This window comes from Thermococcus sibiricus MM 739 (assembly GCF_000022545.1).
GTDB lineage: Archaea > Methanobacteriota_B > Thermococci > Thermococcales > Thermococcaceae > Thermococcus_A > Thermococcus_A sibiricus.
Window position 1 is genome coordinate 1 of sequence record NC_012883.1, and the last position, 228,738, is coordinate 228,738.

The 228,738-nt window shown below is 40.6% G+C and carries 220 protein-coding genes, 4 tRNA genes, 2 rRNA genes and 9 pseudogenes (1 of these 235 only partly in view); 118 read left to right on the forward strand and 117 right to left on the reverse strand.

Annotated elements, in window-relative coordinates; all coding sequences use genetic code 11:
- Window positions 1-3: 3 nt before the first annotated feature.
- The 14 genes and pseudogenes from TSIB_RS00005 to TSIB_RS00060 all read right to left on the reverse strand — a co-directional run bounded on the left by TSIB_RS00005 (window position 4) and on the right by TSIB_RS00060 (window position 13,743).
- Complete coding sequence (locus TSIB_RS00005; RefSeq protein ID WP_048160083.1) at window positions 4-1,122, reverse strand: DUF354 domain-containing protein; 1,119 nt, start codon at window positions 1,120-1,122, stop codon at window positions 4-6.
- Between the two features lie 26 nt (window positions 1,123-1,148).
- Window positions 1,149-1,274, reverse strand: a pseudogene (locus tag TSIB_RS10735) (hypothetical protein); the annotation flags it as partial.
- 64 nt (window positions 1,275-1,338) lie between these two features.
- Window positions 1,339-2,651: pseudogene (gene asnB, locus TSIB_RS10740) on the reverse strand (asparagine synthase (glutamine-hydrolyzing)).
- A complete protein-coding gene (locus TSIB_RS10665; protein WP_148206138.1) occupies window positions 2,635-2,952 on the reverse strand; it encodes a hypothetical protein in 318 nt (105 codons plus the stop codon). Before TSIB_RS10665 ends, asnB begins: the two are co-directional and overlap by 17 nt.
- A 158-nt stretch (window positions 2,953-3,110) precedes the next feature.
- Complete coding sequence (locus TSIB_RS00015) at window positions 3,111-3,635, reverse strand: glycosyltransferase (RefSeq protein WP_052293215.1); 525 nt, start codon at window positions 3,633-3,635, stop codon at window positions 3,111-3,113.
- Window positions 3,632-3,907: a hypothetical protein gene (locus TSIB_RS00020; RefSeq protein WP_228359814.1), complete on the reverse strand. Its 276-nt coding sequence runs from the start codon at window positions 3,905-3,907 to the stop codon at window positions 3,632-3,634. Before TSIB_RS00020 ends, TSIB_RS00015 begins: the two co-directional genes overlap by 4 nt.
- Entirely contained in the window at window positions 3,904-4,902 is a 999-nt protein-coding gene (locus TSIB_RS00025; RefSeq protein WP_012766037.1) for a glycosyltransferase family 2 protein, read from the reverse strand. Before TSIB_RS00025 ends, TSIB_RS00020 begins: the two co-directional genes overlap by 4 nt.
- 3 nt (window positions 4,903-4,905) lie before the next feature.
- Window positions 4,906-5,778 carry a glycosyltransferase family 2 protein gene (locus TSIB_RS00030; protein ID WP_012766038.1) on the reverse strand — a complete coding sequence of 291 codons (873 nt, stop codon included), beginning with the start codon at window positions 5,776-5,778 and terminating at the stop codon, window positions 4,906-4,908.
- Window positions 5,779-5,846: 68 nt separating this feature from the next.
- Window positions 5,847-8,144 (reverse strand): STT3 domain-containing protein, encoded by a 2,298-nt coding sequence (locus TSIB_RS00035; protein WP_012766039.1) that lies wholly within the window; start codon window positions 8,142-8,144, stop codon window positions 5,847-5,849.
- A 61-nt stretch (window positions 8,145-8,205) separates the two neighbouring features.
- A complete protein-coding gene (locus TSIB_RS00040; RefSeq protein WP_012766040.1) occupies window positions 8,206-8,742 on the reverse strand; it encodes a hypothetical protein in 537 nt (178 codons plus the stop codon).
- Complete coding sequence (locus TSIB_RS00045) at window positions 8,743-10,041, reverse strand: DUF58 domain-containing protein (RefSeq protein WP_012766041.1); 1,299 nt, start codon at window positions 10,039-10,041, stop codon at window positions 8,743-8,745.
- 3 nt (window positions 10,042-10,044) lie between these two features.
- Window positions 10,045-10,974, reverse strand: a complete 930-nt coding sequence (locus TSIB_RS00050; protein ID WP_012766042.1) for an AAA family ATPase — start codon at window positions 10,972-10,974, stop codon at window positions 10,045-10,047.
- A complete protein-coding gene (locus TSIB_RS00055) occupies window positions 10,964-11,983 on the reverse strand; it encodes a DUF4350 domain-containing protein (protein ID WP_012766043.1) in 1,020 nt (339 codons plus the stop codon). Before TSIB_RS00055 ends, TSIB_RS00050 begins: the two co-directional genes overlap by 11 nt.
- Window positions 11,980-13,743, reverse strand: a complete 1,764-nt coding sequence (locus tag TSIB_RS00060; RefSeq protein ID WP_012766044.1) for a hypothetical protein — start codon at window positions 13,741-13,743, stop codon at window positions 11,980-11,982. Before TSIB_RS00060 ends, TSIB_RS00055 begins: the two co-directional genes overlap by 4 nt.
- 68 nt (window positions 13,744-13,811) lie before the next feature.
- Here TSIB_RS00060 and TSIB_RS00065 point away from each other — a divergent pair, with 68 nt between their 5' ends.
- Entirely contained in the window at window positions 13,812-14,552 is a 741-nt protein-coding gene (locus tag TSIB_RS00065) for a hypothetical protein (protein WP_012766045.1), read from the forward strand.
- On the opposite strand, the gene TSIB_RS00070 is transcribed toward TSIB_RS00065, so the two are convergent.
- The gene (locus tag TSIB_RS00070) at window positions 14,536-15,963 is read right to left on the reverse strand and encodes an ATP-binding protein (protein WP_012766046.1); all 1,428 of its coding nucleotides are present in this window, start codon (window positions 15,961-15,963) and stop codon (window positions 14,536-14,538) included. The genes TSIB_RS00065 and TSIB_RS00070 overlap by 17 nt on opposite strands.
- 127 nt (window positions 15,964-16,090) lie before the next feature.
- Here TSIB_RS00070 and TSIB_RS00075 point away from each other — a divergent pair, with 127 nt between their 5' ends.
- Entirely contained in the window at window positions 16,091-16,333 is a 243-nt protein-coding gene (locus TSIB_RS00075) for a hypothetical protein (protein ID WP_012766047.1), read from the forward strand.
- 161 nt (window positions 16,334-16,494) lie between these two features.
- Here TSIB_RS00075 and TSIB_RS00080 read toward each other — a convergent pair whose 3' ends face one another.
- Together TSIB_RS00080 and TSIB_RS00085 are read right to left on the reverse strand one after the other, a co-directional pair.
- The gene (locus TSIB_RS00080) at window positions 16,495-16,872 is read right to left on the reverse strand and encodes a HEPN domain-containing protein (RefSeq protein ID WP_012766048.1); all 378 of its coding nucleotides are present in this window, start codon (window positions 16,870-16,872) and stop codon (window positions 16,495-16,497) included.
- Window positions 16,873-16,909: 37 nt separating this feature from the next.
- A complete protein-coding gene (locus TSIB_RS00085) occupies window positions 16,910-17,461 on the reverse strand; it encodes a nucleotidyltransferase domain-containing protein (protein ID WP_012766049.1) in 552 nt (183 codons plus the stop codon).
- Between the two features lie 130 nt (window positions 17,462-17,591).
- On the opposite strand from TSIB_RS00085, the gene TSIB_RS00090 reads away from it, so the two are divergent.
- From TSIB_RS00090 to TSIB_RS00115, 6 genes are all read left to right on the forward strand, one after another.
- On the forward strand, window positions 17,592-18,578 hold the full coding sequence (locus TSIB_RS00090) for a DUF1616 domain-containing protein (RefSeq protein ID WP_012766050.1): 987 nt from the start codon (window positions 17,592-17,594) through the stop codon (window positions 18,576-18,578).
- A 230-nt stretch (window positions 18,579-18,808) separates the two neighbouring features.
- Entirely contained in the window at window positions 18,809-20,008 is a 1,200-nt protein-coding gene (locus TSIB_RS00095) for a single stranded DNA-binding domain-containing protein (RefSeq protein ID WP_012766051.1), read from the forward strand.
- Between the two features lie 9 nt (window positions 20,009-20,017).
- A complete protein-coding gene (locus tag TSIB_RS00100) occupies window positions 20,018-21,169 on the forward strand; it encodes a tripartite tricarboxylate transporter permease (RefSeq protein WP_012766052.1) in 1,152 nt (383 codons plus the stop codon).
- Between the two features lie 113 nt (window positions 21,170-21,282).
- Window positions 21,283-22,593: an ATP-binding protein gene (locus TSIB_RS00105; protein ID WP_012766053.1), complete on the forward strand. Its 1,311-nt coding sequence runs from the start codon at window positions 21,283-21,285 to the stop codon at window positions 22,591-22,593.
- A gap of 103 nt (window positions 22,594-22,696) precedes the next feature.
- Window positions 22,697-23,293, forward strand: coding sequence for a TasA family protein (locus TSIB_RS00110; RefSeq protein ID WP_048160084.1), 597 nt, complete (start codon window positions 22,697-22,699; stop codon window positions 23,291-23,293).
- Between the two features lie 40 nt (window positions 23,294-23,333).
- Window positions 23,334-24,131 carry an HAD-IIA family hydrolase gene (locus tag TSIB_RS00115; RefSeq protein ID WP_048160085.1) on the forward strand — a complete coding sequence of 266 codons (798 nt, stop codon included), beginning with the start codon at window positions 23,334-23,336 and terminating at the stop codon, window positions 24,129-24,131.
- A gap of 98 nt (window positions 24,132-24,229) precedes the next feature.
- Here TSIB_RS00115 and TSIB_RS00120 read toward each other — a convergent pair whose 3' ends face one another.
- The gene (locus TSIB_RS00120) at window positions 24,230-24,445 is read right to left on the reverse strand and encodes a nucleotidyltransferase family protein (RefSeq protein WP_228359842.1); all 216 of its coding nucleotides are present in this window, start codon (window positions 24,443-24,445) and stop codon (window positions 24,230-24,232) included.
- Between the two features lie 404 nt (window positions 24,446-24,849).
- On the opposite strand from TSIB_RS00120, the gene TSIB_RS00125 reads away from it, so the two are divergent.
- Genes TSIB_RS00125 through TSIB_RS00155 form a run of 7 tightly spaced genes read left to right on the forward strand, consistent with a single transcriptional unit; the run spans window position 24,850 to window position 27,805 of the window.
- Window positions 24,850-25,380, forward strand: coding sequence for an inorganic diphosphatase (locus TSIB_RS00125; protein WP_048160086.1), 531 nt, complete (start codon window positions 24,850-24,852; stop codon window positions 25,378-25,380).
- A 32-nt stretch (window positions 25,381-25,412) separates the two neighbouring features.
- The gene (locus TSIB_RS00130; protein ID WP_012766058.1) at window positions 25,413-25,976 is read left to right on the forward strand and encodes a DNA-directed RNA polymerase; all 564 of its coding nucleotides are present in this window, start codon (window positions 25,413-25,415) and stop codon (window positions 25,974-25,976) included.
- 2 nt (window positions 25,977-25,978) lie between these two features.
- Complete coding sequence (gene spt4 / locus TSIB_RS00135; RefSeq protein WP_012766059.1) at window positions 25,979-26,164, forward strand: transcription elongation factor subunit Spt4; 186 nt, start codon at window positions 25,979-25,981, stop codon at window positions 26,162-26,164.
- 1 nt (window position 26,165) lies between these two features.
- The gene (locus TSIB_RS00140) at window positions 26,166-26,708 is read left to right on the forward strand and encodes a GTP-dependent dephospho-CoA kinase (protein ID WP_012766060.1); all 543 of its coding nucleotides are present in this window, start codon (window positions 26,166-26,168) and stop codon (window positions 26,706-26,708) included.
- On the forward strand, window positions 26,698-26,994 hold the full coding sequence (locus TSIB_RS00145; protein WP_012766061.1) for a 30S ribosomal protein S24e: 297 nt from the start codon (window positions 26,698-26,700) through the stop codon (window positions 26,992-26,994). The genes TSIB_RS00140 and TSIB_RS00145 overlap by 11 nt, the downstream gene beginning before the upstream one ends.
- 5 nt (window positions 26,995-26,999) lie before the next feature.
- Window positions 27,000-27,167, forward strand: a complete 168-nt coding sequence (locus tag TSIB_RS00150) for a 30S ribosomal protein S27ae (RefSeq protein WP_012766062.1) — start codon at window positions 27,000-27,002, stop codon at window positions 27,165-27,167.
- A gap of 38 nt (window positions 27,168-27,205) precedes the next feature.
- Window positions 27,206-27,805, forward strand: coding sequence for a HemK2/MTQ2 family protein methyltransferase (locus TSIB_RS00155; RefSeq protein ID WP_012766063.1), 600 nt, complete (start codon window positions 27,206-27,208; stop codon window positions 27,803-27,805).
- On the opposite strand, the gene TSIB_RS10355 is transcribed toward TSIB_RS00155, so the two are convergent.
- The gene (locus tag TSIB_RS10355; protein WP_012766064.1) at window positions 27,771-27,911 is read right to left on the reverse strand and encodes a hypothetical protein; all 141 of its coding nucleotides are present in this window, start codon (window positions 27,909-27,911) and stop codon (window positions 27,771-27,773) included. The two genes, TSIB_RS00155 and TSIB_RS10355, sit on opposite strands and share 35 nt — an antisense overlap.
- Before the next feature lie 124 nt (window positions 27,912-28,035).
- Between TSIB_RS10355 and twy1 the strand changes: the two genes are divergently transcribed.
- From twy1 to TSIB_RS00210, 11 genes are all read left to right on the forward strand, one after another.
- A complete protein-coding gene (twy1, locus tag TSIB_RS00160; RefSeq protein ID WP_048160087.1) occupies window positions 28,036-29,013 on the forward strand; it encodes a 4-demethylwyosine synthase TYW1 in 978 nt (325 codons plus the stop codon).
- 85 nt (window positions 29,014-29,098) lie between these two features.
- Window positions 29,099-31,357, forward strand: a complete 2,259-nt coding sequence (locus tag TSIB_RS00165) for a prenyltransferase/squalene oxidase repeat-containing protein (protein WP_048160088.1) — start codon at window positions 29,099-29,101, stop codon at window positions 31,355-31,357.
- 7 nt (window positions 31,358-31,364) lie between these two features.
- Entirely contained in the window at window positions 31,365-32,468 is a 1,104-nt protein-coding gene (locus TSIB_RS00170) for an FtsZ/tubulin family protein (protein ID WP_012766067.1), read from the forward strand.
- The gene (locus TSIB_RS00175) at window positions 32,452-33,051 is read left to right on the forward strand and encodes a hypothetical protein (RefSeq protein WP_048160089.1); all 600 of its coding nucleotides are present in this window, start codon (window positions 32,452-32,454) and stop codon (window positions 33,049-33,051) included. The genes TSIB_RS00170 and TSIB_RS00175 overlap by 17 nt, the downstream gene beginning before the upstream one ends.
- Before the next feature lie 58 nt (window positions 33,052-33,109).
- Window positions 33,110-33,715 (forward strand): class III signal peptide-containing protein, encoded by a 606-nt coding sequence (locus TSIB_RS00180; RefSeq protein WP_048160090.1) that lies wholly within the window; start codon window positions 33,110-33,112, stop codon window positions 33,713-33,715.
- Window position 33,716: 1 nt separating this feature from the next.
- Complete coding sequence (locus tag TSIB_RS00185; protein WP_012766070.1) at window positions 33,717-34,139, forward strand: hypothetical protein; 423 nt, start codon at window positions 33,717-33,719, stop codon at window positions 34,137-34,139.
- Complete coding sequence (locus TSIB_RS00190; RefSeq protein WP_048160091.1) at window positions 34,120-34,599, forward strand: hypothetical protein; 480 nt, start codon at window positions 34,120-34,122, stop codon at window positions 34,597-34,599. The genes TSIB_RS00185 and TSIB_RS00190 overlap by 20 nt, the downstream gene beginning before the upstream one ends.
- Entirely contained in the window at window positions 34,596-36,041 is a 1,446-nt protein-coding gene (locus tag TSIB_RS00195) for a hypothetical protein (RefSeq protein ID WP_012766072.1), read from the forward strand. Before TSIB_RS00190 ends, TSIB_RS00195 begins: the two co-directional genes overlap by 4 nt.
- Window positions 36,038-38,308 carry a hypothetical protein gene (locus TSIB_RS10360; protein WP_012766073.1) on the forward strand — a complete coding sequence of 757 codons (2,271 nt, stop codon included), beginning with the start codon at window positions 36,038-36,040 and terminating at the stop codon, window positions 38,306-38,308. Before TSIB_RS00195 ends, TSIB_RS10360 begins: the two co-directional genes overlap by 4 nt.
- On the forward strand, window positions 38,308-41,598 hold the full coding sequence (locus TSIB_RS10040; protein ID WP_012766074.1) for a DUF2341 domain-containing protein: 3,291 nt from the start codon (window positions 38,308-38,310) through the stop codon (window positions 41,596-41,598). The genes TSIB_RS10360 and TSIB_RS10040 overlap by 1 nt, the downstream gene beginning before the upstream one ends.
- Before the next feature lie 5 nt (window positions 41,599-41,603).
- Window positions 41,604-42,380, forward strand: coding sequence for a DUF2101 family protein (locus TSIB_RS00210; RefSeq protein ID WP_012766075.1), 777 nt, complete (start codon window positions 41,604-41,606; stop codon window positions 42,378-42,380).
- Window positions 42,381-42,715: 335 nt separating this feature from the next.
- Here TSIB_RS00210 and TSIB_RS00220 read toward each other — a convergent pair whose 3' ends face one another.
- From TSIB_RS00220 to pdxT, 7 genes and pseudogenes are all read right to left on the reverse strand, one after another.
- The gene (locus TSIB_RS00220; RefSeq protein WP_012766076.1) at window positions 42,716-43,282 is read right to left on the reverse strand and encodes a GMP synthase subunit A; all 567 of its coding nucleotides are present in this window, start codon (window positions 43,280-43,282) and stop codon (window positions 42,716-42,718) included.
- Window positions 43,279-43,677, reverse strand: coding sequence for a HEPN domain-containing protein (locus TSIB_RS00225; RefSeq protein ID WP_012766077.1), 399 nt, complete (start codon window positions 43,675-43,677; stop codon window positions 43,279-43,281). The genes TSIB_RS00220 and TSIB_RS00225 overlap by 4 nt, the downstream gene beginning before the upstream one ends.
- Window positions 43,670-43,984, reverse strand: coding sequence for a nucleotidyltransferase family protein (locus TSIB_RS00230; RefSeq protein ID WP_012766078.1), 315 nt, complete (start codon window positions 43,982-43,984; stop codon window positions 43,670-43,672). Before TSIB_RS00230 ends, TSIB_RS00225 begins: the two co-directional genes overlap by 8 nt.
- A gap of 44 nt (window positions 43,985-44,028) precedes the next feature.
- Window positions 44,029-44,952, reverse strand: coding sequence for a glutamine-hydrolyzing GMP synthase (gene guaA, locus TSIB_RS00235; protein WP_048160093.1), 924 nt, complete (start codon window positions 44,950-44,952; stop codon window positions 44,029-44,031).
- Window positions 44,953-45,025: 73 nt separating this feature from the next.
- A complete protein-coding gene (guaB, locus tag TSIB_RS00240) occupies window positions 45,026-46,477 on the reverse strand; it encodes an IMP dehydrogenase (protein WP_012766080.1) in 1,452 nt (483 codons plus the stop codon).
- 114 nt (window positions 46,478-46,591) lie between these two features.
- Complete coding sequence (locus TSIB_RS00245) at window positions 46,592-47,593, reverse strand: formate--phosphoribosylaminoimidazolecarboxamide ligase (protein WP_012766081.1); 1,002 nt, start codon at window positions 47,591-47,593, stop codon at window positions 46,592-46,594.
- A gap of 66 nt (window positions 47,594-47,659) precedes the next feature.
- Window positions 47,660-48,158, reverse strand: a pseudogene (gene pdxT, locus TSIB_RS00250) (pyridoxal 5'-phosphate synthase glutaminase subunit PdxT); the annotation flags it as partial.
- A gap of 42 nt (window positions 48,159-48,200) precedes the next feature.
- Here pdxT and TSIB_RS00255 point away from each other — a divergent pair.
- From TSIB_RS00255 to TSIB_RS00260, 3 genes and pseudogenes are all read left to right on the forward strand, one after another.
- The gene (locus TSIB_RS00255; RefSeq protein WP_012766082.1) at window positions 48,201-49,016 is read left to right on the forward strand and encodes a phosphatase PAP2 family protein; all 816 of its coding nucleotides are present in this window, start codon (window positions 48,201-48,203) and stop codon (window positions 49,014-49,016) included.
- A 32-nt stretch (window positions 49,017-49,048) separates the two neighbouring features.
- A pseudogene (locus tag TSIB_RS10505) lies at window positions 49,049-49,156 on the forward strand (IS6 family transposase); the annotation flags it as partial.
- 182 nt (window positions 49,157-49,338) lie between these two features.
- On the forward strand, window positions 49,339-50,370 hold the full coding sequence (locus TSIB_RS00260) for an MFS transporter (RefSeq protein ID WP_323145372.1): 1,032 nt from the start codon (window positions 49,339-49,341) through the stop codon (window positions 50,368-50,370).
- Here the strand turns inward: TSIB_RS00260 and nadC are convergent.
- The 8 genes from nadC to purD all read right to left on the reverse strand — a co-directional run bounded on the left by nadC (window position 50,367) and on the right by purD (window position 59,160).
- Window positions 50,367-51,194 carry a carboxylating nicotinate-nucleotide diphosphorylase gene (gene nadC, locus TSIB_RS00265; RefSeq protein WP_012766083.1) on the reverse strand — a complete coding sequence of 276 codons (828 nt, stop codon included), beginning with the start codon at window positions 51,192-51,194 and terminating at the stop codon, window positions 50,367-50,369. The genes TSIB_RS00260 and nadC overlap by 4 nt on opposite strands.
- A 64-nt stretch (window positions 51,195-51,258) precedes the next feature.
- Window positions 51,259-52,161, reverse strand: a complete 903-nt coding sequence (gene nadA, locus TSIB_RS00270) for a quinolinate synthase NadA (RefSeq protein ID WP_012766084.1) — start codon at window positions 52,159-52,161, stop codon at window positions 51,259-51,261.
- 1 nt (window position 52,162) lies between these two features.
- A complete protein-coding gene (locus TSIB_RS00275; protein WP_012766085.1) occupies window positions 52,163-53,548 on the reverse strand; it encodes an L-aspartate oxidase in 1,386 nt (461 codons plus the stop codon).
- A gap of 99 nt (window positions 53,549-53,647) precedes the next feature.
- A complete protein-coding gene (purL, locus tag TSIB_RS00280; RefSeq protein ID WP_012766086.1) occupies window positions 53,648-55,789 on the reverse strand; it encodes a phosphoribosylformylglycinamidine synthase subunit PurL in 2,142 nt (713 codons plus the stop codon).
- A gap of 5 nt (window positions 55,790-55,794) precedes the next feature.
- On the reverse strand, window positions 55,795-56,463 hold the full coding sequence (purQ, locus tag TSIB_RS00285; protein ID WP_048160094.1) for a phosphoribosylformylglycinamidine synthase I: 669 nt from the start codon (window positions 56,461-56,463) through the stop codon (window positions 55,795-55,797).
- A gap of 1 nt (window position 56,464) precedes the next feature.
- Entirely contained in the window at window positions 56,465-56,710 is a 246-nt protein-coding gene (purS, locus tag TSIB_RS00290; RefSeq protein ID WP_012766088.1) for a phosphoribosylformylglycinamidine synthase subunit PurS, read from the reverse strand.
- Between the two features lie 10 nt (window positions 56,711-56,720).
- A complete protein-coding gene (locus tag TSIB_RS00295) occupies window positions 56,721-57,863 on the reverse strand; it encodes a formate--phosphoribosylaminoimidazolecarboxamide ligase family protein (protein ID WP_048160095.1) in 1,143 nt (380 codons plus the stop codon).
- 1 nt (window position 57,864) lies between these two features.
- Entirely contained in the window at window positions 57,865-59,160 is a 1,296-nt protein-coding gene (gene purD, locus TSIB_RS00300; protein WP_048160096.1) for a phosphoribosylamine--glycine ligase, read from the reverse strand.
- Between the two features lie 106 nt (window positions 59,161-59,266).
- Here purD and purE point away from each other — a divergent pair.
- Window positions 59,267-59,697: pseudogene (gene purE / locus TSIB_RS00305) on the forward strand (5-(carboxyamino)imidazole ribonucleotide mutase).
- Here the strand turns inward: purE and TSIB_RS00310 are convergent.
- Both TSIB_RS00310 and purT read right to left on the reverse strand, forming a co-directional pair.
- On the reverse strand, window positions 59,694-60,938 hold the full coding sequence (locus tag TSIB_RS00310; protein ID WP_012766091.1) for an AAA family ATPase: 1,245 nt from the start codon (window positions 60,936-60,938) through the stop codon (window positions 59,694-59,696). The pseudogene purE and the gene TSIB_RS00310 sit on opposite strands and share 4 nt — an antisense overlap.
- A 129-nt stretch (window positions 60,939-61,067) precedes the next feature.
- Window positions 61,068-62,357, reverse strand: a complete 1,290-nt coding sequence (gene purT / locus TSIB_RS00315) for a phosphoribosylglycinamide formyltransferase 2 (RefSeq protein WP_012766092.1) — start codon at window positions 62,355-62,357, stop codon at window positions 61,068-61,070.
- 120 nt (window positions 62,358-62,477) lie between these two features.
- Here purT and purM point away from each other — a divergent pair, with 120 nt between their 5' ends.
- Complete coding sequence (gene purM / locus TSIB_RS00320) at window positions 62,478-63,482, forward strand: phosphoribosylformylglycinamidine cyclo-ligase (RefSeq protein ID WP_048160097.1); 1,005 nt, start codon at window positions 62,478-62,480, stop codon at window positions 63,480-63,482.
- A 58-nt stretch (window positions 63,483-63,540) separates the two neighbouring features.
- Here purM and purC read toward each other — a convergent pair whose 3' ends face one another.
- Complete coding sequence (gene purC / locus TSIB_RS00325; RefSeq protein WP_048160098.1) at window positions 63,541-64,230, reverse strand: phosphoribosylaminoimidazolesuccinocarboxamide synthase; 690 nt, start codon at window positions 64,228-64,230, stop codon at window positions 63,541-63,543.
- A 161-nt stretch (window positions 64,231-64,391) separates the two neighbouring features.
- Between purC and purF the strand changes: the two genes are divergently transcribed.
- Complete coding sequence (gene purF, locus TSIB_RS00330; RefSeq protein WP_012766095.1) at window positions 64,392-65,723, forward strand: amidophosphoribosyltransferase; 1,332 nt, start codon at window positions 64,392-64,394, stop codon at window positions 65,721-65,723.
- Here the strand turns inward: purF and fdhF are convergent.
- Window positions 65,686-67,716, reverse strand: a complete 2,031-nt coding sequence (gene fdhF / locus TSIB_RS00335; RefSeq protein WP_012766096.1) for a formate dehydrogenase subunit alpha — start codon at window positions 67,714-67,716, stop codon at window positions 65,686-65,688. The genes purF and fdhF overlap by 38 nt on opposite strands.
- 146 nt (window positions 67,717-67,862) lie before the next feature.
- On the opposite strand from fdhF, the gene TSIB_RS00340 reads away from it, so the two are divergent.
- From TSIB_RS00340 to TSIB_RS00365, 6 genes are all read left to right on the forward strand, one after another.
- Window positions 67,863-67,938, forward strand: a tRNA-Gln gene (locus TSIB_RS00340).
- An 84-nt stretch (window positions 67,939-68,022) separates the two neighbouring features.
- Window positions 68,023-68,793 carry an HD domain-containing protein gene (locus TSIB_RS00345; RefSeq protein ID WP_012766097.1) on the forward strand — a complete coding sequence of 257 codons (771 nt, stop codon included), beginning with the start codon at window positions 68,023-68,025 and terminating at the stop codon, window positions 68,791-68,793.
- Between the two features lie 14 nt (window positions 68,794-68,807).
- Window positions 68,808-69,461, forward strand: a complete 654-nt coding sequence (locus TSIB_RS00350) for a DUF434 domain-containing protein (RefSeq protein ID WP_266105272.1) — start codon at window positions 68,808-68,810, stop codon at window positions 69,459-69,461.
- A 126-nt stretch (window positions 69,462-69,587) separates the two neighbouring features.
- Window positions 69,588-70,676: a hypothetical protein gene (locus tag TSIB_RS00355; RefSeq protein ID WP_012766099.1), complete on the forward strand. Its 1,089-nt coding sequence runs from the start codon at window positions 69,588-69,590 to the stop codon at window positions 70,674-70,676.
- Window positions 70,677-70,712: 36 nt separating this feature from the next.
- Window positions 70,713-71,354 (forward strand): DUF432 domain-containing protein, encoded by a 642-nt coding sequence (locus TSIB_RS00360; RefSeq protein ID WP_012766100.1) that lies wholly within the window; start codon window positions 70,713-70,715, stop codon window positions 71,352-71,354.
- A gap of 2 nt (window positions 71,355-71,356) precedes the next feature.
- On the forward strand, window positions 71,357-72,427 hold the full coding sequence (locus tag TSIB_RS00365; RefSeq protein WP_012766101.1) for a mechanosensitive ion channel family protein: 1,071 nt from the start codon (window positions 71,357-71,359) through the stop codon (window positions 72,425-72,427).
- A gap of 118 nt (window positions 72,428-72,545) precedes the next feature.
- Here the strand turns inward: TSIB_RS00365 and TSIB_RS00370 are convergent, their stop codons facing one another.
- From TSIB_RS00370 to dph2, 3 genes are read right to left on the reverse strand one after another with little or no spacing between them, the layout of a single operon-like run.
- Window positions 72,546-73,163 (reverse strand): METTL5 family protein, encoded by a 618-nt coding sequence (locus tag TSIB_RS00370; RefSeq protein WP_012766102.1) that lies wholly within the window; start codon window positions 73,161-73,163, stop codon window positions 72,546-72,548.
- 4 nt (window positions 73,164-73,167) lie between these two features.
- Complete coding sequence (locus tag TSIB_RS00375) at window positions 73,168-73,542, reverse strand: hypothetical protein (RefSeq protein ID WP_012766103.1); 375 nt, start codon at window positions 73,540-73,542, stop codon at window positions 73,168-73,170.
- 22 nt (window positions 73,543-73,564) lie between these two features.
- Window positions 73,565-74,602 (reverse strand): diphthamide biosynthesis enzyme Dph2, encoded by a 1,038-nt coding sequence (gene dph2, locus TSIB_RS00380; RefSeq protein WP_048160100.1) that lies wholly within the window; start codon window positions 74,600-74,602, stop codon window positions 73,565-73,567.
- Between the two features lie 84 nt (window positions 74,603-74,686).
- Between dph2 and TSIB_RS00385 the strand changes: the two genes are divergently transcribed.
- Window positions 74,687-75,784 (forward strand): DUF3887 domain-containing protein, encoded by a 1,098-nt coding sequence (locus tag TSIB_RS00385; RefSeq protein ID WP_048160101.1) that lies wholly within the window; start codon window positions 74,687-74,689, stop codon window positions 75,782-75,784.
- The gene (locus tag TSIB_RS00390) at window positions 75,774-76,121 is read left to right on the forward strand and encodes a PadR family transcriptional regulator (RefSeq protein WP_012766106.1); all 348 of its coding nucleotides are present in this window, start codon (window positions 75,774-75,776) and stop codon (window positions 76,119-76,121) included. The genes TSIB_RS00385 and TSIB_RS00390 overlap by 11 nt, the downstream gene beginning before the upstream one ends.
- A 211-nt stretch (window positions 76,122-76,332) precedes the next feature.
- Here TSIB_RS00390 and hisS read toward each other — a convergent pair whose 3' ends face one another.
- On the reverse strand, window positions 76,333-77,586 hold the full coding sequence (gene hisS / locus TSIB_RS00395; RefSeq protein WP_048160737.1) for a histidine--tRNA ligase: 1,254 nt from the start codon (window positions 77,584-77,586) through the stop codon (window positions 76,333-76,335).
- Window positions 77,587-77,670: 84 nt separating this feature from the next.
- Window positions 77,671-78,285: a MarC family protein gene (locus TSIB_RS00400; protein WP_012766109.1), complete on the reverse strand. Its 615-nt coding sequence runs from the start codon at window positions 78,283-78,285 to the stop codon at window positions 77,671-77,673.
- 146 nt (window positions 78,286-78,431) lie between these two features.
- Here TSIB_RS00400 and TSIB_RS10670 point away from each other — a divergent pair, with 146 nt between their 5' ends.
- The 3 genes from TSIB_RS10670 to TSIB_RS00410 all read left to right on the forward strand — a co-directional run bounded on the left by TSIB_RS10670 (window position 78,432) and on the right by TSIB_RS00410 (window position 80,438).
- A complete protein-coding gene (locus tag TSIB_RS10670; RefSeq protein ID WP_012766110.1) occupies window positions 78,432-78,554 on the forward strand; it encodes a hypothetical protein in 123 nt (40 codons plus the stop codon).
- A gap of 273 nt (window positions 78,555-78,827) precedes the next feature.
- Window positions 78,828-79,931 carry an XRE family transcriptional regulator gene (locus tag TSIB_RS00405; protein ID WP_012766111.1) on the forward strand — a complete coding sequence of 368 codons (1,104 nt, stop codon included), beginning with the start codon at window positions 78,828-78,830 and terminating at the stop codon, window positions 79,929-79,931.
- A 6-nt stretch (window positions 79,932-79,937) separates the two neighbouring features.
- Window positions 79,938-80,438, forward strand: coding sequence for a DUF4411 family protein (locus TSIB_RS00410; protein WP_048160102.1), 501 nt, complete (start codon window positions 79,938-79,940; stop codon window positions 80,436-80,438).
- A gap of 443 nt (window positions 80,439-80,881) precedes the next feature.
- Here TSIB_RS00410 and TSIB_RS00415 read toward each other — a convergent pair.
- Window positions 80,882-80,959, reverse strand: a tRNA-Tyr gene (locus TSIB_RS00415).
- 169 nt (window positions 80,960-81,128) lie between these two features.
- On the opposite strand from TSIB_RS00415, the gene TSIB_RS00420 reads away from it, so the two are divergent.
- Window positions 81,129-81,563, forward strand: coding sequence for a Tfx family DNA-binding protein (locus tag TSIB_RS00420; RefSeq protein WP_048160103.1), 435 nt, complete (start codon window positions 81,129-81,131; stop codon window positions 81,561-81,563).
- Here TSIB_RS00420 and TSIB_RS00425 read toward each other — a convergent pair.
- The 4 genes from TSIB_RS00425 to TSIB_RS00440 form a co-directional block, all read right to left on the reverse strand.
- Entirely contained in the window at window positions 81,528-82,202 is a 675-nt protein-coding gene (locus TSIB_RS00425; RefSeq protein ID WP_012766114.1) for a CidB/LrgB family autolysis modulator, read from the reverse strand. The genes TSIB_RS00420 and TSIB_RS00425 overlap by 36 nt on opposite strands.
- Window positions 82,199-82,540, reverse strand: a complete 342-nt coding sequence (locus TSIB_RS00430) for a CidA/LrgA family protein (protein ID WP_012766115.1) — start codon at window positions 82,538-82,540, stop codon at window positions 82,199-82,201. The genes TSIB_RS00425 and TSIB_RS00430 overlap by 4 nt, the downstream gene beginning before the upstream one ends.
- A 46-nt stretch (window positions 82,541-82,586) precedes the next feature.
- Window positions 82,587-82,982: a RidA family protein gene (locus TSIB_RS00435; protein WP_048160104.1), complete on the reverse strand. Its 396-nt coding sequence runs from the start codon at window positions 82,980-82,982 to the stop codon at window positions 82,587-82,589.
- A gap of 188 nt (window positions 82,983-83,170) precedes the next feature.
- On the reverse strand, window positions 83,171-83,962 hold the full coding sequence (locus TSIB_RS00440; RefSeq protein WP_012766117.1) for a DUF2666 family protein: 792 nt from the start codon (window positions 83,960-83,962) through the stop codon (window positions 83,171-83,173).
- 119 nt (window positions 83,963-84,081) lie between these two features.
- Here TSIB_RS00440 and lonB point away from each other — a divergent pair, with 119 nt between their 5' ends.
- Window positions 84,082-87,402: an ATP-dependent protease LonB gene (gene lonB, locus TSIB_RS00445; RefSeq protein ID WP_048160105.1), complete on the forward strand. Its 3,321-nt coding sequence runs from the start codon at window positions 84,082-84,084 to the stop codon at window positions 87,400-87,402.
- On the opposite strand, the gene TSIB_RS00450 is transcribed toward lonB, so the two are convergent.
- Window positions 87,399-87,695, reverse strand: a complete 297-nt coding sequence (locus tag TSIB_RS00450) for a hypothetical protein (protein ID WP_048160106.1) — start codon at window positions 87,693-87,695, stop codon at window positions 87,399-87,401. The two genes, lonB and TSIB_RS00450, sit on opposite strands and share 4 nt — an antisense overlap.
- A 116-nt stretch (window positions 87,696-87,811) precedes the next feature.
- Between TSIB_RS00450 and TSIB_RS00455 the strand changes: the two genes are divergently transcribed.
- From TSIB_RS00455 to endA, 9 genes are all read left to right on the forward strand, one after another.
- On the forward strand, window positions 87,812-88,858 hold the full coding sequence (locus TSIB_RS00455) for a glycosyltransferase family 2 protein (RefSeq protein ID WP_012766120.1): 1,047 nt from the start codon (window positions 87,812-87,814) through the stop codon (window positions 88,856-88,858).
- Between the two features lie 58 nt (window positions 88,859-88,916).
- On the forward strand, window positions 88,917-89,837 hold the full coding sequence (locus TSIB_RS00460; RefSeq protein ID WP_012766121.1) for an inorganic phosphate transporter: 921 nt from the start codon (window positions 88,917-88,919) through the stop codon (window positions 89,835-89,837).
- Between the two features lie 41 nt (window positions 89,838-89,878).
- Window positions 89,879-91,621, forward strand: coding sequence for a tRNA guanosine(15) transglycosylase TgtA (gene tgtA / locus TSIB_RS00465; protein ID WP_048160107.1), 1,743 nt, complete (start codon window positions 89,879-89,881; stop codon window positions 91,619-91,621).
- Between the two features lie 67 nt (window positions 91,622-91,688).
- Window positions 91,689-93,356, forward strand: a complete 1,668-nt coding sequence (locus TSIB_RS00470) for an ATP-binding protein (protein WP_012766123.1) — start codon at window positions 91,689-91,691, stop codon at window positions 93,354-93,356.
- Window positions 93,353-94,681, forward strand: a complete 1,329-nt coding sequence (locus tag TSIB_RS00475; RefSeq protein ID WP_012766124.1) for a metallophosphoesterase family protein — start codon at window positions 93,353-93,355, stop codon at window positions 94,679-94,681. The genes TSIB_RS00470 and TSIB_RS00475 overlap by 4 nt, the downstream gene beginning before the upstream one ends.
- 5 nt (window positions 94,682-94,686) lie before the next feature.
- Window positions 94,687-97,350, forward strand: coding sequence for a DNA double-strand break repair ATPase Rad50 (gene rad50, locus TSIB_RS00480; protein WP_048160109.1), 2,664 nt, complete (start codon window positions 94,687-94,689; stop codon window positions 97,348-97,350).
- Window positions 97,337-98,572: a DNA double-strand break repair nuclease NurA gene (locus tag TSIB_RS00485; protein WP_048160110.1), complete on the forward strand. Its 1,236-nt coding sequence runs from the start codon at window positions 97,337-97,339 to the stop codon at window positions 98,570-98,572. The genes rad50 and TSIB_RS00485 overlap by 14 nt, the downstream gene beginning before the upstream one ends.
- Before the next feature lie 71 nt (window positions 98,573-98,643).
- On the forward strand, window positions 98,644-99,150 hold the full coding sequence (rimI, locus tag TSIB_RS00490) for a ribosomal protein S18-alanine N-acetyltransferase (RefSeq protein WP_048160739.1): 507 nt from the start codon (window positions 98,644-98,646) through the stop codon (window positions 99,148-99,150).
- Complete coding sequence (gene endA / locus TSIB_RS00495) at window positions 99,132-99,659, forward strand: tRNA-intron lyase (RefSeq protein WP_012766128.1); 528 nt, start codon at window positions 99,132-99,134, stop codon at window positions 99,657-99,659. The genes rimI and endA overlap by 19 nt, the downstream gene beginning before the upstream one ends.
- An 84-nt stretch (window positions 99,660-99,743) precedes the next feature.
- Here endA and TSIB_RS00500 read toward each other — a convergent pair whose 3' ends face one another.
- Window positions 99,744-100,931 carry a glycine C-acetyltransferase gene (locus TSIB_RS00500; RefSeq protein ID WP_012766129.1) on the reverse strand — a complete coding sequence of 396 codons (1,188 nt, stop codon included), beginning with the start codon at window positions 100,929-100,931 and terminating at the stop codon, window positions 99,744-99,746.
- A gap of 255 nt (window positions 100,932-101,186) precedes the next feature.
- Between TSIB_RS00500 and TSIB_RS00505 the strand changes: the two genes are divergently transcribed.
- Together TSIB_RS00505 and TSIB_RS00510 are read left to right on the forward strand one after the other, a co-directional pair.
- Window positions 101,187-103,487, forward strand: coding sequence for a replication factor C small subunit (locus TSIB_RS00505; RefSeq protein WP_012766130.1), 2,301 nt, complete (start codon window positions 101,187-101,189; stop codon window positions 103,485-103,487).
- A 10-nt stretch (window positions 103,488-103,497) separates the two neighbouring features.
- Window positions 103,498-104,961, forward strand: coding sequence for a replication factor C large subunit (locus tag TSIB_RS00510; RefSeq protein ID WP_012766131.1), 1,464 nt, complete (start codon window positions 103,498-103,500; stop codon window positions 104,959-104,961).
- A gap of 25 nt (window positions 104,962-104,986) precedes the next feature.
- Here the strand turns inward: TSIB_RS00510 and taw22 are convergent, their stop codons facing one another.
- From taw22 to moaA, 3 genes are read right to left on the reverse strand one after another with little or no spacing between them, the layout of a single operon-like run.
- Entirely contained in the window at window positions 104,987-105,997 is a 1,011-nt protein-coding gene (gene taw22, locus TSIB_RS00515) for a tRNA (guanine(37)-N1)/4-demethylwyosine(37)-methyltransferase Taw22 (RefSeq protein ID WP_048160111.1), read from the reverse strand.
- The gene (locus tag TSIB_RS00520; RefSeq protein WP_012766133.1) at window positions 105,969-106,841 is read right to left on the reverse strand and encodes a DUF835 domain-containing protein; all 873 of its coding nucleotides are present in this window, start codon (window positions 106,839-106,841) and stop codon (window positions 105,969-105,971) included. Before TSIB_RS00520 ends, taw22 begins: the two co-directional genes overlap by 29 nt.
- Before the next feature lie 44 nt (window positions 106,842-106,885).
- Entirely contained in the window at window positions 106,886-107,809 is a 924-nt protein-coding gene (gene moaA, locus TSIB_RS00525; RefSeq protein WP_048160112.1) for a GTP 3',8-cyclase MoaA, read from the reverse strand.
- Between the two features lie 128 nt (window positions 107,810-107,937).
- Between moaA and TSIB_RS00530 the strand changes: the two genes are divergently transcribed.
- Together TSIB_RS00530 and TSIB_RS00535 are read left to right on the forward strand one after the other, a co-directional pair.
- On the forward strand, window positions 107,938-108,696 hold the full coding sequence (locus TSIB_RS00530) for a hypothetical protein (protein WP_012766135.1): 759 nt from the start codon (window positions 107,938-107,940) through the stop codon (window positions 108,694-108,696).
- A complete protein-coding gene (locus TSIB_RS00535) occupies window positions 108,662-110,077 on the forward strand; it encodes an Rne/Rng family ribonuclease (RefSeq protein ID WP_048160113.1) in 1,416 nt (471 codons plus the stop codon). Before TSIB_RS00530 ends, TSIB_RS00535 begins: the two co-directional genes overlap by 35 nt.
- Here TSIB_RS00535 and radB read toward each other — a convergent pair.
- A complete protein-coding gene (gene radB / locus TSIB_RS00540; protein WP_012766137.1) occupies window positions 110,052-110,738 on the reverse strand; it encodes a DNA repair and recombination protein RadB in 687 nt (228 codons plus the stop codon). The genes TSIB_RS00535 and radB overlap by 26 nt on opposite strands.
- 11 nt (window positions 110,739-110,749) lie before the next feature.
- The gene (locus TSIB_RS00545; protein ID WP_048160114.1) at window positions 110,750-111,388 is read right to left on the reverse strand and encodes an MBL fold metallo-hydrolase; all 639 of its coding nucleotides are present in this window, start codon (window positions 111,386-111,388) and stop codon (window positions 110,750-110,752) included.
- Window positions 111,389-111,489: 101 nt separating this feature from the next.
- On the opposite strand from TSIB_RS00545, the gene TSIB_RS10510 reads away from it, so the two are divergent.
- The 8 genes from TSIB_RS10510 (at window position 111,490) to TSIB_RS00585 (ending at window position 119,553) form a co-directional block, all read left to right on the forward strand.
- The gene (locus tag TSIB_RS10510) at window positions 111,490-111,636 is read left to right on the forward strand and encodes a hypothetical protein (protein WP_012766139.1); all 147 of its coding nucleotides are present in this window, start codon (window positions 111,490-111,492) and stop codon (window positions 111,634-111,636) included.
- Entirely contained in the window at window positions 111,633-112,331 is a 699-nt protein-coding gene (locus TSIB_RS00550; protein WP_048160115.1) for a DUF1614 domain-containing protein, read from the forward strand. The genes TSIB_RS10510 and TSIB_RS00550 overlap by 4 nt, the downstream gene beginning before the upstream one ends.
- A 43-nt stretch (window positions 112,332-112,374) precedes the next feature.
- The gene (locus TSIB_RS00555) at window positions 112,375-113,229 is read left to right on the forward strand and encodes a ribose-phosphate diphosphokinase (RefSeq protein ID WP_148206141.1); all 855 of its coding nucleotides are present in this window, start codon (window positions 112,375-112,377) and stop codon (window positions 113,227-113,229) included.
- Window positions 113,230-113,596: 367 nt separating this feature from the next.
- Window positions 113,597-115,082, forward strand: a 16S ribosomal RNA gene (locus tag TSIB_RS00565).
- Window positions 115,083-115,134: 52 nt separating this feature from the next.
- Window positions 115,135-115,211, forward strand: a tRNA-Ala gene (locus TSIB_RS00570).
- Between the two features lie 121 nt (window positions 115,212-115,332).
- Window positions 115,333-118,364, forward strand: a 23S ribosomal RNA gene (locus TSIB_RS00575).
- The 16S and 23S rRNA genes sit together here with 1 tRNA gene alongside, the layout of an rRNA operon.
- Before the next feature lie 135 nt (window positions 118,365-118,499).
- Entirely contained in the window at window positions 118,500-119,012 is a 513-nt protein-coding gene (locus tag TSIB_RS00580; RefSeq protein WP_012766143.1) for a magnesium-dependent phosphatase-1, read from the forward strand.
- Window positions 118,987-119,553 carry a DUF366 family protein gene (locus tag TSIB_RS00585; RefSeq protein ID WP_048160117.1) on the forward strand — a complete coding sequence of 189 codons (567 nt, stop codon included), beginning with the start codon at window positions 118,987-118,989 and terminating at the stop codon, window positions 119,551-119,553. Before TSIB_RS00580 ends, TSIB_RS00585 begins: the two co-directional genes overlap by 26 nt.
- Here the strand turns inward: TSIB_RS00585 and TSIB_RS00590 are convergent.
- Window positions 119,554-120,163: pseudogene (locus tag TSIB_RS00590) on the reverse strand (hypothetical protein).
- Window positions 120,164-120,221: 58 nt separating this feature from the next.
- Between TSIB_RS00590 and TSIB_RS00595 the strand changes: the two are divergent.
- The 4 genes and pseudogenes from TSIB_RS00595 to TSIB_RS00610 all read left to right on the forward strand — a co-directional run.
- Window positions 120,222-120,378 (forward strand): annotated as a pseudogene (locus tag TSIB_RS00595) (IS6 family transposase); the annotation flags it as partial.
- A gap of 81 nt (window positions 120,379-120,459) precedes the next feature.
- On the forward strand, window positions 120,460-122,040 hold the full coding sequence (lysS, locus tag TSIB_RS00600; protein ID WP_012766148.1) for a lysine--tRNA ligase: 1,581 nt from the start codon (window positions 120,460-120,462) through the stop codon (window positions 122,038-122,040).
- A gap of 93 nt (window positions 122,041-122,133) precedes the next feature.
- Window positions 122,134-122,715, forward strand: coding sequence for an indolepyruvate oxidoreductase subunit beta (locus TSIB_RS00605; protein WP_048160118.1), 582 nt, complete (start codon window positions 122,134-122,136; stop codon window positions 122,713-122,715).
- 112 nt (window positions 122,716-122,827) lie between these two features.
- On the forward strand, window positions 122,828-123,253 hold the full coding sequence (locus TSIB_RS00610; protein ID WP_012766150.1) for a metal-dependent transcriptional regulator: 426 nt from the start codon (window positions 122,828-122,830) through the stop codon (window positions 123,251-123,253).
- Between the two features lie 31 nt (window positions 123,254-123,284).
- Here TSIB_RS00610 and TSIB_RS00615 read toward each other — a convergent pair whose 3' ends face one another.
- Window positions 123,285-124,622, reverse strand: coding sequence for an NCS2 family permease (locus tag TSIB_RS00615; protein WP_048160119.1), 1,338 nt, complete (start codon window positions 124,620-124,622; stop codon window positions 123,285-123,287).
- A gap of 132 nt (window positions 124,623-124,754) precedes the next feature.
- Here TSIB_RS00615 and TSIB_RS00620 point away from each other — a divergent pair, with 132 nt between their 5' ends.
- Window positions 124,755-126,062 (forward strand): NAD(P)-dependent malic enzyme, encoded by a 1,308-nt coding sequence (locus tag TSIB_RS00620; protein WP_048160120.1) that lies wholly within the window; start codon window positions 124,755-124,757, stop codon window positions 126,060-126,062.
- On the opposite strand, the gene dph5 is transcribed toward TSIB_RS00620, so the two are convergent.
- A complete protein-coding gene (gene dph5, locus TSIB_RS00625) occupies window positions 126,059-126,853 on the reverse strand; it encodes a diphthine synthase (protein ID WP_048160121.1) in 795 nt (264 codons plus the stop codon). The two genes, TSIB_RS00620 and dph5, sit on opposite strands and share 4 nt — an antisense overlap.
- Before the next feature lie 119 nt (window positions 126,854-126,972).
- On the opposite strand from dph5, the gene TSIB_RS00630 reads away from it, so the two are divergent.
- From TSIB_RS00630 to TSIB_RS00645, 4 genes and pseudogenes are all read left to right on the forward strand, one after another.
- A complete protein-coding gene (locus TSIB_RS00630; RefSeq protein ID WP_012766155.1) occupies window positions 126,973-128,025 on the forward strand; it encodes a bis-aminopropyl spermidine synthase family protein in 1,053 nt (350 codons plus the stop codon).
- A gap of 78 nt (window positions 128,026-128,103) precedes the next feature.
- Window positions 128,104-128,409: pseudogene (locus TSIB_RS00635) on the forward strand (metal-sulfur cluster assembly factor); the annotation flags it as partial.
- A 73-nt stretch (window positions 128,410-128,482) separates the two neighbouring features.
- The gene (locus TSIB_RS00640) at window positions 128,483-128,686 is read left to right on the forward strand and encodes a ferredoxin (RefSeq protein ID WP_012766157.1); all 204 of its coding nucleotides are present in this window, start codon (window positions 128,483-128,485) and stop codon (window positions 128,684-128,686) included.
- A gap of 181 nt (window positions 128,687-128,867) precedes the next feature.
- The gene (locus tag TSIB_RS00645; RefSeq protein WP_012766158.1) at window positions 128,868-129,047 is read left to right on the forward strand and encodes a ferredoxin; all 180 of its coding nucleotides are present in this window, start codon (window positions 128,868-128,870) and stop codon (window positions 129,045-129,047) included.
- Between the two features lie 99 nt (window positions 129,048-129,146).
- On the opposite strand, the gene TSIB_RS00650 is transcribed toward TSIB_RS00645, so the two are convergent.
- Entirely contained in the window at window positions 129,147-130,319 is a 1,173-nt protein-coding gene (locus TSIB_RS00650; RefSeq protein WP_012766159.1) for a nicotinate phosphoribosyltransferase, read from the reverse strand.
- Between the two features lie 55 nt (window positions 130,320-130,374).
- Window positions 130,375-130,722 carry a 6-pyruvoyl trahydropterin synthase family protein gene (locus TSIB_RS00655; protein ID WP_012766160.1) on the reverse strand — a complete coding sequence of 116 codons (348 nt, stop codon included), beginning with the start codon at window positions 130,720-130,722 and terminating at the stop codon, window positions 130,375-130,377.
- A gap of 54 nt (window positions 130,723-130,776) precedes the next feature.
- Here TSIB_RS00655 and TSIB_RS00660 point away from each other — a divergent pair, with 54 nt between their 5' ends.
- On the forward strand, window positions 130,777-131,046 hold the full coding sequence (locus tag TSIB_RS00660) for a hypothetical protein (protein WP_048160123.1): 270 nt from the start codon (window positions 130,777-130,779) through the stop codon (window positions 131,044-131,046).
- Window positions 131,047-131,154: 108 nt separating this feature from the next.
- Window positions 131,155-133,338: a methionine--tRNA ligase gene (metG, locus tag TSIB_RS00665; protein ID WP_048160124.1), complete on the forward strand. Its 2,184-nt coding sequence runs from the start codon at window positions 131,155-131,157 to the stop codon at window positions 133,336-133,338.
- 60 nt (window positions 133,339-133,398) lie between these two features.
- Here the strand turns inward: metG and TSIB_RS00670 are convergent, their stop codons facing one another.
- The 4 genes from TSIB_RS00670 to TSIB_RS00685 all read right to left on the reverse strand — a co-directional run bounded on the left by TSIB_RS00670 (window position 133,399) and on the right by TSIB_RS00685 (window position 137,368).
- Window positions 133,399-134,244 (reverse strand): helix-turn-helix transcriptional regulator, encoded by an 846-nt coding sequence (locus TSIB_RS00670; RefSeq protein WP_012766163.1) that lies wholly within the window; start codon window positions 134,242-134,244, stop codon window positions 133,399-133,401.
- Window positions 134,245-134,256: 12 nt separating this feature from the next.
- The gene (locus TSIB_RS00675) at window positions 134,257-135,411 is read right to left on the reverse strand and encodes a hypothetical protein (RefSeq protein ID WP_012766164.1); all 1,155 of its coding nucleotides are present in this window, start codon (window positions 135,409-135,411) and stop codon (window positions 134,257-134,259) included.
- A 180-nt stretch (window positions 135,412-135,591) separates the two neighbouring features.
- A complete protein-coding gene (locus TSIB_RS00680) occupies window positions 135,592-136,356 on the reverse strand; it encodes a sulfite exporter TauE/SafE family protein (protein WP_012766165.1) in 765 nt (254 codons plus the stop codon).
- 13 nt (window positions 136,357-136,369) lie between these two features.
- On the reverse strand, window positions 136,370-137,368 hold the full coding sequence (locus TSIB_RS00685) for a M42 family metallopeptidase (protein ID WP_012766166.1): 999 nt from the start codon (window positions 137,366-137,368) through the stop codon (window positions 136,370-136,372).
- Window positions 137,369-137,533: 165 nt separating this feature from the next.
- Here TSIB_RS00685 and TSIB_RS00690 point away from each other — a divergent pair, with 165 nt between their 5' ends.
- Window positions 137,534-138,100 carry a TATA-box-binding protein gene (locus TSIB_RS00690; protein WP_048160125.1) on the forward strand — a complete coding sequence of 189 codons (567 nt, stop codon included), beginning with the start codon at window positions 137,534-137,536 and terminating at the stop codon, window positions 138,098-138,100.
- A gap of 153 nt (window positions 138,101-138,253) precedes the next feature.
- On the opposite strand, the gene TSIB_RS00695 is transcribed toward TSIB_RS00690, so the two are convergent.
- Both TSIB_RS00695 and TSIB_RS00700 read right to left on the reverse strand, forming a co-directional pair.
- The gene (locus TSIB_RS00695; RefSeq protein WP_012766168.1) at window positions 138,254-138,685 is read right to left on the reverse strand and encodes a hypothetical protein; all 432 of its coding nucleotides are present in this window, start codon (window positions 138,683-138,685) and stop codon (window positions 138,254-138,256) included.
- Window positions 138,686-138,687: 2 nt separating this feature from the next.
- Window positions 138,688-140,229: an MBL fold metallo-hydrolase RNA specificity domain-containing protein gene (locus TSIB_RS00700; protein ID WP_012766169.1), complete on the reverse strand. Its 1,542-nt coding sequence runs from the start codon at window positions 140,227-140,229 to the stop codon at window positions 138,688-138,690.
- 189 nt (window positions 140,230-140,418) lie between these two features.
- On the opposite strand from TSIB_RS00700, the pseudogene TSIB_RS00705 reads away from it, so the two are divergent.
- From TSIB_RS00705 to TSIB_RS00710, 3 genes and pseudogenes are all read left to right on the forward strand, one after another.
- Window positions 140,419-141,315, forward strand: a pseudogene (locus tag TSIB_RS00705) (ATP-binding cassette domain-containing protein).
- Window positions 141,305-141,685 carry a hypothetical protein gene (locus TSIB_RS10705; RefSeq protein ID WP_012766172.1) on the forward strand — a complete coding sequence of 127 codons (381 nt, stop codon included), beginning with the start codon at window positions 141,305-141,307 and terminating at the stop codon, window positions 141,683-141,685. Before TSIB_RS00705 ends, TSIB_RS10705 begins: the two are co-directional and overlap by 11 nt.
- On the forward strand, window positions 141,682-142,503 hold the full coding sequence (locus TSIB_RS00710; RefSeq protein ID WP_323145376.1) for an ABC transporter permease: 822 nt from the start codon (window positions 141,682-141,684) through the stop codon (window positions 142,501-142,503). The genes TSIB_RS10705 and TSIB_RS00710 overlap by 4 nt, the downstream gene beginning before the upstream one ends.
- A gap of 49 nt (window positions 142,504-142,552) precedes the next feature.
- Here the strand turns inward: TSIB_RS00710 and TSIB_RS00715 are convergent, their stop codons facing one another.
- The 6 genes from TSIB_RS00715 to TSIB_RS00740 all read right to left on the reverse strand — a co-directional run bounded on the left by TSIB_RS00715 (window position 142,553) and on the right by TSIB_RS00740 (window position 149,239).
- A complete protein-coding gene (locus TSIB_RS00715; protein ID WP_012766174.1) occupies window positions 142,553-143,161 on the reverse strand; it encodes an indolepyruvate oxidoreductase subunit beta in 609 nt (202 codons plus the stop codon).
- Complete coding sequence (iorA, locus tag TSIB_RS00720; protein ID WP_012766175.1) at window positions 143,158-145,098, reverse strand: indolepyruvate ferredoxin oxidoreductase subunit alpha; 1,941 nt, start codon at window positions 145,096-145,098, stop codon at window positions 143,158-143,160. Before iorA ends, TSIB_RS00715 begins: the two co-directional genes overlap by 4 nt.
- Before the next feature lie 3 nt (window positions 145,099-145,101).
- A complete protein-coding gene (acs, locus tag TSIB_RS00725) occupies window positions 145,102-146,463 on the reverse strand; it encodes an acetate--CoA ligase alpha subunit (protein ID WP_048160126.1) in 1,362 nt (453 codons plus the stop codon).
- Window positions 146,464-146,774: 311 nt separating this feature from the next.
- Window positions 146,775-147,407 (reverse strand): dTMP kinase, encoded by a 633-nt coding sequence (tmk, locus tag TSIB_RS00730; protein ID WP_012766177.1) that lies wholly within the window; start codon window positions 147,405-147,407, stop codon window positions 146,775-146,777.
- A 28-nt stretch (window positions 147,408-147,435) separates the two neighbouring features.
- Window positions 147,436-148,143 carry a phosphohexomutase domain-containing protein gene (locus TSIB_RS00735; RefSeq protein ID WP_048160127.1) on the reverse strand — a complete coding sequence of 236 codons (708 nt, stop codon included), beginning with the start codon at window positions 148,141-148,143 and terminating at the stop codon, window positions 147,436-147,438.
- A 10-nt stretch (window positions 148,144-148,153) separates the two neighbouring features.
- Window positions 148,154-149,239: a sugar phosphate nucleotidyltransferase gene (locus tag TSIB_RS00740; protein ID WP_012766179.1), complete on the reverse strand. Its 1,086-nt coding sequence runs from the start codon at window positions 149,237-149,239 to the stop codon at window positions 148,154-148,156.
- A 115-nt stretch (window positions 149,240-149,354) separates the two neighbouring features.
- Between TSIB_RS00740 and TSIB_RS00745 the strand changes: the two genes are divergently transcribed.
- The 5 genes from TSIB_RS00745 (at window position 149,355) to TSIB_RS00765 (ending at window position 154,318) form a co-directional block, all read left to right on the forward strand.
- Window positions 149,355-151,223 carry a phosphoenolpyruvate carboxykinase (GTP) gene (locus TSIB_RS00745; protein ID WP_012766180.1) on the forward strand — a complete coding sequence of 623 codons (1,869 nt, stop codon included), beginning with the start codon at window positions 149,355-149,357 and terminating at the stop codon, window positions 151,221-151,223.
- 136 nt (window positions 151,224-151,359) lie between these two features.
- On the forward strand, window positions 151,360-152,547 hold the full coding sequence (locus TSIB_RS00750) for a magnesium transporter (protein ID WP_081432771.1): 1,188 nt from the start codon (window positions 151,360-151,362) through the stop codon (window positions 152,545-152,547).
- 51 nt (window positions 152,548-152,598) lie between these two features.
- Entirely contained in the window at window positions 152,599-153,216 is a 618-nt protein-coding gene (locus TSIB_RS00755; protein WP_012766183.1) for a potassium channel family protein, read from the forward strand.
- Window positions 153,203-153,796 carry a potassium channel family protein gene (locus tag TSIB_RS00760; protein WP_012766184.1) on the forward strand — a complete coding sequence of 198 codons (594 nt, stop codon included), beginning with the start codon at window positions 153,203-153,205 and terminating at the stop codon, window positions 153,794-153,796. The genes TSIB_RS00755 and TSIB_RS00760 overlap by 14 nt, the downstream gene beginning before the upstream one ends.
- Before the next feature lie 51 nt (window positions 153,797-153,847).
- Window positions 153,848-154,318, forward strand: a complete 471-nt coding sequence (locus TSIB_RS00765) for a hypothetical protein (protein ID WP_012766185.1) — start codon at window positions 153,848-153,850, stop codon at window positions 154,316-154,318.
- On the opposite strand, the gene TSIB_RS00770 is transcribed toward TSIB_RS00765, so the two are convergent.
- The 4 genes from TSIB_RS00770 to TSIB_RS00785 all read right to left on the reverse strand — a co-directional run bounded on the left by TSIB_RS00770 (window position 154,315) and on the right by TSIB_RS00785 (window position 158,508).
- Window positions 154,315-155,829, reverse strand: coding sequence for a metallophosphoesterase family protein (locus TSIB_RS00770; RefSeq protein WP_012766186.1), 1,515 nt, complete (start codon window positions 155,827-155,829; stop codon window positions 154,315-154,317). The two genes, TSIB_RS00765 and TSIB_RS00770, sit on opposite strands and share 4 nt — an antisense overlap.
- Before the next feature lie 5 nt (window positions 155,830-155,834).
- Window positions 155,835-156,242 carry a CBS domain-containing protein gene (locus TSIB_RS00775; RefSeq protein ID WP_048160128.1) on the reverse strand — a complete coding sequence of 136 codons (408 nt, stop codon included), beginning with the start codon at window positions 156,240-156,242 and terminating at the stop codon, window positions 155,835-155,837.
- 62 nt (window positions 156,243-156,304) lie between these two features.
- Window positions 156,305-157,207 (reverse strand): 2-phosphoglycerate kinase, encoded by a 903-nt coding sequence (locus tag TSIB_RS00780; RefSeq protein ID WP_012766188.1) that lies wholly within the window; start codon window positions 157,205-157,207, stop codon window positions 156,305-156,307.
- A complete protein-coding gene (locus TSIB_RS00785) occupies window positions 157,204-158,508 on the reverse strand; it encodes a 2,3-phosphoglycerate synthetase (RefSeq protein WP_012766189.1) in 1,305 nt (434 codons plus the stop codon). The genes TSIB_RS00780 and TSIB_RS00785 overlap by 4 nt, the downstream gene beginning before the upstream one ends.
- Window positions 158,509-158,640: 132 nt before the next feature.
- On the opposite strand from TSIB_RS00785, the gene wtpA reads away from it, so the two are divergent.
- The 8 genes from wtpA to TSIB_RS10525 all read left to right on the forward strand — a co-directional run bounded on the left by wtpA (window position 158,641) and on the right by TSIB_RS10525 (window position 166,082).
- Complete coding sequence (gene wtpA / locus TSIB_RS00790) at window positions 158,641-159,699, forward strand: tungstate ABC transporter substrate-binding protein WtpA (protein ID WP_012766190.1); 1,059 nt, start codon at window positions 158,641-158,643, stop codon at window positions 159,697-159,699.
- Between the two features lie 31 nt (window positions 159,700-159,730).
- Window positions 159,731-160,477 carry a tungstate ABC transporter permease WtpB gene (gene wtpB, locus TSIB_RS00795; protein ID WP_012766191.1) on the forward strand — a complete coding sequence of 249 codons (747 nt, stop codon included), beginning with the start codon at window positions 159,731-159,733 and terminating at the stop codon, window positions 160,475-160,477.
- Window positions 160,470-161,504: a tungstate ABC transporter ATP-binding protein WtpC gene (gene wtpC, locus TSIB_RS00800; protein ID WP_012766192.1), complete on the forward strand. Its 1,035-nt coding sequence runs from the start codon at window positions 160,470-160,472 to the stop codon at window positions 161,502-161,504. Before wtpB ends, wtpC begins: the two co-directional genes overlap by 8 nt.
- A 106-nt stretch (window positions 161,505-161,610) precedes the next feature.
- Window positions 161,611-162,219: an aromatic amino acid transport family protein gene (locus TSIB_RS00805; protein WP_012766193.1), complete on the forward strand. Its 609-nt coding sequence runs from the start codon at window positions 161,611-161,613 to the stop codon at window positions 162,217-162,219.
- Between the two features lie 45 nt (window positions 162,220-162,264).
- The gene (locus TSIB_RS00810; RefSeq protein WP_012766194.1) at window positions 162,265-164,856 is read left to right on the forward strand and encodes an ATP-dependent helicase; all 2,592 of its coding nucleotides are present in this window, start codon (window positions 162,265-162,267) and stop codon (window positions 164,854-164,856) included.
- Between the two features lie 33 nt (window positions 164,857-164,889).
- Entirely contained in the window at window positions 164,890-165,126 is a 237-nt protein-coding gene (locus tag TSIB_RS10515) for a hypothetical protein (protein WP_228359815.1), read from the forward strand.
- Window positions 165,114-165,758, forward strand: coding sequence for an outer membrane protein assembly factor BamB family protein (locus tag TSIB_RS10520; RefSeq protein ID WP_012766196.1), 645 nt, complete (start codon window positions 165,114-165,116; stop codon window positions 165,756-165,758). The genes TSIB_RS10515 and TSIB_RS10520 overlap by 13 nt, the downstream gene beginning before the upstream one ends.
- A 45-nt stretch (window positions 165,759-165,803) precedes the next feature.
- Window positions 165,804-166,082 carry a hypothetical protein gene (locus TSIB_RS10525; RefSeq protein ID WP_228359816.1) on the forward strand — a complete coding sequence of 93 codons (279 nt, stop codon included), beginning with the start codon at window positions 165,804-165,806 and terminating at the stop codon, window positions 166,080-166,082.
- Here the strand turns inward: TSIB_RS10525 and TSIB_RS00820 are convergent.
- Window positions 166,072-167,934 carry a prolyl oligopeptidase family serine peptidase gene (locus TSIB_RS00820; RefSeq protein WP_048160129.1) on the reverse strand — a complete coding sequence of 621 codons (1,863 nt, stop codon included), beginning with the start codon at window positions 167,932-167,934 and terminating at the stop codon, window positions 166,072-166,074. The two genes, TSIB_RS10525 and TSIB_RS00820, sit on opposite strands and share 11 nt — an antisense overlap.
- Window positions 167,935-168,065: 131 nt before the next feature.
- Window positions 168,066-168,530, reverse strand: coding sequence for an L-2-amino-thiazoline-4-carboxylic acid hydrolase (locus tag TSIB_RS00825; protein WP_012766199.1), 465 nt, complete (start codon window positions 168,528-168,530; stop codon window positions 168,066-168,068).
- Between the two features lie 204 nt (window positions 168,531-168,734).
- Here TSIB_RS00825 and TSIB_RS00830 point away from each other — a divergent pair, with 204 nt between their 5' ends.
- A complete protein-coding gene (locus tag TSIB_RS00830) occupies window positions 168,735-169,406 on the forward strand; it encodes a DUF4097 family beta strand repeat-containing protein (protein WP_012766200.1) in 672 nt (223 codons plus the stop codon).
- Here TSIB_RS00830 and mrtA read toward each other — a convergent pair.
- A complete protein-coding gene (mrtA, locus tag TSIB_RS00835) occupies window positions 169,393-169,989 on the reverse strand; it encodes a CPBP family archaeomyxosortase MrtA (protein WP_012766201.1) in 597 nt (198 codons plus the stop codon). The genes TSIB_RS00830 and mrtA overlap by 14 nt on opposite strands.
- A 31-nt stretch (window positions 169,990-170,020) precedes the next feature.
- On the reverse strand, window positions 170,021-170,893 hold the full coding sequence (locus TSIB_RS00840) for a peptidylprolyl isomerase (RefSeq protein WP_048160130.1): 873 nt from the start codon (window positions 170,891-170,893) through the stop codon (window positions 170,021-170,023).
- Window positions 170,894-171,023: 130 nt separating this feature from the next.
- Between TSIB_RS00840 and cysS the strand changes: the two genes are divergently transcribed.
- The 5 genes from cysS (at window position 171,024) to TSIB_RS00865 (ending at window position 176,029) form a co-directional block, all read left to right on the forward strand.
- Window positions 171,024-172,448 (forward strand): cysteine--tRNA ligase, encoded by a 1,425-nt coding sequence (gene cysS / locus TSIB_RS00845; RefSeq protein WP_048160131.1) that lies wholly within the window; start codon window positions 171,024-171,026, stop codon window positions 172,446-172,448.
- A gap of 73 nt (window positions 172,449-172,521) precedes the next feature.
- Window positions 172,522-173,865, forward strand: coding sequence for a M20/M25/M40 family metallo-hydrolase (locus tag TSIB_RS00850; RefSeq protein ID WP_012766204.1), 1,344 nt, complete (start codon window positions 172,522-172,524; stop codon window positions 173,863-173,865).
- A gap of 77 nt (window positions 173,866-173,942) precedes the next feature.
- On the forward strand, window positions 173,943-174,590 hold the full coding sequence (locus TSIB_RS00855) for a phosphoribosyltransferase (protein WP_012766205.1): 648 nt from the start codon (window positions 173,943-173,945) through the stop codon (window positions 174,588-174,590).
- Window positions 174,565-174,894, forward strand: a complete 330-nt coding sequence (locus TSIB_RS00860) for a hypothetical protein (RefSeq protein WP_012766206.1) — start codon at window positions 174,565-174,567, stop codon at window positions 174,892-174,894. Before TSIB_RS00855 ends, TSIB_RS00860 begins: the two co-directional genes overlap by 26 nt.
- A 163-nt stretch (window positions 174,895-175,057) precedes the next feature.
- Window positions 175,058-176,029 (forward strand): metal ABC transporter solute-binding protein, Zn/Mn family, encoded by a 972-nt coding sequence (locus tag TSIB_RS00865; protein WP_012766207.1) that lies wholly within the window; start codon window positions 175,058-175,060, stop codon window positions 176,027-176,029.
- A gap of 6 nt (window positions 176,030-176,035) precedes the next feature.
- On the opposite strand, the gene TSIB_RS00870 is transcribed toward TSIB_RS00865, so the two are convergent.
- Genes TSIB_RS00870 through TSIB_RS00885 form a run of 4 tightly spaced genes read right to left on the reverse strand, consistent with a single transcriptional unit; the run spans window position 176,036 to window position 180,787 of the window.
- Window positions 176,036-176,941, reverse strand: a complete 906-nt coding sequence (locus TSIB_RS00870; protein ID WP_012766208.1) for an ABC transporter permease — start codon at window positions 176,939-176,941, stop codon at window positions 176,036-176,038.
- Window positions 176,938-177,969, reverse strand: a complete 1,032-nt coding sequence (locus TSIB_RS00875) for an ABC transporter permease (RefSeq protein WP_012766209.1) — start codon at window positions 177,967-177,969, stop codon at window positions 176,938-176,940. The genes TSIB_RS00870 and TSIB_RS00875 overlap by 4 nt, the downstream gene beginning before the upstream one ends.
- Window positions 177,959-179,488, reverse strand: coding sequence for an ABC transporter ATP-binding protein (locus TSIB_RS00880; protein WP_012766210.1), 1,530 nt, complete (start codon window positions 179,486-179,488; stop codon window positions 177,959-177,961). Before TSIB_RS00880 ends, TSIB_RS00875 begins: the two co-directional genes overlap by 11 nt.
- A gap of 54 nt (window positions 179,489-179,542) precedes the next feature.
- Window positions 179,543-180,787, reverse strand: coding sequence for a BMP family lipoprotein (locus TSIB_RS00885; protein WP_012766211.1), 1,245 nt, complete (start codon window positions 180,785-180,787; stop codon window positions 179,543-179,545).
- A gap of 68 nt (window positions 180,788-180,855) precedes the next feature.
- On the opposite strand from TSIB_RS00885, the gene TSIB_RS00890 reads away from it, so the two are divergent.
- Entirely contained in the window at window positions 180,856-181,368 is a 513-nt protein-coding gene (locus TSIB_RS00890) for a hypothetical protein (protein WP_228359817.1), read from the forward strand.
- 73 nt (window positions 181,369-181,441) lie between these two features.
- Window positions 181,442-182,791, forward strand: a complete 1,350-nt coding sequence (gene glmM / locus TSIB_RS00895; RefSeq protein ID WP_048160133.1) for a phosphoglucosamine mutase — start codon at window positions 181,442-181,444, stop codon at window positions 182,789-182,791.
- Between the two features lie 13 nt (window positions 182,792-182,804).
- Here the strand turns inward: glmM and TSIB_RS00900 are convergent, their stop codons facing one another.
- Window positions 182,805-183,260: a flavodoxin family protein gene (locus TSIB_RS00900; RefSeq protein WP_012766214.1), complete on the reverse strand. Its 456-nt coding sequence runs from the start codon at window positions 183,258-183,260 to the stop codon at window positions 182,805-182,807.
- A gap of 147 nt (window positions 183,261-183,407) precedes the next feature.
- Between TSIB_RS00900 and TSIB_RS00905 the strand changes: the two genes are divergently transcribed.
- Entirely contained in the window at window positions 183,408-184,145 is a 738-nt protein-coding gene (locus TSIB_RS00905; RefSeq protein WP_012766215.1) for a class I SAM-dependent methyltransferase, read from the forward strand.
- A gap of 8 nt (window positions 184,146-184,153) precedes the next feature.
- Here the strand turns inward: TSIB_RS00905 and TSIB_RS00910 are convergent, their stop codons facing one another.
- The 7 genes from TSIB_RS00910 to TSIB_RS00940 form a co-directional block, all read right to left on the reverse strand.
- Complete coding sequence (locus tag TSIB_RS00910; protein ID WP_012766216.1) at window positions 184,154-184,729, reverse strand: DUF523 domain-containing protein; 576 nt, start codon at window positions 184,727-184,729, stop codon at window positions 184,154-184,156.
- A gap of 36 nt (window positions 184,730-184,765) precedes the next feature.
- Complete coding sequence (locus TSIB_RS00915) at window positions 184,766-185,347, reverse strand: AAA family ATPase (RefSeq protein WP_048160761.1); 582 nt, start codon at window positions 185,345-185,347, stop codon at window positions 184,766-184,768.
- Window positions 185,348-185,358: 11 nt separating this feature from the next.
- Window positions 185,359-186,159, reverse strand: a complete 801-nt coding sequence (locus TSIB_RS00920) for a hypothetical protein (RefSeq protein WP_012766218.1) — start codon at window positions 186,157-186,159, stop codon at window positions 185,359-185,361.
- Window positions 186,159-186,434 carry a hypothetical protein gene (locus tag TSIB_RS00925; protein WP_048160134.1) on the reverse strand — a complete coding sequence of 92 codons (276 nt, stop codon included), beginning with the start codon at window positions 186,432-186,434 and terminating at the stop codon, window positions 186,159-186,161. Before TSIB_RS00925 ends, TSIB_RS00920 begins: the two co-directional genes overlap by 1 nt.
- 72 nt (window positions 186,435-186,506) lie before the next feature.
- Window positions 186,507-187,091, reverse strand: a complete 585-nt coding sequence (locus TSIB_RS00930; RefSeq protein ID WP_012766220.1) for a hypothetical protein — start codon at window positions 187,089-187,091, stop codon at window positions 186,507-186,509.
- A gap of 30 nt (window positions 187,092-187,121) precedes the next feature.
- Entirely contained in the window at window positions 187,122-188,324 is a 1,203-nt protein-coding gene (locus TSIB_RS00935) for a hypothetical protein (protein ID WP_048160135.1), read from the reverse strand.
- A gap of 240 nt (window positions 188,325-188,564) precedes the next feature.
- Window positions 188,565-189,761: an aminotransferase class V-fold PLP-dependent enzyme gene (locus TSIB_RS00940; protein WP_048160136.1), complete on the reverse strand. Its 1,197-nt coding sequence runs from the start codon at window positions 189,759-189,761 to the stop codon at window positions 188,565-188,567.
- 129 nt (window positions 189,762-189,890) lie between these two features.
- Between TSIB_RS00940 and TSIB_RS00945 the strand changes: the two genes are divergently transcribed.
- Window positions 189,891-190,475, forward strand: a complete 585-nt coding sequence (locus TSIB_RS00945) for a membrane protein (protein WP_012766224.1) — start codon at window positions 189,891-189,893, stop codon at window positions 190,473-190,475.
- Here TSIB_RS00945 and TSIB_RS00950 read toward each other — a convergent pair.
- Entirely contained in the window at window positions 190,455-191,570 is a 1,116-nt protein-coding gene (locus TSIB_RS00950; RefSeq protein WP_012766225.1) for a D-glucuronyl C5-epimerase family protein, read from the reverse strand. The genes TSIB_RS00945 and TSIB_RS00950 overlap by 21 nt on opposite strands.
- A gap of 5 nt (window positions 191,571-191,575) precedes the next feature.
- On the reverse strand, window positions 191,576-193,114 hold the full coding sequence (locus TSIB_RS00955; RefSeq protein ID WP_012766226.1) for a D-glucuronyl C5-epimerase family protein: 1,539 nt from the start codon (window positions 193,112-193,114) through the stop codon (window positions 191,576-191,578).
- Between the two features lie 94 nt (window positions 193,115-193,208).
- On the opposite strand from TSIB_RS00955, the gene TSIB_RS00960 reads away from it, so the two are divergent.
- From TSIB_RS00960 to TSIB_RS00970, 3 genes are read left to right on the forward strand one after another with little or no spacing between them, the layout of a single operon-like run.
- Window positions 193,209-194,105: a thiamine-phosphate synthase family protein gene (locus TSIB_RS00960; protein WP_012766227.1), complete on the forward strand. Its 897-nt coding sequence runs from the start codon at window positions 193,209-193,211 to the stop codon at window positions 194,103-194,105.
- Complete coding sequence (locus TSIB_RS00965; RefSeq protein ID WP_012766228.1) at window positions 194,102-194,401, forward strand: VanZ family protein; 300 nt, start codon at window positions 194,102-194,104, stop codon at window positions 194,399-194,401. Before TSIB_RS00960 ends, TSIB_RS00965 begins: the two co-directional genes overlap by 4 nt.
- Entirely contained in the window at window positions 194,376-194,789 is a 414-nt protein-coding gene (locus tag TSIB_RS00970) for a secondary thiamine-phosphate synthase enzyme YjbQ (protein WP_048160137.1), read from the forward strand. The genes TSIB_RS00965 and TSIB_RS00970 overlap by 26 nt, the downstream gene beginning before the upstream one ends.
- Here TSIB_RS00970 and TSIB_RS00975 read toward each other — a convergent pair.
- Both TSIB_RS00975 and TSIB_RS00980 read right to left on the reverse strand, forming a co-directional pair.
- On the reverse strand, window positions 194,786-195,541 hold the full coding sequence (locus TSIB_RS00975) for an MBL fold metallo-hydrolase (protein WP_048160138.1): 756 nt from the start codon (window positions 195,539-195,541) through the stop codon (window positions 194,786-194,788). The genes TSIB_RS00970 and TSIB_RS00975 overlap by 4 nt on opposite strands.
- Window positions 195,538-196,200, reverse strand: coding sequence for a M48 family metallopeptidase (locus tag TSIB_RS00980; RefSeq protein ID WP_012766231.1), 663 nt, complete (start codon window positions 196,198-196,200; stop codon window positions 195,538-195,540). Before TSIB_RS00980 ends, TSIB_RS00975 begins: the two co-directional genes overlap by 4 nt.
- Window positions 196,201-196,388: 188 nt before the next feature.
- Between TSIB_RS00980 and TSIB_RS00985 the strand changes: the two genes are divergently transcribed.
- From TSIB_RS00985 to TSIB_RS10710, 3 genes are read left to right on the forward strand one after another with little or no spacing between them, the layout of a single operon-like run.
- Window positions 196,389-197,438 (forward strand): MBL fold metallo-hydrolase, encoded by a 1,050-nt coding sequence (locus tag TSIB_RS00985; protein WP_012766232.1) that lies wholly within the window; start codon window positions 196,389-196,391, stop codon window positions 197,436-197,438.
- A 50-nt stretch (window positions 197,439-197,488) separates the two neighbouring features.
- Complete coding sequence (locus TSIB_RS00990) at window positions 197,489-198,166, forward strand: MBL fold metallo-hydrolase (RefSeq protein ID WP_287197431.1); 678 nt, start codon at window positions 197,489-197,491, stop codon at window positions 198,164-198,166.
- A 10-nt stretch (window positions 198,167-198,176) separates the two neighbouring features.
- The gene (locus TSIB_RS10710; protein WP_287197429.1) at window positions 198,177-198,377 is read left to right on the forward strand and encodes an MBL fold metallo-hydrolase; all 201 of its coding nucleotides are present in this window, start codon (window positions 198,177-198,179) and stop codon (window positions 198,375-198,377) included.
- Window positions 198,378-198,482: 105 nt separating this feature from the next.
- On the opposite strand, the gene TSIB_RS00995 is transcribed toward TSIB_RS10710, so the two are convergent.
- The 7 genes from TSIB_RS00995 to TSIB_RS01025 all read right to left on the reverse strand — a co-directional run bounded on the left by TSIB_RS00995 (window position 198,483) and on the right by TSIB_RS01025 (window position 203,959).
- A complete protein-coding gene (locus tag TSIB_RS00995; RefSeq protein ID WP_012766233.1) occupies window positions 198,483-198,902 on the reverse strand; it encodes an ester cyclase in 420 nt (139 codons plus the stop codon).
- A gap of 127 nt (window positions 198,903-199,029) precedes the next feature.
- On the reverse strand, window positions 199,030-199,737 hold the full coding sequence (locus TSIB_RS01000) for an acetate--CoA ligase family protein (protein WP_012766234.1): 708 nt from the start codon (window positions 199,735-199,737) through the stop codon (window positions 199,030-199,032).
- 36 nt (window positions 199,738-199,773) lie between these two features.
- Entirely contained in the window at window positions 199,774-201,195 is a 1,422-nt protein-coding gene (locus TSIB_RS01005; protein WP_012766235.1) for an acetate--CoA ligase family protein, read from the reverse strand.
- Window positions 201,196-201,327: 132 nt separating this feature from the next.
- Entirely contained in the window at window positions 201,328-202,104 is a 777-nt protein-coding gene (locus TSIB_RS01010) for a sugar phosphate isomerase/epimerase family protein (RefSeq protein WP_012766236.1), read from the reverse strand.
- Between the two features lie 34 nt (window positions 202,105-202,138).
- Entirely contained in the window at window positions 202,139-202,807 is a 669-nt protein-coding gene (locus TSIB_RS01015) for a TIGR00266 family protein (RefSeq protein WP_048160139.1), read from the reverse strand.
- Between the two features lie 50 nt (window positions 202,808-202,857).
- Entirely contained in the window at window positions 202,858-203,559 is a 702-nt protein-coding gene (locus TSIB_RS01020; protein ID WP_012766238.1) for an endonuclease III domain-containing protein, read from the reverse strand.
- A complete protein-coding gene (locus TSIB_RS01025; RefSeq protein ID WP_012766239.1) occupies window positions 203,525-203,959 on the reverse strand; it encodes a DUF6849 domain-containing protein in 435 nt (144 codons plus the stop codon). The genes TSIB_RS01020 and TSIB_RS01025 overlap by 35 nt, the downstream gene beginning before the upstream one ends.
- A gap of 99 nt (window positions 203,960-204,058) precedes the next feature.
- Here TSIB_RS01025 and TSIB_RS01030 point away from each other — a divergent pair, with 99 nt between their 5' ends.
- Genes TSIB_RS01030 through TSIB_RS01040 form a run of 3 tightly spaced genes read left to right on the forward strand, consistent with a single transcriptional unit; the run spans window position 204,059 to window position 206,272 of the window.
- Window positions 204,059-204,514 carry a PadR family transcriptional regulator gene (locus tag TSIB_RS01030; RefSeq protein WP_048160140.1) on the forward strand — a complete coding sequence of 152 codons (456 nt, stop codon included), beginning with the start codon at window positions 204,059-204,061 and terminating at the stop codon, window positions 204,512-204,514.
- 1 nt (window position 204,515) lies between these two features.
- A complete protein-coding gene (locus tag TSIB_RS01035; RefSeq protein ID WP_012766241.1) occupies window positions 204,516-205,496 on the forward strand; it encodes an ATP-binding cassette domain-containing protein in 981 nt (326 codons plus the stop codon).
- A 5-nt stretch (window positions 205,497-205,501) separates the two neighbouring features.
- Complete coding sequence (locus TSIB_RS01040; protein ID WP_048160141.1) at window positions 205,502-206,272, forward strand: ABC transporter permease; 771 nt, start codon at window positions 205,502-205,504, stop codon at window positions 206,270-206,272.
- Here the strand turns inward: TSIB_RS01040 and TSIB_RS01045 are convergent.
- Window positions 206,262-207,503: a phosphoglycerate kinase gene (locus tag TSIB_RS01045; protein WP_012766243.1), complete on the reverse strand. Its 1,242-nt coding sequence runs from the start codon at window positions 207,501-207,503 to the stop codon at window positions 206,262-206,264. The genes TSIB_RS01040 and TSIB_RS01045 overlap by 11 nt on opposite strands.
- Window positions 207,504-207,703: 200 nt before the next feature.
- On the opposite strand from TSIB_RS01045, the gene TSIB_RS01050 reads away from it, so the two are divergent.
- The gene (locus tag TSIB_RS01050) at window positions 207,704-209,857 is read left to right on the forward strand and encodes a restriction endonuclease (RefSeq protein WP_012766244.1); all 2,154 of its coding nucleotides are present in this window, start codon (window positions 207,704-207,706) and stop codon (window positions 209,855-209,857) included.
- A gap of 4 nt (window positions 209,858-209,861) precedes the next feature.
- Here TSIB_RS01050 and TSIB_RS01055 read toward each other — a convergent pair whose 3' ends face one another.
- From TSIB_RS01055 to TSIB_RS01085, 7 genes are all read right to left on the reverse strand, one after another.
- Window positions 209,862-210,473, reverse strand: a complete 612-nt coding sequence (locus TSIB_RS01055) for a hypothetical protein (protein WP_012766245.1) — start codon at window positions 210,471-210,473, stop codon at window positions 209,862-209,864.
- An 83-nt stretch (window positions 210,474-210,556) separates the two neighbouring features.
- A complete protein-coding gene (locus tag TSIB_RS01060; RefSeq protein ID WP_012766246.1) occupies window positions 210,557-212,614 on the reverse strand; it encodes a metallophosphoesterase in 2,058 nt (685 codons plus the stop codon).
- A gap of 56 nt (window positions 212,615-212,670) precedes the next feature.
- Window positions 212,671-213,273, reverse strand: coding sequence for a DUF447 domain-containing protein (locus TSIB_RS01065; RefSeq protein WP_012766247.1), 603 nt, complete (start codon window positions 213,271-213,273; stop codon window positions 212,671-212,673).
- 27 nt (window positions 213,274-213,300) lie between these two features.
- Window positions 213,301-214,362 carry an ABC transporter ATP-binding protein gene (locus TSIB_RS01070; protein WP_012766248.1) on the reverse strand — a complete coding sequence of 354 codons (1,062 nt, stop codon included), beginning with the start codon at window positions 214,360-214,362 and terminating at the stop codon, window positions 213,301-213,303.
- 9 nt (window positions 214,363-214,371) lie between these two features.
- Entirely contained in the window at window positions 214,372-216,216 is a 1,845-nt protein-coding gene (locus TSIB_RS01075) for an ABC transporter permease (protein ID WP_012766249.1), read from the reverse strand.
- Window positions 216,213-217,682, reverse strand: a complete 1,470-nt coding sequence (locus TSIB_RS01080) for an ABC transporter substrate-binding protein (RefSeq protein WP_012766250.1) — start codon at window positions 217,680-217,682, stop codon at window positions 216,213-216,215. The genes TSIB_RS01075 and TSIB_RS01080 overlap by 4 nt, the downstream gene beginning before the upstream one ends.
- Before the next feature lie 88 nt (window positions 217,683-217,770).
- Window positions 217,771-218,913 carry a CGP-CTERM sorting domain-containing protein gene (locus TSIB_RS01085; protein WP_012766251.1) on the reverse strand — a complete coding sequence of 381 codons (1,143 nt, stop codon included), beginning with the start codon at window positions 218,911-218,913 and terminating at the stop codon, window positions 217,771-217,773.
- Window positions 218,914-219,048: 135 nt separating this feature from the next.
- Here TSIB_RS01085 and TSIB_RS01090 point away from each other — a divergent pair, with 135 nt between their 5' ends.
- On the forward strand, window positions 219,049-220,176 hold the full coding sequence (locus tag TSIB_RS01090) for a tyrosine--tRNA ligase (RefSeq protein ID WP_012766252.1): 1,128 nt from the start codon (window positions 219,049-219,051) through the stop codon (window positions 220,174-220,176).
- A 35-nt stretch (window positions 220,177-220,211) separates the two neighbouring features.
- On the opposite strand, the gene TSIB_RS01095 is transcribed toward TSIB_RS01090, so the two are convergent.
- The 6 genes from TSIB_RS01095 to TSIB_RS01115 form a co-directional block, all read right to left on the reverse strand.
- Window positions 220,212-220,299 (reverse strand) — tRNA-Leu (locus tag TSIB_RS01095).
- 59 nt (window positions 220,300-220,358) lie between these two features.
- Window positions 220,359-221,000 (reverse strand): alanyl-tRNA editing protein, encoded by a 642-nt coding sequence (locus TSIB_RS01100; protein ID WP_012766253.1) that lies wholly within the window; start codon window positions 220,998-221,000, stop codon window positions 220,359-220,361.
- 48 nt (window positions 221,001-221,048) lie between these two features.
- The gene (locus TSIB_RS10530) at window positions 221,049-221,231 is read right to left on the reverse strand and encodes a hypothetical protein (protein WP_012766254.1); all 183 of its coding nucleotides are present in this window, start codon (window positions 221,229-221,231) and stop codon (window positions 221,049-221,051) included.
- Between the two features lie 166 nt (window positions 221,232-221,397).
- Entirely contained in the window at window positions 221,398-222,483 is a 1,086-nt protein-coding gene (locus TSIB_RS01105) for a hypothetical protein (protein ID WP_012766255.1), read from the reverse strand.
- Window positions 222,484-222,612: 129 nt separating this feature from the next.
- A complete protein-coding gene (locus tag TSIB_RS01110; RefSeq protein WP_394295181.1) occupies window positions 222,613-223,854 on the reverse strand; it encodes a dicarboxylate/amino acid:cation symporter in 1,242 nt (413 codons plus the stop codon).
- 142 nt (window positions 223,855-223,996) lie between these two features.
- Window positions 223,997-224,743: a biotin--[acetyl-CoA-carboxylase] ligase gene (locus tag TSIB_RS01115; protein WP_012766257.1), complete on the reverse strand. Its 747-nt coding sequence runs from the start codon at window positions 224,741-224,743 to the stop codon at window positions 223,997-223,999.
- Between the two features lie 95 nt (window positions 224,744-224,838).
- On the opposite strand from TSIB_RS01115, the gene fba reads away from it, so the two are divergent.
- The 3 genes from fba to TSIB_RS01130 all read left to right on the forward strand — a co-directional run.
- The gene (fba, locus tag TSIB_RS01120; protein ID WP_012766258.1) at window positions 224,839-225,687 is read left to right on the forward strand and encodes a class I fructose-bisphosphate aldolase; all 849 of its coding nucleotides are present in this window, start codon (window positions 224,839-224,841) and stop codon (window positions 225,685-225,687) included.
- A gap of 143 nt (window positions 225,688-225,830) precedes the next feature.
- Window positions 225,831-227,603, forward strand: a complete 1,773-nt coding sequence (gene oadA / locus TSIB_RS01125; RefSeq protein ID WP_012766259.1) for a sodium-extruding oxaloacetate decarboxylase subunit alpha — start codon at window positions 225,831-225,833, stop codon at window positions 227,601-227,603.
- A 181-nt stretch (window positions 227,604-227,784) separates the two neighbouring features.
- A protein-coding gene (locus tag TSIB_RS01130; RefSeq protein WP_012766260.1) for a carbon starvation CstA family protein crosses the window boundary here: on the forward strand, window positions 227,785-228,738 show its 5' portion. It continues 780 nt past the right edge of the window; the window shows 954 of its 1,734 coding nt (coding positions 1-954); it begins with the start codon at window positions 227,785-227,787; the stop codon falls past the right edge of the window.

A 228,738-nucleotide genomic window follows, 5' to 3' on the forward strand; every position in this document is an offset into this window, starting at 1 on the left:
ATTCTATCTGGCTTTAAATTTGTATTGTATCTTAGGATTTTCTTGCAACTCATGAAGACTTTGGGGATAGTTCTCTATAACCCATGTCATAAAAGCACTTATATCTATTTTCTCTTTCAGTAATCTTTTTTGCTTTTTTTTCCACTTTCTTTTTAATAGCGAAAGCCTTTCAGAAAGTTCTACGACCTTACTGATACCCTTATCCCCTCGACTATACCTGTAAATAAGACCATACCTCTCCTCTAGTTCTTCAAAGACTCCAACCTTCCAAGCACTCGAATTGATCATTACTGCAGGAACTCCTAATACAGCAGCCTCCGTTACCATAGTGCCAGTGTCTGCCACCAGCATAGAAGAATAGTAAATAACATCGTGTATCCTATGTTTGGGAATGGAAAGTTTATACTTTTCCAAAGGAGCAGGCAGTGGTAGCTCAGATGAAATAAAAAATTTAATCCCTAATTTTTCTAGTTTTTTTATAAGATAGATTTTGTCTTCATACGAAAGTCCGTATAAGTTAACGTCATGTAACGCATCAAATGCATTGAACCTAAGTAATAAATATGTATCATGCTTACTCACTCCTAGTTCGTGCAAGATGTCTGGATTAGGGTTATAATATTTAGGAGATAAATAGCTAAGTTCTTTGTAGCTGTCTACCTTTATATGCTGATTACCAAGAGACTGTCTAAATGCTTTGGGGGTTATAATCGCCCTAGGGATTCTCGAAAACATCTTAAACTCCAGTTGATACAAACCGCTATAGAACATAGGTTCTCCATCCATATACCAAATATTTGGAACATTAAGAATTTCCGATATAATTGCCCCATAACCTCCACCACCAACTATAACATCCGGTTTAATTTTATTTTTAATTGTTTTCAATAACGCTGACATTACATCAAGGGGAAACTGAGCAGTTTTTAACAGTTTATTTGAAGACACTAACGGATCTGAATACATAATATAATCGAACCCAAAAGAATTTAGTAATTCTATTGTATCTCCATAGTTTCTTGCCAACAAGAATACGGAGTGCCCTTTATCTTTAAGAGCAGTATATATGTTCTTATAGAAATGCGCTTGAGCGGGAGTATTTACAACTATAAGGATATTCATTTTATTACCCCCCATACATGATAACTTCATATATCCTCTATATATTCCCTATACCATGCCTCAAACACTATTAGGCTCCATATTTTGAGTCCATTATTCCTTTTTCCGGTTTTGTGCTCCCGTATCAGCCTATCAATGTAATCATAATTGAAAAACCCCTCTCCTTTATGATATCTTCAGACAGGTACTCATTCACCAAGTCTTGTAGATCCCGGTCTAACCAGAGCCCGGTCGGTGGATTGAAGCCCATTTTTTCCGTTTTAATACAAACTTCGGCAAGTATGGCTTCATCGCCATCTTTAGCACATATTTTAACTGGAACCTTTTTAACTTTATGCTGTATGGAATAGTTGCTGAAAACTCTATTAGTTTATGATCCACGAAAGGTACCCTTGCCTCGAGCGATGCGGCCATACTCGTCTTATCGCCGTACTCCAGGAGATTATATGGCAGGAAGCTATTTATCTCTGCATAGAATGTCTTCTTTTCATAATCGTTTGTTCTTGCCCTGTTAAAGAGTTCTTTTACGAAATAGGAGGAGTCCTTAAATTTGTGGGATTTCTTGAAACTCTCGGAGTATAATTCCTCTTTTTCTTTCTCGCTGAAGTATCGGATCATATTGTAATACCTCTCATCCGGGGGGAGGCGAGTAGCTTCAACAAACATTCTACCCCATCTAACATAATCCCTTTCTTTTTTGGACTCTGGAAGCAGGTACAGTAATTTCTCGAACGGCCTTGTCACTATGCTTGGGGTTTTGGTATAGTACTCTGCTAGCCTCATTCCCAGGTACTTTGGATATCCTGCGAAAACTTCATCCCCCCAGTCCCTGAAAGCGCGACTTTAACTTTCTTGGAGATGTAATCTGATATTAAATGGATTATTGAAGTGGAGTTCCCAAACGGTTCATCGTGTTGCTTAACTATTTTTGGTAATAGCTTAAACACGTCCGGCTCCAAGACAACCTCATGGTGCTCTGTATCAAAAAACTCAGCTACTTGCCGGGCGTACTCTAATTCGCTAAATTCCTCATCATAAAACCCCACTGTGAATGTTTTTATTGGCTCTTCAGAATACCTTGACATTAAGGCCACAATGGTGCTCGAATCGAGCCCCCCGCTTAGGTAAACTCCTATTGGGACGTCACTTATCATGTGTATCCTGATGGATTCCTCCAACAGTTCTCTGGCTCGTTTTATGTAGTACTCTTCGCTGTAATTACTCTCGGGAAACTCTAAATCCCAATACCTCTTTATCTCAACACTACCCTCTGACTGGGGTACTAACATATGGGCTGGAGGGAGCTTATGAATATCTACAAATATGGTATCTGGAGCAGGCACGTAAAGATAGGACAAATAGTCATGCAGTGCCTGAAGGTTTATTCGAGGAATGTATCCGTCATATTGCAAGATAGATTTTATCTCTGACCCAAAAAAGAATACCCCGTCGATAAAAGCATAGTATAATGGTTTAATCCCGATTCTATCCCTTGCGAGTATTAGTTTCTTCTCATTTTTGTCCCATATGGCAAACGCAAATCAGTTTATTAATGAAATTTTCTCCGTACTCTTCATATGCATGGACTATAACCTCTGTATCAGTATTGGTATAAAACCTGTGGCCCCTCTCTATTAGCTCTTTCTTAAGCTCTGGAAAGTTATATATCTCCCCATTAAAAACTATCCAAATTGACTCATCTTCGTTGTGTATTGGTTGCTTTCCCCCTTCTATGTCTATAATGCTTAGCCTTCTCATTCCGAGGCCAACATTGTCATCAATAAAAAATCCCTCGTCATCTGGGCCCCTGTGCTTAATAAAATCAGTCATTTTTTGAGCAAAACGGGATCTGACAAGCCGTAGAACCCGGTAATTCCGCACATCTTGGCTTCACCTTTTTATGATTTTGTTTAGGTCGATCTTTTCAGGCTTTCCTCTCCTCAACCTTTATGTATCTGGAGGTATTACCTATAAGCCTCTCTGCGAGCTCAATTATCTTTTGCTCCATTAACAAGCACCTCTAAGTAGCTTTTAAGGGATTTTGCAATTTCTTTTCTATCATAATGTCTTTTAACAAATCTTCTTCCCCTTTTGCCCATCTTTACCCGAATTTTTGGGTTCTCAAAGAGGAACAATATCTCATCCGCTATCCCATGGGGGTTTGTACTAACAAAAATTCCACCCTTGGACTCTTTTATGAAGGCCAATAACTCTTTACTGCCTGAGCCCATGACTGGAAGCTCACAGGAGGCATACTCGTATGCTTTTGTTGGCATAGCATATTCCAAACTCTCTAGTTCTTTTAAGTTTGCGATCCCAACTAACGATTCCGACATAATCTCTGGAGTCCTGTCTCTTGGTAGAAGACCAGTAAAGATGACAACGTCTGTAAGGCATTTCTCCTTAGCTAGTTTTTCCAAATACTCTCTAACATCCCCGTCTCTTGCAATTAAAAATTTTATACCAATATTTCTCTCTTTAAGCTGTTCTATGGCCAAGATGACATTTTTCAAGTCCTGAGCATGCCCCACGTTCCCGGTGTATACGATTTGTCTTTTCTTTTTGGCCTTTCCTTGGCAATGATTTTTCCAATTTTAAGAAACGCCTTCAACATTTTTAGGGGATTCGTCCCAATATTCTCCAGAAGATATTTTTTATATGGTAGTTGGCGGGTTCTAAAGTTGTCGTAAGTTATAAAAAACACCTCGTGGCCTTTAAAAGCGTCCATCAAGTAAAGCATCTCAGTCAAATGCCCGCCGTGGGAACAGACTAAGGCAACCTTCATCTCACTATCACCTTATAATTTATCCAGTAAAAGAAGTTTGCAATCCTTTTTATGAGCCTATCGACCACACTATAGCTCAACTGCTCCTCAGGAATCTTCCAGTCCAGGCTTCTCAGCAATTTTTTCCTATCACACTCTATTTTCTCAACCTTTGCCGTAATTCCATCTTTCGTCCCTTTAATTTTGAATTTGATTCCCTCAAATCCATTCAAAATTGAGTAGCCCCAGGTCAGTACCTCAGTTGCCAGCAAAGAGGGAAGCATTAGCAGGAGCTCTTTCCAGGTTAAGTACTTCCTTAGGATTATATACCTCCCTTTCTCCAGGTGATATATCTTCTTGGACGGAACTTTAAGCTCGTAATCGTGGTAAACTATTGAAGTCGGCACATACAGAATTTTAAACCCCTTTGCATGGGCCCTCCAGGAAAGCTCAGCATCCTCCATGTAGCTGAAAAAGTTCTCGTCAAAGCCCCCGAGTTCAAAGTATTCACTCCTTCTCATTGCAAAGCACGCCCCAGACAGACCGCTAAGATACTCGAATTCATCAAACTTCCTGGGATCCCCATTCAACCCCCTCACAAACGTTAACCCGGTAAAATGCTCTATGTTCCCGCAGGTGTTTATCTTGGAGCCATCGTAGGTCAGGATCTTGGGGGTGGTAATTAATTTTTGCTCCTTTTCCAGGGGTTTCAAAAGCTCTTCGAGCCAGCCCTTCTCGACCTTAGTGTCGGGGTTCAGGATAACAACATACTCCCCCCTCGCATGCCTAACCCCCAAATTGTTCCCTCCACCATAGCCCAGGTTTCTAGGGTTTTTAATCAGCTTAACCTGCGGAAATTCCTTCTCAACGAGCTCAGCGGTTCCGTCGGTAGAGCCGTTATCTACCACAATAACTTCCAGGGGATTATTATCCAAAACAGAGGTTAAACAGGCCCTTATGTATTTTTCATGATTGTACGTGACTACGATGACGCTCGCCTTATTTGAGAGGCTCATAGCTCACTCCCTCACCATCTTTGCCAGCACGTTGAGCATCAGCCCGGCAACAAATAATTGAATCCCGATGATCACGAAAATCCCCGCGCCTATTGCTTGAGTTAAATAAACATTCCCACCCCTGTAGTACGGCTCTAGAGCTAAATAAGCCAGAATTCCGGCAACGATGAAAGATATCAAACTCAAAACCCCGAACAGCAACAAGGGCCTCCTGTACCCTATCAAACTTACAATTCTCGCTAAAACACCGAGCCCGTGAGACAGTGGATTCTTCTTGTGCTTTCTTGGAACATCATAGCGGACGCTTATCGGGACCTCCATAATTTTAAGTCCCTCTCCCCTGGCCTTCACTATCATGTCCGTCTCCACCGAGTAGTCGGGGCTGTTCAGGTCAAGCTTCTCCAGAGCTTTTTCGCTGATTGCCCTAAAGCCGCTCTGGGAGTCAACCCCAACTCCGGCCGCGACTTTGGTGCCTTTGTTTAATACCCACAGGCCTAACCTTCGGTAGAGCGGAATTTTCTTTTTGCTCCCGTTCAAGTACCTCGAACCGATGACCAGGTCAGCTTTCCCTTTAACTATCGGCTCAAGGAGGAGAGGTATCTCATCCGGGTTGTGCTGGCCGTCTGCATCTAAAGTTACAACAACATCGTACTCCTTGCTGAGGGCGTACTCAAAGCCCGTCCTGAGGGCCTGCCCCTTGCCCTTATTCACTTCGTGCCTTATAACAACCGCGCCCGCTTCTCTGGCTATCTCGGAAGTCCTATCAAAAGAACCGTCGTCAACGACGAGGACATCGCCGAACTTCTTAGCTAAAGCGACGACAGAACCGATCGTCAGCTCCTCGTTGTAGGCTGGAATCACTATTAGGGTTTTCATCCTGCTCACCGTTCTTTAAACAATCTTAAAACATTATGCTTTAATAAATTTTGGACATTAATGCGCGTTCAATCCCTCCTAAATATTCCTCTGTCAACGATTTTCTTACCAACTGCATAGGCATACCTTATGACCGTCCCGTTGACTTCCTCCGGAAGCTCAAACTCTTCCTTGCCTTTCACTTCGTACCACTTCTCGAACACTTTGGTCCCGTTGTCCAGGAAGCCCCATATCCCCAACCCTGTTCCGGTAGCGTTCTCAAAGTGGAGGATTACTTTCTCATTCTCCTTCTCCACCCTGACGTTCGGGTGTTTGAGCCTCAGGATTTTTATCATTCCCCTATCGGAATATACGAGCTCGTAGGGCTCATTTGCATTGATGAAGAGCCTTACCAGAGTTGTGTTGAAGGCTTCCTCGTTCATGAATATTGCATATTTATAATCAAGGTTTATGTAGAGGTAGGTGTTTGTGTTTGATGCCGAAAGCCCTGGCTTCATAACTCTGCCTTGATATTCGACGTAAAGCTCCTTCGGCGATATTACTTGCCCATTAAGGTTCACAATCACGTTCCACCTCTCCCCAGGCTTCGCTATTATCTTATAATCCCCCCTCTGGAAAACCAAAGCCCCAATCTTGGATGTGAGGGGCAAAACAATGAGGCCGTACTTTTCGGTTATGTTGTACTTCGGGTGCATTTTTGCGGTATCAACTATGGCTCCAAACTTTAAGAAATCATAATAACTAACAACAACGTAATCCACCCCAAGGCTCATGGCCCAGTTTTCATCGAGCTTGTCGAGGTAGTAGAGGGCGACACCAGTATTTGGGCTCCCTTGAGCTATTGGGCTTCTTCTTGCATAATAGGTTACAAAGTGCCCGTAGTCCCACCAGGTCAAAACTACGTCGTTTTGGTTGGAGTTCTCTCTAAGCCATGTTAAGGCCTCTTCCCAGTGCTCGTTTGCATATGGCCTAAGGGAATACGTTTCTTTTATCGAGAACCCCCCGTTAACCATTGGGAGAAGAACCAGCAGCCCAATGCCCACTGCCGAAACTTTTCTTCCGTCTAGACGGTTTAAGGTTTCATAAAGCTCTACAACCCCAATTCCAGCCATGAGGGCTATCGCAGCTGAGCCTATGAAGAGGAACCTCGTCCACGTTTTTATCATGTAAATACTTGGGAAGATAAGGCCCAAAATTAGGAAATCACTCATGTTTACCCTATTCGGATCAAACCTCAGGAAGAAAAGCGGAGCCAGGAAAAGGCTTATTGAAAACGCCTTCCATAAATCACTAAAACTCGAGGGTTGGGTTTCCTGAATTGGGGCCTCTATGAAAATCCCAAAGCCTGTGGAAAGCTCCTTAAGTGCCTCGAAGCGGTGGAAGAGCACAAAAACACCAAGAACCGCAAGCCCAATTAAAACTCCGGCCCTTGCTTTTCTATCTTTGATAAACTTCCCGAGGATGAAAATCAAAATTATGAAGGCCAAGCCCAGTGGAACAAGATACTTAACGTGGACTAAGAGATAGGCGTCCTTTATCGTGCCGAACTCAAGCATTAATTTTTCAGCGACCCTCTTACCCAGTTGGTCATAACCAAGCATCCCGTAGCCAAACTTCCCGCCGAGGGAGTTGGCCATAAAAGCTCCCAGAACCGTTGAAAGAACTAACGCCAGGGCATCAAGCAAGTTTTCCTTTTTATCCAGAATGAACGCTCCAACAGCAAGGAAAACTGCATTTGCAAGCAAAAATATGAATATCGGATAGTAAGCCTGCCAGAAGATTGAGGCAAAGCCGCTCGCAAAAGCCGGAACTAAATAAAGGGCAAACCTCAGGTTTCCCAGCTTATCCTTCATAGAAATTGCTAGAGCAACGCCGAGCAAAGCCACAGAATACCAGAAGAGCATGTAGTTGTCTCCCCTGTAATAGTTGGCCATGGACCTAAATACATGCCCGAAGCTTATTGCAAGGAATAAAGAGGCAAAAAACGCCTTCTTCTCATCGTAGAGCTTCAGAAGAGCAAGGTAAAGGAAGACCACGGTTAAAACCCCAAAAATCACGGGGGTTATCCGAAACGCATTATAAAGGGAAACCCCAAAAACCTTCAAAACTTTATAAACATAGGCCGGGGTCATCCAGAGGCCCAAAGGATGAGCGTTATTTATCTGACGCCCCCACGGCCCACCTGCAATCGTCAAAAAGTTAAACCAATCTCCCGCTTTTAAAGCCTCCTCAATGTAAGCCAGATGAAAGTAAGGATCATACCCAAGTATGTACTTATGCCTCAAGGGAATTAACCTTAGGATAAGCGTGATTGCAGTTAACACAGGCAAAGCAACTTTAGGCTTAAAGGCCTCCTCAAGCTTCATCCCATCCCACCGCCTCACATATTTTTCTTCCTATTTTACTTAAGCATTTCGTTAATCTCATCTATCTTAACATATCTACTCTCTTGACCTCTCTCATCAGGAAAGCTACCGTCAAGGTAAAAAGTACAAAACCCCCGAAAACAACAGCCTGTCCCGATGCCCCCAGCCCCAATAAATTCTCTTTAAAGATCGCAAAGGCCAATATAACCCCTACAACAGGCAAAGCAACCTTCAAATCTGGTTTCATCATGAGGAAGTAAAGAACCCCTCCAGCTAGAAAGCTCTCAGGAATTACAAAACCAAAAAGAACAAAGAGGATCGGAATTATTTCAGGTTTTCTCACCCTTACCTCTCTTCTCAAAACATCATCAAGAAGCAGAACCCCGGAAAAGCCAAAGATCAAAGCATTCATAAGCTCCTCATAGGTGTAAACGTCCCCACTAACTACCTTTGAACTGGAATAGATTATGTAGAGAAAATACCCAACCAAACCAAAATCCCTGTTTTTTAGAGAAAGGCCAAATAAAATAGGTGCAATAAACATAACGTACTCCTTGAGAATTAATCCACCTATTATAGATGCAACAACTCCAATCATCTAAACCACCTTCGCTATTTCCCTTATGTAGTCACTCGGCCCCAGATCTATAGTCGGTGCTAAAGCATTGAACCTCTTCAATATTTTTTCCCTCTCAAGATAAGCCCTGTAAAGCCTCTTCAGAGTCTCCCTGTCTAGCTCTCCCCCATAAAACAGTATTGGATTTGGAGACAGCAGTAATACTTTGTGGTTCCACTTCGCCTGTGCAATAGCTTTGTACAAATCGGAGGGGTTGTTGAGGTCGCTTATGAATATAAGGAAAGAAGGCATCTTTATAAGTGATAGGCCCTCAAATATTCCCTTGCTCCCCCTTCTACCTTTCTTTAGGGGCAGAACCTTATTCAGAAAATCCCTCCCCTTTTTGCTAAGCTTCACCTCGAGCTTTGCCCTCAGGCTCATGGCCCCCTTTTTCCATCTCAGGTTTAACTTCCTCCTCATGTTCTCTAGGTGTGCCATTGATTTCGCCGCCTTAATAAAATCCGCGCTCTCCTCATCGTAAATCACCATCCCAACACGATAGCTTTTGATTAGCGTTGCGGCAAGCTGTAAGGCCAGTGTTGATGCGTAATCAACTTTCGCCATTTTGATCCCTTTCCTCATCTCGTTCGTGTTGTCGACAAAAATGTATACATCTGCATCGCTCTCCTTCAGCATCTCCCTTATTATCAGCTCTCCCAATCTCACACTTGCTTTCCAGTCTATCCTTTTGAAGTCATCACCGTGTCTGTATTCTCTCAGATCCTTGATCTCAACACCTTCTGTCCCGATGAACTGGCTCTTCTTGTAAAGCTCTGCCAGCCTTAGGTTGTAGTCTGCTTTAGCTGCTTCCTTTATGCCCTCAACCGATGGGTAAACAAAGATTTTCTCCTCGCTCCCTATAGAGAACTCTTCCAAATACAATCCACGTTCATCCTCAGCTGTAACTTTTGCAGGCCCGAGCGAAAACTCGCCCTTATACCTTGGGGTTAAGTAATAGACAAACCCCCTCGATTCTCCACGTTCCAAAAGAGAGGGAGGAACGCTTGAAACTTCAAAATCTTCCGTTGATTCATCTATCTTTACAACGGCATTCTCACCTTTATTTTCCAACCTGACCGTTACCTTCTCGCTTTTGTTCTCCTCGAGTCGAGTATCTTCAAGAATTCTCTCGCCTTTAATATCAAAATTAGCTTTAGAACGAAGTATGAAGAGATAAACAACTATGGAAAAACCTACTAAGGCCGGGACTATGTTGTCCCCGAGATAGCCCTCAAGGATCAGCAGAAGTGAGAGAATCACAATAAAATCTTCCCTCTTCATCTGCTACACCGGCACCTCTGTTTCCTCGAGAACTTCCCTTATTATCTCTTTGGTGGTAACCCCCTCCAACTCATACTCGGCCTTCAAAAGTAGCCTGTGTGCCAAAACCGCCGGGGCAACCTTCTTCACATCGTCCGGAATAACGTAATCCCTACCATCCAGGAAAGCCGATGCTTTAGCAGCATAAAGCAAATGCTCACCTGCCCTTGGAGATGCCCCAAAGAGCAGCCTTTCATCGCTCCTCGTCTTTGAAGCTATGGAGTATATGTACTCTATTATCTCGTCACTCACGCTAACCCCTTTTACTTTCCCCATAAGCTCCAGCAGCTCCTCGTGTTTTATTATCGGGTTGACTTCCCAGAACTCGCCCCTGCTCTTCCTCTTGAGGAGCCCCATCTCCTCATCCTTGTCGGGAAAGCCAACCTCTATTTTGAGCATAAACCTATCTAATTGGGCCTCGGGAAGAATGTAGACACCTTCATGCTCCAATGGGTTCATCGTCGCTATCACCAGAAAAGGCTCCGGGAGTTTGTGGGTTACACCCTCTATGGTGACTTGCTTCTCCTGCATCGCCTCAAGTAAAGCTGATTGAGTTTTTGGCTGGGCCCTGTTTACTTCATCGGCCAGAATAACGTTGGCAAAAATGGGCCCGTGCTTTATAGTCCACTCACCGGTCTTTTGGTCGTAGTAGAAGATGCCTATTATATCAGCGGGCAATAAGTCAGGAGTGAGCTGTATTCTTGAAAACTTCAGCCCTATTGCGTTTGAAAATGCCTTTGCAATGGTTGTCTTAGCCACTCCAGGAATTCCCTCAATCAATACATGGCCCTCAGAGAGCAATGCAATGGTTAAAAGCTCTATAACATCCTCTTTACCAACGACAGCCTTGCTGATCTCGGTTTTAAGCTTTTCCATAAACTCTTTACCTTCCATGACTACCACCTAACTTTGATCCATTTTTAATTTCATTGATGATCTTAATTAACAACTCCCTATTTAGTCCATCTTTTTCCAGGCTTTTAATGATTTCCTCTAAGCTTTCTTTCTCTTCCCTTGCGAAGATTAGGAGAAGGGAAAAGATCTTCTCAAGGACTCTCAACCAGAGGCCGCTTTCGATTATAAACGCTATTGCAGCAACGAGAAGGATGTAATAAAAGACAAACTCCTTGTTCACAGCCCTCCTTATTGTTATCGTTCCGGAGGAGTAGGGGTTGAAGTCCCTGTGATGGGCCTCATCTATGTAAAACGGCCCGCTTGCATAGTCAAGAAGGTTCTTTATGAACTCCTCGTTCTCCCTGAAGAGCGAGTTCGTGAATAAATCTGGATCTGATATTAGTATTACCTCCCCATTTCCATGCTCAACTTTCTCAACAATAACGAAGGCCCCGTAGTTGTTTTTGAAAATTGATGAGTTGGGCGTATAAACGAGGGCATTTTGAGAGTTCAGGATTACAGATGGGTTGTACATAACTATTCTCTCAACGTTTTTGCTGAGATCAGAATCGACTATCTCTGCTGTTACTGGATAGTGGTGATTTTTGGAGTAAATTGGTGTTATTAGCTCCCCCCTTCCAAACCTCTGCTCAAGGCCGAGCCCTTCCAGAATCTCATTTCCAGTCCCAAAGTCATCGGCCAAAATCAAAGCATTTCCGTTTTCAAGGAACTTCCTTAGCTCCACTATCTCTTCATTCGTAAAGTCCAAGTTGGGCCCCACTATTATCAGGGTACCCTTCCTCTCTCCCAAATTCACTGAGTCATAAGTGCTTAAAACCGGAGTTATTTCCCCCTTCGAGTATAGAAGCTTTCCAAAGCTTGAAACACCATTCCAGTCAGTGTTCAAAACGCTGTAGTCTGCACTGCTCTTGAAGACAGGGACAGATAAGGGCATGATCATTATAGAAACTCCAACAATCAGCATTATTGCATAGAAAACCCTGTTCATAGCTCCTCCCTCACGAAAACTTTGACTATTGCCGTTGCCACGCTTCTCACTCCCTCAATAATTTCCCTCGCTCCCAATCTTTTCTTTCCGTAAAATGTCGCTTCGTGGAGAAACGTTGCCCTCCTTAACTCAGAAAAAAAGCTCTCATTCTCAAGCTTCTTAAGGAGCTCCCTAGGAGTTATTGACTTTGGAAGGTTGTAAAGCCTCCTGAAGAGGCCGTATAGGAAGCGGTAGGATTTTATCAAGTCTGGCTTCTCTTCGCTCACAGCAATGCTCTTTTGTTCTTCTTTGGGCTTTGTCTCAACAACAACTTTTGGCCTTCTTGTGAGGAGCTTATATCCTATAAAACCCAAAACCAAAAACACAATGAAGAGCAGAAGCCTTTGCAGGTAATTGTAGGGGATGGCCTGGACCTCAACGATGTTGGAAACGCTTTCTGCAAACTCTTCATTTCCCGGGAATTTAACATATACCGCATGCTCCCCCCTATCAAAACGAAGCAGTAGAGTGAAGTTCCCCCGGGCGTTTATCGTTTCAGTGAGCTTGTCGTCAACGTATACCTCAAGGGGTATCTCATCCGATGTACCGTTAACATAGCCCGGAATCCTAACTTCCTCGCCTTCTCTTACTTCGCTTTCCTCAAAAAACAGCCTTATCGTTAGTTTTGATTTGGGCGGAAGAAGGGTTAACTTTGTAATTGTGCCCTCATGCTCATCATCCCCAAGAAAAGACATCGTTACGTTCTTTTCTTCATAAAACTCCCCCAAGTCAAAGCTAAAAGTGCCGTTTTCATCAGTGAGTGATTTATAATTCTCCCCATCCATCTCAAGGATGATTTCCTTTCCCTTAAGGGGGCTCCCAAAGTAGTCGAGCAGGTAGCCCTCCACCGTAACTATAGTCCCGGTTTTTTCAAGGGCTATTATTTGAGTCGGTATCTTTTGAACCTCTATCCGGATAACGTTTGAAGTCACCACATGACTTCCATTCATCGCCTGAGCGTATACCTCATAGAGACCAGTTTCGTTGAAAGAATAGCGGAGCCTGAATCCGCCGTTTATAATCTCCGGAGTGTAAGAAGCGTTGTTTATTATAACCTTCACGTTCTCAAGCCCGAGGGTGTACCCGTAGAAGGTGACGTTCTCATGCAGAAAAGGACTCTCCTTTGATGAAAATATTGAGAATTCACTTGGAGCGGCTAATCTGTTGAGCCTCTCTTCATATCTCTCTATAAGTCCCTCCAGCTTTTCAAGGGCCTCATACGTTTCCTCCAGCTCAAAATTCAAAGCCTCCCCATTTTCCCCGATTAGCCTTATCCCAGAAACATGGGCCAGATTGAGATAGATATCATCCATGGATGCCTTCATGGAGAAAAGATTCGTCCTTGCCTCCAAAAAGTCCCCGTTTTCAAGGCTCTCCATAAACCTCTGGTGGCTTGAGGATAATATAAATACCCCCTCCCCAAGGCCCTTAAAGCGGTATGCAAGCCCAACAGCAGAGGGCCGTATCCCGAAGGAGTTATACTTTACAACCTCCTCAACGGTAACGTTTGCGAGGGAATAGAAAGATTCAGCCTTAATCACGGTGTCGTTCTTATCTTCAAGGATATCTTTTATGATGGAATTAAAATTGCCGAGCATATCATTGAAGTAAATATAAACCCCATAATCATCTCCCTCAACTTTAGAATAGTCCTCAGCGTAAGCAAACCCCGAAAGGATGGTTATTATGATCAGAATTGAAATAAAGCTTCTCCCCCTCATTTTTACCAATGAAAATTTCGCAAGATAAATCTTTTAAAGTTAGTGGTGCTTTATAATTTGGGGTAAAAATGGAGCTGAAGTACATTGTAAGCGCAGCACTTGGAATTTCCGGCGGGATAATGGTTTTAAGAGGATTCTTGGCTGCAAATCAGAGTTACATTAATTTGGGAATTGCCGGGATGTTTTTGGGTGCAGTTGTTCTAACCCTGAAATCCTCCAAGTACGTGAAAAAGGACTCCCTGGATATTCTTCTAAAGTCCCACAAAGGGTTCTTCAAAGCCCTCCTAAGCAACTTAAGGCTCGAGGGGAAGGCCGTTTACATTCCACCCTATGAAAATCTTCCCGAAGGAGGTATCTTTGTTCCCCTTCACGAGGAATTTGACATAGATCCCGCTAGACTTGATGAGGGCACATTCTTCTTAACAGAAACACCAGATGAAAAATCAATGGGTCTTCTCATAACATCTCTGGGAAAAAGCCTCCTAGAAAAGTATGAGGGGCATTTGGAGGCCCCCATTAGCAGCGTTCCAGAGCTTGAAGCCTCGGCAGGGTCCGTTCTAAGGGCCTTGGGAGTGGCAAAGAGGGTCCACATAGAAGAAAACGAGAGTGAAGTTAGAGTTATCCTCACACCCGAGGTGTCATGCAGCTTTGAGGAGTGCGAAAGGGCCCCGTGTCCAATATGTGCATCCGTTCTCCTGGGCCTAGCCAAGGCGACTAACAACATGGTAGGCGTGGAAAGCTTCGAGAAAAAAGATTATGGAATTGAGATAAAGGCCAGAAAGCTCGGCGAGGTTAGGGAATGGATGTGAGCCCCTCGGATGAGTCTAAAACTTTGAGAATCGCTTTTTCATCAAGTACTATTGCCTCTTCCGGAGCATTTTTAACCCTCTTAGCTATTATAAGGTAGTATTTATCTCCCTTCCATCCTGTAAGCTCGGATTTCTTCTTCAGCTCCTCAAAAACCTTTTTCCCATCGACAGGCTTCCCCCTCCATTTGCATTCTCCAAAGAGGGCTTTCTTTCTGTCTCTGCTAACGGCCACTAGGTCTATCTCATAGACCCTGCGCACTCCCTCCTCCCTGTAATACCCCCAGTGCCGCCCCATCTGCGTGAACTTAAACGGAAGCTCTCCTTTATGATTCAAAATCCACAGAAGTTCTCTGGATATAAAGTCAAACCTCTTCCCAACATAATCCGGCAGCATTGACATAACTTCCTTACCGAGATCCTCGCGCATTGCCTCGTACTCGCTCAGCCTCGGATGAATGAAGCGGAACCAGAAGTTAATCAATGGATGCCTTATGTAGATCACACCCTCCTTCCCCAAAACTGCCCGATCATATGAAAGGAGCTTGAAATACTTGGTCAGCTCCTTCAGATGCCTTGTCAGCGATGTCTCCTTCCTGTTTAAATAACCGGCTATTTTGCTTATCGAGGTGGCACCGTTTGCCACAGCTTCAAGAATATCATAATAAACCCCCGACCTTCTTCCAAACTCCATGGAAAGTATTTTTGGGACTTCCTCCTCCAGAGGAGCGGATGGAGTAAAAAAGAGGTTTTTGATTATCTCTTCCGAGCTTTTCCCTTCAAGGCCCTCATCCTTTATGGTAACGTAGTATTTCGGAAAGCCCCCGAACAGGGCATAAAGGGTCATGAAATCATCAAGATCTCCTATTTTCAGTTCTTTTGTCATTTCATATGCACCCTTAATTCCAAGCTCTTTTAAGTGGATTTCTCGCTTTATCCTCCCATAGAGCGGCTCCTTTGAGTCTTTGAAAAGTTTCTCCATCATGCCTATGGTTGATCCCGTGAAGATCAACATAAGCCCCGCTCTGTTCTCGTTAGTGTCGATCAGTTTTTGAAGGAGAGGAAATACTGAAGGATCAACTTTCTGAAATTCCTGGAATTCGTCAAACGCAACTGCACCGTTGAACCTCTCGAAGAGAACTCCAAAGAACTCATCCCACGTTGAGAGGCTTTCGTATTTTGTAATAACCCCCTTTTTTCTCAAAATTTCTTCATATTCTCTGAGAAGGGACTCCGAGGTCTTTGTTTTGTTGACGAAAAAGTAGAGGTCATTCTCTTCCAAAAACTCTAAGAGAAGCCTCGTTTTCCCAACTCTCCTCATTCCGTAAATTACAACGGTGTAAAGCTTTCTCTTTGAAAGCTCTCTGGCTTTATGGAGTACCTCTATTTCATGCTCCCTATTAACGAAGCGCATTATATTCACCTACTGAATAATTCACTAACTGAATATAAAAACCTATCGGCCCGCAACCAAATGGTTTAAATAGCCTCTCTCATAGAGACCTCTAAGTTGAAAACCAAAACCTCGGGGGAATTAGGGAATGGATGTAGAGGATTACATGCTCCTCTTTCTCTCATCATGGGTTCTCATCTCGGCGTTAGCGGTAGGAACTGTTGATGTATTTCTCACCTTGACCCTCATAGGCCTCCTCATAACCCTCGAAGTTGGAAGCTTCTTCTTAAGCAAAGAACAGAAAGAAAGCTTAAAACCTCTGGTTGAGCTTTTGCTCGTAATATTCGCCATAATAGTGATGAAAAAGGTTTACGAGGTTTTGAGCGGTTGAAATCAAACCCCCGGGTTTTAATGTCTTTTTGGCAAAACTGAGGATTATATCTTTTATAGCTGCATTGTGTTTGAAGGACCAGCAATACAACCGAAAAATATGAATATCCAGAAATAGGATAATCCTGTTGGTGGATTATTCAAAGAGATGAGAGAACACTATTATACCAGTTGCTCCACAATTTCCAAAACTTCTCTGGCAAATCTCAAAACGAACTCCGCTTCTTCTTCATCAACCAAAGCCCCTCCATACTGAACATTGTGTCTTGAAATCCTGAGTTTATCGAAAATGTTCATAAGCTCCACTATTTTGGGATTAGTTCTGTACAGTTCCCTAACAGCAATAACTAAACACTGATGGCTTCTTTCTTTATATCCCTTTGCAAAGAGTAGGGCCCTCACCGAATGAAATGCGGAATTATAAGCAGCTATTTCAACCATAACATAGTCGCCAATTTCAAATGTTCTTTCTGCAGATTTTAGGAACCTTCTTGCAATCTCTATTGAACTTTTCACCCTTTCTATTGCTGAAGGAGTCATGCTTTGTTAATCCTCTCTTTAGACAACTCCTCAAACTTCATAATGGGGCCCCCTTTATCAACAAATGCTTTCTAATAACACTTTCAGTGAAATGGTCTTTCTCTTCCTTCATTTTCTCCCATTTATAAAATGGGATAACTGTGAGTTGAAATCTTACTCCCACTTTATCCTCTATTTCATGTAATAGCTGATAGTTGATGTCTTCTTTGTTTCCAATAACGAGTATATCCAAATCACTCTTCTCATCAAACTCTCCAGAAGCAAAGCTCCCGTATATTGCGAGGGAACTGCAGTTTTTACAAATATACTGTATGCCTTTCTCTTTTAAGAGGACTAGGTAGTATGTCTTTTTTATTTCTTTGACTGCAAAATCATCATTGTTTAATCTAAAGAGTCTCAAATTTCCTTTTCTTTTGGAGATTAGGATGTCTTCACTTTCAAATAAGTCACAGTAAAGTTTAGCACTTCCAGGACTTATTTTTAAGGTTCTGGCCAGCTCTTTTAGGTGTATTTCACAAGCAGGATGGAGAATGAAGTACTCTAATACTTTAAACCCTGTAAATTTTTTAAAGTGTTCCAGTATTGGCATGATATATTGAACGATCGTTTATCTTATAAAACTTTCGTTCATTATAACAAACGATATTGTAAATAAATTCACTATAATCGTGAGGGAAAACCATTTTAAGCATTCGCATTCCTTTAGTATTGGTGGTCAAATGAGCTGGAGAGATTACTGGGATCTGATAACAATCATTACACTTTCACTCCTTCTTGATCTCCTCATAGCCTTCTATCCAGACAGTTTACTTAGAAAAGCCCTTGGTCTGGCCTTTGTGCTCTTCTTCCCAGGTTACGTTTTCATAACGGCCCTTTTCCCCGAGAAAAAAGAGCTCGACAACCTTGAAAGACTGGCCTTGAGCTTTGGTTTGAGCATAGCCATAGTCCCCCTCATAGGCCTTGGCCTTAACTACACTCCCTGGGGGATAAGGTTAATCCCCATACTGGTTAGCCTAACAGTTTTCAACCTCATCTTTGGTATTGCGGCAATTTACAGAAGGGCCAACGCCGTTGACCCGTGGATCCCAAGGATAAGCAGTGAGAAACTTAAAGAAGAACTGGAATGGGGGAAATCAAGCAAACTGGACAAAGCTCTAACCGTAATTTTGATAATAGCTATAATCTCTTCAATAGCGACCCTGGGTTACGTCATAACCCACCCAAAGCCTGGAGAAAAGTTCACGGAGTTTTACATCTTGGGCCCGGAAGGAAAAGCTGCGGATTACCCAACTGAGCTCTTTGTGGGAGAAAAAGCCAGGGTTATTCTGGGTATAGCCAACCACGAGTACAGGGACGTTACCTATCATGTTGAAGTCTGGCTGGTCAACCTCACCTACGACTTTGAAACGAATGAAACCATTATATATAATATGTATATTGTGGATTACTTCAACGTGACCTTACCTCATAAGCCCGTTGATATTGAGGGCAACTGGACACCTCAGTGGGAAACCAATTACACCTTCACCATAAACAGGGCCGGAAAATGGCAGCTGTGGTTTTTGCTCTTTAAGGATGAAAGGTCTCCAGTACCTGGGCCATTAAAAGGTGACTATGCCCAAACAAACGCCACTCAGAGAATTTTAGATGCAATAGAAGGGGAGATACAATCTCTGAAGTTAAATATCGAGGTTAGGGAGATTTAATCCTTCCTGAAGATGCCCCTGTCCATTATCTTTTCACCCTTAGTGTATTCATATCTTATAAAGTCTCCCTCCACTTCTTTTGGGAGTTTAAATTCTGCTTTGTTTTCAACGTTGTATTCCCTTTCAAATACCGCTGTCTAACTATAAGAACTGAGGCAAATTTTAGGATGGAAGGGATCTCCAAAAAATGCAACCACAGGTTTTATAAGCCTTCATTATTACTATCAATTATGAGTAGAAAAATAAAATCACAAGTAGTTATAGCTCTGATGGCAATGGCCTCAATATCGGGCCTCTACTATCTCGGAGACCTCCAGGCCCAATCACCAATGCCTTTGGAAGAGGCCAAAAAGGGTGATTTAATAGAATTCACCGGTATATGTGTTAACTCAAAAGAAAACTTCGCCGTCCTTTACAATGGCAGCGAGATCATAGTGGTTTTTGAGACATTAGAGTCGGGAAAAGTCTACAAAATCCGGGGCAAGCTTACAGATCCAGATAAAAGCTATGTGCAGGCCTTTGAAATAAACCAGACTTCTCCCAAAGCTCTCCCGCTAGAAACAGTAACCGGTGCTTACTGGGTTGATGACTACTGCCAGCTCCTCACCCCTCAAAGGATCTCCCTAAATACATGCTTAAATGCATCGAAAGGAGAGAGGGTTATCGTTGAAGGCCTATACTACAACAAAAGGTTCTATGTTGTAAATTACACCCGGTTAGGTTTTGAAAATTCTCCCGAGGACAGCATGCCCTTTTTGATAAGGGGCTCTGTGATCTACGGCGGGAACCCGGCTACAATATGGGATGGAGAGGAAGAAGTCAGGGTTTACCTCCCCTATAAACAAACTTTAGAGGTTGGTGACTACGTTGAGGTTATAGGCACGGCCAAGCTTTATTCCACACTAACCATATACGTTAATGACAGATCTGACATCAGGGTTCTTGGAAGAGCCAGAAAATGCCCCATAGGAGAAGAAAAGATTGGCGAGATAGCCTATGGGGTCTGTGCGGTCAAGAAATCAACAAAAACCTACATAAGCCTGAATTGCACTTCAATCCCCCTTTATGGATTTTCAGTTAGAGTTGGAGATTTAATTGAGTTCGAGGCCATAAGAAGGAAAAACTCTCTTTACTGCCTGGAGTGTAAGGTTTCAAGGCCAAGAGAGGCCCTTGAGAACTCAATTTGCAACCCAGTTCCAGACCAGCCATCAAAAATAGAGGGCAGAGTAGCTTGGGTAAAATTGTACAGCAACGGCTTTGGAATAGCCAACATAACAAATGGAAACTGCTGGACTCTTTTAAAGCTTTCAAAATCCATTGGAGTGACTCTTGAAGAGGGTGGGCATGTAGTGGCCTTTGGGTTCCACACCACATATAGGGAAATGCCGGCCTTTGAAGTGGCTTCCAGAGAAGATGTGATCAAGGATTAGGTGTCCCACATGCTGAGGGAATTAATCCTCGGGATGCTTGGAGGAACATTAACCGGCTTAACGCCCTCCCTCCATGTTAACACTCTAGCTTCCCTCATAAACAACCTCGACTTCCCGCTTGAGGGCTTTTCCTTTGTTGTTCTGGCCTATGCCATGGGCCTGACACATACTTTTCTTGATGCATTTCCATCGACCTTTTTTGGAGTTCCGGATGAGGGGACTGCTTTGAGCGTTCTCCCGGCCCACAGGCTGGCACTTCAGGGAAAGGGCCTGGAGGTTATAAATCTCTCTCTGAGGGCCAGTTTGCTTGCAGCGATCTTCTCAATAGCATTGATTCCCTTATACCTCATAATTGCCCCCTACTACACTCCGGAGATAGGGAGGGCGATTGTGTTTTTCCTGGCTTTTCTCATAGTAGTAACTGAAAAAGGTATAAAGAAGCTCTACGCTCTTTTTGTCTTGCTCCTCGCAGGGGCTCTTGGTATTGTCAGCGATCTTTTGCCGTTAAGGGAACCTTTTTACCACCTATTTGTGGGTCTTTTTGGAGTTCCGGCCATTTTGCTCTCCTTGGATAACAACAATAAGATCTCGGGCGGAAATGATACGATAGAGATGAGCCAATCCCAACTGGTTGGCTTCTCATTCCTAGGGACTATTTTTGGCATGATGGCCTCTCTATTGCCTACCTTTACCTCATCACAGGCCGCATTGATAGGAAGCTTCATTGCAAGGAGTGAGAGGACATTTTTAACAATCACATTTGCCGTAAATACAGCTAACTTTGTTTTTGGTCTTGGGAACTTTTACTCCACAGGAAAAACAAGAAATGGGATCTTGGTTCTAATCAGGGAGCTTTATTACCCAATAAGTCTCCAGGAGTTTCTGATCCTTTTATTGGCCACATTAGCTGTAGCTGCTATAGTGAACCTTTACGGTCTCTGGCTGTCAAAGAAACTTGTTACCCTAATAGAGAGGATTGATTATAGGACGTTAAATGCTCTGATATTGACGACAACAGTTTTAGGTTCTTTATTTCTTGATGGCCTATTTGGTCTTTTGGTTTTAATTGCGGCAACTCTGGTTGGCTTGACGGCCGTGTTTTTGGGTGTAAAGAGAACAGCTTGTATGGGAGTCTTAATGCTGAAAGTAATGCTTGGTTAAGGATCTGACAAAGGAAAAGAGGTTTGATATTGCTGTTTAGATTTTTGTCCAAATTAAGCTGTAGTCATTCAATTGACCAAAATATTTATATATTTGGTCATTTAATTGACCAAATGGTGAGAGTAGTGATCCAATTGGATGACTATCTTGTAAAGCTCGCAGCTGATCTCCCTAGAAGGTTCGAATATGCCAGAGGTCTTAGAAGGAGGTTTATTTTTGAAGAGCTTCAAGGTAAGGTAAATTCCTTTATGGGGGGTGGTAGATGTGCGACAGTTTTCCTACCGGGGTTAAGAGCCACTGGTAAAACTACTCTCTTGGGTCAGCTCTATTTTTATACCCATTCCTTGAGCTCGGAGGTAATTTACCTACCCGTTGATGAACTTAAACTTCTGGGTTTCACACTTATTGAGGCTGTTGAAAGGTATTTGGAAATATTTAGGCCGGAAAGGCCGGTACTCCTTCTTGATGAGGTTCAGTATGATGAGAAATGGCCGTTGACATTGAAGGTCTTAAATGATAGAAAACAATTTCTGATAATAGCCACTGGTTCATCTGCGTTAAATCTCAAAGAAAGTCCCGATCTTGCTAGAAGGGCTGAACATATTCATGTGCATCCACTTACCTTTAGAGAATACCTTTATCTTTCAGAGGGTGTTTTGGGTAAGGGTAGCTTAAAACCACTTCTCGACTTTGATGTTGAGTTAATTGAGAGATCCATGGCAGAGAGTGCCCCGTATCTATGGAAAGCTGAAGAATATCTTCGAACAGGCTCCCTTCCATTTTCATTTGATAGAAAAGAACCTGAGGTTTATGAAGCGGTTTTCACTCTAATTGAGAGAATGATTTATAGGGATCTTCCTCAGGTAAAAGGGTTTGATTCTCAGACACTTGAAAAGACACTAAAACTTCTCTTCTTGTTAGCAAATCCAAAAGGAGAACGTTTCAGCTATGAAAGACTATCAAAAATCCTTGGGATGGCTAAGGGCACTGTCATATCCACTATCAATGCCCTAATCAAGGCGGGAATACTGGTGGAGATTCCTTCGATAGGTGGAATGACAAAAAAGGTTAAGAAAGGTCCAAAATTGAAGTTCTTAGCTCCGACCCTAAGGGCAGCACTTCTTTATAAGTCCGGAGAGCTTGAAAAAGGTCTTTCTGCCCTTCTTGAAGATGCTGTGGCTTTTTATCTCTCCAAAATTGGTAAGCTGGAGTATGAGCCTGAAAAAGGTGGCGCCGATTTTGTCCTCACAGTTGATGGGCGAAAATATGTTGTAGAGGTCGGTTTGGGGAAAGATAGAGTAACACAGGTTAGGAGAAGCATGGAGAGAGTCAGTGCTGATGGAGGGATTGTTATAGGAGAGAAGTTCTATGCTAATGATGACATATTAAGCATCCCTTGGCGGAGATTTCTTGTCCTGATTTAATCCTCTTTTCCCATATAAACGTCTTGAAAAGTTGTGGACCGAAATACTTTTTAATTTTATTGATTTATTACTTTTTGCAATTGTAATGAATCAGGTGATGAGTATGAGAAGGGAAATTGTCTTCATGATTGTGGGCCTGTTATTGGGGGCAGCAGGCTTTAAAATAGGTGGTGCACTCTTTAGCGATATAAGCATCTCAGAGAACAATGAAATCGCAACTGGAGAATTTGACGTTAGAATCAGCAAAACAGGAAGCAGTTTTTACAATGACTTAAAGCTTTTTGAATTCAATGATCTTAAACCGGGGGACGAGATAAAAGCTGAGTTCTACATAAAAAACAGCGGGGACTTCAACATCTCCAAGATTCTTATAATTCCTCACGTTCAAGACCTGGAAAGCGGTGATCTTAATGGGGCCGAGGCCTTGGTGGACAATACAACCGAAATTGGGGAGCTAAGTCAAAACCTCATACTGGAGTGGATTGTGATAACACAGAGCAATCAAACCTATACCCTAAGTGATTACTCCGGAAAGAGCCTCCATGAGCTAAACAACCAGTCGATCTCGCTCTTAACTGCACCCTTTGCACCTTCAGAAGTCCTCAAAGTTACAATGTTTTTCTTAGTGAACCCCGAAGCGGGCAATGAGATCCAAAAAGACCTCTGCCTAATTTCAATGCAGATCTATGCAGAGCAGTGAGTTTTTAAACTTCTTTTTCTTTTCTTATTTGGTGTTCGCAATGATCGGGATAATTTTTGATATGGATGGTGTCATTTATAGGGGAAATCAGCCGATTGATGGTGTTAAAGAGGTTATTGAGTTTTTAAAGTCCAATAAAATTCCCTTCGTATTTCTCACCAATAATTCAACCCGAGATGCTAAAATGTATAGGGAAAAGCTTCAGGGGATGGGAATTGAGGTTGAAGAGGATAGGATAATAACTTCCGGCCATGCAACGGCCCAGTATTTAAAGAAGCACTTTGAGAAGGGTAACGTTTTTGTGGTTGGTGGCAAGGGCCTTGTGGAGGAAATAAAATCCATAGATTGGCCTGTGATAAGCCTTGAAGAAGCAAAAGAGAAGTGGAGAGAAATAGGATATGTTGTAGTTGGTATGGACCCTCAACTGACCTATGAAAAGCTCAAGTACGGCTGTCTGGCGATAAGAAATGGGGCCCGTTTTATAGGCACAAATCCCGACACCACCTATCCGGGTGAGGAGGGAATTCTTCCCGGTGCCGGTTCCATAATTGCAGCGTTAAAAGTTGCCACTGAAAAGGAGCCTTTAATTATAGGAAAGCCCAATGAACCTGTTTTTGAAGTGGTTAGAGAAAAACTGAACGCTGATGAGATATGGGTGGTGGGGGATAGACTGGACACTGACATAGCATTTGCAAAGAAAATTGGGGCAAAGGCAATAATGGTTTTAACCGGTGTAAACACGCTTGAGGACATAGAGAAGAGTGAAGTTAAGCCAGATATAGTGTTACCCAGCATCAAGGAGCTTTTGGAGTACATAAAGGTGCATTTGGAGATTTAGGATCTATCTCCTTAATTTTTTATTCAATGAGCTCCTCTATTAGGGCTTTAGCCTTATGGCCTCTATAATGTCGTTCAGGTAATCTTCATGTGCTCGCTTCATATGTAAACGACCTCCTTATGCGCGGCCTGGGATATTTTGGGTTTCAATGCAGACTCCATCACAAGATCGACTCTAATACTAAGCAGTTCTTCTAGATACTCTTCAAGTTTGAGGAATGTTAATGGAGAAGGCACTTCATAAAAATCTACAAGTATGTCCACATCACTCGTTTCTCTAGCCTCCCCTCTAACATAAGATCCAAAAATGCCTATTTTTTTTAACTTTGAACTTTCTTTGGAGTTCTCCTTTGTGTTGTTTTAATATTTGCTCAATTTCCTCTAATCTCTTCCTATTAGCATCAAGATTTAATATGTTATCAAGGAAAATATAAACCTTACTTTTACTTTTTTCTTTTGAAAGCTTTGTCCGTAGGGGTGGGGGTAGTTCACTCCCGAGAGCTTTTCTTATCTCTGCTGGGAGAGTTATCTAATAATTGTGCGTGACTTTTGTGAGTGGATCCAATCACCTGTTACTGACCTCCTCCCCACCCTGAAGGACGAGGCTTTCACGAGGTAAAGCGACAACTTTAAAAACCAACCCTTAAAGCTAAATGCAGAAGTTAATTTTTGGGTTAGATTTATAACTCCGTCTTTTGAAAATCAAAGAGGTGATTGAGATGAATCCATTCCATGATTTGGAGCCCGGACCAGAAGTACCGGAAGTTGTTTACGCCTTAATAGAGATTCCAAAGGGAAGCAGAAACAAGTATGAGTTAGACAAGAAAACAGGCCTTATAAAGCTTGATAGGGTTCTTTACAGCCCGTTTTACTACCCAGTTGACTATGGTGTAATTCCTCAAACATGGTATGATGATGACGATCCATTTGATATCATGGTTATCATGAGAGAACCGACGTACCCACTAACAATAATTGAGGCAAGGCCAATCGGCCTATTCAAGATGATAGACAGTGGAGACAGAGATTACAAAGTTCTTGCAGTTCCAGTGGAAGATCCATACTTCAAGGACTGGAAAGACTTGGATGATGTTCCAAAGGCCTTCCTTGATGAGATCGCTCACTTTTTTAGAAGGTACAAAGAGCTTCAAGGAAAGGAAATTATTGTCGAGGGCTGGGAAAACGCTGATAAAGCAAAACAAGAAATCCTTAGGGCCATAGAGCTTTACAAGGAGAAATTCAAGAAGTGATTTTCTTTCTTTAAAATTTTGGAGGTAAGAAAATGTACAGACTCCTTAGAGTTAAAGACATTGTGAGAATCCCCCCGAAGATGTTTACACTGGATCCCAAAGAGGCCGCTAAAATAGTTTTGAGAGAGGCTTATGAAGGAATCTACAACAAGGATGAAGGTGTTGTTTTGGCTGTCCTAGAGGTTCATGAGATCAGTGAAGGTGTTATCATTCCCGGAGACGGTGCAACCTATCATGATGTGGTTTTCGATGTTCTTGTGTGGAAGCCCGAGATGCATGAGGTTGTTGAAGGAGAGGTTATTGACGTTGTTCCCTATGGAGCTTTCATAAGAATTGGCCCGATGGATGGACTTGTGCACATTTCTCAGCTCATGGATGATTACGTTGTATTTGATGAGAAGAATGCTCAGTTTGTTGGAAAGGAAAAGGGCCACGTATTAAAACTTGGTGACGTCGTCAGGGCGAGAATAATTGCCATAAGCGAGAAGAGTAAAATAATTAGAGAGAACAAGGTTGGCCTTACCATGAGACAGCCGGGGTTGGGCAAATTTGACTGGATAGAAAAAGAAAAGAGGAAAGCGGAAAGTGGTGGGTGAAAATGACGGAAAAGGCCTGCAGACACTGTCATTACATCACCAATGAAGATCGATGCCCTGCATGTGGGAGCAGAGATTTAAGTGACGAATGGTTTGATCTTGTGATAATCCTCGATCCAGAAAACTCCAGGATAGCCCAAACACTCGGAGTGAAAAAACCGGGGAAATATGCCATAAGGGTCAGGTAACATGTCAAGAAATTTTTACTACAAACTCACAGAGGACCTTAGAAATGAGCTTAAAAAGCCACTAGGTGAATTAATAGAGGGCAAAATGCCCCAACCCTATCTAAAATCCCGTGAAGAACTTAAAAAAGCCCCCTTTTTGGTTACAGTAGGAGATGTGGTTACTGAAAATGTCCTGAAAGTCGGCATAAAACCATCTGTGGCCATATATGACTATAAAACCAAAAGAAAAGAATATGAACCGGATATTGAGTTCGGTGCCGTAGTGTTAACAACCAAAAATCCACCTGGGACAATAACGAAAGCTTTATTAAATGCTGTCAAAAAGTCTTTTGAACTTGCCAAAAAGGGGAAAAGAGTTTACCTGAAAGTAAATGGTGAGGAAGATTTGGCGGCCATTCCAGCCGTTATTTATGCTCCAGAGGGAGCATTGGTAATTTATGGACAACCTGATGAAGGGATAGTGCTTATAAAGGTCACATCTGAATGTAAGCGCAGATGCGCAAAGTTGCTTAGAAAGATGGAGGTGGTTCATGATGGAGATTAGGGTTATCGATACTAAAGAAAACAAACTCTTGGGAAGAAAAGAAATATACTTTGAGGTTATTCATGAAGGAGAACCTACACCATCAAGAGCAGATGTTAAGGGTAAGCTGGTTGCAATGCTTGATTTAAACCCCGAAGCAACCGTTGTTCAATACATAAGAAGTTACTTTGGTAGTCATGTCAGCGAAGGATATGCAAAGGCCTACGAAAGCAAAGAGAGAATGCTTTACATAGAACCTGAGTACGTTTTAAGGAGAGAAGGAATTATACAAGAGCAGGAGGAGTGACATAGATGGCCGGAAAGAAAACATCACAAAAGTGGAAGCTCTATGAAGTTAAGGATGGCAAAATCTCAAGGAAGAACAGGTTCTGCCCAAGGTGTGGTCCTGGAGTATTCATGGCAGACCACAAGAACAGATGGACATGCGGTAGATGCGGTTACACCGAGTGGAAGAAGTAGAGATTTTATCTTTTTTTAACCACTCTTCTGGTGGACCCATGTTATATTACAGGGATCTTAAGATAAAACTTCATCCGCATGTCTATGAGCCTGCTGAGGATACTTTTCTCTTGGCAGAGAATCTCATGATTAAGGATGGGGATTTTGCTTTGGATATGGGTACTGGTACTGGAATAATAGCTCTTTTAATGGCAAAAAAAGCAAAGTTTGTTCTTGGGGTGGATGTGAACCCCATTGCAGTTGAGCTTGCAAAAGAAAACGCGAGGCTAAATGGAATAACCAATGTCAAGTTTAAACAGAGTGACCTCTTCCAAAATGTTGGAGGTAAATTTGACATAATTACTTTCAACGCTCCTTACTTACCGGGAGAGCCAGAGGAGCTAATAGATCTTGCACTTGTAGGTGGTAGAGAGGGGAGGGAGGTTTTAGACAGGTTCATTGAAGAAGTTGATGGATATCTAACAGAGAATGGAATAATCCAGATAGTTCAATCTTCAATAACAGGTGTGGACAAAACAATAGGAAAATTAACTTCTAAAGGATTTAAAGTAGAAATAACAGCTAAGGAAAGATATTTTTTTGAGGAAATCGTTTTAATAACAGCTAAGCGAGGTGGATTCTCGGAACCTCTTGAATAAACCTCACTTTGGGCTTTGATTCAATCTCGACATCCTCATCGAAAACTTCTCGTTCAAAGACCCTCTTCCGTGTTTTAATTTTGATGGTTGGTTTTAACCTCTGCATGACAGTTCGATAAAACATAATAGTATTTAAGTCTTTCGCCGAATTATTTTTCGACGATAAAATAGTCCACCTTCTTTTGCAAAAATTTTTAAACTTCCTTCCTCATCCACATTAGGTGAGACTAATGGATGTAAAACCAAACATGCCTGAGGAGATTACAAATTTGTTCAAAAAGCAGCATTACGCTCTTGTTGGGCATCACAGCTCGGTTAAACTTTGTCACTGGTTAAAGGAGAGTATAAAGAATAATCGTGTTTGCTACAAGCAGAAGTTCTATGGTATTGAGTCACACAGATGTCTTCAGATGACTCCAGTTACAGCTTGGTGTACCCACAACTGTATTTTCTGCTGGCGTCCAATGGAAGGGTTCCTGGGGGTAGAACTACCAAAACCATTTGATGATCCAGCTTTTATTGTAGAAGAGAGTGTAAAGGCCCAAAGAAAACTTTTGAGTGGTTATTGGGGAGTAAAAGATCAGATAAATGTTAAAAAACTTGAAGAGGCCATGGAGCCAAAGCATGCTGCTATAAGTCTCTCCGGCGAACCCATGCTTTATCCTATGATAGGAGAACTAGTTGAGGAGTTTCACAAGAGAGGATTCACAACGTTCATAGTGAGCAACGGTACAGAGGTGGAAGTTCTGGAAAAGATGATGAAAGAGAACAAACTCCCGAAGCAGCTTTATATCTCTCTAACGGCCCCTGATGAGGAGACATATCAAAGAGTAAATGTACCTATGATTCCGGATGGATGGGATAGGATAAATAAAACACTTGAACTAATGAGAGATTTGCCCACCAGAACCGTCATAAGACTTACGCTAGTCAAGGGAGAAAATATGCACAATCCGGAAGGCTATGCAAAGCTTATAATGAAGGCAAGGCCGATGTTTGTTGAGGCAAAGGCTTACATGTTTGTGGGGTTTTCAAGAAATAGATTGACCATAAACAACATGCCAAGTCATGAGGATATAAAGGCCTTTGCAGAGGAGCTGGTGAAAAATCTACCGGGATATCACATAGAGGATGAATACCCGCCCAGCAGAGTTGTTCTGATCATGAGAGATGACTTAAAAAAGGCGGATAGAGTTATAAGACATTAGCTTTTTTCCGCAATCTTTATTTGTTTTGACTGCATAACACTTAATTAGGTAAATTAGCATAAAACTTAGTTTAGAGGTGCGGAGGATGAAGAGAATATTTTCACTAATCTTAATTCTGTTGATGGTTATCCCTTATGTCAGCGCAGTTCCTATTTTAGACGCTTCCACTAGATTTCTAACCGAGGGCAAGGATTACATGGATAGTACACAGGAAATAAGCTTGTCTTTAATGGCTTTGGGTTCAAGTTACTCCATCGCTGAAAACCTTACTAAAGAAAACATCACATTATTTGTAGAGGAGTTGCTGGAAAGACAGAATTCTGATGGGGGATGGGGATATTATGAGGGGAGTATAAGCAATGTTGTGGACACTTCATACGCAGTAATAGCTTTAAAAAGAGTAATTGACCTTTATTACCCAAATGAAAATATTTATCGTAAAATTTCCAAAGCTCTTGAGAATGGATTGAATTTTATCTCCAAGTCTCACACTCTTAATGGATGGGGGTATATACCCAATACCCTGCCTGAGTTCTATCCGACCGTCATGGCTTTATGGGCATTGGGTGAGAATGGATATACGGAAAAGAGCAGGCACGTGAATGAAGCAATAGCATACTTGGAATCGGCCGAAAGCATGGAAATAAGTGAAGCAAAGGCCGTTGGATTAAAGATTCTTGCCTATAAGAGTGTTGGTCATCAAGTACCTGAATCCCTCATTGAAAAAGCATGGGGACTTGTAAACTCTGATAATATTACCATAGATGAGAGGGCCCTGCTTACCTATGTACTCACCACTTATGAAGGATTAACTTTTGAAGTTGCTAAACTTCTCAGCAGACTAGAAGACCTAGCAGAGAGCAATGAGACCTTGATTTACTGGGCCAATGCTCCAGATGAGTGGACAAACAGAGAGGTATTCGCAGCTTCAGCCTTTGCAGTCATGAGTTTTGCGACGGCCAATACTCTCGGGGGAGTAGGGGGCATTATTTCAATAGAAGACTCTTGTTCTGCCCTTGAAAAAGTCCAGAATCCAGATGGAGGATGGGGATACAGAGCGGGCTATAGCTCTGATGATAGAACCACTTATTACGTTTTAAAGGCATTGAAGAGGTGCTACTTTAAAGATGAAGTCATTGAGAAAGGCTTGGAGTGGGTTGAAACCAGAATCCCTGAGAATATGGAAAAAGTTTCTAAAGAAAGGCGATTAAACTCTGCTTACATTTACAACCTCCTCACGCTTCTGGAGTTTAACATGCTTAATGAAACCGAGAAGCAAACCCATATCTCCTTTATAAAGAGTTTGGGTGAGGATGGAAAGTGGAATACTATACTTGGGCCACAACCCTATGAGACGGCTCTTGCTATAAAGGCTCTCCTAGCATTGGGAGTTGATCCAAGTGATGAAGACATAGTGAAAGCAAAAGAGTGGCTCCTATCACGACCAACAGATGGATGGGGCCTTCGTATACAGGTTGCCATTCCATTTAGGGTTCGTTATATCATGTCTACAGTTCCCACAACTTTAGAGGTTCTTGAGGCCCTTACACCACTGGTCACTAAAGAAGAGGTTGAAAGGCACTTGACATGGCTTATGGAGCAGAAAATCGAAGATGATGGATGGCCCGTTGTTAAGGAGATTTATATTAGAGATATTCTGATGTATCTAGGCGCCCCATCAGTTGAACTCACAATACGAGCCACTAAAGTCCTATACGACTTTGGCATAGACTACCATGCTGAGACACTTAACTGGCTTTTGGATCACCGCAGTGATAGTTTATGGGGAACAACCTTAACAGAATCCGCCCTTGCAGTACTCTTCTTCTCTGAAATGGGAGAGGTAGTAATTAAGCCTCTCAGTCTATATCAAGTCCTCAAGCAAATTCCTGAGAAGAACTTTACGATCCTTTACACTTCTAACTATAATTCCACTGCAGTTTCACTTGGAGAGGCCCTTAGTGAAGTATTTGAAAAGAGCTTTGAGATTAAGCCCTTTGAAGGGTTTGGAGATTCCAACTACATTGTAGTCTCAGACTTCAATACATTTAACATACCCCAGTACAACCCGTACATCAAGGTAAAGAGTGATGATATGCATGTTTACCTTGGTGATAAGAGCTATCCAATAAACAATACGGTAATTTTAATTCCAGGAAAAACCAGTGAGGGATACCTACTCTTTGTACTCTCATCCAGAGGTGCAGAGGATATTGCGAGCACGTTCTTGAGTTCCACAATAATCAAGTACCTCAATGGGGCCGCCTGTGTGGTAACCCATGAGGACAAGAACCATAACGGGGTAGTGGAGTTTGATGAATTGAACATTGAGCTTGTGGGGTGAAATTACTTTGAGGGCTTTAATCATTGGAGTAGGTCAGTGTGGGACAAAGATAGCAGACTTGTTCGCCTTAGTGGACTTTGAGGCATTGGCAATAAACACTTCAAAGAGTGACCTTGATTATTTGAAGCATATACCGAAGGAAAGGCGGATACTGATAGGAGAAAGTTTAACAGGCGGAAAAGGAGTAAATGCAAACCCAGTACTCGGAAGAGAGGCAATGAAAAGAGACCTATCAATGGTGATGAAAAAAATAAACGCTATGGTTGGTTACAGCGACGTTGACGTCTTTTTCCTCACTTTTGGTTTTGGCGGGGGTACTGGTTCTGGAGGGACCCCTATTTTAGCTGAGGCTCTTAAAGATGAATATCCTGAGTCACTTGTGGTTGCGATTGGCGCTCTACCCCTGAAAGAGGAGGGAATAAGGCCCACAATAAACGCTGCAATAACTATAGACAAACTCTCAAAAGTGGCCGATTCTATAATAGCCATAGACAATAATAAGCTCAAAGAAAGTGGGGAAGACATAACACGGGCCTATGAAAAGATAAATCGCACAATAGTTGAACGCATAGCCTCTTTATTGGCGTTGATTGATATTCCGGGTGAGCAGACCCTTGATTCTAGTGACCTGAAGTTTGTATTGAATGCTTTTGGAAGCTTTGCGACAGTGGGGTATGCAAAGGCAGAAGCCAGCAAAGTTAGAAACTTATCCAGGCTTATCTTAAAATCTTTTGAGAATGAAGGTCTCTATCTTGAAGCTAACATAGAATCTGCACTTTATGGTCTGGTAGCAGTTCATGGGCCGCCAGAACTGTTGAAAGCTAGGGATATATTTGAGGCCCTCAGCTATTTGACCAAGAAAATTAAAGGAAAGCAGATTTTCCGGGGCTTTTATCCGGATCCAAGGGAAAGGGAGATAGAAGTGGTTACACTCTTGACTGGGATTTATGAGAGCAAGAGTATTGAAGATATAGTTGTAGTTGCCAAAAAATATGCTGAATCTTTTATAAAAGCGAAAGAAGAGGCCGAAACAAAGAAGAGTGAGCTTTTAACCGGCCTGCCCGACTTTGATGACATTTATCCGGGTGAGGTTAATGAAAGACTCGATTGATGTGGCACTGGATCTAAAAGAGAAGGAAGTTTATTCCCACATAGCCCACGAAAGTGCAGAGGACATGATTAGGATAATTTCTTCAATAGACGCCGAAAGGGCAAAGATTAGGGGTGAAATTATTCATTACGAGGATGACTGGGACGAACTCATGAAACAGAGGGTGGCCAAAGGAAAAAGACACACTGCCTTTGACTTTTACAACCCTTCTCTTCTCACGATATGGGAAAACAAGGTAAAGAATATGAAAAAGGTTAAAAATTTGTTTAAGCTTGGATTAATTCTTTTGGGCCTCTTTATAGCTGGTGGAGTGGCGGTTACAGTTATTTACAGAGAATTCTGGGTCCTGATACCCTTGAGTGTTGTCCCGATGGTCATATTCCTATTTGACTACAAAAAGAATGCCCTCGATATTGGCTATTATCAGCTTACCCAGCTTTTTATTGAGGAACTTAAAGAACTCCTAAAGAAATATGAACTTGATCCCGAAAAGTACAAGTTCAAAATATTTAATCATGATTATTTCGGAGTTTTAACGAAAAAAATTGGCACCAGTGTTTTTGCAATGGTAAAAAAAGATTAGGATGATGGAAAGCGTTAAATAATTTGTTGACGTGTTATTATTTAGTATGGTGAGAAGAATGAAAAAAGGACAGATATCGCTGGAATTCATATTCATATTTGTGTTATTTATAATACTACTAACTTTCTCAATTAGGAATATTACCTTCTCCAGCGAGCACTCTTCAGATATGTTGAGAATTCAGATTAGTGAAGAGGCAAAGTTATTTGCAAACACGGTTTCCAATGCAATATCTCAGGTTTATGCACAAGGCCCAGGTGCAAAAACCACTGAATACTTTACTTTCAAGTATCTAAATGACGAGTATTTCCTTACAAGGGCGTTTGATATGGATGGAACACCTCAGATCTTGATAGGGTATAAAAATGGTACTTATGTTGCTATTTTGGATAATGCCAATCAGACCATAAACGTAAATGAGACAGAGACAAAAAAGAAGAACTATTTCTGGAGTCAGTCTCTTTATGCAAGAGATCTATCAGACAACTCTTCAATTTACTATCCGAATAATACCATAGCTAATTATGCAGGGATGTTTGTGAATGCAACAGATTTACCCTCCACTTTGAAGATAGTTGTTGAATGGAATCCAGATAGAAATGAGAGTTGGATTATCAACTCTACTGCCCAAGAACTTAGGATAAACCTTAACGTCGGTGGTTAGTATGAGGGGACAGTTGAGCTTGGATCTGCTTTTTGCCTTCGTACTTGTTACTCTCACGATGTTAAACCTGATTTATCTAGCTAATAATGAGATGGCCCATGCAGAGAGTTTTGATGCAATGGCAAAGGTGAGAGTTTTTTCAGCTGAAATAGTTGACCACACTGCCAAGGTTTACGCTGTTGGAGAAGGGTACAAACTCAAGGAAGAGGCACCTCAAATAAGCGGAGGGAACTTTACAATAATATTTAATGGGACTACTAACAAAATAACCGTAAGTGCTACGGTGGATGGAAAGAGTTACTGGATAGTGAAGAATTCCACGGTTCCCATAGCAAATGCTTCGATAAGTGTTAACAGTGGGGAGAGTTTTTGGATAAAAACCGTGAAAATAGGTGATATGCTCTATGCGAATATCACGAAGTAGGGGACAAACGGCCATTGAGATGATATTCATACTGTCTGTAATATTTATTGGGTTAATGTTAGTGATCCCCTCTTACACTGATAATAATACAAATATAATGATAGTGAGCTATGTGAGAAGTTCCCTTTCAAAGGGAATTGATTATTTGAATACCGGGGTCATGACTGACGATGAGCCTTATAAAAGCACATTGAATCCATTATTGTCACAGATTACGGAAAATCCACACTTATCTATTAAAAATCTCACCTCAGAGGAGATTTCAACCCAAGTTAACATAACAATAGTGATTTCGACTCCATATTTATCTATCCAGAACCTTAATGCTAGCATTGTCTCACATCTCACAGAGTTTCTTGAAAAAGATCTTGTGGAGAACTATCACTTTACAAACAATACCGGGTTTTTGAAGTATGGTGGAAAGACGGTAAACATAACGATTACTGTGGTGAGAGGATGAAGAGGAGAGGACAACTGCTTTCAATAGATGCTTTGCTTTCACTGGTCATTGTTGTCATGGTTGTGGGGGTAGTTATGAATACAAACGACATGATTAAGGCCGAGATAACTAACCTTCTGGACTGGTACGATAGGGCAAACATTGCTAACAATATGCTTGATGTTTTAACCAAAAGTCCTGGCTATCCAGAGGACTGGGAGAGTAATGCGAGTAATGTTGAAATGGTAGGATTGAGGGATAAAGATTATCCATTTGCGCTTGATTATGGAAAATTAGAGTCTTTAAACGCTTCTATAAATGATGCATTTATACAAAACAGCTATCTTTTGAAACTAAGTAGAGGTCACGATTTTGAAATTGAGGTTTATACAACAAAAAGGGACGTCAATGCTAGTGGACGATTCCCACGTGGAGAGACAAACATAGTATTTGAGTCTAATCCGGGTGTGAATCTAGATATAAATGGAAGTTCTCCTAATGGAGTATTTCAAGTTGAATGGGTAGAGATAACAAAAAATAATGGCTCAATATATAGAAATGAGCAGATATGTACTTCTCTAAAAAGTGGCAATCTAGTGGATTTAGAAAATAATGATGTGCTTGAATTTAAAGTTTCAGAGGATATAACAATAACTGGAATAAGAGGTGAAGTGATAGGTCCTTATTTGATACCTGCAGGTTCAATAGTCACAATAAACGTGCTTGTAACCCAGTCTAAGGGATTTCAAATAAACTATGGAGGTGGGAGCTGTCCCTACTCCTTTAAAGTGACTGGTCAAGGAAATGTGAAAGTCTCAGTAGACTACATAGACTATGGAAATTGGAACTTGACTTCCCTTGTTACCCACTTTTCGGATATTAAAAAACCCACATACAAGTTTGTTGTAATCAATGGATCGATATATACAGATGAAACTGTGATAAATGCATCAAAGGTTCGGTCACCGTGGATACAATATGAAAGGAGAGAATTCATAGTTAAAAAGGAGATTTACAATAAAACCATTAAAGTTGGAAATGCTACTAAAAAAGTGTTGATTTCTGGGAGACTCGTTGGAAATATTCCGGCTCACTTCTATTTAGAGCTTCAAGTTTCGGGCACTGGAAATGCCACGTTCATTGTTGTGGATGGCGTCCAAGTTAGAGGTCTTTTTATAGAGAAAACGTCTCAAACCTCCCCCCTCAGAGCTATATTATTCTGGAAAGAGAATGGTCAGAACATAACAAAGTTTTACACCGGAAATATTACCAGTGTAAAGATACTTTGGAGAGATTTATTTGAAGAACTGCCATCAGACTATACGTCGAAAATTGTTGAGCTATGGGTATATGAGAACAACTTTTCAGATCTCATTCTCAGGGATAAGGGAGATTTAGACCTTCTGTTAGACCCCCTTTTTGAACAAGCAATGATAAAGCTACGGGTGTGGGATGACAGATGAGGAGGAGGGGCTTTATTTTTACACTTGACGCTTTGCTGTCATTGATCTTGGTCATGGTATTTGTTAGCAGTGTAGTGGGTATTATAGATAACACGAACGTTTACAGCACTTCCTTAAGAGAAGGGAACAAATATAAAGCCGAAGATGTCCTTACTATCCTGAAAACTGTCCCATTGAAGGAGATAGTTCCCCAAAACATAATCGAACAGTGGAAAAGCGAAGAGACGCTTAATTTGAACCTGGTAGATGAAAACATGCCTCCCCTTGATATAGTTGCAACTTACTGGGCAACTAGAGAGCTCTTCCCGGAGAAAAACCTCACCCACAAAGCGGAGTTAATTTTGGGCTATTTGCTGAACAAAACTCTTGAAGGATATTACTACGAACTCCTTATAAACAACTATACTAGCCCATATCTAAGAAAGGTTGGTGCCAATTACCCCAAAGCTTTTGAGGTCTCTCCCGCTACGCTAACATTGAGTGGCTATGCATTCAATCAAACCCCGAGGGGATATGTGGCGAGGGCGTATTTGACAAAGCTGCGAGCCAAAGAAACAACTTACACTTACTTTGGAAGCTCAGCATTTGCGTATGCTCCAAGCAGTCAGGACTATACGATAATAAGATATATAATACCAAATGAAGAAGAGAACGAATTGCCATATGATGCCAATATAACTAAGATAAAGTGGTTCGCTCAGCCCAGATGGTTTTCTCCTTCCTCATATATGCGCCTGTTTATAGATGGAGAGCCGGTTAAGTGTGGTCAGTTTAGTAGCGATGGTTTTGTAGAATACAGCATATGGGAAGTTCTCGAAGATTCAAACCCCAATGATCCACTGACGTGTAACATGCTGGAGATTCTAAAGAGGCACGGCGATTTAAGAAGACACACCTTTGAAGTGTGGGTTTATAATCCAGCGGGCTCTCCTTACACAGGTGGAGTCCATCCTAACGTTTTTATAACTCTAACTTACCAAACATCCCAGTTAAGCACTTTCAATTATCCGCAAACATTTCATTTTGATGAAATTGAAACAGAGCATCCATTCCAAATGGAGAATGGAATTTTTATAGGAGGAAACTTAAGCTCCCTATACGTTCAAGTTCAGATTATAAATGCTTCAAAAGTTAGTGAGCCTAACTATCCTAAACTTTACTTAACTTATCTTGATAGACGGATTTCAGTAGGGGTTGGGGCATACATTGGCAATGATACTTATGTCTGGGACAATCAGACTATTTTTACTGCACTTCAAAATGAAGGTATATATATTAGCAATTTATCAAAAACATACCTGTGGTTTGCGGTAACTTTTGGAATGGATTATCAAGAACCTCCTTATGGGAATTCTGCCAGCTATACATATAGGTTGAAACTTAATTATGATACATCTTATATTAGGGCTGTTTATACCCCAGAAACTGCGAAAACTCTCTACTCTATTGACATAACAGAGGAGATAACAAAGGATGATGTTATAGATAGCACGTATGCAAGAACTGAGTATTCCGTGCCATTTTATACAATGCTCACTTGGAAATACACTTTGCCTTTGAATGTTACTCCTATTTGGACAAAACTTCACATAGTCCGTCTGCATCGTGTTGATACTACTCCCCCAGAGTTAGATCCGGATGAAGATCAGAAGATATCAATATCTCCTGGTGTGAATAATTGGACTGTACTGTATTGTCATAGTGCAAGAGCCTCAGCGTGTAATCCTAATAGACCTTTTGCGGACCCGGCGTTTACGAGATGGGGAATTGTAAATATGATGAGAAATAATACTGGCGAACCTGTGGTTAGGGCTCTTGCTCCAGGAGAGAATTATATCAAGGTAGAAACAGGAAATGATTATGTAATCTCCAGAGATTTCACTACAGGCGAATTTACATATTTGTTGGACGCCTATGCTCCTTATGGAGACATAAAGCCATATTTACTCCAGGGATATCCGGAATTGCAAGCATACAATCTTATATATAAATATGGTAGTGAAAGCCTTGGAAGTATATTTGTTGGAGATACAAAAGCTATTGAAAATGGCCAATACAGGAACCTTACAGTTGATCAGCTTAATCCTCAAGACTATGCTGTTGATGATGCTATTATAAGACTATTTCAGAAACTGGGAGGAGATGGATGGGATAAACCACTATTAATTGAGCTTAAGGATACAAAGATAAGTTTCGCATCGTTGAAAGGTATTCCTCGGTCTATTGAACCAATCACAATAACCTTGCGGGTTTGGAGGGAGGGCTAATGAAAAGGAGAGGATTTATACTTAATTCACTAGTTTTGGTTCTCCTCATTCCTATGCTCTTACTTCTGGCAACATATGAGGACGTCACCTCTTGGATTGTAAAATCTCAAAGTGAGAGAGTCCAAGTAGAGAGAACGTTCAGAGTAACTTCCTACTTAGAGGAAGACTTTAAAAATGCTTTAGAGCTATCAACGAAGCGTGCGCTCTCATTAGCGGTTGATTTTGTGACTAATGAGCACACACCAATAGATAACGCGAGTAAAGCTATAAAAGAATTAATCTTAAGAGGAACGTACCCACAACTTAGTGGATATAGTAGAGTGAGCCTTTTCATGGGAAATAATACTCTACGAGATTGGATTATTAATTTGAGAGATGAGCTGAGTAGGCAGGGTTATGTTTTAAGCCCCTCTGTTGATGAAATTTTAAGTAGTATCCAAGTAAAAGTGGTACCTCTAGATTCATTTCACGTTGTTGTGAATGCATCCATACCAAACATATTAATTCAGGATATCTCAGGTAAAGTAGTTTACAATTCATCCCTTCCTCAAGATGGTAGCATATACGCTGTGGTTTCTATAGAGGGGATGGAAGATCCCCTATTTTCATATTTGACTTACGGTAAATACTCCAGGATAGTTAGTTCGTGTAAATTTATGTATCCAAACTTAGCGAAACCTATTAAGGCGATAGAAGGATATGGTTCCTCAAATATAGAGAAGTTCTCAGGACAAGTTTCAGTCTCTCTTGAAAACCTTACCTCAAATAAAATCTATGTGGGAGAGTACTATACTGAAAAAGATGCTCTAGGGTATATTGTAAAGAACCAGCCTGGTGTATCAGTGGATAACCCTATAATATTCAACACCACCATCAATAACATTGAGGTCTCTCCCTTAGATGTATTCGAGGATGGCGATATAGCTGTAATGGCCTTCGGCAATATAAGTGGGGCTTGGTGTCCAGAGGCCTCTGCATATGAGTATAGAGTTGAAATGAATATTTCCAGTTTAGAGTTTCAGCCTAATGCTTTAACCTTGCTCGAGATTCCCGCTTCTGTATTGAGTGGTGCGTATCATAACGGAACTATTGCTTCGATTAGGGTGTACGATGTGGATTGTAATCCAATTCCGTTCTGGATAGAAAAGTGGGGAAACGATGAGATATTGATCTGGATAAAAACAGGGGTTACAAACCAGTATTTCATATACTATACCGCGGATCCTGCTTATGCCATCGATGGATATAACAAAGAGACACTGTTTGACCTCTACGATGATTTTGATGGCACCTCAATAGATACTACCAAGTGGGACATATTGGGGAGTGCTACTGTAGATGGGAACGGGACTCTAATTGTATCCGCTGATGAAAAAGCAAGTGTCTTGGAGTCAAAGGTGTCATTTAACTATCCAATATTTGTAAGATACAAAATGAAAAGTACCTCGGGAACTTCTGACTTTGACGCTGGGGTAGCTGTGGTGTTTGGACTCCAAGGGGGAGAAAGATTATTAGTCAATGTAACCTATGCGGGTGAACAAATTCCTGATTACACAAACATCCAGATTCCGATTAAACTTGAAGGAGCAGACTTCCCTGATTACATTAATGCACAAGATAATACAGCAGAAATTAAGATCTATGATAATCAGGAGAATGAATTGCCATTTTGGATTGAATATTGGAACACTACAGAGGAAAAGGCATTGATATGGGTAAAGAGTAGTTTTATCTATGATCGCCGGCAAGGAAATACCTACTATTATCACGCTACTTTTTACATTGAGTACAACACTGGAACCCTGACAAGAGGAAATGGAACGGCTGTATTTGAGTTCTTTGACAATTTTGAGGATAGCACTTGGGACGACAAATGGGAGCTAGCAGGAGGTACAGACGATAACATCGAACAGACTAATGGAAATCTAATAATAAAGAATGGTAATAGCCTCTTAGCATTGAGGAATAATGTGGATCTTAATCTTTATGGAGATTATGCAATCAGGTTCAAAATGAAGCCTTCTGTGTATTCTGGAGACTGGGATGCTGGAATTGGTATTGAGGACTTTAATGTAAGAGATGGGTCATATGATACTTTGTTATTTACTGATGATGTGCAACCGAGTGGAGATTATCTGGCAATTCACAGAGCTTGGTGGAGATGGACATGGCGAGAGGGAGAAACAGATACAATTTCTCAAAGCCGCGGAGATGCTAATTTCCACACATATGAGGTCCAAGTATTCCCTGATGGAAATGATGTTTACTTCTACGATCTTACAAACGGTAGAGAGAATTATGATGCCCGTCAAGTAGAGGATCCCTTATACAGAATATACCTTGTACTGGATAATGAAAACAATGAGAACTGGGCATACTATGACTGGATATTCCTTAGAAAATATCTGGATGAAGATAGTCTCAGCTATAATGTTCAGCAGGTATCTTCTGTCCAAAGCGTGCCTATGCAATACATTGATGATAATCCAGGGAATGTTGATCATAATGGTGATTTACTAGCAATACTCCAAAATTGGACCAGTTCATTAGCAAGTTCATCCACAAGTAGTGATCTGACTATATATCGCAGGTACGAGGTGATTTTTAATTATGACTCTGGAGGGATTTCTACCACGTTTTCCGATTTGGATGATACCTCTAGGGTTACTTCAGCTTCTGTGGCAACTTCTCCCCAACTTCCCTTGAAAATCCAGATAATTATTGACAATACCATGGATAACAGTGCTTATTTCGACTGGATTATAGCGGGGAGATATCCATATGTAAGCACACAACCCCAGTATTCATCCCCGGAGTCCAAGGCCTCAGTACAAAGTGGGAAAAACGCAAGAGCCTATAATATCCAGCCTTATATTGATTGTATTCAAGAGTATAAGTACTTTGGTGTTAGTGGATATCCCTCCTTCTTTGAGCGCTTAGAGGGAGGTGCTACTACCAATAGAGCGTACTATGAGACACTTGCTGAGAAAACGCAGGAGGTAGTATATGGGGAGGCTAAATATCCAATTGGGATTGTTAGCTTCATTCTTCCAAAAGACCTACCTCCAAATTTAGGTTTCCTTGTCAGAAAACAACCTGCCGTAGACTCCATATATTTGGATTATGAGAATTACAGAGGTGATAGAACCGATGTATATAAAGTACTTGGGATATCTTCTAATGGGGGTGTTGCTACTCCGATCATAGATGAGAATTTCTATTTGGATTATCAAATAGCAACAGCAATATTTGGAAGATTAGGAGCCCAAGATTTACTAGTTTCGGGGTGATAATCATGGATCTTGATGGAATCCTGTACAAAATTGGTGAAATAGCGGAAGCATTCACTGGAAAATCAATCCAATGGATTAAAGATATTGTAAATCCTACCCCCTTTCAAAAACCTCCAAGATTCAAAATCCTCAAAAAGCTGATAAAGAGAGAACTTACAGTCCATGAGCTTTTAAGTTTGAACCTCCAGCTCTCCTTTATCTTTTACCTCTTACTTGCTCTCTTATTGATAGTTCTTTTTGGGAATGAGTTATATCTGACTATTATTTCGGTTGTTTATTTTATCTATCTTCGCTACACACTTCTTAAAAACCGTGACTTTTTCATTGAAGTTGAGCCTTACAGATTCTTTTATTATGGGCTTACTGCAATAGGCTTTCTTTCCTTCTTGGGCTACCTCTTAATAAGAAGGTTTGCAAAGAATGTCTATTACTTCTACACTTACCTTATAGCTATTTTTGTCGTTGTATTGGCCTTCAGGTATATCTACAAATCGAAATTCACTAGGGATTGGACTTATGGAATAGTAGAAGACATCAAAGGAGAGCTTGTGCTGGTAAGTGTTCACGATGACATACGGGCCAATGTGAAGCCTGGTAAATATTGGGTGGATAACACAGAGGATGTTGAAGTGGGAGACGTCGTAAAGATTCTTATAGAAGAAAGAATATTCAGAAGCTCCCTTCCAAAAAGGGTGCTAGAAGTTCATAAAGCGAAACCTTCATCATCAGAAACTTCAACAGAACCAAAAGCTGAAAGTGAAAAGAGCAATAGTAAATAAATCGATGTATACGGCTCTCTTTTGTAAGTTTTTACAAATCCCCTTCCATTCTTAATTACGAGGGGTTCTACTTCTTTGGAGGATGGTTTGATGATAATCTCCCTCTCGTTAAATCTGCAATCTAAATTGAGGCCATTACAGATTCTTTCAATAAATGCACATGCTTTTTCAGGCTCCTTAATGCTTATGCGATAGTAAATGGTATAACCCATGTGCATCCCCTATTTACTTTATTACATAGTAAAAAAGAATACTTAAAAATGTTTTTATTTTACCTCTTATGTGGGGGATATAAATAGGATTTTAAAAAGTGGAAAAGCATGTGCATTAAAAATTTAAAGCTCTCCACAGAGCTCGGCAAAATTCCTGTAGATATCGCTTCCCCTTTCCGTGTGAGCTACTTCCGGATGGAACTGCACTCCATAAATTGGCAGTTTTTTGTGTTTCATGGCCTCAACAGGGCAGAACTCACTCTTAGCTAAAAGTTCAAACTCCTCTGGGAGTTCTTTAACCTCGTCCATGTGACTTTCCCAAACCTTAAGCTTCTCTGGAAGTCCTTTGAAAATGTCGTTCTCTTCTAGAATCTCAACTTCCACCAGACTGTATTCTCCCCTTTCCCCCCTTCCTACTTTGCCACCAAAGTACTTTGCTATAAGCTGGTGTCCCAGGCAAATCCCTAGGATCGGCACATTAAATTCCTCGTAGTGCTCTAGGATTGCTTCACAGTTGCCCGTTCTTTCCAAAGTTGGGCCGCCTGAAAATATTATACCCCTCGGATTCATTGATTTTATTTCTTCTGGTGGTGTGGTGTTTGGGATTATTTTAGCCTCAACGCCAAGATATCTCAAAGTTCTCCAGATCCTGTGCACGTACTGCCCGTGGTTGTCCATTATGATTATCATTTTGCTACCTCCAAAAATCCCTTTTTTATGAGGTACTCTTTTGTGAACTCAAGGAATTCTTTTGAGAATTTCACGATTTCTTCAGCTCTCTCTTTTGGAATTTCCAGCATGACTTCATAATCTGCTTCCTGCCTTAGGTTAAATGCCATTATTAGGTGAGTATACAATTTATGTGGAATTTCACTGGTCTTCACAAACTCTCTTCCAAAGAGAGCAATTAAAGAAGAATGCTTTGAAACGCTTATGTTTTTAGTCAGCAGTATTGCCTCTACACAGTAGAACATTGTATAATATGCCCTGGCTGCCGCAAAGTCATAAAATCCCTTTTTAAGGAGTTCTTTGCTGGCCTCCAAGCTTTTTTGGGCTTTCTTTATTAGTGCTTCAAAATTATTCAACTTTGATTCCCTCCCTTTTCACATTTTGCAAAAATGGAGAGTCAGAAGATGTAAAAATCCACTTTGGATAATCTATTATCGATACAACTTTTTCGTATTTGAGACTTAGTTCTGCTGCAATTTCCATAATTTTTTCATATTCTTCAAGGTTTAGTTTTCCTTTTACCACTAGAAGAATATCCACGTCACTTCTGGTGGAGTAATCTCCCCTAGCATAAGAGCCATAAAGAATGATTTCTTCGAGCTTGTCTCCCAAGATGGAACGAACTTTCTCTCTTAATTCGTTCAAGAGTGCTTGAATGCTCATTAACCGCACCACTAAAAATTTAGTTGAAAAGTAAATAAACATTATCACTCGAACTCAATAGTTGCTGGAGGTTTGTTTGTTATATCGTAAAGCACCCTCCCCACCTGTGGAATCTCACTCGTTATCCTGAAGGCTATTCTTTGTAGTACTTCAAAGGGAACTTTCATGGCATTTGCAGTCATGCCATCCAAGCTCTCAACTACTCTAACTGCTATTGTCTCTTTGTATGCCCTTATGTCCCCTTGCACACCGACGGTTTTGACCCCTAAAAGCACGGCAAAGGCCTGCCATGGTTTAAGGCCTGCGTTTTCAATTTCTTCTTCTACTATTGCATTGGCCTCTCTTACTACCGCAACTTTTTCTGGGGTAACTTCGCCTAAGACCCTCACGGCTAATCCTGGACCCGGGAATGGCATTCTGTGGTATATTTTCTCAGGAAGGCCAAGTTCTTTTGCGACTTCTCTCACTTCATCTTTGTAAAGATCTCTTAAGGGTTCAATGAGCTTGAGGTTTAACCTCTCAGGAAGTCCGCCCACATTGTGGTGGCTCTTTATTTTACCTTGACTCTCAATCCAGTCTGGGGCTATTGTGCCTTGAATAAGAAAATCTGCGTCTATTTCATTGGCAACCTCTTCAAAAACATCTATGAAGGTCTTGCCTATTATTTTTCTCTTCTCTTCTGGGTCTGTTACGCCTTTAAGTGCTGTGAAAAATCTCTCTTGTGCATCTACGTAAATTAGATTTAAGCCAAATTCCTCTTTAAATGTTTTTATAACGAACTCTGGTTCCCCCTTTCTCAAAAACCCGGTGTTTACGAAGACAGCATGAAGTCTGTCTCCGATAGCTTTGTAAGCCAGTATTGCTGCTGTGGAACTGTCAACTCCACCGCTTAGAGCTATTATGGCTTTTTTCTCTCCTACAGTCTTTTTAATCTCTTTAACCTTCTCTTCAATGAATTTTTCCCACATGAGCGTCACCTTCAACATAAAATTGTAAAATCTGCTTTAAAAAATTTGTTATTTAAACAAAAAAATGTAAAAATCACCTTTCGAGTGGATAGTTAGGTGCTTCATTGGTGATTGCAATGTCATGTGGATGGCTCTCTTTAACTCCAGCGTGGGTTATTATCACAAACTCACTCTTTTCTTTAAGTTCCTTTATATTCTTTGCACCAACATAGCCCATTCCGGCCTTCAGTCCACCTACAAGCTGGTAAAGTACTTCACTCACCTTCCCCTTGTAAGGAACTACCCCTTCAATACCTTCAGGAACAAACTTTCGAGTTTTCATGTGGCCTTTTTGGTAGTATCTCTCTGCCCCGCCTTTCATCATAGCTCCTAGACTCCCCATTCCTCTGTACTGTTTGTATTTCCTGCCGTTTATTGTTACCTCCCTTCCAGGAGCTTCTTTTGTTCCAGCTAGAAGGTTTCCAAGCATCACGGCATCGGCACCGGCGGCTATAGCCTTTACAATATCTCCAGAGTATCTTATACCACCATCTGCTATCACTCTAATCCCATACTCTACAGCTTTGTCTGCTACCATTGATATTGCCGTTATTTGTGGGACCCCAACTCCAGCAACTATCCTCGTTGTACATATGCTTCCTGGCCCGATGCCAACTTTAACTGCATCTGCAAAGGTTAGATCATCCACGGCTTTGGGATTTGCTATGTTACCCACTATGAGTTCGGCCTCTACTTTGTTTTTTATTTCTTTCATAGCTTTTATTGCCTTCAAATTATGTGCATGGGCTGTATCTATGACTATCACATCAGCTCCGGCTTTATCTAGGGCTAGTGCCCTTTTAATGTCAAAAGGAGAAACCGCAGCAGCGACTATTAATCGCCCTTCCTCATCTCTTACTGCGTTTCTGTGTTTTTTCCTCGCTAAGAGGTCTCCTATAGTGATGATTCCCACCAATTTTCCGTCATCATCCACTATTGGAACTCTGTCTATACTGTTCTCAATCATTAGGGTCATAATTTCTTCCACACTAGCACTTTCTTTCGCTGTTATCACGTCCTTTGTCATGACTTCTTTTACCCTCTCTCCTTCTCTGGTGGTTATGTCAGTCTTTGTAACTATGCCCACGAGTTCCCCGTTTTCAATAACAGGAAGGCCATCTATCCCTTCTCTCTCCATTAAGAAAAGCGCATAATCTATAGTTTCTTCGGGAGAAATTGTAATGACTTCTTCCACAGTCTCCTCTCTCTTCACTCTTCTGACCATATCGACCTGCTCTTCTATGCTCATGTTTCTGTGAATAACGCCTAATCCTCCTAGTCTAGCCATAGCAATGGCCATTTCCCATTCTGTCACTGTATCCATAGCTGCGCTGAGAATTGGAATGTTAAGTCTTATCTTTGGGGTAATTTGTGTAGAAACGTCCACATCTTTTGGCTCCACTTCAGTTCCCTGTGGAATTAAAAGCACATCATCAAAGGTGTATCCTTTTATGGCATTAACAATCTTTTGTATAAATTTACCCATTCTTTTTCTCCTCCCTCACCGTTTTTAACATAAGAATGTATAGGTCTTTTAAAGTTTACTACATGAAAGCCTCACCTTTCAGAAGAGGAGAAGTCTCAGGAAAAGAAAAGGAAGTTAGGTTAAAATCTCATCAAGCCTTTCTTCCTCAATTGCCTGCTTTATTTCTCTGGCAATCCTCCTTCCGGTGCTCATTGGTTCACTGTATTTGATCCATGTGTAAGGCGAGCCGTTTATGAAGGGATTGGTTCCAGCTACAATTCTCGCTGAGATTTCAAAAACCACGAATTCCATATCTTCAGTAATCACACCCTCAAGACAGAACGGGCCCCATAAGCCGCCCATAAGTTTCTCTGAAGCCCTTATCACGTTCTCTCCAGCTTCGATAATGCCCATGAGCAGACTTTCCCTAAGCACTATTGGAATGTTCCCCACAACTGTATAACTCGGCCCTACTCCGATTTTAAGTTGCTGTTCAGCACTTATTCTGCCTATTGCATCTGCATTGCTTTCGTATCTTCTATCAACACTCATGAGCTCAAGCTCCCCATTAAGTTTTGAGTAGAAAAAGTGGGGATAAACGGGAACTCCTATGACGTACTCTTGTATCTGAACTTCTTTTAAGTCTTCTTTATTCTTAACCCCCAGATTTGAGGCCCTTTCCCAGAATTCTTTGGGTGTTTTTGCCATAAAGTATCCCCTCCCCCCTTTAGCGCCATGGGGCTTTACTATCACAGGCCTATCTATATCATCCGGATCTTCAATAACTTCTGGAATCCTTATCTTTGCTTCTAAAAGCCATTTTCTCTCAAGTTTTCTATCACTCTCCCACCTGAGGACTTTTTTGTTTCCATAATACATGGCCTTCATGCATTCGACTTTTTCAATTCCCAGATAGGCCACAAAGGAACCCGTAGGGATTATTATTGCTTTCTTTTTAAGTAACTCCTCTTCGGGGTATTCGTTGGGAATAAAATCGTCTGCAACAGGGAAATACTTTGTATAGAGTGGTCTAACCTTTTCTTTACCAAAGGCAAGTGTCTTAAATCCTTCCTGCTTTGCACCATGAAGTATCTGAAGGGCCGAGTGAGAAGCATAAGTGGCAATTTTAAATTCCATTTTATCACCAAGAAAATGTAAAAATCAATTGTTTTTAAGGTTTATTTTTACATAAAAATGTTAAAGTTAGATGACCTTTCCAAGAAAGTACTCGTGGAGTCTTGTATCGTCAGTAAACTCTGGATGGAACTCGAATCTGATTAAGGTCCCTTGTTCTACGCTCACTACTCTGTCCCCCAAGCCATGCTATGGACTTTACCTTGTTGCTCAGCAGTTCAACAATTCTTGGAGTGCATATGAAGACGCCATTAAGTGGTTTAGAACTAAATGTCAGCTTCAATGCTGCCTCAAAACTGTCAACCTATCTCTCGTAAGCGTTTCTGTTGACCTTAATGTCAAGGAACTTTAGGATTTTTTGCTCCAGGGTGGCTCCTATTACCTCTTTGGAGAGGATTATCAAGCCGGCACATGCTCCCATTATTGGAAATCCCTCTTTACCAAGCTTCTTAACTAACTCAAAGAGATCGTTTTTCTGCATTAGCCGAGATATGATTGTAACCTCCCCACCCGCAATAATTGGGCACAAGGTTTTTAAGAGTTGGAGTTGATAGTGATAGTGTATCCAAAACCGGATAATTAAAAGTTTTACTACTTAGAGGTAAAAGTTATGAACTTGCTTCAGCGCTCTCTTCAGGATCCAAAGGTGCTCTTGAGGCTCAATGCCTTTTTCTTGAGTTCCTTTGGGTGGATAGCCTTTGGGGTTCTGTACGGAATCATTGGCCTCTGGAGTGTAGACTTGACACCACAGTTTCTCAAGCTCCCTCTCACGTCGAGGGATTTGGTCGTTGGCTTGGTGGAGTTCATTAAGGGTGTGCCGCCCATCCACACATTCTTCACCGTTGTGTATTATCTCGGCTTCGCTGGTTCCATAGCCCTTATGATTGCTTACCTCCTGCTGTATATGAGGGATCTAGAGGCGTCTGACCGGCTGCTTGCCCGATATCTGCTGGCGTATGCTGTTGCGGGCCTAGTATACCTGATAGCCCACATCCACGCCCCGCATATAGTCTACAACCTGCCCGGCTACACTTCCAGTAATACCCTCCTGACGAGGCAGGAATTCGTCCTCCCCTCCCTCCACAACACGTTCATTATGATAAACATAATCACTCTGTGGAAATACAGGAACCGGCTCGGTGGAAAGGTTCTAATACTCACAAACAGCCTTATATCGTTCGCAACGGTGTTCCTGGGGCACCATTGGATCTACGATGTCATTGTCGGCTTTTTCCTCGGCATTGCAGTGTCAAAGGTCTCCTGGGAATGGAGCACAATGATATCCGAGGTCGTATACAAGTGGGAGGTTTCCTCGCTCCAGAGGATCACAGTCTTCAACCTCTTCCTCGTGGTTATAGTCCTGATAGTGGCGACCGATCCCGCCAGGGTCTTGGCCATCTTCAGGGGACTCCTCGGTGCTCCCTGAGAAAAGCTTATAACCCCCTCGCTGGTCTTTATTTTCTCCAAAAATTCTGGTATAATTTTGTTAGGGTTCATTCTCAGTTTGGTGGGCCGCTTGCTGATATTACTGAATGGTTTCAGGAGGCGATGCCAAAGTTATCCTGAAAGTACCTAAAATAGGACAAATACCTTTTTAACATCTCATACTTTCAAATATGCTTGGTAAAAATGAGGAAACAAACTTTAGGCATAACTTTACTCATAGCATCGGCATTCACAGGTACAATCGGCTTTAGATTGGCCACTCCAGCTGTGGCTTTTATACACGCGATGTATTGAACGCTTCAATGATTTCAATCTCATTAATTTCCATAGCTTTTGTACTCTCTCGAGCCTTTTCCTCTGTAATTGGTGGGTCACTCCTCGAGAAAAAGAAGGAGTTGGTCTTTTTAGGGGCTTTAGCGATGTTTGGGAACGCATTCGTAATGCCCCTATACGCCCTAACGAACTCTTGGGTGCAGGTTGTTGGAATTAAGCTTTTGAACGGCGTTTTAAACGGCCTCTCCTGGCCCATAGCTCAGTTTGTAATAGTCATATCTTCACCCAAAGAGCTCAAAGGAAGAGTAACCGCTTTATACTTCCTCTTTGGGAACTTTGCCGCGTTCCTCGGAAACTACACCTACGCCCTCACCATAGACTTGGGCATAAAAGCTCAAATGCTCTTGGCATCGCTGTCCTTCGTTGTAACCTCCCTGCTGATGCTCACAGCATATTATGTCCTCTATAAGTGGGTTGTGCCTAAAAGAACCCAAAATGCCTCTGCCCCATTTGATGCAAAGAAAATCTTAGCTTTAAGCGGACTTTTCTTCTTCACGATAGCCTTCTCTTCCGGCGACATAACATATGTCTACGTTGCCGAAGCGTTGGGCATAGAAAAGGGTAACGCAGCTACACTCATTGGATTATCCTCGTTAATTGGTGCTCTCTTAGCATATGCTCCTTCATGGCTCGCCGATATTGGAAAAGAGGAGAGAGTGCTTAGATTTGCAGTGATTTTGGCAGCGCTTTCTCCAATTCTAGCCGCAATTAAAACTCCTTATACAGTATTCCCAGCTTTGGTCATGGCCTTATTTGCTATACACACATTTAGGCCTCTCGTAAGAAAGCTCTTGGCCATGAAGGCATCAAGAATCTCTGCATCCATTGGTGGGCTGAACGCTGTTTCAAACTTAGGGACTACCCTCGGTCAGCTCCTCTTTGGCTTCGCCTATGGAATCTTCGGAGATGTGAATATTGGAGAAATCTCGGTTAGGCTGTCCCTCCTAATCTTTGCTCCATTCTCGGTGCTTTTAATTTTGCTGGAAAGGAAAAAGGACTAATGAAGAATTTCCAAGCTGACATCAAAGTTCTTCACACTGTGAGTTAAAGCCCCGAGGCTTATAACGTCGATATCGAGCTTTGCATAATCCTGGATATTTTCTTCAGTTATGCCACCGCTCACTTCAATTTTGACTTTATCCCTGAGCCTGTCACGCTTTAAAGCTTCAAGGACTTCCTTGATTTGTCCTGGTGTCATGTTATCGAGCATTATTACATCAGCCCCTGCTTTGGCAGCTTTTAGTGCATCTTCTAGGCTTTCCACCTCGACCTCAACGATCTTATAAGCTGAAAAGGCTTTTGCCCGCTTAATGGCCTCTTCAAGCGGCACTAATGCCAAATGGTTATCTTTTATAAGTATGGCATCGCTTAAGCTGAATCTGTGGGGTTCACCATTTCCTATGAGTATTGCCTTCTTGTCTAAGGGCTTTAAGAGGGTTTTTCTTGTGCCTGCCACCCTGACTTTGGGGTTAACAGCCCTAACTTTTCCAACAAGCTTTCTAGTTTGGGTTGCTATGCCACTCATTCTTCCTATGATGTTTAGTGCTGTCCTTTCCACCAGCAAAATCTTTCTTGCATTGCCCTTGAGGTTTATAACTACAGTTCCCTTTTTCACTTCATCTCCGTCCTTAACTTTAAGCTCAACTTTAACGCCGAAGTGCTCAAAGAGGGCTTTCGCTTCCTCCAAGCCCGCTATAACCCCATCCTGCTTTGCTAAAATTACAGCCTCTGCCTCCAAATCCTCGGGAATAACAGCTTCACTCGTGACATCACCGAAGGGAGTGTCTTCCTCTAGGAAGCGGAGGAGGTATGAAAGGGGAATCATTTTTCATCACCACCTTGTTCAGTTAAGAGGTAAAGAAAGTAGAAAAGTTTATCTCCTTATTTAATTACCTGCTCATCTCCAACATTCTCTCGATGGCCTTTCTAGCCCTGTGTGCTATTTCTTCTGGTACATCAACTTCATATTTCTCATCTCTAAGGGCCTCGTAGAGGTGTTTGAGTGTAATTGATTTCATTCCAATGCAGAAGGCATCCTCAATTGCAGGATAGAACTTTTTGTCTGGATAGAGCTTTTGCAACCTATAAACCATTTCCTTTTCAGTGAAGACAACCCACTCATCATGCTGACAGGCGTTTCTAACCATTCCGCCAGTTGAGACTATTAAATCGGCTTTCTCTTGAACCTCTGGGTTGCACTCGGGGTGAACCATTAACTTTGCATTGGGATAGAGCCCCCTTGCTCTCTCAACGTCCTTAAGGGTGAACTTCCTGTGAACATAGCAATGGCCCCCTTCTGGGATTGGGATAATCCTTTTTCCAGTCCGATTTGCAACATAATAGGCGAGATTGTTATCTGGGCCGAAAATTATTGTCTCAGCATCGAGTTTTGCAATGATTTTCTCGGCATTTGCTGATGTAACAGTCACGTCTGCATAAGCTTTGCTTTCGGCGGTCGTGTTTACATAAAGCACAACGGGAGCATTTGGATGTTTCTTTTTGGCTTCGAGGATGTGATCAACTTTAAGCATGTTTGCCATTGCGCATGTGGCTCTCTTAGTTGGAAGAAGAACTTTCTTTTCGGGGTTTAAGATTTTAGCAGTTTCGGCCATAAAATCAACGCCAGCAAAGACTATAATATCCGCATCCACATTTACAGCCTTTCTAGCCAATTCAAGACTATCCCCTAAAAAGTCGGCTATATCTTGTATCTCAGGTAGCTGATAATTGTGAGCCAATATTATTGCATTCTTTTCCTCTTTAAGTCTCATGATCTCTTCAACTAAATTCATGTTAACACCTCCAAAAGCTGGGGGTTTTAAACTCCTCTCTTGTGAATGGAAAATCTACTCTATAGTGCACACCTCTACTCTCTTCTCTCCATAAGGCACTCTTTAGAATGCCTTCTGCGAGGCATTTAATTCTCTTATCTGCTTCAATGTTTTTAAGCTTTTTAATACCCTCTTTGAGTTTTTCTCCACTTCTTACAATTCCCGCATGTTTCCAAAGCACTTCTCTAATCTGCTCTACATCCCCGGCTTCTTGACTAGTATTTAGTGGCTCTATATTTTCTCTGAGTTTTGGTCTCTCTCTAAAAATGGTCCTTGAAACTTCAAGCCCGCTTACAATGCACTCTAAGAGTGAATTACTTGCCAACCTGTTCGCTCCATGAAATCCATTATCGGCCGCTTCTCCAATGGCATACAAGTTTTCGACGTTGGTTCTGTAATAAGTGTCAACACTTAGGCCCCCGATTGAGTAGTGAGCTATTGGAGAGATTGGTATCATATCTCTTTTCGGGTTTATGTTCTCTTGTTTGAGAAAGGCATATATCTGAGGAAATCTCGATTTGAAATCCTCTATATCAGTGGCATCTAAATAGACCTCTTTCCCCTCTTGGGTTTGCATATAAATGGCCCTTGCAACGATATCCCTTGGCTCAAGTTCGTTGATAAACCTCTCACCATCCGAGTTGATTAACTTCGCCCCTGCTCCTCTTACTGCTTCACTTATGAGTTTTATTCCATTTTTTCCTATGAATCCAGTGGGATGGAACTGAACAAATTCTAAATCTCTCGCCAGTGCTCCCTTCATAACGGTATCTCCAATCAGTGTGCCCAAGTTAAGAGGGGAACCAGCTGTGTATTTGAATAATGCTGTATAACCCCCGGTTGCCAAAACTGTGGCATCAAATTTTAAGAACTCCCCATCGAGAAACACACCATAACACTTTTTATTTTTGATAGCCACTGATTCTGCAAGTCCTTTGATGAATTGAACGCCCAATTCTTTGGCTCTCATATAGAGTAGCTTTATTATATGTTTTCCGGTTTCGTTTTTAATTGTGAAAACCCTTGGAAAACTATGCCCCCCTTCAATTTCGTTTCCCTCAAATTCTAACCCAAGTGAAAGCAAAAAATCATAGGCCTCGCTCGATTTTGAAATGACACTCCAGACAGTTTCTTCGTTATTTAAATGCCTACCAGCGTTAATTGTGTCCAGAACATGTTTTCTTATAGAGTCCTCATCTAGGATTGGAAAAGCTATTCCTGCTTGGGCCAAGTAAGAGTTCGTCTTTTTTATGGTGTCTCCGACAATATAAACCTCGTTTCCCTTTTTTGCAAGAGATATGGCCGCTGTTAATCCTGCTGTTCCATTTCCGATTATTCCTACCTTCAAGACCCTCCCCGAACATTTGTTCGGGAGACTGTTTTAAAACTTTTTGTTGAATGCAGTCTAAAAATCCGTAAAATAGGGAGTATAAAATTTAAAAAAGTCTCACTCTCCTAGAATACTAGGAAGTGAGTTGTAAAGTGCTTTAACCTGCCTTAAGTCTGAATTTATGACCTCTTTGTTTTCATGCTTGAATATGAGCATTTCTTCTGCTACCCTTCCAATAACGGCGAACTCATCAAAGATGGCCTTGATCTTTTCAAGGTTCTTTTCTTCAAAGCTTATCAAAAAGCGGCCATGACTTTCTGAAAAGAGCACCTCTAGAGGAGAAAGCCCGCCCTCTGCTGGAACCTTCTCTATGTCCACTTCGAATCCCTTATTCCCTGAAATTGCCATTTCTATAAGTGCAATGGCCAGTCCTCCTTTACTTACATCATGAACAGCTTTGACAAGCTTGAGCTCGATTGCTTTCAAAATACCTTCAACATTTTGTTTCTCCCTTTCAAGGTCGACTCTCGGGGCAATCCCCTTGTTAATGCCAAAAATTCTGTAAAGCTCACTTCCTCCAAGCTCTTTTTTAGTGGTTCCCACTACCGCTATTAAATCGCCTTTGTCTTTGAAGTCCATTGTTGTAATGTTTTCAAGCTTCACTTTTCCGAGACCAGCAACAACTGGTGTTGGTTTTATGGGTTTTTTTCCTACCTCATTGTAGAAACTAACGTTCCCACTGACATAGGCTAGACCAAAAGCTTTCGCTGCATCAGCCAATCCTTTAATGGTTTCTATGAAGCTCCAGTAAACTTCGGGCCTTTCAGGTGAGGCAAAGTTAAGGTTGTCTACGAGTGCTAGGGGCCTTGCTCCAACACTAGCGAGGTTTCTTACCACCTCAGCAACAGCGCTCATTGCTCCGTGATATGGATTTAAGTGAGAATAGGAGGGATTTCCATCGCTCACGAAGGCCAAACCATGTTCATCGTTTATCTTGAGAACTGTTGCATCAAGGCCAGGTTTTAAGACCGTCCTCCCTTGAACTTCATGGTCATACTGTTGCCATATCCATGCTTTGCTTACTATGTTCGGGCTTGAGAGAACCTCAAGGAGGGCCTCTTCAATGCTGATTTCTGGTGTTTGTACATCCTTTTCAATATCATATGATTTAGCTTCCCACTCTATTATGGGAACGTCTGCCAGGAGATCTATAGGAAGGTCTGCTATTTTTTCGTCATTCCAGTAAACAATGTATCGAGGTTCTTCTATGGTTTCACCTACTACAGTCCATTCAAGATCATATTTCTCAAAGATTTTTGTGATTTCATTTAAGTCCTCCTTTCTAACGGCAAAAAGCATTCTTTCTTGGCTTTCTGAAATCATGATTTCCATAGGATTCATGTTCGGCTCTCTTTGGGGTACTCTGTCTGCATAGATTACTGCACCAAAGCCCTTCTTTCCAGCCATTTCCGACGAAGCACACGTTAAACCACCACCGCCGAGATCTTTAAGAGCTTTTACCTTACCTGTGTGCACTGCTTCAAGAGTTGCTTCAATCAACAGCTTCTCCGTAAAGGGGTCGGGAATTTGCACCGCAGAACGGTCTTCCTCTTCCGCATTCTCGCTTAGCTCTTCGCTCGCAAATGTAACTCCATGAATTCCATCTCTTCCTGTTTTGTTTCCCACCAAAACCAAAAGCAGACCGCTCTCCTCAACATAACTGTGCACAAGCTCTTCAGGCCTCATTAAACCAATGCATGCCACATTCACAAGTGTGTAGTTGTCAAGGCTTTCATCAAATTCCGTTTCCCCTCCAACTGTTGGGACACCTATTCTGTTCCCATAATCAGCTATTCCCTTAACAACATACTCAAAGAGATAGCGGTTGCGCTCTTTCCCAAGGGGCCCGAAGCGTATGGGGTCGAGCAGAGCTATTGGTCTTGCCCCCATACAGAGGATATCTCTTACGATTCCGCCAACTCCAGTGGCCGCTCCACCGTAGGGCTCAACAGCTGAGGGATGATTGTGACTCTCTATTCCAACGACTATTGCGGTGTTATCATCAAACTTCACAACACCCGCATCTTCTCCTGGGCCCAAAATAACGTGCTCATTTTCTGTCGGCAAAAGCTTGAGCCATTTTCTGCTTGATTTATAGGAAGCATGCTCGCTCCACATGACCTCAAGCATGGCCTTTTCAACTTCGTTCGGTTCCCTGCCAAGCCTCTCTTTTATTAGCTTTTCCTCGTGAGGAAACATGAGAATCACCTCCTAACGTATTCTACCATTGACTTGAACACCTTTAATCCATCCTCGCTCCCGAGCCATTTGTCGCTCGCTCTCTCTGGATGGGGCATCATGCCGAGAACGTTCCCCTTTTCATTGCTTATTCCGGCGATGTTCAAGATAGAACCATTTGGATTTGCATCTTCCGTTATCTTTCCTTTTTCATCGCTGTACTGGAAGACAATTCTAACTTTCGGAGAATCGGTATAGTAATTCCCTTCAGCATGGGCTATTGGCATTCTAATGACTTCTCCTTCTTCATAGAATTTGGTAAACGCTGTTTGGGTATCGTTAACTCTAAGGTAAACCCACTTGCATAGAAACCTTGGAACCTTGTTTGGTCTTAATGCTCCGGGCAAAAGGCCGCTTTCGGTTAAGATTTGAAATCCGTTGCAAATTCCTAAAATTGGTTTGTCCTCACTGGCGAGAGCTTTAACTTCCTCCATTATCTCTGCCCTCGCGCTTATTGCTCCGGCTCTCAAATAATCTGCATAGCTAAAGCCTCCTGGCAAAACCACGCCGTCAAAGTCTTTGAGGGATGACTTATACCAGACCCTCTCCGCTTTTCCACCGGCTTTTTTAATTGCTTCAACGGTCTCAAAGTCGCAGTTTGTCCCTGGGAATACTATAACGGCAAACTTGGGCATCTCACTCACCTAAGCGTTCTATCTCATAAGAATATGTATGTATGACAGGGTTCGCGAGCAAACGACGACACATCTCTTCTACGTCTTTTTCAGGATTTTCACTTTCAAAAGTGAGTTCAAAGTACTTTGGAACCTTCAACTCACCAATTTTATAGCCCAAATTTTTGAGTGCCTTTCCAATAACTCTCCCTTCAGGATCGTTCAATCCTTCCTTTAGATGGACAATAATTTTTGCCTTATATTTCATGGTCATCACCTCATGTAACAACCTTTTCAAGCTCACCCAGCTCGATTGCTCTCTTAATTTCAAGCGCAATCCTCCTTCCAGTGCTCATCTGTTTCCTCCAGAGAGCGTTTCCATAGGGGTGGCCCATTGCCATGTGAATGTTTGTTCCTCCTCCGGTTCTTGGAGCAACATCATAGATATAGAAGTTCAAATCCTTATCAACGGTCGTTTGAAGCGTGAAGGGCCCAATAACACCGGGTGAGTAGTACTTCTTTGTAGCCTCTACGTAGCGCTCGGCCATATCGAAGACTTTCTCCAGGAGGGACTCTCTAAGAGTGGAACTTGCATGACCACAAACAGTGTACTCAGGTTCAAACTGATGCTCGGGCAAAGTCAGCTGCTGTGGAGCTGGCAATCTAACATGGCCATCCAAACTTGTCTCAAAGCGCCAGTCTATTCCAAGGAGCTCAATATCCCCATCTATCGGCGAATAGAAGAAGTCAAAGTTGAATACCGGTCCTATAATATAGCGTTCAATCCTTGCTTTGTTCAAATCTTCCTCAGTGATTACGCCGAGTTTCATAAGCCTTTCAGCCTTCTCTTTAAACTCTTTGTAGCTTGCAGCAGTGAAGAAACCTCTCTCGAGCCTCTTCTTTGCGTGAGGGAGCTTAACAATCACAAGGCCAACGTCATCAATTTCTTCCGGCTTAACAGGCTCGGGATAGGGAAGTCCGGCTTTTTCCAAAAGCCAGTAGTAGCTTTTTTCTTCGCTCCTCTCCTCGCTCCTTAATAGGTTCCTGCTTCCAAAGAGCGGCACCAGAAATTCGTTTTCAACTTTATCAATGCCTGTATAAACCACGAAGGAGCGGTTCGGGATAAAGATGACGTTTTTCTTCCTCAGTTCCTCTTGAATCTCAATGATTTGGGCGAACTTCTCCAAAACTATTACCTCATCAATAAATCCCTTTGCTAAGCCATCTTTTGTTGTTTTTTGCTTAAAATACTCAGCATATGTCCTGTGTCTTCCCTTTTGGGAAACAATAATAGTTTTGAAGCCTTCGACCTTGGCTCCATCTGCTATGTCAAGGGCAGAGTGGCTCCCAATCGCCCCAATAATTATGTTCTCTTTATCATAATTCTTCAAAACTTCCAGGATCTGCTCTCTTTCAATCATTTCACTCACCTCTAATTGCTTTCATAAGTTCAATCCTTTTTACGATGCTCTCTTTAGTTCCTACATCAGCGCGGTAGAAAATTTCGCCCTTAACATGTTTTATCCCTGCAGAGGCTATTTTTTCAGCCTCCTCTAAAGAATCGGATATTCCCACAATGGCCAATGCTCTTGAACCAAGCATTGTGAAGTCTTCATCTATCGAGGCATAGTAGATCTTAGCCCCTTCTTTTTTGATTTTATCCTCGCTGATTTGAACTTTAACCCCCTTTATTGGATCAGTGGGATAACCTTTGGGCGCTACATACTTCACAACAGTAGCTTTTTTCTCAAACTTCGCTGTCTTTAGATCGCCATCGATGATGCTCTCTCCAATCTCTACAAGAGAAGTTCTCAAAATTGGTAGAACGTTCATGGCCTCTGGATCCCCAAAACGGGCATTAAACTCTATAATCTTTGGCTCATCGTTTGCAAGCATAAACTGGCCATATAGAATACCTTTGTAAGGAGTTCCCTCTTTATACATAGCTTTAACTGTTTTTTTCAGAGTCTCAAGAGCTTTGTGATAATCTTCTCTTGGTATAAATGGCAGTAAATGATCCTCACAAGAATAAGAGCCCATTCCGCCGGTTATTGGGCCCACATCACCCTCATACGCATGGGGGTAGTCTTGAGCCAGAGGCATTGGAATAACTTTCTTTCCATCTGTGAAAACCTGGAAGGTGAACTCCACGCCATCAGTTCTTTCCTCAACGAGGACTTTCCCATCCTTCTCTATCAAGGCCTTTGCATATTCCTTTGCCTCTTCATTGTCTTTGAGCTGGTACCCGACGACTTTAACTCCTTTGCCCCCGGTAAGTCCAAGGGGTTTAACAACAACTGGTTTTCCAAACTCATCTATCCATGTTTTCATTTCAGCAACGTCATCGAAAACTTTGAACAATTTCCTTCCCGGAATTTTGTATTTCTCCATTATTTGTCTTGCAAAGGCTTTGTTTGTTTCAAGTTGAGCTGCTTCTTTTGAAGGGCCAACTGTTGGGATGCCATTTTCTTCAAGAACATCAACGATTCCTTTCTCCAGAGGAGATTCTGGGCCAATAAAGGCCATATCAACATTCCACTTCAGAGCAAAATCGAGGACTTTTTGAACATCAGTCTCTTTAGTAAGGCCATATTCCTTTGTAATTCTTTTAATCCCGGGATTTTTATGTTTTGCGACTACATAAAGCTCTGCATCCGTTGAAAGAGCCTCGGCGATTGCGTTCTCTCTTCCTCCCCCACCCACGAGTAAAACGCGCATAATCTTCACCATGAATTTGTTAAAATTCTTTGTTTTTAAGCTTTATTTTGACATCTAAATGACAAAATTTATAAGGGTAAACTTCCCAGAGAAATCCGGTGGTGTTATGAAGGTGCTTGTAGTGATGGGAAGCAAGAGTGATTCTCACATTGCGGAGAAGGTTACGAAAGTGCCTGGTGACTTCGGAGTTAGCTATGATGTAGAAGTGGCATCTGCCCATAGAAACCCGAAAAAGTTGAGGAATTAGCAAAGAAAGACTACGATGTCTTTATTGCCATAGCTGGTTTAAGCGCCGCCTTACCAGGAATGATAGCGGCTCATACGACTAAGCCTGTGATAGGAGTTCCCGTTTCAGCAAAGCTCGGCGGTTTGGATGCTCTCTTGAGCATTACCCAAATGCCTCCGGGAGTCCCGGTAGTTGCTGTGGGGATAGACAATGGAAAGAACGCAGCACTGCTTGCCATTGAGATTTTGGCACTAAAAGATGAGGAACTTAAGCAAAAGCTTGAGAAATACAAGGAAAGGATACGGAGTTAAACAAGTGCTTCCAAGCTTCTTTTTGCAATTTCTAGGAGATCTTCGGGAGTTAATACCTCAATCGTTTTAGGTTCTCTTTCGAGGGCGTCTTCAGATGGAACAACAAGAACTTTCCTGCACTTGAATTTAGAAAGCTTCTCTTCAATTTTTTTCACTTCTTCACGCTTAACCCTGCTTCTCCACTTGACCTCTCCTACCAGCTCAAGTTTGCTGAAGCCCATTAACGCGATATCAAGTTCAAGAGCTGGGAGCTCAACTTTCACCGGTCTTAAACCATAAGTCTTAGCCAGAAGGCTCTCAATGAAGCTTTCAACATGCCTTGGAACCTTTTCATCAACGGCTTTCCTGATGAACTCTTTGGGTGTCTCAAGCTCGGTGTAGGCGTACTTTGCCTCAAGGTAGAAGTGAAGGTCGAGGAGGGGAGATGCTATTGAGTAGCGGAAGCGCCTTTTCTTTCCATGGATTGGCTTTTTCTTTATGAACTCCATCGAGGACAATACTCTAAGATACTTCTGGATGCTGGAAGGGGATTCGATTAACCCTTTGGAAAGTAGGTAGCTTCCAATTTCGCCGCTTTTTGATTTTCCGTCTGCTATAGAATGGAGAACACCTTGGTAAACCTCAGAGAAGAAAATTTCCTCTTCAGTGAAGGTTTCTCCTATGATATCCTTGATAATTGGGCCCGATGAGTGTAGGTAATCAGTTAGGAACTCTCTGAGCGGTGGCTTATAAGAAGGCACAAGCATCGGCTCACGGAGGTACGTTGAAGCTTCAATAAGCTCTTTTCCATTGACTTCCCTCGACAGTTCTACGAGAATTTCCCTTTCGTCGATTAGACCGACTTTGATAGGAAGCAATATCCCAAGGAGAGGACTTTCACGCATTGAGAGAATTCTCACTGTCAGCCATAGGGTCGAAGTTATAAGGATAAGCTCGCTATCCAAAGTTGAGTGAGCGTGGAGAAGATCAAGAAAGCCATCTGGAAGGCGGTGAAACTCATCTATTACGATTTTCTCTTTTCCGAGATGATCAAGGAATTCTCTCCGAAATTCATCGTAGTTCATGTATTTTCCTGATGTTAAATCGAGTATGGTTCCATCCCGATTTACGAAGTAAAATCTATCATATTCAAGGAAGTGCTGAACAAGGAAAGTTTTTCCTGTCTTCCTTCTTCCATAGAGCATTTTCCAGCCTTCACTCTCAAACTGTGCAACTTCAATTCTTCTTGGAATGATTCTCATGAGAATGATTCTGGTTAGAATCTTTTTAAGGATTTCGGTTGAAAAAGGTGCTACGTATAAAGCGGGTTGGAAAGATGTTGAAGCTGATTTGCTGGGAAATAAGAAGGAAACTCAAATAGAAAAACAAACTCAAAGCAGATGCTTCTCCTTAATGAAATCTTGGCTCTGCCATTCCCCGCTTCTTGTTTTGAGCTCTATCATGTGGGCAACTTGCTCTGCCTTCCTCTTTGCCACTTGAACGTTACTATCCCATGCAAGGGTAACGCCAAGGCGCCTTCCTATATACGCTTCGGGCTTTCCAAAGAACCTAACGGTCGTGTTTGGAATATTCAATGCTCTAAAAACGTTCCTGAACTTTGGAGCGTAGCCCTCTTGGTTTGACAAGATCACATGGGTTGCAGCCGGCGTTAGAACTGGGAACTTTCTAACACCCTCCTCTTCCACCGCTGGAATTGGAAGTCCCAAAATCGCTCTTACATGGAGCCCAAATTCGGAGAAGCCGGTAGGATGAGACGCCATGGTCACCATTCCAGTGTCGTGGGGTCTTGGAGAGACTTCGTTGGCCCATACTTTGTCCCCTTTGACGAACATCTCAACTCCAAAGATTCCAAGACCTCCAAGAACATCGGTAATCGCTTTGGCTATTCTATACACCTCACGTTCTGCTTTTTCTGAAATTTCGGCCGGCTGCCAGCTTGAGTGATAGTCTCCTTCAATTTGATAATGGCCGACTGGCTTTGGGAAAGTAGTAACTATCTTTCCGTTCTCGTCAAAGTGCCTCACTGCCAGTTCGGTTATTTCAATGTCAAAGTTTATATGCTCCTCAACTATTATTTTATCAGCACTGCCACGAGCTTTCTTTTTTGCAACTTCCCATGCCTTTGGTATGTCTTCAGGGCCTTTGACAAAGTAAGATCCCTTCCCACTGGAGCTCATTATTGCCTTGGTGTGACATGGGTAGCCAATCTTTTCACATGCATCATAAAGCTCATCTAGGGTTGTTGCGTAGGCGTATCTCGATGTAGGAACTTTTGCTTCCTTTGCGAGCGTCTCCCTCGTTCTCTCGCGGTGCATTGCGATCCAAGTTGCTTTAGCATTTGGGACAACAAAGTAGCCTTCCTTTTCAAGCTCAAATAGAGCGTCAAGGTTTATGGCCTCTATTTCTGGCACTATCGCGTCGGGGTTTTCTCTCTCCACAATGCTCCAGAGGAAGTCTTTATCCTTCATATTACCCACATAGGCCTTATGGGCTACCTGCATGGCCGGAGCATTTGGATATCGATCAACTGCGATAACTTCCACTCCCAATCTTTGGGCCTCTATGGCTATCTCTTTTCCAAGCTCCCCGCTTCCAAGGAGCATTATCTTGACAGCAGAATCCGTTAAGGGAGTTCCAATTTCATCTCTAATACCTATCATGGGTATCACCTAAATTCATTGACGTTTGTATGTTAAAATTGTGGAAATATTTAAGAGTTTTTGAACATAAAAATGATAAAATTTTTAAAGCCTTTTCTCAAACACCTTTCGGTGATGTTCATGCTGACATATGCTCAGGCTGGTGTCGATGATGAAAAAACTCAAAAAGCTTTGAAAAGTATTATTTCTCTTGCAAAGGCTACCTTTGAGTTTAGAAGAGGAAAAATTGGCGAACCAAAAGAAGATATTGGTCATTACGCTGCGCTTATGGACTTTGGAAGCTTTTATCTTGCAATGACGACGGATGGGGTTGGAACCAAAACCTTGGTTGCAGAGGCAGTTGGAAAATACGACAACATTGGGGTAGATATGATAGCAATGAATGTAAACGATTTGATATGCTTGGGAGCTGAACCCGTAGCTCTGGTAGATTATCTTGCTGTTAGAGAGCCAGATGAAGAGGTTTTTCAGGAAATAGCAAAGGGTATCTATGAGGGTGCAAAACAGTCGGGGATAGCCATAGTTGGTGGTGAAACCGCGGTCTTACCAGAGCTCGTGAACGGCTTTGACCTTGCCGGAACGGCCATTGGGGTTGTTGAGAAAGATAAAGTGGTGACTGGAAAGGATATAAATCCGGGGGATGCAGTAATAGGGATATCAAGCTCGGGGATTCACTCCAACGGTTTAACCCTTGCAAGAAAGCTTTTAATTCCCAAATATGGACTTGAATACGAGTTTGAAGGCAAAAAGCTCTGGGAGCACTTGCTTGAGCCAACAAGGATTTATGTGAAGGCAGTCCTTGAGCTGCTCAAAAGGGTGGAGGTTCATGGTTTGGCACACATCACCGGAGGGGGCCTGCTTAATCTAAAGCGGCTCACTAGCTATGGATTTTCCCTAGAAATGCCTCCAATAAGCGGGATTTTTAAGCTAATCCATGAGAACGGCGTGCCTTTAGATGAGATGTTTAAAGTATTCAATATGGGGGTTGGTTTTGTAGTCGTTGTGGATGAAAAAGACAAAGAAGATGCGCTTGAAACACTGAACAAGCATTATCCAAGTTTTGAGATTGGAAAGGTTACAGAGGATAAGGGGATAATAGTTGATAATTATAGGGTAAGGCTTTAGTTCTTTTCTATAACTTCATTTGGAACTAAAATATAAAAAACAGATTAAGAAAGGGGGTTTATGCGGTGAGACGCTTATAGAGCTCTTCATAAGCATTTATAAGCTCTCCTTTGTCAAAGCGGAAAACGTCTTTATCGAGGCTCTCTTTTGTTTCGGCATCCCAGAAACGACAAGTATCTGGGCTTATCTCATCTCCAAGGATTATCTCGCCTCTCTCATTTTTGCCGAATTCGAGTTTAAAGTCAACTAGAATTATCCCTCTTTGAGCGAAATACTCTTTTAAGATATTATTTACCTTTAAGGCTATATTTTCGATTTCTTTAAGTTCTCTCTCACTCACTCCAAGGACTTTTGCATGATAATGGTTTATCATGGGATCTCCAAGATCGTCATTTTTGTAATAGAGCTCTACTATTGGTTCTGAAAGTTCTGTACCCTCTTTTAAGGGCAATCTTTTTTTCAGACTTCCAGCAATCACGTTTCTAACAACGACTTCAACTGGATACATCTTGAGCTTCTCTACAATGAGCTTATTGTCACCAGCGACTCCTATAAAGTGGGTTTTGATACCCTTTTCTTCAAGTACTTTGAAGAGAATGGCACTTATTTGAGCGTTAAGCCATCCTTTACCTTTGAACTGTGCTTTTTTCTTCCCGTTAAAAGCTGTTGCATCATCTTTAAACTCTATTATGACTTTCCCGTCATCCAAGGGGATTACCTTCTTAGCTTTGCCTTCATAAATTTCCATAACTATCACCATTTTTATGTAAAATTATATAATATTTAAGCTTTGTTTTGACAATTTAATGTTAAATAATAGGGCAAACTTTTTAAGTTAACAATGTTAAAATGCTCTCGATACTAGGATTTGATTAACATTTATAAGTCAATACTTTGTGAGGGGAAGTTATGAGGGAAAAATGCGGAATCTTTGCAGCCAAAACCGAAAATGCTTCCAAGAAGGCATACTATGCTCTTATTGCCCTTCAGCACCGCGGTCAGGAAAGTGCTGGAATAAGTGTATGGAGGCACAAAATACGGACTTTGGCTGGTAGGGGATTGGTCTCTGAAGTTTTTCGAGGCAACGAACTATCAAGACTTAAATCAAACATGGTTATTGCCCACGTCCGTTACTCTACCTCAGGGTCCCTTAATGAAACTCAACCTCTCGAAACTTCTTGCCATGGGAAGAAAATAGCAGTAGCTCATAACGGGACACTTACTAATTTTCTCCCCTTAAGGAGGAAGTATGAGAAAAAAGGTGTTAAATTTAGGCACTCAGTTGATTCAGAGCTTTTAGGGATTTCTTTTCTCTGGCACCTCAGAGAGACGGGTGATGAGTTTGAAGCTATGAGAGAAGTTTTTAATGAGGTTAAAGGAGCTTATTCTGTTGCTTTTCTCTTTGATGGTAAAATTTTGGTCGCCCGAGATCCGGTTGGGTTTAGGCCCCTCAGCTATGGTATAGGGGATGGACATTATTTTGCATCGGAAGATTCCGCTTTAAGACTTTTTGTTGAAGATATCAGGGACGTTGCACCTGGAGAGGTGTTTTTAATCTCTGATGATGTTGAAAATAAGGTCCTAGTTAAGGAGAAACATCATCACTGTGTTTTTGAGTACATATATTTTGCCCGCCCAGATAGTGTTCTTGATGAGGTAAGTGTATATTCGGCTCGTGTTAAAATGGGCCGTGAACTTGCACTTGAAAGCCCGGCAAATGCAGAGGTCGTCATACCTGTACCTGATTCAGGGAGGGCCGCTGCACTAGGGTTTTCTCAGATAAGTGGAATACCCTACGCCGAGGGGTTAATAAAAAACCGTTACATAGGTAGAACTTTCATAATGCCTGGTCAGTTTTATAGAGAACTTAAAGTAAAACTCAAGCTTTCCCCTGTCAGGGAGATTGTCAGTGGAAAACGTGTAGTTCTCATTGATGATTCTATAGTTAGAGGGACCACAATGAGAAGAATTGTGGCGATGTTAAGGAAGGCTGGGGCAAAGGAAGTTCATGTGAGAATAGCGTCTCCACCGATAAGACATCCTTGCTATATGGGAATAGATATCCCAACTAGGCATGAGTTGATAGCAGCGTTTGGGGGCGTTGATAGAGTTAAAAAAGCCATAAATGCTGATAGTCTGGCCTATCTTAGTGTGAATGGACTAAAAAAAGCTGTAGGAAAAGGAGAGCTATGTTTGGCCTGTCTTACAGGTAATTATCCAGAATGGGCTTTCCACTTTTAGGTTTTCTTATCTTTGCCGCTGAAAATTTAAATTCTGGTGTTCCAGCCTTGTTAAGGGCATTATTGGTAATCTTATTGGCTTTAAAATGGAATGGAACTGCTACTACTCCACGGGCTACTTTTCCAATTTTCGCCCTCATACGTATTTTCCCTCGTCTTGTTTCAATTTCTACGAGGTCATTGTCCTCTATCTCAAGATATTTTGCATCCTCTGCATTTATTAGTATTTTTGGTTCTCCCATGAGCTTAGTTAAAGAGGGACTCCTCAATGTCATTTCTCCCGTATTATAGTGACTTATGAGTCTTACCGTTGTTAGGGCGAATGGATATTCTCCATTGGTGCTTTCCCATGGAGGGATTTGTTCCACAGCTATAAATCGTGCTTTTCCATTTGGGGTTGCGAATTCCCATGTGTGAAGTCTCTTTCTTGGAAGGAAGATTCCATTCTCACTTTTGAGGTCTTCTATATCTTTTTCTTCTAACTCTGGAAAAAGAGAGAAGTATTCTTTTGTTATTTCTTCTACACTTGAATAATTAAATCCCGGCAAACCAAGGCCTTTCCCTAACATGGTTAGTATTTTCCAATCTGGCTTAGAGTCATTTAAGGGTTCAAGGACTTTCTCGCTCCACTGAATTCTACGTTCGCTGTTCATGTAAGACCCGTCTTTTTCACAAAAAGCTGAAGCGGGGAGAATATAGTGAGCATAACGTGCTGTTTTTGTTATAAATAGGTCTTGGACTATTAGTAGGTCTAGCTTTCTAAGGGCCTTTCTAACGCGGCCAAAATTGGCTTCACTAACAGCTGGATTTTCTCCTATAATGTAAAGTGCCTTTATGTCGTCTCTTTCTATTGCATCCCAAACTTCGGTTAAATATAATCCCCTCTCGATTGGAATGTTTTCAACTCCCCATAGAGAAGCAACTCTTTTCCTGAACTTTTCATCTTCCAAAGGGATATATCCAGGTAAAAACTCGCTCAGAGCGCCCATATATGCAGCTCCTTGAACATTGTTTTGACCGCGCATTGGATAGAGACCGCCTCTGTTGCCAATATAACCAAGAAGAAGTGCAATATTTATTATAGCAAGAACATTCTCAACTCCAGAAACGTGTTGAGTCACTCCCATACCCCACATAATGGCTCCACTTCCAGCTAAGGCAAACTCTCTTGCAGCCTTTTGAATTAGTGTGGCCGGAACCCCAGTAACTTTCTCTGCATATTCGGGGGTATACTTCATAACGGCCATTCGAACCTCTGAAAATCCGGTTGTTCTGTTTTTGATGAATTCCTCATTGTAAAGTTCTTCCCTAATTATAACGTTCATTATGGCATTGGCAAGCACTATGTCAGTGCCCGGCTTTATAACAAACTTGTAATCGGCAAGATTCATCGTGATAGTTTCCCTAATATCAACGACTATTATCTTGGCCCCTCTCTTTTTGGCCTTCTTTATGTAGTGTATTATTACAGGATGGGTTTCAGCAGGATTATAACCCCAGATGAGTATGGCTCCAAAGTTCTCTATATCTTCGTAGGGGTTTGTTTGAGTTCCTGTTCCTATTGTAGTTTTGAGCGCATGGACACTGGCTTCATGACAAATCCTTGCACAGTTATCAATATTATTTGTCCCAAAAAGTCTGGCTATTTTTTGAAGGAGGTAATTCTCTTCGTTGCTAATCTTTGAGGAGGATATAAAAGCAACCGCATCCGGGCCATAAACTTCCCTTATTTCAAGAAGTTTGTGAGATATTTCTTCAATAGCTTGGCCCCAAGTTATGGGTTTTAAAGCATTTCTATTGCGTTTTAATGGCCTTTTGACCCTATTTTTTGATAAGGCAAACTCCATTGCATAGAGGCCTTTTGGACAGAGTCTTCCTCTGTTTGGTTCACCCCTGTAAGGTTTAACAATTAGTGTTTGAGGATCAACAAGAAGTTTGCACCCAAACCCACAATATGGACACACAACCGTTTTCACACTACCACCTATTAACATATAAATGGCAAAAATAAAAATCTTTCTATTAATAATTAACAAAAAAATGATGAAGAATAACACCCAAACTTAATGATCTTTCACTAAGGGAGGAAATCGTAGTAGATAAGATTTATAAATACTCCACTTAACTTAACATCGAACACAGCCCCGTGGTGTAGCGGCCAAGCATGCGGGACTCTGGATCCCGCGACCGGGGTTCGAATCCCCGCGGGGCTACCATCAAAACAGGCTCCAGACCAGTTTTTTTCTCTTTTAAAAACCTTTAAATCTAATTAAACCCTTTTCTATATAAGAGGTGGAAAAATGTATGTTGAGGAGGAACTTTTAGGAGGGATAAAAGAGCTTTTGGAAAATGAAAACCTTTACTCTCTCTACGAAAGAGCTTACAAAAAGTACAAGCACTACTTTGATACAACAAATTACATAGTGCTTAACATTTATCAGTTTAATGACCACGGTGCCATACACGTTCTTCTGACAACGAGACGAGCCCTTGAAGTCTTGAAAATCCTTAAAAAGTTCGGAATTGAGACAACAGCAGAGAAACTTGACAAATCCATCGAGTGGAGCAAGTTTATAGTGGCTTTTGGAGCACTGTTTCACGATATCGGGAACATGATTCACAGGGATAATCACTACCAGTTCAGTGTTCTTCTCGCTGAGCCTATAATATATGAACTTGTAAAAGAATTCGAGAAAGAAGACTGGCTTCTTTTAAAGGCCTTAACTCTAAATGCCATTTACACCCACGATGAAGCTGTTCCATGTACTACAATTGAGGGTAGCTGCGTGAAGATAGCAGATGGCTGTGATATGGAAGAGGGGAGGAGCAGACTGGCATACAAGAAGGACAAAGTTGATATTCATGCAGTTTCGGCCTTGGCTATAGATAAAGTGGAGATAAAAGAGGGAGATCAGGAGGCCCCTATTCTCGTGGAAGCTTGGATGAAGCATTTAGCTGGGGTATTCCAGGTGGATGAGATCCTTACAAAGAAAGTCAAAAGCTCTCTTTTGAGCGGGAAAGTTAGGATTAGGATACACGCTGGTGACGAAATCTTAGAAAAGGTGGTATAATGTCTTCTCTCCTCTTGGCTTATGAAGATTTGAAATATCTCTTGAATAGGGGATATCGGAAAAAGTATGCTCTTGAATTCGTGGCTAACCACTATCTTCTCACTTCCAAAGAGAGGTATTTTTTAATGAGATGTGTTTTCTCAGACAGGGAAATTGAAGAAAGGAAAAGGAAACTGGTAAAAGAAGACGGCCTCAGGGGGGAAATTATCGGTATTGACGGATTTAATGTCCTGATAACTCTTGAATCTCTACTGGAAGGAAAAGCAATTCTATGTGAAGATGGCTTTTTAAGAGATTTAAAACATCAAAGAGGTTACAGACTACATGAAAATACTTCAAAAATTCTCGAGTTACTGGTAGGGTTTTTGAGTAATATCGGGGTTAAAGAAGTATGGTTTTTATACGATTCTCCTGTGAGCAGAAGTGGAGAGATAGCTAACCTAACTGAAGAAATTATGGTGAATTTCAAGGTTCCTGGAAAAGTTGAGCTATCTAAGGCTCCAGATCATGATTTAAAGAGGTTTGAAGTAGTTGCAAGTTCGGACATTGCGGTGATCCAAAAAGTGCCCTTGGTTGTTGATATACCAAAGATGATCGCAGAAGATAAAGGGCTGAGGTGGATCTCCTTCTTTGAAATTTTGGAGAATCCGCATCTATTAAAATCTTAGCCATTAGATTCTTTTTTGATCTTGGGAATTTATTTGAAAATTAGAAAACTATTTATATTTACGTGTCTTAATAATTTATTATATTGTTGTCCGCTTTGTTTTTTGCGGACTTCTCAGGGGGCGATAATGATGAAGAAAATTGACTATACTCTGGCCCTGCTTTTAGTAGGGCTCGTAATAATTAGTGGCTGTATAGGTGGGGAAAAGATTACTGAGAGCATTAAGGAAGAAGCAAGCAGTGCCATGGAGAGTCAGACTGAAAGTCAAAGCGAGTCTTTCACAGAAACTGAAGAGTACACTACAACGGAGTCACTATCGGAGACTTCCACTGAAGCTCAACCTCCTGCAATTTGGGAAACTCCTTGGGATGCTTATCACCCAGTAATGATAGATGGAGAGCAATACTTGATAAGTTATGTCAAGTACTATCTTCGGGTTAGAACGGAGGAAGGAGGGGAAATTTACGAATATGAAGTGGAAAAGAAACGTGGAGAGGTGAAAATACACGTATATGGAAATCAGATTAATATGGAAACAGGAGAACAGCAGAAGGTTGATTTAGGTGAATTTGAAGTCTATGAATACTATGGAAAGATAACCCCCATTAAAGGGAAGGAGATGGAAAATCCGCTAGAATTTAAAGTTTGGGTAAAGGAGAGAACTGAAGATAGTGATACATTCTTCCTTCTACCTTCTCTTGACTTTATAACAATATACGGAACAGTATATGCGGGAGGCGGGGGTGCTGTTGGTGTATCCATAACATATGGAGATCAAAAATTCCTTTTCTACAACCCTGCAGCAGTCGGAGATATGAGCTCAATGCCATATCAGGAGGGGAGTATTGATATAATCTCCGATATCCCGGACGTCGAGAATATCTACACAAGCTGGTATGGTTTTTACACCTTTGGAATATGGGAAGCAATTTCTGGGGAAGACCTTTACAAAGCTAAGAAAGACTCGTGGGGAGTTATGGGATACATGTTTAACTATGAAATAAACCCTGACGGAAGTATTACTTTAGGAGGAAAATCGTTCAAAGTTTCCAATGTTAAATGGACATACACCTTTGGAAATGCCCAAGGACAAGGTGAAGCCACATTAACAGCGACACTTCCGATTCCTATAGAGAGCAAAGGAGTTTTCATTAGCGAAGGCCTGAATATCTTTGTACATATAAAAATAGAGGACATAGACTTTCAAAGAATTTAGGAAAAAATTTATATCTCCCCTTTCTAATTTCCCAACATGTTTGGCGAGCATGAATTAAAGACCCAGTTCATCAAATTTGGTGATAAAAAAATTCACCTTGTAGAGGAGAGCGAAAGCTTGGTTAGATACAGGCGGGATGAAGTGGAGAAGATAATCAAAAGTAACGGGGAAAAACTTAAGGTTCTCCCGGCACCGGCAACCGGCTACGGCGTGAGGCTTCTCATGGTAAAGTTCAAGGAGCCCCTTATAGTGTCCCCCCACGATTCTCTAGCGGGGTTTATTGAGGCTCCGATAGAAATAGACGTTAAAGTTGGGGGGCTGAGTGTGGACCACTTATTAGTGGGCAGGGAGAAATACGCCCTATACGGGGCACTCGAAGCCGGCGTAATCTGCCGCTACCACGTTAGCCCCTTCTATTTAAAGGAGCCAGACTCCATCGGAGCGGCAAAGCTCATAGTATCAAACCCCTCCCCCGAGTGGAAGTCCCTTGAGAGGGTCATAATCCCGATCTGGAAAACCTCCATGTACTATGAGGGCACAAAAGCGTATTACCCCTTGCTAATTGTCACGATGAAGAACCACAATCCTGAGGTCAACAACACTGGAAGAGCTCCAAAAGAAGGACTGAACGCGGTGGGAGAAGGACTGTCCCTTCCGAACTTCCTTATGAGGTGGTGAACATGAACACAACAGCGTCTTTCTGGGAGGAGGGGCTTCTCGGGGAGAACCTGTTCCTCACACTCACCCTAGGTGCGGTCGTAAAGGCCCTTTTAGTCCTCGTGATAGGCCTTCTAATAGCAAAGCTTCTCAGGAGGTACATCCTTAACCTGTCCAGAAGTACGAGGTACGTGTGGATAATTAACGAGGACACTGCATCCACGCTTTACAACCTGATAGCCATTATAGCGGTCGTTTACAGTCTCGATGCCTTAGGAGTGCTCTCCTATAAAATCGCCGGGACGAGCCTGAGCAACCTTTTAACGGCCTTCCTGGTGTTTTACTTCTCATACATCCTTGCCAAAAAGACAAAGGACTACCTTGTGAGGAGTTCCTCTCAGAAGAAGCTCCCAGAGGCTCAGATCAAAGCGAAAATCTTCTACTACCTGGTCATCACGCTGGCGTTCTTCATAGCCCTCAACATAGCGGGCTTTAGCGGTAAGCTGAGCACTCTCCTCGCTGCGGCTGGAATAACGGGTATCGTCCTCGGTTTCTCAGCACAGACCGTCGTTTCAAACTTCATCTCTGGGATATTCATGTACTTTGACAAACCCCTCAAGATAGGCGACCCAGTGGAAGTTGCGGGATACTCTGGAATCGTGCACGACATCAGAATTCTCTCAACGAGGATAAGGACATGGGACGGCCTCCTAGTGAGGATTCCAAACGAGAAGCTATTCAACAGCGAAATAAAGAACCTCCAGAAGTATCCGGCGAGGAGGGTCGACATAATCGTCGGCATAGCCTACAAGGAAGACGCCCAGAAGGCCATAGATGTCATAAAAAAAACCCTCGACGAGATGCCCTATGTCCTTGCGGAGCCCGAGCCTATGGTCTTCGTGGACAAGCTCGGGGCGAGCAGCGTCGACATAGCCGTCAGGGCGTGGGCACCGAGCGAGAAGTGGTTCGAAGTTAGGTGGAGGATAGTCCAGAGGGTAAAGAAAGCGCTCGACGAGGCTGGAATAGAGATACCGTTCCCGCAAAGGGTTAATTGGTTTGCAGAAGAACTGAAAGTGAAGGTGGAGAAAGACTAGTTCCTTTCTTTTTCAACAAATATGTAGAAGAAACCTATCGTTTTATGTTTTTGGGGTTAGTTCATATTGTTCCTTCAAGGAGCTCCTCGTTGTAAGAGTTCTTTAGTAGACTAATGTCTCACCCATGTTTATTTCTCTCGAATCTGTAAATGTCAACTAAAATCTGTTCCAGCCGTTTTTTATGGAAGAAAAACTGGGCAGGGATTTCAAAAGTTGTAGTTAAGCGATTAGTGATTTTAAAACTGTTATCTCGTGTAAAGGCCTCTATAAATTTTCTAACTTCTTCTTTGGCGAGGTGAATGGAATAGACAACATCGCTGATCTCAAAAGCTTTGAGCAGGAAAGGTCTGTCTGCTTTGGGGTTTTGGCTACCAAAGGGGGGGTTCATTATCACGGTGTCAACTCTAGCATCAAATTCCTTTACAGACACCTCTAAGAACTCGATATTCTTGATGTTTAGTGTTTCTGCATTTTCTTTTGCTATCTCCAGAGCTTTTTTATCTTTCTCAACTGCATAAACTTTTTTAGCTCCCATCAAACTGGCCCCTATGCTTAAAACTCCGGTGCCAGCTCCGAGATCCGCTATAATTTTTCCTTCAATATCCCCCATTGAGTGCGCTAACCAGAGCAGTTCAGCGGCAACATTTCCCGGAGTCTTGTATTGCTCAAGCTCGGGTTTAGGTTCTTTAAAACCCTTCAAATTTGAGAGTATCATTGCAAGGTGCTTTTTCTTCATTCTATCACCTATAGCCCGCAATACGGAGAAGTTCATCCCATGTCATATTGAATTCAAGTCCCTCTATACCGAACATCGTGCCGGCAGTGGTCAATATAAACATTACCACAATTATTCCCAGAAGGAACCCGAACTCCGCGGTAAACGCCACAACAAAGGCCTCCTTTAAATTCAGCTTCAGCAGTTTTAAAACTGTGAAAAGCATCAAAACCCCAAGAAAGAGATTTATTCCAAGAGAAACTACGACTTCTGCAATGGATATCGCTAAGATCGAGTAACTTCTCAGTTCTTTATAGGTGAAAACTTCTAAGGCTGTTTTCAGGAAGAGGTAGTATAGGACGACGAAGAGAATGTAAATGATGATATCTATAAACTGCATGAGAGAAAATTGGAAATGAAATTTATAAAGACTTTGGGAGCTTGAGGCTTATTCCCATGGGTTCGTCTTGAACCCTCTTACCGCCGGCGATTTCGTCGAACTCGTAATCCTCCTTCAGTCCAAGAAGAATTTCAAGCTCTCTCGGAGTCAGCACGGGTTTTCTCCAATTCTCAACGTCATCTATCGGTACTCTTGGGCAGGCAACCACCACGTAGGCATCGAAGTCAAAGCCCTCTAGGGCTTGGTAGCTTATGTGGTTCATCACTATTAGCTGGACCTCTTTTCCATACTCTCTTAGGAGTTTTACAATTTTTCTGGCCTCTCCAATTCTTAGCTGGCCTTTTTTTGTACTCGTTATTACCCCGAACTTCTTCGCATCGTATGCTTTGGCTATTTGAGCCCAGCGCTTTCTGATGAACCTTTCCGTTTCTCTATTCATCCATATTGCATCTCCGCTGTAAGGGTTTATTGCTAACGTAGGCTTCTTTGTGGCTAAGGCAACGCCAACAGGATGAAAGTATCCAGCTCCAATGAAAAGAACCCCTTCAGCTTCTACTTTTGCCGCGGAGAAGTTGCACCCCAAAACTTGGCCGGGAAAAGAGATTCTACCGTCTCCTTTGCCCACTTTTACCTCAAACCCCTCCTTTTCGAGAAACTCTTTTGCTTTATTTAACTCTCTTATGTGCTGGACTGTCGTAACTAATGCTATCTTCTTCCCGAGCTTTTTTATTTCCTCTATGTTTTTGGATAATGCCTTGACCACATTAACTTTTGCAAAGGCGGGAATAAAAATCGTTGGGACTTCAAGGTTGAGAACCATGTATGAATGACCAAGATGGATTAAAGCATCACATCCGAGCATTTTTGCTTCCTTATCTGCTGGGTCGCAAGCACCGTAATTAATATCTCCACTTATTAAACTCTCTATAGAGTTTTTCTCCAGAAATTCAGCGAGAAACTGCGCCTCTCTCTTAAGACCTTCAGGAGTTTGAATCAAAACCTTCCTGACATTTAGTTCTCTCAGTTTTTCCAAAACTTCTCGCTCATGAAGTTCGTACATAGGCTCACCATTCATCTTCAAAGCGAAATTCTTTTAAAGATTTGGCCCTAATAATACCTCGAACTTCGAGGCATGGTGATAGGCATGAAGAAGATTATGATATTGTTAATACTACTCCTTATTAGCTCCTTTGTCCTTGCTGAAAGGCCCTACGATGGTGTTGCTGAGGCAACTTTCGAGGCATTAAAGAGTGGTGACTACTCTATCCTGCAACCTTATCTTGATGATGACATGAAGAAGGCCTTTGATGAAAAACAGTTTAACGCATTTAGGGAAGATCTAATTTCAAAGTACGGTCAGCTTAAAGATTACACTTTCGTTAAAGAGGGAAGATCTTCTGGTTTCATCCTTGGTTACTACAGCTTCGAATTTGAAAAAGCAGACGTGACTTTAAGGCTCGTGTTTAGGGAGGTTAGTGGTGATTACAAGCTTTCTGGCATGTGGATTGATGCAGTAAATTCAAAGGAAGCTGGCATTCCATTAGGTGTTGCACTATTCTTTCCTGTTTTAGGAGGATTTTTGGCTTTGTTGACATTCTACATACTGGGGTTTAGAAAAATAGGTGTTGCAGAGATTATCTTGGGCATTATACTTGTTGCAATAACTCTTGGGATTCAACCTCTGATACAGAATGCACCATTTTTAGCAGTAGGTATAAAGTCAAACTCCGATATAATTGCAAAAGGAACAGCCTTTGTGATCCTTACTGCAATATGGCTTGGCTTTGTAGCAGGATTTTTCCAAGAAAGTTTGAAATATGCTTTTTCGAGAAGCAAGTATCTTAATGAGGCTTTGTTCATTGGTATTGGCTTTGGGCTTGGGGAGGCAATATTAGTTCCTGCTTTACAGGCAATTCAGATTTCTGTTTTGGGGGGAAGTACTCCTCAGCTAAGCACTGCTTTTGTGTCCATGCTTGAACGTTATTTGGCCGCCTTATTTCATGCAGGGACAACTGTTGTTTTAGCTTATTCATACAGGAATGGATTTGGAAAGAGAGCTCTATTGGGTTTAAGTGTGGCCCATGGCATAATAGACACTTTCGCTGCCTACTACCAATTCAAACCATCCACGATAGTTTTGGCCATAACTTATGTGCTCCTCTTGATTGTCTCGGTGTTGTTACTCCGTTATGGACTTCCAAAAGTCAAGGAAGAGAAGGAGGAAAACAGAATTGTTTGGTGACTCCAAGAAGAAATCCTTAGAGAAGTTTAAGAAAGAAATTAGAACGGGCATATATGCCTATCTAATTCTTTCCTTTTTAAGTAGAGAGAGGTCGCATGGATATGCTATAAAAAAGGCACTTGAAGAAGTTAGTGATGGGAAATTCGTACCGAGTGAGAGTACTCTTTATGGAATACTTAAAACTCTTGAAAAACACGAGTTAATAAAAGGGGAATGGATGGAAACTGGAGGGCGACCTAGGAAATGTTATACGATAACCCTCAATGGAGAGGAAGTCCTTAAAGAACTGAAGAAAGAAATAAACCTTGTAAAAGAGCTTCTCGAAAATCATTCTTGAATTTTTCTTCACGAAAGGTTTTTTAAGCTCTTTTTGATATTCTCTGTGGTGGTTAAATGCTGAGAAAACTTTTCAATGAATGGAAAGCAAAATGCCCATTTGTTAGAGCGATAGAAAAGTGGCGATTTGAAAGGAAGAAAAACAAATTTGAATTTAAGAGAAAGCTCAGTTAGTCGATCCTTTCATCACATTTCAGCGATGGGTTTGTTCATCATAGCAGCTTTTTCACTTCCTCAACTATACTCTCTATAGCAACTTGTTTTTGTTCTCCGCTTTTCATATCCCTTATGGTGACCTTCCCTTCTGATAGATCTCTTCTTCCGAGAATTATTGCAACTTTCACCTCTATGCTGTTAGCATAATCAAGTGCTTTTCCTAGCTTTCTCCCTTGAATATCGTATTCTGCCTTGATATTTGCCTTTCTTAGTGTTTGGGTTACTTCTATGGCTTTCTTCTTTATTTCAAGTTCATTTCCTATGTAGGCAACAAACACATCGCTACCGACTTTAAATTCTGGCAGTAACTCTTTGCTTTCTAATATGGGGATTAGTCTCTCTATTCCGATTGCAAAGCCAGTAGCCGGAGTTGGCTTTCCTCCAAAGACTTCGATTAAGTTGTCGTACCTTCCTCCACCACCGATTGAGCCTATTCCAAGATCATTATCTGCAATTGCTTCAAAAACTATGCTTGTATAGTAATCAAATCCTCTTGCTATTCCAAAGTCTATTAGAGCGTAATCTTTAATGCCATAGGCCTTCAACAGCTCAAAAAGCTCCTCAATCTTTTTCAATTCTTCCTTTGCAATCTCGCTCGTGAAAAGTTCTCGAGCCTTGGGTAAGACATCATCGGGCTTCCCTTTCAGTTCTATAAGAGTGAATACCTTGTTTATATCTTCTTCATTTAATCCAAACTCTTGAAGAGCCTTTACGAATTCTCCTCTCTCCATTTTGTCTTTTTTGTCAATTAACCTCATAAGGCCAATGTCGTCTTTCACTCCAATCATTTTGGCAAACTCATCCAGCAGAATTCTATCTCCCACATTCACGGTGAATTCTTTTAACCCGGTACTTAGGTAGCTTTCAATGAGAAGCGCAATGACTTCCGCATCAGCTTCTATATTTGAAGAACCTATTAACTCTACGCCAGCCTGCCAGAATTCTCTAAGGCGGCCGCTTTGAGGTTCTTCATATCGGAACATATTGGTTATGTAGTACCATTTTATTGGCTTGGGGGCTGTTTGAAATGCATTTACAAAAAGTCTTGCAACACTTGAGGTTAAATCAGGCCTCAGAGATAGGTTTCTGCCACCTTTGTCCTCAAAAGCATAGAGTTGTTCAACTACCTCTTCTCCACTCCTCAGTTCAAAGAGTTTTGTGTATTCAAATGTTGGCGTGAGTATTTCCTTGAATCCGTAGACCTCAAAAACTTCTCTTATTCTCTCAAATACGTATCTCCTCTTTATCATGTCTTCAGGGAGTAAATCTCTGGTTCCTTTAACTCTCTGAATTCTAACCACTTCTCCCACCTATAAATGGGAATAAAAAGGAAGTTAAAAAGTTGTTGATTTCATAAGTTTTAGGAAAATTCCACCAACGCCTTCCACCATCATTTGGGCCCCAATAGCCATGGTAAAGAGACCGATTATCCTGATAAACACACCAAGCGTCGTTTTGCTTATATTCTCAGTTGCATAGAGAGTTATTATCATTATGAGAGCTGTTGTCAGTATTGCTATCACAATGGCCAGGGCAGAGACTTTTATGCCGTATTCCGCTGTTAATGTTATCGCAGTTGTAATTGCTGCAGGGCCGGCTATTAGTGGCGTAGCGACTGGGACTGCAGCTAAAGCAAGGATGTTCTTCTCCTTCTTTAGGGTTACCATACCCCCACCTTCAAGTGCCTCAAGACCTATTTTGAAGAGCACAAAACCTCCGGCAACTCTAAGGGCATTCAAGTCAATGTGGAATATATCCTGCAGTATTATCTTCCCTGCAAGAGCGAACAAAATTAAAAGGAAGAAACCTATGAGGTTGGCCCTCACTATGAGCTGCTTTATATCTTCTATGTGAAAATCTTCCCTAAGTAGGCTAACCAAGAGTATTTTATCGCTTGGATCAATCATGATTATCATGAGCAGTGCGGAACTCAGGATTTCGGTTATCATAGGCCTCAGAAGGTTTTTAAAAGGAATTGTTTATAAATTTATCTTCTTTTAAGTTGGAAAATCTGTTTTTATCATCTCTCTTATTTCAAGGGCTATTCCGGTAGTGTCAAAGCCAATGAAAGTGTAATCTTATTTTAAGAAATCCGATGGATATTCTTGAGTCCTTTGAAGCTTATGCAATATTCATTGTAATGGCGAAAGATGAAAGCCATGCCAAAATCCTAGTAAAAGAATACATCAAAAAAGAAACCTGCCGAAAACATGCATAGAAATACACAACGTGGAAGAAGTGCCCATAGATGAAGAGAAAGTGCTAGAGGTTATTCTCGACTGAGGAGCAATGAAATAATTTCTTTTGGAGTTTCTTTTTATTTCCTTGATGAAATAATTAAAACAGAAAGAATATCCCGTTCTAAGAGCTCTGAAGAAAAAGATGAAGAAATAATATTGCTTCAAACTCACTCATTGAATTTATTGTAGTGGAAAAGCTGACAAAAAGGATAAAAAGGTGTTTTGTGAATTAAATTGTGAGGTGTAACAGTTTGGGAAAATCCCCCAAGGTCGAAGTGTCCCCCTTTATATTAAGGAAATTACGTGAAAATTCTGGATATAGTGTAGAAGAACTAGCAAAGAAATTAGGGGTTAGTGAAAAGAAGATTGAAGATGTAGAGAGTAGTAAAGATTCTTTTACAATCACTCAGTTGAAATCACTTGCCAAGATATATAAAATACCCTTGGCAGCGTTCTTTTCCGAAGACATTCCTCATATCCCCTCCCTTCCAGACTACAGGATTAATAGAGACAAAAAGCTTAATCCAGAAGCTTTTGTTGCTATACGAAGAGCAAAGTATCTCTCGGATATGATAGTTGAGTTAAGCGGTAAGAAAAGCAAATTTCCAACATTCCCTGAAAATCTACCACCAGATGAACTAGCGAGAATATTTAGAAGGTATTTGGGAATAGGGGAAATTCCAAAACTTAAAGACTCGTATAGAACACTTGAATTTTATAAAAATCTAATTGAAGAAAAATTAGGGATCTTAATTATTGAATATCCTCTAAAAAATGATAACGTTAGGGCATTTAGTTTAAAAAGAGATCTGGCTGTTATTGTTCTTAATGAATCAGATGAGCCGAAAGTAAAACTGTTTTCACTCTTCCACGAAATAGCTCATTTGCTTAAAGGTAGTGAGGGGATATGTGAGATAGATGTGGATTCAGAGAAATTTGAAATTGAAAGATTCTGTGATAAATTTGCAGCAGAATTTTTAGTTCCTGCCAGTGACTTGAAGTTGGAGATAGAAAAGAAAGCAAAGAGAGAATTATCAGATGATATTATTTCAGAGCTCGCTAGGAGATATGGAGTAAGCAAACACGTCATGATGCTCAGATTGCTTAACTTGGGATATATTACAAAGGATAGATATCGTAGATTTAAGGAAAGCTTCGATAAAGCAAAACTTGAAGAGCTTAAAAAGAAAAAGGTTTCAGGATCTAGAAATTGGGAAAGAACATATTTTAACCGTGCAGGTAGGTTAGCTATTAGGGAAGTTAGTAGAGCATATGAGAGAGGAGAGATAAGCTTTTTTGAAGCATCAAGGATACTTAATATGAAAATAAAATATGCTGAAAGGCTTCTTGGGTGACATATGATGCTCAATAATACCTATGTCATAGATACAAATGCTATCGTCGATTTATTTAGACGGTATCCTCCAGACATACGAGTTTTCAAACCTATTTGGGACAAAATTGAGAAGATGATTGTTAACAGTATTATTATATCTCACTATGAGGTATATCGTGAGATTGAGGTCGGAGACGATATGGCAGTAGAATGGTGTAAAAACCATAAAAAGATGTTTATTGATCCTGATAATCACCAAATAAAGATTTTTAAGAGCGTTAGGGGGGCATATGAAAAAGATCAATGGAATAAGAAAATAACTCAACCAGGGCCTTGGGCTGACCCTTGGATTGTAACTCTAGCAATACAGCTTAGAGAGAGAAGCAAAATACTAGGAGTACAAGGGAATGTGAAAATTATCACACAAGAAAACAAGAATAAACGGAATAACATACCTAAAATAGCAGAAAGTTTTGGTATTGAATCATTAAACCTGATTGAATTTTTCCGTGAGATTGGCCTTTAAATGGCAAATAGTAGCCCTGATTTTTAGGAGTGTGATTTGTGACACCTTTTATGAAATTTTCAATAAATTTTACTCGAAAAATATATTAAAATTTCCTGTTGAGGTTCAGCCTGGTGATCCGCATGAAAGTGTTCAAGGTCCAAGTGTATTTAAAAGGAGACATGGGGATACTAGACCTCGAAGAAGTACCAATCGACCAGAATTGTATGTTTCATTGATGAAATTGAATGGTCAAAATGGGCAAAGTGGTCACTAATAAAAGAGGCTCTCATTCAGGAGTTTCGGGCGAAAATAGGGGAAAGACACGCGTTCACATCACGCTTGATGAAGAAGTGTCCGTAGTTATGGATGAACTTGCACTTAATAAGTCGAAATTCATTAATAGAGTTCTTAGAACACTCCTTTTTGGAGAAGAGGTGGGTAAAATGCTCATAGAATTTTGGTGGTCCCGCGGCCCGGATTTGAACCGGGGACCTGCGGATCTACAGTCCGCCGCCACTCCCAGGCTAGGCTACCGCGGGACCCTACAGCCCAGCCCTCAATCACTACTCATCTTTATGTAGTTTATAAATCTTTCTGTGATGCTCATATACCCGAGTGTGAACTATCAAATCCTTAAGGATGGACGTTTCAAGATGATAATCAAAAATCTTTTAACCTTTGAGTATATGTTAAACTATGGTGTTTAAGATGAAGACCTTTCTTACTGAACAGCAGCTCAAGATACTGCAGTTGAGAGCTAAAGGACTAAAGCAGAGTGAAATCGCTGAGATTTTAGGTACAAGTAGAGCAAATGTTAGCATTCTAGAAAAGCGTGCAATGGAAAAAATCGAAAAGGCCAAAAATACCTTGCTTCTCTGGGAGCAATTAAACTCAAAAGCTGCTGTAGAGGTTAAAAAAGGTGAAGATATTTTTAAAGTCCCTGAAGAGATTTTTAAGCAGGCAGATAAAGTTGGGATAAAAGTTCCATACACTACAGCTGAAATTATTGCATTTTTAGTTGAAAATGCGCCGATAGAGGAGAGGATTGCAAAAGAAGACTTCATTCTCTTTTTGGATAGTCATGATAAGCTTAGAATAACTGAAAGCCTACTTGAGGAACTTGATGAGGTAAGGAAGGATTAGAGAAGTGAAGATGCCATTTAAGGCCATTGCAAGTCCGCTAACTGCTCCGGAAAGTTCATCATCAAGTATTATTCTAGCCGTTCCGAGGCCGTGAGATGTAACTCCCATTGCCAGACCCCTTGCCACTTTGTCTTTTACTTTTGAAATGTTTAAGATCTCTATCCCAACTGCATTGCCCAATATTCCGGTCAATATAACTAGTACAGCAGTTAAGGCGGGAATGCCACCTATCTTTTCGCTGACTCCTATTGCTATTGCTGTTGTTATGCTCTTTGGAGCAATACTTAGAAGGACTTCGGGAGTTCCACCAAGTATCTTTGCCACATAGAAAGCACTTAAAATTGCCAAAGCTCCTCCAAAGACGATCCCGAAAAATATCTGCTTTGAATATGCTTTTATTATTCCTCTCTGCTTGTAAAGCGGGATTGCCAAGCTTACAACTGCTGGTCCGAGCAGGAAACTTAATATTTGGGCACTTTCCATGTAGGTTTCATATTTTATTTCTGTAATGTGGAGGAAAAGTGCTATGGTTATTATGGAGAGTAAGACAGGGTTTAAATAGAAGGTCTTTCTCTTTTCATAGATTTTAGAAAATAGATAGAAAGTCCCAATGGTTATGAAGATGCCCAGAGAGTTCATTTTTCACCACCACTTAGTATTTCGACGAATTTGGCCGTTAGAACCAATGTTAAGGCAAAACTTACTACTAGAGCCACAAAAATAGGAATGAGCTGAGCTTTTATGAGGCCCCAATATGCAATTACGCCGACTCCCGGTGGAATGAACATCACACTCATGTTTTTTATAAAGAATTCCGCTTCTCTCTCCACATCACTTATATCTATGAGCTTTGATATGAGTGCTAAGGTTAGAAGTATCATGCCTATTACATTTCCCGGGATGGGTAAATGCAATAATTCACTTATTCCCTCCCCAATGAAAAGAAACCCAAAAACAATGGTCAGCCCTTTATACATGAGACATCAGGAAAAATAGGTATTGAAAAGATAAAAATATAACTGATCATTCAAACATTGCAATAGCTTCTATTTCAATCTTAACATCTTTGGGCAGTCTTGCTACTTGCACTACGGCTCTTGCTGGTTTTGAATGGCCAAAATACTCCTCATAAACTTTGTTGAACTCTCCAAAGTCATTCATATCATCTAAATAGACATTTACTTTGACTACGTCATCTACCGTGGCTCCAGCGGCCTCTAAGACTGCCAGCAAGTTTTCTATTGCTTGTCTTGCTTGTCTTGTTATATCTCCCTTTACGAGTTCCCCTGTTTCAGGGTCTATTGGGATCTGGCCGGAGATAAAAAGTATTTTGTCGGGATTTTCTACTAGAATACCTTGACTGTATGGACCAATAGGTTGTGGAGCATTCTCAGTATAAATCACGCTCCTCTTTACCATTTTTATCACCTCCAAGGCTCATGTTAATGCATTTTTATTAAAAACTTTCCGCAAATAAGAAGGAAAAGATAATCATCAGCGAAGCGAAGACTCCTCATTGCATTGCTCGGGCGCCCTCGGTGTCATCATCCCTTTAAGCTTTTTATAATCATCGGGCGGGAAGTCCTCTTCCGAGAGGGAGGGATAGTTCACCTCTTCTCTAAATATTTTTCAAGGGGTTTTGCGGGGATATCAATTGTGAGCCCCACTTTTTCTAGGGCCACCCTCAATGCGTAGATCTTCGCGTGGTCTTTGAATTCGTTTGGAGCATAATTTTCTACAGGAATATGGAAGAATTTTTCAACAAGAGTCTTTATTTCAGCCTCACTTCTTGCCTTTTTAATGTCTCCAAACCACTTTCTGATGCCATCTAAATCTATTTTTCCGTATAGTGGGATTTTTGAAACTGCTGTCTCATTTATACTGGCCAAAATTCTTGCAATATCTGCCATAGGTGTTTTGTTGTCAATTATTAGTCTTTTTACCACTATCCAGCTTCCATTCTTGGCAGTGAAGTTTATGTGTTCATCGTGATATATGAGAGTAGTTTTTAACTCAGTTATAACCCCCTCTGGGTAATTAATGGAAACCTTCTTTGATAAGGCCTCTCTGGTTAACAAAGCTTTTGCAACATTAAGCAAGTGGTTCTTGAGTTTTTTATTTTCCTCAAATATCATTGGGTTAAGCTTTCTTGAAGTTCCAGGGGATTTTAAGGTCTTTAAGAGCTCCCAAACATCTTTCTCGGTCATTTCTTCAGCTAAACTCATTATCCCAGCGACATTCATGACTTCTGTTAAATACTCCGGGAGTTTTAGAGTCACCGTATTTGATACCATGGCCAGAAAGTGTGCTATTTGCCGATCATCCATAGCAAGCAGTTTATCTCCAACTTTCCAATTCTTGTGGTTTGCAGTGAAGGCTATATGATCTTCAATTTTCATTATTCATCACCCCGTAGGTTTTTAGTTTTCTATTATTTTAGTTTTTTGTCTTTCATGATTCTTTTAAAAAAAGTTTATAAGTTCACTTAAGCAACCCTAATTTGAGAGAGGTGAGGATTTTGAGCGAAGATGTTAATAAAATCAAAAAAGAGCGTTCATATGGTGAGGAATTGGATTTGGGAGTTGATTTTAAGTCTACTGAGGAAATTAATGTTCCTGAGAAGTTAATAGATCAAGTAATCGGACAAGAGCATGCTGTTGAAGTTATCAAAACTGCTGCAAAGCAGAAAAGACACGTATTGTTAATAGGCGAACCAGGAACAGGTAAGTCAATGCTTGGCCAAGCAATGGCAGAGCTATTGCCAACGGAGGATTTAGAGGATATTTTAGTTTTTCCAAATCCTGAAGACGAAAACATGCCTAAAATAAAGAGTGTTCCGGCATGTCAAGGAAAGCAGATAATTGAACGCTATAGGCAAAAAGCAAAAGAGCAAGAGAATATAAAGTCTTACATTTTGCTTTTTGTACTGTTTGTAGTTATGCTGGCAGTTCTAATGGATCGTTCAGCCCAAACACTGCTCTTTGGTGTTTTTGTCCTTATAGTATCATTAATGGCCCTTTCAAACATGAGACTCAGGGGCCAAGCCTTGGTACCGAAACTATTAATAGACAATTGTGGCAGGAGAAAAGCTCCATTTGTTGATGCAACGGGCGCACATGCTGGAGCTCTCCTTGGAGACGTTAGACACGACCCGTTCCAGTGTTTTAGTGGTAAGGAGAGTATTATAATTGAAAAAGATGGTGAAAGAAGAGTAGTCACTTTGAAAGAGTTTGTTGATAGCGCTCTTAAAGAACCATCGGGAGAAGGAGTAGATGGTGAGATTAACGTCATCTACAAGGACTTTAGAAATGATAAAGTTAAAATACTGACAAAGGATGGCTTCGTGAAGCTCCTCTATGCCAACAGGAGGGAAGGAAAGCAAAATCTCAGAAGAATAGTGAACCTTGAGAAGGATTACTGGCTCACGGTAACGCCTGAGCACAAGGTGTACACGGCGGAAGGTCTCAAAGAAATGGATGAACTGACCAAAGATGACGAGATAATAAGAGTTCCCGTTATAATCCTTGACCGCTTTGATGTAGCTCGTACATACAATGAGGAGAAGAAGCTCAAAGATTACTTCCGCTGGAAGGACTATTACGAGAAAACCGGCAATGGATATAAGAGGGTCGCTAAGGAGCTTGGAATTAAGGAGAGCACGCTCCGTTGGTGGACTCAAGGAGCCAAGCCAAAATCCCTGAAAATGGCCGAAGAACTCGAAAAACTTGGTCTCCTACCACTGAAGAACGAGGATGAACGGCTCGAAGAGATAGCCAAAGTTATGGGCATCCTTTTCAGCGATGGGAATATTGACAAGAACCTTAACACTCTGAGCTTTGTGTCAAGTGAGAGGGAAGCTATCGAAAAATTCGTGAGAATCCTTGGCAACCTCTTTGGAGAATTTGAATATGAGATCAAGGAGAATCGTGAGGCTATGGGAGAGAGTATTCTCTTCAGGACGTGGGACAGGAGAGTCATAAGATTCTTCGTTGCCCTTGGTGCTCCCGTTGGTAACAAGACAATGGTTAAGCTTGAACTTCCATGGTGGATTAAGCTTAAGCCGTCACTTTTCCTCGCCTTCATAGATGGTCTCTACAGCGGCGATGGCAGCGTACCAAGGTTCGCCCACTATAGGGATGGTATCAAATTTAATGGAACGCTTGAAATAGCCCAGCTTACCGATGAGCTTGAAAAGAAGCTTCCATTTTTTGAGGAGATAGCATGGCATTTGGGCCTCTTTGGAATCGAGGCAAAGGTTAGGGTTGACAAAGCTGATGGTAAGTATAAGGTGAGGCTTATATTCTCGCAATCCATAGACAACGTGCTCAACTTCCTTGAATTCATCCAGATAAGTCTCTCCCCATCAAAGAGGGAGAGATTCCTCGGGGAAGTCGAGAAGTATATCAATGCCGTTCCCGATTCAAGTCTTGCAGAGAAGCTCAAAGAATTCAAGGAGCGCTTTGAGAGGATTAAGAAGGAAGAGAGAAGGAACTTCATTGAAAGCTCGGAAGAAGTGGAGGTTACCTACAACGTGACTACAGAGACAGGGAATCTCCTTGCCAACGGCCTATTCGTCAAAAATTCCGGTGGTCTTGGAACTCCCGCCCACGAACGTGTTGAACCTGGAATGATTCATAGGGCCAACAAAGGGGTCCTTTTCATAGATGAGGTGGCAACCTTAAACATAAAGATGCAGCAAAACCTCCTTACAGCGATGCAGGAAAAGAAAATGCCTATAACTGGACAAAGTGAGCTTTCAAGTGGTGCCATGGTAAGAACGGAACCAGTGCCATGTGATTTCGTCCTTGTGGCTGCTGGGAACTTGGATACTGTTGATAAGATGCATCCTGCTTTACGTTCAAGGATAAGGGGCTATGGTTACGAAGTTTATATGAGAACTACGATGCCAGATACTATAGAAAACAGAAGGAAACTTGTTCGTTTTGTCGCTCAAGAGGTTGCGAAGGATGGCAAAATACCACATTTCACAAAAGATGCGGTTGAGGAGATAGTGAGGGAAGCTCAAAAGAGAGCTGGTAGGAAGGGTCACCTTACACTTCGCCTCAGAGACCTTGGTGGTATCATAAGAGCAGCAGGTGACATTTCTATCAGGGAAGGAGCAAAATACGTTACTAGAGAACATGTTTTCAAAGCTCTCCAGCTTGCAAAGCCTCTTGAAAAGCAATTGGCTGATTGGTATATTGAAAGAAAGAAGGAGTATCAAGTTATTAAAACCGAAGGTGGAGAGATAGGAAGGGTTAACGGCTTAGCAGTAATAAGTGAACAGAGTGGTATTGTACTTCCAATTGAAGGCATGGTTGCACCAGCAGCAAGTAAAGAAGAGGGCAAGATAATTGTAACTGGAAAACTTGGAGAGATCGCAAAGGAAGCTATTCAAAACGTCTCGGCCATAATAAAACGATACAAAGGAGAGGATATAAGCAGATATGATATTCACGTCCAGTTTCTGCAAACCTATGAGGGGGTCGAAGGTGATTCAGCAAGCATAAGTGTTGCTACTGCGGTTATTTCAGCCCTTGAAGGGATCCCAGTAAAACAAAATGTTGCGATGACAGGCTCATTGAGTGTTAGAGGGGAAGTACTTCCAGTAGGAGGAGTAACTCCAAAAATTGAGGCGGCTATTGAAGCAGGAATAAAACAAGTTATAATCCCCAAAGCAAACGAACAGGATGTATTCCTGAGTGCTGATAAGGCGGAAAAAATTGAAATAAATCCTGTGGAAACAATAGATCAGGTACTCCAGATCGCTCTCGAGGATTCAGAGAAGAAAGAAGAACTCATAAGGAGAGTTAAAGGGGCCTTACCTTTACACGCTTAGCCATCCAATAGTTCTAAAAGGCCTGCACACTCTATTATTTTTGTAGCAATCTCTTTTCCCACTTCAATGTCCGTTAATTCTTTTACAATGATCTTTCCACTTGGGTATATACTGACCTCATACTTTTCAACTACAGCAATGGCCAACATTTTTGGAATAACACTTTTTATTTGATATCCTCTCTCTTTCAAGCACTCTGTGGTTCTCTTTAAGTCCAAAGTAACTTCTTTGTCCCATGAGTAGGGCTGCACTATTACCCCTTTCATTGTGGTGCATGGTTTTGAGATTATCATCCTATCACCACATTCGATTTGAAGTGGCCTGTTTTTATCAGTTTCTACCCATTTTTGAGTATTGAAAAGGTAATCACTCGCCCGAAATGTTAAAAATAATATTTCGAACTTCAATCATGTTGCTTGAAATACTACTAGGCATAATCTTTCTCTGGGATGGCTATTTCTTTGTCAACTACCTAATTAGTCTTTTAACTCCATATAAAACTCGGATGTGGGCCCCCTCTGTAACCATTCTTATTCCAGCTTATAATGAGAGTGGGACAATACTGCACTCTATAAAATCAGCCCTTTCTCAGGACTATCCCAAACTCGAAGTCATTGTGGTTGATGATGGCAGTGAAGATGACACATTTGAAAAGGCAAATTCTATCAAAGATTCAAGACTCAAGGTTTTCAGAAAGAAACACGAAGGAAAAGCAAAGGCTTTGAATTTTGGTCTCCAAAGAACCAGTGGAGAAATAATAACTACTATCGACGCGGATACATTATTAGCGCCAAATGCAATTAGGGAATTGGTTAAACGTATTTATTCAAAGGAAATTGTAGGAGCTGGAGGTCAAATTCGAGTTCTTGGTAGTTCTTTTCTTGAAAGAGCCCAAGATGTTGAACATTTTAGAATAGCCATGTTTAGAAGAGCTAAGGAACTTGAAGATCTAAGTGTTGCTCCAGGTCCACTCTCTGCTTTTAGAAAAACTATCTTGAGAGAAATTGGAGGGTTTGTTGAAAGCAAAGTTGAGGATTATGCAACCACAAAAGCGATTAAAAAGTTAGGGAAAGTTGTTTATGCTCCAAAGGCGAAAGCTTATGTAAAGATGCCAAGCAAACTTTCAGAGTTGTGGGTACAAAGAAAAAGATGGTTTTTGGGAGATTTGGAGCATTTAGGAGGAGGATTTGAAAAAGAACTTCTTTTCCTTATCTTAGGCGATTTTATCGCATTTTTAGATATAATTATTCCCATTGCTCTGACACTCACAGGGAAGTTTGGTTTACTTCTACTCTTTATTGGGTATGAAATTCTAACTGCCTTAATCCCCACACTTGTTGAGGGAGGATCTCTTTTGAATGCCATGTTCTTTCCTATATTTTTATGGTTTTGGGCAGTTTTTTACTTGGTTTTGCACCTCTATGGATATTTGTTGAAAATCCATCATAACCTTTAAAAAATGAAGCTCTATATAGATTATATACTCTATATAGTAAATTGAGAAGGAAGGAGAAATGGACTGGATTCTATTCCCAGCTCTTTTTATGGCATGGGCCGTGGGAGTTAATGATAGTGCAAAAGTAGTTGGCACTGCTGTGGGATCTGGGTTATTGGGGTTTAAGAAGGCTGTTTTTGTTATTGTAGTATTTACAACTATGGGGGCCGTTTTTGGTGGAGGCGGTGTTTCTGGAACTATCAGTGAACTGGCCAAAGGTTTGGATGCCTATTCAATAGGAATAATCCTTTTTAGTGCCGCAGTGGCCGTTACTCTAGCGAGCATAAGAGGGTTACCGATTTCTACAACCCAATCAATCGTGGGAGGATTAGCGGGAGCGGCACTAACATTTAATTTGATGGTAAAGTGGGAGATACTTTTCAAAATAGTGCTTGCATGGGTTTTGTCTCCATTGGCGGCTGCTTTTTTAGCAATCATGGTTTATGAGGTTTATGTAAAGCTCTTTAAGAAAATAAAACAAATTCAGCTCCTTGAGGCAATGTATAAGTGGCTTGTCTTTATAGCAGTTGCATTTTCTGCTTTCAATCTGGGGGCAAATGAGCTCTCTAATGTAGTTGGTTTGATGGAAGCCATAGGTATTGACGGCCCATTTAAGCTCGTTCTTTCCTTGACTCTAGGATTTGGAGCACTAACTTTTAGCCATGAGGTGATCATGAGTATTGGTAAAAAGCTGACACCCCTTGATCCTCTTTCGGCATTTTCATCACAGTTTGCTTCAGCCATAGCAGTGACTACTGCAAATCTTTTTGGTCTTCCAGTTAGCTCAGGTCAGGCAGTTGTGGGAGGGGTAGCGGGGCTTGGTTACCATTTGGGCAACCCCATTAATTGGGGCTTGATTAGAAGCATAGTATTGAGCTGGATTTTTGCTCCATTGATTTCTGGGATTCTAACGTACCTGCTTTTGGGCTTACTTCCGTAGGTTTTTAAACTCAAAAATTTGAAACATTGGTGGTGGAGAAAATGAGTGAGTTTAGATTTGAAATAAAAGCGAGAGATGCTGCTGGAAGAATTGGAAAGATGGAGGTCAATGGTAAAAAACTTGAGACCCCAGCTATAATGCCCGTTGTAAACCCCAAACAGCTCATAGTAACTCCTAAAGAACTGGAACAAATGGGATTTGGCATTATTATCACAAATTCATATATCATATACAAAGATGAAACCCTCAAGGAAAAGGCCCTTGAAAAGGGCATCCATAGACTCTTAGGTTATAATGGCATAATTGAAGTTGATTCCGGAAGTTTTCAGCTCATGAGGTATGGTGGGATAGATGTAACCAATAGGGAAATAATAGAATTCCAACATAGAATTGGGGTAGATATTGGGACTTTTCTTGATATTCCCACTATTCCAGATGCTCCAAGAGAAAAAGCAGAGGATGATCTAAAAATAACTCTGGAAAGAGCAAAAGAGGCCGAGAGAATTAAAGAAATAGCAATGAATGCTGCTATACAGGGTTCAACTTACCCAGATTTGAGAATCCGTGCTGCCAAACAGCTTAGTGAAATGAATTTTGAAGTTCATCCAATCGGCGCAGTGGTTCCCCTAATGGAAGCCTACAGATATCGAGATCTAGTTGATGTTGTTATCGCTTCAAAAATAGGATTAAGGCCAGATAGACCGGTTCACCTTTTTGGAGCAGGCCACCCAATGGTATTTGCGCTGGCTGTGGCAATGGGGGTGGATCTCTTTGATTCAGCAAGTTATGCGCTATATGCAAAAGATGATCGGTATATGACTCCTGAAGGGACAAAAAGGCTCGAAGAACTTGAGTATTTTCCATGCTCATGTCCGGTTTGTTCTAGCTATACTCCACAAGATCTCAAAGAAATGCCTAAAGAGGAGAGAACCAGGCTCTTAGCTCTTCACAATCTTTGGATTATTAGAGAAGAGCTTAATAGGGTAAAACAGGCCGTGAAAGAGGGGACTTTGTGGGAATTGGTGGATGAACGTGCTAGATCCCATCCAAAGATGTTTGCGGCATATAAGAGGCTTTTAAACTATGGGGATTACTTAGAGGAGAATGAACCAGTAACAAAAGCTTCTGCATTTTTCAAAATAAGTGAAGAGATACTGAAAACTCCGGTGCCTTTAAGAGCAAAAATACGAGCTGAAAGAGTCCGTAGAAAATTCCAAAATACCTTAGAACATCCGATTTTTGGTGAAATTCCAAAATATCTGATTTTAACATTTCCGTTTGCACAAAGCGAGGGTGAAGAGGATTTTTCCATAAAAAGGCCAACTAAAGAAGAAGCCCAGTTATATGTTCAGGCAGTTGCTGAATACCAGTTTGGTGAAGGAGCTTCTGAGGCATTTAAAGATGTTTTTGTAGAACTTTCGAGAAAAACAGGGATGCCAAGGCAGATAAAAGCTAAAGGACAACATGTAGCAACATTTAGAGCTGATGACGGCTTTTTAACTTTAGGAATTGAAGGAGCCAAAAGACTTCATGCCATTCTTCCATATCCTAGAATGAGAGTTATAGTTAATGATGATGCGGAACCATTTGCAAAGAAAGGTAAGAGCGTATTTGCCAAGTTTGTGATTGGTGCAGATGAAAGGATAAGACCTTATGATGAGGTTTTGGTTGTTAATAAAAACGATGAACTTCTAGCAACTGGTCAGAGCTTATTAAATGGTAGAGAACTCAAAGTTTTTCAACAGGGATTGGCAATAAAAGTTAGACGTGGGATAGAGAAGTGAGCCCCTTTCTGGCCTTTTAACACAATCTTTTTATTTTTGTAATAGGTAATTAAAAAGAGGTGGAAATATGGCTAAAGTCGGTATTGTTTATGGAGAATCTAGTACTGATTATTTCACTTTTATCGTTGACCCTCAAAACATGCCTAACTTTGGGGAATTTGTGGTGGTTAAGAATAGAAATGGAGATGAAGTTCTAGCCGTTGTTAAAGGGGTTAGGAACATCAACTGGCTCATGGGTGTAGGAAAAGGGAGTTATGATTATATTGAAAAAACTGTAAACGTATTTTCTAAGGGTGTTCTCGATAAAAGCGAGTCAATAATTGCCAGTGCTAAAGTTTTAGGGGTTCTCAGAACTAAGGAGGATATAGAAAATGGAAACTTTGAATTCAGGCAGAGGCCAAATAGAGTTCCGATAAAACCTGGTGAGGTTGTAGAGCGAGCCAAAGATGAAGATTTAGAGAGAATATTTTCCAATGGTCATATAAAAATTGGTCGACTTTTAGCTAGAGAGAATGTTGAGGTAGGATTGGATGTAAATAAGCTTGTTTCAAGGCATTTTGCTGTTTTGGCCGTCACTGGTGCGGGTAAATCAAACACCATAGCAGTGCTTTCAAAGGAAATTGTAGACAACACAAAAGGTACTATTGTAATTTTGGATCCTCATGGAGAGTATTCAAGACTGTCATGGAAAAATGCAAAAGTTAATACTATAAAGGCCACTATAGATCCAGCAAAAATAAAGGTGAGTGAGTTTGCAACACTTCTCGGTGTTGCAGAGAACGCTTCACTCCAAAGAAGATTTTTAAGCTTAGCTTATTACACTGTTAAGTGGGAAGCGAGAAATTCATCAAAAATTTTGGGTGGAATTGCTTTTGTAGATGCATTAGAACAAAAAATTGAAGAATGGATCAGGGCATATGAGAGTAGGGAGAGAGGGGAGGATGTCGTCATCAATTATTATGATCCTCAAGGTAATTTGCTTCCTAGAAAAATTCAGTCTAAAGACTTGGATTCTTTAATAAGGTTAAAAGATTATCTCCAAGAGCTTAAAGCCAATTTTAGGGAGTTTATAAAGCTGGGGAACATACTATCGGAAATCACCCCGGCCATGGTCAATGTTATAGATTTAAGTGGTATGGAAGAGGATCAAATGATTGCGTTGGCCTCTTATCTGTTAAGAGGAATCTTGAAGTATCGTGTAAGATATATGAAGGCAGTAAACATGGGAGACTCTCCAAAAATAAAGGAAACTAAAGAAAAGTTTCCAGCACTAACAAAACCAATCCTTGTTATAGTCGAAGAGGCCCATATTTTCGCACCCCGTGAATACAAAACCCAAGCCGCCCACTGGTTAGGCAAAATAGCTAGAGAAGGGAGAAAATTCGGTATAGGCTTGGGAATAGTCTCTCAAAGACCCAAAAAACTTGATGATGACATATTGAGCCAAACAAATACAAAAATAATCCTTCGTTTGGTTGAACCACATGACCAAAGGTACGTGCAGCAAGCAAGCGAACAGATAAGTGAAGATTTACTTTTAGATATAGCATCGCTTGGGATTGGTGAAGCAGTCATTGTGGGGTTTGCAATACCATTGCCGGCCATGGTGAAGATATACAGCTTTAAAGAAGATTTTAACGGTTATTACGGTGGCGGTGATATTGATATTGTGAAAGAATGGGGAGAGATAGAAGAAGAAAGTGAAATAAACTTGGAAGATCTTGCAGGTGAATGATAATGAAATTTGCCCATATAGCAGACCCTCATCTTGGGAGGGAACAGTTTCAGCAACCTTTTAGATATAGAGATTATCTTGAGGCATTTAAGCAGGCCATAGAAAGGGCAATAGAAGAGAAGGTTGATTTTATCCTTCTTGCAGGTGATCTCTTTCACGTTAGTAAACCTTCCCCTAGGGCTATCAGGGATGCGGTGGAAGTATTGGGTGTTGCAAAGAAAAAAGATATACCAATTTTTGCAATAGAAGGAAACCATGACAAGACAATAAGGGAAACTTCAATCTATGACTTACTTGAACACTTAGGCCTGATTTACACCATAGGAATAAAGAAAACTCCAAGAGAGGGTGAGTTTCAGAGGAGCATTAAAAAGGGGAATTTATATCTTGTTTATGGAGTTTTTGGAGATATTGAGATTTACGGATTAAGGCATAACAACAGGTGGCAACTTATCAAAAATGGTCAGAATATATTGAAGACTCTTTTCAAAGGACGACCCAATTCGATCTTAATGCTCCATCAGGCCATTGATTATCTCGCCGAAGGTACACCGTATAAAGATGCTTTTGATTTAAAGCTTAGTGAAATACCCGATGGGTTTGGATATTATGCATTGGGCCATATTCACATGAAAAAAGAACTTAAGAAAGGAGAAAGTGGGCTTTCAGGGGATATTATATATCCCGGTTCTCTGGAAAGAACTGAAATTAGAGAGGCGAGTCACAGGATAGTTTATGATAGGAAGCTAACTCTTAAAAAGCTTGAAGAGAATATTAAGGGTTTTTACATTGTTGAAGACTTTGAACCTCAATTTGTAGAGATAAATACTCGGCCGTTCTACAACGTTCTAATAAAGGGAAATTCCAAATCAGAACTTAAAAATAAGGTCTCTGAGATTAAAAATTATGTTGAAAGGGATAGTATAGTCATTATAACTCTTGAAGGGGTTGTTAGAGGGGGAGTTCATGTAAATGAGTTCTATGACCTTCTGAAGGATTGGGAGCTGGCATATTACAATTTCAATAATAGAGTGTCCTCAGAGGCTATAGGAGTGGATCCAACGAAAACCGTTGACGAGCTTTTAGATGAGATATTATCTGATTTTGAGAAAGAAGTATTCTCACAGCTTGTTAGCGAACCAAAGTATTTTTCAGAGGAACTTGATAATTTTGTTGTTTGGTTAATGGACAAGTACAAGCATTCCAAAATCTCAGAGAAAAAGGGGTCTGGTGAGGAAAAGGCCGAAGATGAAAAAGAAAAGAGCAGACCCAAACCAAAACCACCGAAAGTTGGTACAATCGATGCGTGGCTTGGAATGAGGTGAGAAAAATGAGGATAAGATCCCTTAAAATAAAAAATTTTAGAGCTCATGAAAATTCTCATGTGGAGTTTAATGATGGAATTAATTTGATAATCGGCCAGAATGGTTCTGGAAAGAGTTCAATTCTTGAAGCAGTATTTGCTAGCCTTTATTTAGGCCATGGGAGTTTTCCAAGAGGATATAAAAAAGTAAATACAAGAATTGGAAAATCTGGGTTTGAACTCGTTTTGAAGTTTGAGCATAATGGAAAAAATTATGAAATTGTTAGGAAATCCAATGGAGAGAGCTATCTGAAAGAAAATGGAGGAGTTTTACACGAGAAGGATAGTGACATAGCTAGATGGAGTGAGAGATATCTTTATCCCCTCCATGTGTTTAGAAATGCCTTATATATAAGACAGGGAGAAATAGAAAACATTCTTGTTGATGAGGATGTGAGGGAAAAGGTCCTCAGAAAAGTGTTAGGAATTGAGGATTTTGAAAATAGTGCTAACAATGCCCAGGAAGTCCTTAGAGAATTAAGAAAGAAAAGAGAATATCTGGAGAAGTTAATTCAGGCTTCAGGAGATATCCAAAATAAAATTAAAGAACAAGAGAAAAGACTTGGGGAGGTTATACATAAGATCAATGAACTCAGAAAGAAAGAAATTGAAACAGCAGAGAAGCTTTCTGCAGTCTCTAAAAGATACGAAGAACTCAAGGAGATTAAGGAAATATTAACCCAAAAGGAAAAAGAAAAACTCTCAGTTGAAGGTTCAATGAAGAAGCTCGAGGCGGATATAAAAAATACTAGAGATAGAATTGCAGAACTTGAAAAAGAACTCAGGGTCTTGAGGGATAAAGAAGGTCGTTTAAAGGAGATAGAATGGGTGAAAAAAGAATATGAAACATTAAATGCTCTAATGGTAAAAAGAAAAGAGCTGCAGGAAATTGAATTAAGAAAAAGCCGTTTAGAGGAAAGAATCAAAGTCTTGCAAAAGCAAATACAAGAACTTGAGTCAAAATCTGAAGAGCTTGAAGAGACTAAGAAACTTGAAAAAAAGCTTTTAGATGATTATAATGTGCTAAAAACATTTGCAGAAACTTATGATATGGTGCGACAGCTGGTTGTTGAGAAGGAGAAGTACTCAACGGAGCTTGAGAAGGCAGGTTATACCAAGGAAAAACTTGTTAATGAAATTAAAAATGTTGAAAAGGCAAAAAAAGAGTTGAAAGAGGTTGAAGATAAGATTCTCACGTTAAAAGGCGAACTTAATGGACTGGATAAAATTGAGAAGAGCTTGAGAGATAATGTATCAAAGTTAGAGGGAGCAAAAGAATGTCCTCTCTGTAAGAGGCCAATAGAGGAGCATGAAGAAGGAGAAATTAAGAGAGAATACACTGCCGAACTTGCCAAGATTGAAAAGAAAAAGGAAGAGATTGCTGAAGCGCTGAGAAAAGCTTTGAAAAGAAAAACAGAGCTTGAAAAAATCAGGAATAATGAAAGTAAGCTTATTAAACTTCACAAGACTCTTGAATTCTTGGAAAATGTTGAAAGCAAACTTGAAAAATATAACATCGAAGAACTAAAGAAGAAAACTGAAGAGTTTGAGAAGGTAAGAGAAAGAGTCATTGAAGTAAAGAAGGAAATAATTAGAGTAAACAAGGAATTAGAAAAACTGAATGAGTTTAAAAATGAGAAAGAAACTCTTCTGCGGAAATTAGGGGATCTTGAAAGAAAAAAGGCAGAGGTTTTGCATGAAATTGAAGAAAAGGGTTTTGAATCTTTTGAGGATGTGGAAAAGAGACTAAAAGAGTTGGAGCCTCTCTACAAGGAGTATATATCTCTCAGTAATGTTCCACAAGAAATCCAAATCCGGGAAAAAAGGCAAGAGTTGCTTGAAACAACGCTTAAAGATAAGGAAAAAGACCTTAATCTAACTAAAAATGTATTTAAAATGCTTTCTAAGGAGATAGAAGAATTAAAAGTCAGATTCACCGTAGAGGAATTTGAGAAGATCAGCAAGGAATATCTTTCTTTGTCCAGTCTGCATGCTGCTGTACTTAAGGAGATTGAAGGGAATGAAAACCTAAAAGAAGAAGTTGCCAGGAATTTAGAGGATTTAAAAAGACAATTAGAAGCAATTAAGAAGGCCAAAGAAGAATCGGAGCTTATAGAAAAAATGATGGCAGATATGAAAGTTTTAAGAGAAAAACTGCTTAAGCTAAAAGCAGAAGCTGAAAGGAGAGGTTTAAGTGAAGTGGAGAGGGTTGCCAGTGAACTTTTCTCTGATATGACGGAGAGAAAGTATCAGGGAATAAAAATCATTAGAGAAAAAAAGTTTGGCAGGGAGAGGATAAGGATAGTTGTTCTTTACCAAGGGCAAGAAGAGGAGATTGATTTCTTAAGTGGTGGGGAGAGAATTGCTTTGGGGCTATCCTTTAGATTGGCTCTGTCTCTTTACAAAGTTAAAAACATGGAACTTCTGATTTTAGATGAACCAACTCCATTCTTAGATGAAGAGAGGAGGAAAAAACTGGTTGAGATAATAACCCAGCACTTGAGAAAAATCCCACAGGTGATAATAGTATCGCATGATGAAGAACTTAAAGATGCTGCTGATTATGTGATTAGGGTTTCTCTTATCGGGGGAAAGAGCAACGTAGAGGTGGAAAGCCTTGGCACGTATTAGTCAGAGTCACTTGGATGATGTAAAGAGGTATTTGGACTCTCAATGGATGAGGATAGATGAATTAAAGAAACTGGTAATTGAGGCCGGTTACTATTGGAAGGAATTTCCACCTGCAAAAGAAGCAAAAGTTTTTGCTGTTGATGGAAGTAGGATGGTAAAGAGGCTCAGTGGGGCGATAGTTTATGGGGTTTCTTCAGTTTCTATAGGTGATGATATATTACAGTGGCATGAAATAGGCCTTGTTTCTCCTTATAAACACGTGGATGAAAGGATAAGACTGCACATGGAAATGCTTGAAAACAGAATTGGAGCCATGACATTTGAACTCAAAGGGGCCGATCTCATTTTAATGGATGGAACTTTAAGCGGCTCCATAGCTAGACCCCCCGCTTATTTGGAGAGCAGCACCCGACAGTTTTATGAAGAAGATAAAATTGGGACTATAAACACTGTCAAGGCCTTTTTGGAACTTTTAGAATCTGAATGGGATAAATGGAAAGAAAGTCTCGAAGAAGAAGGAGTTATAAATTATTCCACAGTAGTAGCAAGGCGAGAAGAAATTTTTGAGCACCTGAAGTCTTATGTAGTTGAAAAGGAATTTCTTGAAAAGATAGAGAATAATCCGAATTACAAAGAGGATTTTATAATATTCTTGGAGTATCTTGAATATTTACACTCAATAGACAAGCTCTTAAACGGTACTGTGGCCTTTGTGGCAAAAACTTTCTACACTGATGATATAATAAAACAGGTTACTGAAGGGAAGGAAGAGAGTAAATACGCTTTAATACCAGATGTTCCAGTAATTGATTCCATCTCAAAAAAACGAGGGTATATGAAATTTAAATATAGAGAATCTAGAAAATGGGCCCTTCCCGAAGTTATCCAAAGAGCTGTGGGGGGCAAATATCTACAGAGGGTTGTGGAACTTTTCCCCAAAGAAGGAAACCCCGTACAGAATATACAGCCGGCCTATGTGAGATTTATGGATAATGGTGTTATCTACCTTCTTGAGACTACAAACTTAACTGATGAACTTCTATCTGCAATACTTTCTGTTGCGGAGGATGAGTATATAATACCACTCGAGTATGCCCATCACACTGTGGTTATAAAGAAGCAAGAATTTGATACATATGTGGATGCGATTCTTAATGCTCTGGTTGGAGAAGACCCCAAATATCTAGCATTTTTGAGGTATGGGAGAGAGCCATTGGAATAAGTTTTTTGGGAAAATAAAAGGTTGGTTTCCACATCAATAAGATTAAAAACTTGAAAACTCAATATTTAAACATGAGTGTATCTTCGAGAGATTTCATACCAAGGAAGATACCATTGAGTTTCATTGTAGTACGGCCTGCTACACTTTTTGACCTAAGTGAAATAATGCGCATTGAAAGGCAATCCTTCAGAGAGCAATATCCTCGTGGGTTATTCATGATGTTTCTTGATTCAAATCGTGAGACTTTTCTAGTTGCGGAGTACAGTGGGCAAGTGGTTGGTTATGTGATGGGTTACATAAGGCCAGATATGGAAGGTCATATAATGAGTATAGCAGTTGACCCCCTTTACAGGGGAAATGGAATAGGAAGATTATTAATGGAGGCGGTTATAGATAGATTAATAAAGCGAGGGGCCAGGTACATAGGTCTAGAAGTTAGGGTTAGTAATAAGGGAGCGATAAAACTCTACGAAAAGTTAGGATTCAAAAAGATGAAGATTATACGGGGCTATTATTCAGATGGAGAGGACGCTTATTACATGATGCTGGATCTGAACACATGGGGGGGCAAAAGTTGACCGAATTTAAATTTTATCTCAGTGGTGAGAGAGTTTTCAGCACAATGGAAAGTGCTTTAAATAAGCTTTACAACAAAAGACATTACGGAGAAGTTGTTAATGGAAAGCTATTCTTATCTTTAATTGAAGCCGCATATCTTCTTGAAAAAGAGTGGATTAAGGTTTTTGATGGAGAGAAAGAATTGACTCTTGAAGAGGTTTTTGAACTAGGCAGAAAAAAAGATGAACAGTTTGATCTAAAGTTTTTAGTATACAAGGACCTTAGGGACAGGGGATACACAGTTAAAACCGCCCTTAAATATGGTTCTCACTTTAGGGTTTATCGAAAAGGTATGGAAGATCACGCTGATTGGTTAATCTGGGTAGTAAACGAGAGTCAAAGGATGTATCCCAATGAATTAACGGCAAGGGTCAGGGTTGCTCATGGGGTTAGGAAAAAAATGGTTTTGGCTGTAGTGGATGAAGATAACGATGTAGTTTACTATCAGGTTGGGAGAATAAAGTTTTAGGGCGATTTCTACTTCTTGAGGTTCTCCGAGAAAAGTAAAATATCTCTAATCTTTTCTCCAAAAGGAAAAATAAAGGATAAGAAATCACTTTAAGAATCCAGTCTTCTTTCCTAGGTCCTCGAATGCGTCTATGACATATTGTAAGTCCTCTTTTGAATGAGCAGCTGAGGGCTCGAGTCTTATTCTTGCTGTTCCAAGGGGGACAGTTGGGTAAACTATAGCTTGAGCGAAGATGTTGTATTCTTCATAGAGTCTCTTACTGAACTCCTGCGCCCGCTTCTCTTCATACAGCATTACTGGAGTAATTGGGTGTTTTGTATTTCCTAAGTCGTATCCCAAGTCACGAAGTCCTTTTTGGAGGAAGTTGGTGTTGTCCCATAACTTCTTAACTAGCTCATCGCTGTGTTGGAGTATTTCAACGGAGGCTATTGCGGCTGCAACATCGGGTGGATTCAAGGCGGAGGAGAACAAGAACGGCCTTCCTCTTTGTCTTAGATAATCTATAGCTTCCTCGGGACCAGCTACATATCCACCAATGACACCAAAAGCCTTGCTTAGTGTTCCCATCTCAAAATCAACTCTGTCATGGAGGTTGAAGTGGTCAACTATTCCCCTTCCACTGTCACCAAGAACACCTTCACCATGAGCATCATCCACATAGACTATCGCATCATACTGCTCTGCCAATTCGGCTATCTCCGGTAGCGGAGCTAAGTCGCCATCCATGCTGAATACTCCATCAGTGACTATAAGCTTCTTTTTCTTGTCTTTAACTTCTTCGAGTCTCTTTTTGAGGTCTTCCATGTTAAGGTGCTTGTAAATAACTTTTTCAGCACCGCTTAATCTCATACCATCTATGATGCTCGCGTGATTGAGTTCTTCACTCACGAAAACTCCATCTTCGCCTTTCTTGATTAACGCACTTAATGCACCAAGGTTTGCATTGTAACCGCTTTGGAAGAGAATGGCTGCTTCTCTCTTCTTAAATTTAGCCAATTTTTCCTCAAGCTCCACGTGAAGTTCCATAGTCCCGGCGATAGTTCTAACGGCACCAGCACCAACACCATAATCAAGAATGGCTCTTATTGCTGCTTCTTTAATTTTTGGGTGTGCAGCAAGGCCAAGATAGTTGTTAGAACACATGTTGAGAACTTTCTTCCCATCAACAACAACCCAGGGGCCTTGAGAACTTTGCAGTACTCTAATCCTTACGTAAAGGCCTTTTTCTTTAAGTTCATTAAGTTCTTCAGTAATCCAATCAAGCTTTGCCATAGGCACCACCAAGTAGAATATTCATGTTTCATGCCTATAAAAGTTTTTCATGCTGAAATCCTCAATGGAATCAGAATTGTATAAATAATTGGTTTTCTTTATAGTTATCGAGATGATCTGTGTTTTGATTCTAATCTTAAAACAAATCTTTAAGTAAGATTAGACCTCTCAAGATGTGAGATCTGGGGATAGTCCAAAGAGTTTAAATATCTGCTTGAGTATAAAGAGTTTAGTTCACGATAATAGGTGATTGTCATGGTTGAGGAGGTAAAAGAGGTTAAGGAAGTTAAAATTCTTGAAAAACCGTGGGTTGAGAAGTACAGACCTGAGAGGCTTGATGACATTGTTGGTCAAGACCATATAGTAAAGAGACTCAAGCATTATGTTAAGACGGCTTCAATGCCGCATCTTCTCTTCGCAGGGCCGCCTGGCACCGGAAAGACGACTAGTTCGCTGGCTTTAGCACGAGAACTCTTTGGAGAGCACTGGAGACATAATTTTCTCGAATTAAACGCCTCTGTTTCCAAAGATACCCCAATACTTGTGAGAATCAACGGTCGGGTTATGAGGACAACCTTTGCCGAGCTTGACAAACTCTATTTCAATGAGAGCGATGGCGAGGTTGCCTACAAAGATGCATCCAACCTTGAGGTCCTCACGGTTGACGAAAACTACTGCGTCAAGTGGGCTCAAGTAAGCAAGATAATCCGCCACCACGTTCCCGTTATACTTCACGTCCATCTTGAAGGCGGAGGAAAGCTTGAACTGACTGGAAACCACTCCGTTATGGTCCTAACCGAGAACGGTCTTGAAACTGTGAAGGCGAGCGAGCTGAAGGAGGGTACAATCTTACTCAGCTTCACCACTAACATTGAAGGTTTTCTCGACGTTCTCGACATGAGTGACTATAGTATTAAGGAGAGTGCGAGGACGAGAACCTTCAAGGGGCTTTCGGTTGATGAAGAGCTTTCCTACATTTTTGGTCTTTATGCGGCTGAAGGAGCTGTCGGCTTCAATGGTAACACCTCCGGTCAGGTGATATATACCCTTGGAAGCCACGAGGGTCAACTGATAGAGCGCATTAAGGCCTTTGTGGAGAATCTCGGCGTCAGCGTTTACGAGAACTACACGAGTTCTGGCTTTGACCGCTCAAGGAAGAGCGCCTACCAGTTCCGGCTCCTCAACACCCAGCTTGCTAGGTTCTTCGAGGAGAGCTTCTACGACGGAAACGGCAGGAGAGCAAACAACAAGAGGCTTCCGGGTTTCGTCTTCGAGTTTCCAATTCGAGAAAGGATAGCCTTCCTTAAAGGTCTCGCAGATGGTGATGGAACCGGCGAATGGGGCGGGGTAATCAGAGTCTCCTCAGTCTCAAGGGATTTGCTGATAGACACAGTATGGCTCGCGAGGGTTTCAGGAATCGAGGCAAGCCTCTTCGAGAGGGAGGCGAGGCTTATCTGGAAGGGCGGAATGAAGTGGAGCAAGGCCGAACTCCTCCCAGCCGAGCCGATAGTTAAGATGCTTGAAGCAATAGAGAATGCTATCGAGGGTAACTGGCGCTACGAGTTCAGACACCAGCTCTACGAGGGTAAAAAACGTGTCAGGAAGGCAACTTTGAGAAAGGCCATAGAGATGGTAAACGAGGAGAAACTGGACGAAAAGGGCAAGAGAATCCTCGAAGTACTAAAGAAGCTCGCCAACACAGATTTGCATGCCCTCCTGGTAAGGAAGATCGAGCTCGTTGAGTACAATGATTTTGTCTACGACGTCAGCGTTCCGGGCAACGAGATGTTCTTCGCAGGTGAAATACCTGTTCTCCTCCACAACTCGGATGAGCGGGGGATAAACGTAATCAGAGAGAAAGTAAAGGAGTTTGCAAGAACAAAGCCTATTGGAGGAGTAAGTTTCAAGATAATATTCCTGGATGAGGCCGATGCTTTAACTCAAGACGCTCAACAAGCCTTAAGAAGAACAATGGAAATGTTCTCAAGCAATGTTCGCTTTATCTTGAGTTGCAACTATTCCTCCAAGATCATTGAGCCCATTCAGAGTAGATGTGCGATATTCCGCTTTAGACCACTAAAAGATGAGGATGTTGCAAGGAGACTCAAATACATAGCTGAAAACGAAGGGCTTGAGCTGACTGAGGAGGGTCTTCAAGCTATACTTTATGTAGCTGAAGGAGATTTAAGACGAGCAATAAATGTTCTCCAAGCCGCGGCTGCATTAGATACGAGGATAACGGACGAGAACGTCTTCCTCGTCGCGAGCAGGGCCAGACCAGAAGACGTTAGGGAAATGATGCTCCTAGCGTTGGAAGGGAACTTCCTCAAAGCTAGGGACAAGCTCAGGGAAATACTCTTAAAGCAAGGTTTGAGTGGAGAGGATGTTCTCATACAGATGCACAAAGAGGTGTTTAACCTCCCAATAAGTGAACCAAAGAAGGTTGCCTTAGCAGATAAGATTGGTGAATACAACTTTAGACTTGTTGAAGGTTCCAATGAGATGATTCAACTTGAGGCGTTACTTGCCCAATTCACATTGCTTGGCAAGGATTAGGTGAGTTCAAATGCTCCCTTGGACTGAGAAGTATAGGCCAAAGAGACTTGTGGATATTGTTAACCAGGATAAGGCCTTAGAAAAGATTAAACCATGGATTGAAGAATGGCTCCATGGAATTCCTAAAAAGAAGGCTCTTCTCTTGGCGGGGCCTCCAGGTAGTGGGAAAACCACTACAGTGTATGCATTGGCAAATGAATATAAATTTGAGGTAATTGAACTCAATGCAAGTGATGACAGGACTTTCGGGAAAATAGAGCGCTATCTTAACGCTGCATATACAATGGACGTTTTTGGGAGGAGAAGGAAGCTCATCTTCTTGGATGAGGTTGATAACATAGAACCAAGTGGGGCCAAAGAAATAGCCAAGCTTATAGGTAAAGCGCAGAATCCAATAATGATGTCCGCCAACAGATACTGGGAAGTCCCGATAGAAATAAGGAATAAAGCGGAAATCGTGCAGTATAAGAGGTTAAGCCAGAGAGATATTTTAAAGGCACTATTTAGAATAACTAAAGCTGAAGGCATTTTTGTTCCTAAGGAAGTTCTTCAAATGATTGCCCAGAGAGCAAGAGGTGATTTAAGAGCGGCTATAAATGACCTCCAAACTGTTGTAAGTGGTGGAGTAGAGGATGCAGAACTTATTTTAGCTTATAGGGATGTTGAAAAATCTATCTTTGAAGCATTAGGTGCCATATTTGCAACCGACAACACCAAGAGGGCCAAAATGGCCATTGTGAATCTGGATAATACTCCGGATGAAATTCTCCTTTGGTTAGATGAGAATATCCCCTATGTTTATTACAAACCTGAGGACATTGCGAAGGCTTATGATACTATTAGTAGAGCTGATATCTATTTAGGGCGGGCCAAAAGAACAGGAAATTATGGACTTTGGAAATATGCCATGGATATGATGACCGCTGGAGTTGCAGTGGCCGGCATTAAAAAGAAAGGATTCATAAGATTTTATCCTCCAAAAACCCTTAGTATATTGAGGGATACAAAAGAGGAACGTTCTATTAGAGATTCAATAGTGAAAAAAATAATGAAAGGAATGCACATGAGCAAACTCGAGGCTATTGAAACCATGCGAATATTTAAGTCAATATTTAGCAGTAATTTAGATGTAGCTTCCCATATAGCAGTTTTCTTAGAATTAGGGGATAAAGAAATCGAATTTTTGACTGAAGATAAAGAGAAAGTAGGTAAAATAAAGGGAAAAATGCTCTCAATCCATAAAAAACTTAAAGAAGTGAAAACTGAGCTTGAAATTAGAGTTGAAGAGGTAATGGAAAAAATAGAAAGAGTAGAGGAGGATACCAGAGAAAAAGAGGAAGTAAAAGAAGAAGTGGAAATAGAAGAGCCTGAAGAGAGTAAAGAAGAGGATTTAGGGTCTAAAGATCAAATTACAGAAGAGAAAAAAGACAAGAAAGGCAAACAGGTCACTTTGTTTGATTTCTTAAAGAAGTGAGCTTACTCCTTTTGTTTTTGATCTTTTAGTAGAGTTTAATATCAGCGCATACTTTAAACACATGTGGTTTATAATCAGAAACCTTTCTTACTTTTATTTCACATTTTTTTCCAAGTTCTCTGCATTCCCGGTAAATTTTCTCCTTGAATTTTCTTATCTCGTTCTCATGAACAAAATCATAATAATGAACCCATTCCTCCGCTTTTTCTAAGGCTAGTCTTAGAGCATTAACCCCTTTTGGAGTGGGGCTTATTACCCTATCAAAAGTCTCCAGTTTAGGGCCAACTTCAAATACATTTCCCTTGATTAGATGTATTCTTCCTTTAAGTTTGTCTTTGTTCAGCTTGAGATTCTCAAGACCGAGTTTTACTGCCTCTTCATTAAGCTCTACTGTAGTTATATCTACATTTTTATATCTTGCAATTACAAGAGCATATGGGAGAACACCAGCAAACATCAGAAATATTTTCTCGCCATCTTTAACCGTTTGGGCAAGTCTGTAACGTTCTCCCTTCATTCTTGGGTTAAAGAAAACTCTGCTGAGGTCGACCTTTATTTTTATTCCGTTTTCTTTATGTATCGTGGTCAGTCTCTTTTCTCCCCAAATTATTGAGTATCTTCGGATCCTAAATGCTCCAGTGTGGAATCCTTTTTTTGCTACAACCTTAAGAAATGGATATACCCTCCGGAGGCCCTCCACTATCTCTTTTTCTCTGTGTTCAATTTCCGGAGGAATTTGGATTACTGCGATGTCTCCGATTATATCATAGCGCCTTAAGTAGGATAATTCCTCATTTGTAAACTTTTCCTTTAAGAAACTCTCGAGATTTTTGTATATCTGTCTCTCCGGACGCATGGGGAGTTCAACGTCGACCACTTCAAATCCCAAATTTTGTGCTTTTTTTGGATCTGTTATGGGGAATAGTATGTAATTTTTTACTCTTTGTGGCCGTCGCTTTCCGTCATAAATCTCCTCTTTCTTTAGGAGTTTCTTTATTTTTTCGGCTTCATTCTTTTTTACTTTCACCGCTGGCATCTTTTTCTCCCTCTATGGCTGAAACAAGAAGTTTTTCATAAATTTCTCTAGTGAGGTCTTCTTCGGATTTTTGTTCAAACTCCTTTAGGAGGATTGATTCTTGAGATTTTTCGAGGATGTTAGATGATAGATATAGGATTAAAAGTGAGTTAGTGGAGATTATGTAGTCTTTGATTGAAAAGAGAAATTTTGCAACGGAATTGAAATCATTGTACAGTATGAGGTATTCAATTCCCTCAAAGTACACAACTGATTTTCCCCCTTTTTCTTTTAAAAATCTGAGGGTAGTGTCTTGTAGCACATGGAGCTTTGAAGGGTCAGTGCTATCATTCGTTTCTATTCTACTTAGCCAAACAAATTTATCTGGTTCTATTTGGTATTTTTTCACCCATAATTCTTTTTGCATTCTACTTATGGCAAGCAATCCGTTTGAGTGTCTCACCAGGAATGTTAACCCTTTAGGGGTTGGGGGCTTTTTAAACACATATGCCCCACTTATAGGTAAAGTTGCTTTTCTTTCCTTTTTTGATAAGTTCCCTATTTTTGTCTTTTGAGATTCTGATTTTTGAATGCGTAGATAATAAGTAACAGATAACACCATATGTAGGTATGATAGGGTGTAACATATGGCTTCTATAACCCATAACTGAATTTTAGTTAGGGAATCGAGTATAACGGCAGTTGAGCCTATAGTAAACAAGAGTGTAGAAACTAAAAAAGTTCTAGCTAGACTTTTTCCAGGTTCTTGTAGTCCTTTATAATAATTTAATGCTTTTATAGTAAGAACTCCCCCCATTATTGTAAGAAATGATCCCGCTAGAACTCCAGGGATATTCAAGTACACATTATCACCATAAGGGGAGTACCTCCAACTTATTTAAATATCTTTCACTTCCAGTATGGCTCTCGCATAAGGATCGCCTTTTTAAAAATCTCAATAATCTCTCCCTCGCTAGCACCGTTTCTTATTGGGGTTATTACATCTATTAAATCATCTCTCTTTAGAAGGCATGTTTTTAAATGCCCGGTTGATGTTAGTCTTATCCTTGTACAGTTGGCACAAAAAATAGTATTATGCATTGACCTTACAACCTCAACTTCTGCTGTACCATATCTTGTTGGTATGAAGTATTTTTTCCTTCTATGCATCTTACGTTCTTTTATTTTTATAGCTATCTTTTCAAACTCTTCTTCCAGTGGTTTTAGGGAGTAAAAGTACTTCTTGAAAAACCAGGAATTTTCCATCTCTCTGGGGACTTCAATTTCAATAAGCTGAAGAATTGCTCCTTTTTTAGCTGTGTAGTCTATCATATCCCAGATTTCATTATCATTGAGGCCTTTCATAACCACCATGTTGAGCTTAACGGGATAGAAAAGTTCGACTGCAGTATTTATTCCATCCAGTACTTGTGATAGGGAGTCAAAACCGGTTATCTGTTTGTACTTTTCTTTGTCTAACGTATCTAAGCTAATATTGACCCTGTCAAGTCCTGCATCTTTTAAAGCCCTTCCTAGACTTTTTATGGTTGTCCCATTAGTGGTCATGGAGAGGTCAACTACATATGGTTTGATTCTCCTTACTATTTCCACCACATCATTCCTTATAGTAGGTTCTCCACCTGTTAACTTCACCTTTCTTATCCCTAACTTTGAAGCTATTTTGACGATTATTTCTATCTCTTCTGGACTCATTTCTTGAAAATCGAGTGTTTGTCCTTCTCTATGGCAGTAAAAACAGTTTAGGTTGCATTCATTGGTGAGTGAAATTCTTAAATTGGTGACTGGTCTTCCAAAGCGATCTACCAATGTCATAGTTTTCCCTCTGATAATTAAAGTTTTTTGATTTAAAAAAAGCTTTTGGGTAAACACTTATGTTAACTTAACATGGTGCGAAAAGTAAAAGAACAATAGGAATGTATATACTTACAGGGGGGATTATAATGGATATGGAAAAAATTCGTGAAGTTGTTAAAAAGGCGGAAACTCTTCATAAGGAATTTCAGAAATTCTTTCTGGAATTATATTCACTTTCATCAAATTGGAGCTTTGAGGAACTTAGAGATGTGCTCTCTTCTCTATATAGTGTAATTGAGAAAAAATTTGACACCGCATCCGAAATAGTTAGTATGGCTTCATTAGTGGGGGGACGTTTCGAGGTCTTTGCAAGAGAACTTCAAAAAAACGAACACCAAATGAAGTTTCGTGTAGAGGAGCTTTTCCCACTTGTTGAAAATCCCAAAATTAGCTTTAGTGAAAGGTCAAGGGTAAATGCTTCGCTTCAGAGACTTTTACAGTTTTATAGGATTTATGATTATTCTGTAACTCAATCAATCCAAAAATTGAATGGAGAGCTTGAAGGGCTTATATTTATAAGTGAAGAGAGGAAACTACCACCAACAAATATCTTAAACAAAATGCAAAAAATAGAAATATTGGAAAAAACTGTGACTAACTTGGTATCCTTCGTGTATTATCTTTATTATCATCCTTCATGGGTTCATAAAGTAGAAGAAGCTTTGAGAGACTGGCATTCGAAAGGTTTGCTGTGGGTTGAAGTTAGGAATATTGAGAAGAATAGTGGTGTAGAGAGAGAGCATGCTACAAGAATCCTTGAGGGTTTGATGCTCATTGGTGTTGTGGAAAAGCGGGAAAGAGGTGGTGAATATGTCTACAAACTCAGAGGTTTCGGTGAGGATTAGAGGGATATACAGTACAGCATTAACAAAGGTTCTACTTGAGGAAGGATTTAAGATAAGCCAGCCAAGCCAAAGGATTGTAGAAAGGTTCAACATTGAAAAGGTATATGATGAATTCGATGTAGATATCCAAGACAAAAGAGACTCCCACGGTATAGTTTTAGTTGGTACAAGGGTTGAGGAGGTAAAAAGAGTTTTTGAAGAAAAATTTTTGGATGTTTTCTTTAGAAAAATTCCGTACCAGCTTTATGGAGTATATAAAGGCATGGTTGTTAAAAGGGACGACAGATATGTGTATGTGGACATAGGGAGTGCTATTGGAACATTGCTAATTGAAGAATTTCCGGATGCGGTTGAAGGGGATGAAGTGCTCGTTCAGGTCAAAAAGAATAACTTGCTCCCCCATTTGAGTGTCTTAGTCACGATTCCTGGAGACTATGCAGTGCTTATTCCAAAACCAATTGGTACACAGAAACATGTAAAGATCTCAAGGAAAATTAGAGATCAAAATGAGAGAGAAAGACTCAGGATACTTGGCTTAAGTGTGGATCTGGGGGACTGGGGAGTTCTATGGAGGACAGCTGCAGCATATAAAGATTGGAATTTATTAAAGGATGAACTCATTAAACTCTCGAAAATTGCTCAGAAAATTAAGGATATAGATAAATACTCTGCTCCAGCACAGATTGTGGAAGGAAGGGATGTATATGAAGTGGAGTTTGGAGGAGCAACCAAATCAAAGCTTGATGATATTAGAAACAGTATGGTTCCAACAATAGAAGGTCATCATAAATTCAAAGCGTATGACCCAGAACTTGGATTTGCAGTTGAAATAGCAGAAGGTATTTTAAGTAAAATGCCATCCCAACGTAAAAAAGTTAGTGATGGATTTTTAGAGGCCCTAATCAATCATAAAGGCCCAAAAACGGGATGGATATTTAGGTTTGAGCATGTTAAACCCGATGGCCAAGTGATTAGAATAGGGCCAGCGGAGATTTTAGAAGTCTCATTAAACCCCATTAAACTTAAAGTCAAAAGACATTTAAAGCCAGGCAAGTTCTATGATGGCCTTGAAATTCCCATTGAAAACGGTGATTATGCAATAACCGAGATAGAAGAGGGTAAATGGTGGTTTAAGCACAGCTATTATGATAAAGAGGGGAATCTTAAGGGAGAGTACTACAATATTTGCACGCCAGTGGAGGTTTATCCAGACAAGGCCAGATATATTGATTTAGAGGTGGATATTGTAAAGTGGCCCGATGGAAATAAGGAGATAATTGACAAAGAAGAACTAAAAGTGCACTATGAAGATGAACTTATAAGTGAGAAGCTTTATAAGGCCATATTAAGGCTCACTAAAGAGTTGTTTGAGAAGATTTGATTTTTTCTATATCCTCTATTCCTTTATCCGTTATCTCAAAGTGTACAATTCCTCCTTCAGGCTTAAAGCGGTGTCTTTCTAATACTGCTATCCTTAAACCTGGCCGTAATTTTTCTAAGCGCAGGATGTCTTTGCATTTATACCCCATGATGTGTTCGGCCAGTGGTTTTAGAGCGTTCTGTTTTGAGTCAAAATATACTTGATTTGTGACAATGACGGCAAGATTATATTTTCTTGCAAGCCACAAAAGTACCTGAAGCTGTTTTCCGAGATCCGTTGTCATTGAGCTTTTCTTTTCCTCGACACGATAATGATTTGTTATTGAATCAACAACGATCATAGAAAACTTTTCATTGACGATTTTTTTAAGATTTGAGATTGTTTTTTTCTGTTCTTTAAAGTCAAAGGCTTCGAATATTAGAAACTTTTGGAGAGTGGAATTGGAATCCATGCCTCTTGACTCAACCATCTTGGCCAGTCTCTCTGGGGAAAATCCTCCTTCTGTATCTATGTAAGCGACTTTTCCTTCATTTAAAAGACCTATTTGCATAGCAAGAGTCGTCTTTCCAGTAGCAAATGGGCCGTATACTTGTGTTAGGATCCCTTTGTCTATCCCTCCACCTAATAGAGCATCTAAGTTCTTGCTGCCCGTGGTTAACATTGTTTACACCATTAAACTTCGAAAGGTTTTCCAATTTCCAAAATTTTTATTAGACTCCAAACTCGTTTTTCTCGGAGTTCATTAATAAGTTCATTCGGGTCGGCTTCACTGTATGTTCCATAATGCATAGGTATTGTTATTTTTGGGCGCATGGTTTCTATGATATTTGCAGCTTCTCTTATGTTTGCAGTTGACCTCCCACTTATTGGAACAAAGAAAATATCGATCTTTCCACGCAAGTTTTTAAAAATCGGGCTGTAATAGGTGTCCCCAGGATGGAAAATTCTTCTTTTTCCATCGGAGATAATGTATCCAAGGGGGTACTGGCTGGAAGGATGCTCTACGAAAATTGCTCTAACTTTCACGTTATTTTCTAACTCTATTTCTTCTCCTCCTTCTATCTCCTTGACCTTAGTCACACCATCGTTTATTGCCATTAAATAAACTGTTTTTGGCCCTATCACTGTGGCATCTCTAAGTCTAGCTAGAAGAGGAGTTTTTCCATAGTGGTCAGTGTGTTCATGGGTCACTAAGATGTAATCAATACCATCTATCGCGTCGTCGTTAACATATTCATAAGGATCTATGAGGATTTTCACATCATTTATTTCAATCCAAAAACACGCATGTCCATACCAAATGATCTTCATAGGCGTAGCCTCCACAGATAATAGATTAAAACTCCACTTAAATCTTTCCCACGTGACGTTGATTTTATAAAGGGATTATAGTTATTTCGATTTGAAGTCATATGAAAGAGGTAAAAACTAGAGAGTCATATGTATTCTTGATAGTTGAAGAAGAGAAGACCGGAGGGGAAATGACTAAGATTAATTGTAGATTTCCTGATATAAGTGGGACTTGTGAAATTGAAATTATTGGGGGGCCCAAAAAATGAAAAGGTACTTCTTCTTGCCTTTAACATTGCCATTTTTAATTCTATTCATCCTTTTATTGCCCCTGTTGTTCATCCTGTTTGCCAGCACGATAACCATTGCCTTCCAAAAGTTGGGACTTCCTTTGCCGGTGGCATTCACTTTATTCTGGGCCGCTCTAATAGGGAGTTTCATAAACATACCAATCAAAGAAATAAAGAGTTATGGCCCTGTTGTAAGAATGACAAAAGTTTCCTTCTTTGGGATAACATATCCTGTTCCATATGTGGACTGGGGAGAGCAAAAAACTGTAGTGAGCATAAACGTTGGTGGTGCTCTTGTACCGTTGAGTGTGGTTCTGTATGAAGTTGTGAGGCTTTTGGTTTTGGATGAAACATTCCTCTTTACTAGAATGGCTACGGCTATTTTAATATCTACTATAGTGAGCAAAGCATTTTCTAGACCTGTAAGGGGGTTGGGAATAGCTATTCCGACGTTTATTCCTCCTTTAGTAGCAGCAATCCTTGCCCTTTTACTTGGAGGAGATAACAGACCCCTTATTGCATATGCGAGTGGTACTATGGGAGTTTTAATAGGTGCAGATCTTTTAAATTGGAACAAGCTCAAAGAACTTGGAGCTCCGATGGTGAGCATTGGTGGAGCGGGAACTTTTGATGGCATTTTCCTCGCTGGAATTATAGCAGTTCTTCTTGTATGAGAAATGTTATTAAAGTAGGCGGGAACTCTTATTGGTGGTGAAAGTGAGGATAGTACTTGGAAGTGGAGCATCTCACATGGCTGAAGAAATCAAAAATAAAGTAGAAAAATTTGATAAATTGTTGATTGAGAGTGAGGTAAAGACCTTCCCGGATGGGGAAAAATACGTTAGGGTACTAGGGGATGGAAAAGAGGTTTTAGTGGTTCAATCCATGTTCCGGCCTCAAAATGAACATCTTGTCGAGCTTTTACTTTTAGGTGATGCACTTAGAGAGAAAGGCTTTAAGCATCTCAAAGCAGTTGTGCCTTATTTAGCATATTCTAGACAGGACAGAGTTACCAAAGAAGGTGAGCCTATAAGTGTTAGGGCTATCATGAAAGCTATATCTCTTTATTACGATGAGCTTTATGTGTTTGACCTCCATAATCCAAAAACCCTGGAATACTTCCCTGGCAAAGCCTTAAATGTCAGTCCTGCCAAGGCTATAGCTAATTATTTCAAAGATAAGCTTGGAGAAGGGTTAGTCCTTGCTCCAGACAGGGGGGCCTTGGAAAGAGCAAAAACTGTGGCCAATATTCTTGGCTTGGAATTTAGCTACTTTGAAAAGAAACGTATCTCACCGACTGAGATTCAGATGAGACCAGTGGAGGTTGACGTAGAAGAAAAAAATGTGCTGATAGTTGATGATATCATAAGCACTGGGGGAACAATGATAAAGGCAGCTAACATACTCAAAGGAATGGGTGCAAGTAAGGTATTTGTAGTGGCTACTCATGGAGTCTTTGCTGAGGGAGCTATTGAAAGAGTTAGCAAAGCAGTGGATGAACTTGCAGTTACAAATAGTATACCTACTCCAGTTTCAAAAATAAGCCTTGTAGAGGACATTTTGAGTCTCTAGTTTTTAATTTATACTTGTTAATTTTTGGAGATTTGATTTCCATTTTTGTGTCTTTTTTGGTAAAAGTCTCGCATTTCAAGACTTTGCAAAAATTTTTCATTGTGGGGATATCAACCTATAGGGTGGAGCGCCCGAATAAGGGTGCCCACAACCCAGGCATAAAACGGCGGCGTCGAGGGGAGTTGGTGCAAAGCACCCAACAATGAACCCCGCCCTCCAGCCTTGGGTACAGCAAAGTGCACTCCCAAGGAAACCCGAAAGGGGACCCCTTGGGGGTAAGGCAGGTCCAACATCCCGACCAAACCCCGAATGGGTTTTATGGTACTTCCCCTTGAGGGAAGTCCCACCGGCCGTACTCCTAATAGCAATTCCGGTTGATCCTGCCGGAGGCCACTGCTATCGGGGTCCGACTAAGCCATGCGAGTCACGGGGGTGTCCCTTTGGGGCACCACCGGCGGACGGCTCAGTAACACGTCGGTAACCTACCCTCGGGAGGGGGATAACCCCGGGAAACTGGGGCTAATTCCCCATAGGCCTGAGGTACTGGAAGGTCCTCAGGCCGAAAGGGACTTATGTCCGCCCGAGGATGGGCCGGCGGCCGATTAGGTAGTTGGTGGGGTAATGGCCCACCAAGCCGAAGATCGGTACGGGCTGTGAGAGCAGGAGCCCGGAGATGGACACTGAGACACGGGTCCAGGCCCTACGGGGCGCAGCAGGCGCGAAACCTCCGCAATGCGGGAAACCGCGACGGGGGGACCCCGAGTGCCGTGGCAACGCCACGGCTTTTCCGGAGTGTAAAAAGCTCCGGGAATAAGGGCTGGGCAAGGCCGGTGGCAGCCGCCGCGGTAATACCGGCGGCCCGAGTGGTGGCCGCTATTATTGGGCCTAAAGCGTCCGTAGCCGGGCCCGTAAGTCCCTGGCGAAATCCCACGGCTCAACCGTGGGGCTTGCTGGGGATACTGCGGGTCTTGGGACCGGGAGAGGCGGGGGGTACCCCTGGGGTAGGGGTGAAATCCTATAATCCCAGGGGGACCGCCAGTGGCGAAGGCGCCCCGCTGGAACGGGTCCGACGGTGAGGGACGAAGGCCAGGGGAGCAAACCGGATTAGATACCCGGGTAGTCCTGGCTGTAAAGGATGCGGGCTAGGTGTCGGGTGAGCCTCGAGCTCGCCCGGTGCCGTAGGGAAGCCGTTAAGCCCGCCGCCTGGGGAGTACGGCCGCAAGGCTGAAACTTAAAGGAATTGGCGGGGGAGCACTACAAGGGGTGGAGCGTGCGGTTTAATTGGATTCAACGCCGGGAACCTCACCGGGGGCGACGGCAGGATGAAGGCCAGGCTGAAGGTCTTGCCGGACACGCCGAGAGGAGGTGCATGGCCGCCGTCAGCTCGTACCGTGAGGCGTCCACTTAAGTGTGGTAACGAGCGAGACCCGTGCCCCCAGTTGCCAGCCCTTCCCGTTGGGAAGGGGGCACTCTGGGGGGACTGCCGGCGATAAGCCGGAGGAAGGAGCGGGCGACGGTAGGTCAGTATGCCCCGAAACCCCCGGGCTACACGCGCGCTACAATGGGTGGGACAATGGGATCCGACCCCGAAAGGGGAAGGGAATCCCCTAAACCCGCCCCCAGTTCGGATCGCGGGCTGCAACTCGCCCGCGTGAAGCTGGAATCCCTAGTACCCGCGTGTCATCATCGCGCGGCGAATACGTCCCTGCTCCTTGCACACACCGCCCGTCACTCCACCCGAGCGGGGTCTGGATGAGGCTCCGTCCTCTGGGCAGAGTCGAGTCCAGGCTCCGTGAGGGGGGAGAAGTCGTAACAAGGTAGCCGTAGGGGAACCTACGGCTCGATCACCTCCTATCGCCGGAAACCCATTCGGGGGGCTTAAGGGGTGTTGGACCTGCCTGATGTGGGCCGGTAGCTCAGCCTGGGAGAGCGCCGGCTTTGCAAGCCGGAGGCCCCGGGTTCAAATCCCGGCCGGTCCACCACGAACAAGTGCACATCCCGAGTAAGACTCGGGGTGGAAGGGTCCTAGGCCCCGAAGAAGGGGTCACAATGAGGACCGTGCATAGGTTGATTTGGCCCAAAAAATGTCCAGCCTCCAAGTAGGGGGTAAGAAACTTAAGCCACCTGGTGGATGGCTCGGCTCGGAGCGCCGACGAAGGGCGTGGCAAGCTGCGATAAGCCCCGGCGAGGCGCAGGCAGCCTTCGAGCCGGGGATTCCCGAATGGGACTTCCTGCGGCTTTGCCGCACTCCCACCAGGGAGAGGGAACGCGGGGAATTGAAACATCTTAGTACCCGCAGGAAAAGAAAGCAAAAGCGATGCCGTGAGTAGGGGCGACCGAAAACGGCCTAGGGCAAACTGAACTCTGAGTGGAAACACTCAGGGGATGTGGTGTAGTAGGGTCCTGCGCCTGGAGCCTCTTGGGTGAAGCCGAAGTCCGCTGGAACGCGGCGCCGAAGAGGGTGATAGCCCCGTAGGCGTAAGCCCAAAGGCTCCTGCAGGATTCCTGAGTACCGTCGGTCGGATATCCGGCGGGAAGCTAGGAGGCATCGGCTCCTAACCCTAAATACGTTCCGAGACCGATAGCGAACTAGTACCGTGAGGGAAAGCTGAAAAGCACCCCGGGAGGGGGGTGAAAAGAGCCTGAAACCAGGTGGCGATAGTTGGGTGCGGCCCGAAAGGAATGATTCTTCCCGAAGGAAATCCTGGCGACAGGAGAGTACGGGGGTAGAGGACCGGGGTTGCACCGTCCGTCTTGAAACACGGGGCAGGGAGTTCACGGCTGTGGCGAGGTTAAGGGGAGAAATCCCCGGAGCCGTAGGGAAACCGACAGGTCCGCAGGCGCTTTTGCCGAGGGACGGGGTGTGAAAGCGCCCGGAGTCACGGCCGTGAGACCCGAAGCCGGTCGATCTAGCCCGGGGCGGGGTGAAGTCCCTCAACAGAGGGATGGAGGCCCGTTAGGGATGCTGATGTGCAATTCGTTCCCGTGACCTCGGGCTAGGGGTGAAAGGCCAATCGAGACCGGAGATAGCTGGTTCCCGCCGAATTATCCCGTAGGATAGCCTCCCTGGAGGTAGGTAGTGGGGTAGAGCACTGATTGGGTGTGCAGGGGGCGAAAGCCTCCGGCACCCTGTCAAACTCCGAACCCACTACCGCCATAGAAAGGGAGAGTAGGGTGACGGTGTAAGCCGTCCACCGAGAGGGGAACAACCCAGACTGGGGTTAAGGCCCCAAAGTGCCGGCTAAGTATTACTCCAAAGGGTGTCCCTGGCCTTAGACAGCGGGGAGGTAGGCTTAGAAGCAGCCACCCTTTAAAGAGTGCGTAACAGCTCACCCGTCGAGGTCAGGGGCCCCGAAAATGGACGGGGTTCAAGCCGGCCGCCGAGACCCCAGCGCACGGACTGATTGGTCCGTGATCGGGTAGGCGGGCGTTCCGATGGGGTAGAAGTCGGGCCGTAAGGTCCGGTGGACCCGTCGGAATTGCGGATCCTGCCGGGAGTAGCAGCATAGCCGGGTGAGAATCCCGGCCGCCGGAGGGGCTAGGGTTCCACGGCAATGTTCGTCAGCCGTGGGTTAGTCGGTCCTAAGTCAGCCCGTAACTCGGTGCTGACGAAAGGGAAACGGGTTTATATTCCCGTACCACGGAGGTAGGTGCGGCAACGCAAGCTCCGAGGGTGACGCCTCGGGGTAGACAGACCGGTCCAAAAGATCGGCTAAGCGTATAAGCCCGGGGAGTGCCGTAATGGCGAGAACCGGGTGAAAGCGTGAATGGCCTCCCGTAAGGGAGGTTCTGTCGATCCCTGGGGCCCGTGAAAAGCCCTCGGAGAACGATCCTCCGTGACCGTACCGAGAACCGACACAGGTGCCCCTGGGTGAGAAGCCTAAGGCGTGTCGGGGTAAACCCAGCCGAGGGAACTCGGCAAATTGGCCCCGTAACTTTGGGAGAAGGGGTGCCTGCGGTTGAGTAAACCGCAGGTCGCAGTGACTAGGGGGGCCCGACTGTTTAGTAAAAACACAGGTCCCAGCTAGCCCGAAAGGGTTTGTACTGGGGCCGACGCCTGCCCAGTGCCGGTACGTGAAGCCCGGGTTCAACCGGGTGAAGCGCCGGTAAACGGCGGGGGTAACTATAACCCTCTTAAGGTAGCGAAATTCCTTGTCGGTTAAATGCCGACCTGCATGAATGGCGTAACGAGGTCCCCACTGTCCCCGGCTGGGGCCCGGCGAAACCACTGCCTGGCGCATATGCCAGGGACCCCCGGTGGGAAGCGAAGACCCCATGGAGCTTTACTGCAGCCTGTCGTTGCCATACGGCGGGGGGTGCGCAGCGTAGGCGGGAGGCGTCGAAGCCCGTCCTCCGGGGCGGGTGGAGCCGTCCATGAGACACCGCCCACCCTTTGCCGTATGGCTAACCTGCGAAAGCAGGGACAGCGATAGGTGGGCAGTTTGGCTGGGGCGGCACACCCTCGAAAAGGTATCGAGGGTGCCCTAAGGTCGGCTCAGGCGGGTCAGGAATCCGCCGTAGAGTGCAAGGGCAAAAGCCGGCCTGACTGGACCCGTAACAGAGGCGGGTCCAGCCGCGAAAGCGTGGCCTAGCGAACCCCAGAGCCTCCCCGGTGGGGGCCTGGGATGACAGAAAAGCTACCCTGGGGATAACAGAGTCGTCTCGGGCGAGAGCCCATATCGACCCCGAGGCTTGCTACCTCGCTGTCGGCTCTTCCCATCCTGGTCCTGCAGCAGGGGCCAAGGGTGGGGGTGTTCACCCATTAAAGGGGAACGTGAGCTGGGTTTAGACCGTCGTGAGACAGGTCGGATGCTATCTACCGGGGGTGCTGGCTGCCTGAGGGGAAGGCGCCCTTAGTACGAGAGGAACAGGGTGTCGCGGCCTCTGGTCTACCGGTTGTCCTACAGGGCATAGCCGGGCAGCTACGCCGTATCCGATAAGGCCTGACGGCATCTAAGGCCGAAGCGGTCCCCGAAAACAGGCAGCCACTCCCTGGCGCAAGGGGTCGGGTGACCGGTCCGTTGCCAGGGACGAGGGCACCCGCAGAAGACGGGTTTGATGGAGCGGGGATGTAAGCGGGAAGGGAAACCGACCCGTTTAGTCTGCCGCTTCCAATAGCCCGAGGTTCTTACCCCCGAAAGGAGGTTGGGCATTTGATAGGCCAAATCAACCTATGCACGGTCTAATAAATTTCTAAACTCTTCTAGAATTTTAGTTTAAACTTGCGATAAATACAAAAATCCTAAAATGTAGGTATTTTTGGTGATATAATGAGACTATTAATATTTGATCTTGATAAGACATTATGGGATCATTATGATGCTTCTCAGCTAGTCCCTCCCTTTAGAACACACGGTACTGAATTAATAGATGCCTTAGGAAATAAATTGAAACTCTTCGATGGAGTTGTGGAATTCCTAGATTGGGCAAAAGAAAGGTTTGTTCTTAGCATTGCGAGTTGGAATCTTGAAAAATTGGTGAGACCGATATTGGAAGAGTTTAATATCTGGCACTATTTTGTCTTTCCCAAAATAGAGAACCATCCAGATAAAGCGGACATGATAGTTAGAACGCTTCAAGAATTAAAGAATTCTGGATATGAAATAGAGGAAGTGATTTATATTGATGATAGAACTCTCCATTTAGATAAAATTAAAAAGAGAATTCCTGACATAAGATTTATTCAAATGTGGGTGGATGTAAAAAATTTTGAAGAACTTAGAGAGTATCTTATGAAGGAATTAGAGGTGAAAAAGGATGAAGCTCTTAGTGGTGAAAGATAAGAGAATTGATTACGATGGATCTGCAATAAAGAGTCACTGGGCATATAGAAACTTTGGGGTATTAGGAAACTCAATAGTGATATTCAGAGGACGTTGTGACATAAAAATCGAGGAAATGATTGATATTGAAGACCTTCGTCAGCAAAAGGAAATCAAAAGCGAGGATATGATACATTACATAATAGAAATATTTGAGGTACCAAATGTGTTTCTTGCGTCAGTGCTCCAGAAACTCTTTATTGCAAAGCTAGGTGAGATTTTGGGAGAATATGATATAAAGACCTCAAGATATGGTGATGACATTTACGTTGGTGACAAAAAGTTGAGTATTTCCATTGCTACAGTCTCACCAGTTAGCATTAAGATTCACATAGGAGTTAATGTTGAAGCAAAGGGAGTACCAATGGGAGTTAATGCCATTGGGTTAAAGGAACTTGGAATATTTGATATTGACCAATTTATGGAGCTAAGTGGGAAATTACTTGTGGAGGAATTTTTAAAGGCCAAAAAAGACAGTTTAAAAGTGAGATGGGTAGAATAATTAAATTAATGGTTTAATGAGTATGCCAACTAGAGGCACTGCAAGATTATCATCCAAAAATCTCTGATATTCTGCAAGGGTTAGGATAATACTCCAACTTATTTTTGAAAGCCATGAGATTTCAGGGAAAATTAGGGCTACTATTAATAATGCTGATAGGAAATACCCCAAGCTACCAGTCCAATGTTTTTTTTAATTTCACGTTATATCCATTTTTTCTGAAATAAACGAACCGGATTATACCTGTAACTCCATCACTTATTGCCATAACCAAAAGAATAGCTGTTGCATAGTTTTTAGAGAGAAAAAATACAACAAAAGCCGCTGAGAATGCAAAAAAGACTTCTCCATAGTTTGCATTGATCTGATACCACTTGAGACCGTCATTTTTGATGTGAAAAATTAGTTGCCCTAGGCCAAATAGAAACGCTGCTGGCGCGAATACCTCTCTGGGAATTTGACCAAGATAATATAGAAGGCCTGCAGGTACAATGCTGAAATGGATTATTTTTCTATTTATCCATACATAGTTCTCTCCTAAATATCTTGTAAAGTATATTGAGGCTAGGATCGGTGTAGTTGCTAAAAAAACTGCCATGGCTATATTCATAATTAGACCCCCCGTTTAATAGAAAAACTGAGATATTTAAACTTTGCTTATTTATGTTCAGCGGGCAAAACGTTTCTGGAATAATTAATGGAAAGCTCACAGGTTTGTTTTTTCTGTTTGCCTTCGGGTATAATTTTGTTAGAGTTCATGCTCTGTTAGGTGGGCCTCCAGGTGATGTTACTGAATGGCTTCGGGAGATGGGGACACAATTGTCCCACCAGCATCTTATGTTCTTAGGAGAACTTGAGGGCCAAAACTTAAAAATGATTTTTGTAAGTCTAGTTGGGGGATGAAAAATGGTTCATTGGGCTGATTATATGGCTGAGAAGATTATTAGAGAAAAAGGAGATAAGGAGTTCTATGTAGTCGAGAGTGGGATTACTCCTAGTGGTTATGTGCATATAGGGAATTTTAGAGAACTTTTTACTACATACATAGTGGGTCACGCATTAGAGGATAGAGGGAAAAAAGTTAGGCACATTCACATGTGGGATGATTATGATAGATTCAGGAAGGTTCCAAAGAATGTTCCCAAGGAATGGCAGGAGTATCTCACAATGCCAGTGAGTGAAGTGCCAGATCCTTGGGGATGTCATGACAGTTATGCTGATCATTTTAGGCTACTTTTTGAAGAAGAAGTTAAAAAACTTGGTATCAAGGTTGATTTTTTAAGGGCGAGTGAACTGTACAAAAGTGGGGAGTATGCTCATGATGTAAGAACTGCCCTTGAAAAGAGGGAGAAAATTGTAGAGATTCTGAATAGATTTAGAGATATGGCAAAACAACCACACTTGCCCAAGGACTGGCAACCGATTCAAATATATTGTCCCAAGTGTCGCAAAGAGGCCCAATTTGTTGAATGGGACGGAGAATGGAGAATAAAGTATAAATGCGCCCATTGTGAGAGTGAGGATGTTACTGATATCAGAGAAGGAAACGTTAAGCTTAGATGGAGGGTAGACTGGCCCATGAGATGGGCCCACTTTGATGTGGACTTTGAACCTGCGGGAAAGGATCACTTGGCGGCAGGTTCAGGTTATGAGACTGGGATGGAGATAATAAAGGCAGTTTATGGTAAAGAGCCTCCAATCCCCCTTATGTATGAATTTGTTGGTATAAAAGGACAAAAGGGCAAGATGAGTGGTTCTAAGGGAAATGTTATTCTCCTTAGTGATCTTTATGAAGTTCTTGAACCCGGAGTGATAAGATTTATTTATGCACGTCACAGACCGAACAAAGAAATAAAAATTGATCTTGGGTTAGGCCTTCTAAATCTTTATGATGAATTTGATAAAATTGAAAGGCTGTATTTTGGACTAGAAGAGCTTAGAAACCTTGAAGAAGCAGAAGAACTTAAAAGAACCTATGAACTTTCAATGCCTTCCATTCCCAAGAAAATGGTAGCTCAAGCCCCATTTAGGTTCCTTGTGGTACTCGTACAAATGCCTCATTTGAACGAGGACAGGATAGTAGAAGTCCTAAAAGAGCAAGGCCATGTTCCAACTAACTTAAGAGAAGAGGATTTGGAGAGAATAAAACTGAGAATAAAGCTTGCCAAGAATTGGGTTGAAAAATATGCACCCGATGATGTAAAATTTGAGATTCAAGATCAATTACCTGAGATAGAGATAGATGAAGAGATAAGAACGGCCTTATTGGAGGTTGCAGACTGGCTTGAAGAGAAAACCAGATTTACTATTGACGATCTAAATACAACGCTCTTTAATGCTGCTAAAAAGCGCAATATTCCCAGTAAGAAGTACTTTAAAGTGCTTTACAATTTATTCATTGGCAAAGATAGAGGACCAAGGTTAGCCCCGTTTTTAGCCTCTCTCGATAAAGAATTCGTTATTAAGAGACTTAGACTTGAAGCTTGATTTTTTCTTTTCTACAAATCATCCTCAGCTATATAGATCTTTCCAAGGCGCCAATTTTTTAACCCTTTGATCCTAATCTTCTTGGTGATGGGTATGGAATTTAATTTGATAATAACTGGTGTTGGAGGTCAGGGTGGACTCACGCTTTCAAGAATCATTGGCAATGCTGCAATGAAGGAAGGGTATAATGTTAGAATAGGGGAAACTCTTGGAATGAGTCAGAGATATGGTAGTGTACTTAGTTATCTGCGTTTTGGGGAGGAGGTTTATTCACCTTTAATTGAAGAGGGTGAGGCAGATCTAATGCTAGCTCTTGAGCCTGCAGAAGCTCTGAGGAATTCCCGTTTTTTAAGCGGAAAAAGTTATGCGATAGTTAATGCCTATCCAATCCATACGGCTACAACTCTAATAGGAAAAGAAGAATATCCTGCGATGGAAGAGATTCATAAAGCTCTGGTAAAGATATGTACTGTTGAAATTATGAATTTCCAGGAAGAAGCAGATAAGATCAATCCAAGAACCCTTGGAGTTCTTATGTTAGGCTATGCTCATGGCAGAGGTTTAATACCCTTAAAAAAGGAGAGTCTCGTTGAGGGAATCAAAGAGACGTTGAAATCAAAGTTATGGGAAATTAATATTCAAGCTTTGGAAAGAGGAATTCAACTTGCTAGGTAGCATTTTTTATCTTCCTTCCAAAAATCTCGCCCTTTAGGATCGGGTAGGTACCCCTTTCTCATGACCAAAAAACACTTAAATTATTTAGGTTACTCTAACATAGGTGAGGTCGTTGGAGATAAGTAAACGAGAAGAGGAGTATTTGGAGGTTATTTACCTCCTTCAAAAGAATAAGGGAGTAATTAGAGTTAAAGATATTTCGAAAAGACTGGGGATAAGGCCCCCTAGTGTTGTTGATGCTCTAAAAAAGCTCAGTGAAAAAGGATTTGTTGAATATGAGAAATATGATAGAATCTTGTTAACAAAAAAAGGTATTGAAGTAGCGGAGTCTACTTATCAAAAGCATATTCTTATAGCGAAATTTTTCACTGAAATACTTGGAATCCCTCCGGATATAGCTGAAGAGGATGCATGTCAGTTTGAGCATTATGTCCACGAGATAACGGCAGAAAAAATGAAGGAATTTGCTCAGTACATACAGGATCAATGCCCATATGTACTTAAACAATTTTTGAAAGAACAAAAAGAAAAAAGTTAGGATTGATGTTTTCTTTTCTTAAAATTTAGAGTCAAAAGACACCTCCGAGATAGGCAAAGTAACCAATGAAGATCAGAGCGAGTACATACATAAGCGGGTGTATATCTTTTCCTCTTCCACTGAGGAGCTTTATTATTGTGTAGCTTATGAAACCCATCCCTATTCCATCTGCTATTGAATATGTATAGGGAATTGTCATGAGCACTAGAAATGCAGGTATTGCCTCACTTGCATCGTCAAAGTCCACACCTCTTATTGCACTAAGCATATAGTACCCCACTATAACTAGGGCAGGGGCTGTTGCAAATGCCGGAATTGCTTGAGCCAAGGGGGCTATGAACAACCCTACTGCTAGGAATAAGAGACCTGTAACGAGAGCTGTCATTCCAGTTCTCCCGCCTTCTTCTATACCAGCTGCGCTTTCTATATAGGTGGTAACTGTCGAAGTACCAAGCAACGCTCCAAAACTTGTACCTATTGCATCAGTTAAAAGAACTTTCTCTGCATCAGGAACCTTGCCTTCTTTTGTTAAAAATCCGGCCTTTGCGCTCAATCCAGTGACTGTTCCAAGGGTGTCAAAGAAGTCTACCATGAAGAATGCAAAGACTACTCCAATGGCTCCTACATTGAGAAGGCCCTTAAGATCGAGTTTCAAGAATGTGTAGCTTATATTAGGTGTCGAAAAGATTTGGCTTGGCCATGGAGCAGCTCCAGTTATCCACCCCAAAATGCTCGTGACTAAGATTGATATCAATAAAGCACCTTTTATTCTAAGACTTATGAGGATCGCAGCTAGGAATAGTCCGAATAGGAACAAAAGTCCTTGTTTAGTGACGAGTGCAGATGCATTAAGCCCTGTTAACTGAAGTACCCCTGCCTCATTTACAACTGCTGTTAGGAAACCGACATCGTTGAGACCTATGAATGTTAAGAAAAGGCCTATTCCAGCTCCAACTGCATATTTTTGGCTTAGAGGGATCGCATGGATTATTGCGCTTCTTATTTTGGTCACGGAGAGTATTATGAATAGTATTCCCTCAACAAATACTGCTGCTAAGGCAACTCTCCAGTCATAACCCATCCCAATAACAACATTATAGGCAAAATAGGCGTTAAGACCCATTCCTGGAGCAAGTGCAAAAGGTTTTTTGGCGTATAATCCCATTATTATGGTGGAAATTCCTGAGGCTAGTGCAGTAACTGCTACAAGGGAGCTGAAAGCATCTTTACCCATTGCATCACTTAATATGGCTGGATTCACAAAGAGAATATATGCCATTGTCATGAAGGTTGTAACTCCAGCAAGCACTTCAGTTCTTATATCTGTTCTGTGCTTTTCAAACTCAAAATACCTCTCGAACCATGACATCTCGCTCACCTCTAATTGATACAAAAATGATAAAAAGCCCGAATATTTAAATATTTTTGAACATAAAAATGTCAAACAAAAGGCACAATGCGTTTAAGAAGGGTAATGGTCTGAAGAATGGAGGTGATCCTAATGATAAATGTGAAATTTAGAGAAAAGATCAGGGAATTTGCTCTTGAATATCATAAAAATAATCTTCCCGGAAACGGGAAAATAGAGATTATTCCGAAGGTGAAGGTAGAGGATCCTTATGACCTTAGTCTTGCATATACTCCCGGAGTCGCTGAACCATGCAAAGCCATTGCTAACGGAGAGAGCTATGAAAATTATACCATAATCCCAAACACAGTGGCAGTTATTTCTGATGGGTCTGCAGTTCTTGGTCTTGGTGATGTCGGAATTTTGGCAGGGATGCCAGTTTTAGAAGGGAAATGTGTTCTTTTTAAGGCATTAGCGGGAGTAGATGCTTTTCCAATACTAATTGATACTAAAGATATTGATGAGATTGTAAACACTGTGAAATTAATTTCAAAGGGATTTGGTGGGATAAACCTTGAAGATATATCTGCTCCAAGGTGTTTCGAAATTGAAGAAAAACTAAAGAAGGAATTGGATATCCCGGTTTTTCATGATGATCAACATGGGACTGCCGTTGTTACCCTCGCAGGCCTTATAAATGCATTAAAGATTGTTGGTAAGAAATTTGCAGATATAAAAGTGGTTATAAAAGGGGCAGGTGCAGCAGGGATTGCAATAGCCAAAATACTCCACCAGAGAGGGATTAGAGAAATATTAATAGTTGATAGAAAAGGGATAATACATGAGGGTAGAGAGGATCTGAATCCCTACAAAAGAGAGGTGGCTAAGTTTAACATAAATGGGATAGAAGGAGAATTAATTGATGCTATTAACGGGGCAGATGTTTTTATAGGTGTTAGTGTAGGAGAAAGCGTGAGTAAAGAGGTAATCAGAAGAATGAGTGATGATGCTATTGTTTTTGCTTTGGCAAATCCAATTCCAGAGATCATGCCTGAGAAAGCTAAGGAAGCTGGAGCGAGAATAATCGCTACTGGTAGAAGTGATTATCCAAATCAAATAAACAATGTTCTTGGATTTCCTGGGATATTTAGAGGGGCTTTAGATGTTAGGGCAAGAGAAATAACATTCAACATGAACATAGCAGCGGCCGAGGCAATAGCTAACACTATTTCAGAAGATGAGTTATTTGAGGACTACATAATCCCTACTCCCCTCCATCCGGAAGTTTATCCAAAAACGGCCAGAGCAGTTGCAGAACAAGCAATAAAAGATGGAGTAGCAAGAAAAAAAGTTAGTGGGGAATGGGTGGAAGAGCATATCAAAAAGTTGAGATCATTTTACTGGCATTATATAGCCCCAATAAATAGAAAAAGGAGGAAATTCAAAAAAGAAGTTGATTAAACCTCTTTTAATATTTCCTTTGGAGCATTGGCGAATTCCACTAAATACTCTGCTTCCACTATGTGGAGCTTTCCAGGCACTATCAAAATGTGGGGTTGCTTTCCAAAATCTTCTTTTATCATTTCTCTTACATATCCTGCTTTAAGTGTTGGAGTTAGTGATCCTGCCCGGGCAAGAATGACTACTAATGTATCCTCAGTAAAAATCTCTTCTTTTTTCATTTCTTCAACTTGTAGTAGAATATTCATGGCCTCATTGGCAGTCATATATTTTTTCTGTTCTGCCTTTATGTCAAGGAAGAGAAGTGTATGGAGGCCCCTTTCTTTATTTTCTTTTATTACCTCATAATGGCTTGTTGGAAACCAATTTTTCTCGGGATATGCGACAGTAGCACTCTTACCAAATTTATAAATCTGGAGGCCGGTTATTGAGATAGCGGAGTATATTGATGGAGCATGAATGACATAACTCCTTACCCCCATCTGTTTTGCTCTTATTCTAAGATCTGCATGAGTTGTGGCAACCATGGGATCCCCTGCGGTTAAAAAGGCCACATCCCTTTCTTTGGCGTTATTTAGAACTATCTTTTCAAAGTTCAACTCTACATCCTCCCTGCTTAGAAGCTTTATGGGTTTTCCTATCTGCTGTTCTATTTTTTCTATCGTGGTTCCTGCTAGGAGTGAAGTATAGAACTCCGCAAACACTAAGTCGCAGTTCTTTGCAATCTCTAAACCTTTTAGAGTAATATCCTTCTCATCGTAAAGTCCTAGACCGATGAAATAAATTGACATTTTAATCACCATTTTTCTTATGAAATTGAGGCTAAAAAAGTATTCCAAAAACTTTAAAATGGATGCATCTGAACTTTTTCCGGCAATTTTGATTAAGAATTTTGTTGGAGGGAGTGAAGATGAGGAAGATTGTGGAGAGAGTTAAAGAGAAGACTTCAATTCCAATTTATGAGAGAAAGGTCGAGAATGTATTAAGTGCCATTCTAGCGAGCAATGATCCATGGAAGATAGTTGATCTGAGTGAGGAGCCACTTCCCCTTGTAGTAGCAATTGTTGAGGCCCTTCATGATACAGGGTATGTGGAATTCAAAAATGGCATATTGCTTACTCAAAAAGGTAAAGAGCTTGTGGAAAAGTATGGAATCGGAAAGAGAGAAGATTACACCTGTAAAAATTGTAAAGGAAAGACTGTTGAAGTTGATGCATTTAGTGACCTTCTTGAGCAGTTCAGGGAAATCGTGAAGGAGAGACCTGAACCAAAGCACGAATTTGATCAGGCCTATGTGACCCCAGAGACAACAATCGCAAGAGTGGCTTTAATGCATACGAGAGGTGATTTGAAAAATAAAGAAGTCTTTGTTCTAGGGGATGATGATCTTACAAGCATTGCTCTAATGCTCTCCAGTCTTCCAAAGCGAATTGCTGTTCTTGATATTGATGATAGGCTCACAAACTTCATTAAAAAAACAGCAGAAGAGTTGGGTTATAATAATGTGGAAATATTCACTTTTGATCTTAGAAAGCCCTTACCTGAGTATGCTATTAGGAAATTCGATACCTTTATCACAGACCCTCCCGAGACAGTTGAGGCAATTAGGGCCTTCGTGGGAAGAGGCATAGCCACACTCAAAGGGCCTGGGTGCGCCGGTTACTTTGGAATCACGAGAAGGGAAAGCTCAGTTGATAAGTGGCACCAGATAGAGAAACTCCTTATAACTGAGTTCAATGTTGCTATCACAGATATAATAAGAAACTTCAATGAGTACGTCAACTGGGGATACGTTGAGGAAACAAGAGCCTGGAAGCTTTTACCGATAAAGACCATGCCCACGTACAACTGGTACACGAGCTACATGTTTAGAATTCAAACCATTGAAGGATCTAGGGGTTATGAAGAGGAAATTACTGTTGGCCAAGAACTTTATGACGACGAGGAAAGCTCAACAACTTGACCTTTTCCACATTTTTGTTCCATAAGGTTTAAATTTGTTGTTTAGGAACTTTTTCAGGTGAGAAAAATGAGTGAAAACACTAAGATCACAAAGGAAATGGTCCTTGAAAAGCTCAAGGAAGTAATTGATCCAGAAATTGGAATAGATGTTGTTAATCTGGGCCTTATATATGAACTCAAGATAAACCCAGACAACACGGTCTATGTTAAGATGACTATGACGACTCCAGGGTGTCCCCTCACTATGTGGCTTCTTCAAGCTGTAGAGCAGAAGATTCTGGAAATTCCTGGAGTTAAAGATGCGGAAATAGAGCTCACGTTTGATCCCCCATGGACTCCAGATAGAATAAGCGAAGAGGTCAAAAAAAAGCTGGGAATGCTTTGAGAAATTTTCTATTTTACCTAATGGTTCGAAACCTTTATATAAGAGACTTTGTTATATTAATACGGTGATTCACATGGCTCAGTGGAAGGTTAGGGTTGATCAAGACGTTTGTATAGGAGATGCTATCTGTGCAAGCCTCTGCCCGGATGTCTTCGAGATGAATGATGAGGGAAAAAGCCAAGTAATAGTTGAAATTATCGGAGAAGATCTAATTGATTGCGCCAGAGAGGCCGCTGAAGCCTGTCCTGTGAGCTGTATATACATTGAAGAGGCTTGATCTCTCTGTTGGTTTTTCTTTTGTTTTACTTTTACTTCTCCAAACCTTGCCCTTCGGGGCGGGGGAGGAGATCAGTCTTTATCTTCTTTCCCTCTAAAATATGAGGTATAACCTTTAGTTTGAAAAAAATTTTTAAACTTATGTTTTTCTCTATTTTTGAAGCTCTTTGGAGGTGTCAGAAATGAAGGTTAGTGTTGATAAGGACACATGCATTGGATGTGGAGTATGCGCAAGCATCTGCCCAGATGTTTTTGAGATGGACGACGAGGGAAAAGCCCAAGCACTAGTAACTGAGACCGACCTCGAGTGTGCAAAAGAGGCAGCAGAGAGCTGCCCAACCGGGTCAATCACAGTCGAGTGAATTCTTTTCCTTTTTTATTACTCTTCTCGACTTCGCGGTTTTTGCATGTGCAGTTTTCCATGCCTTTTTGGGAAGAAAAGTTGTCAAAAAGAAAGAACGTCAATCCAGTGTCAGTCCAAACTTTTTCGCCTGTTCGAGCACATATTCCCTAATTTCTTTGGCTTTTGGAAGTTCCGCGACTATTTCTCCGTTTTCGATAAGAGGCTTCAAGAGAGGTTCAACTTTTGCTCCACAAACCGGGCACTTTTCGAGTTTTTTCTCCGCTGGAACCCTGTGATAGTGCCCGTTCTCACAGCGGTACACCTGTTTTCTTCCGCTAAGCTTTCCTCTCTTTGTTAGAGGCTTTCCTTCCACCTCAACAATATCGAGGGAAAAATCCACTGGTTTTGCACTTGCTATACTCCCCCCAACACCAAAGGCATCGGCTACATCTGCAAGCTCTTTAAGACTCTCCTCGTCAAGGCCACCGCTTAAGAAGATTTTCACATGCTCATACCCTCTTAAATCAAGCTCCCATCTTACCTCTTCCACTATGCGCTTGAAGTTTCCTCTCCTTGAGCTTGGTGTGTCAAGTCTCACTGCGTTAAGTCTCTCTCCGAGGGTCTCAGCGGCCATAACTGCTTCGAATTTCTCATCGCAGAGAGTATCTACAAGGGCCGTCCTTGGTACTTCGGGGGGCATGATCTCATCGAAGTACTTCCAGGCCTTTACCTGATCTCCAACTGTTAGGATTAATGCATGGGGCATTGTTCCAACAGCTTTTTCTCCAATCATCTCTGCCCCCAGCACACCGCTTACACCATCGCATCCACCTATAAAAGCTGAACGATCTATCATTGGTGCTATAGCTGGATGCATGTGTCTTATTCCAAATGAATACACTGGTTTAAACTTTGCTGCGATTTTTGTTCTCAATGCTGCAGTTGCGATCCCACTTGCCTGACTTAACATTCCGAGTAAAGCAGTCTCAAAAATTCCAAATTCTTTGTAGTATCCTTCGATTTGCATTACCGACTCAAATGGGTGGAAGATCGTCCCCTCGGGCATAGAGTAAACGTTTACTGGATGTCCTTCTAGGAGCTTTGCGACTTCTTCAACTCCAGCCAAAACTCCCCAATTCCAGCCTTTTGGAAGGGAAGTTGTGGAAATATCGGCAAAAACTTTTTTGTGTATCCCTTTCTCTTCAAGTATCTTTTTAGTCCTGATAAAATAAACATCAGTAGTTTTACCGCTTTTTATCTCATCTTCATGTGCTATGTAAAAATCTTTCATTTTTCTCCACCTCTCATTACATTATTTCCATCAAATTTTAGCTTTTTGGTAGAGGCTAAAACTCAAATTCAACTCCATTTTCCTCTCCTTCCCACAGAACAATTTTATGCAACCTAATCCCTTGGGGTAAGTCCATCTTAACTTGTTCCGCGATCCAAAGAGCAATGTTCTCCGTTGTGGGATTTTCAAAGAGTCTGTTTAGATTTTTATGCCTCAACGGAGCAATAGCATCATTTAATATCTTTCTAAGCTCCAAGAAATCCATTATGTATCCTTCTCTTACTTCCCCTTCAATGAAAATTTCGCCTCTGAAAGTATGTCCGTGAATCTCTTCAAGTTCTCCATTTATCTTTATTGCATGGGCAGCATCAAACACAAACTTTTCCCTAATTCTGGATTTCATATTCCCACCGAAAGAGTTTTTGGGTTTGGTAGTTAAAACACTTTGGTGAGGGCCATGGGTTGCGGGATCGAGGTTCCAGCTCAGAGGGTCTTAGCTGGAGGGGTAATAGTTTATGTTGATAAGGAGAGCTTTTACAGACTTTTGGAGCTTAAAGAGAAGCCTTTTTGTATAGTTGGAGAATTATCTTCAGCTGGCTTTGGCCTAAAAAAGACTAAAGTTACAATTATACCTTTTGAAGGGGCATTGATCGTTTACAGAGGAGAAGTTGAGTTACCTGAAAAGTGCATACTCGTTAAAGCATCGGAGATAAGTATTAGCAAGTGATTATGCAATACCAGACATATTCTTGTATGTTTAAAATAACCCACCGTAATATTTAAAATTGGCAAGAACTTATAAAGGGCAACGAGTTAGTCTTTGGAGGTGATAAGGATGAGATTCACAGTGACATCTGCTTTGCCTTACGCTAATGGCCCTATTCATGCAGGACATTTGGCCGGAGCCTATCTGCCGGCGGATATATTCGTACGTTACTTGAGGTTAAAAGGAGAGGACGTTGTATTTATATGTGGAACAGATGAGCATGGTACACCAATAACTTTCAGAGCCCTTAAAGAAGGAAAGAGCCCAAGGGAAATAGTTGATTACTATCATGAACATATCAAGACAACTTTTGAAAGGGCTAAAATTAGCTTTGATTACTTTGGTAGAACTGAGCTCCCGGTTCATTATCGGATAAGTCAGGAATTCTTCCTTAAAGCTCTTGAAAATGAGTACTTGATTAAGAAAGTTGAAAAACAAGCTTATTGTGAGCATGATAAAATGTTCTTACCTGACAGGTATGTTATTGGGACATGCCCTTACTGCGGTGCTGAAGAACAAAGAGGAGATCAATGTGAAGTCTGTGGACATCCACTAACTCCGGAGAAACTTATAAATCCGAAATGTAATATCTGTGGAAACTCAATTACCTTTAGGGACTCAGCCCATTACTATATAAGAATGCAAGAATTTCAAGAAAAACTTAAGGATTGGGTTCTCAGGCAAGAACACTGGAAATCAAATGTTAGAAACACTGTGTTAGGATGGATTAATGAAGGTTTGGAAGAGAGAGCAATAACCCGGGATTTAGGTTGGGGGATTCCGGTTCCGCTGGAAGATGAAGATGTTAAAGGAAAAGTCCTCTACGTATGGTTTGAAGCCCCAATTGGTTATATCTCAATAACAATAGAACACTTCAAAAAACTTGGAAAAGAGGATGAGTGGAAAAAATACTGGTTTAACATTGATGGTGAAACAAGGGTAATCCATTTCATTGGAAAGGACAATGTTCCATTCCACGCCATATTCTGGCCAGCATTCTTAATGGCTTACGGTAAGTATAAAGACGAGAAAGGAGAATTTGAATGGAATCTTCCATATGACATCCCGGCAAACGAATACCTAAATCTTGAGGGAAGAAAGTTCTCAACAAGTAGAAATTGGGCGATATGGGTTCATGAGTTCCTTGATGCATTCCCTGCAGATTATTTAAGATACTACCTAACAGCTATAATGCCTGAAACAAGGGACAGTGACTTTAGCTTGGGAGACTTCAAAAAGAAAATAAACGAGGAACTTGTGAACAATCTTGGAAACTTTGTACACCGAGCACTGACCTTTGTGAACAGGTATTTTGATGGGAAGGTTCCAGAAACTGGAGAACTTGATGACCTTGACAGAAAAGCACTCAAAGAAATTGAAAAAACCTTTGAGGAAGTAAATAGGCTTATTTCGAGATATCAGTTTAAGGAAGCTCTCAAGAGGGTAATGGCCCTAGCAATATTTGGAAACCAGTACTTTGACTATCAGAGGCCATGGAAGACTGCTAAGACTGATAAAGTTAGAACAGGGACAACCATAAATGTATCTCTCCAAATCGTTAAGGCCCTTGGGATTCTCCTTGAGCCATTCCTTCCAGATGCTAGTGAGAAAATCTGGCACCTGCTTAACATTGAAGAAGTAAAAAGATGGGAATTCATCCCACTAGAGGCAGGCCAAAAAGTTAGAAAGGCCGAAATTCTCTTTAGAAAGGTCAGCGATGAGGACATTATAGCATATGTAGTTAGCTACATAGGCAAAGGAAATCCAGAAAGCGCAAGAATTCTCTTAGATAAGTACTACAAAATGGAGGATGTTATTAAGGTAGCTAAAGAGAGACTTGGGGATGAAAGTGAAATAATTCTTAGGAGGATTTATGGGGAGAAGATAGAAATCACACCTAAAAAAGAAAAAAAGGAGGGTAGTAAAGTGAGCTATGTGAAATTTGAGGAATTTGCAAAACTTGATATAAGAATTGGAAAGATAATTGGTGTTGAAGACCATCCAAATGCAGACAAGCTTTACTTGATTAAGGTGGATCTTGGAGATGAAGTCAGACAACTCGTAGCAGGCCTGAAAAAGTACTATAAAAAGGAAGAGTTGCTCAATAGGTACGTAGCTGTAATAACAAACCTTGAGCCTAAGAAACTCAGAGGAATCGAGAGTCAGGGAATGATCTTGGCTGCAGATGATGGCAAAGATGTTGCTTTGCTAACTCCAGAAAAAGAAGTTAAACTTGGAGCAAAGGTAAGGTGAGTTTTCTCCCCCATTTTTATGTTTGCTGGATAAATTGAGAAATAATGGCAGGTGAGTAACTCAAAGCTTGAGTTCCACCCAGTTTTCTTTTCTTCCTTTGATTATTTTCACTAGTCCTTGCTTTTCAAGGCGTTTGAACATTCTCCAAGCTGTAGTTTTTGGGATCTCCAGAGCAGTTCTTACTTCTGCTTGGCTAGCTCTTCCACCTTTCTCTAAGATATAAAGTAATGCTCTCCTTTCATCTTCATTTAGATTAAAGAATTCGAGCTTTTTCAAGAATTCTTCTTTATCTATGTGGATTTCTGTTCTTTTAGGTTCTTTTCTCCTATTTCTGGCAAGGACAATAGAAATCAAGAGTATAACCACCAGAATTCCTAATGGTAAAAGATATTTGCTATAACTTTGTCCTTCCTCTGTAGGAGTTTCTTTGAATTCCAAAGTGTATGAGATACTTTGATTCCCAGGGGGCATTGTTATTACATTGGAAGCTATTTTGAGGGGTACTTCTGATAGGTCTACAATAACAGCATTTTCCGGGAGGATCACATTAAAGGAAGAATCCATAGACATGTTAAGCGTCCACACTAAACCCTCTTTATATGTTAAGTCAGGGGTGTAATAAGAGACATCAATAATTTGGGCCTCACCAACATATATCACCATATATCTGTCGTAAATCTCAAAATTTAATGGGTTGTTATTCTCATCAACGACTGCCAGTCCTTCGTAATTTTCTCCTAAAAATGGTAGAATTATCTGGGAGGAGTATTCATCGGGAATTATTTGATAATGCACTTTTACATAACCATCAGTGTACACAGTTAATTCCATCTCAGAGACTGTAAATTGGGCACTGATAAGGGGTAAAATTGCAAGGATGCTGATTAGAGATAGGATTTTCTTCATCTCCCGACCTCCTTAGGAATTTGCATTTATGAATTCCTCTACCTCTGTGAGAAGCCTGTTTGCTCTTTGCAAGTGCAGAATTGCACTGTTTACATCGTTTTTCTTAATGAGGCTAATTGCTATAGAAAACTCATTAATTGCACCTCTTAGTTGAATTTCTGCTCTTGTAGTCTGTATTCCTTTCTTCCGTAAGGTGGCAAGAGCGGTAGCATCTTTTCTAATCCTTTCTCTTGTCATCATTAGAAACACTTCTGTATTCATTTTTTCGCTTTTTACCTTTTCAATTGTCATGAAAAAATTTTTCATATAATCTGCATTTTCCCCGATCACTCTAAGGGCATCTATCCATTTTCCTTCATTCGCTAAGTAGGTCACTTGTAGATATATTCCTTTTATTTTTTCCATGGCTTTTTCAGCTTCTCCAGTCTCTCGTCCTCTTGATTTTGCGTATTCAATTGCTTTTTCAGCTGTTGTAATACTTTGATTGGTCTTTATAAGGAAGGATTTTACAATCATCTCTGCGTTTTTTGAAGTCAGCTTGGTTGTAAGATCTCTAGTCTCTATATCGAGTTCCATTTTCTTTTGTTTCGCTTTTTCTAGGCTTATTTTGGCCTCTTCAAGGTTTCCATTCTCTATATATTCAAGAACTTCAACATAAGCAGTTTTAGCTTCAACATAAGCCTTGGTCAGGTTCTCTACGTCTATCCCTTTACTTTTTGCTACTTCTATAAGCTTTTCCACATATGTAAAGTATGCGAAGACCCTGGTGCTCTCTTCCTGAATTTGTGTTCTTAAAACTCCGGGAGTTTTTTCATCTTCTTCGAGGGCCTTGAGAATCCCTTTGTAATACCTCATTGCACCCAGAGAATACTGAATTGCTTGGAGATAGTTTCCATTTTGATATTCGGTAAGAGCCTTTTCTTTAAGTTCTTTGGCTTTATCGTAGTCCTTTAGGAGATTCTCAGGTAATCTACTCTCCACTGGTTTCACTCGTATATTCACTAAAGTGCTAAGTTTTGTCAGTTGATTTATAATCTCTCCAGCGATCTCTTCGTTATTTTGTTCACCCAAATATTCACTAGTTGATTGATTTTGGGCAAAAGTAGCCCCTATGGGAATTAAACCTCCAATTAAGATAAGCATCAACCAAAGGCCACTAAATTTCATAATCTCTCACCCAAATGTATGTTGAATTGTACATCACTTTAGGGACTCGATGAAACGAAAGTTTCATATCGTTTCGTTCTTTTATTTTAATTGTGATTAGAATCTTTAATAAGTTTGGGCTCGGAATTCTATCCAGTTGGGGGAATTTTGATAAGTTTAAAAAGAAGTGTAAAAGCAAAATCAAGGGATTGGATATCCAAGTCCTTTAAGAATCATCCTGATTGCTAGGAATGCCATTATCACTGCAAATGCTTTCGTTAGATTGCTGGCTTTGGTCCTTTTGGCTATCTTCGCCCCTAACTGAGCACCAACTATTAATCCTGGCACAAGTAGGATCAGCCACTCAACCTCAACGTTCCCGAGCATGTAGTGTTTCAAGGCTCCGCTTATGGCTGTAAATACAATGGCAAAGCTTGAAGTTGCTACTGCATAGTGGATTGGCAACCCCATATAAGTCAAAAATGGTACGTTTATTGCTCCACCACCTATTCCAAGCAATCCACTGGCTATTCCTGCTATAAACCCTCCTATTGGGACAATTTTGTAGTCTAGCTTTACCTGGTTTAAGTCAACTTCGTGGGGTTCTCTGCTCTTTTTACGATAGATTCTTATCGCAACCAGAAAGAGAACTACACCAAAGATCACTTTAAGCTGGCTTGCACTGATGTAACTCGTCATCCATGCTCCGATATAGGCTCCTATAACGGCAGTACTTGCCAAAAGTAGGCCTGCCTTGTAGTGTATTCTCCTTTGCCTGTGATAGGCTATAGCAGAGCTTAAGGATGTAAAAACGACGGCAGCACTTGAGGTTCCAACTGCATGGTGAATTTCAACTCCTAAGAGATTTAGAGTGGGGACTACTAAAAATCCTCCTCCAAGTCCGAATAATGCGGCCAATATACCTACGAAAATTCCAATGCTAAAGTACCCAAGGTATTTAAGCACTTAAACACCTCCATTATTCAAGCTCGAAGACTAAGGCCTCAATTAGTTTTATCAATGCTTTTAAGTCACTTATATGTAACATCTCTGCTTCACTGTGTAAATATCTTAAGGGGACGCTTAGAGCGAGGGTTTGACTTTTTGCTTCAAAGACGGAAGCATCGGTTCCGCCTCCAGTGACTCCAATTTGTATAGGAATATTGTTCTTTTGTGCTATCTCAAGAGTTTTTCTTGCTAAAGAAGGAGTATAGATTGCTGAATTATCAACAGCTCGTATTACGGCCCCATTTCCAGGCTTCACGTCTCCCGTGAGGAAGGAACAGCATGCAAATGAATCCACTGCTATTGCGTACTTTGGTGAATAAGTGTTTGCTAGGAATCTGGCGCCTTTAAGGCCTATTTCTTCTTGAACAGTAAATGCAAAAATGTATTTTCCGTCCAAGTCATGATCAACGAGATCTTTTATAGCCTCTACAAGAGCGACTACCCCAAAGCGATCGTCAAGAGATCTGGCAGCAATGTATCTGTTATTTAAAACACTAAAGTGCTTCTTGAAAACGGCAAAATCTAGAACTTTTACTCCCATTTTTTCAGCTTCCTCTTTTGATTCTGCCCCGATGTCGATTTCAAGAGCATTCCATGGAATAGTATCAAATTTCCTTTCAATATTTAAGTGTACTGGGGTTACCCCTATGACTCCATCAAGCGTACCTTCCTCAGTTATGACCTCTACGTGCCTCCCTAAAAGAAGTCTGTCGTCTATCCCACCAACTTTTCTGAATTTGAGTTTCCCATCGCTTGTTATTCCTGTTATTAGGAGTCCAATCTCATCCATATGTGCCATAAAAATTGCTTTTTCCTCACCTTCTCCCAGTTCTGTGATGAGATTTCCTATCGTGTCTACTTTGTAATTGGCATATGGTTCTATCCATTCAATTACCTTTGCTCTTGTCTTACTTTCATATCCGGATATGCCTGGGGTTTGAATTATTTCTCTGAGCATTTGCACAAGCATAATTTTCACCTAAATAATAACCTGAATCAAACTACTTAAAGTTTTTTGATAGCGTTAAGATTTGCATCTTAACAAGCTTTCAATTTTTTGTCAGCTAAACTTTAAAAACCCCGGTGGGGTTATTTATAAAAGGGTTTTTAAACCCACCTTAGGGAGGTGCAAAACTTGGTTGACATGAGCAATGTGGAACTTAGAATAGAGAATATTGTTGCTTCGGTGGATCTTTTTGCTTCATTGGATCTTGAGAAGGTTATAGAGATATGTCCACATTCTAAGTATAATCCGGAAGAATTTCCAGGGATAATATGTCGCTTTGATGAACCAAAAGTGGCGCTTCTTGTGTTCAGTTCTGGGAAGCTCGTTGTAACAGGAGCAAAAAGCGTTGATGACATTCAAGCAGCAGTTTCAAAACTTGTTGAAATGCTTTCAAAGATTGGAACTAAATTTGGCAGAGCTCCTGAAATAGATATTCAAAACATGGTTTTTAGTGGCGATCTTAAGATGGAGTTTAATCTCGATGCTGTTGCACTTGTGTTGCCCAATTGTGAATATGAGCCTGAGCAGTTCCCGGGTGTCATCTATCGTGTTAAAGACCCGAAGGCGGTCATACTTCTATTTAGTTCTGGAAAAATTGTTTGTAGCGGTGCAAAGAGTGAACATGATGCATGGGAAGCTGTCAAAAAGCTCCTTCACGAGCTCGATAAATATGGCCTTATTGAAGAAGAGGCTTAATTTTTCTTTAACTTTTCTAGGAGGAGGCTTAACAGCCTTGATTATCACCAGGAAGTCCAAGGCAGGGCCCTTTAATTACTCCCTTTGATACCAAACATTGGAGGAGGACTAAGTATATCTAGGAACAAAATTAGAAAATTGAGAAAAAAAGTATTAAAGCTCCCGTAGTTTCCTCCCAACTTCGTCCAGCGTTTTTCGTATTCCTTCCCAATAGATTAAATCCTCCTCATCTTGTATTCTCTGTTCATTCACCAAATAAGCTCCTTCTGAAACCTGAACAATCAATTTCTGTTCTAAAAGTTCCTTTAGAGTATCATCAAGAGACTTCCAAGGCTTTATTATGTTTGAAAACATCTCTCTGTCAACGTAGTACAACTCTCCTAGGAACATCTTGAGGTCTTCCTTACTGACCTCCTCCTTTCCCTGGACGTGTTGGATGTAGTAGATGATGTTTAGAAGCAGAAATCTTCTTCGTCCGGCTCTAAGCCAATCTTCCCAATGCTCCGGATGGTTCTCCGGATGTTCTACACAATCCCGTATGTAGTCAAAAACACGCTGTGTATCACGCTGTGGGGGATTTCTCATTTTTAAACCTCCCAGCTTTCTCCGTTTCTTAAAACAACGGCCTTTTCACCCCAGTTATTCCTAAACCACATTGGATTTTCAGTGTGGACGGGGATGATGTAGTCCGGGTTAACCTCGTCAATGATACCCCTCAGCTCCTCTCTCGAGATATGTCCAGAGGCATGCAAACCTTTCTCGAAGATCGGTTTTCCATATCCATTTATTCTGAATCCATGGACTTCAAAACCGAAGTATTGCAACCAGTTCCAGAGCCTCAAAAAGCTGAACTCCTGTTCTTCTCCAAAGGCCTCACTTGAAGAGTAGATGTAAGTTCCGCCATTGGGCATTACATCAAGCAAGTGTGGCATGTCATAGAATGAGAAGCAGAGGATGTAGTCCTCTTGGTTCTTCCTAATTTCAAAGGGAGAGATGTAGTACTCGGCATAATTGCTCCAGACTACAAGTTCCTCCCATTTTTGTTGACTAGCTTTGAAGTTTCCGTAGATCCTCAAGCCTTTAAGTCGATCAACACCCTCAACCATTTTCAAAGCGTGTAAAAAGTAAGCATCTTTCGCCGTGACTATTAACTCTCTTTCCGTTTTCTCTGCAATTTCTTTAAAGCTTTCAAGTCTCTCAAAATTCCTTGCCGAAAAGTCCCCTATTACAAGACCCTTGGCCTCTTCAACAATCTTTAAGGCATTTTCATAAACTTCTTGCTCGGAAACGTTTTCGTGTTCTTCTCTCCCAGTTCTTGTTCCTTCAGTAATTAGGATGCTTGCATTTTTTGCCTCCCTGATGAATTTCCTTGTTTCGTTGCCACTTTTTCCATGAAGTCTAAAATCACCCGTGTAGGCTAAACTGACGTCACCTTCAATTATGTAGGCTGTGGCACCATAGATTGAGTGATCCACACTGAAGGCTTTAATTTCAAAGCCCAAATCTTCATCATTGAGGGATTTCACGTCGCTTGGAATGATTTTCTTAGCTTTCGGGGACTCCTGCCCGGGCCTGTAAAAGAGGAAGTCATGGAAAGAGGATATTGCCTCAGAGAGAATAACTTTTCTTGAGGGATAATGGGATTTTTTATCTGCTTCGAGGATATATCCCTCCGAATCCTTGTTCTTTTTTACTTTGTAATAGGGAATCTCCATTCCAAAGTGACTGCCTCCGCCAGAGGTGTCGTTTAGGGCTTTGAGAATTGCAATTGTTGTTGGGGAGCCAACTATAGAGATGTTTTCGTCAAGAAGAGCAACATTCCCCACGTGATCTAGATGGGCATGGCTTATGAGGACTGCATTGGCCGGGACTTTTGGATATCGAGTAACTTCATTCACAAGGTCTCTGGGAATTAGATCCCTTCGATAAATGTTAAGTTTTGGTAATAGGTTGAGATGCCAGAGGTCGTAAATTCCTCTTGCAGTCCTTTCGCTCATGAATTCTTCATAGTATAGGGAATACTTTGCAAAATTCATCCCGAAATCAAGAAAGAGGCCGTTATTGCATTCTTCAACATGAATCTTGGAACCCCCAATAGTATTAGCACCATCATAAATAACTATCTTCATGAAGGCGCACCCAACATATAATTTAATGACCAGTAGTAATAATATTTTCGTTTATTTCACACCCATAGAATTTCCTTTGAAGTTTTGCAGAATCTCAAGAGAAATGGTCAAAATACCAATAACAAGGATTTTCTATTCTTAAAGATAATCTTTAAATATCTATTAGTTGTTGGATTATTGGGTGCATTGATGTCGGCTATTAAGATTAAAAATCTAACGAAAAGTTACGGGAATTTTTTAGCATTGAAAGGGATAAACCTAGAAATTGAAGAAGGTGAAATATTTGCCCTTCTTGGACCCAATGGTGCGGGTAAAACAACACTCATAAGGATTCTTGCGGAGGGCCTGAAGTTTGATAGTGGAGATATTGAAGTATTTGAAGAGAAGTTAAGTAAGAAAACAGCACGTTTAATAGGCTATGTTCCTCAGGAAAGTATTTCCTATGATTTGTTGACCGTTGAGGAAAACCTTGGCTTTTACGCGGATCTATACAATGCACCTATGGAGAAGGTCAAGGAGCTCATCAAACGTTTTGATCTGCCATCCAAAAAGAAAGCTAAGTAGTTGAGTGGAGGATTTAAGCGGCGTTTAAACATAGCTATCTCACTTTTATATGAGCCTAAAATCCTGATTTTGGATGAGCCCTCAACAGGTTTGGATGTTACATCAAGAAGACAGCTATGGGATCTTATAAAAGGCTTTAAGGTCGATGGCAAGACGATAATCCTTGCCACACATTATATGGAAGAGGTCGAGGCATTAGCTGATAGGATAGCGATAATAAACGAAGGAAGAGTCGTGGCTGTTGGTACAGCGGATGAACTGAAAGCCTTGATAGGAGAGGAAAGCATTATTCAAGTGGAGGGCATTCTAAAAGGAGTCGAAAGGATTAGAGAGGTATTCCCAAGGCTCATTGAGAAAAGCGGGACTCTTCGAATTCATGTGAGGAATTCAAAGGAAGTTTTATCAAAGATTCTTGAGCTTTTAATCTCGGTTGGAAGTGAAATAAAGGCTATTAAGGTGGAGGAGCCGACTCTGGAAGATGTATTTTTAAAATTAACGGGGAGGACTTTGGATGAAGCTTAGGATCATTAAAGGCATAATCCTGAAGGATTTAAAAGAGCTCCGCAGAGAAAAGATGGCTCTCTTTTGGATATTCATATTTCCGCTCATGTGGATTACTCTATTTGGAACAATTTGGGGTGGTGAAAGCCCACCGATTACTGTGGATATTGGAGTTTTTTACACAAACGAAAGTGCTCCATTTACAGCTTATGATATAGTTGAGATAATGAGAAACGTAACACTTGAGGAAACAAACCTCTTCAACGTGCTTGATTTTAAAGACGAGAACAGTGCTCTTGAAGTCCTCAAAAGCGGAAAGATAGATGCTGTTGTAGTCAGGCTAAAGTTTATTTATACTTTGATAAGAGTGATCCCCAAGACTATCAAATAGTAAGCGGTGTTGTTAAAGGCTTTTTTGGAGAGATGGAAAAAGAGATGAAGCGCAGAAACCTTGAGATGCAACTTGAATATATGGAGTCCTACCTTCCAAAAGAGATTATTGCAGAGTATAATCTCACCACAGAGATGATCAGGAAGTATATGCTCGCGAGTGCTGAGCCTATTGTGATAGAAGAGAAAGAGGTAGAAAGTAAAACAGCAACACCGATACAGTTCTATGTGACGAGTTTCATAGGGATTCAATTACTCTTTGCCACGATGCTAACTGTAGGTTCCGGAACACTGGAGGAGATTCAAAAGGGTACACTTAGGAGAATAGTTGCTTCACCTGCTACTGCATGGGACTTTCTGATGGGGAAGATGCTTTCCACGTTTTTGGTTATAATGTTCAGCATAGTTGTGGGACTGGGCTATGCTAAACTTTTGTTTGGTGAAACTATAATCCCGAGTCTCCTTGGATGGGTTATAATATTCATAGCTTCGCTTTTCTCTATGAGCCTTGGCTTAGCGATCGCAATGGGAACTAGGAGCATAAAATCTACAACAGCAGTGGTGAATTTTGTATCAATGCCGTTACTCTTTTTGGCTGGTATAGTTGTCCCAGAAAGTGTTCTTCCAAAGTGGGTGAGACCTATAGCAAATTATTTCCCACTTGGTAGAGCTTTAAAGGATTTCCGCCTCTTGGAAATCTACAAAAGGTCTGCAAGCGAGATAGCACCCGATATCTTGTGGCTAAGTTTAGCAACCCTTATTACTCTAATAATCGCAGTAGTGCTTTATAACTGGGCAGTCAAGAGGATAGAAGTCTAATTTGATCGTTCTGAGAGAATACGAATAAAATACAAATATAAAAAAGAGCCTAAAGTCCCAAAATTTCTTTTGTCGCTTTTATTCCAAGGTCAAAGGCCTTCATGTTCATGTCTACGGCTTTAGGTGGGACGCTGATCTTTATGACTTCTCTAACATGTTCTGCATCAAGTGGGAACTCTGGAATTTGAGTTAAAGCCCCTATTAATACTGTGTTTGTTGTAACAACATGCCCTGCTTGTTCTGCAAGCTCTTCTGCGTTAAATCCAATCCATTTTGCCTTGAACTCCTCCTCAAAAACTTTTCTTATCTCCTCAAGGCTTGGATACTTTGCCATCCCCATTGAGACTTGCACTGGAACAATTGGTTTTGTGTTTACGACAACCATTCCGCCTTCCTTAAGATAATTCACGTATCTAAGTGCTTCTACAGGCTCAAAAGATAGCATAACATTGGCTTTTCCTTCAGGCACCATGGAACCATAAACGTCTTCACCAAAGCGCACATAGCTTATGACGCTTCCAAATCTTTGGCTCATCCCGTGAACTTCACCAAGTCTCACTTTATAGCCTGCATGGAGTGCAGCCCATCCAAGAATATTGGCAGCCGTTAATACTCCTTGGCCACCAACTCCTGTGATGACGATGTTGTACTCCTTCATTGTTCTCCCTCCTTCATAGGCTCAAAAGCCCCAAACGGACACACTTGGGCACAACCTCCACATCCCCAGCACATTGTTGGTTCAACTCTTGCTTGTTTCTTCTCTTCGTCCCAGTAAATTGCCGGACACCCATAGGCATTGATACATATTCTACAGCCAGTACACTTGTCTTCGTTTACGTAATAAATTGGCCATTTCTCGCCCCTTCTTCTCATTTGGCCGATCCTGTGTAAGGCACAAACTTGTCTTGAAACTATAACACTAACTCCTTCAACTTCAAGGGCCTTCTTCACAGTCTCATAAGTTGTTTTGATGTCATATGGGTCAACGACAGCAACAAAGTCAGCGCCCATAGCCTTTGCGACATCCTCAATTGGTATCCTTTTACCCATACCATGTGGAGTTTGTCCAGTGCTTGGGTTGGGCTGGTCACCGGTCATTGCCGTGACGAGGTTGTCAAGGACTACGATAAGTACATTGGAGCGGTTGTATATGGCGTTTGCTAACGCTGGTAGTCCCGTGTGATAGAACGTTGAGTCTCCAATAGTGGCCACTACTACCTGCTTTTCTGGGCCTTGTTGTTCTTCGCTTAAGCTTCCATTTTGTGCTATGCTTAACCCGTGACCTATTCCAATTGAAGCACCCATTGCAACTGTGGTATCAACAGTCTTAAGAGGAGGCAGGAGACCAAGGGTATAACATCCAATATCGCTTGGATAGATTGCTTTTGCTCTTGTTGCTTTCTTTATTGCGTAGAAGCTGTTTCTGTGTGGGCAAGCGGGACAGAGTGAGGGGGGTCTTGGTGGGAGCAATGGCTTGACCTTTTCATATTTTTTGTCGAGTTCTTCAAAGTTTATTGGTGTTTCAAGGCCAAGGAATTTTGCTATAGCTGTTACAGCTCTTCTAGTGGTCATTTCATAAATTCTCGGGACAAGCTCTTTGCCCTTTATCTCAATATTGAGCTTTTTATCAAAGCCCCATGTTTTCACTTGTTCTTCTACAACTGGTTCGAGTTCTTCGACTATTAATACTCTCTCTAGTCCTTCAAAGAACTTCTCAAGAAGGCCGTAAGGGACGGGGAATGGTGTTCCTAGTTTTAGAATCTTTACATCTTCAATTCCCAACCACGCTAAGGCCTCTTTTACATAGGCATAGTTCAATCCTGGGGTTATTATACCGATCTTAGCATCTTCTTTACCCTCTATCCAGTTGAATGGGCAGTTGTTCAATTCTTCCCTAATCTTCTCGATCTTTTCAAGAATTGCTGGGTGGAACTTTATTGCATTGGCAGGAACATCCACGAATCTGCTTGGGTCTTTGTTGAACTTACCGAACTTTCTCTTTCTTTCTTTTATCTCCTCTGGAAGTTCTCCTAAAACTACATCTCCCCTTGCGTGTGATGTCCTTGTGGTAGTTCTTAAAATCACGAAGTGTTTGAACTTTTCACTAAGTTCGAAAGCATATTTTGTCATTTCCTTTGCTTCATGAGGGCTGGTGGGTTCTAAAACTGGAACATTTGCGAATTTGGCATAGACCCTAGTGTCCTGCTCGTTTTGAGAGGACCACATACTTGGATCGTCAGCAACCATTATAACGAATCCGCCCTCAACGCCCATTCCAACGGCACTCATGAAAGTATCGGCAGCAACGTTTAATCCAACGTGCTTCATCGCTGTCATGGCTCTAAGGCCGCTCCATGCTGCGGCTAGGGCCGTTTCGAAGGCCACTTTTTCGTTTGTGGAGTACTCCATGTAAACACCTGCCTTTTTGCTTACAATTGCCATGGTGTCTGTAAGTTCGGAACTTGGAGTTCCAGGATAAGCAGCATAGACTGCTATGTTAGCTTCCAAGGCACCCCTGGCTATTGCTTGGTTTCCTAAAAGGAGAACTCTTTCTCCGGGTTTATCCCATAAGACTATATCACTAACCTTAGCCATTAATCACACCTCCAAATTTCTCTCTGCAAAGGCAGCTAAGGCATATGCTGCGGAAGCAACATCTTCTGGTCTTTCATATGCTGGAATACCCTCCTTTTCTAGGAGCTCTCTGGCTTTCTCACTAACGTATCCGGCCATAAAGAGTGCTAAAACAGGTTTTCTATTGTTGACTTCCTTTACAGCTCTTGCTATGCCTTCTGCATGTTCTGTGGGAGTCATTCCAGCAAAAGTTGGAACAACACAAATTGTCACAAGCATATCAACATTCTCATCCTCTAAAAGAAGTTTGGCTGTTTTATAATAATCTTCTCCTCTTGCACTTGCTATCATGTCAACGGGATTTTTAACAGCTGCCATTGGGGGTAAAAATTCCCTAAGCCTTTCCATTGTTTCTTCTTTCAAATCGGCCAGTTTAAGTCCACGTTTATCGAGCTGATCAGCAGTTAGGACTCCAGGGCCACCAGCGTTGGTCATTATTGCTACTTTCTTACCCTTTGGTAGAGGCTGAGTAAAGGCCCTTGCCATACTTAATAAATCATCTATGGTTTCAGCTACGAGAACTCCGCTCTGTCTGAATGCTGCATCGTAGATTGCATAACTTCCCGCAAGTGAACCAGTATGAGAAGAAGCTGCTCTTGCTCCACTTTCACTTTTTCCAGCTTTTAAGGCTATTATTGGCTTCTTTTTGCTAACTTTTTTGGCTATTTCCATGAATTTTTTTCCATTCTTTATTCCTTCAATATATAGGGCAATGGACTTGCTATTATTATCTTCGGCTAAATATTCCATCAAATCTGCGAAATCAACGTCGGCCATATTTCCAACGCTTATAAACTTTGAGAACCCGATATCTTCTTTAATAGTCTTGTAGACTATTCCAGCTCCTAAAGCACCACTCTGGGAAACAAAGGCCACACTTCCTTTTTTTGCATTCATGATAAATGTGGCGTTCATGTTGCTGTGAGTGTCCATTACACCAACACAGTTGGGCCCAATTATTCTTATTCCGTATTTTTGTGCTATCTCTACAAGTTCTCTTTCTTCTCTTTTGCCCTCTTCACCCATTTCTCCAAAACCGGCCGTAATTATGATGGCTCCTTTAACGCCTTTCTCACCGCAATCCATGAGTGCTTGCTTGACGAATCTCTTTGGAACAACTATAACTGCTAAATCAACATCTTCTGGAATGTTTTTGACATTCTTGTAAGCTTTGACTCCCTGAACAGTTTCTTCTTTTATATTGATGGGATATACTTTCCCTTCATAGTCTTTAAGGTTTTTGAAGACTTCATATCCCAGTTTTAGTGGATCATTTGATGCTCCTAGCACTGCTATGCTTTTTGGAGTGAAAAAGTAATCAAGCATTTTTACAATCACCGAGTTCCCTATCGGTGAAAGTCTATATAAGTTTTCCGAGAAAGTACAACTAGGCAATTTTGACCATAAAAAGGCAAAATCCGTCTTTGATGAGCATAAAAGAACATGAATGTAACTTATGTTTTTCTTTTTTGAATCTTCTAAATCTCAGCCCCTCCTTTGGTCTTCTTTATAGAGGAATAGGATAAGAGTTCGAAAGCCTCAGGTAACCCTCTTTTCTTCATCTCATCAGAGTGGCTAACGCTCGTCATCGGCTAAGTGTTTTAAAGAAAAGGAAGTTAAAAGGGTTTGGGATTTATTCAATCTTCTGCTTTTTCAAAGAGTTCGTGCTCTATGAGAGCAGTAATGTCATTGTGAATGTCCTCCACAGGGGCAAGAGCATTAATTATTCTTATTTCATTAAACTTTTCCGCAAGTTTTAGATAGTTTTTCCTGACTTTTTTCTGAAGTTCTACGATTTTATCGAATTCAGATCTGATACTTCTTCCATTTATTCTGTTTATACTTTCTTTAACAGGTAAATCTAGCAATATAACCAAATCAGCTCTTGGAGCAAATGCATTCAAATTAATAAGCCAGTTTAGGTCAAGACCTCTTGCCCATTGATACGCGAGGGATGAGTAAAAATATCTATCAGATATAACTACCTTTCCAGCTTTTATAGAAGGTTCTATAAGTTTTTTAACATGTTCTGCTCTATCTGCAGCAAAAAGCAGTGCCTCGGCCTCTTTACTTATCCTAGCACCGTCGATTATACCCTCCTTTCCACCTATTAAAACTAAACGTCTGATTAATTTTCCAAAAGCGGTATCAGTTGGTTCTTTTGTTAACACAACCTCATACCCTCTATTTTCAAACCATTTTGCAAGCATTTTGGCTTGGGTTGATTTTCCAGCTCCATCTATGCCTTCTAAGACAATAAATATTCCCATAGTCGTACCTCCAGAGGACTTCTATTTTTCAAAGAACTTTTTTCATATGGTCTAACAATTTCCACATACTTCCGAATTCTTTTTCTTCTCCATCTTTGTAGAACTCCACATGTCCGTCTGGTCGGAAACGAAGTCCAAAGGTGTAATTTCCCTTTTTAAGCTTTTGTAAATAAACTTCTTGTGGTTTGGGAGGCAAATAACTGGTCATCATATCGTTAAGGAGTTCTGCCTCAAATCTCAAATGTTCACTTAATCTGGGGAATAAAAGTACTGCTGGAGTGTTCATGCAATCAACCAAAGCTTTGCCTTCAATTTCGAAGTTGTAGTGCTTGAACATATCTTGAAGGAAATCATCTAGTGCATTTGGATAATAAATAGTGGCCCCTATGTCGTTAGGATGAGCTTCTATAAACTTCTTTGTTTTCAGTAACGCATTTATCTCATCGGGGTCAAATCCGCTAACTTCTACATTCACTCCATTGTAATAATAAACATATACAAGAGGAAGGCCTCGTTTGTGAGCGAAATCCTTGAGGACTATGAGGGGAATCAACCTTACATCCATTGTGGAGGATCCGGTACTCACGATCCCAACTACTAGAGCTCTCTTTCCATATCTCGAAATTGCTCTTCCATCCCTTCCTACTATTATAGTCCCTTGGGCAACTGTTCCGATGGCCCTTCCAAGCAGAGCAAGCTCCTCTGGGTTAAATTCTTCAGATCTATAGATTTCCATCACAACCACCTCAATCAGGAAGTATTATACTTTCTCTACCAATTCTCGACTCGGTCCAGATTTTTACATTGGCCCCAATCTTTGTGAAGTCTTCAATCACCGAATTATCACCGATAACACTCCCACTTTCAATAATAACACCTTTTCCAATATAAACATTCTCTCCTATAATCGCTTCATAAATTTCTGTCCCTTCTTCTATAGTTACATTTGAGAATATCACTGAACGTTCTATTTTAACATTTCTGCTTATTTCAACATTATCCCCTAAAACCGCAAACCCTCTTATCTGCGGCTTTCTTATTTGACACCTTATCCCACTGTAAAGGGAGCCTCCATATTCTAGGTTCCCTTTAAGGGAATCAGTTCTTATTTGAGGTAGCTTAAGCTTCCCGAGAAACACATCTGCTGTTGCTTGAAGGTAACTTGAAGGCCTCCCTACGTCATTCCAGTATTCTTCAAAGGGGAACCCGTAAAGAGGGAGATTTTCCTCTAACATTTTTGGAAATAAGTTAAGGGAGAAATCAAAATTCTGTCCTCTAGGAACTAGGTCAAAGACCTCCGGCTCAAAAATGTAAACACCTGCATTCACTAGATTGCTAAAAGCTTCTTCAAGTCTGGGCTTTTCTTTGAACTTTAATATTCTGTTATTTGAATCTACAATTGCAATCCCATATTGGCTTGGATCTTCAACCCGAGATAAAGCTATAGTGGCTAGAGCTTTCTTTCTTTTATGGTAATCATAGAGTGTCTTGATATCAAGGTTTGTGAGTACGTCGCTTGAAGCCACAATGAAAGTATCATTTATTCTGTCCGCTACTTTTTTTGTAGCGCCGGCTGTTCCAAGTTTTATATTTTCTCCATTTGAATATTTTATTTCTACTCCAAAATCGCTTCCATCACCGAAATAATTTATGATCCTCTCTTTGAGGTACCCTACGAGGATAAATATTTCTTCTACACCGGCATTTACTAGTTCTCTTACCACATATTCCATCATGGGTTTATTGAAGAATGGGATCATTGGTTTGGGACGATAAACTGTTAAGGGAAGCAATCGTGTCCCTTTTCCGCCCGCTAAGATCACTGCATGCATATTTTTTGCACCATAAAAATTAGGAGGTCTCTGTTAATATAATTTTTGGTGATGTCTGGCGAGTATTGTAGAAACCTTTTTAATTTCTAAATGTAAAAGTTTTACGGTGGTGTAAATGACTCCAGAGGATTATCTAAAGAAAAGACTGGATCCGGAACAATTTGAAAAAATTAAAGGGATTGATAACCCAGAACTTAATGAATTCTTGGCAAAGTACATTGAACTTCTGAATCCTGCAAGAGTCTTTATTTGTACCGATTCAAAAGAAGATGAGAATTACATAAGAAGAAGGGCAATTGAGTATGGTGAGGAAAAATCTCTTGCAATGGAAGGTCATACCATCCATTATGATGGTTACTACGATCAGGCAAGAGATAAGGCAAGAACTAAAATATTAGTGCCTAAAGGTGTTGAAATACCTTTTATTAATACCATGGACAGAGAAAAAGGCCTTAAAGAGATACATGAGATTATGAAAGATATAGCTAAAGGGAAGGAGCTCTTTGTATGCTTCTTTGTGCTCGGCCCTAAAAATTCCGTTTTCACCATACCAGCAGTTCAGCTTACTGATTCTGCTTATGTTGCTCATAGTGAATTTATACTTTATAGAAAGGGATACGAAGAATTTAAACGCTTAGGTAGAGAGGCAAAGTTCTTAAAGTTCGTACATTCGGCAGGAGAACTCGATGAGAGGAAGACCAGCAAGAACATAGATAAGAGGAGAGTATACATTGATTTAGAAGGTGAAACCGTTTACTCTGCAAATACTCAGTATGGTGGAAACACTATAGGATTGAAGAAGCTTGCATTTAGACTAACTATAAAAAGAGCCGTTGAAGAAGGCTGGCTAAGTGAACACATGTTCTTAATGCGTATAAATGGGCCAAATGGAAGAAAGACATACTTCACTGGAGCGTACCCATCAATGTGTGGTAAGACCTCAACTGCCATGATTTCTTGGGAAAATATTGTGGGGGATGATCTAACATTCATAGTCGACATGAAAGGAGAAGCAAGAGGTGCAAACGTCGAGAAGGGCGTTTTTGGAATAATTCAAGGAGTTAATCAGGAAGATGACCCAATAATTTGGGAAGTTCTTCACTCACCGAACGAGATAATTTTCTCTAATGTACTCGTTAAAGATGGAAAACCTTACTGGAATGAGATGGGTATACCAATACCTGATGAGGGAGAAAACCACAGTGGCAAGTGGTGGAGAGGTAAAAAAGATTCAGAAGGCAATGAAATTTCACCAAGTCACAAAAATGCTCGTTTTACAGTTAGTTTAGATGCATTCCCAAACACTGACTTGGAAGCATTGGAGACCCCTTGTGGTGTTAGAGTAGGTGGCATGATTTTTGGAGGTAGAGATGCGGATACTTGGCCTCCAGTAAGGGAAGCCTTTGATTGGGCTCATGGTGTTATAACAATGGGTGCAGCTTTGGAAAGTGAAACTACAGCAGCTACTCTTGGAAAAGAGGGAGTCAGAGCATTTAATCCAATGGCAATCCTTGATTTCCTAAGTGTTCATATCGGGAAGTACTTAAAGAATTATCTTGAATTTGAGAAAAAGCTTAGAATAAAGCCTAAGATATTTGCAGTCAACTATTTCCTAAGAGAAAAAGATGGAAAATGGCTCAATCACAAGCTTGATAAATCTGTGTGGCTCAAGTGGATGGAACTGAGGGTTCATGGGGATGTGGATGCAATAAAAACTCCGGTTGGATATATTCCCAAATATGAAGATCTAAAGAGACTCTTTAAGGAAGTCCTTAACAAAGATTACAGCAGAGAAGATTATGAGAAGCAGTTTGTCATTAGGGTTCCGGAATTTTTAGCTAAGATAGAGAGGATTGAAAAGATTTACAGAGATGTTGGTAATATCCCTGAAGAGCTCTTTAAAGTTCTAGAAGAGGAAAGACATAGGTTAATTGAGGCTAAAGAAAAATATGGTGATTATATATCTCCTTTCAAGTTTTTATAATCCTTTTATCTTTTATTCCTTCATTTTCATTAGTTTTTTCTTGAGTTAGAGTTACCAAAACCTTTTTATAGGATTTTTTGAGAGTTATAATAAGAGAAAAGCAGCAGGAGGAACAAAAAGATGGAGAGTGAGATAAGTGGCAGTAGTTCGAGTAGGTTCGTCAGGGGGAATAGGAGGATTGTTAAGAGAAATTATCCTAGCTTCGTTTCCAGCATTATTCTTATGCTTACTCCTTGACTTTTTTGCTGGAGCGTTTCTTGGAAAATTCTTTGAGAAGATAATGGTTGAATATCCAATAATTCTTGTTATTCTCCCTGGCCTCATGGGGCTTAGAGGAAATATATATGGATCTTTAGCTTCCCGTTTTACAACTATGCTCCATTTAGGTGAAATGAATCCAGCTCTGAAGGACAAAAACGTTGTTAAGAATATTTTCATTTCTATACTTCTCTCATTACTTCCTGTTACTATACTTTGGCTTGTAGGCGTGATTAAAATTAGAGAAGTTGGAACTGCAGTTGCTGTCTTTTTGATAGTAATAACCTCCACTCTATTTACGAGTCTTTTGTTAGGATATTCAACTGCTTTAGCTACTATAATCCCGTTTAAAAAAGGTATAGACCCGGATGCAGTAGCTGCACCTATAGTGACTTCTATAGCTGATTTGATTACTATCCCACTTTTGGTTGGTTTCATGTTCCTATATGAGGGCAACCCTAAGACTTTTTACCTCCTTCTGGTTCTTGGTGTAATTCTCTCATTAATAGTGAGCAAGGGGTCTAAAATTGGAAAACGGGAGAGGAAGATCTTCGTTGAAGTATTAAGCATTGTGGGAGCATTGGCATTTATTTCAAGCATATCTGGAACACTTTTGGAGAGTTATAGTGAGATAATTCACGCTTCAATAATTTTCAGTGTTATGTATCCAGCGATACTTGATAGTACTGGAAATCTGGGGTCAGTAATAGGAGCAAAAACATCTACTAGGATACACCTCGGGGAAATAGAGAAACTTTTTAACAAAACAACGGCAATTGAAATTTCCCTTTATACTATTTTAGCTGCCATATTGGGAATATTAGCAAATTTGATTGCAATTGGCGTTGTTAAACTTACACTCAATACGCAGATTGGATTGGTAAAACCGTTCTTGCTACTCTATCCCCTTCTGACATTCGGGGTTATGTGGATGGCGTATTTTTTAGCAATAACCTTTGATAGGTTAGGTTTAGATCCTGATAATGCCACCGTTCCCACGATAACAACTTTGGCCGATATATTTTCAACACTCTTCACGGTAGTTGTTGCTCATCTGATTGTTTAAGAAAACCTTAAAAGAAAACAATGAATGAGATAAAAGTGGGAGGATAGGTAGATGGAGGAATTTGAGGAATTTGAATATCAACCTAAAAGCGTTAAAGAAATCTTCATAGAGATGAAAAACATTGTCGAACTCATGGTTGACCTTGCTTATACATCAATTCTCTTCGGAGATAAAGAGATAGCCGAAGAAGTGCTGGATCTCGAGGAAAGAATGGATCTCTTGAATTATCATTTAATGACTCATGCAGTTTTGGCAGCAAGAAACCCAAAAGAGGCCGAACAGATAACTTCCGTATTACAAATGGCCAATTCTATAGAAGACATATCGAATGCTGCTGGTGATTTGGCCAAAATGGTTTTAGAAGGTATTGCACTTCACCCCGTTATTACAGAAGCAATAATGGAAAGTGAGGAGGTTATAGCTAAAATAACAGTTACACAAGAGTCAATTCTAGTGGGGAAGACTCTGGGAGACTTAAAATTGGCAAGCAATACAGGTGTCTGGATAATCGCTGTTAGAAGGGGTAAGAGGTGGATATTCGCTCCGGATAAGGACTTTAAGATAAAACCTGGTGATGTACTTATTGGTAGGGGTACTCAAACATCTGTGGGACATCTTAAGGAAATTGCTAGAGGTATTATCAGGGTGATTGGCGATGAAAGAGCTTGAGGAGATTAAAGACTGCTTGATAGAAATGAAAAACCTCTCTTCCCTTATGGTAGACCTTGCATTTTCTTCAGTTATGTATGATAGTGAGGATATAGCTGATGAAGTTTATATTCTTGAGGAGAAGATGGATGAACTCACGCTTAAAGTTAAAAAACTGGCTTTAAGGGCTGCTAAATATGAAGAAGATCCCGAGAAGTTGTTAAGCATAATTGAGATGGCCAATATCAATGAGCAGATATCTGATTCTGCATATGAGATTTCAGATTTAGTTCTTAGGGATGTGGAACCTCATCCGGTGATAAGAAAGATAATGCATGATGTTGATGAGGAAATTGGCAGGGTTAAAGTTAACAAAGGCTCAATACTCATTGGAAATCCCTTAAAACAGCTTAAACTCCCTACAAAAGTTGGTATTAGGCTAATAGCAATAAAAAGAGGGTCTCGTTATATTTACAACCCTTCAAAAGACGAAATTATTGAAGAAGGGGATATACTCATAGCAGTTGGTTCTGGTATTGATCGTTTGAGAGAACTTTCCAATGAAAAGGGTGAAGAAGGCGAGTTTATAGAGGAGGAATAATTATAAATCTCTTCGCTTATTTCTTTTGGAAAGAAAAATGGAGGGATTGACATGAAAGTTGAAGGATTCGTTGCAAGTTTAAAGAATGCTGAGACAATTGAGGAACTTTTTCATATACTTGAGAATAAGGGTGCTCCGGTTATAGAATTTGATGGACAAAAAACCCTTGTAGTGGTGGAAGGTGACTTTGAGGGCATTCCTTTTTGGACTGAAATAAATGGTAAAAAAGCAAACTTTGCGCTTGGAGATGCTATGTTAAACTCTGCGAGTGTTCCCTTTAAGTGTAAGAAGCCTTACACTGGTGGCAATGCTATATTCGTAGACTTTGGAAACATAGAAACTGGAGAGTTTTTAGTTGCTTATAAAGCGGAGGGTATTCTGAAGGCATTTTATATAAAAAATGGGGCCTCAGAGAAGGTAAGCGAGGAGAGATATGCTGAGTTAATTGATAAAATGCCTGAATTTAAGGTTAAAGGATTTTCTGAAGAGCAGATGGACATGATGGGTGCCTTCTTTGGTTAATCCCATGGCATCTCTGTTTTAATTTTCCATATTCCTAGGAGCTTTCTAGATCCCCAAGTTGCTTGGATTTCAAAGGCTGCGATCATATCTTCGTAGATATCTATCAAATTAAATGAATTTCCAAAGGGATTTCTGTGGAGCTCCCAACTTATTGAACCAGCATTTACTATTGGTGTTTGTTCTATCTTCATTCCTAGACTATTTCCACCATGGCCTGTTAGAACTAAATTTGCTTTTTCATCGGTCAATATCTTCAAAACGTTTCCTCCGTCCTCTAAAAATCCTATTTCCCGGCTTTTGGGTATTGGGGTTATATTGTGATGCATAATTATAACTCTGAAGGTATCCTCGTATTTTTTCAAGTGCTCTCTAAGGATTTTTTGACCTATTCTTCCTACCACCCCTATTGGGGTTTCGTATTGGGCCGATATAATTGGTATGAAAGTGAAGTTCTCATTTTCTATAATTTCAGGTTCTCCAAAATATTCTCTAAACAGCTCGTAGCCCAAGTAAGTTATGTCATTATGTCCTGGAACAATAATTTTCTTACCCTTTATCTTTTCCCAAAGAGCATAGGCCTTTTTATAATATCTCTCAATCCCAACTTCCACTATATCCCCGCAGTGAACTACTAGATCTGGTTTATATCTCTCGTTGATAGCTTTTATGGCGTTTTTTAGCACCTTTTCTCTAAAGTATATCCTATCCGAGACATTACTTTCACTAATTTGGATAATCCTAAACAGCCTCTTCTTTCTGGGAATAAAAATCCTTTGTTTCTTAACTGTGAAGTCCCTTTTATGAATATCCTCTGTCACTCGTTTGATTGTCACTGATATTTTTCCATTGTCTTTAATTTTGATCATGTTATAACTGTTTACATCTCCTTTTCTTGTTTTTCGACATGAGGTGCATCCAGAGTTTGCTACTACAAGACCTTCCACACTGTAGATGTTAGGGACATGCTTGTGGCCACACAAATAAAGATTAACCTCATGTTTGAGGAGCAACTCCAATACATCGCCTGCATTAAAAAGGACGTTTCTTTCTCTTCCAGTGTCAGGTAAAGGCACTAAATGGTGATGTGAGGCGACGATCTTAAATTTCTTGTGGGAATATTCTTCGAGCTTCTCTTTGAGCCAGCGAAATTTGTATCCACCTATTCTTCCGTCATTCAAATCAGGGATTGTTGAATCTGTCCAGATTATCACTAGGTCTTTCCACTCATATATACCATTTAATGGTCCGATATACTTTTGAAAGAGTTCATATCCAACATTTCTGGCATCGTGGTTACCAGGAAGCACAATAAGAGGTTTTTGTATCTTTTTCAGTTCATAACTCGCTCTTTCATATTCTTCTCTTAACCCATCATTTGTAACGTCTCCTGTGTGGATAACTAAGTTGTAATCTAGAGTGTTTATCTCATTGGCTATTAGGTCGTAGGCATATCCTTTGTAAGCTTCTCCGCTTGTTATATGGGTGTCACTTATATGAGCTATCTTTATCATGATGATCACTCTGCCGAAATGGCTGTTTCAAGTTTTCTTCTGCTAGCTTCAAGGAGATCACTTAGAGTGAAGATTCCTACAACTTTTCCTTCCTCTTCAATGAGCATGTGCTTTATCCTTTTTGCTGCCATTATTTCTAAAACTTTTTTTAAAGGAACATTCGCATTCACAGTAATTAATTCCTTTGACATGATCTCCGCTACAGGAGTATTGTAAGCTAAGCCGGGAACAATCACCCTCCTTATAATGTCACTTTTTGTGAAGAAGCCCACAACATTGCCATTATCAACAACTACAAGAGAGCCGATGTCAAATTCCACCATAACTCTGCAGGCCTCTTGAATGGTGTCATCTGGTTTAACAGCAATGAGTTTCTTTGTCATGTAAACTTTAATTGGAGCATTTTCATCCATTGGGACCACCATAAAATGACTTCTAAATATTAATACTTTGTTAAAAGATAAAAGAGTTTTTGTTATTCTATTTTCAATTTAATCCCCCTTTCTTTAAGCCTTTTAGATATGTCTTCCATTAAATGGGCCATTATGTTATTTATGGATCTCTCAAGCTCAATGTTTTCTATTATCGGAATTTCATATTCTCTTGCTTTTTTGATTAAATACTCTTGAATGTGAATGATCTCTTCAATATTTTTTATGTAATACTCTGCTGGTCGAAGGCTATAATGGGCTCGTTCATAAAATCTCGCTTCAAGGGCATCTGGGCTCTTTAAACTGATCAAATACATAAAACTCCTATCATTGAGTGATACATAACCAGGGACGAGATGAATGCCCTCGATTATTGTATTAAATCCCTCTTTGTATGAACGTTCTATGACTGCATTGATTCCAACGCTAGTGTACCTCACCTGGGTTTCAAAACCATATATAAGAGGATCCACGTTTCTTGGTAAGTTTTTAAGTTCTTTCCAGGCTAAAAATGAGGAAGTATGTATTGATGGTAAAAGCTCTTTGTTTATCATTTTTCTCATGACCTCTCTAATGGTGTCTGTGCCAATAACTGTTCTTATTCCAAGTCTAAAGGCTAGTTCTGTAGCTAGGGTAGATTTTCCAACTCCTGTTGCTCCACCTATGAGTATTATCATTGGATATTTTAGTCTTCTAAGTTCATGCCAAAAGAGGTATTTTCTGGCAGCGTCTTTTAAACCGTGTCCTATGAGTTTTTCATACGTTATCTTTCTAATTTCCTCTTTTGTTATCAATTTTATCTTTTTTCTTTGAAGGTCTTTTACTATTTCAGTTGCTATAGAATAAGCTATACCCACATCAACCCCTGTGGTGGTTATAGATCTAGTTAGGATTCCTCTAGAGAAAGGTATTCTTGTATTTTTTTCAGGATCAATTACAATTATCATTTTCTCTCCCCCTTAAGTTCCCACCCAATTTCTAACACAGCTTCTCTCAAATTCTTGTTATCTATATTTACCGGTTCGTTGTCAATGTATATAACTTCTTTTCCATACTTTAGGGCTTCTTTTGTGGCAACATCTACGGCGGCGGCTTTCAACTCAACAAGAACTGTATCATAATACTTAAATCGACTTAAATCCTCAATTAACTTGGGGCGATTGGCAAGGTTGGCACTTTTGCCGACGATCTCCACATCATAACGATTTTCTAAGTGTCTAGCTGCTTTTTCTAACCCTTCTGGAGGGGCAGTCATTACAAGAATTGCCTTTTTACCTTTTATCTCACTTAAGGGCCTTGGTTTAAATGCAGTCAAGTGGATCTCCGCATCTGGATTTATACTCTCTATAATCTTTTGAATTTTTTCAATCTTTTCTTTGCTTACCATATCCGCGAGAGTTATAACAATTAAATCTGCAAGGCCAATTCTGAATGGCCCAAAATAGCTTTTTATAAACTCAATCCTTTGCGTGGCTCCCACCACAGTTATGTATTTATCTGCTTTAACAGCTGGAAACGTGGCTCCACTTCCCTCTAATATCACAATATCCCCTTCAAGCTTTTCTGCAAGTTTTATTCCTTTATTAACTATATCAAAGAAGCTAAATCCGACCATTCCGCCTCCACATCTTCTGCAACCTATAGTGATAACTCTTGAAGTTAGGGCATCTTCAAAATGGTCTGAGGCGGCGTGTTTGCCTGATTCTGCTACCCTAACTAGGAAATCGGGGGTGATCTCCAGTTTATTTCCTTCAATTATTTCTGGTTCTTCTGGGCCTCCTCGTCCCATTGTTACTATTATTGGCTTTGAGATCTCTTTTAGTGTTCTCGCAACGAATCCACTTATAGCTGTTTTTCCAACTCTCTTTCCTGTTCCAAGTATTGTAAGGCTTGGCTTGTTAATTTGGACCATTTCTTTTGGAGAAAACTCAAAATCAGCTCCTTTGTATTTTATACCATGTTTTAATAGTACTGCAGCTATTCTAAAGCGGTCTTCATAATTCAGCACCGGCTCATCACTCAGATCGATAACTTCCCCAATCTTATTTTCGTTAATGGCTTTTTTAATATTCGAAATATAGCTCTCGCCATAATACAATTTAACACCTATCTTTTCTTCTAGGGATTTCATATCCCCTATCTTTTCTGTGCCGCCTAGGAAAACTGCACATGAGACATCTCCAATCTTTTTTATGGCCCACGCAGTTACATCGGGATAGTGCTCTCCATCTATAAGCACCATTCTCATTCTCTCACCTTTAGAAGTTTAGGAATTCAAGTATAAAAATCCTTCTGGAGTAAATAATTTGACTTAACTTTAATATGGTTATTTACTCAAAATGTTTAAATATTCAAAGTTGACTATTTTTGTGGTGGTGTTATGAAGACTGTGTCTTTAATCATCTTAGGGGTTCTCTTTCTTGGGCTGATTGCAAGTGGTTGTATTGGGGGAGAAGTCAAAGATAAGCAAGACTCTTCTACAGCAGAAGGGGAACTTATAAGAGCAACTTTGAAAATTTTTCACGCTGGTTCTCTGAGCGAACCCTTAAACGATGTTAGTGAGGCTTTTAAAGAATACTCCAAGAGGAGTCTTGGTTATGATTTAGAGATTCAAGCAGAGGCAAGCGGGAGTGTGATGGCAGTTAGAAAAGTCACCGACTTGGGGAAAAAAGCTGATATAGTGGCTGTGGCCGATTATACTCTAATTCCCCAGCTGTTGCTGCCTAACTTCACAGATTTCTATGTCCTCTTTGCAACTAATGAAATTGTAATTGCCTTTACAGATAAGAGCAAATATGCTGATGAGATAACTTCTGAAAATTGGTATGAAATTTTAGCAAGAGAAGACGTTTCTTTTGGCTTCAGTGATCCGAATCAGGACCCCTGTGGCTACCGCAGCATTATGGTAATGAAACTTGCTGATCTTTATTATGGAAAACCCATCTTCAAAACTCTTGTAGAGAAGAACACGAATATCTACGCTGAAGGAAGCAACATAATCGCCCCGAAAGATATTCAAATTAAAACCGATAAAGTTGTTATAAGGCCAAAGGAAACGGATTTGACAGGTTTAGTAGAGAGCGGTAGTTTAGATTATTATTTCATTTACAAAAGCGTTGCAATGCAGCACAACCTGAGATTCATTGCACTGCCAAGAGAGATTAACCTAAAGGAATTTAGTTTAGCGGAGCATTATGAGCGGATTTCAATAACATTAGGCTCGACTGGAAATACTATTAAAGCAGAACCAATTGTTTATGGAATCACAGTGTTGAAAGATACTTCTGGTAGGGAACTTGCTCTCCAGTACCTTCGCTTCATGTTGAGTGAAAAAGGTAAGGAGATTTTTGAGAAGAACTATCACGATTTTATATGGCCACCTGTGGGGTTTGGAAACGTTCCAGAAGAAATTAAGGATGAGGTGAAAGTTGAAGGCTAAACTTTTTATCTCTCTTTTCAGAGGTGAATATATGAAGCGTGACTATGTAACGGGGTTCTTTGCTTTGATAGGCACTTTCATGATTTTGTATATTCTCTTGCCCTTAGTTGTTATTGTAAGTAAGCAGCTTTTTGACTGGGAAATGTTGATGAGAACCTTAAAAGATGAACTTGTTTTAATTGCTCTTAGAAACTCCCTTCTAACTTCAACAGCTACAATGTTAATTTCCCTGTTTTTTGGAGTACCTTTAGGTTATATTCTTGCAAGAAAAGAGTTTAAGGGTAAAAGCTTTGTTCAAGCCGTTGTTGATGTTCCGATTGTGATTCCTCATTCCGTCGTTGGTATTATGCTCCTTGTAACTTTCTCAAACAAGATTTTGGATAGTTATCTAGGGATAATTATGGCAATGCTTTTTGTTTCTGCACCCTTCACAATTAACGCTGCTAGGGATGGATTTTTAGCAGTGGATGAGAAACTTGAGCACGTCGCGAGAACTTTGGGAGCCAGTAAGCTCAGAGCATTTTTTACGATTTCTCTTCCTATGGCTATGTCTTCAATTTTAAGCGGTGCAATAATGACATGGGCAAGGGCAATAAGTGAAGTCGGTGCGATTCTTATCATATCATATTACCCAAAAACAGCTCAAATTCTGGTTATGGAGTACTTTAACAATTATGGGTTAAGGGCATCAAGGCCAATTTCAGTTATTCTCGTGCTGCTGAGCCTGAGCATATTTGTTATCTTAAGGTGGCTTGTGGGGAGGTCAAGAAATGCTTAGGGTTGAGAACATTAGCAAAAACTGGGGGGAATTTAAGCTCCACGATATTACCTTTGAAGTGAAAAACAGAGAGTATTTGATAATTTTAGGCCCAAGTGGTGCTGGAAAGACACTTCTACTTGAGCTCATTGCTGGAATTTTTGTTCCGGATTCTGGAAGAATTTTCATGAATGGCAATGATATAACATTTTTGCCGCCTGAAAAGAGAAAATTAGCTTATATCCCTCAGAACTATGCTCTCTTTCCGCACATGAAAGTCTACGATAATATAGCTTACGGATTAAAGCTGAAAAAAATTCCAAAGAATGAAATTGACAAAAAAGTTAAGGAAATTGGAGAAATCCTTGGAATTTCTCACCTCCTGCACAGAAAACCAAAAACATTGAGTGGTGGGGAGGCTCAAAGAGTTGCCATTGCAAGGGCCTTGGTTTTGGAGCCGAAACTTCTTCTTCTTGATGAACCATTTGCAAACCTGGATATTCAAACTAGATCTAAGCTTATTCAAGAAATGAAATACTGGCATAAGGAGCTAAATTTTACGGCTCTTCACGTGACCCATTCCTTTGAGGAGGCAGTAAGCTTGGGAGATAGAGTAGGGGTTATGTTGAATGGAAAATTAATTCAAACTGGAGAAGTTAGAGAAGTATTTGGAAGGCCGAAAAATGAAGAAGTGGCAAAATTCCTCGGCTTTGAGAATATAATTGAGGGAATTGGAGAGGGGAGAGTTTTGAAGACTAATGGCATTTTAATTGAACTTCCCATAGAGGTCAAAGGAAAAGTTAGAATTGGTATAAGGCCGGAAGACATCATAATATCAAGTGAACCTATAAAAAGTTCTGCAAGAAATGAATTCAAAGCTAAAGTTCTGGCGGTTGAGGATCTGGGATCCTTAGTAAGACTGACTCTTGATATTGGAGGAATCGAGCTCAGGGCATTTATAACCCGCTCATCCCTTCTTGAGATGGAAATTAAGGAGGATAAAGAGGTTTATCTAAGCTTTAAAGCAACGGCGATTCATGTCTTCTAATGGATACAAGCATACTTAGGTGCATTTATTTGTCTTTTAGGAATATTTTCTTTATATATAGCAAGTCTTTTATATGCTATGAATTTCTTTCACAATTGGTGGGAACATGAAGAGGTTAACATTGGCTGAAGCAAGTGCAATGCTCATAGGAACTCAAATTGGAGCGGGTGTTTTGGGATTGCCGTATGCATTGAGGGGAGCAGGTTTCTTGGAGTTTTTGTGGTTATTGAATCTGGGGTTGATGACACTTTTAACTGCTCTCTTTGTCCTTGAAGTTGCTTCCAAGAACCTAGGAAAGAGCCTTTCAAAGCTCACCGAGGAACATTTGGGAAAGATGGGTGGAGTTGTGATGTTCTTGAGCATTTCTGCTTTAGCCTATGGGGCTCTTATAGCGTATATAGCTGGAAGTGCTGATATTATATCATCCTTAGTTGGCATTAGGCCCGAGATTGCGGCCATTGTCTTTTGGAGTTTAATGAGCCTGATAGTTTTTATGGGACTTAAGGTTTCTGGAGAGGCAGAACTAACTCTTACGGGGGTCCTCCTTTTAGCCCTTGTACTTTCAATAAGTCTTGTTTTAGGTAAGATTAATGAGAAGAATTTAACCCATCGGGTGAGAAGTCCCCTTCCGAAAGGGCAGGGTAGTTCACTCTTCTCTGTGGTTTTTCTGTTAATATTTAATTTTGTATCGATAAATAATTTGGTTCGAAAATAGAATCAAAATTTTTAAAGTTCGCCTATGTAAGATAGATGAGGAGTCATGATAAGGTTTGCTACCAGGGAATACAGCGATGATGAAATTTATGCTATACTGGATGAACCTATTAGAGAATGGTTTAAACGGAAATTTGGAACATTTACACCCCCCCAGAGATATGCAGTTGTTGAGATTCACAAGGGGGAGAATGTTCTTATATCTTCACCAACGGGTAGTGGGAAAACTTTATCCGCTTTTCTCGCCGCCATAAATGAGCTTGTTCTTCTGGGAAAAGAAGGTAAGCTTGAAGACAAGATTTACGTTCTCTATGTATCTCCACTTAGGGCCTTGAACAATGATATAAGGAGGAACCTTGATGAGCCGTTGAGTGAGATAAGACAAATTTATAAGGAACTGGGCTATGAGCTTCCAGAAATAAGGGTTGCAGTGAGGACAAGTGACACATCAAGCTATAAAAAGCAGAAAATGGTAAAAAAGCCACCTCATATTTTGATAACAACTCCCGAAAGCTTGGCTATAGCTCTAAATGCTCCCAAGTTCAGTCAGAGGTTAAAAACAGTCAAATATGTTATCGTTGATGAGGTCCACGCTTTAGCTGAGAACAAGAGAGGGACTCATTTGGCTCTGAGTTTAGAACGGCTCCAAAATCTGGCTGGTGATTTTGTTAGAATTGGCTTAAGCGCAACGATACACCCTCTAGAAGAAGTTGCTAAATTTGTTTTTGGCTTTAATGATGATGGTACTCCTCGTTCCGGTTTAGTTGTAGATGTTAGCTTTGCAAAGCAGACTGAAATCAAAGTTGAGAGCGTGGTGGAAGACTTAATCTATGCCCCAGCTAATGAGCTGAGTGGGGCTCTATATAAACGCTTGGATGAACTTATAGAGCAGCATAGAACAACGTTAATATTTACAAACACGAGGAGCGGGGCTGAAAGGGTTGCATATCACCTTAAGAAAAAGTATCCTAAATATGCGGAATTAATTGAAACTCACCATTCGAGCCTTTCTAGGGACGTTAGGCTTGAAGTAGAGGAGAAATTGAAGAGAGGAGAGTTGAAATCAGTGATCAGCTCAACCAGTTTGGAGCTCGGGATTGACATAGGCACAATAGATTTGGTTGTCCTCATTGGCTCACCAAAGAGTGTTAATAGAGCACTTCAAAGAATCGGAAGGGCAGGTCATAGGTTGCATGAGGTAAGTAGGGGGATAATCCTCGTTTTGGATAGGGATGATTTGGTGGAATGTGCTGTTTTAGCACATAATGCAAGAAGTAGGAGGCTTGACAGGATTAAAATTCCCCAAAATCCACTGGATGTCCTTGTGCAACATGTGCTTGGGATAGCTCTGGAAAGGGTGTGGGATATAAATGAAGCATACAACCTTGTTAGAAGGGCATATCCATATCGTAATTTAAGCTTTGATGACTTTGTGAGTGTTTTACGTTACTTGGCTGGCGAATATGCAGGTTTGGAAGAGAAGAAAGTCTATGCAAAGGTCTGGTTTGATGAAGAAGAAGGGAAATTTGGTAGAAGGGGCAAAATGACACGGGCCATCTACTATATGAACACCGGGACAATCCCAGATGAGGCAAAAATCGAAGTTTTTACCCTTGATAAGCATTTTATTGGAACTGTTGAAGAAGAATTTGCAGAAAGATTAATGCCGGGGGATATTTTTGTTCTGTCTGGCAGAACCTACGAATTTAAAAAATCAAGAGCGAATAGAGTTTATGTTCAGCCAAAGGAAGGAGCAAAGCCAACAATTCCAGCATGGTTTTCTGAAATGCTGCCCTTAAGTTTTGACCTAGCTTTGGACGTGCAGCGTTTTAGAAGAGAGGTTAAGGCCCTTCTAAGCAGTAAAAGAGCAAAGTCGCTTCTCATAAGAAAGTACAAAATTGATGAAAAGGCCGCAAGGGCCATTTTGGGGTATTTTAGAGAACAGGAGAGGTATTCAACTATCCCAGATGACGAACTTCTTCTTGTTGAGGGGATCTTTGATGAAAGGAGAGTTAAATACTTCTTCCACACACTGATAGGGAGAAGGGCCAATGAAGCTTTGAGCAGGGCCTTTGCCTACATCATCAGCAAAAAGAAGAAAACGAATGTTGGAATAGCAATAAGTGATAACGGGTTCATGCTTATCCTTCCTAAGGAAAAGATCTTAAACGAGGAAGAAATTAGGGAGCTATTTCAGATTGAGAATGTGAGGGAAACCTTAAAGAGAGCATTGGACAATACAGAGCTTTTAAAGAGACGTTTCAGGCATGTAGCAAACAGAGGTTTGCTTATTCTTAGAAGATATATGGGGAGAAAGAAGAGCTTAAGCAGACAGCAGTTAAATGCACAAACTCTCTTGAGGCTTTTGAAGAAAAACTACCCAGATTTTCCACTTTTGAAAGAAGTTTACAGGGAGATAATGGAGGATAAGATGGATATAGAGAATGCAGAACTCTTCTTGAGCTGGGTTAAGGAAGGAAAGATAAAAGTGGTGGTAGAGCATAATGAATTGCCCTCGCCTTTTGCCTTTAATCTTGAAGTGATTGGAGCTAGTGATGTTGTGCTGATGGAGGACAGAAGGGAGCTTATCAAACAGCTGCACAGCAAAATCATGAAGCTAATAGGGGAAAAGGTTTAAATACAATGTTGAGAAGTAATAAAGGGAAGTAAGGTGAGTAAAAAGGTACGGATTTTGCTGAACATTCTGTTTATCTTTCTAATATTCTGGACATTGAACTACTGGGAGGAAACTTCCAAAAGAGATCCTCTGCTAGATAGAATATACAGACTTGATCTCGGCCTTGAATGGGATGTAGATGGAATAGGGTTTCAAAATGACACCCTCGTTGTTAAGGTGACGTATCAGGGAATATCAAAAACCCCGAAAATGGGAGCTTGCTTTTTATAAGGGATGGAAAGATAGTCAGAAACGTAACGTTACTACCTTATGGTGGTTTTGGGACATTTGATATCTCAAAAGATGTTATAGCCCTTGGGATCTATAATATTAAGTGGCTTGATGAGTCTACTTTTACTTTCTCTCCGTTTTATCTTATAGTATACTCTCCCACGGGTTCTGAGCTCTGGAGAAAGGAGTTCAATGTAACTTCTCTAAGTACAGCCGGCGATTTAATTGTGGCAAGAAGCTATGTAAGGAATGGTAGCGTCGTTAAGGTTTTTGACATAGGTGGAAATGAGCTTTGGGGATTGGATTTTGGCGAAAAAGTCGCTACAAACGGAAAAACTGTTGCTGTTGCTGAGAAAAGCAAAATCTATATCTTCTCCAGAGACGGAAATATCATAAGAACCATTGAACCGTGGAAAGGTGCTGTTGGTTCTGTAGAGCTTACGGATGATGAAAAACTCGTTGTAACTTTTTATTCGAAAGAAGCTTCTTACTTGAGAGTTTATAGTGAAAATGGAAGCTTACTCTGGACGAAGAATTTCTCTCGCATAATGGATTTTGCGATCTCTCAAAATTATATCCTAGTGTATGATGGCGCACTGCATATACTCGATTGGTCGGGAAAAGTGCTCTGAGATAACACTCGCTACTATCCTCGATATCCAGAAGTGGGAATTGTATTGGGTAGAATCGCGATTTCTGAGGACGAAAAGCTTATAGCCTACGGGAGTTCTGGAGTGAGCTTAGCAATAAATCCCCTCTTTGATCATGACAAAGACGGCATTATAGACGAAGATGATCCTATTCCCTTTAACAATGGTCTTTTCTATAGAGTTCTGCTGACAATTGCCGTGGGTATTGCTGCAATATGGGTAAACAAAAGAGAACAGCAAAGGAATAGGGAAGAAGCGAGAAAAAAGTATGAAGAGATTAAAAACGCCTTAGACTCTAAACTTTAACCTCCAGCGTCTTAACAACAAAAGAAAGCATATCTGCTAATTCTCTAATCCGGGTTTCAGGTGAAGCTCCCATGTGGCCGCTTTTTGTTTCCACCCTTAGGTAAACCGGTGCACCCATATCTCTGAGCCTCTTTGCGAACTTAAGTGCATGGCCCGGATGAACTCTATCGTCATGTAAACCTGTGTAAATCAGTGTTGGCGGGTATTTTTTGGTTGGATCGATGTTATGGTATGGAGAATATTTGAGCAAGAACTCCCTATCCCTTGGGTCATCTGGATTACCGTATTCTGGTACCCAAACGCTGCCAATGTAAAGCTTGTGGAAGCGCAGCATGTCTATGACGGGGTAGCCTATTAAAGCAGCATCCATTACATCAGGTCTTTGAACTAAGACAGTTGAAACTAAAAGCCCTCCGTTGCTCCTTCCCCATGCCGCGACTTTGTAATCCTCTTCTTTAAGCTTTTCAAGAACCGCTATGAAATCATCAAACACGTTCTGCTTATTTTCTCTCATTCCGGCTTTGTGCCATTCTTCGCCGTATTCACTTCCTCCTCTAAGGTTTGCCATTGCAAAGGTTCCACCCATTTCTATGAATGGGATTACATGCGGGAAGAATCTGGGTTTTAGAGAAATATTGAAGCCACCATATCCGAAGACCCACGCTTTCTTTTCTTCCTTTTCTCCTCTCACAATGAAGTAGTGGATTTTCGTTCCGTCTTTTGAGGTTGCGAAGTCTTCATTGACTGTAAAATGCCATTCAATTTTGACCTCGTCAATGAGTTCTAGATTGTCATCGAACTTATATAATCTGTAAGGGATCGTGAAGCTTTCATATCTTAGAATTGCCGTTTTTCCATTGTTGTCAAGGGGGTAAACCTGGCCCGGCATGTCGAATTTTATCTCTTCAATAAGTTCTCCGTCTAGGGTAAATACCTTTAACAATGAAGATGCATGAACTAAATAGGCAGCTAGGATCTTGTCTTTTACTATTATGACCCATTCTAATGGGAATTCTCCTTCCGGGATAATCTCTCTAGTCTCCCCATTTTCAAGAGCAATAACTTTTCCAAGCCCTCTGCCTTCTCTTGTATATATATAGAGTTTTTCGTTTACATACTCGATTGGATGGGCTGGAACTTCGCTTGAATATACTTTTTTCCATTTTTCAGGCTCTGAGAGTGGGCCAAAGTATATATCGTTTTTATTCCACCCGAAGGAGAGGGTAACCAATGCATGTTTTTTATCTTTGGTTTTTTGAATTGACATGAAATACCCTGAACCAAGGCCTTCTCCAAAAACCATTTTTTCTTCTTTGCCCTTTTTGAGGAAAATTCTCTCTGCAGGGGCATCAATGCCATCAGGAGTTTTTTCTTTTCTGTAAAAACGGGCGAAGTAGTAGCCATCTTCGAGGAAAGTTATATTCCAAAGTGAGGGCTTTATTTCTTCAACTATTTTTCCGTTCTCAAAATCAATTATCCTTGTTATTCCTTCATCAGAACCGCCTATTGAAAAGTTGTAAGCCAACCTCTTTCCGTCTTCATCTACAGTAAAACTTTGGAGAAGAATTTCATCTTTAAGCTCTTTTTCTAGGGTTTCTGAAGTAATTATAACTTCATTTGTTTCAAGCACCTTTATAATCTGCTTGCCACCTTCATTGACCTTTACAAATGTGCCCTTCTTTGTTATGCGCGCCTCTACAATGTTTGGGAGATAGTAGTATTTTTTGACTTTATCAATTAATCTGTCTGGAAGTTCTCCGATGAATTCTCTGAAACGAGTGTTCTCTTCATTGACAAATTTTAGCACTCTTTCATCAGTTAGATTTTCCATCCAGATGTAGGGGTCTTCCATAAGAATCACCATTAAGATAATGGACTTAACGTTAATAAGGGTGTCGCTCATTTGCTTTAACATTATATTATTGCAAGTTCTAAAAATGATAAAAGGTCTTGGGAAGGTCTCTTTTGAACCGCTTACTCCTGTTATTCTACCTTTACATCAAAAAGACAGATCTCATCGCCTTTTAATACATTTTTAGGCCGTTTGAAGTTTATATTCGGGTTGTAGGCCTTCATCAGAGCGATATCTTGTTCACAATATATGAGACCGATCTCTTCTGCACCTTTTTCTTTCCAAACTTTTGCAAAGGGGCAGAAGCTCACTTCACTGTAATATGTTACTTCATCTACTTTTGAGGTGCCTTTCCAGGCTTCTTTAAGTGGCATATCATAGTATTTTGAAAGATTTTCCATTGTTGGGGGTAGACCCCTGCTTAAAACCTCTTTCCTGATATTCTCTCCCCTTTCTGAGCCAAAGTTTTCGATAGCTTTTCTTAGAACTCTTTCGCCCTCATCTCCGAAAGTATCTATAACTTCTTTTGAGATATGATAAAAGAGAAGGGCCATAATTTCGGCCATTTTTTGAACACTACTCTTTTCTTCGTTCATTTTTAATCCCTCCTTAAAGTGTATTTATTCACAAACAGGTTTTATGTTGCAAATCTAAAAATCTTTGTGTGTCTAGGAAAGTTTATTATTTGTTGGCGATAATATTTGAAAATAGATCATGAGATGTGACTCAATATAATTGATCAATTTTGACCACATTTTTATTTTCCTTTGACCACACTATATATAATTGAGGTGGTGATTATGATTGAAGTTGTTGAGAGAGAATATAAAGTGGAAGAAAGTTTAAAGTTGAAACTTGGAAATGTGAACGGCCGCATAAGAATTGAAGGATATGATGGAGATACAATAAAACTCAAAGCAGAGAAAAAATGGGGCCTTTTAGGAACAGAGCCTAAAATAAAGGTAAAAAAAGAAGGAAATATATTAAAAATTGAAGCAAAACATGGAAAAAGTTTTGGAGTCAGTATGGGAGAAAGTGCAGTTAACTTTGATATTTTAGTTCCTAAAAGTGTAGAGGTTGGAAAAGTCGGAAATGTAAATGGCTCGATATCGTTGAAAAACATAGAAAAAGTCGGAAAAGTGGCAACAGTAAACGGGAGTATAACAGCAGAGAATGTATTTGCGGGGAAGATTTCAACTGTAAATGGCTCAATAAAGGCCATGCTTTCAAGTATAAATGGGGATTTAGTCATTTCAACAGTGAATGGAAGTATTGAAGTTTATCTCTCCAAGGATTCGGATATTGAAGTTAATGCACACTCTGTTAATGGGAAAATAGCCTCTGAAATTCCAGGAGAACTTTCAAAAGCGCCTTTCCATGGGCCAAAATCATTTAAGGGTGTTCTTGGAGAAGGAAAATATAACGTGAAGATCTCAACAGTAAATGGCAATATATCTATTAAAGCGCTGTAACACATAAAATATCAAATACAATTGCACCAATCCAGTGGAGAAGAAAGCTTGGTAGAAAGCTTTCACTTTTTAAATCTATTTTTGCAAAAACTATTCCAGCTATGAATGAGTAGGGTATTTCTAATGGAGGTTTTCCAATATGGACTAAGGTATAAGGAATATTCTGAACAATTATGCCCAGCCATTCATTTTTCTTGGCAAGAGGAAAGAGAAGAATTCCGCGGTAAAAAGCTTCATGTGCGAACATGATAACACCAATGAAAAGCTCTTTGAAGAGAAACTCTCTCCATGAATTATATGAAAATAGTGGGTAATAGCTCCTAAAACTTTCAAGCTGTGAGGCATAGAGACTTATGGGAAGTGTTAGTAGAAAAAGTGCAAGTGCCAACATATAACCATCCCTTTTGCCTATTTTGAATCCTAAGTCTTCATGTTTGAATCCTAAGGTTAAGCCCAGTGTGAAAGGTACTAATATGTAAAATAGAGTATTATAAAGGGCCCATTCATAGATATTGCCTCCTAAAGAGCGGTTTAATATTATAAGAAAAATTCCGAATAGATAAAGAAGCGGAAGTTTTCTCAAAAGAAATCACCAAATAAAGGATAAAGAGAGGTTACTCTTCTTTTTCTTCATTATCTTCCCCAGTTTTTTCGATGCTATTCTCAGTTTCCTTGTTCTCTTCTGGTTCTGATATAACTTCTTCTGCTATTTCTTCCACTTTCTCCCCTTCTTCGGGTTTGGGTTCTTCAGCTTTCTCTTCATCTTCTTCGACTTTTGCCTCTGGTGGCTTTAAGAGCTCTTCAACTGTGGGCTTGAATTCAATTTTTTCATAACCTAAGAATTTGAGATCGCTTTCTAGTAAGATTTCGCCTAGTACAAGGTTTCTTGGGTCGATTGTCTGGTCTTTAAACTCAACCTTGACGTCTTCCTCGCCCACTTCAATTTCTACCTTTTCAAAGTCTATTCTTGGAATTCTGAGTTCTATTAAAGCTTTTACTTTCTCTATTGGATCTTCGATTTTTTCAAGGATCTCCACTTCATAAACGGCAGTTTTTCCAGCGAATGGGTGGTTGAAATCCACTCTAACTCTGCCACTTGAAACGCTCATAACCCTACCTTTGAGTTTCTTACCGCTATCAGTCTCTATTTCAACATCAAGGCCAGGGAATGGGTAAATACCTTGCCTTCTAAACTGACCAATTGTGAAGGTCTTTATAAGCTTGGGGTCCCTTTTTCCAAAGGCTTTTTCTGGTGGGATTTCAATTGTGTATTTCTTTCCAACTTCCAATCCTTCAAGAGTCTCATCGAGACCTTTTATAACATGTCCGGCTCCAACTGCTATTGGGACAGGCCCGTAAATCCCTTTTTCATTGTAAATACCAGCCTCTTTTGCAACATCATCATAAGTTGTATCAAATATCTCTCCAGTCTCCTTGATCTTTCCGGTGTAGTGAAGCTTTATTACATCTTTCTTTGCCACTTTCATACCCATAACCTCCATCTTTCCTTTTTTCAAAAACTGGTTTAGATTATGGAGGGGGGTTTTTAAGCTTTGCACTTGCCGAAAGCGATAATCTAATAAAAACTTTGAAGAATTTTCTCTAGGTGGTGGAAAAGTGAGAGTTTATAACACTATGACAAAGCAGAAAGAAGAGTTTAAACCTTTGAGAGATGATGAGATTAGGATGTATGTCTGTGGGCCGACGGTTTATGATTACACTCATTTGGGCCATGCAAGAACTTACATAGCGTTTGACGTTATCAGGAGATATTTAGAGCATAAAGGTTACACTGTGTTGATGGTGATGAACTTTACCGATATAGACGATAAGATTATTAGAAGAGCAAACGAAACCGGCGAAGATCCAAAAGAACTCGCTGAAAAATTCTTGAAATATTTTCTTGAGGACATGAAAGCTTTAAAAGTAAAACCGGCCGATATTTACCCGAGAGTTACGGAGCATATTCAGGATATAATTGAATTTGTGAGAAAACTTGAGGAAAAAGGTTATGCGTATGGAAGTAGTGATGGAGTTTATTTTGAAGTTAGAAAATATGAGAAATATGGAAAATTAAGCAAAGTTAATCTTGAAGACCTCAGAAAAGGAGTACGTGTTGAGCCAGGAGAAGGGAAGAAAAATCCTGAGGATTTTGCACTCTGGAAGAAGGCCAAGCCAGGAGAGCCAAAATGGGAGAGCCCTTGGGGAGAAGGGAGGCCTGGATGGCACATTGAATGTTCCACAATGAGTACAAAGTACCTTGGAGAAAGCTTTGATATTCACGGCGGTGGAAATGATCTGATCTTTCCACATCACGAGAATGAAATAGCCCAAACAGAAGCATGCACGGGTAAAGAGTGGGTAAAATACTGGTTTCACACAGGTTTTGTGATGGTTAGTGGAGAAAAGATGAGCAAAAGCCTTGGAAACTTTGTTACTATAAGAGAGCTTCTTCAAAGATACTCTCCCGAGGTCATAAGGTTCTTTGTTCTCCAGAAGCACTATCGCTCACCTCTTGATTATACCGAAGAGGGGATACAGCATGCAAAGAATAACCTTGAGAGGTTATATAACACGATTGAGAATATAAGAATAGCAATGGAAAAAGTGGAGGTTCCATTTAAATGGGAGAAAGAGGAATTTGAACTCTATGAAACAATAAGGGATGCTAAGAAGAAGCTCTATGAGGCCATGGATGATGATTTTAACACTGCTGAGGCCATGAAACCCATCTTTGAAGTTGCAAATGCTGTAAACGCATATCTTACAAAGGTCGAAAAACCAAAGGAAAGTGTTCTTAGAAAAGCATTAGAATTCTTTAGAATAATAAGTGAGGTCTTTGGGATTTTTGAGGAATACTTCAAAGAGGCGAAAGAAACCAAAGAAGAGGAACTTATAGAGCTCCTAATTGAAGTGAGGAGTGCACTTAGGAAGCAAAAGAACTTTGAACTGGCGGATAAAATAAGGGCCCAGCTTAGGGAACTTGGTATTCAACTTGAGGACACTCCACAAGGGACAATCTGGAAGAGAATAAATGTTTAGCTCTTTTCTTAATTTCTTTTCAAGAGGGGTTGTAAAGAGGCTTTTACTTTAGCAATTTTTAAATATCATTTCGATGAAAATCTTAATGGTGAGGACTATGAAAATATTGGAACTTCTCTCAGACCTTGTGGAGTTTGAGACGGTAAACGACCCAGCAAAAGGGATTAAGCCCTCTAAAGACTGCCCCAAATTTGTAATGGACATCCTCTCTTCATGGGGCATTGAGACTGAGTTGATCGAGAAGGATGGATACTATGCCGTTTACGGTGAACTAGGGGAGGGAAAACCAAAAATCCTTTTTATGGCCCATTTTGACGTTGTACCCGTAAACAGGGAGGAATGGAATACAGAGCCATTTAAATTAGTGATAAAGGGCAATAAGGCATATGGGAGAGGAAGTGCCGATGATAAGGGAAATGTTGCCTCAGTAATGCTGGCTATTAAGGAATTATCGAAGATGGATCTTGAGGGAAAAGTTCTCTTTGCAGTTACGGGGGATGAAGAAATAGGTGGGGTCTTAGCCATGCACATTGCGGAGAAACTTAGAGATGAGGGTAAAATGCCCGAATATATGATAAACGCCGATGGGGTTGGCATGAAACCAATTATTCGAAGAAGAAAAGGCTTTGGAGTTACAATAAGGATGCCTTCAGAAAAAGTTAAACTTAAAGGGACTTTAAAGGAACAAAAGTTTAGAATAAACACTCCTATAGTTGAAACGAGGCATGCTGCTTATTTCCTTCCGGGGGTCGACACTCATCCAATGATAGCTGTTTCCCATTTCCTAAGGAATAGCAATGTTGCAGTTGTCTCTCTCGAAGGCAAATTCTTAAAGGGGAACATTGTACCGAGTGAAGTGACCCTTAAATATCTTGAAGTGGGTGATGGGGAAGAGATTGAGGTAGATCTTGGATTGACAAGGCTTTTGAAAGCTATAATACCTCTTGTGAGGGCCCCAATAAAGACTGAAAAGTACAGTGATTATGGTGTCTCCATAACGCCTAACTTATATTCTTATCAGGGGAATAAACACGTTCTAAGGTTGGATATAAGGGCGATGAGTTATTCTCAGGAGGCTATTGAAACGACTTTGAAAGAGATTATCAGATTCAACATTCCTAATGCAGAAATCACGATTAGAAGTAATGAAAAAGCTGGTTATCTTTTTACACCTCCAGATGAGGGAATAGTGACAACAATGCTAAAAATACTCGAGGGGTTTGACCAGAAAGCGGAGCCTGTAGAAGGGCCTGGAGCGGCTGATTCAAGATTTTTCACACCTTATGGAGTCAAGGCGATAGATTTTGGGCCCAAAGGCGGGAATATTCATGGGCCTAATGAATATGTGGACATTGAATCCCTTAAAGTGTTGCCTGATGTATACAAAGAGGTTGCATTGAGACTTATTAAGGGTTAATTTTAGTTTTCTTTTTCTTTTCTTCCCGTGAGAAAAGCTTAAATATTACTTCCCTACTAACGTCAGTAAGGGAAATCATGAAAAAGTTTCCAGCATACTTGGCTTCTTGGGACGATATAGAAAGGTGGGCAAAAGAAGGTTCAATAAAGATTCTTAAAGAGAACTGGATCCCAGATGTTGTTGTTGGGCTTGCAAGAGGAGGCTGGGTAGCAGCAAGGCTATACTGTGACTATCTTGGCATTAAAGAGCTTGTGAGTATTAAAGTGGAACACTGGGGAGTTACAGCAACTCCAGATGGGAAAGCAAGGTTGAAATATGGTACTCAATATGACTTTGAAGGCAAGAAAGTTTTAATAGTGGATGATATAGCCGACACTGGAGAGAGCCTTACTCTAGCAAAGAACTATATTGAGAGCAAAAATCCAGCTGAAATTAAAGTGGCTGCTCTGTTGGTAATAAAGACCTCAAAATTCAGGCCAGATTACTTTGGAGAGGAAATTGACTGGGCCTGGATAGTCTTCCCTTGGAACTTCGTTGAGGATATGATAAACCTTGTAAACAATCTCTTTGAAGAAAAAGAATCTCTTACTTCGGATGAAATAATAGAATTGTTTAAAGAGCTCCATGGGATGGAGGTTCCTAAAGATAAATTGGAGGAAGCATTAAAATTTGCCCAGATGAGAAAGATATTTAAATCGGATGGGCAATCTTGGCGCAAAGCCTAAGGTTGTGGTACCTTTGGATAAGGAGGATATGATAAAATCAATAAAGGGGCACAGCAACTATTCCAAGGAAATTTACGGTATGCATGAAGATGTAATAAATGAAACTCTAGAGAACTATGATAAACTGAAGGAAGACTACTTAAATGATCATTCAAGGGCTAGAATCGTGAGGATAGTGATAAATGAAGATAATAACCTGCCATTAGCCATAGAGTTCCATCGAAAGGATGATTCATTTAAAGGCTTCAGTATAGCAATAGGAAAGCCGTACATAAAGAATGGAAAGAGTAATGGCCACGATTGAATGTAAAATCCATCTTTGCTGATCCTTCTAGCATATTTGGTAGTTTATTTTTTCTTTTGAAGCTTGACTCTTTAGGAGTAATGTAAAGATTTTTAACTTTCAACTTTCACTTTTAAAAAGGTTTTAAAACCTATAATATCAACTTTATTAGGGTGACCTAATAATGAGAAAGATGGGATTAATCCTAATAATCTTTTTAATCTCGCCTTTATCTTTCACACTTGCTCAAGAGAAACCTCTAGTAATTACAAGTATAGCACCAATAGCAGAGATAGTTAGAGAAGCTTTTGGTGAAAGTGTTCAGGTGGAATATCTTGTTCCTCCAAGCGTGGATCCACACCAGTATCAGCTCACACCAGAGCAGATTGAAAAAATTCAAAAAGCAGATGTTATACTTACAATTGCTCACTTGCCCGTCGAAGAGAAAATAGAGGAGCTTGAAAAGGAGGGTGTATTAAAAGGGAAGATTCTTGAAATAGAGGATTATCAGAGGCATGGTTTCCGTTATCTGCCCGAGAGGTGGTACAATAACAAGTACAATCCTCATGGTATTTGGCTGGATCCCTATAATGCTCTTGCAATTGCTGAAACAACAAAAGAATCTCTAAAAACACGTTATTCTGGGAAAAATATCTTTGATGCCCAGTACTCGTTATTTAAGGCAAAAGTTGAGACAATTATTTTAGCGTATCAAAAAATGAATTTAAGTGAAAAACAAGCCATAATTGAACTCCCTTCTCAACAATATGCATTGGAATGGATGGGTATTGAGGTTATTGCTTCAATAAAGCCTGAGGAGGAGATTCCAGCTAAAAGTGTTGATGAACTTTTGGAAATGGCAAAAACTGTCGATGTGATAGTTTACTCTGTTGATTCACCAGAATCATTGAAAAATGCTGCGCTTGAACTTTCCAGAAAAACTGGAGTCCCAGCAATTGAGGTTTCCACAATATGGAGTGAAAAAGAATACACAGAAGTTCTTATCCAGAATTCAGCAAATATAGTTTCAGCTTTTAGGACTTATATTCCCCAGGAAGTTCCTTCACAACAAAGTTTAAACACAACTTACATCATATTGGTCTTTATAGTGGGGGTGACCCTTGGAACTGCATTTGGGGTAATAATAAAGAAATGAAAAAAGTTATTCCCTCTTGTATGGTTTTCCGTCGGCTTTTGGTGCTCTTACTCTGCCTATCATTCCTGCAACGATGATTAATGTCACCAAGTATGGAAGTGTGGCAACGAATTGCCATGGAACAATTTTCTGAATTGCCGGGGTTGTTCTTACCCATACCGAAAGATTATCAAAGAACCCAAATATAAATCCACCTAAAAGGGCCCTTAGAGGGTTCCATCCGCTGAATACCATGTTTGCCAGTGCTATGAAACCTCTACCTGCTGAGAGCTGTTTTGTAACGGTACCAAGCCAATCGACACTCATGAAGGCTCCACCAAGTCCTGCAAGAGTTGCTCCGTAAACCGTGGCTAAAAATCTATAGCGTTCTACGTTTATACCCAGTGCATCTGCGGCTTCTGGATTTTCACCTACTGACCTTATTCTGAGGCCCAAAGGTGTTCTAAAGAGTACCCAGTGAGTTAAAACTGCTATCACTATTGTTACAAAAACCATTGGGCTTAAGCTTCCATAAGCAGTTTTTATTATTGGGGTTATTCTGAAGTTTGAGGGGACTTGATGTTGTCCTGCAGTTCCCCAGTATGCTGGAATTCCAAAAGCCACAACACCCAAGGCCAGCAAGTTCACGCCTATACCAGGAATAACGTGATCACCCTTCAAATAAACGGTAATAAAACCGTGAAGCATTCCAAGTAGCATTCCAATAAATGCTCCTCCGATTAGGCCGATCCAAGGACTACCACTAATCTCCGCAAACATTGCTCCAAAGAATGCAGTCATGAGTAGTATCCCTTCATAGCCTATGTTAACTACACCCGCTCTCTCACTAACTGTAGCGCCAACGCTTGTAAGCACAAGTGGTACCATAGCGGTCAAGGCTCCTATAAGTATTGAAAGGGCTGTGTCCATCATTTTCTCACCACCCTTTTCAATAGATCTAGAAGTCCCGGGATAGCTACTGTAACAACTATAATTCCTTGGACTACTCTAACCATCTCTAAAGGTACTCCTGCTTCAATCTGCATAGCTGTAGCTCCAGCTTTAAGCATTCCAAAGAATATTCCACTGAATATTATCCCCAAGGGATGATTTCTACCTACTAATGAGACTCCAATTCCATCAAATCCATATCCATAGATATTTGCCATCCCTTGACTTATTGCATAACTTGGTGGTCTTCCCATCATCTCAATAGCACCGGCAAGTCCACTCATGATCCCTCCTAGGACGAAGGACCATATAACAGTTTTTTTGGGGTTTATACCAGCATAACGGGCTGCTCTTTCATTGTATCCGCTAACACGTAGTTCATATCCGATGGTGGTGTGCCAGAGAATATAGTAAGCAACTAGTGCTGCTATTACTGAAATTGCAAAGGCCCAAGATAATTCCGTTCCCTTTATTATTATGGGAAATCTAGCGCTTAAAGGAATTGCTATAGTTTTATTTGGATCTTTTGGATTGGGTATTTTCTGGATTATAATGTACAGAGCTAAGAAATATGCTACCCAGTTTAGCATAATTGTTGATACAACTTCATTAACCCCCCTGAATACTTTTAGAAGTGCAGGAATGGCCATCCAAGCAATTCCGGCAATTATTCCACCGAGAAGACCCATTAAAATGTTTCCCCAAATATTGGTCAAAATGAGTGCCGCTATAGCTCCGAAATACACTGTGCCTTCCCCACCTATGTTAAACAAGCCGGTTTTTGCACCAAGCCCAAATGTTAGCGCGGTTAGCATTATGGGAGTTGCAGCACTTAGAGTCATTGCCCATCCGTATTTGGAGCCTAATGCACCATCAAAGAGAGCGGAATATGCTTCAACCGGATTGTATCCTGAAAATGCTAATATGATGGCCCCTACTAATATTCCTATTATTACAGCAATTAAGCTTTCTATGAGAGGTTTGGCAAATCCTTTAATGTCAACTTTCATGTTTTATACCTCCCATCATCAGTCCTATTTGTTCTTCAGTAACCTCTTCGGGTTTAACGATGCCTACAAATTTCCCTTCATACATTATTGCCATTCTATCGCTAAGCTGAAGCACTTCATCTAGATCTGCAGAAACTAAAAGAACAGCTTTATTCTCATCCCTGAGTTTTATTAGGTAATTTCTTATATATTCTGTTGAGGCTACATCCACACCCCTTGTGGGTTGAGATGCAATTATGAATTCAGGTTGCTTGCTAGTTTCTCTTGCTACGATGAGCTTTTGTTGGTTCCCTCCACTTAAGCTTTTTACAGGAGCGTCTATACTTGGTACTAAGACTTCAAAATCCTTTACAATCTTTGCAGCGTGTTCTTTGGCTTTGTTCCACCTTAACATTCCAATAGGTCCCCTAAAAGTCTCTCTCCAGTGAAGGCCAAGTATGGAGTTTTCAGTAACACTCATTTCTGCTACTAAACCCATATGGATCCTATCCTCTGGTATGTGAGCCACTCCAAGGTCATAGAGTTCTTTTGGAGGTCTTCCAGTGATTTCTTTTCCATTGAGAATAACTTTGCCTTTTTCAATTTTTCTAAGTCCGCTTATTGCTTCTATAAGTTCGGTTTGCCCGTTACCTTCAACACCAGCTATTCCAAAGATCTCTCCGGCTTTCACGTTGAATGTTAATCCTTTTACAGCATCTTGGCCTCTATCTCCTTTAACCCATAAATCTTGGACTTGTAAAACAGGGTTTTCTGCTTCTTTTGGAGGTTTTTCTATCCTAAGAACTACCTCTCTTCCGACCATCATCTTAGCAAGCTCTTTTGGGGAAGTTTCATTTGTATTTACAGTTCCTATAAGCTCTCCTTTTCTAAGAACTGTTACCCTGTCTGTTATTTCCATGACTTCTTTGAGTTTATGACTGATAAAGATAATTGTTTTTCCTTGGGATTTTAGTTTTTTAAGAACATCGAAGAGTTCTTTAACCTCTATGGGGGTTAGTACAGCGGTTGGTTCGTCCAATATAAGTACATCAACGTCCCTATATAGTGTTTTTAATATCTCAATCCTTTGTTGGACACCAACAGGGAGGGTTTCTACAGGAACATCAAGAGGAACTTGGAAATTCAAATCATCCATAAGTTTTTGCAGTTTCTTCATCGCTTTCTCGACGTCTATCTTAGAAAAGAGACCATGCCCCTCCATCCCAAGTATGATATTGTGGAGGCCATCAAAAACATCTACCAGCGTGAAGTGCTGGTGAACCATACCAATTCCATTTGCAAGAGCATCAGCGGGAGTTTTAAATCTCACTTCTTTGTTATTAACAAAGATTTTACCATCTGTAGGATGGAGCATCCCAGAGAGGATCTTCATCAGGGTAGTTTTCCCAGCCCCATTCTCTCCTAATAAACCATGAATCTCACCTTGTTTTACGGAAAAATCAACACCTTTAAGTGCTTTAGTGCCATCGGGATAGATTTTTATGATTCCTTTCATTTCAATAATTGGAGCTTCTTCCATAAATGCACCCCCTAAAGATTATAAAGAGAAAATAGAAAGGAAATATCAGTTGTTTTACCATTGTTTTCCTAATTCTTCCATCTCTTGCCATGTTTCAGCGTTTCTTATGGCTTCGATTTGTTCTGAAGTTAGTGCTGATGGAATTTCTATCTCTCCACTCTTAATCTTAGACTCCAATTCACTTACGGCTTGCCAGATCCAGTCTGGAACTTGGCTCCTTGTTTCTTCAAGCTTGGTAAAGAGTTCTTCCTCGCTGTTAAGTCCAAGTTCTTCAAGTTTTTGTTGCTTTGTGTCTTCTGGTAGTGAGTTAAAGATTTCCCTAACGTCTTCAATGGTGCTTACGCCAACACCACCCTCGTTAAGACCAAGCTCCATTATTCCTCCTTGCCAGTTACCCTTGACGGCCATTTCAACAGTCCTGTAGACACCAACGTCAACTCTCTTCATCATTGAAGCTATTATTACACCTGGCTTGATCCAGTCTTGGGCTGAATCAACACCAACAGCAAATGGTGGCCCCATCTCTTTTCCTTGACTCTCAAGGTACTCGTCAACAGCATCAAAAACACCAAGGCCAACAGCACCTGCGACTTGGTAGATTATCCAGGCCCCTTGTCCAAGCTGAGCTTGAGCTGCGGTTTTACCTTTTGCAGGGTCTGTGAATGAACCGGTGTAAGTGTAGAGAACTTCAATATTAACGTCATTTCCAGTCTTTTGCTTGTAATAGTCTTCGGCCCAAACAACACCGAAGTGATAGCCACCTTCGAATTTATAAAGAACGGGAATCTCAATACCAAGAACGATTCCAACTTTGTCTTTACCATCATTTGCAGCTATTAATCCGGCTAAAGCTCCAATTAAAGCTGAGCCTTCGTTTTCTTTAAAGAGAATACTTACAACATTTGGTTTGTCGGGAATAAATCCATCAACAATGGCGAACTTTTGATCTGGGAATTCGTCTGCAACTTGGATCACTGCATCAGTCATCATAAATCCAACTGCTACTATAATGTCGTACTCTCCAGTCTGGGCGAGACTCCTAAGGTTGGGCAAGTAATCTGATTCTGTATTGCTTTGTACTTCCTTAATTTCAAGGTTAAAGTCTTTTGCAGCTTTTGAAGCTCCTAGATATGCCATATCGTTGAAGCTTAAGTCCCCTCTCCCACCGACATCATAGACAACTGCAACTTTTCCTGCGTATTCAGGAGTACTTGTTGTTTCTCCACCTGTACATCCACTTATGGCAACACTAAATACTAAAACTCCTATTAAAAAGACTGTCAATATTCTGTTCTTCATAGGTCGACCTCCATAATGGGGTTATCGTATGGGAGTGAGAATGATAGAATATATATTTTGTGGTGCTGGTGCATAGGAATCCGCATGTTTTTAAAAACATTGTGCCTATTAACAATGGGATGCTCATGCTTAAGGAGATAGTAAATCTTGAACGGGGCGTAATTCTAATCACAGGGGATGCAAAGAAACTTGCTAGGATATTTCTAAATGCATGGCTTTCTAAAGGGAAACTATTTCTGGCTGAATATTTGCCATTTGAAGTTGGATATCCTGAAAGTGTTTTCATTGGAAATATAGATGAAACCATAAAACTTGATGGGTATTTCCTCTATTCCCTCCTTTCTAGACCAAAAACAGAGCGAAAAAAGTATTACTCCTTCATATCCAATCATGATGATAGGGTCATATTAATATACGAGCCTAAGTACTTCAAAGACTCAGTTTTTAAGTATGCTATTAAGGATTTTATAGATTATCTTGTTGCTTACAAGCGAGAGACAATGGGTATGGAGAGAATTGATGTTTACAAGCTTGAAGAGGGCAGAGTTATTAAAAAGGAAACTTATATAAGGAGATTTTGAGGGAAACAGAATAAAAAATTTTTTAACTTAGCCTCGTATTTCTTAGTGTTAACAGTCATTGTTGGTGATTCTTATGGGCAAGTACTTTGGGACAAGTGGCATAAGGGAAGTCGTTAACGAAAGATTAACTCCAGATCTTGCTTTAAAAGTTGGAAAGGCTTTGGGCACTTATCTTGGTGAAGGGAAGGTTGTAGTTGGTAAAGACACTAGAACAAGTGGAGAGATGCTAAAGAATGCTCTTATTTCCGGTCTTTTAAGCACCGGCGTTGATGTTATTGATATCGACCTTTCTCCAACACCCTTAACTGGGTTTGCAATAAAACTCTACGAAGCAGATGCAGGTGTCACAATAACTGCTTCTCACAACCCTCCAGAGTACAACGGGATAAAGGTATGGCAGCCAAATGGAATGGCCTACACAAGCGAGATGGAAAATGAATTGGAAAGAATTCTTGAAAAAGGGAAGTTCCAGCAGGTATCTTGGAATGACATAGGAGAACTAACGAGGGCTGATCCAAAAAAGGAGTACATAAAGAAAGCCCTTGAGATGATAGAGCTTTCAAAAGGCTATAAGGTTGTAGTTGACTGTGGGAATGGTGCAGGTTCAATTCTATCCCCTTACCTCCAGAGAGAGCTTGGAAACAAAGTTGTTTCTCTAAACTCACATCCAAGCGGTTTTTTTGTTAGAGAGCTTGAGCCAAATGCCAAGAGTCTCTTAGCTCTTTCAAAGGCTGTAAAGTCTCTTGGGGCCGATGTTGGAATAGCACACGACGGAGATGCTGATAGAATCGGTGTTATTGACGATCAGGGCAACTTTGTTGAATACGAAGTCATGCTTTCCCTCATAAGCAGCTACATGCTCAGAAAGTTCGGGAAGGGGAAAATTATCACCACTGTGGATGCGGGGTTTGCCTTGGATGACTACATTAAACCTTTGGGAGGAGAAGTCGCTAGGGTAAAGGTTGGAGATGTTGCAGTTGCAGAGGGTATAGTAAGAGAAAACGCAGTCTTTGGGGGAGAGCCAAGCGGGACTTGGATAATACCCCAGTGGAACCTAACTCCGGATGGCATATTTGCCGGTGTACTTGTTCTTGAGATGATTGATAAACTCGGCCCATTAAGTGAAATTGCAAAGGGAGTGCCACGTTACGTTACTTTAAGGGCAAAAATCCCCTGTCCAAATGAGAAGAAAGCCAAAGCCATGGAATTCATAAAGAGAGAAGTCCTCGAGAACTTTGAGTACAAGAGGATTATTGACATTGATGGTATCAGGATTGAAAATGATGAGTGGTGGATTCTATTCAGGCCAAGTGGAACAGAGCCAATAATGCGCATTACTCTTGAGGCACACACAAAGAAGAAGGCGGAGGAGCTGATGGAAAAGGCTGAAGAAGTTGTAAAAAGAGCGATAAAAAGTGTATAATATGAACTAGCTTTCAAATCATGCTCTTTAATTTCTCTGCAAATCTTCTTGCATTCTCTAAATCCTTTTCATTTGGGTGCTCCTTGCTTATCCCCCCAATCTTCTCAAGCCAGCCGTTCGTGTCCCATCCTCTGCATGAGAACTCCCCAACTATCTCAAATCCCTTTTTCCTGAGAGCACTCCTAAGCTTTCGGTGATTGATAAAAGGAATATTTATCCCCGCTGTCGAGAAGATGAACGCCTTCTTTCCCTTCATCCTGGGAAGGCTCTCCACGAGTTTGAAAAGTGCCCTGTGGTGCTTCCAGTAGTAGATTCCTGAGCCGAAGCCTATGAGGTCATATTTCAAAAGCTCCTCGGGTTTAATTTCCCATGGCTTTGTGAGTTCTGCTTCAAGAGTTTTTGCCATTATTTTTGCCACTTTTTCAGTATTTCTGTGGTGAATGGAAACGTAAATAATCAAGGCATTCATACTCCACACCTATTATACCTCTTCATGGATTTTCTTATAATTTATTCTTGAAAGTGTATTTGTAGATTTTTCGTGTAGTTCGTTTTTAGCATCTTTAGATAATCCAAAAGTTTTTAACTGAGAAAACGAGTTTTGTATGTGATTACTATGAAAAAGCACGAATGGGAAGAGTTTTTTGACAGGGAGGCCGACTATTATTTACAGGAAGCCTTTACCAAGCATACGAAAAAAGAAATTGATTTCTTACTGGAAGAATTTAAACTTCCAGAAGGTGCAAAAATATTAGATGTAGGCTGTGGTGTTGGTAGACATTCTTTAGAGCTTGCAAAGAGGGGATACCGCGTCACGGGTGTTGATATTTCCCAAAAAATGCTCGAAAAGGCAGAAGAACGGGCCCAAAAAGAGGGTGTTGAAGTTGAATTTATAAAAGCAGATGCAACCAAGTTCGCGAGAAATGAAAAGTTTGACGCCGCGGTATGTCTATGTGAGGGTGCCTTTTCATTGCTTGGCTCGTCTGACGACCCAATAGAGCATGACTTGGCCATCTTAAGGAATGTATATAAGTCACTGAAACCTGGAGGCAAGTTCATCTTAACGGCCCTAAGCGCGCTCTCAAGGGTCAAGAAAGCGACGAACGAGGACATTGCCAAGGGGCTTTTTGACCCGAATACCATGACGTTCTATGAGGAGCTTGAGGCCCCGGACGGCACGAAAGTCGCTATACGGGAGCGGGTCTATGTCCCGACCGAGCTCTACCTGATGTTTAGAATGGTTGGGTTTGAAGTGAAGGCCATTTGGGGAGGAACCGCTGGAAGATGGGGGAAGCGAAAGGTAGATATGGACGACATTGAAATAATGGTGGTGGCCGAGAAACCTCGAGAATAGCCCCCTCTTTAGTGTTTAAAGTGTTTTTCAAGCTGTTTTAAGCTTTTTTCAATGTTATCTTTATCAAACTCTAGGTAAATAGCCTCTGGAAACCTCCTTTTAAGAATTTGGAAAAGAACACCCTCCCCTGGTATTACTTTGAAGTTTTGCTCTTCCATGAGTTCTTTTGACAGTTCTATCCGTTCTTTTTTGTTTAGACAAGAGAATTCTTCGATTATCCTATATGGGAACTTTTCTGGATCGCTTGAAGTTGTATAGAATATGCCACACGTTGGTGAACCTTTGACGCCAACAAAAATTACCTTCTCAGGTTTTTCTTCCGTTAGAACTCTTTCAATAAAATCCAAAATTTTTCTAGCAGTTTCGGATATTCCAAGTTTTTCTAAAGCTTCTCTGCTCATTGGGGGTCTTGGCCATCCTATAAGTTTATATTCAGGACAGGGGTAAGTTAAGACTCTTATTTCTCTTACATGTTTTGCAAGAAGATTTAATAATTCTCTACTGGTTGTATACTCCTTATCTTTTGGGCCTCGGTAGACATAGAAAGGGCTTAAGAGACAGGGAGCAAGGACAACTATTTTCATTGAAGTTCACCAATAAAAGGAAATCTTGAAGAACCTTTAAATTTTTCCAGACGTTAAGGAGGTTATAACAGTATTAACTCTCTTTTTTAGATCTTCAAGGCTGCCTTCATTCACAATCAAGAAATCAGCCAGATCTTTAAGCATTCTTGTGTGGTAGAGCTTTTCTTCGGCCTCATCGGCATTTAGAAAATCTTCAAAGCTTTTTATCGCCTTGTCCTTACCCGCGTTTCTCCTTTTTAAACGTTCATACCTTATCTTTGGCCTAGCCTCGACGTAAATTATAAATCCGCCCTGCTTTTTTATTGCTTCAATTTCTCCCTTAGAGCGGACTCCGTCAATAACCACATTTTTGCAGTTTCTTTTCTTGTCCAGCGCCAGCCTTATCAAAATATCTTCCCCAAAAGTTTTCTTAAGGTGCCTGCCGTACTCAATGAGTTTGTCTCTTGTTGGTTCGCTCTTTTCTGGAATTTCTGGAAGCCATGAGTACTTGCTTAGGTTGTGAGTTAGAAGGTCAATTAGTGGATCACTACACGAAACTCTGCAAAATCCTTTTTCCTCAAAGAACTTTGCAACCGTGGTTTTTCCTGCTGCAATTTTACCCACAACGCCGACTATCATTTTACCACCTTCTATCTTTTCCATGCCCACCATATTAAGTTTGCCCCATCTGTTGACTCCATAAGTCCTTCGGCTACCATGTCTACTACGAAGTCTATCATGGCATCTTTGTCAACTCTGACGGGCTTTTCAAATCCAAAGAAATATTTTGCTTCAAAGAATCCAATATGGAAGAACCTGAGGGGGTTCAGGAGTGCGATATCCTCGTTTATCTTTAGGTCAAATGGGAAATCTGCTATTATTATTTTGAGGTCTCTTTCCTTTGCTACATCTATGAGCTTCCTCTCATCTGGGAAAAAGAGCTCTCTAAGAGAGCCTTCCATTGCTTCGTACTCCATTTTTGGAAAGGTGTATTTGATTCCGATTCTCTCGGCTTCTAGACCAACTTTTTCAGCAAAACCTAACATGGCTTTTGCATTGAAGCTAAGGAACACGAGAGCCCTTCCATTGTTGTGAAGAGTGGGCCATTTCCGAGGAGGGAAGTTAAAATCTGCTTCTATTATGGGAATCAGAAAGTCGAGAAGGGTATCTTTGATTCTCTTCAAGTTCTCTTCTAGTTTTTTTCTTTTTATGATTAGGTCAAGTTTTGAGTAAACAGTAACTTGTTTTATTCCGAGTTCTTCTCTGAGTTTCCCAATTACGAAGCTGTTTCCAATGATTGCACTTTTATCACTTCTGTCTTTGGCGATTATAAATAATTTATCCCCTTCTTCATCATAGTTTACTTCCTCTATTACAAAGGGTACTATGGGAAAACCATTCTCTTTCCTTATTCTATTGATTCTTTCTGCTAGTTCCTCTTTGGCAAACATTAACTCACCCGATAAGCTTTTGCACACTCGTAAATTTCTTGAGCGATTTTTAAGGCCTCTTCTTTATTGTCTGTTTCTTTTACTATTATTTTTCCACTTGGGAATATGCTGATATCATATGCTTTTCTCACAAGAGCTAGAAACCTTGTTACTCTTTTTATTTGATACCCTCTCTCAGCTAGGCATTCACACACTTCTTCTAGATCAAGATCAAATTTCTCTTGAGGGGTGATGTTTATGGCCTTCATGCTTGTGCATGGTTTTGCAACTAACATAGAACCACCAGTAGGAATTTTATGAGCGTGGGTTCATAAATTTAATTGAAGAAAAGACAAATCCAAAAAAACTCATCTTTTCCATAATGCGATCCCTAAAACTAGGAGTGCCAAAAGACCTCCTAGAGGGAGAATAATTTTTGTTAAATCTTTATCTGTGTTTGTGGCAATATCTTGAACAGTTTTTTGGTCTTCGAGGTCTTGAAGGATAAAGCTTATTTGCACTTCACCTGCGGGCATTGTTATCTTGTTTCCGTGTATTTCAAGGGGTGAGTCACTCATATCCACCAAATCTGCTTCTTCAGGTAAGATTACGTCTACTGGAGCTTCTGATTTTAATGAAAGAGTCCAAATAAGGCCTTCTTTGTTCATTAGATCTGGAGTGGAGTATATTATTTTTACTATTTGAGAGTTTTGAACAGTTATTGTGATCTCGTTTCCGTTTATGGAATATTCTAGAGGGTTACCATTTTCATCTATAACAAAGATGTCCTCGTAATGATCCCCGAGCAGGGATGATGTAACTTGAGTTGTATAGTCGTCCACAGGCATTTCAATTTCCACAGTTGCATAGCCATCTCCATAGGGTGTAATGGTTATGCTCTGGGCATTCACAAGAGGGATGAAAAGTAAAAGGGCAAGTAGAGTTCTCTTCATTCATTTCACCTCCGCAAAAATTTAGAGAAATCAAGCATGCCGTAGGATAAACTCGTCGACCTTGTGGAGCATGTCTAAGGCTATTGCAAAATGCATCTTAGCTTCAGCGGGTTTTCTGTTTTTAAGGAGTTCGATTCCAAGTCTTATTTCTTGTATGGATGTTTTGAGCTGAAGTTCTGCTCTCCTGGTGTCTACTCCCCTTCTTCCAAGTTCTCTTAACTCCCTTGAATCTTTCTGGATTCTTATTGTCATCTCTCTGAGGAATCCTTTTAAGTCTCCCAATCTCTCTTGGACTTCTCTTTCATGGAACTTCTTCTGAAGGAAGGCCATTGCCCGATGGAATTCTTTTATTGTCTCTGTATTCTCTCTCATAACTTGAAGAGCCTCATCGTATTTCCCTTCATCTGCAAGGGCCTTAACTTCACTATAAATCTCCTTAAATGCTTCGAGTCTTTCCTGGAGCTCATGAGCGTCGTAACCCTTTTCTTCTGCCATTTCAACGACTTTCTCTGCTGTTTCTATCCCTCTTGCACCTTTCTCTAGGAATTCATTTACTATTTTGTCTGCATTTGCTTCTACAAGCTCCTTTCTGATTCTTCTAAGTTCTTCATCTAAGGCAGCTTTCTTTTCTCTGGCGATTTCAAGATCTTCCCTAGCTTTTTCAAGATCTTTAGCTTTTATGTCTTCCAGCACAGCCTTATATGCATCTTTAGTCTCTTGTAAGAGCGTCGTTGTATTTCCCACGTCAATTCCCTGTCTCTGGGCAATTTCTATTGTCTTTTCGGCCATTCTGAAGTAGCCTTCCATTCTCTTTATCTCTTCCGGAAGCCTTTCCTTAAGCTCTTCCTTCCCTCTCTCGAAGCTCTTTAGCACTTCTCTGTAGTGGTGCATTGCAGTGAGGCCGTTTATTATTGTGTTGTAATAGTCGTCGCTTTCATATGCATTCGTGGCAACTTCTTTATATTGTTCCGCTAACTGGTAGTGTCTCATGATACTTGAGTTCTCAGGAAGATTTACATTATTGATTAACTTTGTTGTTATGTTGCTCAATCTTTCAAGGGCAACGACAATTTGATTGGCTATCTTTTCCTCTTGAGTTATATTTTGTATCTCTGGTGGCAGGTATTCTGTTTCATTTTCTATAGTGGCATTTTCATCTGCTAGGCTCAAACCTGCAGGGATTATGCTCCCCACCAAGAGAGCCATTAACAACCAAACCTTCAACCACTTCATGTCCATCACCATTCTTAACTAGGCTTTTTAGTTATTTTAGGAACTCGGTGAAAAGAACGTTTCGGAACGTTTCATTTTTATTTTAAGCTCTTTTTAGTAGGTTTTATGGGATTAAATTCTACATGATAGGGCAAAATGTCGCTATGAACGATGAGAAACGGTTTATACAAAATAACTTTTTCAGGGCTTTTTAGAATAAGTATAAATTTTCGAAATTAAAGACAATAAGAAAAGAAGGACTCATCTCAAACTCTTCACAAGCTCTTCCATAACCCCAAGGAATGTCTCAACTTCTTCAAGACTGTTGTATACGTGGAACGATGCTCTCACAGTTCCATTTATACCCAGTTTTTTCATTACTGGCAATGCACAGTGGTGACCGCTTCTCACCATAATTTTATGCTCGTCCAATACAGCAGCAACATCGTGTGGATGCAGTGGTGGAACGTTAAAGCTCACAACTCCAGCATGTTTCTTTAAGTCTCTTGGCCCATACCACGGCACCTCAAGCTCCGTTAGTCCCTCAGTTGTTCTCTTTACAAGCTTATGTTCTTGCTTTTCGATTTTGTCTATGCCTATTTTTTCAATATATTTTATTCCCGCCGCAAGGCCTATTGTTCCGCCGATGTTTGGTGTTCCAGCTTCAAACCGCTCTGGTGGCTCTGTGAGCTTGTAGTCGTATAAGTCAACGTCTTCAATGGTTCCTCCGCCGATTAATGGGGGCTCAAACACATCGAAGAACTCCTCCCTTATATAAAGCACGCCTATTCCCGTTGGTCCCATTGGGCCTTTGTGACCTGAGAATGCCAAGAAGTCTGCATGAAGTTTGTTCACGTCTACTTCCATATGTCCAACACTTTGAGCTGCATCCACCACAAATATTGCCCCTTCATCTTTTGCCATCTTTCCAAGTTCTTCAACTTCATGAATAACTCCGAGAGCATTAGAAACGTGTTGAACCGCCACAATTTTTGCCCTTTTGGTCTTCTTTTCTGCATCTGCTAAATCCAAATTACCTTCGTTGTCTCCTTCAATTATCTCCAGTTTGAGGTCTAGTTTTTTGGCCAATCTCTGCCATGGGAGCAAATCGGAGTGGTGCTCGTAAGGAGTTGTGACTATCTTATCACCCTTTTTTAACACTCCTTCAAGTCCTAAAGCAGCCAAGTTAAGACTCTCACTCGTATTTTTTGTAAAAATTATCTCTTCAAATTTTGCTCCAATAAACTTGGCTGTGATTTCTCTTGATTTTTCGTATTCATGAGTTGCCTTTTGAGAAAGTCTATGCACTCCACGATGGACATTGGCTCTGTATTTTAAATAGTACTCATCCATAGCTTCAACAACTGGCTTAGGAGTTAGAGAAGTCGCAGTGTTGTCAAAATATATAACCTCCTGGGTTAAAGGGATATCTTTTCGGACGTCCTCTGGTATCTTCATATGAACCACCATGAGAATTAACTTCGTAGAACATATAAAGGCTTTGCTTCCCATCTTTGTCCTTTCAAATATTCCAATTATGGAACAAAATTTTATAAATATTGGAACAAAAAATCCTGTGGTGGTAAAATGAAAGCAAGAGAGATAGCTCTGATAGGGTTGCTGTTAAGTTTATCACTTGTTCTTGAAGTCTCTCCACTTAAAGTTCCAACCCAGTGGGGAATGAGCATTGACTTGGTGGCTGTTCCGATGGTAATTATTTACGTTATCATGGGATTCTGGAGCAGTGTAACAGCTTTAATTTTGCTCTTTGTGGGGTTAAGTTTGGTATCGTCTGCTTCTTGGCTTGGGGCTAGTATGAAATTCTTTGCAACTTTGAGTTTAGTGTTAGGTCTTGAACTAGCTAAGAGGATAACAAAATTCGATTTTAAGAATTTCAATGAGAAAAAGTTTGTGATCTTTGTAGTGCTCGCATATAGTATGGGCATTGCAATCAGAATTCCAGTCATGGTTATTATGAACTACTACTATGCTATACCTCTCTGGCTTGGTATTCCAAAAGAGCAGGTGATTCCAACTATTGAAGAGTGGTTCCATATTCCATTCTGGCTGGTAATAGGCATTCCAAATGCTATTCAAAGTGCTGTGGATGTTTTAGTGGGAGTTTTAGTCTCTTTACCGGTTATTAGGGCACTACCGCACATCCTTGAGTGACTTTTTCCATCTTTCTGCATATCCTTTAAAAATTTCATTTTTTGTTTTCTCATAGAGCCATTCTAGGAGCTGAATGTGGAGTTCATGGTATTTTCTCATTGCCTTTCCGTGGATATTTGAATACAAACTCCATCCCTCTTTATCAAAATCTGGAAGAGCTTTTGCGACGGAGATTGTTCCGTTATCAAATAATTCTTTGGCATAGGGATCCTTTGTGACTTCCCAGTAGTAGTAGAGGCCCTGTAATGCTATTATATGACCGTTCAGGACCAGCTCATTTGAGTTGTAACCATATTCTAGTATCCAAAGTCCATAGGGAGATTCTACAACAAATCCTCCCTCTTTGTATGGGATTTGGAAAGAGTTTAGGAGTAGTTTTGCGGTTTTTAAGTACGTTTCGTTTTTTGTTATTTGATATGCTTTTGCGTATAATCCCGCACCCATTCCTTGAGCATAACCTGAAACCCAAGGGATGGAAGAATTCTCGAAATGGAAATAATTAAGGAACAGAGCATATTCGACCTCATTTTTCTTCTTGACAACTATGACCTCTTTCAGTTCGTCTAAGATCCTAAGGACCTCCTTTGTATCTCCGTTTTTAAAGTATATATCGGCCCAGTGAAGGGCACTCACTGGATAAAGCACAAGACCCCTAAAATTGTAATGAACAAAGGGAATAGAGGTGTTAAGATCTCCTTTAGCAAAGAAGACCTTCTCATAGGGGCTTTTATTCCCAAATGTCATGGGATAAAAGCTCTTTAAAGGAGAGATGTACTTGGAGTAGTATTCATCATTGGCCCTTAAAGTTAAGTAGAGTATTTTTATCTGTTCTCTACTTATGCTCTCTTCTCCTTTCCAAACCTTTGCAAAGATTTTTGTGGGATAAGATGATTCTATACTTGAAAATAGGAAAAGGACATTCGTGGTGCTTAGGAATTTAAGAAAATTATTTAAAACAACTCTTTCGTTCTCATTCAGAATGTCTTCTACATCTTTCGATTTTTCTAGTATGGTTCTCTTTGAAAGTTCAAAGCTTCCAAAATATGAAGTCATTAAAAGAAGGAAGATCAAGAGCAGAGAGTAGATTTTCTTCATTGGATTCACCCGAGATCTTCGGGTGGTAATCCCCTGTAGATAAGGTAGTTGTTCCATTTTCTTGCATAATTGAAGAAATATTCATCGCCAGTAACATCATATAGCCATTTTAAGAGCTGGATATGGAGTCTATGGTAGAATTCACTTGCATCCCCGTGAATGTTTGAATACTTGCTCCATGAGTTGGTGTCAAAAATTGGGAGTGTTTTTTTCGTGCTCTCAACACCAGCTTGAAAGAGTTGCCATGCTTTTTCATCTTTTGTGACTTCCCAGTAGTAGTAGAGGCCCTGTAATGCTATTATATGACCGTTCAGGACCAGCTCATTTGAGTTGTAGTTGTATTCAAGATACCATGGGCCGTATTTTGTATTTGAAACAAATCCATTCTCTTTCAAAGATAAATCAAAGGAATTTAGGAGTAGTTTTGCGGTTTTTAAGTACGTTTCGTTTTTTGTTATTTGATATGCTTTTGCGTATAATCCCGCACCCATTCCTTGAGCATAACCTGAAACCCAAGGGATGGAAGAATTCTCGAAATGGAAATAATTAAGGAACAGAGCATATTCCTCGCTGTTGTAGTTTCCGAAATACATGAATTCTTGGAGATTATTTAGAAATTGTAATGCTATTTCATAATTTCCTCGTTTGAAGTATATATCGGCCCAGTGAAGGGCACTCACAGGATAATAACTTAAACCCCTACCTCTATAATATAAGAAAGGCAGTGAGGTATTAAGATCACCCTTAATTTTTATGGGGGAATAATAGGGGGTATTTTCAGAAAATATCACTACGGAAAAGTCTTTCTGAGGGGATGGATATTTGGAATAATATTCGTTATTGGCTTTTAAAGTTAAATTAAATGCCTTTATATCAAGCATGCTGAGACCTTTCCACTTTGCGAGTTCTCCAAAGGCCCTTATCGCATAGAAAGAATCTCTATATGAACGAAGATATGTGATGTTGCCTGTTTTGGAATATTTGCTTAGGAATTCTTCTCTAATTTTTTTATTTATTTTGAGTTCTTCTTTGATTTTGTTTGGTACCTCTCCGTATACTTTTCGGATTTCTTTTACTAGGACCTCTTCGGAGACCATAAATACTTCATCCGGAATTTTTTCCCCTATTATACCGGACTTCTCAGTTTCAGGTTTAATTCTAAGAGTTTCATCTTCGTAGTACAGTTCTAGTGTTATCAGTATTCTCTCTCCATATGGAAATTTAAGGTTAATCAGGTCTCTAGCACTCACTTTCTTTCCATACCAGTCCTTACCATTGGCATTTACAACAAATGTTACTTCTACTTCTCCATTATTCTCACTAACATATCCAACAAAATTTGGTTTGTTGAAGTCGTTTATAGTCTTGTTTCCAATTTTTACCTGAATCTCTGAAAGTTCAAAAGCAGCGCTTTTTTCATCTATTTGGACATAGATCTCGACTTTGGAGCCTGTAGGGGAGGATGAAATAGAATCTTCAACTGTGATACATCCAAGTGAAAGACTCACCAAAATAAGAACTCCTATTGTTTTAATTAACTTCATATCTCCTCACAATAGTTTAAAAGAAGAGGAGAATATAAATTTTTCCGGCAAAAATTTATAACTGAGTTTTAAAAATAAATATTTGGTGATTAATGTGAAAACCCCCTGTGAGTTTTGGGCGGAAGAAGTGATGCCAAATTTAAGGGCCGATATAGCCCGTATTTTGTATTCTAAAGGATTAACTCAGGCAAAAATAGCAGAACATTTGGGTATCACACAAGCGATGGTTAGCAAATATCTAACTGGAAAATATAAACGGCTTGGGGGAGATCTTAGTAAGGAAATTCAAATAGTTGCCCAAGAGGTGGCCAGCCTTATTCTTTATGGTGCAAAAAAAGAGGATATAATACGGTTTTTGAACAAGAGGTTCTTTGAAATGCTCAGAAGTGGGATTTTATGTAAGGGTTATTTAGAGTATATTGAAAGTGATGATGAATCGCTTTGCAGTGACCTCTTTAGTGGAGAACCATCTCGTACACAAATTCTGGAAGAGTTGAATTTAGCTTTAGGAGGACTCCTTAGAAATAAAGGGTTTCTAAAGCTTATCCCGGAGATTAGAAGTAACTTTGCCTATTCTCTTCCGGATCCAAAAGAAAAGGAGGACGTAGCAGCTGTTCCAGGGAGAATAACTCATGTAAAAGATAAAGCTTATGCATTACCTCCAGAATTTGGGGCTAGCGAACACATGGCAGGAGTTTTAATAGCACTCTCTAATGTATTTCCCGGTATCAGGAGCGTCTTGAATATAAAATACGACGAGAATATATTTAGAGCCCTGAAAAAAGCCGGTTTCAAATTCGGAGTTATAGAAAAAAGTGAAAGAAGTGAAGATGAAACTGTCAGGCTTATTGTAGAGGAATTTAAAAAGAAAGGCTCATTAGATGCCGTTGTTGACAGAGGAGGTTTTGGAATAGAGCCTTGTGTATATATATTCGGAAAAAACCCAATAGAGGTCGTTGAAAAAGTCAAAAGGTTGGAGAGCTTTCTATGAGGAAGATAACTCTTTTATATCTCATGCTCTTGACTTATGCGAATCTTTCTCCAAAGGTGCCCTCTGCAGGAGTGGCCGGAGGAGACAAAATTGTTCATTTTTTGGAATTCCTCATTCTTGGCCTTGTAAGTAGAGATAAATCATACATGATTTTTCCTGTAATCTTTGAGAGCTTACAACTTTTTGTTCCAGGAAGAAGTTTCTCATTTCTTGATATGGGCGCAAATCTAATAGGGTTTGGTGTTGGATACCTTCTCTGGAGGTGGTGGAATGAAAGTGCTGACAGAAGAGCTTAGGTTTTCTACAAGGGGAGAAATTGACTTAGTTGATATAACGAGGGATATAGAAGAGATCGTGGAAAAAAGTGAAATAAAAAATGGGCAGGTTTTGGTATTTGTACCTGGTGCCACTGGAGCAATAGTCACAATAGAACATGAGAATGACCTTTTAGAAGATTTTAAAAGAGTTCTAAGGGAACTCGTGCCGAAAGGGGCAGGATACAAACATGATATTATTGATAACAATGCTCATTCTCATCTCAGGGCTAGCCTTTTGGGCTCTTCGCTTGTACTCCCAATTGTTGATGGGAAAGTTGTTAGAGGCTTATGGCAGCAGATATTCTTTGTGGAACTTGATGTAAGGCCGAGGAGGAGAAGATTAGTAGTGCAAATAATGGGTGATTAGATTCTCAGGACCATAAAGTCTCTCCCAACCATCCCGTTTTCTCCAACTTTCTCTTCTAATTCCTCTTGAGTGTAGTTTGAGTGACTTATGTGGACAAAAAGGGTTTTATTTGCTTCCACCTTCTGGGCAAATTTGATGGCATCTTCGACTCCGAGATGGGTTTTGGGAATTGAGTACTTATGGGTCATTTCAGAAACCAGAAGGTCCGCTCCTCGGATTTCCTCTAATAGTTCATGATTTCTTAAGATTTCCGGCCCAGTGTCCCCTGTTATAACAATTCTCTTTCCTTTTACTTCTAAAATAAATCCTCCTGCTACATCACCTGGCTGATGAACTACGGGAAATTGTTTTACTTTAAATTTTCCGAAATCATACCACCTATTGAACTCAAGTGAGACATACTCCCATTCCCTGATCCCTAGGAACGTCTCCTGTAAATGTTTTGCAAGGTCAAGGATCTTCTTATGAGAATAGAAGCGCACCTTTTTGAATACCTGCAACTCGGGAAGCCCGCCTATATGGTCAAAGTGAGGATGAGTTATAAAAACATTCTCGATTCGTTCGTTTAGATAACTCATGTGATAATATAAATCCGGAGAAGGATCTATTAAGGCATTTATCTGAGGGATATACATAGAGAATCGTGTTCTTCTGTATTGAGGAAACCTTCTTGCTCTTGAACAGTTTTCACACTCACACAATGCTTTAGGTGTTCCACTGTAGGACCCGGAACCGAGTAGAATGACTCTCATTTTCTTCCCTCCAGAATTTCCTTCCATATGGGATTATTGTGAACTATTATCCACCATTCTTTAAGCTCTCTTCTTTTTCTCTTCCAGTCTGGATGGAATTTCTCAACTAACTTCCAGAATCTTTTAGAGTGATTCATTTCTACGAGGTGGGCAACTTCATGGCTCACCAGGTAATCTATGAGTTGCGGTGGTAAAGCAAGCATTGCTAAATTGAAATTCAAGTTTCCTTTTGGGGAGCAGCTTCCCCATCGTGTTTTTTGCTTTCTAATAAAGACTTTATTGACATTTACATTCAACTTTTTCGTTTTTTCTTGGATTAAGGGGGTTATTATCTCTCTAAGTCTTACTCTAAGTGTTGATTCTAATTTTTTGTTGTGAGGGAGTTTTATCATGTTATCATTAACCTTAAACTTCTCTCCAGACCCAGTATTGTAGAATCTCCCAAGATAAGGGAATCCTGAAAGCTGCTTGGCCTTTTCAATAGCTTCAATTTTAGTTATAATCCATTTCTCTTTTGCCCGTAAAAAAGGCTCAACTCTTCTTGTTGGAGAAACAATCTCCAGTTTTCCACTAGGGGTCACGTAAATTCTCATGTACCTTACCTTTCTTACACTGACCTCATACTGTATTCTTCTTCCACTGAGTTCTATCTCTGGCATATCAAATATTTAGCATTGAATGTTTAAGTGCTTTTTTAAGAAAATGATTTAATATTTGAATCAATGAAACTTATTGGGAAATAACATGAGAAAGATGCTCTATGTGATCCTGCTGGTTGGATTTTTTGCAGTTCTTGCATTGAGTATTTTCTCCTAAATTTTGAGTTAAGAAAGAAGAGGTAGATATTATGGCACTTTCATTTAGACCGATCTGGTTTGATTCAATGGGAGCTAAGAGCTCTTGCGTATTAGTTAAAACTCCTGATATTTCTGTAATAATAGATCCGGGAATTGCAATTATGCAGCCAAGCTTTCCAGCATCAGAGGAGAAAAAGATTGAATGGTTAATTGAGGGAGAAAAAGCAATAAAAAATGCCAGTAAGGAAGCTGATGTCCTTGTGATATCTCATTATCACTATGATCATTACTTCCCCGGTGACTTGGAAGTTTACAGGGGAAAGAGGCTTTTAGCCAAAAACCCGAATGAATACATAAACGATTCTCAGAGGAAGCGAGCAGATTATTTCTATTCAAACCTCTGCAGATACTTTGGAGGCTTAAAGCTGGAAGACCTCTGGAGAGAGAGGGAAGCAAAGAAATACTCAAACCTCATGGATAAATTACCAATAGCCGTTTCAAAGGACTTTGGAGAGTACAATACACGGAGGAAGCAGCTCCTTGAGAAAGGGTTAAAATGGTTTGAAAACAGGGCAGATATGTGGAACCGAAGTCCTAAAATTCCAGAGGTGAAGTTTGAGGATGTTGAAGTTCATTTTGCTGACGGAAGGGAATTCCAGTTTGGAGATACAAAGATAAGATTTACAGGCCCCATGTTCCATGGAATTGAGTTTTCAAGGGTGGGATGGGTTATTTCAACTGTGATTGAATATGAAGATGAGAAGCTCATCCATTCAAGTGATTTAAACGGCCCCATAATAGAGGACTATGCAGAGTGGATAATCAAAGAAAATCCCAACATTCTCATTTTGGATGGCCCTATGACCTATATGCTCGGCTACCTTCTTAACAAGATCAATTTAAGAAGAGCTGTTGAGAACGCAGTGAAAATTGTAAGGAAAATTGATGCAGAAATTATTATCTATGATCACCATTTGCCAAGAGAGCGTCACTTCAAAGAACACACGAAGAAAGTTTGGGAAACTGCAGAAAGACTTGATAAAAACCTTCTAACTGCTGCTGAATTTTTGGGAATGAAACCAAAAGTTTTGGAGATTTGACATTTAGGATATAGTTTTAACTCTTTAATTAAATTTTATTGGTGGTGGTGATGGTGAACATTGGGGAAGCTGATAAGCTGAGAATCTATACTCTAGCTGAGGACTATGCTGGGTATAATAGCCCATTTTTGGCTCAACATGGAGTTTCCTTTTTGATTGAAGTAGGATTTGATGGAAATAAACGAAGAATACTCTTTGATACAGCATCCTACGCTGAGCCCATTCTTTTCAACATGGAAATTTTGGGAATTGACCCAAAAACAGTGGACATGATAATACTTTCACACAGTCACTTTGACCATACAGGCGGTTTACTGGGCATCATGAAGAAAATAAATAAAGAAATTCCTATACTCGCTCATCCCAATATTTTTAAAGTAAGTTTTGCCATGGAACCGGAGTTCATGTACGCAGGAATACCCCCATTAAGAGGAGGCTCAAAAGAGGAAATTGAAAAACTTGGTGGTGTTTGGATTCTGAGCAGAGATATTATAAAGTTAATGCCGGGTGTTTTTACACTTGGAGAAATAACAAAAGAAGAGAAAGTCGAGTTTGAGAGAAGTACTACAATAAGCCTTTATAAGCTTGAAAATGGGAAAATACGGTCGGATGATATCGAGGATGAAATAGGGCTTGCAATAAACACTAAGAAAGGTTTAGTGGTCATTGGAGGATGTGCCCATCCCGGCATTATCAGCATGGTAAAAAAAAGCTGTAGAACTGAGTGAAATTACCAAGGTGCATGCTGTTATAGGTGGATTCCATTTAATAGAGGCAGATAATGAAAGAATTCAGAAAACTGTAGAAGCACTTAAAGAATTAGGGGTTAAGAGGGTTTTCGTCGGACATTGTACAGGGCTTGAAGCCGAGGCACTGTTTGCAAGGGAATTCGGGAAGAACTTTGAAAAACTCCACTCTGGAAAAGTCATAGAAATCTAGAAGTCTTAAAACTTCAGCTTTTCTCTTTTAAGAATGCTATAATATGTAGTCTCTTAAATTTCAAGATCACAAAAAATTGAAAAGGAAATTAACAGGGGAGTATTCTCACTTTGCAGGAAATGCACCGAGTTGTTGAAGCATACTAAGTAGATCATAACCCCACCACATTTCTGCAATTTTGTCTCCTTCAAAGCGATAAATAGAGGTTCCTTCAATAGTTACCTGCTTTCCAGTTGGAGGGATCTTACCACCCATCATCTCGCCTTTTTGAGTTCCAGTAACTTTCCATCGTTTTACAATTTCGTCGCCTTCAGTAATAGTATCTTCAATAGTTACATGAAAATCAGGGAACGTCTTGTGGTTGAAGAGTACCCATTCTTTAAATTTCTCAAGATTTGTAACATCTGGATTAGCAGGGTCATGATTTACGAAGTTTTGGGCATAAAACTCATCTAATGTATTTACATTTCCCTTGTTCCAGACTTCATCCACTATCTGCTGTATAATCCTTTCTTTCTCTGTCATTCTTCTATACCTCCTTTTTATTCTATTTATGCATTTTATAGTTTAAACTATATAAGAATTGGTATTATGTAAAAATAACGTAACATCTAAGTTTACAAAAGAAAAATAAAAGCTTTAAAATAGAATTTCATTTCAAAATTATTCTTGCGTCAACTATGACTGCGCCCTCGCCTTCGGGGTAAACGAAGATTGGGTTCAAGTCCATTTCTTTAATGTAATCTTTTAGATCATCAATTAATTGTGAAACTTTCAGCATCATGTCTACAATTGCCTTCATGTCCGCTGGTGCCTCCCCTCTTGCTCCGGCTAAAATTGGGTAACCTTTAATGCTTTTTATCATTGCCCAAGCGTCTTTCTCTTCAATCGGGATTATTCTGAATGTAACGTCCTTGAGAATTTCAACAAAAATTCCACCGAGACCAAACATGAGTGCGTGCCCGAATTGTGGGTCTTCGGTAACACCAATGATTATTTCCCTTCCGGGTTTGAGCATTGGGGCTATTAAGACACCGAGAATTTCTGCATCTGGCTTGTATTTTCTTGCGTTCTCGTGGATTTCTTCCCACTTTTGTTTAAGTTCTTCGTCGTTCTTTATTTTCAGCATGACGACTTTCGCGTCACTCTTGTGAAGGATTTGGGGTGACATTAGCTTCATAACCACTGGATAACCTATTTCGTTAGCGTACTTTATGGCTTCGTCCAAATTTTTTGCTAGTTTCTCCTCTGGAAGGGGCAAGTCATAAGCTTTTAAAACCTGTTTTGCCTCGTATTCAACTAAAGCCTTCCTACCTTGAGTCAAAACCTCTTTAATTATCTTTAATGCTTCTTCCTTCATACTATTCCCCCCATAATAAGGAAATAAGGAGTCAGATTACTCCTTATTTAATTTTTCCAAATACTTTGCATATTGGACAAGTCCAGCCATTGCCCTGACTCCTCTCTCGGGCGTGGAGTATACTGGAACTCCCTTATTTTCAAGCATTTTTGCATAATATTCGGTCTTTTTACCACCCATTGCAACTGCTACTATTGGTTTCTCACTCTTCTTTGCGTATTCTGCTAGGATTTCTATGATCTCCTCTTCGTTTAACAATGGTACTTGGAAGAGGACTATTATAACTATTGCGTCTACGTTGGGATCGTTCACAAAGGCCTCAATAGCGTATTTGTATCTCTGAGCGTCTGTATCTCCAACTACATCAGTTGGATTGCCAGCTACGGCGTGTGGTGGGAAGTGTTCCTTTAAATATTTAATTATCTCCTCACTAAGTTCGGCCATTTTGAGTCCAAATTTTGCCACAGCATCACTTGCCATAACTCCAGCTCCGCCACCATCAGTAATGATTCCAATTCTGTCTCCTTTTGGAAGTTTGCACTTTGCGAAGGCCTTTGCGACGTCGAACATATGCTCAAAGTCCTCTGCCCTTAATATTCCAGTTTGTTTGAAAACAGCATCGTATATTATATCGGCACCGGCCAATGATCCAGTGTGGGAGGACGCTGCTTTAGCTCCATACTCAGTTTTTCCACTTTTTAGAGCTATGACGGGTTTTACTTTTGTTATTCTCTTTGCAGCCTCAATGAATTTTCTCCCCTCTTTCACTCCTTCTATGTAAAGAGTAACGGCCTTTATACTCTCATCGTAGATGAAGTAATCCATTAAATCTGCATCGTCAACATCAAGTTTGTTACCATAACTTACCATCTTTCCAATCCCTATGCCTGCTCCTGCTGCCCAGTCAAGCATTGCTGCAGCAAAGGCTCCGCTTTGAGTGACAAATGCTATTGAACCACTTTTTGGTCTGTCCATTTTTTCGTCTGGGAGAAACACCGTATCTACTCCAGTGTCTGGAACGTATACTCCAACACAGTTTGGTCCTATGATCCTTATTCCATTTTCTTTTGCTATTTTGAGGATTTCTTCTTCCATTTTCCTTCCTTCTTCTCCAAGTTCCCCAAAACCGCCTGTAATGATTATCACAGACTTTATTCCCTTTTCGGCAATTTCTTTCATGGTTTGTGGGACAAATGGAGCTGGTATGGAGATTACTGCCAAATCTGTATCTTCTGGGAGCTCTTTCACACCTTTGTAAACCTTATATCCCTCTATCTCGTCTAGTTTGGGGTTCACTGGATAGATGCTTCCCTTAAAAATTCCTTGCTCCTTATTTTTCTTGAAATTCTCAAAAATCACGTTTCCAACTTTTCCTTTTTTGTTCGTTGCACCAATAATGGCAACAGCCTTGGGTTCGAAAAAAGGCCTGAGTTCATCGATAATTTTTGGACGGTTCATGGTACCACCTCAAAATTTTATGAATAAATTTCCAGTTGAACTTTATCTTTTTCTGTATAAAAGTTTTATGTGAGTAAAATAAGCTCTTTGATGAATAAATAGGAACATTACTGCGCTAGAATTGGAAAAATATCAAACGCCTCTTGTCATTTTGTTTAAGAATTCAAGGCTTTTTAAAATGTCTTCAAAGGTTTTCACTTCTAATGACATAGGAATATTCCTAAGTTGATTTATTAGGGTTTTCCAAGGTATGTTACCCTCCCCAAGGGCTAGATGGGAGTCATTTGCGCCATGATTATCACTTAGGTGTGCATAAATAATTCTATCTTCTAAAAGCTCAATAAACCTATCAAACTGAGCATTAACGGTATTTAAATGCCCGATATCAAAAGTAACCAATATCTCCGTTCCATCTACCAATTCTTTAATACGTTCCGGTGTTTGGCCATCGAGAATAGGGTATGATGGCATATTCTCCAGAGCCACTGTTATTCCAATTTTTTGGGAAATTTTACTAATTTCTTCTAATGATCGTTTTTGAACTTTTTCGTAGGCCTTTGGAAAACGGCTACTTAAAGGCGAATAATGACCAGGATGGATAACTACAAGTGCAGAACCCATCTCATGTGCAATTTCAAAGGTTTCAAAGAGGAGTTCTAGTGAGATCCTCCTAATTTTCTCGTTTAGGGAGCCCATGTTTACATCACTGAAGGGAGCATGGATAATATTCTTTAACTTGGCCTCTTCCAGAAAATCCATTTGTATTTTGTAATTATGCCGGTTTAGTGTGTGATATCCTTCGTTCACTATTTCTATAAAATCGATTTTAAGTTGGCTTATTTTATGAAGGGCAAGAGTGAGGCTTTTGTTGTATAATGCTTGTGTTGAGACTCCTATCACTTTTTTCACCTGGAAGAATAAAAAGAGAGAGTATAAAAAGATATCAGTCTCCAGATTTAGGCAAAAATGGAATTAGCCAGTCTAAAAAGCTGTCTATGCTTCTTGTTTGTATATATAAGGTGCCGCTTCCATAAAATTCAGCAACAAGACCTTCTCCACCGAATATTGTGCTCTTAAGTCCACCTACTCTTTTTACTCTAAAATCAAGTCCTTCTGTGAAGGCTACTAAGTGGCCCGTATCTATGATAAATCTTTCGTTCCTCAGTTCTTTTTTATAAATTCCTCCAAAACTTGAAAGAAACACTGTACCTTCTCCACTTAATTTTAAAAGGAATAGGCCTTCTCTTGAGAAGAATGTCTTTGCACCACCAAATTTTGTGTTTATTTCAATAGTTTCTGAGCTTGCCAAAAATGCACCACTTTGAGCATACAATGTTCCCCTAATCTCTAATGCCTCTATATCTCCCATGTAAGCAGGTGCAAGGCCAATATTTCCTTTTCCTTCTTCGGCTCTAAAAGTATTTATGAAAATGCTCTCTCCACCAAGCATCGAACGTTTTAGGGCTTTAAAGACCCCTCCGGTTTTTGTTTCTATTTTTATGGTAGGGCTCATATGTACCATTGCACCGGGTTCAGCTTTAATGGCCTCTCCTTCTTCAAGCTCCACTTCAACCAAGCTAAAACTAGGTCGTTGAATAATTTCGTATCTCATTCATAACACCAAGAATAGGTGTGATTTGAAGTATATAAACTTTATTTGCTTTATTTTATATCTTCTTTTTTTATAAGGTTGTTATTGTATGGACAAAGATCCTGAAAGAAGCATTCGTGACATTTTGGTCCTATTGGCTTGCAAATACGTTTTCCATGATCTACCATTGCGTGATTTATATATATCCACAAGTCCTCCGGGATCAACTTTTTTAAATACTCCTCAACTTTCTCTGGTGCAACCGTTGGGGGAGCTAAGCCTAAGCGTTTGCTTATTCTGTTTACGTGGGTATCAACAGGGATAGTTTGTTTTCCAAATCCGTAAGCTAAGACAATGTTTGCACACTTTCTTCCGATTCCTGGAAGTTTCATAAGTTCCTCAATTTTATTCGGAACTCTCCCACGATATTCTCTCAAAATTATCTGGGAAGTTCGGACTATCCATTCCCCTTTGGTTTTCCATAGGCCAACACCATTGTTTCTTAAAAACTCTTGCATTTCTTCTACAGGTGCATTGGCAATGTTTTCAATATTCTTGTATTTTTTGAAGAGCATCTTCCCTACCTTGTTTGTAACCTCATCTCTCATTCTTTGCGAGATTATACAGTAAATGAGTGTTTTATAGGGATCTCCAGTTAGGAGTTTTTCTCTTTGATAGTGGTTTATCAGGCGTTTCACTATCTCTTTGGCTCTCCTTTTCTTCTCTTCCCAGTTTTCTTCAAAGGTGAATGAGTGTGAGTTTTTTGCCGCCATTATGGATCACCGCTATAATTCCATTTGAGGCCTTGGCCTTTTTGAGATTGTCGAACTTTTGGTTAAAAATCTTGTGCCCTTTTTGGTTTAAAATCAGAACTTCATTTTCAAGAAGTATCACGATCCATTTTTCAGAGAAAAGCACGTCTCTAATCTCTTTTTCAAAATCCAATGTTAGACTAAATATCTCCTCCTCAGTAAGCTCTATTTTCGTGTCCTTGTTTACCCTTATGAGTTTTGGTTCACTGTATATTACCTTAAATTGAAGGGCTTTTCCTAAAAGGTCTATCTCTACAGTATCTCCTTCTTTAACTTCTTTTCCTATAAGTTTTGCTCTTATGACCTCTATAAAATCAGGTGTTAAAGGAGCATCAAAAATCGGCTTTAATACAACTTTCATGAATTTCCACCCACTCAATATACTCACTGAATTATAATAAGGGTTTTGAACCACAAACTTTATAATCGAATATATCTTTTGATATATCTGGTGAGATATATGGAAAGACCAAAGTATAAAGGCCATCTTAAGCTCCTTATCCTTTATCTGCTAAAGGAAAAGCCACAACATGGGTATGGAATAATGTATGAGCTTGAAACTAGATATGGCATCCCAACTCCAAGTCCGGGGGCCATATATCCTATTTTATCAGGTTTAAAAAGAAATGGCCTGATTAGAGTAGCTGGGAAAGGTAAAAGAGAGAAGAAACTCTATCAAATAACAGATAGAGGGAAGGAATATCTTGATGAACATAAAAATGAGCTTTTTGAAGTTATCAGGATGATAGAATCCTTTAAGGAATTTAGAAGTCTTGGAGGGAATGAGCTCAAAGAAGCAATTAAGGAAGTTTTTATGGCCATTCCATCACTTACAGAGGAACAAAAAAAAGCACTTTCAGATGAGATTGAAGAATTTACGAGGAAAATTAGACTAATAATCTTAGGGGGGAAGTGAAATGTATGCTATTGAAGTTGAAAATTTGGTAAAGAAATATGGAGATTTTGAAGCTGTTAAAGGTATCTCATTCAAAGTAAATAAGGGAGAGATATTTGCATTTTTGGGTCCCAATGGGGCGGGTAAGACTACTACTGTTCATGTACTTACCACTCTCCTTAGATTAACCTCTGGAAAAGCCATTGTAGCAGGACACGATGTTGTAAAGGAACCAATGGAGGTTAGGAAAAAGATTGGCATTGTATTTCAGGATCCTAGCTTGGATAGAGAGTTGACGGCTTATGAGAACATGTATATTCATGGAAGAATTTACGGTTTAACTGGAAATAAATTGGAAGAAAAGATAGAAAGGCTCCTTAAATTTGTTGAATTGTGGGAGTTCAAAGATAAACCTGTAAAGATGTTCAGTGGAGGCATGCAGAGGAGACTCGAAATAGCACGTTCACTTCTTCATGAGCCAGAAATTCTTTTCTTGGATGAACCTACAATAGGTCTTGATCCTCAAACAAGAGCTCACATCTGGGATTACATTAAAGCAATGAAAGAAGAACACAATATGACGATTTTCTTGACAACACATTATATGGATGAGGCCGAACAGCTAGCAGACAGAATTGCTATAATTGATCATGGTAAGATAATTGCAGAAGGAACGGCCAATGAGTTGAAAAAATTGGTTGGTAATGATGTAGTTTATCTTAAACTTGAAGCTCTGGAAGAAGTTAAATGCTTAAAAGCGGAGTTTATTAAGGGTTGTAAAATTTTATCTGACGGAAAGGTGCAATTAGAAGTGGAAAATGCTGCAGAAGCTCTCCCAAAGCTCTTTACTTTGGTCCAGCACTTAGGAGTTAAAATTCTTGAGGTTACCTATCACAGGCCTACGCTTAATGATGTTTTCCTACACTTAACTGGGAGAGAGATAAGAGAAGAAAGTGGAGAAAATGCATTCAAGAGAATGGCTCGTATGAGGATGAGAAGGTGATGAAAATGAGGGCGTTTATCACTATGATTTACAGGCAGACAAAGCGTTTTTTTAGAGCACGGTCGAGGGTAGTAGGAATGATAATAAATCCTCTGATCTGGTTAGTGTTTTTTGGTCTTGGGTGGAGTAAAGTTTTCAACAATCCTATGGCTAGAACTATATTTGGAGGGGTTGATTATCTCACTTTCCTAGCACCGGGTATATTTGCTATGACCATATTCAATCAGAGTTTCGTGAGTGGTGTAAGCGTTATATGGGACAAGCAATTTGGCTTTTTAAAGGAGGTTCTGGTAGCACCAGCTTCAAGGAAAGAAACTATTCTAGGGAGATTAGCGGGAGATTCACTCCTCACAACAGTCCAAGGCCTTATAATACTCCTATTGACGTTCCTATTGGCAGAAAATCTTAAAATTTCCGGAATAATCCCTGCCCTTTTAATAGGCTTTCTGTTAGCTATAGCATTCTCTGGATTTGGAACAAGTCTGGCCCTTAAAATGGAAAGTATGGAAGGATTTCAGATGATAATGATGGTCCTAATGTTGCCACTCACGTTCCTCAGCGGGGCCATATATCCAATAGAAGCTATGCCAAGCTGGATGAAGGCTTTGGCTTATATAAACCCGCTAACCTATGCGGTGGACGGAGCTCGCTATTATCTCGTAGGAGCAAATGTTACCAAGTTTTCCATAACAATCGATTGGGCAGTGTTGAGTCTCCTTGCAGTTGTATTAGTCAGTCTTGCCATGGTGGAATTTGAAAAAGCAACTATTGATTGAGCTCTTTTTTATTTTTGAATTTTTCGTAACTTATTTTCAAGGCCTGTAATACTGGAAGCGATTGTCCAGCAAAAAATGTCAACATAGCTCCTCCGCCCGTGCTTATATGAGAAATTCCTTTTATATTGTATTGATATATGCTGGCTATACTATGCCCTCCTCCAACTATAGAAAATGCTTTGCTCTCTCCTATTGCTTTAAATACTTCTACTGTACCTTTAGCAAATTCTTCAATCTCAAAAACTCCCATTGGACCGTTGGCTACTATTATACTTGCTTCTTTTAGGATCTCGCTATACTTTTCTATTGTTCTGCTCCCAATGTCCAAAATTGGCCTTTCATCAAATATCCATTGTTTGTCACTTAGCAGGTCTATTTCTACTCTCTCTCCTTTGTATTCAACAGCAAAATCTACGGGGGTTCTTATATACGGATAAAATTCATTTAAAATAATTTCTGCTCGATCTACAAGTTTTATTAATCCCTTTTCATCTAGAAAACTGATATTGGCATCTCCTAGGTCAAAACCTTTAGCGAGGGTGAATACGTGTCCAACTAAACCTCCAGTTAAAATTAAATCTGCCTTCTCATTTCTTAAAACATTCTCTGCAACGTTTAAGGAATCTTCTACCTTGGCACCTCCAAGTACGTAGATTTTAGGTCTTTCTAAGCTTTCATAGGCCCTTGTTAAGGCTTTTATTTCTTTTTCCATTAGAAAACCGGGGATCATGGGCCTTATTCTTGCAAATCCAACTAATGAAGGTTGAGAGCGGTGAGCAGCAGCGAACGCCTCGTTTACAACATAGTCAATTAAGGGAGATAATTTTCTAACAAAATGGGTTCTCTCGCAATATTCCAGCGGATTTTGTTTTGTTTCTTCTGCTGCAAACCTAAGGTTTTCGAGCATTAAAACTTCACTGGGCTTTAGGGCCTTTATGGCGTCTCTTGCACATTTTCCAAAAATGTCATCCACGTATTTTACTTTCACACCCAGGAGAGAACTCAAAATTTCAGCATGTTGCTCTGTGGTCAAATAATCCTCCTCATAGGGTTTGCTTTGGTGAGTACCAATTACCACTTTTGCTTTATGCTCTAGCAGATATCGTATGGTATGCAGCACGGCTCTAAATCTGGCATCACTGATGATCTTCCCATCTTTTACAGGGGAATTAAGGTCTGCTCTGAGAAAAATGACCTTATCATGGTAATTGAAGTCTGATAGCCTGAACATGATCTCACCTGATTTTTGTAAATTTTGAGAAGTTAAAAGGTTATTCTAAACACTTATGGTGGTAATTGTTATATAAAGGCTTTGTGCTTCAGATGGGGGAAGGTGATTAGCTAAGATATGAGCGAATTGCATGCCAAAAGGAATTTATATTATAACTACCTAACTTTTGTTAACTGTGGAGAATAATCGGATGTGGTATCATGAAGTGGAGTTTAGAAATTTTACAAGAGGCCTCTCGGGAAATTCTAGTTGAAGCTTTGATAAATTTACTTGATAAAATGGGATTTAACAATGTAGAAAAAATTGAGAACCCAAAAGAGTGGGGTGTAGAAATCTTGGCCCTCAGGGATGATCCCATTGCAGGGTTTGAGAAATATGTAGTGAAGATCAAGCATGAAGCTTTAGCCTCTTCTCAGGATATTGAATCATTTGGCGAGGCAATAATGAGATCTAAGGCGGATAAAGGGATTTTTCTGGCAATACACGGGTTCACTAAAGATGCAAAACTGCTTGTGGGGAAAGAGTACAAGGGGAGGATGATTACGTGGGATGGTGAAAAGTTTATTGAAGAATTAAATGCGAGGGAAGTGCCAGTAAGTAAAGAGTTACTCGAAAAAATTGAGAGAAAAAGAGAGCAGGAAAAACTAGAAGAGAGACGTAAAGGAGCTTTGAAGGTAATCAAATTAGATGTTCCTCTTTTGTATCCTTTTTCTGCTGACAAAATCTTTGATCAAATAGTCTCTTTACTCGAAAGGGAGTATAAGATAAAAAAAGAGGACATTTTTTTGAAGAAGTTAACTTTAGAGGTTTTGGCAGCATATATCTTTTCTTGGTCCTCTCAGATGGATGAGAACATGAAAGATAAGGCTTTAGTCCCATCTAGAGATGAGATATTCCCCTTTGTGAGTAAGAATGGTGAATTGGAGAAAAGACTCTCTAAAGCACTTCTGGAGAGTGGTTCTGCCATTAAGGCAAGTGAGGTAAGGGTTGTTGAATCACTAACACCAAGTGAGGCAGTCTTACTTGTTAAATCAAAACTTGCAGAGGATCTAAAAGTCTCTCAAAGTAGCATCATACTGCATTCCCGGAAAAAGGTATATATCCCTCAAAAAGCGATGCTGGATTTGCAAGTTGGAGCAAATTTCGCAAAGGGAAGAGTGGATCTCAAGAGCAAAGAAGCTACTCTTAAAATAGAGCCTCTTCCCAAAGAGAAACTAATTGAGATTGCCAGAGAAGAATGTAGAAACTTACTTGGTGAGGATCTTGAGGATATCTCACTTAACATAAAGGATAATATTGCTATAATAAATGGTCAGGTTAGCAGGTTCCTTTTTGGGGCAGCTGTTCATATATACAGCGGGAGAGTTTTAAAGAGAAAATCAAAGATGAGGAAAGAAGCAATCCTTTCTGAGGTTTCTGATAGATATCCTGGAGGAAAAGTCATTTCTTTCACTGAAAAAGAGGATAAAGCAATAATTGACGTATTAACTCCAGAAGGTATTGTGGTTTTGGAATTTAATTTAGAAAATGGAGAGTATAATATTAAGGTCGAACTCTTACATCCGTACAATCTTGCAAAAACTGGAAAAGACCTTATTGAAAGCAATTTTGATATAAAACATCTTAAGCTTGGTGACTTTAAGGTTATTAACCACAGGAATATAGAGTTACTTCTAGAAAGCGAGGATGGGAAAGTTCTGTTAAAAGCCGATGGTAAAAGTGGGGATATCATGGATTATTTTGTCGAGATTAGTCCAAAAAAAGCCAGAAAAATAATCTTGGAAAAATACTCTGGATGGCGAATAAAGAAAATAGAAGAGTTAAAAGATAATTATAAAGCAGAATTAGAGAATGACAGACTCCTATTGAGAATTTCTCTTAGTAAAGATGGAAAGATACTAGAAGAGACTGATAAGCATCTAAAAGAGGAAGTTGCAAGAGAAATTGCAGAAAAATTCTTGGATGGGAAGGGCATAAGTGCGGAAATTAAAGAAATAAAGCTTGATGCCAACTGGCAGGTTAGGTTTGCAGGTGAGGAAAGAGTTGGGGAGATTCTCATAGAAAAGATCTCTGGAAAAGTTTTAAAGAGTGAAATTTTCCTGACGGAAACTGTGATTGAGGAGATGTATCAAAAACACGTACTGGAGAAGTTTAATGATAAAAATCTGAAAACAGAAACTATAATAGTTCACAAAGAAAAGGGATATGCAACTATAAAACTCTCTGGGGATGAGGCTTTTTATTATGCAAAACTTGATCTAAGAACAGGAAAATTACTGGAGGAAGATACAGTACCCAACAAGGGTTTAATAGCAAAAATAAAGAAATTGCAATTGGATGCAAAATATAAATAGGTGATCAAGTCATTAAAAGGCTCTCAATGAGCTTTATGGCCTCTACTATTTTTGTTTCTGGAACTTCTTCCTCCGGTAATTCTAGATTAATCACGAGTCTCTCCTCTTGTTCTCCCTCATCTAGGCCGTATACTTCAAGTTCTTCGATATCCACATCTTCGAAAAAATTCTCTATTTCTGGCCCTATGACTTTTTTGTCATTCCCGTAAACTTCCACTCTTATTAGGTCATCTTTGGATGAGGTCATAACTGCTATTTCATAATCTCCAATTTTCTTTGTGAATTTTATTATATTTCCATACCCTAAAACTTCTTCATTAAAACCAAGTTTTTTCATAACACTTCTCATTCTCTCAATCTTAGCTTTTATCCTGTTTAACAGTCTATCTCTCAATTTATAACTCTCTTCCAAGGCTCTTTTTATGCCTTCACTCGCCTTTTCAACCTCTCCTTCCCATATTCCAATCAGTTTTATACCAGAAGAAGTTGGCCGGAGTTCGATCTTCAAATTTTCTATATCAAAATCCTTTAAATCTTCGATTTTAAGCTCGCTAATACTGAGGATATCAAATTCAATTCGAACTAGATTCCCAAAGGCTTTTCCTCTAAATTTCAAAGGGCATCACCCTAAGAAGGGGAGGGGGAGGGGGTTTAAAAACCCTTCTATAATAGAAGAAAAAGAGTACAAAAATAAAGAATTCATTTCTTCTTCCTGTGGGCTATTAGGGGCAATAATGCAAGACTTATAATTGCTGCAGGCCCACATGTACCTCCAGACGTTGTTGTGGAGGATGAAGTAGGAGTTTCTGTTGTTGGAGAAGTTGTTTCCGGTGAGGTTGTTGAAGGGCTGGAAGTAGTTGATGAGGATGTTGGACTTTCAGTTGTACTTGGAGTTGTGGAAGTTTCTATTTCTCCAACGGTCATTTCGGAAGTCGCTTTGTTTCCATAGAAGTCTATTGCCACAGCTCTTATTACATATCCATCTGCATCTACTCCTGGAATCTCAGCCATAAAGTACTCTGCCTGTCCTCCACTGGTTTGAACTGCTGGATATTTCGTAACAACCCCATTTGCTTCAATTTCTACATAAATATCTTTGACTCCTAAGTTGTCTTTTAGGCTGATAAAGACTTTAAATGGTTTTCCTTTTGTGGGCTTGGATGGTGTAATGTAGGGGATATCTATTTGGGGCTTCTCTGTGTCTTTCCCTTTGCTTATAACGAGTTGGGATATTCCTTTGGGCACAGTGATTTCAAAGAGTTCATATGTTTTGTCTCCTATTTTTCTCTCTCCAAGAAGTTTGTATGTCACGTTTGTTACACTTGCGTCAACTTGAGCCCCATCTGGGATTTCAATGGCAAATTTTCCACTTTCTTCTCCCAACAAGTTAATGAATTTTACCGCACTGCCGAAATCAGTTGCCCATCTAGTGATAATAAACTCCTGCGGGACTGGTAAGGAGATAAAGTCGTTGAAGAGACTTCCAAACATCTTTTCCACTTCGGGGAGTTTAACATTTCCGTTCTCGTCTATCTCTACTACATTGGATCCGTACCATGTTGGACTGTAGTTTGGTTTTGATGGTGGATTGGGTTCTTTGTCTGGGGCTCCTGTTGTGGTTAAGGTAACGAACCAATGCTCATTTCCGTTTTTATCAACATAAACATGGAGCTTGTCGTGGTGTATATGTCCACTCATGATTAGTTTGATGTTGTACTTCTCCACATCCTGAAGGAACCTTCTTGCTATATCTAAGAATTCCTGGTTTCTTCCGAACCAGTAAAAGCTACCGTATTGTATCATCTCTTCCCAAGATTTGTCGTCAAAGGCCGTTCCCTCGATGTATCCTCCAATCCATCCTTCTGATCCAGAATACCAATATGGATGGTGAACAAGTACTATTGGGATTTTATCAGGGTGTTCCTCAAGAATGTTTTCCATCCATTCGAGCTGTTGCATAGAGGGGTGGGCTTCATCTCCATGAGAATCGAGAGCTATAATGAGGAACTTCCCTATGGTAATGTAATAGTCAGTTGGTCCTATTAGTTTGGGATAGTAGTTTGGCGGATCATCGTGGTTTCCTTTCACAATTATCGTTGGCCTTCCTGCTGCGGTTGTAGTGGAGATTATATCGAATAACATTTTATACGCCTTGCTGTCTCCAGCGGTATCAACAACGTCTCCAGTGGTTATTATGACATTAACTCTGTCATCCATACTCCAGTAAGTATAAGCACTATCTGTGGCAACATAGCTGTGAAGCGGAATTATCATGCCTCCGTCACATAGTTTTTGTATTTTCTGTATGCTTCCTTGGAAATATTCTCTGCATACGTAACCAAATTTGGCTCCACTTATGACGTGAGTATCACTTAAATGTGCAATCCTAAGTACCTGGGGGTATTCTTTGAGAACCCACACACCGTTGGGGATGATAATCTCTCCTTTACTTGACTTAACTTGAAGGAAATAGACATCTGGAACAACATTTTCTGGAATTTTTACCTTTAATGTAGCACCCTTCTCGATGATATCTAGCTCATATGGGCCATTCAAAACAGAGACTATTGAGAGAGAGGCTATGTCTACCTCATCCTGTGGTTGTATCTCCACAATCTCTCCTGGAAGTGCTACCACAGGAGCTCCGGGCATTGGATACTTCAAAACGTCTCCTGGAAGGGCTTCTGCACTTACTTGGTCTACATTAATTAAAGACAGGGTTAGAAGAATTAACAAGGAAGCAACTATTCTTCTCATGACATCACCAAAATAATAGCGATATTAAACATTAAAAAATTGTTGTTTGAAATAATTCAAGGATTCCATCTTAAAGCTGCTGTAGCAAACCCCATAATCTTTTCTGCAAGCTCATTTTTGCCTCCAAGTCGTTTGTAGGTTCTATATCCAACCCATATCTTTGAATATATATTTTGAGCTTCCTTCACGTGTAGTTTTCTTGTTGCCACATACAGTCTAGTGAGGTTTATTGCCATCTCAAGAAGGTAAAAATCTGCTCTACTGAGAGGGGGATTAGATATTGGGAACACCTCGATTCTTGAAGGGGTTAATGAGCATCTTAGGATTCGAGCTTCTCCAAGACTGTCTTTTATCAAGTCCTCTTGGAATTCTATTTTTCCCTCTATGTTAGGCAAGTTCTTTATTTTCTTTAAAGGAATTGTTTTGGAATCTTCCCACTCTAATTCACAGGGCAAGTTAAGAGCAGTTCTTACTAATATATCCACATCCCAAGTTATATGCAGCACGCCATAAGGGTGTTCTTTTATATCTTTGGCACTTTTTCCTTCAAATAGCTTAAAATAGAACTTGCTTCCTTTTTTAACGACACCTACTGGGGTGACATTGGATTTTGTGAGTAAAAGAAGTTCATACACTTTGCCTTCTTCAAACATTTCCATTCTAAAACCTCCAATAAAAAGAGGAAACTAGAGAGTCTTGGGAAGTACGAGGATGTCTTCTCTCTCTATGTAGAAAGTGACATCTCCCTGGGGTCTTAGGCCGATGACGTCCCTATCGTTTATTGTCCTAGATATTATTCTCATCTCTCCAAATAGTCCAACGACCTCTATGAAAAAGCCATAGTACTCTATTAAGTCCACTTTTCCAGTTATTGAAACAGCGTTTTCAATGGGGTGCAAGCTGATACGTTCAGGCCTTATGACCACCACAACTTTATCGTTCTCTCCGGTATAAGTTAGGCCATCGAGCTTGAATCCTTCAAACCGCACTGTTACTTTGTCCCCATCTCTTTCCACAACTTCCGCTGGGATTACGTTGGTCTTACCCATAAAAGAAGCAACAAATTCTGTTTTTGGCTGTTCATATATCTCTTTTGGAGTTCCTACCTGCTCTATTTGACCTATATTCATTACTGCGATTCTATCACTTATTGCCATAGCCTCTTCTTGATCGTGGGTAACATAGATAACCGTGATTCCGAGTTCTCGTTGTATCCTTCTTATTTCGGACCTCATTTCAAGTCTAAGTTTTGCATCCAAATTTGAGAGAGGCTCATCTAAGAGTAAAAGTTTAGGTTCAACTACGAGGGCCCTTGCTATTGCTACTCTTTGCTGTTGGCCTCCACTCAGCTGGGTTGGATATCTATCCTCATAACCTTGGAGCTTAACCAGTTCAAGTGCCCATTTTACTTTTCTGTCAATCTCTTGCTTTGGAAGTTTTTTTACTTTTAGACCATAAGCCACGTTGTCATAAACGGTCATATGGGGCCATAGAGCATAGTTTTGGAAAACTAGCACTGCTCCTCTTTCACTTGAACTTTTATACGTCACATCGTCGTCATCGAAATATAAATGTCCACTATCAGCAAAGTCTAGGCCAGCTATGATTCTTAAGGTGGTTGATTTCCCACACCCACTTGGACCAAGGAGAGTGAAAAGTTCTCCATCTTTTACGTGTAGATTAATGCCTTTTAACGCTACAGTCTCCCCAAATGTTTTTACTATATTCTCAAGTTTAACCTCGACCATTTTCTCACCTCATGTTAATCCAATGAATGAATATCTTTGTTTTGTGATAACATTAACAACCACGATTGCAGTTATCTGCACAACTATTAATAAAACTCCCAATGCTGCCGCAAGGTTTATACTACCTGCCGCTGACATTAGGACTTCTTTCATAAATGCTGTTATTGGGGCCTGTTCCATGTTTATTGAACCCAATGTTATCCCTACGCTTGTTTCACTCATGGAATAAACAAAACTAAGCATGCTCCCACCAAAGACGTTTAGGGAAATTAGAGGCATTAGTATTCCAGTGATAGTTCTCCATCTTGAAGCACCTAGGTTTATCGATGATTCTTCAAGGGATATATGAACCTGTTGCAAGCCGGCATAGACGGATCTAGCCGCAAATGGTAACCTTCTTATGGAATAAGCAAGTATCAAGACCAAAGCAGGATTAAACCCGTAGAGGGATGTTGGGTTTAGCGGCGAGTTCTCTGGAGTAATTACCGAGAAGAAGTAGAAGTATCCCATTGCCACAACTATTCCTGGTACTGCAATTGGGAGTATCACGATACTTTCTAGTACTGGACTTAAGGCTCCTTTGAATCTACTACTGGCATAAGAGGAGGTTATTGACAAGATAACTATTAGAATCACTGCAGCTCCTGAATAGGTTAAGCTGTTCACGATGAATCTTCTCACATCGGGATTTAGGATCATCTCTTTTATGTAATCTATGGTGAATCCTTGGGGCAGCACTGTAGTAGTCCATCTTTCTGAGAAGGCAAGCATAATAACGCCTAGCTGTGGAAAAATTGTGATTAGTAAAGCAGGTAGGAGAACTAAGTAAATTAAAAGAGCTTGCCATGTTTTTGGATCACTTACTCTTGGTTTCCACCTTCCACCCTTGCTAAGCATTGCATATTGCCTTAGGCTTACGTATTTTCTAATCCCGAGGAATGCTATTATGGCCAGTGTGAGCATTATTATTGAAAGGGCAGCTATTTCTGGACTTCTCTCTCCTAGGCCGTAGATGAATTTGCTAAATATCTGGTATGACATAAGTTTTTTAGCTAATGGATCAGCGTGGAAGACTACTGGAGCCGCTAGATCCTCAAGACTGAATATGAATACCAAAGTAGCACCTGCGGCGATTCCTGGCAGGGCCAGTGGGAAAGTGACGGTTCTGAAGAGTCGGAAACTCTTGCTTCCTAAGTTTTCTGCTTGTTCTTCTAAAGTTGGATCGATATTGATGAAGCTTGCATAGGCATTTAAATAAACTATTGGGTAATATGCCATTGATTGGGCCAGTACAACTCCGGCTAATCCATCTATTTTAATTCTAAAGGGAAGTAAGTGAAGAACTTCATGGAAGATATAGTTTATTAGCCCAAACTCACTGAACATTTGTTTTATAACATATGCGTTCACAAAGGGGGTTACTAAAAGGGGAATAAAAAGGGCAATCCTGAACAGGTTTTTCCCTTTAAAATTATATCTTGCCATTACAAAGGCAAATACAGTTCCTAAGATTGCAGTAAAGAGTGTTACTAATGCCGCAACAACAAGGGAATTAAGAACAACCCCAAAATCTACACCCCTGATTAAATACAAACTCTCACCAGTTGAAGTTGTTAATTTTTGAGCAAAATCCCCATGTGGGGGGAATTGGATATAATAAGAATCCATCAATATGCTTTTGAACCAATGAAAAGAGATGTTTCCATCATATGTAAATGCAATTAACAACATGGAAATCACAGGCACTATCAAAAACATCACTAAGTATAGTAATGGAAAAAGATAAGAAAAGGCGATAAGGGGCTCAAAAAGAGGAGTCCCAAAGACTCTTTCCCACCATTTGCTAACCTTCATCCTTGCACCTCCGCGAGGACACTTTGGTATTTTTGTCTTGCAGCATCTCTCCATATCTGCATTAAGGTATCTCTAAATGCAGGATCTTCAAGTTTGTCATTTATCTTCTTTGCATACTCTATTGTTAATGTAACCGTATTTCCAGTATCTGGATCTTTAAACCTGACTGGTTCTAAAAGTTTTGCTTTGAGTTCATTGTACTTGCTTTCGCTTATTTTTCCTTCTTTGTATGCTTTTACAAGGGCTGTCCAAGCCCTGTGGAGCTCTTGATTTGCATCCACAAGTGTCGCTTTGAAGTAAAACTGCATAGCGTTTGCAGTCACTAAGGCTTCATTGTCATCGAAGTCTATACCTTGTGTCTTAAGTGCACTCTCATAGGCCTTCTTTAAATCAGGTCTATTCTGGCCTTCGGGGGTATTAAAGACATCGGGATTAACAGGGAGTCTATTTATTTGTTCATCTAACCATATCCTTTGCCCTTCAGTAAGGACCCAGTAAATAAATGCTTGAGCAGCTTCTTTGTGTTGTGACTTGACGAGAACGGCTATGGGGTCACCATTTATTATACTCTGTCCTTTTGGAATGATATATTCACAGGAGGGATTGCTTTTCATTGCAATGTATCCGTAAAAGTCGATTGTGTTTCCAACACCTATGTCCCCGCCAATTACGGCCTCTCTAACAGCATCACTAGCATCATAGATTTTTGAGTTAGCGGCAATTAGGGTGAGTATCTTCCATCCTTCGTCCCATCCAAAAGCTTGAAGGATTATCTGATAAATCCTCGTGTTTGAAGTGCTTCTCGTTGGGTCAGCAATTCCCACTTGAGGCGGATCCATTGCGAAGGTCTCGCTAGCAAGGTCCTCCCATCTCTGAGGAACTGGGAGATTCCATCTTTTGAGAACATCATGATTTACAGTGAACCCAAAGGATGACAATGCAGCAGCTATCCAGTAAATCTTTCCATCGTCACCTTTCCTTATCATTGGCATTCCAGCAATTGTTTCTTGGATTTGGTTCCCAATTAGGCCCAGAACTTTTTGGTCTTCTATGGGTACTAGGTAATTGTTCCTGAAGAGACTATCAAATAGTGTTGGACCTCCCCCCCATCCCACATCGGCTCCTTTTTCTATGTAAGATGGCCAAAGGGATTCTGGGATTGGTATAAACCTTATATCTTTGATATTGTATTGTTTTGCTATATCACTTTGAAGAAATGCCTTTTTTGCTATTGTTTGGATTGTAACATCATGTCGTGTAAGAACAACTAAAGTTATTGGGCCTGTAGGAGTTGGGGAGGATGTAGAAGAGGTAGTTTGAGTGGAGGACTGTGTAGAAGTCGTTGTAGGCTCTGTTTCACTGGAAGTGGTAGATGGTGTGGAAGTAGATTCTCCACCAATGCATCCGGTGGCTAACACGCTTCCAATTAAAAGGAAAAGGATTATGAAACCATTTATTTTTTTCATATCTTCTCACCTGTCTAATGCTTCTTAGTCGGTTTTTTAAATTTTACCAAAAAATAATAAAACTAGACAAAACTAGAAAATTTTTTCATCATTTCTTTCTCTTTAGAAGTAATGGTATTAAAGCCAAGCCTATCAAGGCTGCTGGACCACAAATTCCTCCTTGGACGGTTTCTGTAGTTGTTTCAGTTTTAGTTTCGGTTACAGTTTCGGTTTTGGTTTCAGTCTTTGTAATCGTCTCAGTAACTGTAACAGTGATCGTTTCCTTGGACACCTGTTTTAATGCCCAATTAATCATATTTGTTACGAAGGTAGGTCCGTCAAGGTCGATACCATAGTATTTGGGTGACCAGGTGGGCTCATAGTCTCCATATGGGCTCTCAGCGCTGACAATTAGAACACTTTGTTTTCCATTATCAAATTTGATAATCTTTGCTGCTAAAAATGTGAATACTCCAGTATCTCCTGCCATATAAGCATTTGCGGGAGGCTCATTTGCTTCAGATATTTGAGCGTCTGGAGAGGTTTTTACTATCCTATAAACATTTTCTGGAACGTTTCCGTCAATTAGTGGTTGCCACTCACCGTTCTCATTAACCCATGCTACTACACCTGGTCCGTGATATAAAACTTTTCCTCCATACTTGAAACCGTTAGTTATCATTTCTTTATCAGGAGTCTCGTCGTCTGGCTGTACAAGTCCAATAACTCTATAAGGTTGGCCAGCGTTGCTAACAGGGTCTTGAATCTGACATTGATCAAGCCTAAGTTCTGAACCAAGCTGCTCAAGAACAGAGTTAACGATATCTATAGCGTTGACTCCACTGGATCCATAGTCACTATCTCCAGCAATCCAGAGAACTTTTCCCCCTTGGTTGAACCAGTTTACTATAGCTTGAATTTCATCTGGCTGGAATGGACTTGTGGGTTGTCCTAGGATTAACATATCAACGTTTGCAAGGGCATCGGAAGTTATTTTCTCTCCAAGGTGGGTTATCCCAAGAATATCTGCTGCTAAGGGGTCTCCAAAGTATCCCCATTGGACGTTTGTGATGGTTTTAACAATTCCGTGTGCGAGGGTTTTATTAGTCCCATATTCGAGAACGTCTTCTGCCAAGTATTTCTCGTTTTCTCCATGTCCTAAATCAACTGCAACTGTCGTTGCGCTGGCGAAAGCCGCCCCAAAAAGACCAAATAAAACAAAAACCGAAATTAATATTGAAAGCTTTTTCATGGTGTTCACCAGAGAATTCTATAGAACTTGAAAGTTATAAAATTTTTGACTTGCAGACACTTTTGTTCATTAATGTTCTTCATTGAGAAAAATACTTAAAAGACTCATGGTATAGTGGAATAAAGGTGGTGCATAATGGATATTGAGAAAAAAATAGAGCTTGTCTCTAGAAAACCAACTGAAGAAGTGCTTACTGTGGACAATTTGAAGGATCTTTTAGAAATGGGAATGCCCTTACAGCATTATATAGGGTTTGAGATAAGCGGTTACATTCATCTTGGCACCGGTTTGATGGCGGGAGCTAAAATAGCTGATTTTCAAAAAGCAGGAATTAAGACAAGGGTGTTTCTAGCTGATTGGCATTCATGGATAAATGACAAGCTTGGTGGAGATTTGGAGGTTATCCAGAAAGTAGCTTTAGGTTACTTCAAAGAGGGTATGAAACAGAGCATTAAAGTCATGGGAGGAGACCCGGAAAAAGTGGAATTTGTTCTAGCTAGTGAGATTTTAGAGAGAGGAGATTATTGGAGGACTATTATTGATATTTCAAAGAACGTTACTCTTGCAAGGATGATGCGGTCTATAACGATCATGGGAAGACAAATGGGAGAAGCGATAGACTTTGCAAAGCTTATATATCCAGCCATGCAGGTTGCTGATATTTTCTATCAGGGAGTTAACATTGCACATGCCGGAATGGATCAAAGAAAAGCCCATGTTATTGCCAGAGAAGTTGCGGAGAAGTTGAAATACCATCCACTTGTGTGGGATGGAAAAAAAGTTAAACCTATTGCTGTGCATCACCATCTCCTTTTGGGCCTTCAAGAGCCCCCAAAGTGGCCGATTGAGGGTGAAGAGGAGTTTAAGGAAATAAAGGCCCAAATGAAGATGAGTAAAAGTAAGCCTTATTCGGCAGTATTTATCCACGACACCCCAGAGGAAATAAAGCAAAAGCTTAGGAAAGCCTTCTGTCCGGCAGGAGAAGTTAACTACAACCCGGTACTTGATTGGGCTGAACATATAATCTTTAGGGAAGAACCAACAGAGTTTACAATTCACAGGCCAGCCAAGTTCGGAGGAGATGTAACCTACACCACTTTTGAAGAGCTCAAAAGAGACTTTGCAGAAGGGAAGCTTCATCCACTTGATCTAAAGAATGCAGTTGCAGAATACTTGGTAGAACTCCTCAAACCCGTTAGGGAGTACTTCGAAAAGCACCCAGAGCCTTTGGAGCTCATGAAAAGCGTGCAGATAACGAGATGACTCTTTTTCTCATTTTAAATTTTGAGAAAATTTCTTGGTGCGGGGGGCGGGATTTGAACCCGCGAACCCCTACGGGACGGGACCCTGAATCCCGCGCCTTTGACCAGGCTCGGCAACCCCCGCGTGTTAGTAAATGAGTCTTGTTGGGCTTTTAAATCTTTCTCATATGAAGAAGAGAAAGATTATTCGAGCCATATCTCTATTCTCTGAGCTCCTTTGCCTATACTTGAGCGTTTGAGTTTCTTTAAATGGCCAATCTCTTTAATGTCCTTTACGTGAGTTCCTCCACAGGGTAGGATTTCAAAGTCTCTAATCTGAGTGAGTCTTTTCTTTCCTTCCCACCAAACTTTAACCTCTCCACCCTCATCCACATATCTGTTAAATAACTCGATTATCTTCTCTTTGTGCTGGTTAATGTTCTCAGGGTACCTTATGTCATAACGTCCCTTTTCTGGATTCATGCCGCTCCCATGTGGTTCCCATGTTCCTTTTCCAAGAACTTCATATAGGATGTGATCTAAGAGATGCATTGCAGTGTGAATTCTCATTAACTTGTATCTTCTATCCCAGTCGAGTTTGAGCTCCACCTCATCCCCTACCCTAAACATTTCTGGGTTTTCTACAACATGCCAGATGTTTTCTTCCTCGTCTTTGTAAACATCTAAAACCTTAACTCCATTTATAGTGCCAGTGTCGTGGGGTTGGCCTCCTCCAGTTGGGTAGAAGATTGTCTGGTTTAAAAGGAGGGCGTTTTCTTTAATTTGGAGGACTTTTGCAGTCGCTTCTTTTAAATAGGGGTCTTCATAGTAAAGTTCCTTCGTCATAAGTACCACCTAAAAGAAATTAGAAAAAGAGGTTAAAAAATTGTCTATCTACCTTCTTTTCAGCATGAATACAGCCAGTCCAATGAGAATAATCGCCCCACCTATTCCTGCTATTTGCGTGTTGGTAAGATTTAGGCCTTCACTCTTTCCTGGTAGTGTATAACGAATGTATGCACGAGTAACATTTCCTAAAAGTGCCTGAATGTCTTCAAATGGCGCTCCATATCTCACGAATACATTTGCAGTAATTATGATTTTGTTTCCATCTACTAAAGTCGTCAGTATATATTTATTCCCTTTTATTTCATTGCTTGTATTTTGTGGAATGTCTATGATGGTGGCTGTTGAGGGCAGAATAAACTCTATTTTTAAGCTTTGATTAATGGCATTTTGGGCCCTATATCCTAGCTGGGATGGATTTAGAAGGGTCGGATCGAAGGAGTATTGGTATGTTCCATTTACTAGTTTTGTGAAGTTTTTCAGGATGTAATTTGCCTCTATTGTTAATGGTCCTTCCTTTTTCCAGACCTAAAATGGTTGCATTAGCATTCTCGACTTGAATACCCTGCGCAACCATTCCTTGGAGGTAGTTTTGGAGTATCATGTTTGTTACATTTTGGACTCCCAATAGGTTTATTTGGAGTTTCATAAGCTCTATCTGATCCTTTGGTTCAAAATATGTTTCTCTAACTAGAAGATTAGTTGTTCCATCCTCTGAAATCTCTGCTTTTAAGTATTGTTCTGTTTTTACAGGTTGATATGATTCTTCTCCTTTGTATGGTGTTTTATAGTGAATGTAGAATGCACTATATTCACCAAAAAGAGCTTTAAAACCCTCGGGAGAGAGGTTCTCTTCTAAATACAAGTCAGAAGTGATAGTTATTGTATTCCCCTCGACCTTTGAGCGTACATAGAATTTACTTTGGTTGAATTCTCTTGTGTAGGCTTGTGGATAGTCAACAAGTTCTGCCCCTTCAGGTAGTTCAATTATAAACATATTGTGTAACTCCATCTTTTGAGGTAATCCGGTATCTGGAATTGGCATTGTTCCATATCCTCTTGTAGGATCCACTATTACCTCCCAGTAATCATTGTAAGAGTAATATTTGGCAAAGCTCCGAGCATAAGCTGTGAAGACTACGGTAAAGTTGTCTTCTTTAATGCTTGCTAATTTAAAAGTTTGATTCTCTGTTTTAATGCCCGCATTAGCGAGGCTTGCAATGTAATTATCAAGTTGTTCTTTTTCGAATTTTGCTATTGCCTCCTCATCACTGAGGTTGGTTTGGTTCAATATACTGGCTATCTCTTGGTTTATTATATCCTTAGGACCTAATATTGAGGTTTTCACAGTTATTTGAGCATCTCCATTCTGCAATATCTTGATCTTAAGTGTGAATTCTTCTTTATAATAATCCGCAGCCTCTGCATGAACGAGAGAGAGACCCAAAAGTAGAATTATTAAAATACTTACTGCCTTTCTCATCACTATCCCCCGATTTTTATTCTAAAAAATCAGATGGTGGGTTAGTATTTAACTCTATCTATTCAAAAAGTGGTCTCTTCTTTACCCTAAAGGGTGGAACATTCAAAGGAAAAAAGTAAGAAGAGAAGGTCACCATCTGCTCTCGTCGAGTTCTCCCTCAGTTTTTGTAACAATTGTAGTTCCAACCAAGTCGCCAGTGACGTTAACCATTGTCCTACCCATGTCCAAGATGGCGTCAATCCCAAGAATCATTGCATAAGCTAATGCGACGGCAGTTCCGGGTTCTAATGATAACCCTACACTTTCTAAAACCATTGCTAGCATTATTGCTCCAGCTCCTGGAACACCAGCAGTTCCAATTGAAGCCAAGACTGCTGTAAGAACTATTACTAACTGTTGACTGAATGGTAGGGGTTGTCCAATTGCAAAAGCTATGAACATTGCACAAACACCCTGGTATAAGGCTGTTCCATCCATGTTGATTGTTGCTCCTAATGGGAGTGTGAAGGAGTAAATGCTCCTTGGCACACCCATGTTCTCTTCAGCAACTCTCATTGTTACTGGTAAAGTACCGCTTGAGCTTCTTGTAACGAAAGCCGTAATCATGGCGTCTTTGGCTTTGTTAAGGAACTTGATTAAGTCCAAGCCAAAGAATTTTAGGAGGATTCCATAAACTAGCGCTATTTGTATTATTAAGCCCAAGTATACTGCAAGGGTTACTTCAGCGAGAGGCCCAACAACTTTTACTCCTTGGGTTGCCATGATGTATGCTATTAATGCAAATACACCTATCGGAGCGTACTGCATGACTCCTCTAACAATCTTGTACATTGCCTCAGCAAGACCGTCAAAGGCGTTGTAGAGTGTTGTTGCTGAGTTCTTGATTCTTTCATTTTCACTGGTCATGAGGTAACTTAGTGCTATTCCCAATACAATGGCGAAGAATATTGTTGGGAGAACTGCACCACTTGATAATGCTCCAAATGGGTTTGTAGGTACTATGTTCAGGAGAGTATCCACAAGGGATGGGGCTGTTGCTTCTATAGCTTTACCTTCGCCCGTGCCGAGTTCAAGTCCAAGACCAGGCTTGAAGAGGTTGGCCATTATGAGTCCTATGAACACTGCAAAGGCTGATGTTATTAGGTAGTAGATCACTATCTTTACACCTACCCTTCCAAGTCTTGCTGGACTTATGCTTGCAGCACCCACGACCAACGAAGCCAGGACTATTGGCATCACTAACATCTTCAAGAGTCTAACAAAAAGATCTCCAAGGGGTTTTATTGCAGTAGCTGCTCCGGGATGGCCGATGGCCCCCACTATCAATCCATAGACTGCACCCAAAACCAACCCAATAAATATCTTCCTCAAAATGGGTATTCTAAATAGCTTTTCAAGAGCCCCATAAGGGCTCACCTCCTTGTATCGCTGTTACATTTCAGATTTATGCGGGGAATATTTGTACATTAAGGTATATAACTTTTTCCAAAAATCGGGAAAAAAGGAGAAAATGTTATTCAAACCTCAATGATACATCTCCGTAGAGAATTTTTTCTTTCTTTCCATCCTCAAGTTCAAGGATCAAAGCACCAAATTCGTCAATATCTAAAGCCTTTCCAGTTAGGGTTTTGTCTTCTGTTATTAGTTTTACCTTTCTTCTTAAAATAGCATTTTCTCTCCATTTCTGGAGGATAAGAGCATCTTTCCCTGCCAAAAATTCTCTATACCAATGTTCTAGGCGTTCTACAAGAATCTTAAAAACTTCTATAATGGGTATCTCCACTCCTAATACCTCTCTTAACGAGGTGGAAGTACTCACGAGCTCTTGGGGTAAGGAATTGTTAACATTCATACCGATGCCTAGAACGATGTAGTAAACCTCTTTCTCGGAGAAACTTCCTTCTACTAGGATTCCACATATTTTCTTTTCATTAACAAGTACATCATTAGGCCATTTTATTTTTCCTTCAATTCCAAGCTGTTCAAGGGTTTCAACTACTGCTAGGGCTCCAAGAAAAACGAGTTTTATCATATGTTCTGGGGTGGTATTTGGCTTTAGAATAACACTCATCCAAAGTCCCCCTTGAGGGGAGGCCCATGCTCTAAATTTTCTTCCATATCCAGTCTCTTGGACATCTGCCACTATTACTGTGCCCTCTTCTTCATGAGCAGCAATTCTCTTTGCGTATTCGTTAGTTGAGTCTATTTTCTTGAAGTAGATAATCTTTTTACCGATCAGCTGTGTGTTAAGTTCCAACATGATTTTCACCGGAAATATTTGGTGTTAAAGAGCTATTTAAGTTAACGATAAGGTTTAAATTCTAAAAAGGTAATGTATCACTAGAGGTGATTAGCATGGAATCTTACAACAATATTGGGATAAAGAGGAGACTAAGGAGATTCTTTAGAGGAGATGGAAGGGCCTTGATTTTTGCAATGGATCATGGATTTGAACATGGTCCAACAGATTTTGAAGAGACTTGGGAGCACATTAATCCAAGTGTTATTATTAGAAAGGTTGCACGGGCAGGGATTGATGGCGTTATGATGCTTCCAGGAATAGCTAGGATTGCTGGAAACGAGCTTATTGGGAAAGAGGTAGGGCTGATGGTAAAGCTTACTAGCAAGACCGAACTTAGGCCAAAAGAGGAGTGGCTCATGCAAGATCAACTTGGTTTTGTAGAGGACGCAATTAAGCTTGGTGCTGATGCTGTGGCGGCAACAGTTTATTGGGGAAGTCCGTATGAGGGAGCTATGATGAGGCAGTTTGCGGAGATAGCCAGTTATGCTCATGATTTGGGGTATCCTGTTGTTCAATTTGCATATCCAAGAGGCCCCTACATTAATGAAAAGTACGGAAAAAAGGAAGATTATCGAGTGGTGATGTATGGAGCAAGGGCCGCTGCAGAGATTGGAGCAGACATGATTAAAACTTATTGGACAGGTTCGAGAGAAACATTTGCCAAAGTTATTGATGCTGCGTCCGGTGTTCCAGTTCTCTTAAGTGGAGGCGCAAAGACTGACAACCCCTTGGACTTCTTAAAGCTTGTCTGGGAAGTCATTGAAGCTGGAGGAAGTGGAGCTGTTGTAGGTAGAAATATTTTCCAAAGAAAGAACCCAGAGACATTTATAAAGGCCCTTTTGAGGGTTATACATAAAAATGAAGAGCCTGAAGAGGCAGCTAAAGCTGAAGGCCTGGTTTGATGTACATATTTTATTTTCTGGCTGCAATGTATAATCACGTTCATAATTTTTCTTTTTTGGGCCTTGGTGGCCAATATAATCTTAATTTGCTAAAGACAAGGGTTATAAAGGTCAATTTTAAATGGGACTTGAGGTGAGTGAGGATGGTTAGGATAATAGATACTACTCTTAGAGATGCTCATCAATCGCTTATTGCAACAAGGCTCTCAACAAGCGATATGCTCCCAATAGCCGAGAAGATGGACGAGATTGGCTTTTACTCTATGGAAGTCTGGGGAGGGGCAACTTTCGATGCCGCCCTACGCTTTTTGAGAGAAGATCCTTGGGAGAGACTAAGAGTCTTAAGAGAGCACATAAGGAAAACAAAGTTTCAGATGTTGCTTAGAGGACAGAATGTTGTGGGATATAAGCATTACCCAGACGATGTTGTGGAAAAGTTTGTTGAGCTTGCGCACAAAAATGGAATTGATATTTTTAGGGTCTTTGACGCCTTGAACGACGTTAGAAACATGGAAAAAGCAATTAAAAAAGCCAAAGAAGTTGGAGCAGAGGTTCAGGGAGCAATAAGTTATACTACTGGAAAGATCTTCACGTTGGAGTATTACCTTCAGAAAGTTGATGAACTTATTGAGCTTGACGTTGATTACATAACAATTAAGGACATGGCCGCCCTTTTGGATCCTCAGACGGCTTATGAACTTGTGAAAGAGATTAAAAACCGCTATGGAGTAAAAGTTAACGTTCATACCCATGCGACGAGTGGGTTAGCTTCGGCAACCTACTTGAAAGCCGTTGAGGCTGGAGCAGATTATATAGACACGGCTATTTACCCACTTGCTAATGGGACCGCTCAGCCTGCAATCCAGAGCATTTATTACTCTCTGAGAGAAGAGGATAAGCCCAAGATTGACATGAAGTTAATCTTTGAAATATCCAGATACCTAAGGAAGCTCTTAGACGAAAAATACGAGCACTTACTGAACAAGAGAGCACTCCATGGCGACCCGAACGTTTTGATTCATCAAATTCCAGGCGGAATGTACTCCAACTTAATAAAACAATTGAGCGAGCTTAAAGCCTTGGACAAACTCGATGAAGTTCTTGAAGAAGTTCCTAAGGTCAGGGAGGATCTCGGCTACCCACCGTTAGTTACACCCACATCCCAGATAGTTGGAACTCAAGCGGTTTTTAATGTTCTGTTTGGTAGGTATAAGATGATAACTGAGGAAACGAAGAATTACGTTAAGGGTCTTTACGGAAGGCCTCCAGCTCCAATAAAGGAGGAAATCAAGAAGCTTATTCTTGGTGATGAGGAATCTATAAGCGTTAGACCAGCAGATTTGCTTGAACCCATGCTTGAGAAAGCGAGAAAAGAACTTGAGGAAAAGGGCTACCTTGAGAGGGAGGAAGACGTGGTAACTTACTGCCTCTTCCCACAGGTGGCTTTGGAGTTCTTTGAACTTAGAAAGCAAGGAAAATTAAGGCCAGTTGAAGAAAAACCCAAAGGGAAGGTAATAAAGGTTTATGTGGGTGGAAGAGAGTATGAGGTTGGCGTTGAAGGAGTAAAGCTTGAGGCTTTGGCAATGCCGAGTTATGCTCCTTCAGAAGTTTCAACTCAACCTGTGAGTGCTCCTTCTGCTCCGGTATCGACTCCTTCAGCTCCTGTTGAAGTTCCCACAGCACCGGCACCAACTGCCGCTGGTGAGAATGTTGTCACTGCTCCGATGCCTGGAAAGATTTTGCGTGTTTTAGTTCGAGAGGGTGATCAAGTTAAGGTTGGCCAGGGGTTGCTTGTTTTGGAAGCCATGAAAATGGAGAATGAAATCCCCTCACCAAAAGATGGTGTTGTGAAGAAAATACTAGTGAAGGAAGGCGACACAGTCGACACCGGACAAACACTAATAGAACTCACTTAGAGCCTCGGCTTGTCTTTTCTAAATTTTCATTTTTGATTTTTTTGCCCTAAATTGTAAGGAAATTTGGCTGTTTTCGTCCATTTTTTGGTAAATTTATCAAAAAATACTCTAAATTTCCGAAAGACATATATACTACATATACATAAACCTATGATGAATTTCCACAAGGGAGGTGCTTTGGATGAACTCAGCAGTTATTATATTGGCGGCTGCAATTATATATGTGGCCATGTATTTTACTTATGGAAAAGCTCTCCAGAACAAAGTCGTCAAAGCCGATCCCAACAGACCAACCCCTGCACACAAGCTCTATGATGGTGTTGATTACGTTCCAGCGCACCCGGTAGTTCTCTATGGTCATCACTTCGCCTCAATAGCTGGAGCTGGACCTATTACGGGGCCAGCAATAGCAATGGCGTGGGGATGGTTGCCGTCCTTGCTATGGGTATGGTTTGGAAACGTATTCATTGGGGCAGTGCATGACTATCTGGCTTTGATGGCATCAGTAAGGTATGATGGTAAATCTATACAGTGGATTGCTGGAAAAATAATGAGCAAAAGGACGGGGGTTGCTTTTGAAGTTTACATTTGGTTCACTCTCCTACTTGTAGTGGCGGCGTTCGTAGCAGTTGTAGCAAGATTGGTAGTCCTGACTCCGGAAGCTGCAACAGCAACGCTGTTGTTCCTTCTAGTGGCAATTATTCTAGGCTGGCTGATGTATAAGATGAACGTAAACTTCTATGTTGCAACTATCATAGGGCTAATACTCCTTGTTGTGGCAGTATGGATTGGCTTTAAGAACCCACTGATCTTTGTTCAAGGTCAAACAGTCGATGGAAGCCCCGAGTATCTTCAGGCATACCACTACTGGAATATTATATTAATGATCTACATTATTGTGGCAGCTTCACTGCCAGTATGGATACTTCTTCAGCCCAGAGACTACCTTAACGCCTACATTCTCTGGTTTGGACTCTTAATTGGAGGCATAGCGTTCATAGCACTTGCAAAGCCATTTGAAGCCCCAGGATTTACAACGTTCTCAGCAAACGTTGTTGTTGTTGGGCAGCCATCGCCATTCTGGCCTACAGTTCCGCTGGTGATTGCATGTGGTGCTCTAAGCGGTTTCCACTCC

What these genes read in the sequence shown, in the direction of transcription:
- TSIB_RS01100 (WP_012766253.1), bottom strand. Translation starts at nt 221,000, where the DNA reads ATGACGAAGGAACTTTACTATGAAGACCCCTATTTAAAAGAAGCGACT.
- TSIB_RS00770 (WP_012766186.1), bottom strand. Translation starts at nt 155,829, where the DNA reads ATGATAAAGATAGCTCATATAAGTGACACCCATATAACAAGCGGAGAA.
- TSIB_RS00920 (WP_012766218.1), bottom strand. Translation starts at nt 186,159, where the DNA reads ATGTTTGCCAAAGAGGAACTAGCAGAAAGAATCAATAGAATAAGGAAA.
- TSIB_RS00675 (WP_012766164.1), bottom strand. Translation starts at nt 135,411, where the DNA reads ATGAAATTTAGTGGCCTTTGGTTGATGCTTATCTTAATTGGAGGTTTA.
- TSIB_RS00255 (WP_012766082.1), top strand. Translation starts at nt 48,201, where the DNA reads ATGAACTTGCTTCAGCGCTCTCTTCAGGATCCAAAGGTGCTCTTGAGG.
- purQ (WP_048160094.1), bottom strand. Translation starts at nt 56,463, where the DNA reads ATGCCCAAGTTTGCCGTTATAGTATTCCCAGGGACAAACTGCGACTTT.
- TSIB_RS00805 (WP_012766193.1), top strand. Translation starts at nt 161,611, where the DNA reads ATGAAGAGGTTAACATTGGCTGAAGCAAGTGCAATGCTCATAGGAACT.
- purC (WP_048160098.1), bottom strand. Translation starts at nt 64,230, where the DNA reads ATGGAAATTTATGAAGGCAAAGCTAAGAAGGTAATCCCCTTGGATGAC.
- TSIB_RS00245 (WP_012766081.1), bottom strand. Translation starts at nt 47,593, where the DNA reads ATGGAATTTAAAATTGCCACTTATGCTTCTCACTCGGCCCTTCAGATA.
- TSIB_RS00045 (WP_012766041.1), bottom strand. Translation starts at nt 10,041, where the DNA reads ATGAAGAGGGAAGATTTTATTGTGATTCTCTCACTTCTGCTGATCCTT.
- rimI (WP_048160739.1), top strand. Translation starts at nt 98,644, where the DNA reads ATGAGTGTATCTTCGAGAGATTTCATACCAAGGAAGATACCATTGAGT.
- nadC (WP_012766083.1), bottom strand. Translation starts at nt 51,194, where the DNA reads ATGATTCCCCTTTCATACCTCCTCCGCTTCCTAGAGGAAGACACTCCC.
- TSIB_RS00860 (WP_012766206.1), top strand. Translation starts at nt 174,565, where the DNA reads ATGGGCAATCTTGGCGCAAAGCCTAAGGTTGTGGTACCTTTGGATAAG.
- TSIB_RS00825 (WP_012766199.1), bottom strand. Translation starts at nt 168,530, where the DNA reads ATGAACGAAGAAAAGAGTAGTGTTCAAAAAATGGCCGAAATTATGGCC.
- acs (WP_048160126.1), bottom strand. Translation starts at nt 146,463, where the DNA reads ATGCTTGATTACTTTTTCACTCCAAAAAGCATAGCAGTGCTAGGAGCA.
- TSIB_RS00110 (WP_048160084.1), top strand. Translation starts at nt 22,697, where the DNA reads ATGAGAAGGGAAATTGTCTTCATGATTGTGGGCCTGTTATTGGGGGCA.
- TSIB_RS00940 (WP_048160136.1), bottom strand. Translation starts at nt 189,761, where the DNA reads ATGAAGATACCAGAGGACGTCCGAAAAGATATCCCTTTAACCCAGGAG.
- TSIB_RS01025 (WP_012766239.1), bottom strand. Translation starts at nt 203,959, where the DNA reads ATGAAAGTTGTATTAAAGCCGATTTTTGATGCTCCTTTAACACCTGAT.
- TSIB_RS00190 (WP_048160091.1), top strand. Translation starts at nt 34,120, where the DNA reads ATGCGAATATCACGAAGTAGGGGACAAACGGCCATTGAGATGATATTC.
- TSIB_RS00510 (WP_012766131.1), top strand. Translation starts at nt 103,498, where the DNA reads ATGCTCCCTTGGACTGAGAAGTATAGGCCAAAGAGACTTGTGGATATT.
- TSIB_RS01070 (WP_012766248.1), bottom strand. Translation starts at nt 214,362, where the DNA reads ATGGTCGAGGTTAAACTTGAGAATATAGTAAAAACATTTGGGGAGACT.
- spt4 (WP_012766059.1), top strand. Translation starts at nt 25,979, where the DNA reads ATGACGGAAAAGGCCTGCAGACACTGTCATTACATCACCAATGAAGAT.
- TSIB_RS00375 (WP_012766103.1), bottom strand. Translation starts at nt 73,542, where the DNA reads ATGCAGTTTATAGATATCATCATTTACATTCTCTTCGTCGTCCTATAC.
- TSIB_RS00310 (WP_012766091.1), bottom strand. Translation starts at nt 60,938, where the DNA reads ATGAGAATCATTCCAAGAAGAATTGAAGTTGCACAGTTTGAGAGTGAA.
- TSIB_RS00260 (WP_323145372.1), top strand. Translation starts at nt 49,339, where the DNA reads ATGATTTCAATCTCATTAATTTCCATAGCTTTTGTACTCTCTCGAGCC.
- purL (WP_012766086.1), bottom strand. Translation starts at nt 55,789, where the DNA reads ATGTTTCCTCACGAGGAAAAGCTAATAAAAGAGAGGCTTGGCAGGGAA.
- TSIB_RS00700 (WP_012766169.1), bottom strand. Translation starts at nt 140,229, where the DNA reads ATGAAGATAGTTATTTATGATGGTGCTAATACTATTGGGGGTTCCAAG.
- TSIB_RS00050 (WP_012766042.1), bottom strand. Translation starts at nt 10,974, where the DNA reads ATGGAAGGTAAAGAGTTTATGGAAAAGCTTAAAACCGAGATCAGCAAG.
- TSIB_RS00580 (WP_012766143.1), top strand. Translation starts at nt 118,500, where the DNA reads ATGAGACTATTAATATTTGATCTTGATAAGACATTATGGGATCATTAT.
- TSIB_RS00945 (WP_012766224.1), top strand. Translation starts at nt 189,891, where the DNA reads ATGAAAGCAAGAGAGATAGCTCTGATAGGGTTGCTGTTAAGTTTATCA.
- TSIB_RS00080 (WP_012766048.1), bottom strand. Translation starts at nt 16,872, where the DNA reads ATGACTCCTTCAGCAATAGAAAGGGTGAAAAGTTCAATAGAGATTGCA.
- TSIB_RS10670 (WP_012766110.1), top strand. Translation starts at nt 78,432, where the DNA reads ATGGATATTCTTGAGTCCTTTGAAGCTTATGCAATATTCATTGTAATG.
- oadA (WP_012766259.1), top strand. Translation starts at nt 225,831, where the DNA reads ATGGTTAGGATAATAGATACTACTCTTAGAGATGCTCATCAATCGCTT.
- TSIB_RS00655 (WP_012766160.1), bottom strand. Translation starts at nt 130,722, where the DNA reads ATGAAATCCAGAATTAGGGAAAAGTTTGTGTTTGATGCTGCCCATGCA.
- TSIB_RS00865 (WP_012766207.1), top strand. Translation starts at nt 175,058, where the DNA reads ATGAGAAAGATGGGATTAATCCTAATAATCTTTTTAATCTCGCCTTTA.
- TSIB_RS00500 (WP_012766129.1), bottom strand. Translation starts at nt 100,931, where the DNA reads ATGGCAAAGCTTGATTGGATTACTGAAGAACTTAATGAACTTAAAGAA.
- TSIB_RS00430 (WP_012766115.1), bottom strand. Translation starts at nt 82,540, where the DNA reads ATGTATAAAGGGCTGACCATTGTTTTTGGGTTTCTTTTCATTGGGGAG.
- TSIB_RS00915 (WP_048160761.1), bottom strand. Translation starts at nt 185,347, where the DNA reads ATGATAGTCGGCGTTGTGGGTAAAATTGCAGCAGGAAAAACCACGGTT.
- TSIB_RS10705 (WP_012766172.1), top strand. Translation starts at nt 141,305, where the DNA reads ATGAAGCTTAGGATCATTAAAGGCATAATCCTGAAGGATTTAAAAGAG.
- TSIB_RS00615 (WP_048160119.1), bottom strand. Translation starts at nt 124,622, where the DNA reads ATGTCATGGTTCGAGAGGTATTTTGAGTTTGAAAAGCACAGAACAGAT.
- TSIB_RS00990 (WP_287197431.1), top strand. Translation starts at nt 197,489, where the DNA reads ATGGTGAACATTGGGGAAGCTGATAAGCTGAGAATCTATACTCTAGCT.
- TSIB_RS00400 (WP_012766109.1), bottom strand. Translation starts at nt 78,285, where the DNA reads ATGATAACCGAAATCCTGAGTTCCGCACTGCTCATGATAATCATGATT.
- TSIB_RS10510 (WP_012766139.1), top strand. Translation starts at nt 111,490, where the DNA reads ATGAAAGAGGTAAAAACTAGAGAGTCATATGTATTCTTGATAGTTGAA.
- TSIB_RS00620 (WP_048160120.1), top strand. Translation starts at nt 124,755, where the DNA reads ATGATAAATGTGAAATTTAGAGAAAAGATCAGGGAATTTGCTCTTGAA.
- TSIB_RS00210 (WP_012766075.1), top strand. Translation starts at nt 41,604, where the DNA reads ATGGATCTTGATGGAATCCTGTACAAAATTGGTGAAATAGCGGAAGCA.
- TSIB_RS01115 (WP_012766257.1), bottom strand. Translation starts at nt 224,743, where the DNA reads ATGTTGGAACTTAACACACAGCTGATCGGTAAAAAGATTATCTACTTC.
- TSIB_RS01050 (WP_012766244.1), top strand. Translation starts at nt 207,704, where the DNA reads ATGAAGTGGAGTTTAGAAATTTTACAAGAGGCCTCTCGGGAAATTCTA.
- TSIB_RS00040 (WP_012766040.1), bottom strand. Translation starts at nt 8,742, where the DNA reads ATGATTGGAGTTGTTGCATCTATAATAGGTGGATTAATTCTCAAGGAG.
- TSIB_RS01020 (WP_012766238.1), bottom strand. Translation starts at nt 203,559, where the DNA reads ATGGCGGCAAAAAACTCACACTCATTCACCTTTGAAGAAAACTGGGAA.
- TSIB_RS00850 (WP_012766204.1), top strand. Translation starts at nt 172,522, where the DNA reads ATGAAAATCTTAATGGTGAGGACTATGAAAATATTGGAACTTCTCTCA.
- TSIB_RS00785 (WP_012766189.1), bottom strand. Translation starts at nt 158,508, where the DNA reads ATGAGAATGGTGCTTATAGATGGAGAGCACTATCCCGATGTAACTGCG.
- TSIB_RS01075 (WP_012766249.1), bottom strand. Translation starts at nt 216,216, where the DNA reads ATGAAGGTTAGCAAATGGTGGGAAAGAGTCTTTGGGACTCCTCTTTTT.
- TSIB_RS00545 (WP_048160114.1), bottom strand. Translation starts at nt 111,388, where the DNA reads ATGAAGATCATTTGGTATGGACATGCGTGTTTTTGGATTGAAATAAAT.
- TSIB_RS00155 (WP_012766063.1), top strand. Translation starts at nt 27,206, where the DNA reads ATGTTATATTACAGGGATCTTAAGATAAAACTTCATCCGCATGTCTAT.
- TSIB_RS00165 (WP_048160088.1), top strand. Translation starts at nt 29,099, where the DNA reads ATGAAGAGAATATTTTCACTAATCTTAATTCTGTTGATGGTTATCCCT.
- TSIB_RS00295 (WP_048160095.1), bottom strand. Translation starts at nt 57,863, where the DNA reads ATGATTGAAAGAGAGCAGATCCTGGAAGTTTTGAAGAATTATGATAAA.
- TSIB_RS00090 (WP_012766050.1), top strand. Translation starts at nt 17,592, where the DNA reads ATGAGCTGGAGAGATTACTGGGATCTGATAACAATCATTACACTTTCA.
- TSIB_RS00145 (WP_012766061.1), top strand. Translation starts at nt 26,698, where the DNA reads ATGGAGATTAGGGTTATCGATACTAAAGAAAACAAACTCTTGGGAAGA.
- TSIB_RS01080 (WP_012766250.1), bottom strand. Translation starts at nt 217,682, where the DNA reads ATGAAAAAAATAAATGGTTTCATAATCCTTTTCCTTTTAATTGGAAGC.
- TSIB_RS00930 (WP_012766220.1), bottom strand. Translation starts at nt 187,091, where the DNA reads ATGAAGAGAACTCTACTTGCCCTTTTACTTTTCATCCCTCTTGTGAAT.
- TSIB_RS00345 (WP_012766097.1), top strand. Translation starts at nt 68,023, where the DNA reads ATGTATGTTGAGGAGGAACTTTTAGGAGGGATAAAAGAGCTTTTGGAA.
- TSIB_RS00075 (WP_012766047.1), top strand. Translation starts at nt 16,091, where the DNA reads ATGGATGTAGAGGATTACATGCTCCTCTTTCTCTCATCATGGGTTCTC.
- TSIB_RS00355 (WP_012766099.1), top strand. Translation starts at nt 69,588, where the DNA reads ATGATGAAGAAAATTGACTATACTCTGGCCCTGCTTTTAGTAGGGCTC.
- TSIB_RS00640 (WP_012766157.1), top strand. Translation starts at nt 128,483, where the DNA reads ATGGCTCAGTGGAAGGTTAGGGTTGATCAAGACGTTTGTATAGGAGAT.
- wtpA (WP_012766190.1), top strand. Translation starts at nt 158,641, where the DNA reads ATGAAGACTGTGTCTTTAATCATCTTAGGGGTTCTCTTTCTTGGGCTG.
- TSIB_RS00370 (WP_012766102.1), bottom strand. Translation starts at nt 73,163, where the DNA reads ATGAAGAAAAAGCACCTTGCAATGATACTCTCAAATTTGAAGGGTTTT.
- TSIB_RS00715 (WP_012766174.1), bottom strand. Translation starts at nt 143,161, where the DNA reads ATGAAGGAGTACAACATCGTCATCACAGGAGTTGGTGGCCAAGGAGTA.
- TSIB_RS01060 (WP_012766246.1), bottom strand. Translation starts at nt 212,614, where the DNA reads ATGAGAAGAATAGTTGCTTCCTTGTTAATTCTTCTAACCCTGTCTTTA.
- TSIB_RS00935 (WP_048160135.1), bottom strand. Translation starts at nt 188,324, where the DNA reads ATGAAGTGGTTGAAGGTTTGGTTGTTAATGGCTCTCTTGGTGGGGAGC.
- TSIB_RS00065 (WP_012766045.1), top strand. Translation starts at nt 13,812, where the DNA reads ATGGAGCTGAAGTACATTGTAAGCGCAGCACTTGGAATTTCCGGCGGG.
- TSIB_RS00470 (WP_012766123.1), top strand. Translation starts at nt 91,689, where the DNA reads ATGGCTAAAGTCGGTATTGTTTATGGAGAATCTAGTACTGATTATTTC.
- fdhF (WP_012766096.1), bottom strand. Translation starts at nt 67,716, where the DNA reads ATGTTAATAGGTGGTAGTGTGAAAACGGTTGTGTGTCCATATTGTGGG.
- TSIB_RS00035 (WP_012766039.1), bottom strand. Translation starts at nt 8,144, where the DNA reads ATGAAGCTTGAGGAGGCCTTTAAGCCTAAAGTTGCTTTGCCTGTGTTA.
- TSIB_RS00020 (WP_228359814.1), bottom strand. Translation starts at nt 3,907, where the DNA reads ATGAAGGTTGCCTTAGTCTGTTCCCACGGCGGGCATTTGACTGAGATG.
- TSIB_RS00425 (WP_012766114.1), bottom strand. Translation starts at nt 82,202, where the DNA reads ATGAACTCTCTGGGCATCTTCATAACCATTGGGACTTTCTATCTATTT.
- nadA (WP_012766084.1), bottom strand. Translation starts at nt 52,161, where the DNA reads ATGAATTTAGTTGAAGAGATCATGAGACTTAAAGAGGAAAAGAATGCA.
- metG (WP_048160124.1), top strand. Translation starts at nt 131,155, where the DNA reads ATGAGATTCACAGTGACATCTGCTTTGCCTTACGCTAATGGCCCTATT.
- TSIB_RS10040 (WP_012766074.1), top strand. Translation starts at nt 38,308, where the DNA reads ATGAAAAGGAGAGGATTTATACTTAATTCACTAGTTTTGGTTCTCCTC.
- TSIB_RS01105 (WP_012766255.1), bottom strand. Translation starts at nt 222,483, where the DNA reads ATGAGAAAGGCAGTAAGTATTTTAATAATTCTACTTTTGGGTCTCTCT.
- TSIB_RS01090 (WP_012766252.1), top strand. Translation starts at nt 219,049, where the DNA reads ATGGATATTGAGAAAAAAATAGAGCTTGTCTCTAGAAAACCAACTGAA.
- TSIB_RS10355 (WP_012766064.1), bottom strand. Translation starts at nt 27,911, where the DNA reads ATGCAGAGGTTAAAACCAACCATCAAAATTAAAACACGGAAGAGGGTC.
- dph5 (WP_048160121.1), bottom strand. Translation starts at nt 126,853, where the DNA reads ATGTCAATTTATTTCATCGGTCTAGGACTTTACGATGAGAAGGATATT.
- TSIB_RS00060 (WP_012766044.1), bottom strand. Translation starts at nt 13,743, where the DNA reads ATGAGGGGGAGAAGCTTTATTTCAATTCTGATCATAATAACCATCCTT.
- TSIB_RS00905 (WP_012766215.1), top strand. Translation starts at nt 183,408, where the DNA reads ATGAAAAAGCACGAATGGGAAGAGTTTTTTGACAGGGAGGCCGACTAT.
- TSIB_RS00220 (WP_012766076.1), bottom strand. Translation starts at nt 43,282, where the DNA reads ATGATAATCATAATGGACAACCACGGGCAGTACGTGCACAGGATCTGG.
- TSIB_RS00830 (WP_012766200.1), top strand. Translation starts at nt 168,735, where the DNA reads ATGATTGAAGTTGTTGAGAGAGAATATAAAGTGGAAGAAAGTTTAAAG.
- iorA (WP_012766175.1), bottom strand. Translation starts at nt 145,098, where the DNA reads ATGGCTAAGGTTAGTGATATAGTCTTATGGGATAAACCCGGAGAAAGA.
- TSIB_RS00025 (WP_012766037.1), bottom strand. Translation starts at nt 4,902, where the DNA reads ATGAGCCTCTCAAATAAGGCGAGCGTCATCGTAGTCACGTACAATCAT.
- dph2 (WP_048160100.1), bottom strand. Translation starts at nt 74,602, where the DNA reads ATGTACGAACTTCATGAGCGAGAAGTTTTGGAAAAACTGAGAGAACTA.
- TSIB_RS00115 (WP_048160085.1), top strand. Translation starts at nt 23,334, where the DNA reads ATGATCGGGATAATTTTTGATATGGATGGTGTCATTTATAGGGGAAAT.
- TSIB_RS01030 (WP_048160140.1), top strand. Translation starts at nt 204,059, where the DNA reads ATGGAAAGACCAAAGTATAAAGGCCATCTTAAGCTCCTTATCCTTTAT.
- TSIB_RS00660 (WP_048160123.1), top strand. Translation starts at nt 130,777, where the DNA reads ATGGGTTGCGGGATCGAGGTTCCAGCTCAGAGGGTCTTAGCTGGAGGG.
- TSIB_RS00765 (WP_012766185.1), top strand. Translation starts at nt 153,848, where the DNA reads ATGAAAGTTGAAGGATTCGTTGCAAGTTTAAAGAATGCTGAGACAATT.
- TSIB_RS00420 (WP_048160103.1), top strand. Translation starts at nt 81,129, where the DNA reads ATGAAGACCTTTCTTACTGAACAGCAGCTCAAGATACTGCAGTTGAGA.
- TSIB_RS00535 (WP_048160113.1), top strand. Translation starts at nt 108,662, where the DNA reads ATGTCTACAAACTCAGAGGTTTCGGTGAGGATTAGAGGGATATACAGT.
- TSIB_RS00105 (WP_012766053.1), top strand. Translation starts at nt 21,283, where the DNA reads ATGGTGAGAGTAGTGATCCAATTGGATGACTATCTTGTAAAGCTCGCA.
- glmM (WP_048160133.1), top strand. Translation starts at nt 181,442, where the DNA reads ATGGGCAAGTACTTTGGGACAAGTGGCATAAGGGAAGTCGTTAACGAA.
- TSIB_RS00365 (WP_012766101.1), top strand. Translation starts at nt 71,357, where the DNA reads ATGAACACAACAGCGTCTTTCTGGGAGGAGGGGCTTCTCGGGGAGAAC.
- moaA (WP_048160112.1), bottom strand. Translation starts at nt 107,809, where the DNA reads ATGACATTGGTAGATCGCTTTGGAAGACCAGTCACCAATTTAAGAATT.
- TSIB_RS00760 (WP_012766184.1), top strand. Translation starts at nt 153,203, where the DNA reads ATGAAAGAGCTTGAGGAGATTAAAGACTGCTTGATAGAAATGAAAAAC.
- wtpB (WP_012766191.1), top strand. Translation starts at nt 159,731, where the DNA reads ATGAAGCGTGACTATGTAACGGGGTTCTTTGCTTTGATAGGCACTTTC.
- TSIB_RS00125 (WP_048160086.1), top strand. Translation starts at nt 24,850, where the DNA reads ATGAATCCATTCCATGATTTGGAGCCCGGACCAGAAGTACCGGAAGTT.
- TSIB_RS00505 (WP_012766130.1), top strand. Translation starts at nt 101,187, where the DNA reads ATGGTTGAGGAGGTAAAAGAGGTTAAGGAAGTTAAAATTCTTGAAAAA.
- TSIB_RS00585 (WP_048160117.1), top strand. Translation starts at nt 118,987, where the DNA reads ATGAAGCTCTTAGTGGTGAAAGATAAGAGAATTGATTACGATGGATCT.
- TSIB_RS00360 (WP_012766100.1), top strand. Translation starts at nt 70,713, where the DNA reads ATGTTTGGCGAGCATGAATTAAAGACCCAGTTCATCAAATTTGGTGAT.
- TSIB_RS00870 (WP_012766208.1), bottom strand. Translation starts at nt 176,941, where the DNA reads ATGATGGACACAGCCCTTTCAATACTTATAGGAGCCTTGACCGCTATG.
- purF (WP_012766095.1), top strand. Translation starts at nt 64,392, where the DNA reads ATGAGGGAAAAATGCGGAATCTTTGCAGCCAAAACCGAAAATGCTTCC.
- wtpC (WP_012766192.1), top strand. Translation starts at nt 160,470, where the DNA reads ATGCTTAGGGTTGAGAACATTAGCAAAAACTGGGGGGAATTTAAGCTC.
- TSIB_RS00735 (WP_048160127.1), bottom strand. Translation starts at nt 148,143, where the DNA reads ATGGAAATCTATAGATCTGAAGAATTTAACCCAGAGGAGCTTGCTCTG.
- TSIB_RS00695 (WP_012766168.1), bottom strand. Translation starts at nt 138,685, where the DNA reads ATGAGAAATCCCCCACAGCGTGATACACAGCGTGTTTTTGACTACATA.
- hisS (WP_048160737.1), bottom strand. Translation starts at nt 77,586, where the DNA reads ATGATAAAGAGGAGATACGTATTTGAGAGAATAAGAGAAGTTTTTGAG.
- TSIB_RS00435 (WP_048160104.1), bottom strand. Translation starts at nt 82,982, where the DNA reads ATGGTAAAGAGGAGCGTGATTTATACTGAGAATGCTCCACAACCTATT.
- purM (WP_048160097.1), top strand. Translation starts at nt 62,478, where the DNA reads ATGCTGACATATGCTCAGGCTGGTGTCGATGATGAAAAAACTCAAAAA.
- TSIB_RS00980 (WP_012766231.1), bottom strand. Translation starts at nt 196,200, where the DNA reads ATGCCAGAGATAGAACTCAGTGGAAGAAGAATACAGTATGAGGTCAGT.
- purT (WP_012766092.1), bottom strand. Translation starts at nt 62,357, where the DNA reads ATGATAGGTATTAGAGATGAAATTGGAACTCCCTTAACGGATTCTGCT.
- TSIB_RS00085 (WP_012766049.1), bottom strand. Translation starts at nt 17,461, where the DNA reads ATGCCAATACTGGAACACTTTAAAAAATTTACAGGGTTTAAAGTATTA.
- TSIB_RS00740 (WP_012766179.1), bottom strand. Translation starts at nt 149,239, where the DNA reads ATGCATGCAGTGATCTTAGCGGGCGGAAAAGGGACACGATTGCTTCCC.
- TSIB_RS00685 (WP_012766166.1), bottom strand. Translation starts at nt 137,368, where the DNA reads ATGCTTGTGCAAATGCTCAGAGAAATAATTCAAACCCCAGGCATATCC.
- TSIB_RS00440 (WP_012766117.1), bottom strand. Translation starts at nt 83,962, where the DNA reads ATGAAAATTGAAGATCATATAGCCTTCACTGCAAACCACAAGAATTGG.
- TSIB_RS00195 (WP_012766072.1), top strand. Translation starts at nt 34,596, where the DNA reads ATGAAGAGGAGAGGACAACTGCTTTCAATAGATGCTTTGCTTTCACTG.
- TSIB_RS00410 (WP_048160102.1), top strand. Translation starts at nt 79,938, where the DNA reads ATGCTCAATAATACCTATGTCATAGATACAAATGCTATCGTCGATTTA.
- TSIB_RS00820 (WP_048160129.1), bottom strand. Translation starts at nt 167,934, where the DNA reads ATGGAAGACCCCTACATCTGGATGGAAAATCTAACTGATGAAAGAGTG.
- TSIB_RS10360 (WP_012766073.1), top strand. Translation starts at nt 36,038, where the DNA reads ATGAGGAGGAGGGGCTTTATTTTTACACTTGACGCTTTGCTGTCATTG.
- TSIB_RS00880 (WP_012766210.1), bottom strand. Translation starts at nt 179,488, where the DNA reads ATGGAAGAAGCTCCAATTATTGAAATGAAAGGAATCATAAAAATCTAT.
- TSIB_RS01035 (WP_012766241.1), top strand. Translation starts at nt 204,516, where the DNA reads ATGTATGCTATTGAAGTTGAAAATTTGGTAAAGAAATATGGAGATTTT.
- TSIB_RS01065 (WP_012766247.1), bottom strand. Translation starts at nt 213,273, where the DNA reads ATGGAAATGTTTGAAGAAGGCAAAGTGTATGAACTTCTTTTACTCACA.
- purD (WP_048160096.1), bottom strand. Translation starts at nt 59,160, where the DNA reads ATGCGCGTTTTACTCGTGGGTGGGGGAGGAAGAGAGAACGCAATCGCC.
- TSIB_RS00475 (WP_012766124.1), top strand. Translation starts at nt 93,353, where the DNA reads ATGATAATGAAATTTGCCCATATAGCAGACCCTCATCTTGGGAGGGAA.
- TSIB_RS00855 (WP_012766205.1), top strand. Translation starts at nt 173,943, where the DNA reads ATGAAAAAGTTTCCAGCATACTTGGCTTCTTGGGACGATATAGAAAGG.
- TSIB_RS01015 (WP_048160139.1), bottom strand. Translation starts at nt 202,807, where the DNA reads ATGAGATACGAAATTATTCAACGACCTAGTTTTAGCTTGGTTGAAGTG.
- TSIB_RS00755 (WP_012766183.1), top strand. Translation starts at nt 152,599, where the DNA reads ATGGAGGAATTTGAGGAATTTGAATATCAACCTAAAAGCGTTAAAGAA.
- TSIB_RS00965 (WP_012766228.1), top strand. Translation starts at nt 194,102, where the DNA reads ATGAGGAAGATAACTCTTTTATATCTCATGCTCTTGACTTATGCGAAT.
- lysS (WP_012766148.1), top strand. Translation starts at nt 120,460, where the DNA reads ATGGTTCATTGGGCTGATTATATGGCTGAGAAGATTATTAGAGAAAAA.
- TSIB_RS00925 (WP_048160134.1), bottom strand. Translation starts at nt 186,434, where the DNA reads ATGTTAGTTGCAAAACCATGCACAAGCATGAAGGCCATAAACATCACC.
- TSIB_RS00975 (WP_048160138.1), bottom strand. Translation starts at nt 195,541, where the DNA reads ATGAGAGTCATTCTACTCGGTTCCGGGTCCTACAGTGGAACACCTAAA.
- guaB (WP_012766080.1), bottom strand. Translation starts at nt 46,477, where the DNA reads ATGGGTAAATTTATACAAAAGATTGTTAATGCCATAAAAGGATACACC.
- TSIB_RS00950 (WP_012766225.1), bottom strand. Translation starts at nt 191,570, where the DNA reads ATGAAGAAAATCTACTCTCTGCTCTTGATCTTCCTTCTTTTAATGACT.
- TSIB_RS00875 (WP_012766209.1), bottom strand. Translation starts at nt 177,969, where the DNA reads ATGAAAGTTGACATTAAAGGATTTGCCAAACCTCTCATAGAAAGCTTA.
- TSIB_RS00140 (WP_012766060.1), top strand. Translation starts at nt 26,166, where the DNA reads ATGTCAAGAAATTTTTACTACAAACTCACAGAGGACCTTAGAAATGAG.
- TSIB_RS00460 (WP_012766121.1), top strand. Translation starts at nt 88,917, where the DNA reads ATGGACTGGATTCTATTCCCAGCTCTTTTTATGGCATGGGCCGTGGGA.
- TSIB_RS00455 (WP_012766120.1), top strand. Translation starts at nt 87,812, where the DNA reads ATGTTGCTTGAAATACTACTAGGCATAATCTTTCTCTGGGATGGCTAT.
- TSIB_RS00840 (WP_048160130.1), bottom strand. Translation starts at nt 170,893, where the DNA reads ATGAAAGTGGCAAAGAAAGATGTAATAAAGCTTCACTACACCGGAAAG.
- TSIB_RS00780 (WP_012766188.1), bottom strand. Translation starts at nt 157,207, where the DNA reads ATGATAATTGTAATTGATCCTGAAAAAAATACAAGAATACCTTTCTCT.
- TSIB_RS00005 (WP_048160083.1), bottom strand. Translation starts at nt 1,122, where the DNA reads ATGAATATCCTTATAGTTGTAAATACTCCCGCTCAAGCGCATTTCTAT.
- TSIB_RS00650 (WP_012766159.1), bottom strand. Translation starts at nt 130,319, where the DNA reads ATGAAAGATTTTTACATAGCACATGAAGATGAGATAAAAAGCGGTAAA.
- TSIB_RS00670 (WP_012766163.1), bottom strand. Translation starts at nt 134,244, where the DNA reads ATGAAGAAAATCCTATCTCTAATCAGCATCCTTGCAATTTTACCCCTT.
- TSIB_RS00185 (WP_012766070.1), top strand. Translation starts at nt 33,717, where the DNA reads ATGAGGGGACAGTTGAGCTTGGATCTGCTTTTTGCCTTCGTACTTGTT.
- TSIB_RS01040 (WP_048160141.1), top strand. Translation starts at nt 205,502, where the DNA reads ATGAGGGCGTTTATCACTATGATTTACAGGCAGACAAAGCGTTTTTTT.
- TSIB_RS00175 (WP_048160089.1), top strand. Translation starts at nt 32,452, where the DNA reads ATGAAAGACTCGATTGATGTGGCACTGGATCTAAAAGAGAAGGAAGTT.
- twy1 (WP_048160087.1), top strand. Translation starts at nt 28,036, where the DNA reads ATGGATGTAAAACCAAACATGCCTGAGGAGATTACAAATTTGTTCAAA.
- TSIB_RS01000 (WP_012766234.1), bottom strand. Translation starts at nt 199,737, where the DNA reads ATGAAGGAAGAAGCATTAAAGATAATTAAAGAGGTTTTGACTCAAGGT.
- radB (WP_012766137.1), bottom strand. Translation starts at nt 110,738, where the DNA reads ATGTTAACCACGGGCAGCAAGAACTTAGATGCTCTATTAGGTGGAGGG.
- TSIB_RS00100 (WP_012766052.1), top strand. Translation starts at nt 20,018, where the DNA reads ATGCTGAGGGAATTAATCCTCGGGATGCTTGGAGGAACATTAACCGGC.
- TSIB_RS00645 (WP_012766158.1), top strand. Translation starts at nt 128,868, where the DNA reads ATGAAGGTTAGTGTTGATAAGGACACATGCATTGGATGTGGAGTATGC.
- TSIB_RS00970 (WP_048160137.1), top strand. Translation starts at nt 194,376, where the DNA reads ATGAAAGTGCTGACAGAAGAGCTTAGGTTTTCTACAAGGGGAGAAATT.
- TSIB_RS00995 (WP_012766233.1), bottom strand. Translation starts at nt 198,902, where the DNA reads ATGACAGAGAAAGAAAGGATTATACAGCAGATAGTGGATGAAGTCTGG.
- purS (WP_012766088.1), bottom strand. Translation starts at nt 56,710, where the DNA reads ATGAAATATAAGGCAAAAATTATTGTCCATCTAAAGGAAGGATTGAAC.
- TSIB_RS00230 (WP_012766078.1), bottom strand. Translation starts at nt 43,984, where the DNA reads ATGAGCATTCAAGCACTCTTGAACGAATTAAGAGAGAAAGTTCGTTCC.
- TSIB_RS00550 (WP_048160115.1), top strand. Translation starts at nt 111,633, where the DNA reads ATGAAAAGGTACTTCTTCTTGCCTTTAACATTGCCATTTTTAATTCTA.
- TSIB_RS01085 (WP_012766251.1), bottom strand. Translation starts at nt 218,913, where the DNA reads ATGAAAAAGCTTTCAATATTAATTTCGGTTTTTGTTTTATTTGGTCTT.
- TSIB_RS00450 (WP_048160106.1), bottom strand. Translation starts at nt 87,695, where the DNA reads ATGATAATCTCAAAACCATGCACCACAATGAAAGGGGTAATAGTGCAG.
- TSIB_RS00775 (WP_048160128.1), bottom strand. Translation starts at nt 156,242, where the DNA reads ATGGATGAAAATGCTCCAATTAAAGTTTACATGACAAAGAAACTCATT.
- TSIB_RS00055 (WP_012766043.1), bottom strand. Translation starts at nt 11,983, where the DNA reads ATGAACAGGGTTTTCTATGCAATAATGCTGATTGTTGGAGTTTCTATA.
- TSIB_RS00885 (WP_012766211.1), bottom strand. Translation starts at nt 180,787, where the DNA reads ATGAAGAACAGAATATTGACAGTCTTTTTAATAGGAGTTTTAGTATTT.
- TSIB_RS00385 (WP_048160101.1), top strand. Translation starts at nt 74,687, where the DNA reads ATGAAGAAGATTATGATATTGTTAATACTACTCCTTATTAGCTCCTTT.
- tgtA (WP_048160107.1), top strand. Translation starts at nt 89,879, where the DNA reads ATGAGTGAGTTTAGATTTGAAATAAAAGCGAGAGATGCTGCTGGAAGA.
- endA (WP_012766128.1), top strand. Translation starts at nt 99,132, where the DNA reads ATGGGGGGGCAAAAGTTGACCGAATTTAAATTTTATCTCAGTGGTGAG.
- taw22 (WP_048160111.1), bottom strand. Translation starts at nt 105,997, where the DNA reads ATGCCAGCGGTGAAAGTAAAAAAGAATGAAGCCGAAAAAATAAAGAAA.
- TSIB_RS10665 (WP_148206138.1), bottom strand. Translation starts at nt 2,952, where the DNA reads ATGACTGATTTTATTAAGCACAGGGGCCCAGATGACGAGGGATTTTTT.
- TSIB_RS00130 (WP_012766058.1), top strand. Translation starts at nt 25,413, where the DNA reads ATGTACAGACTCCTTAGAGTTAAAGACATTGTGAGAATCCCCCCGAAG.
- TSIB_RS01045 (WP_012766243.1), bottom strand. Translation starts at nt 207,503, where the DNA reads ATGTTCAGGCTATCAGACTTCAATTACCATGATAAGGTCATTTTTCTC.
- TSIB_RS00985 (WP_012766232.1), top strand. Translation starts at nt 196,389, where the DNA reads ATGGCACTTTCATTTAGACCGATCTGGTTTGATTCAATGGGAGCTAAG.
- TSIB_RS00900 (WP_012766214.1), bottom strand. Translation starts at nt 183,260, where the DNA reads ATGAATGCCTTGATTATTTACGTTTCCATTCACCACAGAAATACTGAA.
- TSIB_RS00910 (WP_012766216.1), bottom strand. Translation starts at nt 184,729, where the DNA reads ATGAAAATAGTTGTCCTTGCTCCCTGTCTCTTAAGCCCTTTCTATGTC.
- TSIB_RS00180 (WP_048160090.1), top strand. Translation starts at nt 33,110, where the DNA reads ATGAAAAAAGGACAGATATCGCTGGAATTCATATTCATATTTGTGTTA.
- TSIB_RS00530 (WP_012766135.1), top strand. Translation starts at nt 107,938, where the DNA reads ATGGATATGGAAAAAATTCGTGAAGTTGTTAAAAAGGCGGAAACTCTT.
- TSIB_RS00095 (WP_012766051.1), top strand. Translation starts at nt 18,809, where the DNA reads ATGAGTAGAAAAATAAAATCACAAGTAGTTATAGCTCTGATGGCAATG.
- TSIB_RS01005 (WP_012766235.1), bottom strand. Translation starts at nt 201,195, where the DNA reads ATGAACCGTCCAAAAATTATCGATGAACTCAGGCCTTTTTTCGAACCC.
- TSIB_RS00070 (WP_012766046.1), bottom strand. Translation starts at nt 15,963, where the DNA reads ATGCGCTTCGTTAATAGGGAGCATGAAATAGAGGTACTCCATAAAGCC.
- rad50 (WP_048160109.1), top strand. Translation starts at nt 94,687, where the DNA reads ATGAGGATAAGATCCCTTAAAATAAAAAATTTTAGAGCTCATGAAAAT.
- TSIB_RS00955 (WP_012766226.1), bottom strand. Translation starts at nt 193,114, where the DNA reads ATGAAGTTAATTAAAACAATAGGAGTTCTTATTTTGGTGAGTCTTTCA.
- guaA (WP_048160093.1), bottom strand. Translation starts at nt 44,952, where the DNA reads ATGTGGGAAAAATTCATTGAAGAGAAGGTTAAAGAGATTAAAAAGACT.
- TSIB_RS00030 (WP_012766038.1), bottom strand. Translation starts at nt 5,778, where the DNA reads ATGAAAACCCTAATAGTGATTCCAGCCTACAACGAGGAGCTGACGATC.
- TSIB_RS00150 (WP_012766062.1), top strand. Translation starts at nt 27,000, where the DNA reads ATGGCCGGAAAGAAAACATCACAAAAGTGGAAGCTCTATGAAGTTAAG.
- TSIB_RS00745 (WP_012766180.1), top strand. Translation starts at nt 149,355, where the DNA reads ATGACTCCAGAGGATTATCTAAAGAAAAGACTGGATCCGGAACAATTT.
- TSIB_RS00810 (WP_012766194.1), top strand. Translation starts at nt 162,265, where the DNA reads ATGATAAGGTTTGCTACCAGGGAATACAGCGATGATGAAATTTATGCT.
- tmk (WP_012766177.1), bottom strand. Translation starts at nt 147,407, where the DNA reads ATGGGAATATTTATTGTCTTAGAAGGCATAGATGGAGCTGGAAAATCA.
- TSIB_RS00630 (WP_012766155.1), top strand. Translation starts at nt 126,973, where the DNA reads ATGAGGAAGATTGTGGAGAGAGTTAAAGAGAAGACTTCAATTCCAATT.
- fba (WP_012766258.1), top strand. Translation starts at nt 224,839, where the DNA reads ATGGAATCTTACAACAATATTGGGATAAAGAGGAGACTAAGGAGATTC.
- TSIB_RS00605 (WP_048160118.1), top strand. Translation starts at nt 122,134, where the DNA reads ATGGAATTTAATTTGATAATAACTGGTGTTGGAGGTCAGGGTGGACTC.